Origin of the sequence: Pseudomonas sp. P1.31 (genome assembly GCF_001269815.1) — a bacterium.
GTDB classification, from domain to species: domain Bacteria; phylum Pseudomonadota; class Gammaproteobacteria; order Pseudomonadales; family Pseudomonadaceae; genus Aquipseudomonas; species Aquipseudomonas rustica.
Window position 1 is genome coordinate 169675 of the sequence record NZ_LHVN01000019.1, and the last position, 230686, is coordinate 400360.

Consider the following 230686-nt stretch of genomic DNA (forward strand, 5'->3'; position numbering starts at 1 on the left):
GCTCACGACTGCAGCACCCAACCCGCCCTAGAGGCGGGTTTTTACTTTCTGTCTCCAGGGTTCGAAACACCGCTCATGTAGGAGCTGCCGAAGGCTGCGATCTTCAGGATCAAAAAATCGCAGCCTTTGGCAGCTCCTACGCAGGGTGTGTGAAATCGCTATCAAGGAGATCAGCATGAGTTACACCAACGACCAGCAAGCCCTGCTTGAGCACTACGTGAAAAGGATTCTCGCCGCCCCCGTGTACGACCTCGCCGTGCGTACGCCATTGCAGGCAGCCCCGGCGCTGTCTGAAGCGCTGGGCAACCGCATCCTGCTCAAGCGCGAAGACCTGCAACCGACGTTTTCTTTCAAGATCCGTGGCGCCTACAACAAACTGGTGCAACTGAGCGATGCGCAGAAGGCACAGGGCGTCATCACCGCATCGGCCGGCAACCACGCGCAAGGCGTGGCACTGGCGGCGCGCGAACTGGGCATCGCCGCGACCATCGTCATGCCGTGCACCACCCCTGAACTGAAAGTGCTGGGCGTACGCAGTCGAGGCGCGGAAGCCCGGCTGCACGGTGAAAGCTTTCCCTTTGCGTTGGCCTATGCCCTGCAATTGGCCGAAGAAACCGACCGCACCTTCGTGTCCCCCTTCGATGACCCGGACGTGATCGCCGGACAAGGCACCGTGGCCATGGAAATCCTTCAGCAACACCAAGGCGTGCTGGATGCCATTTTCATCCCGGTAGGCGGTGGCGGCTTGATCGCCGGCATCGCCGCGTACATCAAATACCTGCACCCGGAAGTGCGGATCATCGGTGTCGAATCCGAACATTCCGCGTGTCTGAAAGCCGCTCTGCACGCAGGCGAACGTGTCGTGTTGCCCAACGTCGGTACCTTCGCCGACGGTGTGGCCGTGGCGCAGATCGGTGAATACGGTTTTGAAGTGTGTCGTTTCTGCGTGGACGAGGTGATCACCGTCAGCAACGACGACCTCTGTTCCGCGATCAAAAACATCTACGACGACACGCGCTCAATCACCGAACCCTCCGGCGCCCTGGCCGTCGCGGGGATCAAACAATACGTGGCGCGAAGCGGCGTGCGCGGTCAAACCTTCGTGGCGATCGACTCAGGCGCCAACATCAACTTCGACAGCCTGCGTCACGTCGCCGAGCGCGCCGCTGCGTGCGGCGTCCCGGCGTAACGGTGTTCAGGGCAGCAGCGGGCGCAGGAACGTGCGCTCGTAGCTGACGATGAACTTTTTCTCGACCAAAGAGGCGACCAACGCCGTACTCTCGGAATCGGTCATTGCGATATGCCGATAGCTTTCGTAATCCGCCAACGATGGAAAACTGAATAGGCAGTAAGCAATGTTGCTCGCACCCTCCGATGGCAGAAAGTAGCCGTGATGGGTGCCGCCCAAGCGTTCAACGATACCGAGCCAGGCCTTGGCGTAAGCCTCGAACTCGGTCAGTTGGTACGGGTCGATCACGTATCTGACGTGGCAAGTAATCACTGCACGTGCTCCTTGCCCGGTTATTCCTGAATGGCTGTGTTGACCTTGTCCGAGGCCGACCAGATGCGGTAGCGCACTTCGACGTCCGTTGGGGCGTAGACCACGATCGGCAATTTGCTGTTGTAACGCACGGTGAAACCATCACCGACGACCGGCACGAACGCGCGCTTCTTCTTGCTGCCGGGCGGGCAGGCCATCAGCGTGCTCATCGGGCCAATGACTTTCTCGAGGCGATAATACGGATAGCCCCAGCCTTGCAGATTTTTCTCGTCGAGCACGCCGCCGAGCTTCGGACGATTGCAGTCCACCTCAAGGGTCTTGCCGGCAAGAATCTCGACCTGGAAGTTTTCTTCATTCTCTTGCTTCGGCAAATGAATGACCTGACGGGTAAAGCCCGCCTCAGCCTTCGGGTAAGGTGCTACGTCTTCAAGTTTCGCCGCGTGGGCGAGGGTGGACAGGCTGGCGATAATCAGCCCGGTGGTCGCGTAAGCGCGTAAAGAACCCATGGATGCCTCCTTGCGGGTGTAGGGTGGTTTGACAAGCATTCTTACCGTCATGGGTGATGAATGCAAACCCGCAACAGATTGCAAAATGCAACGCGCAAAAGGGCTCAACCGGCATTTTGCACGTAGCAAAATACTGGCCTTTGCGCCAAGTGATTGATTTTTATGTGGGTCAGAATGACCCGATGAAAGGCACGCTTTATGCGTCTTTTCAGTGCGGCGCACCGGGTTTGGGCGCCTACACTCCAATGGGCATTTCGCCGTACCACCGTTTGCCGCACCATGGAAACAGCGGGGACACACCCGTGCAGGCGCAGCAAAGGTCAGCGTGAATACTTGATTGGCAATCTCACAGTAAGGAGAGGGTTCGCCATGTTTCTGTCTGCCTTGGAACTTCGTAACATCGTTGAAAGCAGTTTCCTGCCAAAGCGCTGCCAGTGCACGCTGTCGCCGGACTTGCTGATGACCGTCAAAGTGTTTGGCGATCACCAGACTGATCAGGTCGATCTAATGGTTCGTGACATCGACGCCAGCCACCTCAACGGCTGTCGCGAGATCAATGAACTGATCGCAGGGCTGCGTTCGGATCTGAACAAGCAAAGTACACCGCACCACTACAGTCCGCGATCCAGAGCCGTTTAACCCACTGTTTCAGCCAGTTTGACCGTCACGCGCCGGGCCTGCACAAAACCAAGGCCCAGCGCGAGCTCGACCAGCACCGCCAGCAAAATGCCGGGGCCGGCGTGGCCATTGAGCCATTCGCCAAAACCCAGCACAGCCAAACCAAAACAACCGACGATAAAGCCGTTGCTCAGCGCACTGCGAGCCACTGACGGCGGTGCATGGCGCACCAGAAAAAACATCACCCCCAACGCCGCAAACAATACCGCGCTGCGCCGCGCGACAAACCCGACTGCGGTCGAATACTCAATGCTCCAGATCGCCAGCAACACCTCGGGGAAAAAGCCCCAGGCCAACGCCAGCAAAAAACACAACGAAGAGGTAATGCCCGACAACGCGCGAAACGACAACTGCATGGCTAATCCTTGCGGCAGTGAGGAGGGCCCCGAGCATAACCCCCGAAACACCCCACGCCTACCGCAACGCCAAAAATCAGAACGTTCTGTCAGTTTTGGAAACTGCACGCGTCAGACATTTTTCGATAACTGATCTCCTCAGGCTTGCCGGCGTTATCGATGTACTTCATATCAGCTGTAATCACCTTGCATTGCTGAGTGGCCGGCTCAGTCAACGAAATCACCTTCGCCACATGCAGCGGCATGCCGTACTCATAAGGCACCGCTTTCGATGTGGCCGACGTGTCATTGGCCTGGGCCAACCCGGCAAAAGCCGCGCAGGCGAGGGCAGTGGTGAGCAGAAACGGACGAATGTTCATGAAAAGACTCCCGTGCGACGCGAAGAGAGTTCGGTGCAATACAAACCGAACCTGCCGCACTGGGCGTCAGCCAACGGCTGAGGGCGTGCGGTTCAGTACAGTTTTCGACCACGGCGTTAAGCGATGGTTAACCCGGCTGAACGCCGGCTGTCAGGGAGTGAGGCGGTTTTCTTCGCGCGGTTTGGCGAATTCCTACAGAAGCTGCTGCTTTGTCTGCTTTCGGGGTCTGGAGCGGGGCGGGTATTGTCGGGTGTCGCTGCAAAATCAGCGGCTCGGGTTTGGTCACCTGAATACTCGTACATGTGCCATCATTCGCGCCGCGGACACTTATGTCTTCGGAGTGCATTGCTGTGGCGGCTGTGTGCAGGATTGCCTTCGGGCGAGCTGATTGGGTATTCAGTTGACCAAGCTTGCATACAGTCCGCCTCCCTCGTTTGGTCACGGTGTCGGCGGGTTACTTACCCAATTGGAGTTATCTCTATGCCGATACTGAATCCGCTGCCAAACCGTTATCACCCTCTAAACAGCAACATCACCGAAAGCCCGACACTGCTCATCGATACCGAAGCCAACCCCAAAGACATCCTTGAAGCAGCTGTCCAGCGCATCCGCGCGTGCAGCGACCTGCTCGAAACATTGCACTGTCTGTGCTTCAAGCAAGCCGACGTGGAAGACATTCCGCACATTACCCATGCGCTGTATCTGCTGGCGCAGGATGGCAATGATTTGCTGCAGGTCGCGCAGCAACAGATGGTGAGCTGGAAGGCACCGGTTTGATGGGGTAGGGAATTTGGCAGGAGTGAATGGCTGATAAATGTAGGCTGATTCACTGCTGCCGGCTAAAGAGCCTCTTTCACCAAGCGGCTTAATTTTTCAGGGAAGAAAGAGGAGGGTGCGTTAAATCCCATGACTTGGTTAATTCTTCTGCTGCTGAAATCTGCGACGGTGTCATTTTTGCCGAGATGAGCGGGAGCTTATACTCAACATTTTCTTGCATACCGCCCCCGCCATCTAAAACAACGAGTGAAGACACAAGGGAGTAGCCTTTAACTGGGTTGTACGCAAAGCCATAGGTATCAGGCTCGTGAGCAAGATAAGACCCGTAGCCGTATACCGACTCTGCGTAGCCAGCCATAGCTGCCTGCTCATTCCAATGTCGAAAACCGGCAATATCACCCTTCTCAAAAAGCATCGCTGCGTATTCCATCATCGAGCGAGGGTTTCCGTTCTCGGCTGAAAGCTTGAACCACTTTTCCACTTCTTTAGCTCGATTCCAAGGTAAGAAAAAACCATCGCCTTGTTTGTATCCCACAGCCATCCAATACTGAGCGTGTACATCACCCGCGTTCGCCGCTCGCTCGAGCCACGAGTGTTCCAGTGTGATCTCATACATCAGGTACATGGACTCCGCATCACCATTATCGGCTTTTTGCTGAGCCAGTTTCTTTGCTTGGTTAAGCCACTCAACAGGTTGTTTTACTGACTTTTCGCATTCGTGTGAGGCTTCGCAAAAGTCATTACCGTTTCGCCCAAGCTGGATCATCGCGTACAGATTATCTTGGAGGGCAGCCGCCTCGTACCAATATTTTGCTTCGGGAGTCATGAATCTGCTCTTCGCTCTGAGTGACTCCGCTAAATAGTATTGTGCCTCGTGATCTCCGGCTTTAGCGGCGATTACAAGTAAGGGGATTGCAGAAATAGCTTTGTGTTGGTTATAAAGAATTATGCCGCGAGACTTCATCGCAAGTTCTGAGGAGGCCAGCGCCAGTACATTAGGCGCAAAAAGCGCTACCAAAAAACTCACGATCAGATGGTTCATGTTCTTCTGAAGTCGCGGTTGCAAAACTAAAGGCCTAGTTTTTCTGGGAAGAAAGAAAGGGGCGGGTGGGATGCCTTCCAATCAATGGCGTATTTTTTGGCTTCTTTAATTTGCGCAGGCGTCATTTTTTCAGCAATTTTTGGAAGCTTTCCCTCAACATAAACTTGAACGTTGCCGCCACCGTCAAGTTCCTCTAGTAGGGATACGAGTGCGTAGCCTTTGACTAGGTCAATAGGGTAGCCAACTTTATCTGGTGTATGAGATAGATACGCGCCATAGCTAGCGACGGCATTTTGATAGCCGGTTTTTGCCGCCACTTCCCACCAATGCCTAGCACCTTCAAGATCGTTTCTTTGAAAAAGGATTGATATATATTCAACCATCGCCGGAGGGTACCCACCCTCGGAGGCGGATTTTAATAACTCCTCCTCGATCTTAGCCTTCTTCCAAGGCAGAAGGAATGTGCCTTTACCCTCCGCGTAACGGTTAGCAAGCAGCCATTGCGATGGCGCATATCCAGACGATGCAGACTTCTCCAGCCATTCGATATCTGAAGTCGCATTGTATAAGACTGCCATTGCTTCTCCGTCCCCCGTCATGGCGCGAGGCGTAGCCGTTTTTATCAATAAATCTAACCACTCACTCGGCTTCTTGCTTCCTTGAGGGCACTGGCTAGTTACTGTGCATAGATCTTCTGAGGTGGTAGCAAGTTTGAACATTGAGTAGTAGTCGCCTTGGGAGGCTGAGGCTTCGTACCATTTTTGCGCTTCCGCAGTCATGCGCTGATTTTTTTGACGAAGTTCGTCTGCCAAGTAAAACTGTGCTTCCGGATCGCCAGCTTCAGCTGCGACTCTTAACTCGGTCTCCGCAGGCTTGTATTGATTGAAAAGCATGATGCCGCGATCTTTCGCTGCTTGTTGCGTTGAAGTGAGTTGGGCAATCGCAGAGCTTGAAAATATTAGCGCAATTATGAATAAAATCTTGATTTGAGTACGCAACTTTTTAGTCCTGAAGTTTTATTGGGTTTCGCCGACGTAAGTCGCTTTTCCACCTGGGACAAAGGTGGTGCCGTAATATTGGACGCGGCGACATGAACCATCTAAACGGGAGCCTAAAAGGCTTACGTGTGTTTTGTATCTAGAACGCATTTCGTCGTTCTGATCGTCGTGCAGGCGTAGTACTGCCTCAGACATAAAGTTATCTAAATGTAACCTGTTTTCGCAGTAAGTTTGTTCGGATTGACTTACTTCTTTCGTTCCAAAGCGATTCATGCTCATACATGCTTCTTCGAACTGCGCTTGTGCAAGCGGAATCGTACCCTGCAATTGGGCTTGCCGTACGATTAAATTCAATATTCGCTCGATTGCTTGCTGTTGGAATAAGTGGCATTGATCTTTCGAGTATGTTTTTTCGACAGGTTTTGAACCTGAGCCTACTGTTCCGTATTCTGCAATTTTGAATTCTTCTGGTGGTTTAATTAAAGTCATAAGCATTGGGCCTAGAGCGCCTGGGGTAGCGGTAAGGATCCATTGGTCAAGCTCTGCTTGATTCCGATAGGTCATAATTGTATGTGCAATAATCGCCCCTCTACCCCCTCCAGTCAGCGCTTCATACAAAGACATCACCACATCGATGCCCTGCATATACGCCATCGCCACTTCCATACCTGCAGCCCCGAGGAAGTTCAGCTTGTCGATATAGTCAGCGGCATCGTCAGTCACAAACATCAGCGACTTGTCCTGATTTTTATGCATTTCGCGACGCAACAGGTTAATCAGGTCAGTCACCCCGTCATACCCCACTTCAAACTGGAATTCGCCACCAGCGCCTGCTCCGACAATTACGGATGCTTTGAACCGCATGATGAAGCGACCTTCATGCAGTGAAATGCCGATGTCGGCGCTGGTACCGAGGCCGTACGCGGCGGTAAAGCCTGCGGTAAGTCTGGCCAAGCTCGACCATTCGCTGGCTTTTGTACTGTTGACGCTGTTGCCCATCCCCGGTGTTGGCGCAGTGCGTAACGCGGCGATCTCCTGTGGTGGCGCCCAATTCAAGGCGCCTGTCAGCAGAATACCTGCCTGCACTCCCGCAAAGAGGTTGAATTGGGCTTTGGCACCATCTTCTACCCGAACCTTGGCGGCGTTGCCTTCCAGTACCGGTTCGCTTCTTACGGTTGCAGCGGTTGCATTAGTCGTGTCCGGACGTTTTGCATCGGTGATTTCCGGAAGGTTTAGTCCGCCCTGCACGTTTGCGCGACCCAATTGAACGCTGGATGAAAGGAGGAGGGTGGCGCCGGTATAACCCCAGGCGCGTGCGCCCAAATGGATCGAGAATCGACCGAGGTTGAGGTTTTTGCGGTTTTTCTCGTAATCGAGGTAGGGAATAAGGATGTCTTTCGCCTGATCTCTACCCGGCAGATCCATTTTCATCAGTTCAACTTCGCCACGGGCGAGGTCGATACCCAAGCTGACCTCGGCTTTGGCGGAAGCTTTGAAGTTGTCGGTCACGCTGAATGCCGGTCCGGTCACTTTCGTGCCGGTGTGAATCGATGATTGCGGCGGTGTCAGTGCACGAACGAGTTGTGCTTGCGGGCTGTTGTCGAACAGGCGCAGCGAGCTTCTGACTTCTTCTTTGAACAGCAACTGACGCAAGCGAAGGCCCCAATCTTTGCGGGCACCGGCATCCTCAAAAGTGTCGACTTTGTAATTTTTCGATTTCAGATAAGCGTGAAAGAGTTCTACGTCAAACCAGCCTTTCTCATCAAACCAGTCACTTTGCTGGTCTTTGATGGCGATGGCGCCTTCGCGCCGTAACCATTCATGGAAAGGGTTGTCGTCTGTGTCCGTCGCGGCCTGACCACTGCTGTTGCCGGGGAGCTTCTGCGCATCTTTGGCCATTGAGGCGCCGATTTCACTGGCGTCTTTTTTCAATACTTTGGTGATGCCCTCGAGATTGAGCATGCTCAGGTGTTTGACGGGGCTGTTGGGGCTGTTGAAAAGCGCGACTTCACGCAGCGGAAATCCTGCTTTGACCAGGCGCTCTTCGGGTTTTGGCTGGAACTGTTCAGGTTCCCAGAGCAGGTGCCGCAGTGGCAGAGCGGCGGCTACGGCGGCCTCCGCATCATCGCGCAGCTTGATGCGGTCTTGTTGAATGCGATGCCATTCGGCTCGCTCGACCTCGACGATACCGGCCGGCGGCGCGACGTTTTGTCCGCTGGCATCAATCCATGCTTTGTATTTTGTGCGGATCTGCTCACTGAGCGTGATCTGCCGTTGCTCCATTTCAAGGTAGGCCTTGAACTTCTCAACCCCGGCGCTGATGTTGCCAGTGTCTGGAATGAGTGCGAATTCCGGGACAGCGAGACCGTAATCGGCAACCTTCAAGATCGACTCGATATAGGCGGCGAAGTCTTTTTCGACTTTTTTACGCTCACTGGCGACATCCGCCAAATAACCACACATCCGGGCTTTGCCGTCGATGACGCAGTTTGTGGCGTCGAGATAGGCCTTCTTGTTTTTCTGGAAGTCTTCCTCTTTCAGCGTGGTGAGCTTGCCGCTGGCTGTAAGTGCTGCACGCGCCTTCAAGTAAGTCTGTACGCGACTTCTTGCTTCAAGTGCACCGGGGGAAAACAGATTACCGCTTTCGTAGGTGTAACCGGCGATCTTGGCCTGAGCGATGGCGACGGTCTTCAGCTTCTTCCACTCGCTGTAGAGCCGCTGCAGCTTTTGCCCTTCGGAGTTGGCTTCAAGCAAGCTAGCTTGTTGTTGGTTGGCCAATTCCCGATTGCGGGCGTACTCGCTTTGATCCGGCAATTTGTCCAGCGCAGCACTGTTTCGGGCTTCTCTACCAACAGCTTTAAGGCGCATGGCCATTGTCGGTTGAGCGATATCAGGTTCTTGAGCCTCGATTTCGAGCATTCGGCTTTTTTGTTCGCCTTGCAGGAAGTTAGAGAGCTTGGGCTCCAGGAAATACTCCAGCAGTCCTGCGCTGTTCATGCCCTTGAGGCGTTCTTCTGGTGACTTGCTTGCGCTGATGTGTTGCTCAAGCTCGCTCATTGCTTCTTTGATCGAGCTGGCCGCGCGCTCAGGCAACAGATAGAACATCTTTTCTTTGGTGGCGTAGATCACTTCGCCGTAGGACGTCGAGCAAGCTGTTTTGACTTTGTCGAACGCGTTGGAGCAACTGGCAGGCGCTTCAGGTTGGGGATCAAGTTCCAGAGTCGGTTTGGTCTCGACCGGTGCGGCAGGGGTCGATGCGGTGGCAGCTGGGCCGTTGAGTTCTACCTTGGGTGCTTCTGAGAGATCAGTTTCCATTTCGATTCCATTCATTCTTTACGCGGACGGGGGTCATCAAGCGGCGCTGGTAGCCAGTTGCTGCAGCTGCTGAACCTTGATGAACGACTCTTCCCTGGATTGCAGGATGGCCATTGCCTGAGGCTGCGTTTCGAGCAGCGGGCCGTTAGTGATCGGCCCCAGTTTCAGTAAATGACGACCTTCGTAAATGTTGTGGGCCACCAGCACGTTGAGGTTTGCCACGAGGTTGGGCAGTTCTTCATCGGTCGGTTCGCCATAGGCGGCGTATTGCGCGTCCGTCCAGTAGATCCAACCCAAATGTTCCTGAACCTTCGGCGCGTCCGATGGCAGGTTGAACGCTGAGACGTCGCCGAGCCATTCGAGTTCCGAGACGGAGCGCCAGCTCAGCCAGTGACCACGGTTACGGCCGAAGTGGACTGGCGCTGGGGTGTAGACGTGTTGCCACGGGCCGAACAGTTGCTGTGAGTTTTCCACGGCGGTGTAAGCCAGCGCGGCCCACAGGCTCGGTTTGTGGTAGCTCAGCAGGCTTTGGCCGCCGGAACCGTCATTGGCGCGCAGCAGCCAGCGGGCGTGGGCCAGTGCTTTGTCCGGGGCGGCGGTGGTGAGCGCGATGCCGGCGTAGTTTTCTTCGCAAAGTTTTGCCGCTTCATGGGCGAGGCGGCTGCCCCATGGTGCGGTCAGCCACAGCGGGCCGTCAGCGGCCATTTCCGCGAAGTCGGTGCCGATGAACAGGCCTTGCGAGTTCATCGGTTCGCCGATGCGGTAGAGGCGGCTCATGGCCTCAGGTTGACGGGCGCGGTCGATGATGAAGCACAGACTCTGGCCGGAGCTTTCACGTGGCAATTGCTCGAACGAATGGCGCGGGGCTTCGAGGAGGGCGCTCAGCGCTTTTACATGCATGTGCAATCCTTACGGCTGCAAGCGCCGTTGTTTTGTTTGCCGCACAACGGTGTGATACCGGACTCGCTCAAGCGTTTCGGTAGCGGCACGAGGACTTTCCCCGCCTTATCCGCATCCGCCACTTTCATCGGCCCCGGCAACAACGGCGCCGCCGGCGTACCCGCACCCGGCCCACCGCCAGAGTTCACCTTCACCTCGGCTCCGCTGATGGTCACACCCCCGGCATCCACCTTCACAAAACTCCCGCCAGCCTTGGCCGTGAGTTCCATGCCGCCTTCCATCACAACTTTCTCGCCAGCGTTGTAGTGAATCTCCGTCCCGGCCTCAACAAACTGCGCTGTGCCAACCTTGACGTGCTGAGTCACCGCAACCGTCAGGTGGTCGTTCGCGCGCATTTCGCTTTTGCGGTCGAGGTGGGTGATGCGGTGTTCTTCGACTTTGAATTCGCTGTAGGTGTTGGCTTCGACGGTGTCGTGGCGTTCGTTGCCGACGCGGATTTTCTGGTCGTGTTCGATGTTTTCGTCCCAGTCGCGCTGGGCGTGCAGGTAGATCTGTTCGGCACCTTTTTTGTCTTCGATGCGGAATTCGTTGTAGCCCTTGCCGCCCGGGGAGCTGAGGGTTTTGAAGGTGCTGCGGGTTTTGTTCGCCGGCAGGTCGTAGGGGACGACGTTTTCCTTGTGGTACAGGCAACCGGTGACCAGTGGCTGGTCGGGGTCGCCTTCGAGGAAGGTGACGAGGACTTCCATGCCGATGCGCGGGATGGCGATGCCGCCGTAGGCTGCGCCGGCCCAGCCGCTGGCGACGCGCATCCAGCAGGAGGTGTTGTCGTCGGACTGGCCTTCGCGATCCCAGTGAAATTGCACTTTGATGCGGCCGTATTGGTCGCAGTGGATTTCTTCACCTTTGGGGCCGGTGACGACGGCGGTCTGGCTGCCGAGGACTTTCGGTTTCGGGTGTTCGAGGGCAGGGCGGTAGTGCGCGTCCCACGGGGTCGCGAGGAAGCTGTTGCGGTAGCCCTGATGGAAATCGCTTTTGTGGTCGGTGACGTCGCTGGTGACGTTTTCGCCGAGCACTTGCGGTTGTTTGCCTTCGTGGAAGACTTCCAGCAGCAGCCACAGGTCGTTCCATTCGGCGCGCGGGTGTTCGGCGAGGGTCAGGAAATGGCCGCTGGTGAGGGTTGGCTCGTCACCTTTGCCGTCGGCGAGTTTGTAGTCGCTGCGATGGCGCTCGAGGGCACGGGTGGTGAGGAATTTGCCGCGCTCGCGGGTGGTGAAGCGACCGGGGTAATCGTAGTCTTCGAGATCCGGGCTGAACTCGGTTTTGTTCGCGGCCTCGGGGAGGATCTTCGGCTTCTCGAAGTCGTAATCGCGGCGGCTGACGCGGGTGGTGCGGGTTTCCAGGCGCAGGTTGAAGCGCTTGATCACTGGTTTTTCCGCCGCCATGCCGGAGTCTTGCTGGTAGCTGACGGCTTTCAGTTTGCGGAATACGGTCTGATCGTCGCCAAACACCAGTTTGTGGCCACTGCTGCTGTGCTGGAAGTGGAAGTGGATGCCTTCTTCCTCGCACAGACGCTGGATGAAGTGCAGGTCGGACTCGTCGTACTGCACGCAGTATTCGCGTTGCGGGTACTCGGCGCCGAGCTGGAAACTATAAGCGTCGGCAAGAATGCCGCGTGCTTCGAGCACCTGGCCGATGATTTTCGGCACGGTCAGGTTCTGAAAGATTTGCTGATCGTGGTTGTGGCGCAGGTAGGCGAGTTGCGGCACCAGGCTGATGCTGTAGCGGGTCAGCGTCTTGCCGGAATCGCCTTGCTCGATGCGATAAACCAGGCCGTGGATGATGCCTTCGCCGGTGGTGCCGAAGGTCAGAACGCCGGGTTTGTGCAGCAGCTCTTCGAGTTTCAGGTCAGGGCGGGCGCTGACCAGTTCGAGGTCAAAACGGAAGGGCTGATTGAGGGCTTCGCGACCGGTGAAGCTGAGTACTTGCAGGTCAGCGGAGGCGCCTTCGAGCGTGAGGGTAATGTGGGTTGCGTTGGCGTCCAACATGCCTTGAATTCCGTCCTTGAATAAGCAGAGCCCGGATGGTGCAGCATTCAACCGCCTCGTTCAAGGCGCAAATGCCGTAGACGTTGGCCCTTGTCGGTATGGGGGAAACCCTTAGTTGGGGGCTTTCGCTCAATAAAACCGGGCGCTTCGCTGCACTGAAAAGCGCGTGCGGCGAGGGCATCTATCCGACCGGGCGCACAGGAAATCGTCGCTCAGATTCAGACTAAAGTCGTCTTTGGCGCGTCAAAGCCATCTGCCATCATTGTCGTTCACCCCCGTGTTTCCACTTCTGTCCGGCTCAATTTTCTGACTCGGATCGGGAGCTATTTCTGGCTTATTGCGCGCTTGCGCAAACGCTGCAGTGTTGGAGTTTTTCATGCGTCCCCCATTTCCCCTCATCACCCCGCGCCAGTCGTTTGGCTTCGGAGCCTTTGTGCTGTGCGCCGGTTTTACCGCGCCGGTTCAGGCCAGCGGTTTTCTCGAAGACACCACGGCGAAAATCGAATCGCGCACGGTGTACTTCAACCGCGACTTCCGTGATGGGCACACTTCCACCGAGCAGGGCGCGTCGAAGCGTGAAGAGTCGGCTCAGGGTTTTATTCTCGATCTGCAATCGGGTTACACCGAGGGTACGGTGGGCTTTGGTATTGATGCGCTGGGCATGCTCGGTTTCAAACTCGATTCCAGTGCTGACAGCAGCAACAGTGGTTTGCTGCCATCGAGCGGTGAGGATCCGCGCGGTTCGAAAGATCAGTACGCGAAGATGGGCCTGACCGCCAAAGTGCGCGTTTCTGATTCGGTGTTGAAGTACGGCGCGTTGCGGCCGGATCTGCCGCTGCTCAAGTACAACGACGGGCGATTGCTGCCGACGATGTTCAACGGCGCGATGTTGACCTCGAAAGAGGTGAAGGATCTGACCTTTATGGCGGCGCGTCTCGACAAGTACACCGCGCGCGATTCCACCGATTCGCAAGACATCCGCGTGCACTGCAAGAACAAGCGTTACGCGTGTAACACCACGGCCGATCATTTCGACATGTACGGCTTCGATTACAAGATCAATGATCGTCTGACCGGTCAATATCACTACGCGGAACTGGAAGACATCTACCGTCAGCACTTTGTCGGGTTGTTGGCCAATCAACCGTTGGCGGGCGGTGTATTAAAGGCTGATCTGCGCTTGCTCAAGAGTGCTGACAGCGGCGATGCGAAGGCCGGTTCCATCGATAACCGTGCATTGAGCGGTTTGCTGTCTTTCGCGCACAGCGGTCATACGTTCAGCGCGGGTTGGCAGCGTATGAACGGCGATAACTCGATGCCGTACCTCGATGGCAGTAATCCGTATCTGGTCAACTATGTGCAGGTGAACGATTTTGCCGCAGCGCAGGAGCGTTCGTGGCAGTTGCGTTATGACTATGACTTCAGGGCAATTGGCATTAATGGTTTGAGCTTCCTGACCCGTTACGTCAACGGTGATCACATCAAAGTGCTGGGCAGTGATCAAGAAGGCAAAGAGTGGGAACGTGACAGCGAGTTGAAGTATGTGATTCAGGAGGGGACGTTCAAGGATGTCAGCGTGCGGTTGAGGAATGCGACGTATCGCACGAACTACGAGCAGTTTGCGCGGGATGTGGATGAGACGCGGTTGATTGTGAGTTATAGCTTTTCGGTGTTGTAGGGCTTGGATTTGTAGTGCCTGATCGGGCGCTTTCGCGAGCAGGCTCACTCCTACAGGGGATCTTCAGTGGACGCAGGTTTTGTGTCCGAAGAAGATCCCCTGTAGGAGTGAGCCTGCTCGCGATGAGGCCCTTAAAGTCACCACTACAACCAATGCCAGAACCGGCTCCAGAACCCGCGATTCAGCTCTTCCTTACACCCGGCATATTGCTGGGCATACATATTCGAGCGGGCCTGCACCTTGCGCGCCGTCGGCAGTAGCCAGGCTTTGCTCGCATAAGTCTTGTTGCGGAAACCACCCCAGCCCTCGTGGTAGTTGAGGTACTGGTTGTAAGCGTCGTACTTGTAGACGCCATTGATCGTGGTGGTCTTGTCCATGTACCAGCCGATGAAGTCGATGGCGTCGTCGAAGTCTTCACGATCGGCCCAGTTGCGGCCGGTGCTTTTCTGGTAGTCCGACCAGACTTCATCTTTCGCCTGCGCATAACCCGACGCGGTGGTCACGCGGCCCCACGGAATCACCCAAAGCAGATATTTGCGCGGGGTTTTGGCGTCGTAACGGTAGCCGGACTCTTGGTACATGATCGCGAAGGGCACCTGAATCGGCACCCCCCAGCGTTTTTGCGTGACTTGCGCCGCGTCGTACCAGTCGCTTTTTTCACGAAAGATATCGCAGAGATTTTCCGGCGAACGCGGCGGTGAAGTGCCGCAACCGGTCAATAACCCTGCGAGTGTCAGTAGTCCAAGCGTCTTTCCGTAATTCAAAAGCCGTTATCCCGTCATGCGCAAAAAAGGCGACAGTCTACGCGTTCAGGACAGTTGATGACGATAAGGCAAGTCTGGGCCGGTTTTGCTGCACGTCAGCGCGGCGGCTTGCACGGCGAATTTCAGCATCGCGTCGATCTGCTCGCGCGTCAGTTGCTGCACGCCTTCTACAGAGTCCAGACCGTGCTCAGTCAGCCAGGTAATCAGCGCGGCCTGGAAAGTGTCGCCAGCGCCAACGGTGTCGGCGATTTTCACCGAACAGGCCGGTACTGACCACGAACCATGCGCGCGACTGAACACCGTTGCGCCTTCACCGCCACGGGTGAGAAAGACGATTTGGCAGCGGTGCTCCAGCCAGCTTTCGATCACCCGCTGCGGATCCTGCTCGGGATACAGCAGGCTCAAATCTTCGTCGCTGACTTTGATCAAATCGGCCAGTTGCACCAGCGTGGCAATGCGTTCGCGCCACAACTCGATGTTCGGTTCTGGATTGAGGCGCACGTTCGGGTCGAGGCTGATCAGGCGTTTACCGCTTTCACGCTGGACGAGTGCCAGCAGGGTGTCGCCAATCGGCTGCACCACCAAGGAGAACGAGCCGATGTGCAGACCGCGCACTTCCGGGCCCAGCGTCGGCAGATGCGCGAGGCTCAGTTGTCGATCCGCGCAACCTTCGCCACGGAAGCTGTAATGCGGCGAACCGTTGGCACCGACGGCGACCATCGCCAGGGTGGTCGGCGCGGCGAACTCCACCAGGTAATCCGGACGCACGCCTTCGTCCTGCAACACTTGCTGCAAGCGGCGGCCGAGGTAGTCGGTGGACAGACCGCCGAACAGCGCCGAGTCCACGCCCAAACGACGCAAACCCACGGCGACGTTGAACGGCGAGCCGCCGGCAATCGCCTTGAAATTCACTTTCGAAGCCAGACCGCTGGCATCGTCTTCGCTGAAGAAATCAAACAGGGCTTCGCCACACACCAAATACATAATTGTTTGCTCTTTATAGGGTTGCGACATGCTGTTGATAGCGTTCATAGACCTGCTGAAACGCCGCGACATTGGCGGCGATCGGCAGGGTTTCACTGCTCGGATCGAGTTTGACGCAACGCTGGCACAGATCGGCCAACGTTTCTTCGTGGCCATTCGACCAGGATTTGCACCACGCTGCTTGAATCGCCGCGCCGAGGGCAGCGGCTTCGCTGTGTTCGGTGCAGATCACCGGGGTGTTCATGATGTCGGCGACGATCTGTCGCCACACCGCGCTTTTCGAGCCGCCGCCAATCAGGCAAATGCTGCGGCTTTGTAAACTATTCTGCCGTAGCAAATCCAGCCCGTAACGCAAACCTAAGGTCGTGCCTTCGACGGCGGCGCGGCACAGATTGGCCTGGGTCAGGTTGTCCATGGTCAATCCGTGCAGGCTGCCGGTGGCGTGGGGCAGGGCGGGGACGCGTTCGCCGTTGAGGAACGGCAGCATGCTCACCCCGTCGGCGCCGATCGGGGCTTGGGCGACGAGGTCGTTGAAGCGTTCGAGATCAACGTCGAACAGCTCGCGTATCGCGCCGGTGGCGTTGGTCAGGTTCATGGTGCAGATCAGCGGCAACCAGCCGCCGCTGGACGAGCAGAACGTGGCGACGGAGGCGTCGGGGCTGACTTTCGGTACGTCGGAATAGGCGTAGACCGTGCCGGATGAACCGAGGCTCATGGTGATCGCGCCGGGCTGAATATTGCCGGTGCCGATCGCGCCCATCATGTTGTCGCCGCCGCCGCTTGCGACCAATGCAGCGGGGTTGATGCCCAAGTGCTCAGCAATCGACGGCAGGATGGTGCCGACGGCTTGGTGGGCGTCAATCAGTTCGGGCAACGCGGCTTGCAAGCGGCCGCTGGAGTCTATGTCGCGCAGCAACTGCAAATCCCACTGACGGGTGCGCACGTTGAAATAGCCGGTACCGGAGGCGTCGCCGTATTCGCTGCACGCGCGGCCGGTGAGCCAGAAGTTGAGGTAATCGTGGGGCAGCAGGATGCGTGCGATACGGGCGAACACGTCGGGATGCTGTTCTTTGGTCCACAGCAATTTAGACACGGTGTAGCCCGGCGCGATGACTACGCCGAGGCGTTCCAGCGAACCTTTTTCTCCGCCCAGATGTTTGAGCAGGCGATCGTTTTCGGCGCTGGTTTCGGTGTCGCACCAGAGCTTGGCCGGGCGCAGAACCTGGCCTTGGTCGTCGAGCAGTACCAGACCGTGTTGTTGGCCGGAGACGCCGATGCCGTCGATTGATTGGCCATCGACGTTTGCCGCGAGGAGTGCGCGGCGGGTGGCGAGGGCGAAGGCTTCCAGCCATTGATCTGTGTGCTGCTCGCGGCGGCCGTTGGCGCCACTGATCATCGTGTGATTGGCGGCGCCCTGGCCGAGGACTTGACCGCTGGCGGCGTCGAGGATGATGGCTTTGCTGCCTTGGGTGCCGCAGTCGATGCCGAGGAAGAGGTTTTGGGTTGTCATGTGTGGACCACTCGGGGTGTGGTGAAGATCAAGAGCTTACCCCCTCACCCCAGCCCTCTCCCCCAAGGGGGCGAGGGGAAAGGGAGCCGATCGGGGGCTTTTCGGAAGCAAGGTCGACTCCGGATCCATCTTTTAATGGAAAGGGAGCCGATCGGGGGCTTTTCAGAAGCAAGGTCGACTCCGGATATCTCACTCAGAGGCTGTTCAAAGCTTGAGTTCGACGCCGGACTTTCAGGTCGACGGAGCTTTTACAAACCACTCGGTCAGTCCCCTCTCCCTCCGGGAGAGGGCTAGGGTGAGGGGCTTTTCAGTCCAGAATCCGCTGCAAAGTCCGCGTCACGCCCACCTCTCGCAAACTCTCACAACACCACTCAAACGCCGCCACAAACGCCGTCGAACGCGGTATCGCCGTGCCGAAAATCTCCTCCACCGCCAACAACCGTTCAGTCATCAACCCATCATCCGCCACCAACGCCTGACAAAACGTCGCCCGTGGATCAGGAATCGAATAGGTATCCCCATTCTCATCGACCCCCTTCAAGTACAACGCCCAGGCCGCCACCACCAGCGCCGCACGTTTGGTCTCGCGACCATCGGCAATCAACCGGTTAATCGTCGGTATGGTGAACTTGGGAAACTTCGACGAGCCATCCGAACACACTCGCTCAAGCTGATCGGCAATCGCCTGATTGGAAAACCGCGCGACCAGCGTGTCCTTGTATTCACTCAGATCAATGCCCGGCACCGGCGCCAGTTGCGGGGTGACGTCCAGATCCATATAAGCGCGCATGTAACGCACAAACAGCGGGTCGTTCATGGTCTCGTGGACAAACCGATAACCCTTCAAAAACCCCAGATACGTCAGCGCCAGATGACTGCCGTTGAGCAGTTTGATCTTCATCTCTTCGTACGGCGAAACGTCGTCGGTGAACTGCACGCCCACCTTTTCCCACGCCGGCCGACCGTTGACGAATTTGTCCTCCAGCACCCACTGCACAAACGGTTCGCAAACCACCGGCCAGGCATCGTCCACGCCGTGTTTGTCGGCCAGTTGCAGGCGATGCGCGGTGCTGGTCATCGGCGTGATGCGGTCGACCATGGCGTTGGGGAAACTGACGTTTTGATCAATCCAGTCACACAGATTAGCGTCGAGTAAGGACGCGAAGGCCAGCAGTGCTTTACGAGTTACCGCGCCGTTATGCGGCAAGTTATCGCAGGACATTACGGTAAACGCGTCAGTACCCGCCCCACGGCGTTTGGCCAGCGCCGCGCAGAGGAAACCGAACACGGTTTTCGGCGATTGCGGATTCGCCAGATCGTGCTGAATCTGCGGCAGATGTGCCATGAATTCGCCGTTGCTGTCGTCGATGCAATAACCGCCCTCGGTGATGGTCAACGAGACGATACGAATCGCTGGATCGGCGAGTTTGTTGATCAGCGCCTGAGCATTGTCCTGCGCCAGCATCATGTCGCGGATCGAGCCGATCACCCGCACTTCGGTGTCGTCGCTGTCACCCAGTTCGAACAGGGTGAACAGGTAATCCTGCTCTTTGAGATCGTCGCGGGCACGCTGGTCTTCACCGCGCAAGCCGACGCCGCAGATCGCCCAGTCGAGCGCTTCGCCAGTGTTCATCAACGCATCGGTGTAGTACGCCTGATGCGCGCGATGAAAACCGCCGACGCCAATGTGGGCGATGCCCTGGCGGGTGTCGCCGAGGTTGTAGGCCGGCAGTTTTACTTCGCGCGCCAGGCCGTGGAGATTCTGTTGGTTGAGTTTCATTGGGCAAGTCTCTTGAAAATCAGGCTGCGGCACGCAGGGGACGGGTCAGCGCCACGCCTTCGGCATCGAATAAATGGCAGTGGTCGGCGTCGAGGTGCAGGCTCAGTTGCTCGCCGTAACGGCTGGCCAGATCACCGCGCACGCGCATGGTCAGGGCTTCGCCGGCGCTGGTGGTGACGTGGCAGAAGGTGTCGCTGCCCAAGCGTTCGCTGACGTCGGCGGTGACTTGCAGGGTGCAGTCGCCCGGTTGTGCGAGCTCCAGATGTTCCGGGCGAATGCCTAGGGTTACCGCGCTGCCGACGCTGAGGTTGGCGGCGTTGAACGGCAAGGTGACGCGGGTGCCGGCGTCCAGCGAGACTTCGCAGCTCTGCGCATCGACGCGGGCAATCTTGCCTTTGAGGAAACCCATTTTCGGCGTGCCGAGGAAGCCCGCGACGAACAGGTTGGCCGGTTGGTGATAGAGATCCAACGGCGAGCCGACCTGCTCGATCTTGCCGCCATTGAGTACCACGACTTTGTCGGCCATGGTCATCGCTTCGACCTGATCGTGGGTCACGTAAATCATCGTCGCTTGCAGGTCTTTGTGCAGGCGCAACAGTTCCAGACGCATTTGCACGCGCAGGGCGGCGTCGAGGTTGGACAGCGGTTCGTCGAAGAGGAAGATTTTCGGGTTGCGCACGATAGCGCGGCCAATCGCGACACGTTGACGCTGGCCACCGGAGAGCTGTTTCGGTTTGCGCTCAAGCATCGGCCCGAGTTCGAGGATGCGCGCGGCTTCGCCGACTTTCTTCTCGACTTCGGCTTTCGGCACGCCTGCCAGATCGAGGGCGAACGACATGTTCTTTTTCACGGTCATGTGCGGGTACAGCGCGTAGGTCTGGAACACCATCGCCAGATCGCGCTTGGCCGGGCTGACTTCGGTGATGTCACGGCCATCGAGTTCGATGGTGCCGCCGCTGACTTCTTCCAGCCCGGCGATCAGGCGCAGCAGGGTGGACTTGCCGCAACCGGACGGGCCGACGAAGACCACGAATTCCTTGTCGTTCACCTCAAGGTCGATGCCTTTGATGATGGAAAAACCTTCGAAGCCTTTTTGCAGATTCTTGATTTTCAGGTTGGCCATGATGATGGGCCTCCGCCATTTATTATTGGTTTTTTGTAGGAGCACGGCTTGCCGGCGAAGGCGATTTCATGGACGCCTTCGCTGGCAAGCCATGCTCCTACAGAGATATTCATTTCACGGCGCCGAAGGAGAGGCCGCGCACCAGTTGTTTTTGGCTGATCCAGCCGAAGATCAGAATCGGCGCACAGGCCAGCGTCGACACTGCCGACAACTTGGCCCAGAACAAGCCTTCAGGGCTCGAGTACGAGGCGATCAACGCGGTCAGTGGCGCGGCTTTCGACGAGGTCAGGTTCAGCGACCAGAACGCCTCGTTCCAGCACAGAATCAGCGACAGCAACATAGTCGAGGCGAGGCCACCCTTGGCGATCGGCAGCAGCACACGCACCATTTCCTGCCATAACGTGGCGCCGTCGAGACGGGCGGCTTCGAGGATGTCTTTGGGGATGTCCTTGAAGTAGGTGTAAACCATCCAGACCACGATCGGCAGGTTGATCAGCGTGTAGATCACGATCAGTGCGATGCGCGTGTCGAGCAGGCCGAACGTCTTGGCCAACAGGTAAATCGGCATCAGCACGCCCACCGGCGGCAGCATTTTTGTCGAGAGCATCCACAGCAACGTACCTTTGGTGCGCTGGGTTTCGTAGAACGCCATCGAGTACGCCGCCGGCACCGCAATCAACAGGCACAGCGCGGTGGCGCTGAAGGAAATCACCACTGAGTTCCAGGCGAAACTGAAGTAGTCGCTGCGTTCGTTGATGTGCAGGTAGTTCTCCAGCGTCGGCGTGAAGATGAACTGCGGCGGCGTGGCGAACGCGTCGATTTCGGTTTTGAAACTGGTCATCACCATCCAGAAGATCGGGAAGAAAATCACGATCGCGATGGCCCAGGCCAGGGTGCCGAGCAGCAGGCTTTGCAGCCGGCGGGATTGTTGAAGAGTCATGGCGGGCCTCAGGCTTTGTCAGTCAGGTTTTTGCCGATCATCCGCACCAGAATGATCGCGGCGATGTTGGCGATGACCACGGCAATCAAGCCGCCCGCCGAGGCCATACCGACGTCGAACTGCACCAGCGCCTGGTTGTAAATGAGGTAAGCGAGGTTGGTCGAGGCATAGCCGGGGCCGCCGTTGGTGGTGGTGAAAATCTCGGCGAACACCGACAGCAGGAAGATCGTTTCGATCATCACCACCACGGCAATCGGTCGTGCCAGATGCGGCAGCGTGAGGTGCCAGAAGATTGCGATCGGCCCGGCACCGTCGAGGCGCGCGGCTTCCTTTTGTTCCTGGTCAAGGGACTGCATGGCGGTCATCAGAATCAGGATCGCGAAGGGCAGCCACTGCCACGAGACAATGATGATGATCGACAGCAGCGGGTAGTGGGCGAGCCAGTCCACCGGTTGCGCGCCGAACAGTTTCCAGATGTAGGCGAGGATCCCCGAGACCGGATGGAAAATCAGGTTCTTCCAGATCAGCGCACCGACCGTGGGCATGATGAAGAACGGCGAAATCAGCATGACGCGCACGATGCCGCGACCGAGAAATTCGCTCGCTTCCAATAGCGCACTGATAAGCACGCCGAGCACCACGCTGATCAGCAACACACTGCCGACCAGCAACAAGGTGTTGGTCGCACCGGGCATGAACCCCGAATCCGTCAGGAAGTAAGTGAAATTCTCCAGCCCGACGAATTCGTTTTCACCGGGGTAAAGCAGGTTGTAGCGGATCAGCGAGAAGTAAATGGTCATGCCCAGCGGCACGATCATCCACAGCAGCAACAGGGCCACCGAAGGGCTGACCAGAAACCAGCCGGGATTGCGCACGCGCACTTTGCGCTGCGGCTGGGACAAGTCGATGTGGGCTTTGGCAGTTGAAGTATTCATGGCGATCACAACCGATTGGGTGCACTTGTAGGAGCAAAGCTTGCTCGCGAACGGCTACAACTCGGCTTGTCTGCTACACCGCAGCGCGGCATTCGCGGGCAAGCCTTGCTCCTACGGGAAGGCGGGAACTATTTTGGATAACCGGCGCGCTTCATCTCGCGTTCAGTGGATTGCTGCGCGGCAGCGAGGGCTTGATCCACCGTGGTCTGGCCGATCAGCGCTGCCGAGAACAGCTTGCCGACCTGGGTGCCCACCGCCTGGAACTCAGGAATGGTCACCAGTTGAATGCCGATGTACGGCACCGGTTTCAGCGTCGGTTTGCTCGGATCGACAGCCTTCAGCGATTCCAGCGTGATCTTGGCGAACGGCGCGGCGTTCATGTACGCATCGCTGTAGGTCGAGGCGCGAGTACCCGGTGGAACGTTGGCGATGCCATCGGTCTTGGCGACCAGTTCGCCGTACTCTTTGGACGTCGCCCAGGCGCTGAATTCTTTCGCGGCGTCTTTCGCCTTGGAACTGGTCGGAATTGCCAGTGCCCACGAATACAGCCACGCCGAGCCTTTATCAGTCACCTGATGCGGGGCGAAAGTGAAGCCGACATGATCAGCCACTTTGCTTTGAGTCTTGTCGGTCACGAACGAGCCGGCGACGCTGGCATCAACCCAGATCGCGCACTTGCCGCTGTTGAACAGGGCGAGGTTTTCGTTGAAACCATTACTTGTAGCGCCCGGCGGGCCGGACTTCTTCATGGTGTCGACGTAGAAGTTCAGCGCGTTTTTCCATTCGGGGCCGTTGAATTCCGGCTGCCACTTCTCATCAAACCAGCGCGCGCCGTAAGCGTTGGCGACGGTGCTGATCAGCGCCATGTTCTCGCCCCAACCGGCCTTGCCGCGCAGGCAGATGCCGTACTGCTCTTTATCCTTGTTGGTGAGTTTTTCCGCGAAGCCGGCGATCTCTTCCCAGGTCGGCCGCTCCGGCATGGTCAGCCCGGCGTCCTTGAACAGATCGGTGCGGTAATAGGTGATCGAGCTTTCGGCGTAGAACGGCAGGGCGTACAGCGAACCCTTGACCGACAAACCTTCACGCACTGACGGGAACACATCGTCGAGGGCGTAACTGGCCGGCAGATCTTTCATCGGCTCCAGCCAGCCTTTTGCGCCCCACAGTGCAGCTTCGTACATGCCGATGGTGAGCACGTCGAACTGGCCGCCCTGGGTGGCGATGTCGGTGGTCAGGCGTTGACGCAAGACGTTTTCTTCGAGCACCACCCAATTGAGCTTGATGTCCGGATGCTCGGTCTCGAAGGTCTTCGAGAGTTTTTGCATGCGGATCATGTCGCTGTTGTTGACGGTGGCGATGGTCAGGGTCTGGGCGCCAAGGCTGACGCTGCTGAGGGTCATGCAGGTGAGGGCAAGCAGAGCTTTTGCAGTGGGTTGCATCGTGCACTCCTTTTCTGCGCCCGGCGGGGGCAGAAGGACAGTTATTGTTTTTGTGTCTTCCGACTGCAGGAAGAATGTGCACTGATTACAGCCTTCAATGGCCGGGCTGACAAATCATCCCTAGCACTGGAATCGATACTTTTTTGCACTGGGGTTTGAAGGGGTAAACGCAGGGAAGGGGTTTTCAGCGGTGCGGCTCGATCGGATGTGTACAGGTTTAACCAGGAACTGTAGGAGTGAGCCTGCTCGCGATAGCGGTGTGTCAGTCACTTATATCTTTGCTGATAATCCGCAATCGCGAACAGGCTCACTCCTACAAGGGAATGTTGGTGTCAGCCGTGGTTTTGTTCGGTCAGGCGCTGTACCGCCAGGCGGCGATAGTGCGACGGCGTCATGCCTTTGAGTTGCTGAAAACGCCGATTGAAGTTGGAGATATTGTTGAACCCCGACTCGAAACACACCTCCGTCACCGGTTTATCGCCATCGGCCAGCAACTCGCACGATTTACTGATGCGCAGTCGATTGACGAACTCAATGAAATTGCGCCCCGTGGCTTGCTTGAACACCCGGCTGAAGTAGGTCGGTTTCATGCCCAGATGCTCGGCGACTTCTTCCAGCGTTATCTCACGGGCGTAGTGCGTGAAGATGTAATCGACTGCGCGGTTGGTGCGATCAATGTTGTGCTCGTCAGCCAGTTGCGGGGTCGTCGCGCCGGACAGCAACTGAAAGTCATCACTGGCGGCCAGCAGCTCCATCAGAATGAAAAAATGCCCGAGCCGCGTGATGCCTTTGGTGTCAGCGATTCGTTGCATCAATGTCATGGCTTGACGAATGGTGCGTTTGCAGCGGAATTCGATGCCGTACTGCGCACGCTCCAGCAACGGCGCCAGAGTTTTCAGCTCGGCGAAAATCTGATTGCCGCTTTCGAACAGGTCGTCTGTGAAATTGACCAGCATGTCGCGCTTCTCCACGACTTCATCCTCCGCGACCTGGCTGATCCAGTTGTGCGGCAGATTCGGGCCGGTGAGAAAAAGCGTCTCCGGGTAGAAGTTACCAATGTAATCGCCAATGAATACCTTGCCCGAGCTGGCGACGATCAGGTGCAGTTCGTATTCCTTGTGAAAATGCCAACGCACCAATGGGCAAGGGAAACCGTGCTGGCGGTAAATGATGGACAACCCGTTGTGGTCATCCATCAACTCGTAAGAGGGGTCGGTCACTCGGGCTGTTCGGGACATGGCTGGGCGCTTTTTTTGTTATCGCACGCCAATCATGCCCCTTTCTGCCCGGGTTCTACTACCCGTGTCATGGATTTGCCTGGATTCTGGAATGCAGTGCCTCGCCGTAAACCGCTTTCATGCTGGTGGCGCTCCAGCACAGGCGGACGATGTCTGACTCCTCGAAAAAATCAGTGCTGATGATGCTGCAACGGGTGACCCAGTCGCGCGTGGTGTCAAACCAGTCGTTGATGTGGTTCTTGATGCGCTGCGGGCCGCCGAGCACCGAATAGCTGGTCGCCGATAGCGACCAGAGTGACAAGGGATAGGGTGCGCCTTCCAGCGACGTGCGGATGTGGGTTTGCAGATCCGTGGTATCGGTGAAGCGTTTGCCGCTCCATTTGTGTTTGATCCGGAACCAGAAGTAGTCCTCGTCCAGCTCACGTTTGGCGGGTGCCGCCATGATGATGCGGCGTTGCGTGCTGTTGCGTTTCAACTGGTCAATGGTTAGCAGGCTGTCCGAGGGCGATATGGCGCGCGAGCCGAGGCGCGCCATGATCAGGTCATTGAAGCGCTGGAAATCGAACGGCTTTTCAGCGTCGCCCAACTCATGAAAATCGAGCACGATGAATTCATCGCGATTCCGATCAAGGAACGTGGTGAGCGCCGTCATCAGTTCATCGAGGGTGCGACCGGATGAATAGCCGTTGTGGTGGCAGTAGAACTGCGGCTGTTGCCAGTGAGCGGTGTAGCCGAGGCGAAGGTCAAACGCTCTCGCGCCATTGGCCAATTGCCAGGCAAAGGAATCGTTCTGGCAGGTTGTCCAGTTGCCGAATACGCTGTCGTAATCGGGGGCTTTGCGATCCATGCCGCTGTTATGTGTGCCGGGCCAGACGATATCGGTCAACCTCAGCCGCCCGATATCCAGTACGTTGCCCATCCAGGTGTTTTTGTCGAGTACGCCTGTTGCAATGCTGTTCATGAGCCATCCTTGTCGTTGTTATCACACCATTCCATGGCGCAATACATTCATGATGCGGATGTGACGGTGTTGCACATCCGCCGTTTCCCGGTGGTTACCGGATTTCATGAACCAGCTTAGAGCCTGTCAGTACTTTTGCCAGTGTTTGACATATCTGCACAAATATAGCGATCTAATATTACTCGGCTAGCGCTCAACGTCCCTTGAGCAGATTGACGACTCGGCAGAAGTTAACGATCTGTGATTCTTCAATGAAGTCGACATTAATGATGTTGCACTTTCGCGCCCAGTCACTTTTTTGCGGGTCAAACATTAAATCCAGGTCTTTGTGTATATCAACAGGGCCGCCCGTACCGCTGTAACAGGTGGCGGAAAGTGTCCAGTTATTGTAATCGCCAAGCGGATTGCTCATCACGTCAGTGATGAAATTGCGTAGGTCACTGACATTCGGGGTGGACAGCCCAGACCATTTACTTTGCACTTCGTCATGAAACAGGCTGGCGTCGAGCTCGCTGTATCGAGGCGCACAGACCAGCACACGTTGCAGCGGGCTGATTCTCTTCAGATCGCCAAGCGTGAGGTGCTTGTTACGGGCAGGAATCATGCGCGGCCCCAGCGCTTGCACGATCAGTCTGTTGAACAAGGCGAAATCAAACGCGCCTTTGCCATTTTTGAAGTTTTTGAAGTCGAGAATAATAAACTCGTCAGGATTGACGGACAGAAAGTCCCAGACATCTACGACGAGGTTTTCCAGGGTGCGCGACGACAGATATTCGTTATGGTGAAAGCGGAAACGATCAAATCCCTCCTTGGCCCCGGCGTCGTAACACAAGCGCACATCCAGCGCCCGGGAACCGTGATTCAGCTGGCTGGCGAAAGACTGGTGCTGACAGGCAAGCCAGTGTTTTCCCGGTATCAGTGCATAGGATGCTTGCCAGTCACAACCGGCGTTGTGAGTACCGGGTAGCGTCAACTCGCTAAGCGTGAGTCGATCAACTTCTCGTGTTGCAGTCATCCAGTTTTTGTTTGGGTAATTGTCCATGTGTTTGCGTCCCTGCATCGGTGGGTTGTTTAAGTCGCACATTAATGCTGGTTGCATTAGTGCGAAAAGTGCAGGGTTTTTATAAGGCTTGGCGCAGGCTGCGCCAAGCGTCGGAGTAATGCGAAGTGTGTGAGTTGCGGTTATTTCGAGTTCTTTGCTTCAATCCACTGCGACATGTATTGAGTGCTCTTGTGCAAGTGATGGCGCAACATGCTGCCAGTGAAATTGTTGGTTCTAAGTTGCGATAAGTTGTTTGTGCAATGCAGTAATTTGTTGATCAGTGCCGGGCCGTGAACAGCGTGTTGATAACGATCCGCTAATAATAAGTATCCCGCCGATTGCGCCTTTTGCCAGTGCGCCTCATCGCGGTATAGCCGAACCGCTTCCTCCGCCAGTGCTTGCGCCGAAACACTGACCGCCCCTGGCCACGAATGATCGCCGTGCATGGCTTCCGCTCCAATCGGCGTGGTTACGCTTGGCGTACCACAGAGCATTGCATCTCCCAGTTTGCCCTTGATCCCGGCGCCGAAACGCAGCGGCGCCAGGCATACGCGGGCCTCGGACATTACTTGCAACGCATCCTCTGCCCAGTTCATCACATGAAAGCCTTGCGCAGGATTGTGCAGCGCCGTGGCTTTCGGCGGCGTGTAGGCACCATAAAGGTGTAGTTGCGCCTTGGGCAATTGCGCGCGGATCAAGGGCCAGACGGTCGACTTCATCCAGAGCACCGCGTCCCAGTTGGGCGCGTGACGGAAGTTGCCAATGCTCAGGAAGTGTTCGCGATCATCGAAAGTCCGAGGTGTGGCAGTCGGCGGATCGATCATCAGCGGACACCAGTGCAGCAAATCTGCCGGCAAGCCGAACTGGTCTTGCAGCAGCTGGATCTCCACTTCGGAGATCATCAGGTTCAGGTCGCAGCGATACAGCGAGGCGATTTCCCGTTTGGCCAGATCGGTGTTGGCCATCAGATCAAACTCTTCGCGCAGCGCCGGCGCGAACAGTTCGCTGAAGTCGTTTTCGTCGGCGCTGGCCTTCAGGCGATCTTTAAGACGCTGATGACGGGCATGCCGCAGGCTTTGTAGGTCGGAGGTCTCGAGTACGCGCAAGGCATCAGGGCAGTGCTTTTCAACACGCCAGCCGAACTGCTCTTCCATCATGAACTGGTCAAACAGGACGATATCCGGCGCGAGCTCAGTAATAAAGGTATCGAATGTGCTGCTGTTCAGCTCGATAGGCACTTCGCGAATGCCCAGTTCGGCCAGATCAGCCTTGTGCTCGCCAGGGCCGGCAGGGCTGCTGAAGGTGATCTCCCAACCTTGCTGCAAAAACGTTTCAAGGATTTGCATGACGTGCCCACTGGCAGCCGAAGAGCGTGGTTCCGGCCAGACGTAGCCAATAACCAGGACTTTGGTGGGGTGGGGCTGGTGCATGCGGGTATTTCCTTGAGGCGGGCTGTGGCCAAAAACGGGGCGCAATTAAACCACAGCCAGCCCGGGTCTTAGTTGCCCGGGTTGAGGACAGCCTTGACCTTGTCGCGCAGTTGATCGATCGAGAAGGGTTTGCCGATCACGTGCATGTCCGCCGGAACCTCGATGGTTTCGGCGTAGCCGCTGGCGAACAGGATCGGCAGAGAAGGGCGCAGTTTGCGCGCTTCAGTGGCCAGTTGCTTGCCGTCCATGCCGGGCAAACCAACGTCGGTCATCATCAGATCAATGTGCTGACCGCTATCCCCGAGTTTCTCCAGCGCCTGCTCGCTGCCGTCCGCCTCGAGCACACTGAATTCCAGTTCCTCCAACACATCGACGATGAGCATACGCACGATGTCGTCGTCTTCTACGACAAGGATGGTGGCGGAGGTGGCGGGCATAATAAAGGCTCTCAAGGGGTGAGTTCGGGGGCGCCGGTCGATCAAAAATGCCGGGCTCTTGCATGAGTAAGTGGCGCGTAGCCACAAGTTCCCGAACGGATACAAAAAAGAATAGCGGCAAGGATACCGGTTGGTCGCTGTGAAGCGCTGACAAATGTAGAAAAATGCGCCAGAAACGATGAGAAAAATGGATCCATGCCGGGGTTTTGGGGCAAACTCTCGGGTTTTCAACAGTTCGACAAGGCTGCCCCATGTCCACTCCGTCTTCGGTTGATGAGCAACGGTTTCGCAAACTTCTGAGCCGCAACATCGGTCTGCCGCTGGGCGTCGGTGTGCTCAGTGCCGTGTTTTTCGTGTCGCTGATCACTTATTTGCTGTCGGTCATCCAGTGGGTGGAACACACCGACCGGGTGATCAATAACGCCAACGAAGCGGTGAAACTCACCGTTGACCTGGAAACCGGCATGCGCGGCTTCCTGCTCAGCGGTGACGAGCATTTCCTTGATCCGTACGAGACGGCCAAGCCGCGCATCGCCGTGGCGCTTAAAACCCTGACCGAACTGACCATCGACAACCCGGTGCAAACCGATCGTTTGCGTCGCCTTGAGGCCTTGCAGACTGAATGGGCCAATTACGCGCAATCCATGATCGATCTGCAGCGATCCAGCGGCGATTATCGGGGCGCGGTGAAGGCTGGGCGGGGCAAGCGCCTGACCGACGAAATCCGTAAGCAATTCGAAGACGTGATTGAAACCGAGCAAGTCCTGCGCACTACGCGTAATGAGGACGTGCGCCGTACGACGATCTGGAGCATCAGCCTGTACCTGCTGTTTATCGCCGGTATCAGTGGTTTGCTGGCCTACATTGGCCGTCGTGACCTGATGACGTTGTCGGGAAACTACAGCGCCAATCTCGCCGCACAACAGGCCAGCGCCGAACGTCTGGAGCAGCAGGCATGGCTGCGCAACGGTCAGACCGAACTGGCCGAGCAAGTGCTGGGGCAACTGACGCTCAATCTGCTGGGCCGCAACATTCTGCAGTTCTGCGCGCAATACCTCGGTACCGCCGTAGCCGCTCTTTATGTCCGTGAAGAACACGGCGGGCTCAAACGCGTGGCCACTTACGGCTTCTCCCGCGAGCAGGAAGAACAGGATCAATCGATTTACAGCGGCGAAGGCATCGTCGGCCAAGTGGCACAAACGGCGCGCCTGATTCGTCTGGATTCAGTGCCGGTCGACTATTTCAAAGTCAGCTCCGGGCTGGGTGAGGGTTTGCCGCACAGTGTGCTGGTGGTTCCGACTAGCGATGATGATCGGGTCAATGGGGTGATCGAACTCGGTTTCCTGCGCCCGCTCAATGACCGCGACATCGAATTGCTGGAGTTGATCGCCGGCAACATTGGTACCTCCATCGAGGCCGCGCGTTACCGTCAGCGTTTGCAGGAAGTGCTGGCCGAGACCCAGCAGCTCAACGAAGAGTTGCAGGTGCAGCAGGAAGAGCTGAAAACCGCCAACGAAGAGTTGGAAGAACAATCGCGGATTCTCAAGGAATCCCAGGCGCATCTGGAAACCCAGCAAGTCGAGCTGGAGCAAACCAACGAGCAGCTCGCCGAACAGGCGCAGACCCTGGCCGAGCAGCGTGACGCCATGGATGAGAAGAACACCGCCCTCAATCAGGCGCAGGTACAGCTCGAAGAGCGCGCCGAAGAGTTGCAGCGTTCAAGCAAATACAAATCCGAATTCCTCGCCAACATGTCCCACGAACTGCGCACGCCGCTGAACAGTTCGTTGATCCTGGCCAAACTGCTGGCGGAAAACCCGCAGGACAATCTCAGCGCCGAACAGGTAAAGTTTGCCGAGTCGATCTATTCGGCCGGCAACGATCTGCTCAACCTGATCAACGACATTCTGGACATTTCCAAGGTCGAGGCCGGCAAGCTTGAAGTGATCCCGGAGAACACCAGTGTTGCGCGTCTGGCCGATGGCCTGCGTGGGGTGTTCGAGCCGATGGCCAAAGACAAACAGCTGACCTTCACCGTCGATTTGCAGCCGGGCACGCCAGGCATGATGTTCACCGACCGGCAGCGTCTGGAGCAGGTGATCAAAAACCTGCTGTCCAACGCCGTCAAGTTCACCGAGAAAGGCGCGGTCAGCCTGACCATTGCCGGCCAGCCGAATGACCAGATCGCGTTTGTTGTACGTGATTCGGGGATCGGCATCGCGGCGGATCAGCAGGAAAGCATTTTCGAAGCGTTCCGTCAGGCCGACGGCACCACCAACCGCAAGTACGGCGGCACCGGGTTGGGCCTGTCGATTTCCCGCGATCTGGCAACGTTGCTGGGCGGTTCGATCAGCGTCAGCAGCACGCCGGGGCAGGGCAGTGTGTTCACCCTGTTGCTGCCGCTGCAGTACAGCGAATCGGGCGAAATCTCGACTGCACCTTTAACGTTTACGCCGCCAGCGCCGACCGCGCCTGTACCTTTGGCGCCGATCGTCTCGCCATTGGCCCCGGTTCACATTCCGCGCTTCGCCGATGACCGCGATAAAGCTCCGTTCGCCACACGCTGCATTCTGGTGGTGGAAGACGAGCCGAATTTCGCCCATATCCTTTATGACCTGGCCCACGAGTTGGGCTATCAGTGCCTGGTTGCTCACGGCGCGGATGAAGGCTATGACCTGGCGAAAGAGTTTATTCCGGACGCCATCCTGCTCGACATGCGCCTGCCCGATCACTCGGGTCTCACTGTCCTGCAGCGTCTGAAAGAGCGCGCCGAAACCCGCCACATCCCGGTGCACGTGATTTCGGTCGAAGATCGCGTTGAAGCCGCGATGCACATGGGCGCCATCGGTTACGCGGTCAAACCGACCACCCGCGAAGAGCTGAAAGACGTGTTCGCGCGTCTCGAAGCGAAGCTGACGCAAAAGGTCAAACGCGTGCTGTTGGTTGAAGACGACGATTTGCAGCGCGAAAGCATCGCGCGATTGATTGGCGACGAGGACATCGAAATCACCGCCGTCGGTCTGGCGCAAGACGCCCTGGAGCGGCTGCGCGAGACGGTTTACGACTGCATGATCATCGACCTGAAGCTGCCAGACATGCTTGGCAACGATCTGCTCAAACGCATGGCCACTGAGGATATCTGCTCGTTCCCGCCGGTGATCGTTTACACCGGGCGCAACCTGACCCGCGATGAAGAGGCCGATCTGCGCAAGTATTCGCGCTCGATCATCATCAAGGGTGCGCGTTCGCCTGAGCGTTTGCTCGACGAGGTCACACTCTTTTTGCACAAAGTCGAATCGCAGTTGTCCCATGAACGGCAGAAGATGCTCAAGACCGCGCGCAGCCGCGACAAGGTCTTCGAGGGTCGCAAGATCCTGCTGGTGGACGACGATGTACGCAACATTTTCGCCCTGACCAGTGCTCTGGAAACAAAAGGCGCAGTCGTGGTGATCGGCCGTAATGGCCGTGAAGCGATTGAAAAACTGAATGAAGTCGAGGACATCGATCTGGTGTTGATGGACGTGATGATGCCGGAAATGGATGGTTTCGAAGCCACCATTGAAATCCGCAAGGATCCGCGCTGGCGCAAGCTGCCAATCATTGCAGTGACGGCCAAGGCCATGAAGGACGATCAGGAGCGCTGCCTGCAAGCGGGTTCCAACGATTATCTGGCCAAGCCCATTGACCTGGATCGCCTGTTCTCGCTGATTCGTGTGTGGTTACCGAAGATGGAACGTATTTAGTGGAAGGCAGCAGTCCAGCCGAACGAAACAGCGAAATCGAATTACGTTTGCTGATTGAGGCGATCTACCTCAAGTACAGCTACGATTTTCGCGATTACTCGGGCGCTTCGATCAAGCGCCGGGTGCAGCACGCGTTGAGCCAGTTCGAGTGCGCGACCATTTCGGCGTTGCAGGAAAAGGTGCTGCACGACCCAACCGCGTTCATGCAGTTGCTGCAACTGCTGACGATCCCGGTCAGCGAGATGTTTCGTGATCCTTCGCACTTCCTCGCGATTCGCAAGGAAGTAGTGCCGTTGCTGCGCACCTATCCGTCGATCAAAATCTGGATCGCCGGCTGCAGCACGGGTGAGGAGGTCTATTCGATGGCGATACTGCTGCGCGAAGAAGGCCTGCTCGATCGCACGATCATTTACGCCACGGACATCAATCCGCGCTCGCTGGACAAGGCCAAGCAGGGCATCTTCTCGATGGAGAACGTCCGTGCCTATACCGCCAACTACCAGCAGGCCGGCGGTCAGCGTTCATTTGCCGAGTACTACACTGCCGCGTATGGCTACGCGATATTCGACAAAACGCTGTGCGAGAACGTGACGTTTGCCGACCACAGCCTGGCGACCGACAGCGTGTTCTCCGAAACCCAACTGATTTCTTGCCGCAACGTGCTGATCTATTTCAACAAGAAGTTGCAGGATCGCGCCTTCGGGCTGTTCCATGAATCGCTGTGCCATCGTGGTTTTCTGGTGCTCGGCAGTAAAGAGACGCTGGATTTTTCCAGCTATGCCAATCAGTTCGAGCCGTTGGTCAAACAAGAACGGATTTACCGCAAAACATGAACGAGGCCGTGGCTTTACCTCGCGTCGAGGCGATTGTGGTCGGTGCTTCCGCCGGTGGCGTTGAGGCGTTGCTGAGCGTGCTCGGCCCACTGCGCAGCGGGTTTGTGCTGCCGATTATCGTTGTGCTGCACTTGCCCGAAGAGCGTCGCAGCCAATTGGCCGAAGTCTTCGCGCGGCGTCTGGACATGCCGGTGCACGAGGCGATCGACAAGCAGGACATTGCCGCCGGTACCGTGTATTTCGCCACGCCGGGCTATCACCTGTCGGTGGAGCAGGATCGCAGCCTGTCGCTGAGCCTTGAGGATCGTGTGCATTACTCGCGGCCTTCGATTGATTACCTGTTCGAGTCCGCCGCTGATGCCTACGGCTCAAAGCTGGCCGCTGTATTGCTGACCGGCGCCAATCACGACGGTGCGCGCGGGCTGGCGCAAGTCAAACGTCGCGGAGGCCTGACCATTGTCCAGGATCCGCAAGAGGCGCAAGTCGCCACCATGCCTCAGGCTGCGCTGAACATTCAGCAGCCCGATCATGTCCTAACCCTTAACGGCATCGGCCGTCTGCTTGTCGAGCTGGAACGAATCGCATGCTGAGTAATATTCAAGCCAAATTGCTGATCGTCGACGATCTGCCGGAAAACCTGCTGGCGCTCGAAGCCTTGATCAAACGCGAAGACCGCACCGTCTACAAGGCGTTGTCGGCGGACGAAGCGTTGTCGTTGCTGCTGCAGCACGAATTCGCCATGGCCATCCTCGACGTGCAGATGCCGGGGATGAACGGCTTCGAACTCGCCGAGTTGATGCGCGGCACCGAGAAAACCAAGAACATCCCGATTATCTTCGTCAGCGCCGCCGGTCGTGAATTGAACTACGCGTTCAAGGGTTACGAGAGCGGCGCGGTCGACTTCCTGCACAAGCCGCTGGATATCCATGCGGTGAAAAGCAAGGTCAACGTTTTCGTCGATCTGTACCGCCAGAGCAAGGCGATGAAACAGCAGGTCGAAGCGCTGGAGCAGGCCCGTCGGGAGCAGGAAGCGCTGTTGCAACAGTTGCAGAGCACTCAGTCGGAGCTGGAGCAGGCGGTGCGGATGCGCGATGACTTCATGTCAATCGTCGCCCACGAAGTGCGTACGCCGCTCAATGGCCTGATACTCGAAACGCAGCTGCGCAAGATGCACCTGGCACGGGACAACGCGTCGGCGTTCACCCTCGACAAGATGCACGCCATGGTCGATCGCGACGAGCGGCAGATCAAAAGCCTGATCCGCTTGATCGAAGACATGCTCGATGTTTCGCGCATTCGCACCGGCAAGTTGTCGATCCGGCCTAACCGTTTCGACTTGGTGCAGTTAGTCAGCAATCTGTTGCAGAACTTTGCGCAACAGATTGACGCGGCGGAAACCGAAGTATCGTTCACGGCGCCAGAGCCGGTCGAAGGTCACTGGGACGAGTTCCGTATCGAGCAAGTGGTGTCGAACCTGATCACCAATGCCTTGCGTTACGGTGGTCGCAGCCCGGTCAAGGTGCGTGTTTACCGCGAAGGCAATGAGGCGCGCATCGAAGTCGAGGACAATGGCATCGGCATCAGCGCCGAGAATCAGAAGCGAATTTTCCAACAGTTCGAACGGGTGTCCGCCAAGACGGTAGTCGCCGGGCTCGGACTGGGTCTGTTCATTTCCGAGCAGATCGTCGCCGCCCATGGCGGCTCCATCGTCGTCGAGAGTGAAATCAACGAGGGCGCCCTGTTTCGCGTTTGTCTGCCGATCGAGGAAAACGGCAAATCTGACGCAACCTCTGATTGACCGCACGGTCGTATCAGCAGCTATTGACCGAACAAAGGCTTCCCATGAGCGTAGATGCACAAGATGTAGTACTCGTCGTCGAGGACGAACCGGTTATCTTGATGGTCCTGACCGATTACCTGTCGGGCCAGGGTTACCGGGTGTTGCAAGCGGAAAGCGGCGAGCAGGCGTTCGAGATTCTGGCGAGCAAGCCGCATCTGGATGTCCTGATCACTGACTTCCGTCTGCCTGGCGGTATTTCCGGCGTGCAGATCGCCGAGCCAGCCGTCAAATTGCGACCGGATCTAAAAGTGATCTTCATCAGCGGTTACCCGCAGGAGATCCGCGAAACCGGCAGCCCGATCACGCGCAAGGCGCCGATTCTGGAAAAACCGTTTGATCTGGATGTCCTGCAGGAGAAAATTCAGGAGCTATTGGCCTGAAAACAGGGCAGTCGGCGGCGTACCTGTAATTTCTGACAGTTGACTTGACTGACGCCATTGCTCAATAACGACCTCGATATCCACGTCGGGGTCGTGCTCCATGCATCGAGAGACACCAGTGCTCAGCGCCATTGACCCTTGCGGTCGGTTGCTGCGCAAGGTCGCTTATCATCGGCGCGCTCCGACGGATCCGGCCGAGCCGCGCATTACCCATCAAATGTTTGACCCTGCCGGGCGTGTGTCGCGAATACGTGATCCGCGCCTTTTCTTGATGGCGGGGCGTCATTCTGAAGTCGCCAGTCAGCGCATGCTGTACAGCCTCTCGGGCACCCCGTTGTTATCTGACAATAACGATGCCGGCTTCCGACTGAATTTGCTTGCCGAAGCCGGGCACGCCGTCCATCACTGCGATCAGGAAGGTCACCAAAGGCGTCTGGTTTACGACGATTTTTTGCGACCCGAGCAAATTTTTGATCAGGCTCATTCCGAGGCAGAGTGCCGTACCGCTTGGTTCACTTACGCGGATGCCAGTCCGGCGTCTGCTGCCAGAAATTGTTGCGGCAAGGTGATTCGTCACGATGACGAGGCTGGAACGTTGCATTTCCGTGAATTTGGCGTGTCCGGAACAGTGCTTGAGCAGTCGCGGCGGTTTCTCAATTCACCGGAACGGCCTGACTGGCCAAGTGAAGAAAACGCACGGGATCTTTTGCTCGAACCGCAAAGCGCCACTTCGAAATCAGCGCTGAATGCTGTCGGCGAGCCAATTTGCCTTACGGATGCCAAGGGCAATGAGCAAATCCTGCGTCAGACGAAGGCCGGCGAGTTGTATGAAACCTGCTTGAAAATGGCGGGCTCGGGCAATCCGCTTACGCTGCTTCGCGATATCCAATACAGCGCCGCCGGTCAAATCGAACAGCAGACCAACGCCAATGCTTTGGTGACCATCTGTTGTTACGAACCGGCGGACGGCGGCTTGATCAGGCTGAGGACGCACGCTGCGAATACCACGCCCTTGCAGGATCTTCATTACCTCTACGATCCCGTTGGTAACCCCGTCAGAATCACTGATGCAGCCTTTGGCGTTCAGTACTTTCGCAACCAGTGCGTCGCCGCTACCAGCACCTATGGGTATGACACCTTGGGTCAATTGATCAGCGCAACCGGGCGACAAAAAATCAGTGCTCTCGGTGGCCCTCAGCTCCCTCAGTTTGTTTCACTGCCTGATGCGAACCAAATGGAAAACTACACACAGGATTTCCACTACGACGCGGGCGGCAACTTGCACACTTTGTTGCACCACGCCAACAGCGGTAGCCGTACCGAGCGTACCGCTGTGGCCGCACTTAATAACCGCAGCCTGCCTTTTGTAAATGATTTGCCACCGACTGAAGAGGTTATCGGTCAGAGCTACGACCGCAATGGCAACCTCAAGGCATTGCAACGTGGGCAAACGTTGTTTTGGGGGAAGCAAAACCAATTGCGTCGAGTGGATCAGGTCATCCGGGAGGAGGCCGCGAATGATGCCGAAATCTATGTCTATGACGGTACCGGGCAGCGCGTACGAAAGATCCGTAGCACAGTGACGTCCAAGCGCACCCTGACTCATGAAACGCGTTATCTGCCTGGACTGGAAATCCGCACAAGCCCCAAAGAAACGCTGCACGTAATCAGTGTCCAGGCTGGACGTTGCCGAGTTCAGGTTTTGCATTGGGAGCAGGTACGAAGCACAGACAATCCGCCGGATCAACATCGCTACAACCTGTTGGATCATTTGAGTTCCAGCACTCTGGAACTGGACGGTGACGGAGGGCTGATCAGTCAGGAGAGCTATTACCCTTACGGCGCAACGGCGTGGTGGGCGGGAGCGAACAGAATACAGGCCAGCTATAGAACCCTTCGTTACTCAGGCCAGGAGCGTGACGCAACGGGGCTTTATTACTTTGGTCGGCGTTACTACATTCCCTGGCGACAACGTTGGGCCAGTGCGGATCCGGTGGGTATCGAGGATGGTTTGAATCTGTACGGCATGGTCGCGGGTAATCCTGTGAGGTATGTCGATGTAAAGGGCTTGTCACGTTGGGATACGGTCAAAGCCGCGGCAGGCGCCGGGGCGCTTAATTTCACTTCCCAGTTTATTGGGGCAACTGTGGAGTATGGGCTTACTGTCGCGTTTGGCACCCTACCTCCGTACCAATGGCTGATAACCGGGGTCGGCGCAGCCTCCGCATTGGTTAATGGTGCGATAGTCGGGATGGCGGCGGCCAAGGATCAGGAAACAGAAGAAACCAGTTCGCTAAAGAAGTATATGGGGCGAACGGCTGGCGTGATTGTGGGTGCTGGAGCCTCGGTTCTGCCTGTTTTAGCGGGACACTTCTTGAATCCCGTTGTAAATGTGGATGCGCTCCTGGAGATTCCCAAACTGGCGGGTAACTTCAGTCTTGAATTCTCTTCTCAAATGTTTGACGGGCTACTTCCAGGCAACGCCTGGAAAGGGACACCTCCAATAAGGGCGAGATACTCCGAAAGAGCGGCAACTGTCTTGACGTTGGGAAGCTTCAGGCTCCTGGATGCCCAACTGTTCAATAATCCAACGTTGCTAAACGTGAATGGTGCTATTCAAAACGTACCTTTTTCAGCGGCCACAAGGGGAGCAATTGGCGTCGCGAATAGTCTGACGCGCAGCTATTTTTCTCAGGACTCCACCTATAAACCTGCCAAGGGAGGAGCACTTCAATTAACCCCTGTTAAATTGATCGGGGATACGGCTACACGTACTTTTGTTGATTTCCTGTCTCGAGTTGCGGATCGGCTACTGCCAAGTAGTGGGCTAGGCACGCTAGCACAGGGCGTTATCAGTTTTGTCGCAAAGGCCGTGCCTCTAGTCGCGCGCATGGCCTACAAAGGCAACATTAACTCGGGTCTGCAAAAATTACTGAAACGATCTGCACGGAGCGAAAGGGCGCCGGTAAGCTATGGAACCTTTGCCTGATGATCCAGGTTTAGCTGCTGCCAATAATCCAGGCACAGGTGTTTTGCGTCGGTACCTGACAGTTCTGACAGTTGACGTGGACGATGTAACGGCGAATAAAGGATGCACAAATCTTCGTGCCTGCCACGTGTCACGCGGGCGAACCAAACCTGAGGGATGGCGAACATGGATCGTTGCACACCCGCACTCGCTGTGATCGACTCCAGCGGTATGGCCGTTCGCTCGGTTGCCTATTGCCGGCAATCGGAGACGGATGCGCCTCAGGCCCGTATCACCCAAAACATTTATGAACGGCAAACCCGCACCTGCCATAGCCGCGATCCCCGACTGTTTACGCTGTTTCAAAATGACTCCACGCAGCCTGCTAACCAGACGACCTTGTCCAGCTTGTCCGGCACCTCGTTGCTGTCGGTCAACGCTGACGCCGGTTGGCGTCTGAGCCTGGCCGGCGCCAGCGGCCAGGCGCTGGAAAGCTGGGGTCAGAAGCTTAATCACCGCCGCGTGGCTTACGATGAGTTGCTGCGGCCAGCGTTCCTTTTTGAGCAGGAGGCGGGTGAGGAGATCCGGCGCAGCGAATGTTATGGCTGGGCCGACGCAAGCGCCGAATCCGCCCTGCACAACGTTAGCGGGCAACTGATTCGTCATGATGACGGGGCGGGTACACGTTCTCTCGATGAGTGCAGTGTCTTCGGTTCGCCACTTGCGCAGACGCGGCGGTTTCTCGACGCGCTGGAGTTGCCCGACTGGCCGGAAGATCCCGCCGGGCGCGACGTCCTGTTGGAAGTTGAACGCGCGACCACGCGTAACAGTTATAACGCGGCGGGTGAGCAGATCCGCCATATTGATGCGTTGGGCAATGAACAATTACTGCGTCAGACCCGGGCAGGGGAGCTATTCGAAACCTGTTTGAAGTTGTCTGGCGCTGGCGGTTATACCTCATTGGTGAGCGACATTCGCTACAGCGCCACTGGTCAGATCGAGCAGCAATCGGCGGGAAACGGGGTCGTAACGCGCAGTGTTTTTGATACGCAAAGTGGACAGATCATCAGCTTGATCGCGCAAGTTGCCAACGAACCGCCGCTACAGCAACTGAACTACGCCTATGATGCAGTGGGTAACCTTCTCAGCATCAGCGATGCTGCCCAGCCGATCCGTTATTTCCGCAATCAGCGTGTCGCTCCTCTCAATACCTACCGCTATAACACGCTTTATGAATTGATCGCGGCCACTGGCCGGCAATGCGTCAACGCGTTGGGTGGGCCACAGTTGCCGGAGTTCATATCGCCACCGGATTCCACTCAACTGGAAAACTATCAGCAGACGTTCGATTACGACGCCGGCGGCAATCTACTGACGCTGCAGCACATTGCTGACAGCGGTCAACGCACAGAGCGCACCGCTGTCGCCGCCTATAGCAACCGCAGTTTGCCGTATACCGCGGCCGATGTGCGTCCGGGAGAGGGTGATATCGCCGCAGGGTACGACGGCAATGGCAATCTCAATGTCCTGCAAAAAGGTCAGAACCTGTTGTGGAACGGACGTGACCAGTTACGCCAGGTCGATCAAGTGATTCGCAATGCAGAACCCAACGACGCGGAGCGCTATATCTATGATGGCGAGGGGCAGCGCGTGCGAAAAATTCGCACGGCTTACAGCTCCCGCCGAACCCGTACCCATGAAACCCGCTACTTGTCCGGGGTGGAAATTCGTACAACGCCGGAAGAAATTTTGCACGTCATCAGCGTCGCGGCCGGGCGCTGCACCGTGCAGATTCTGCATTGGGAAAAAGGTCGACCGGTGGGCATTCCCGACGATCAAGCTCGCTACACTCTGACGAATCATCTCAACTCCAACAGTCTGGAGCTTGATGCCGATGCTCGGCTTATCAGCCAGGAAAGTTACTATCCTTACGGCGGTACCGCCTGGTACGCCGGGCGCGACAAAGTCGAGGCGAGTTACCGGACGGTGCGTTATTCCGGGCAGGAGCGGGATGCAACCGGACTGTATTACTACGGGTTTCGCTATTACATGCCGTGGCGCCAGCGTTGGCTAAGTGTGGATCCGGGAGGTACGCACGACGGGTTGAATCTGTATCGGATGGTGGGGGGGAATCCGATCGGCTTCGTCGACGCTCAAGGGCTGGAGGAAACGCCTGTCACCCACCCGGTTACCCGGTTTGAATATGGTAAGGCCGCGTTGACTGCGGGCGCGCGCGGGGCGGTAAAAGGGCTAATAAGGTACGGTGCCGGCAAGGCAGCAGGCGCTGTATTAAGTGGCGCTTCGAAAAGCGTCTTGATGTCTCTCTCAGCGAATCTAAACGGCGTGTCTTGGGCTTACTCGGGAGGTTCACTCGCGAAGCTGGCGTATGATTCTTATTATCCCGATTCTGGTTCGAGTCTCGGTCGAGCCGTAGCGTTCGCGTCAGGTGCCCTACCTGGCTTCGCAATTGGTTATACAACCGCTATATTTTCCGACCCGTTAGCCGTATTGGTTGGTGTTTCCAAAGATTTTTCCGGCGAGCTCGGCACAAGGTTGTTCAGCCCCATTGGTCCCAAGATTCAATATAACGGAGACGCCACGGTTGTATCGCAACTCGTCGATAGCGGCGGCAGTGTGATCAACAATGTAGTCGAGGGCGTGTTAGAGAATGTTTTGGCCGACAGTTTGCCGGAAGGGGTGTTTCCCATGGTCAATGGCGCGATCAAAGGCGTCATCACTACGAGCGTGCTCGCTTCGTCGATAGTTCCAGCCAGTTATTACGGAAGCAAACATGGAGACCTCGTCGCACACTGGAAGGATCTTCCTAACGGTTTGAGAGCAATTGGGCACGACCTCGCCGTGGGTGTCATAACCAATGAGGGTAACGCCCTTATCAACGAAGGACTTATTAAGCTCGGAAGTGAAAATTTACCGAGTGCTATAAAGGCCGGTCTTTACAATCTTCAAGTCGTCAGTGAGGCCAATGCATTGGGCGGTGAGTATGTCTTGAAGGGTATTGGCTGGACTGGCGTGAGTGCCGTTTCGACTGTCACGACACCCAGCGCGGATTCAGAAAAGAACATACAGGCTGCTGCTGACAGGCAAACTCGTCAACGAACTTCCGTGCGCCGCAACTCTGCTGAAAGGTTGCCTTTGAGGAGTTCCAGGGTCTGATAGGTAGATAAAACGTCACTGCCGGATCATCTCCCTGACCTTCGCCGTCAGAAGGTCAAAGGTGAACGGCTTGGTGATCATCTGCATTCCCGGATCGAGGAACCCGCCGCGCACGGCCGCGTGTTCGGCATATCCAGTGATAAACAGCACCTTCAACCCCGGCCGATATTGACGACCAATCTCGGCCAACTGCCGGCCATTCATGCCCGGCAGGCCAACATCGCTGATGAGCAGATCAATACGCTGCGCCGAATTCAGAATCGGCACAGCACCATCGGCATCCCCGGCCTCGACGAAGGCATAACCCAACTCGCTTAAAACCGCGCTGACCAGCACGCGAACGGCTGGGTCATCTTCGACGATCAACACTGTCTCACCGTTGATTGCATCCGGCGCTTGCTGGATATCGGTGTCGGGTTGCTCAAGTTCTTCGCCACGGAAGCGCGGCAGATACAGTCTGACGGTGGTGCCTTGATCGATTTCACTGTCGATCGAAACATGCCCGCGTGACTGTTTGCTGAAGCCGTAAATCATCGACAGACCGAGCCCGGTGCCCTGGCCGATTGGTTTGGTGGTGAAGAACGGATCGAACGCGCGGTTGATCACGCTTTGCGGCATGCCGCTGCCATTGTCGGTGACGCTGAGCATCACGTAATCGCCGGGCTCAAGGTTGCTGTAGGCCTCGGTGAATTCGCGATGCAGCACCTGATTGCTGGTTTCGACGATCAATTTGCCACCCTCGGGCATGGCGTCGCGGGCGTTGATCACCAAGTTGAGCAGGGCGCTTTCCAGTTGATTCGGATCGGCCTCGGCGACCCACAATTTGTCGTTCAGGCGCATGTCCAGCTGGATGCTCTCGTTGAGACTGCGTTGCAGCAGCTCGCCCATCGACAGCACAAGGGTATTCATCTGTACGGCTTTGGAATCAAGCGACTGCCGACGAGAGAACGCCAGCAGCCGATGGGTCAGGCCGGCAGCGCGGTTGGCAGAGGTCACGCCCAGATCGATCAGGCTGTCGAGATCATCCAGGCGCCCACGCGCAAGTCGCCGGCGCAGCAACTCAAGGCTACCGATGATCCCGGTGAGCATATTGTTGAAGTCGTGGGCGATGCCGCCCGTGAGCTGGCCGACCGCTTCCATCTTCTGCGATTGGCGCAACGCTTCTTCGTTGTGGCGAAGTTGCGCGGTGCGTTCCTCGACCTGTTGTTCGAGGGTTTCCAGTGTCGATTGCAGGCGCCGTTCGCTTTCACTCAGATCGATCAAGCGGTCGCGGGCTTCATATTGTCGTCGTCGACCGCGCAGGGCGGCGGAGACCATACTGACCAACGTGGCCGGGTGGAAAGGGCGCTCAAGGAAGCTCACATTGCCCAGTAAAGTGCTCAGGCGTGAGGAGGGACCTTGTTCCTGTCCGCCGTGATGAGTGAGCAGCACGATCGGTAGATCCGACCAGGCCGGTTGTTGCTCCAGATGCTGGAACAACACCTCCAGCTCCGGGCCACGCAACGCTTCCGCGGCAATCAACAACAACCCGGCGCCAGGTTCCAGTTGCGAACACAGTGTCGCCAGATCCGGCGTGATCAAACCACCAAATCCAGCTTCATTAAGGATCATCAGCGCAATTTGGCTGTCGCGACCCACGGGCGCCAGAATGAGCGCCCGTTCGGCCAGCGGCGTAGCCACCGTCACAAGTTATCTTCCTGCAGCAGCGGTTTGCTCGCGCCGAGGTAAGTCGGTACGCCACGAAGCACGCCCTGGAAGGCTTCCAGCGGTTCACCAATGGTCATGCCCTGCGTGGAAATGCGGTATTCGCGAATGGTCGATTCGTGGCTGCCGGTGCGTTTCTTGATGATGGAAATCGCCCGCCGGACTTTGCCGAGGGCTTCGAAGTAACGCAACAGAATCACCGTGTCGGCCAGGTAAGTGATGTCGACCGGCGCTTGCATATCGCCGACCAGACCATGTTGGGCGACGGTCATAAACGTCGCCGCGCCTTTGCGGTTAAGGTACAGCAGCAACTCGTGCATGTGCAGCACCAAGGCATTTTCTTCCGGCATCGCGGCTTGATAGCCGTTGATGCTGTCAATCACCACGGTTTTGATTTCGCCTTCATCGACGCAGCGTCGCACGCGGTGGGAAAACTCGCCCGGCGACAGTTCGGCGGCGTCTACCTGTTCGATCAACAGATTGCCGGTCGCTTGCAGGGCCTTGAGGTCGATGCCGATATTTCTCATGCGCTCGAACAGCAAACCCAGTTCTTCATCGAAAATGAACAACGCAGCTTTCTCGCCACGCGTCACTGCCGCAGCGGCAAAGATCATCGAGATAAGCGATTTACCGGTACCGGCCGGGCCGAGAATCAGTGTGCTGGAACCGGTTTCGATGCCACCGCCGAGCAGGGCGTCCAGCTCTTTGATGCCGCTGGTGAGCTGCAGGCGTGCATATTCTCCACGGTGTTCGGCGGCGACCAGCCTTGGGAATACGTGAACGCCGTCACCCATGATGGTGAAGTCGTGGAAGCCTCCGCGATACTTCTGACCGCGGTATTTGACTACCCGCACGCGGCGGCGCTCGGCGCCATAGTTTGGGGTCAGCTCTTCCAGACGAATCACGCCGTGGGCCACGCTGTGCACGGTTTTGTCGAGGGACTCGGTGGTCAAATCGTCGAGCAACAGTACGGTAGCGTTGTAGCGCACGAAGTAATGTTTGATTGCCAGAATCTGCCGGCGATAGCGCAAAGAGCTTTGCGCCAGCAAACGGATCTCCGACAGGCTATCGAGCACGACGCGGGTCGGTTTGAAGCGTTCGACCGCTTCGAAAATCTGCTTGGTTGCTTCGCCCAACTCCAAATCGGAGGAGTACAGCAAGCTCTGCTGATGCTCGGCATTGAGCAGGCTTTCCGGTGGCGTCAGCTCAAAAATCTTGATGTTCTCATCCAGCTCCCAGCCGTGGGAGAGCGCACCCTGGCGCAATTCATTCTCGGTTTCCGACAGCGTGATGTACAACGAGCGTTCGCCGGCTTTCGCGCCGGCCATTAGAAAATGCAAAGCGACCGTGGTTTTACCGGTTCCGGGTTCTCCTTCCAGCAGGAAAACATGCCCGCGCGATAAGCCACCGGCCAGGATGTCATCCAGGCCCACAATGCCGGTGGCGGCTTTTGCACTGATCAACTCGTTAGATGTAGACAAAAAATGCCCTCTCATGACTAGGGGAAGCGAGGCAGCTGACTCGATTGAGCTGCCTGATTACTTGACCTTGGGCCGTGATGGCAGTTCCGCTCTTTCTTCTTGAAAGTTTACGGCGAACACAAAAAGCTGAGGCAGGATTTTGTGGCGAGGGGATAAATCCCCGTTGGCGTGCGCAGCAGGCCCTGCTTTTGGTGAAGAGGGGCCGCTGCGCGACCCAACGGGGATAAATCCCCTCGCCACAGGCAGTGGTGAATTCGGTCAGTGTGCTTGAGGTTTAGAGGCCCTGTTGCAAAGCAGGATCATCCGGATTGAGTTGTTCCAGCTGAGCCAGCAAAACCTGCACGTTCTGTAATTGACCGCTTTCTTTCCAGTAATTGATCAGCAACACCCGCGCCTTGCGGTCGGCAGGATGGCGCTGAACGATTTCCTGCAACTGATTCTGCGCGGCTTCCAGCTCTTCGGCGCTGTGCAGGGTGGTCGCGAGGTCGTAGCGATAATCCTTGTTGTCGGGTTCAAGTTCGACGGCTTTGGATAAGCCGAGCAAAGCAAATTCGAGCTGATCATGGTGCAGCAGCCATAGGCCGAGAGCATGTTGCAGATACGCCGAATCGGGCTGGGCTTTGAGCTGCTGCGCAAGCAATTGTCGGGCAGCGTCGCTCTGGCCCTGACGGTCGAGCACATCAATCTGCATGACCAGCGCCGGCAAGTTGCCCGGCTCCAGGCGCAAAGTGTTTTCCAGCGCGTCCTGCGCTTGCTTGAGTTCGGCATTGTGCAAGTGCAGGCGCGCCAGTTGCGCGTAGGTCGCAGCGCTCGGTGGTTGCTCCTTGAGGACTTGCTCCCAGCCGTCGATCGCTTGCTCCAGCGGCGCGAAGTACAACCCCAGCTCATCCGGGGTCAAACCGAGCAGGGCATTGATCGCGGCAAAGCGAACGGTTTGATCCTCGTCCTCCAGCAGCGGCCCGAGCAATAGGCTGCGCTGGCCGCCGGGTACCAGGCCCACGACACTTTTGATTGCCGCCAGGCGAACATCGGCCGCTTCGCTCTGCAAATCAGCATCGGCCAGTTTCAATGCCTGCGGGCTTGGATAATTGGGCAATTCCGCATGCAGCCACACGCGGCGTTTCACCGACAGATCAGGACGCCCCAATTGCTGATACAACTGCCGCGCCGCCCCCGGCTGACCGGCACGCGCCGCCGACAAAGCTTCGCTGTAGCCATGCTTGATCGCTTCGGGGACAACCGGAGTGGTGCTGCGCAGTGACAACCAGGCGACGATCACAATCAATGCGAGGCCAAGGCTGATGAGCAGGTAGCGGCGGGACTGGAGCATGCAGGTATCCGGAAACGTGCTGACTTGAGCAGAGCGGCAAGCTTCGGTCAGCTCGGCGCGGGAGTCAAACCTTGTCCTTGTGAAACGTCCTACAACACGCGTCGAATGCATTACTCGTCCGGCTTGCGATGCAGTGTCTACGCTTGCAGGAGTTGCTTTTAATGAGTGTGCCCATGCAAGCCCTGTTCAATTATTTCAAAGCGGTGATCCATCCGGGTCAGGCTGTGCTGTTGTTTGCCCTGCGCACCATTGCCGCCGGGTTGCTCACTTTATATTTGGCATTTGTATTCGATCTTGATCAGCCAAAGTGGTCAATCATGGCGGTGGTGATTGTCAGCCAGCCGCTGGCCGGGATGGCACTGGCACGCAGTTTTGGCCAGGTGATTGGCACCACGCTGGGTGCGGCGGTGGCAGTGCTGATCATGGCGATCTTCCCTCAGGCACCGCTGCCATTTATTACAACGCTCGCGTTGTGGTTGGCACTGTGTACGGCGGGCGGCACGTTGTTGCGTTACACCAGTTCGCAGGCATTCGTGCTCAGCGGGTATACAGCGGTGGTGGTGGCGTTGTTGGCGATTCCCGAACCGGACGGGACGTTCCTGCTGGCCGTCACCCGAGTCACTGAAACGTTATTGGCGGTAGCCTGCGTCTGTGTGGTCAGCCTGCTGACGGCGAGGCCCGAAGCGGTGGCCAAGGGTTATTTCGCCAAGGTTGATCAAGTGATCAAACTGGTCGCCGGCCATGCCGCTGCCGTGATTCGCACGGAAGAAAGCGAAGCCGATTTTCAGCGTCGGCAAATGCAGGTGCTCGCTGAAATCAGTGCGCTGGAAGGCCTGCGTCGGCATTTGTACTTCGATGCACCGCGCCTGCGCAGCGCTAACAATCTGGTGCTGTTATTGGGCAATCAACTGATGTTGCTAACGTCGCGGCTGACCGCACTGCGTCACCAGCGGCAATTGCTCACCGAGCGTTGGGAAGGTGATCTACCGCTGGATATCCAGCGATTACGCGCCGATGAACTGGCGTTTCTCGATCAGTTGGCGCGGCAGGGCCGTGCCATGCCTGAGGAGGCCCGGCACCACTTCGTCACGCTGCAGCAACAGTTCGATGAAATGGCCTACAAGGCCGAGCAATTGACCGAGGACATGAGCGCCACACTGCGTTCACTGGCGTGGGCGCTGCGCTGGGAGCAAGCGCGGTTGATGCAACAACTGGAGCAAATTCTTGAACTCAGCGATGCGATCCAGGAAGGGCGCGAGGCCAGTTGCATGTTTCGCGGTCAGCAGAGCCCGCTGCATCTGGATTTCACCCTGGCCTCGATGAACGCAATTCGAGCGTTTACCGCTTTGCTGGTGGCCGGGCTGATCTGGATCGAAACGGCGTGGGATGGTGCGCGCGGCGGGATGATTCTGGTCGGCATCCTGTGTTCACTGATGGCGACGTTCCCGCGGCCGCTGATGGCTGCGCAGAGTTATGCGCGTGGCTTGGGCGTGGCGTTGCTGGTGTCGGCGCTCTATCAATTCATGATCGTGCCAGCGATCAGCAACTTCGAAATGCTGGCGTTGGTGCTCGCGCCATTGCTCTATGTGATCGCGGTGGGGTTATCCAGTCCGGCCACGGCGGGCATCGCGATGGGGTTGGGTTTGTCGAGTTTTCTGATGCTTGGCCCGCAGAACGCTGGTACCGGTCAGAACAGCGCAATTCAATGGTTTGAGTTCGCCGGCGCTTACGTCAGCGCGGCGATGCTGGCGCTGATTGTCTACGCGTGGATTTTCCCGTTTCGTCCGGCGTGGCGTCTGCGTCGCCTCTATAACGAAGCACGCGAGCAGGTCTATCAACTGACCAAGCTGCCGGCCACCGATGAACAGCAATTCGCTTTCGAAAGCCGCATGGTCGATCGCCTGACCAGCATGCAGGGTCTGTTGCCGGCGGTGAATGACCGAGCGATGCCGCAACTCTACGAAGTGACGCTGGCGTGTCTGGCGCTGGGGGTGGCGATGCAGCAACTACGGCTGCAAGCACAGAACAACACGCTGGTGACGCCTGCGTTCAGCCAGCATTTGTCTTCAGCGTTGCGCCACACCGGGCGGTTTGTCGCCGCGCGTGATGATGTGCAACTGGCGCCATTGCTGGAACGACTTCACGCATTAGGCGATGAGCTGGACGAATTGCACGTCGCCAGTCACGAACATCTAGGCTCGGTGTTCCGTATGCGTGTGGCGTTGCTGATCGTCGTGTCATTCCTGCAACGTCATGGCGAATATCTGCAAGCAGGAACCGTTGAAGGAGAACCGATCCTTGCCCATTGATTTCGAAGTTGGCGGCGTCTACCTGCCGCCCATTGCCCAGGCGCTGTTACTGGCGATTCCGATATTCCTGCTGCTGGATTGGGTGCTGCGTCGTCTGGGTGTGTTGCGCCTGGTCTGGCATGAAGCCCTGTTCGAAGGCGCCTTGTATGCCTGTGTCTGTGCCACGCTGATTCTGTTGATGGGAGCCTGAACCCTTGAAAATGTTGTTGGCAAGAATGATGACCGTGGCGGTGGTGATATTGGCGATCGTTCTCGGCTGGTTCGCCTGGGAGTATTACACCCGCGCGCCGTGGACACGGGATGCCCGGGTGAGGGCGGATGTGGTGACATTGTCGGCCGATGTGTCCGGGCGCATCGTCAGTCTGGCAGTGCAGGACAACCAGCACGTTGATAAAGGCCAATTGCTGATGGAGATTGATCCGGCACGCTACAAACTGGCGGTGGAACATGCGCGACGTGAGGTCGAGGTGTCCAAAGCCACGCTGGGCCAATCGAAAGCCTCGATTGTTGCCAGTGAGGCGCTGCTCAAACAGCGCCAAAGCGAAGAACGTCGGCGGCGCACGTTGAAACAGGGTTTTGCCATTTCCGGTGAGGAGTGGGAGAAGTCCAGCACCGACGTCGCCGTGGCCCAGGCCGATCTGTTGCGCAATCAGGCCAATCTCGGGCTGGCCGAGGCCAATGTGCAACTGGCTATTGCTGCACTGAGCCAAGCGGAACTGGATTTGCAGCGCACCCGTGTCGAATCCCCGGTCAGCGGTTTCGTCACCAATCTACTGACCCGGCAGGGCGATTACGCCGTGGCCGGTGGCGCGCTGTTGGCGCTGGTCGACAGTGATTCTTTCTACATCAGCGGTTATTTCGAAGAAACCAAACTGCCGAGGATCGAAGAGGGTGACCGGGTCAAAGTGCAGCTGATGAGTGGCGAAACCTTCGGCGGCACGGTGCAGAGCATCGCCTACGCCATTGCCGACCGCGAAAACGCCCCGGGCAGTCGACTGCTGGCCAACATCAACCCGAGTTACACCTGGGTAAAACTCGCGCAACGGGTGCCGGTGCGGATCGAGATTGACGCGGATTACGCTGGCAAGAACCGCTTGCGAGCGGGCACCACAGCCACCGTAACCATCCTGGAATCACACTAACCCCTGTAGGAGCTGCCGAAGGCTGCGATCTTTTGATCTTGCCCATCCAAAAGCAACATCAAAAGATCGCAGCCTTCGGCAGCTCCTACATGTTGATTCGGCAGGCACAAAAAAGCCCCGCGACCGAATGATACGCGGGGCAAAAAATTTGGTTGGTTGCGGCCAACCAAAGGAGCTCTTTAACAATCGATTACTTGCTGGCAACAGTCTCCGGTTGCCAGCCGCCGCCGAGGGCTTTGTAGATCGCGACAATGCCGCGATACAGATCGACTTCGGCCTGCGCCTGGGTGTCCTCGGCGTTCAGACGTTCACGCTGAGCATCAAGCAGCACGAGGAAGTCGGTAGTGCCTTCGCGATAGCGGATCTCGGCGAGGTCAGCAGCCTTGCGGCTCGACTCACTCTGACGAATCAGCGAGATCAGCCGTTGCTGACGTTTGCCGTAATCGCTGAAGGCGTTTTCCGATTCTTCCAGGGCCAGCAGCACTTGCTGCTCGTAAGTCGCCAGTGCGCCTTCAGCTTCGGCATCGGCGCCGCGCAAACGCGCTCGCACGCTGCCAAGGTCGAACGCAGCCCAGGTGATGCTCGGGCCGAGTGCCCAGGCGTTGGCCGCCGAGGAACCGATTTGCGAACCACGCCCGGCCGTCCAGCCAAGGAAACCGCTGAGGCTGACCCGTGGGAACAGATCGGCTTTCGCCACGCCGATGCGCGCTGTGGCCGAAGCCAGGTTGCGTTCTGCGCTGAGGATGTCCGGGCGACGTTGCAGCAGTTCACCCGGATCGCCGATTGGCAGGGCCTTGGCAATCGCCGGCAAGTCTTTTGGGCTAAGGTCGACGGTCAGCTTGTCCGGACGCTCACCCAGCAGGGTGGCGATGCGGTTTTTCTGCCGAACCTGTTCGGCCTGCAATTGCGGCACGCTGGCTTCTACCGAAGCCAGACGCGCATCGGCACGTTCGACGTCGAGCTGATCGCCAACGCCGGCGTCACGCAGGCTGATGGTGATCTTGCGCGACTCCTGCTGGTTGTTCAGGTTGGCCACGGCGATCTTTTCCCGCAACTGAGCGCCGCGCAGTTGACCGTAAGCGTCGACCAGTTCGGCAATCATGGTGACTTGCAGTTGGTACAGATCGGCTTTGGCGGCCTCTTGATCGGCGTCGCTGGCTTCCAGATTGCGCTGGATGCGCCCGAACAGATCGAGCTCCCAGGCCATGTCCAGACCGAGATCATAGCGTTCGCTGTTGACCCGATCGGTGGTCTGGCCGGGGATTTGCCCCTTGGCCAGATCACTGCTGACGCGGCTGGTGATGGTCGGCATTGCATCGTTGCTGGCATCGTCGCGGATTGCCCGAGCGGCTTTCCAGCGGGCGAACGCCACGCGCAGTTCACGGTTGCCTTGCAGCGATTGGGTCACCAACTGGTTGAGGGTCGGATCGTCGAATTGCTGCCACCAGATGCCTTCGAATTTCGATCGGTCGAAGTTCTTTTGCCCGGCGGCGCCGTCGGTGACGGCCGTGATGTTGGCCGCCTCCGTGGCTGGGGTCTTGTAGTCGGGGCCGACGGCGCAGGCGCTGAGGGCCAGCACCAGCAGGCTCGGCAGGAAGACTTTCAGACTCATTGTTGCGCCTCCAGTTTGAGGGCCTTAGCCGCTTTGCGGGCTTCGCCGCGCTCAACAAAGTTACGGATCAGCACGTAGAACACGGGCGTCAGCAACAGACCGAAGAAGGTCACCCCGAGCATCCCGGAGAACACCGCCACGCCCATGGCATGACGCATCTCGGCACCGGCACCGCTGGAGAACACCAGTGGCACTACACCCATGATGAACGCGAAGGAGGTCATCAGGATCGGCCGCAGACGCAGACGGCAAGCTTCCAGTACTGCGGCGAGCGGGTTGAGGCCTTCTTCCTGTTTATCCTTGGCGAACTCGACGATCAGAATCGCGTTCTTACACGCCAATCCGACCAGTACGATCAAACCGATCTGGGTGAAGATGTTGTTGTCACCGCCCGAGATGATCACGCCGGTGATGGCCGACAGCAGGGTCATCGGAACGATCAGGATCACCGCCAGTGGCAGGCTCCAGCTTTCGTACTGAGCGGCGAGTACGAGGAACGCCAGCAATACGCAGAGCGGGAACACGAACAGCGCGGTGTTGCCGGACAGAATCTGCTGGTAGGTCAGGTCGGTCCACTCGTAGGTCATGCCGTTCGGAAGTTCTTCCTTGAGCAGTTTCTCGATGGCTTTTTCGGCCTGGCCGGAGCTGTAGCCTGGGGCTGCGGCACCGTTGATTTCTGCGGTAATGAAGCCGTTGTAGTGCATCACGCGATCCGGGCCCGAGGTGTCGCTGACCTTGATGAAGGTCGCCAGCGGGATCATTTCGCCTTTGTTGTTACGCACTTTCAACTGACCGATCTGATCGGATTCGAGGCGGAACTGCTGCTCGGCCTGAACGTTGACCTGATAGGTGCGCCCGAAGCGGTTGAAGTCGTTGGCATACAGCGAACCCAGGTAAATCTGCAGGGTGTCGAAGATGTCGCTGACGGCCACGCCGTGGGTCTTGGCTTTTTCACGGTCGATGGCGGCATCGACCTGCGGCACGTTCACGGTGTAGCTGGTGAACAGGCCTGCCAGTTCCGGCACGTTGTGGCTCTTGTTGATGATGTTCATGGTTTCTTTGTACAGCTCGTCGTAGCCCAGGTTGCCCCGGTCTTCGATTTGCAGACGGAAACCACCAATGGTGCCCAGACCTTGTACCGGCGGTGGCGGGAAGATCGCCATGTAGGCTTCTTGAATGTTGGCGAACTGGCCGTTCAAGGCCCCGGCGATCGCACCGGCGGACATGCTCGCGTCTTTACGTTCGTCGAACGGCTTCAGGGTCACGAAGACGATGCCGGCGTTCGGACTGTTGGTGAAACCGTTGATCGACAGGCCCGGGAACGCTACAGCGCTTTCCACGCCTGGCTGTTTCAGCGCGAGGTCGGACATGCGTTTGATCACGTCTTCGGTGCGATCCAGGCTCGAAGCGTCCGGCAGTTGCGCGAAAGCCACCAGGTATTGCTTGTCCTGGCCGGGTACGAAACCGGTCGGGGTGCTGGAGAAACCGAAGAAGGTCAACACCATCAGGCCTGCGTACAGCAGAAGGGCGATGCCGCTGCTGCGGATAACCCGGCCCACCGTGCCGACGTAGCCATGGCTGGCGCGGTCAAAGAAGCGGTTGAACGGACGGAACAGCCAGCCACCGAAGATCTTGTCGAGCACTTTCGAGAAGCGGTCTTTCGGTGCGTCGTGGCTTTTCAGCAACACAGCGGCCAGCGCTGGCGACAGGGTCAGCGAGTTGAACGCCGAGATCACGGTCGAGATGGCAATGGTCAGTGCGAACTGCTTGTAGAACTGCCCGGTGAGGCCGGAAATAAACGCCGCCGGAATGAACACCGCACACAGCACCAGCGCCGTGGCAATGATCGGGCCGGTCACTTCACGCATCGCCCGTTTGGTCGCTTCGACCGGCGTCAGGCCGAGTCCGATGTTCCGCTCGACGTTCTCCACCACCACGATGGCGTCGTCCACCACGATACCGATGGCCAGTACCAGACCGAACAGCGACAGCGCATTCAGCGAGAAGCCAAACAGGTGCATCACCGCAAACGTACCGATCAACGATACCGGCACCGCCACCAACGGAATGATCGAGGCGCGCCAGGTTTGCAGGAACAGAATCACCACCAGAACCACGAGGATCAGTGCTTCGAAGAGGGTGTGAACCACCGCCTCGATCGAGCCGCGCACGAAGATCGTCGGGTCATAGACGATGCTGTAGTCCATGCCTTGCGGGAAGCTTTTCTTCAGCTCGTCCATCTTGCCGCGAACTTCGTTCGAGATATCGATGGCGTTGGAACCTGGGCGCTGGAAGATAGGGATCGCCACGGCAGGCTGGTTGTTCAGCAACGAGCGCAGGGCGTATTGGCTGGAACCCAGCTCGACGCGAGCGATGTCTTTCAGGCGAGTGATTTCACCATTGTCGCCAGCGCGAATGATGATGTTCTCGAACTCTTCCTCAGTGACCAGACGGCCCTGAGTGTTCACCGACAGCTGGAAGCTCTGAGCATTCGGGGCAGGGGGCGCGCCCAATTGACCGGCAGCCACTTGACGGTTCTGTTCACGAATCGCGGTAACCACATCGGTCGCGGTCAGATTGCGCGAAGCGGTTTTGTTCGGATCGAGCCAGACTCGCAGCGAGTAGTCGCCCATACCGAACAGTTGCACGTCACCGACGCCGTTCAGACGCGCCAGCTCATCCTTGATGTTGAGGATTGCGTAGTTCGACAGATAAAGCATGTCGTAGCGTTTGTCCGGCGAGGTCAAGTGCACAACCATGGTCAGGTCGGGCGAGGCCTTGTCGACGGTGATACCGATGCGTGTCACTTCCTCGGGAAGTTTCGGCTCGGTACGGGTCACCCGGTTTTGCACCTGCACCTGCGCGTTGTCGAGGTCAGTGCCCAGGGCGAAGGTGATGGTCAGGGTGATCTTGCCGTCGGCGGTTGACTGCGAGGACATGTACAGCATGTTCTCGACGCCGGTGATGGCTTGCTCCAATGGAGCCGCCACGGTTTCACCGATGACTTTGGGGTTGGCGCCCGGGAAGTTCGCACGCACCACCACGGTCGGTGGCACGACTTCCGGGTATTCGCTGATGGGCAATTGGAACAGCGAGATCGCACCGGCGATCAGGATCAGCAGCGACAGCACCGCTGCGAAGATCGGCCGTGAAATGAAGAATTGGGAAAAATTCATCGGAGTTGTCGTCCCTTAACCGCGTGGGGTCGTGGCGGCCAGCTTCACAACCGCACCGGACGCACCCTTGGCAGGGGCGACTTTGGGCAGGTTGCTGGCTTCCAGCGCTTGACGTTGTTGAGCGAGTGCCGCGATGGTCTGTTCGCTGGCCATCGGCACCACTTCCGGGGTAACCGGCGAGCCAGGGCGAACCCGTTGCAGACCCTTGACGATGATCGTGTCGTCCTTGTTCAGGCCGGTGCGGACGATGCGCAGGCCTTCGATTTTCGGACCGAGTTCGACGGCGCGGTACACGGTGTTGTTGTCCGCATCCATCACCAGCACGAACTTCTTGCCGAGGTCGGTGCCGACCGCTTCGTCGTTGATCAACATGGCGTTGTAGGTGCCGCTGCCGACCAGTTTCAGTCGTGCGTAAAGGCCCGGGGTGTAGGTGCCGTCGCTGTTGTCGAACACTGCGCGACCACGGATGGTGCCGGTTTTCGGGTTGACCTGGTTGTCGACGAAGTTCATCTGACCGAGGTGCGGGTTGCCGTCTTCATTGGACAGGCCCATGTACACCGGGGTGGTCGCGCCGCGCTGACCGTTGCGGGCGAGTTGGGTGTATTTGAGGAATACACGCTCGTCGGCGTCGAAGTAAGCGTAAACGCGATCAGTGGAAACCACGCTGGTCAGCGGCGTGGTGTCGGCGGTCACCAGGTTACCGGCGGTGATCTCGGCACGGCTGACGCGGCCAGTGATCGGCGCGGTCACGCGGGTGAAGCTGAGGTTGAGTTTGGCCAGATCCAGTTGCGCTTGCAGGGCACCGACGGCGGCGCGGGCTTCTTGAGCAGCGCTGGTGCGCGAGTCAGCCAGTTCGGCAGAGATCGCGTTGCTGGCACGCAGACGTTCGCCACGGCCAGCTTCGTTTTCACTGCGGGTGGCGTTGGCGCGGGATTGGGCGACAAGGGCTTCGAGGCGGCGAACCTCGGCCTGGAACGGACGCGGATCGATCTGGAACAGCAGGTCGCCTTTCTTGACCAGGGCGCCTTCAGTGAAAGCGACTTCGTCGATCTGGCCGGAGACCCGTGGACGGATTTCAACGGTTTCCGGTGCTTCGAGGCGGCCGGTAAATTCGTCCCATTCGTTGACCGGTTGTTCGATCACCTTGGCCACGCTGACTTTGGCAGCAGGCTGGGTGGCGGCAGTCTCCGGAGTCTTGCCGCAGGCGCTCATCACCAGGATGGCCAGCATGGCCAACGGGAAGCGCAAATGTTTGAGTGACTGTTCCATGGATGCATCCGCCAATGTATTGAAGATGGGCGGATGATGCTCGGCAGGCTGTGATGGCACGAATCGAATGAAGCAAAGGTAACTATCATTCGGAATGATATAAGACCGTAGCGAGCCCTCTAGCATGCACCTTTCGTTAGGGTGCTATCAATATCCTTAATGAAAGTTTCATGCGAGGCGCTGCCGGCGCATGGCGCACCCATAAAGAGGGCGCGCCACTTCAGAGCGGATCAGAAGTTGTACTTGAAGCTCGTCATGATATTGCGCGGTGCGCCGTAAACCCCGTACAGACCGGACTGGCTGTAGTACTCGCGATCAAACACGTTGTTCAGATTCACCGAAGCGCTGAGGTTGTGGCTGAAGTCGTACTTGGCCATCAGGTTGGTCACCGCGTAGCTGCCCTGGCTGAACGTATGCAGGTCGGCGCCGACTTTGCTCTGCCAGTTCACGCCGCCGCCAATCGTGACTTTATCCAGCGGGCCGTGCAGGCGATAGCTGGTGAAGGTCTTGAAGCTGTTGCGCGGCAGGTTGGTGTTGATGCGCTCGTCGTCGGCGTTGGTGGTCACTGAATACGCGTAGCCGGCGGAGGCCTGCCAGCCTTCGGCCAGTTCACCGTTCAGCTCCATCTCGATGCCTTTGGAGGTGGTGTCCTGCTCGGAGCTGTAGACGTTGTCGTGTTGCCAGATCGCCAGGTTGTCCTGCTCCAGTTTGAACACGGCCAGGCTGGAGTTGAGCTTGCCATCGAGGTGCGTGCCCTTGATGCCGATCTCGTAGCCTTTGCCTTCCATCGGGTCGAGCGGTTTGTTGTCTTCGTCGGTGACCCACGAGGCTTGCGGGTTGAAGATCTTGGTGTAGCTGGCGTACAGCGACCAGGTGTCATTGAGGTCGTAAACGATACCGGCGTACGGAATGAACACGCCGTTTTCTTCGCGATTGACTTCGCTTTCTTCGCCGCCATACGGGCGATCCGAGGTGTCGCGTTTCCAGTTGATCACGCGGCTGCCGAGAATCAGGCTCAAGTCATCGCTGACGCTGAAACGCGAGGTCAGGTACGCCGCGTATTGGTCTTCGTCGATCGACGATTTGCCACTGACGGCGAAGTCCGGTTTAACCGAGTTGCCGTCCCAGGTGAACAGGTTGTCGATAGCGCCCGCCGGCGAGCCGTTGTAGTCGTAACGCCAACCGCCCCAGCTCGGCGTGCTTTCTTTGTACTGTGAGAGGGTCATGCCGGTGATCAGTTGGTGTTCGCGCCCGAACAGACTGAATGGGCCGGTGAGGTACACATCGAGGTTGTCCTGACGCGGCGTGCCCGAGAAGCGCACCGGCAGTTGCGACAGACCGCTGCCGTCGGTATTCAGGTCACCCATAGCGAAGTTGAACAGTTCGTCGAACTTGTTTTCGGCGTGGGTCAGTTCGATCTTGCCGCTCCAGCCGTTGCCCAGTTGCTGCTCGATGGAAGTGAAGAAACTGGTCTGTTCATGATCGTTGTACGACCAGTCTGGCGCAGCATTCAGTGAGCGTTGCAGGTCGGTGCGCTGGCCAGTGCTGAAACGCGTCGGCAGGCCGGAGCGCAGCGGCGAGTCTATGTCGCTGCGCAGATAACTGAAGCCCATGGTCAGCAGGGTGTCTTCCGTCAGATCGAACTCGGTGATGCCGTAGATCAGCTGCGACTGCTGGTTGTAACGGTCGATCCAGGCTTTCTCGGTTTTGTAATCGGCGACAAAGCGTCCGCGCACATTGCCGGTTTCCGTCAGCGGCCCCGAGACGTCAAAACCGGTGCCGTAGCGATCCCAGTTGCCGGCCTCACCGGTGATGCTGGCCTGCGCTTCGGCAGTCGGGCGTTTACGGATCAGGTTGATCGTCGCGGACGGGTTGCCCATGCCGCTGATCAAACCGGTGGCACCGCGCACGACTTCGATGCGGTCGTACATCGCCATGCTTTGCGAATAGTTGTCGAGGCGCGTGTTGGTGGGAACGCCGTCGACCTCGTAGTTCTGAATCGCAAAACCGCGCGACCAATAGGAATCGCTTTCCGAACCGAGACCGTCGCGCACCACGGTGATGCCCGGCGTGGCTTCGAGGGCATCGGTCAGGTTGGTCAGGCGCTGATCATCGAGACGCTGACGGGTCATCACCGTCATCGATTGCGGAGTCTCGCGCGGGGTCAGGTTCAGCCGCGTCGAGCTGCTGGAGGAATACGTGGTGTAGAGCCCGGTGCCTTCAGTGGTCGAACCCGGCGCCTTGCCGGAAATCGACACCGCGCCCAGCTCCAGCGCATCACCGGTGCTGGCCTGCAGCGAATAATTGCCGTTGGCGCCGCGACTGGCTTCAAGCCCGGAGCCGGCCAGCAGAATCGCCAGACCTTGGTCGACGTCGTAACGACCTTTAAGGCCGGATGTGCTGCGCCCCTCGGTCAGTAATGTGGAATAGGACAACAGGATGTGCGCAGTCTGGCCAAAACGCGTCAACGCCGGTGCGAGTGCGCCAGCGGGGATATCGAAATCTTCTTGCGCTTGCTCGGCAGCGGCCCAGTTTGGCGCGATCAGCAGTGGTGCGGTCACTGCCATGCAAGCGATGCCTTGAACCACGGCGCCGGCCAGTTTCTGTTTGATCGAAAATTGCCAGCCCTGGCGTTTGCGTGCGGTGCGATTCACGAGTTGCTTCCCCATTGAATTGAATGTCTGGGGTTTAAGTCTCGCGAGAATCGAAATCAGACCACCCAAATGCGAATATTTTTCAGTATCAGGTGGTGCGCGGTTTCAACGTCACCCAGTAGCGAGTGAATTGCTGCACGTCGAGCTGCAGAGTGTCGGCGACGGCGTAGATGATTTTCTCGGTGTTGCCGAGGGGGAAGGTGCCGGAAACCCGCAGGTCGGCCAAACGCGGATCACAGGCCAGATGGCCCTGGCGATAACGGCTCAGGTCTTCGAGGAAGTCGGCCAGACGTTGGCCTTGCGCGACCAGCATGCCCTGACTCCAGGCCGGCGTGGTAAGTGCAATGACTTGCCTGCTGAAAATCTCCCCGGCGCTGAAACTGATTTGTTCGCCGGCCTTGAGTGTGATGGGCTGATGCGGCATACGGGAAGGGTTGATCGCCAACGTGCCCTGATAAACGCTGACCTGAGTGAAACCGGCGCGCTGTCTGACGCTGAAGCGCGCGAGTGCGGATTCCAGTCGACCCTGAGCGGTGTCCACCGACAACAATCGGCCATCGGCGCGGGTGACCAGCAGCTCGCCGCGCAGCAACTTGATGCGCCGCGATTCCCGTTCAAAAACCACGTTGATTGCGCTGTCGGTGTTGAGCTGGATTTGCGTGTTATCGGCCAGCGTAAAGCTCTTTTGCTCGCCAACCTGGCTGTAGTAATCCGCGCGCCAGTCTTGCACCAACGCCGTGTCTTTCATGGCCCAGGCACCGGCACCGGCCGCAAACAAGACGCTCAACTGCTTGAGCGCCGAACGCCGTGACAGCGTGGGTCGCAGGGCGGCGTGGGCGAGGGGGCGCTGGTCGGGGCTGCGCAGGTCGCGCATGCGTCGTGCAAACACTTCCGCCCGTTGCCAGGCGTGCTCGTGCACCGGGTGCGCCTGACGCCAGCGCATCCACTCCGCGAGCGTCGCTTCGCTGACCTCGGGCTCCTGCAATTCAAGGTGCCAGTGCATGGCTTGCTCGGCGACGTCGCCGGAAATCGCCAAAGTGTCTTCGCGGTTCATGGCAGGTCGAGGCTGTCGTCGAGCATGATGCACATCGCCCCGGCCTTGATGATGTAGCGCTTGACCGTGGTGATCGAAACGTCGAGCCGCGCGGCGATTTCACCGTGACTCAAACCGTCCATCTGCGACAACAGAAACGCCTCGCGCACCGGGCGCTCAAGACCTTCGAGCGCAGCGTCGAGGGCGATCATGGTTTCCAGCAGAATGGCCTGAGTTTCCAGGCTCGGCGCGACCTGCTCGGGCATCGCCGCCAGTGCTTCAAGGTAGGCGCGTTCGAGTTTTTGTCGGCGGTAGTGATTGCACAGAACACTCTGCGCCACCTTCGCCAGAAACGTGCGCGGGGCGTGTAGCTCCGGCACTTGTTCCTTGGCCAACAGGCGCATGAACGTATCTTGCGCCAGATCCGCCGCACTCTGCGTGCAATTGAGCCGACGCCGTAGCCAGTTCTGTAACCAACCGTGCTGCTGGCGATAGAGCACAGCGACATCGCAGAAACTGGTTTGTGGAGATGGAAGCATCTTAGGAGGGCGCCGGATAAGGATGGTACAAATGATAATCCTTATCATATATATCGGCTGGGTGTGGCAGCAAGAAGTGTGCGTAGGAATTTTCGCAGCAGTGGTTGGCGCAAAGAGGCTAACGTCGCTGAGGTGTCAGCGACGACGTCACTATCGACGGTAGGTTCTAGAGGCTGTCCGGATCGCCAAAGAACATCTGAATCCGCGACCTCAACCAGCGCTCCCCCGGATCATTATCCTGCGACCCACGCCAAGCCATGTGCAGCTCAAACGTGCGCGTCGGCAACGGCGGATCTTCCGCCCGCACCCCGCCAGCCGCCGTCAGCGCTTCCGCCGTGTAATCCGGCACGGTCGCGACGATGTCAGTGCCCGCGAGCAACGTGCTGAGCCCGTTGAACTGCGGCACGGCCAGCACCACATGCCGTTTGCGGCCAAGCTTTTCCAGTTCTTCATCAATAAAGCCACTGAGGTCGCCGGCAAATGACACCAGCGCATGCGGCCGCGCACAGTAATCATCCAGACTCAACGGCCCCGGCACGGTATCGGCGCGCAGCAATTTAGGCGCGCTGCGACGCAAAACCTTGCGTTTGGCGTTGGCCGGCAGGTCGGTGGTGTAGCTGACGCCAATGGATATCTCGCCGGAAGCCAACAGGCCCGGCATCAATATGTAGTTGACGCGACGAATCACCAAGACGATGCCGGGTGCTTCAGCGCGCAGGCGTTTAAGCAACATCGGCAGGAGGGCGAACTCGACGTCATCGGATAAACCGATGCGGAACACCGAGGTGCTGGTCGCCGGATCGAATTCCGCCGCGCGGCTGACGGCGGTGGAAATCGAATCCAGGGCCGGCGAGAGCAGGGCGAAGATTTCCACCGCGCGGGCAGACGGCTCCATGCTGCGCCCGGTGCGTACAAATAACGGGTCATCGAACAGGCTACGCAGGCGCGAGAGCGCCGCACTGATCGCCGGCTGACCGAGAAAGAGCTTTTCCGCCGCCCGGGTCACGCTGCGTTCGTGCATCAATGTTTCGAATACGATCAACAGGTTCAGGTCGACACGACGCAGGTCATTACGATTCATCTGGAGTCCTGGCAGAGTCATCAAGCTTGACGAGAGCGGCCATATGAGAACAATGGCCGGCATGAATCTTACGGGGAAAGGCTGGTACTCTGCACCGGAAAATTCAGCTTTACCGAGCCGGTGGCAGTGATTTTTTGCTGGATTGTGCCAATGCCGCCCATACTGCGGAATCAATGACAGGCATGTCGACTATTAATAGCCACTGATAGTCTTGGGTTAAAAGCCCAGATAGAGTTCATGGCATTAGAGGTTACTTTGACGAGGTTTGCGATGTCCCGCACGATCCGTTTTCACAAGTTTGGTCCCGCCGAGGTGCTCAAATGCGAAGAGCATGCGGCCGCTCAGCCAGGTCCTGGCGAAGTGCAGGTACGTGTCGAAGCGATCGGCATCAGCTGGTATGACACGCTCTGGCGTCAGAACCTGGCCTCGTCTCAGGCACGTTTGCCTGCAGGCCTCGGTCACGAGATGGCCGGTGTGGTCACCGCCGTCGGTGACGGTGTCGATGATCTGTCGGTAGGCGACAAGGTGGCCAGTTTCCCGGCCGAGAGCGCCAACGATTATCCGGTTTACGGCGAGCAGATCTTGCTGCCGCGTACCGCGCTGACCCGTTATCCAGACGTCCTCAGCCCGATCGAAGCCAGCGTGCATTACACGCCGCTGCTGATTGCCTATTTTGCCTACGCCGATCTGGCGCGGGTCAAGCCGGGGCAATTCGCCTTGGTCACTGACGCCAGCCACTGTGCCGGGCCGTCCTTTGTACAACTGGGCAAAGCCTTGGGTGTACGCGTGATTGCCGCGACCAAAACCGCGGAAGAACGTGAATACCTGCTGTCGCTGGGTGCCGAGAAAGTCATCGTCACCGAGGAAGAAGATCTGCTGATGCGGATCAACAAGATCACCGACAACCGTGGCGTTGACGTAGTGTTCGATGGCCTGGGTGGCCCGCAGATGTCGTTGCTCGGCGACGTTCTCGCCCCGCGTGGCAGCCTGGTGTTGTACGGTCTGCAAGGTGGCAACCAGACGCCATTCCCGGCGTGTGCAGCGTTCCAGAAGAACATTCAGTTCTTTGTGCACTGCATCGGCAACTTCACTGGCAAACCGGAGCTGGGCATCACGCAGGATTCCGTGGCGCTGCAACGTGCCTTGCGTGACATCAACCAGCTGACCGCTGATCGTGTGCTGCTACCGCTCAAGACTCGGGTGTTCCCGTTCGATGAGTTTGTCGAAGCACACCGCTACATGGATGAATGCCCGTGTCGCGAACGGGTCGCCCTGCAGGTCGAACCGGCGTAACACTGCTGAACAGAGTCCGTGGCCCCACGGACTCTTTGCGTTTATCCCCCAAAAAGAGACTGCCTGCGCGTGATGCGTGTAGGGCCATTCAGCAACTGAACTGGTTTTTGCTCTCGATCTGTATCTTCTAATCGCTATATAAGCCCTGATAATTGAATGATTACTTTCATCTCAAGGAATGAGCCATGGCTGTGCATTCTATTTGCCCTGTGCAATATCAAACGGCTACTTCTGCTGGTCGTGTCAATTTCTGTTTAATTGTTGTAGGGCTATTCCGAAGTTGCGTCCTTTTTTCTTGTACTCAATTGTCGTGGGCTGTTGTGGGAAGTTTCCTAGGAATATTTTCCACAAAAAAATACCGTTATTTAACAATCGGTTGAAGCCCGTGGCGTGGGCGTTGGTGGGGTCTTAACTGTTCAAGTGTTTCAAATAACTACGATTGCGTAAGTGTTAGCATTTGAGCGTCTATTACTTATTGATGAATTGTTGTGCGACTGAGCATTCAGTCTGCGCAGCATGAAACTATTGATACCGGGTAAATACCGATGAGCACGATCCATGATCAGGCAATGAATTATGTCTACCAGCAAGTCCTGCAGCGTTTGCTGAGCTTCTTCTCACGCGCAGAACGTACGGCGTTGCAGCTATTGATGCAGCGACTGCTGGTGGCCGCTGGCGGCATGGAAAACATCGGTCATTTCAAGGTGCTGGTCGTCCAGTCGGGCTCCCGGGACAGCTGTTACACGCTGGCTCTGCTGCGGGCCGCGCAGTTGAGCCTGGCCAGTCGTTCACCGGCGACATTCCAGTTGCGCGTGGCCAACCTGCGCTGGAACGGCACAAGTCCTTTCGCCTTGCAGAACATGCACCGCAGCTACAGCGCACTGTTTCTGTATGACGATCCTCGGGTTGAACTGTTGATGGTGGATCATCGCGAGGTGCTGCCGTTCGATTATCAGACGCCCGCCAGCGAGGACAGTCGTGAAGCCAATCGCGTCAATCTGTTGATGGTCGGCCATCGCCGCACATGGGATGAGCCCCTTGAACTGTGGGACGACGCTTACCTGGCTACGGCGGAGTTCTACAGCCAGATCGCACGCTGGAACAATGGCGTCGATGCGATGATTGGTGCTGAAACACCGCGCCGACAACAGCAGTTTCTCGAGGGGCTGAATCGCGCTGCGCTCAAGGCCGAAATCGGTGGTTTGTCTGCTGAACACGGTGGATTTGACGCTTTATTCCCGTTGCTCGACGGTCTTGGCCCAGATTTCTACCGCCATTTTCATGCGGACGGTGAGCACCTGCCATGGCGCCCGGAGGGCAAGTTTGAGGCCTGTCGCCGCACCAGTTTTATCGCTATCAACGACATGATTGTCGGAAAACTTGAAGAGCGCTGGCCTTTGCTCAGTGATTTTCTCGGGTTCCAGGCCGACGATCTTGCGCTGTATCACAGCGACAACGACTACGTTGAGCCGCTGCTTGCCGCGCATCTTCAGGGTTTGCAGGCGTGCGTGATCGAGGGGCGGACGTACGAGGCCGGCATCAGCGAATATTTGCAGGAAAGCCTGTTGACGATGCGCCTCAAACAGGTGCCCGAACCGGTGTGTGAGCAGTTGCTGGCCAATTTCGGCAACTTGCTCGACCTTGAGCAGCGGCGCATTCAAGCGGCCAATCAGCTGCAAGCGACATTCGCAATCAGTGAAACCCAACTCACGTGCCTGTTATTTGCGCCGTTCATCGATCATGGCGCCGGGCTCGAGCGGTTTCTGCGCAAGTGCCACCCCGGCATGCTGGTGGCATTGCCTGACCTGCACCGCGCCATGCAGGGCTCGAGTGCGCCGGAACAGGTCATGAAGTGGATGACCGACGTCAGCGGATTGCCGGTCAAACTGATCAGCCGTTTGTACGCTATGGGGCCGATTCACATGCCGCAATCGACTGAAGCATCAGGCTCTCGCGCCGATGACAGCGAGGCGGATGTCGTTGCGGGTGACCGGTCGGCGGAAGGTTGAACTTGAGCCTTTTGGCACATATTGCGCCAATGCCTATGGATGAGGGCTCATGAAGGTCTTGCGTGAAAACGATTTTGCTTACCAAGCGGTGTACCGCTACCTGACGTCGGTGATTAACGAGTCCGACGCCGCTGGCGCCATGCGATTGCCGTCGTTGCGCCAATTGGCGGATCGCTTGAAGGTGTCGATCTCGACCATTCAATACGCGTATTCGCTGTTGGAGAAGGAAGGGCGGGTTTACTCGATAGCCAAGTCCGGTTATTACGCAAAAGCCCGCTCGCTCCTGGTGCCGCCGGCCAATGGCAGCGATCTGCTAGAGGCTGTCTATGTCAACGCCCGGCGCCCGGGCATGTGCGTGTTGAGCACCGACGATCCGGCGTCGCTGCAGCCGCTGGACAGTCCTTTGCTGATGCTGGAAAGGGAGTTGCTGCGGCAATACCCGCGCCAGCCACAATTGCTGCTGCAACCCTGTGGTGAACTGGAATTGCGCACGGTTCTGGCGGCGCGCTACACCACTTCATCGACCCATTGCTGGCATGCCGATGACGTCTACATCGGCGCTGATCTACGCGCCGTGCTGGAAATACTCATCGCCGTGCTGGAATTGCGCCAGGCCACGGTTCTGGTCGAGTCACCCTGTGATTGGGTGATACTGCGTCTGTTCGAGGCGGCCGAGGTACGCGTCATCGAGTTGCCGTTGCAGATCGATGGCGCACTGGATCCTCAATGGCTGGCGTCGTTGCTCAAGACTGAACCTGTGCGACTGATTTTATTGTCTTCGGCATTGAATCTGCCGCATGGCAGCGCCGCGCCGACGGCCAATCGGCAATTGATTGCAAAATTACTCGCGGAGCAGGGCACCTGGGTGCTGGAAAATGACTGTTGCAGTGAGCTGGCAGACGAGCACGATGGCCAGCGGTTACGCGACTGGCTGGATCCCGAGCGTTTGCTGGTGTTTTCTGCTTTCGACAGGATCATCGGCACCGAAGCCCCTTACGGTTTCGTCCTGTCGCGTCAGTGGCGAAGCGAATTGCAGCGGCATTTTCTGCTGCGCTCGTTCCGCTTGTCGGTCACTCGGCAAAAAGCGATCGCGCGTTTGTATGCGAGTGGGCGCATCGATCAGCATTTGCTGGTGTTGCGGCGGTTACTCAAGGAACGCCGAACCCACCTGATTCAGCTGTTGCGCGAGCGTTTGGGCGATGCCTTGCAGATAGTCGAGCCACAGGGCGGGGCGACGGTTTGGGTTCGGTCGCTGCGGACGGTGAACATGAGCGAGGTGTTTCATGACTTGCTCAGGCAACAGGTTGTGATTGCCCCCGGCGAGTTGTTCAGCCTGCATCGACAGCACGCGCAGCACCTGCGCTTGAGCGCGATCAGTCACAGCGATCATGATCTGGCCAGCGTGGTCGGGCTTGTCGGTGACGCCTTGCGCCTTGCGCCCGCCGAGTGACGTTAGAAAACTTCTGCGATGTGCCGGATAGATCCCATCGCGCTGTGGTCATACTGCCAGTAAACTGCGCTGTATTTCCTGAACCACTCGATCTCAGAGGTTTTGCATGACACTCAGTCCTTTTGCGGGCAAACCGGCACCGGCAGAATTGTTGGTCGATATCCCGCGACTGGTAACGGCCTATTACACCGGCCAGCCTGATGCATCGATTTCGACCCAGCGCGTGGCGTTCGGCACGTCCGGACACCGGGGCAGTTCCTTTGATTTGAGTTTCAATGAATGGCACGTTCTGGCCATCAGCCAGGCAATCTGCCTGTACCGCGAAGCCCAGGGCATCACCGGCCCGCTGTTTGTCGGCATCGACACTCACGCATTGTCGACCCCGGCCGGGGCGAGCGCGCTGGAAGTACTGGCCGCCAACGGCGTGACCGTCATGATCGCCGAAGGTGATGAATACACACCAACGCCGGCGATCTCCCACGCGATTCTTTGCTACAACCGTGGCCGTACCACTGGCCTGGCGGACGGCGTGGTTATTACGCCGTCGCACAACCCACCACAAAGCGGCGGCTACAAATACAACCCAACCAACGGCGGCCCGGCCGATACCCACATCACCAAGTGGATCGAAGCCAAGGCCAACGAGTTGCTGGCGAACAAACTGGCGGGCGTAAAGCGCATCAGCTACGAGCAAGCGCTCAAGGCCAGCACCACGCACCGCCATGATTACCTCAACACCTACGTCGCCGATCTGATCAACGTGATCGACTTCGACGCCATTCGTGACGCCAAACTGCGTCTGGGCGTGGATCCGTTGGGTGGAGCAGGGGTGCGCTATTGGTCGGCGATTGCCGAGCACTATCGTCTGGATCTGGAAGTGGTCAACAAAGAAGTTGATGCGACCTTCCGTTTTATGACCGTCGACTGGGATGGTCAGATTCGCATGGACCCATCGTCCAGCCATGCGATGCAAGGTCTGATCGGTCTGAAGGAGCGTTTCGATGTCGCTTTCGCCTGCGATCCGGATCATGACCGCCACGGCATCGTCACGCCGTCCGGTGGTTTGCTGGCGCCGAACAATTACCTCGCCGTGTCCATCGATTATCTGTTCCAGAACCGTCCGCAATGGCGCGCCGATGCTGGCGTGGGTAAAACCGTGGTCAGCAGTGGCTTGATCGATCGCGTGGCCAAGCGTCTGGGTCGTCGTCTGTACGAAGTGCCGGTCGGCTTCAAATGGTTCGCCGACGGTCTGTTCGACGGCTCGCTGGGTTTTGGCGGTGAAGAGAGCGCCGGTGCATCGTTCCTGCGTAAGGATGGCGGCGTTTGGAGCACTGACAAGGACGGTCTGATCCCGGCCCTGTTGGCAGCGGAAATGACTGCTCGTACCGGTCGCGACCCGAGTCAGGCTTACCGCGCATTGACCGATGAACTGGGCGAACCGTTCTCGGTGCGCGTAGACGCCAAGGCGAATCCGGAACAAAAGGCTTTGCTGAGCAAGTTGTCGCCGACGCAAGTGACCTCGACTGAACTGGCCGGCGAGAAGATTCAGAGCATTCTGAGTCATGCGCCGGGCAATGATCAGGCGATCGGTGGTTTGAAAGTGATGACCGAGAACGGCTGGTTCGCGGCGCGTCCGTCGGGCACTGAGGACATCTACAAGATCTACGCTGAAAGCTTTATTGGCGACGACCACCTCAAGCAACTGGTGGCAGAGGCGCAGACGTTGGTGGATGGGGCGATTTCCACTAAGTAACCTGGGCCTGCACACTTTGTAGGTGATGCATCTGTGGTGAAGGGATTTACCTGTGGCGAGGGGATTTATCCCCGATGGACTGCGCAGCAGTCCCCCTGCAATTTAAAGCGGGGCCGCTGCGCGACCCATCGGGGATAAATCCCCTCGCCACAGATATATCCCCTCATCACAAAGTATTTCAACCAGACATGGCGTAAAAAAGGGGTGACCCCATTGGTCACCCCTTTTTCATGCCTGCCACTTAAGCCAGATCAACCAGCACAATCTCGCTGTCTTCAATCGCCGTGACCGTCAACACTCGCTCTTGCGCAACCGCCACGCCGTCCCGCGCTTCTGCCCGCAAACCATTGACCTCAATCACGCCAGTCGCGGGTACCAGATACGCCCGGCGCCCTTCATCCAGACGATACTCCGCCGTTTCCCCAGCCATGATATTCGCTGCTACCAAACGCGCATCGGCGCGAATCCGCAGGCTCTGATCATCGCCGTCCTTACCGCTCGCCAGCGTCACAAAACCTTCGCGCTGACCTTTCGGGAACGGCTTGGCACCCCACGACGGCGGTGCGCCAGTTTCGGTCGGCAAAATCCAGATCTGAAAGATCTTCGTATCGCGCGCCTCCAGGTTGTACTCGCTGTGCGCAATACCGGTGCCGGCGCTCATCACCTGCACGTCGCCAGCCTCGGTGCGGCCCTTGTTGCCCAGATTGTCCTGGTGGGTAATTGCACCTTCACGCACATAGGTGATGATTTCCATGTCGCGATGCGGGTGCTGCGGGAAGCCTGTGCCAGCGGCGATCACGTCGTCGTTCCACACCCGCAGGTTGCCCCAGTTCATGCGTTGCGGATCGTAGTATTCGGCGAACGAAAAATGATGATGGGCATCCAACCAGCCGTGATGGGCGCCGCCCAGCGAGCTGAAGGGTCTGAGTTCGAGCATGATCGTCTCCTGAAAACGAGGTTTATGACGGCCATCATCCATCAGCCAAACATCGATAAAAAGCGTAAAAACTGCGGCATTACCATCGAATCAGTCGATAGAAAATAGCGTTGAAATGATTAAGCAAAACCTTCAATTCATCGCCTAAACCAATGACCTGCAAGCATTTCGCTAGAACTCGACGGCAAATGCAGACACCATAGAGTCAACAGCCTCACACCCTGGAGTCGTCAGCGTGGCGCAACACACCCCCGATCTACCTCCCGAACTTCGTCCTCTGGCCGAGATGCCTTGGTTCAAGCGTTTGGCCGCGCGTTTCTTCGGCCACGGCCTGACCCGTTTACGCGCTCAACACCGCGCGTCGTGGCTGCATGGCCAAGCCGATGGCTTTCGCAGCGGGCACACCGCTGGCGTCGAATACGGTTTTAACGAAGGCAAGCTTGAAGGGTTGGAGGAAGGCCGTCAGGTTCTACTGATTCGCGACAGCCGCAACACCGAGCATCGACCGCCGAGCATCGACAACCACTTGTTCGATGATTGGCGTTTGCCACTGACCGCCGATCTGAAGAAACGCATCAAAGCCGATGTCGCCCGTTTGCTGCCGGAAAAGGCGCAACCGAGTGCCGCGCAATGGAAAATGATTTTTAGCGAGACGCCGTCCACTTCGGTGGTTGCCGGCGCCGGGGCAGGCAAGTCGACCACGCTGGTGCTGCGCATTCTGCTGCTCACTTACTATCTGGGTTTTGAGCTGGATTCGATGACCGTGGTGACCTTCACCCGTGAGTCGCGCAAAGATTTCATCAATAAGCTGATGGAAATGTTCGCGCTCTGGGGTCAGGCCTTGAGCCCGAAACAGGCGCGCGAACTGGTGCGCACCTTTCACTCGCGCATTTTGCCGATGGTGCGCAGCCTGCCGGGGTTCGAACGCCTGCAAGCCTTCGAAAACCTCAGCAATCGCCCGCAGGGCAGCGATGAAGAGGTCGACAGCAACCCTTTCGACCTGCGCATCAACGACGCCCAGCGTCAGCAGCTCAATGCCTGTTATCACCGCCTGTTTACTCACGATGAACGTTTCCGCGAATTGATACAGCCGCTGTCTCGCGCGGCGTTGCAGCTTAAAGAGCTGGAACGCGATCACCCGGACGTGCAGAAACGCGTGGCGGTAACCGAGCTGGCAGCCAAGCGCGACGAAGAACTCTGCGACGCCATCGAGGATCTATGGTTTCGCGCGGGCGCCTGGCCGATCAAAGGCATCGAACCGAACCGCCAGACCTTCGACATCAATGGCGCGAAATTCCATGCCCATGGCTACATCCCAAGCCTCGACGCGTGGGTGGTACTGGGCTTTGATCCGCGCGAAAACGCCCAGATCTGTCGGCCAAACGCCAAGCTCTCTATCCGCGCTGAATGGGCGGTTAAGCGCACCCTGTTTCAAGCTTTCTGTCGTAAGCCATTGATATGGATAGATTCCTACGAGTCATCGAGGCGCGTATTGGCCACGTTGGCCGGTGATGCCAGCGCGGGTCCGGGCTTTGATTACAAGGTCAAAGGCGAACTCGCTTCCGCGCCGCTACTCGATTGTTTCGTCGCCGCCGCAGGCTTCATTGAGAACTTGGGACTGGACGTGCCGGACGCCGTAGGCCGCATGAGTTTCGCCAAGGAAGACCCGGATCGGTTCTTTTTCGAGGCATTGAGCCTGTTCTGGCGTGCGCTGGAAGATCATCTGCTGGATCAGAAACCGCCGGTGATGACCTACAACCGCATGTTTGCGCTGTTCAGCGAACACTCGCCGGAGAACCTCAAGTTGCTCAGCGATGAGCTGCTGCGACCGATGTCGCACCTGATGATCGACGAGTTTCAGGACGTCTCGCCGCAGATCGTCTCGTGGATTCGCGCGAGCCTCACGGAGATTCGCAGCCGAGGCCCGGCCATGCATGTCGGGCGGGGTGCGCAACGCTCGTCGTTGCTGTGTGTGGGTGATGACTGGCAGTCGATTTACGGCTGGCGGGGCAGTTCGCCGAGTTATTTCATGGAATTCAACAAGGAATTCCCGTCGCCGAGCACCACGCGGGTCATGCTCAGCGACAACTATCGCAGCCACCAGCACATCATCGACGCCGCCGAGCACATCGTTCGCGCAGCGCCGGCGATCCCCGGCAAGAAAGCCAAGTCCAGCGGCGAGCCCAAACCACTACAACCGGTTAATGTGCTGGAGCGAGATGACCAAGGTCTTGGTCGGCGCCTCGCCGAACACTACCGTCAGGGCGATTCGATCTTGATGCTCTATCGAAAAAGCAGTGATAAGTTATTGATAGAAGAGCATATTCAGTCTGTAGTTAATGTGGATTCGAGTTTGCCATACGAAGCTCGGCGCCTGAAACAACTGACCTATCACAGCGCCAAAGGCTTGCAGGCCGATGCGGTATTTTTGCTCGGCGATTGTCAGCACCTGACCAGCTCGCCGTACAAGAATCAGGTTTACCGCATGGCCGGTCTAGGCAAAAGCGGCGACAACGAGCCTTACGACAGCGCGCAAAAAGACGAAATCCTGCGCCTGGCTTATGTCGGCATCACCCGCGCCGTCAGCCATTGCTATTGGTACGTCGAACCACAGGAAAGCCAAGCGGTGAACATGCCAAGAGCCTCCGAGCGGGTGGCCAAGGGCAAAGCGTTCTTTGTCGATCACCGCGCAGAAAGCCAAACCGCCTGAAACCTTCGCCCACAAAAAAGCCCGCTTAACGGCGGGCTTTTCTTTGTTAATCAAAAGCTTATGCATAACTCCTGAGAGATTCAGGCGGTATGAAAGCTTCCAGCTCATCCTCCACCGCTTCAATCATCCGCTCGACATCCGCCGCATTCATCACCGTTGCACACGGGATGCCGGCGATGGCGATCAGGGTTTCGCCGCTGGCGCGATCAAACAGACGCGCGACCATGCTGCCCGGCGCGTCCATCGTGGCCTCGAAACCCATGGGATGAAAATGCCAGCGCATCAGCTGGCAAGCGTTGGGGAACGTGACTTTGCTTGACCCTTTATTCATGTTGTTGCCCGCCTTCATCATCGAGCGTTTCCTTTTGCTCATGGTAGGTGGGAAGAGCCTTCATTGGCTCAACCAGTGTCAGGACTTAAAAGTAGCATCCGGATGTGAATTTTCTGTGAGATTTTTCAGTTCATTTGGCGATTGCGACCGGTTTTTTGATGTGCGTCACGCCAAATGCACTTATCGCCAAATGGCCACTATCGATTGGCCATTGCTGCCCGAGGCGAAGTTGGGCAAGCTCGGTTTCTTTTCGCCGAGCCTTTTATGCACGCCGACGACGACGGCCCACAACAGACCGAGGCCACGGCCGCCACGGTCATGCGCTATCACCTGAGCTGGAAACACCGCGATCTGGACGCCGTCATGGCGCTGTATCACCCGGACATCGAATACAACGACTTTTTCCAGAACCGCGTGCTCGGCCTCGACGACCTGCGCGAGTACGTGCGTGTCAGCATGCCGCGAGAATCCGACGAAGCGCTCGAGCATTGCGACCGCATTCGCGTCGACGGCAACACCGCGTTCATTCAATACGAAGTGACATTGCGCGGCGGCGACGGTTTGGTGTCGTTCCGCTCCAGTGAAGCGATCACGGTCAAGGACGGACTGATCTGGCGCGTCAACGAATACGCCTCACTGGTGCGTGCGCAGGCAGGCGGTACTTCGGCGTCGAATCAGCGCCCGGCGGTCAGTCGTCTGGGCTTGTCGCCACGGCAACTGAGCTTCATGGCCGAAGATCTGCAGCAATACTTCGAAAAACAGCAACCGTATCTCGATCCCGCACTCGACCTGCAGCGAGTGGCGAAGGAGTGCGGGTACAGCCGCAATCAGATTTCTTACCTGCTCAATCAGGTGTTGGGGCAAAGCTTCTATCGCTACGTAAACCAAGCGCGGTTGCAGCATTTGTTGCGCTCGCTGGATGGCGCCACGCCCCCCGTGCGCATTGATGAATTAGCATTCGCTGCCGGATTCAACTCGGTCTCGGCGTTTTACAGCTGTTTCCGTCAGCACACCGGCCAGTCACCGAAGGCCTACGTCAAACAAATTTCTTTGCGGACACGCGCGCAAGACAACGCTTAAGCCCACGCACTAGGATCGACGCCATCGAAGGTTTTCAGTGGCGGAGTCTTGCATGCCGGCGTGGCGCACTATCAGTTTGTGGATGGATCAACTCGACGAGCCGCTGACCGCGCGGCCCGAGCTGACGCAGGATCTCGACGTCGACGTGGCGATTATCGGCGCGGGGTACACCGGGCTGTGGACGGCGTACTACCTGAAGAAACTCGCCCCCGGCCTGGACATTGCCATCATCGAGGCGCAAACCGCCGGGTTTGGCGCGTCGGGTCGCAACGGCGGTTGGCTGATGGGCAATCTGCTCGGTGAAGATCGCTTGCTCGCCGGACTGTCACCTGAACAGCGCCGCGCCTCGTTTGATCTGCTGCACAGCATTCCCGATGAAGTTGAAGTCGTCCTCGAACGTGAAGGCATCGACTGCGATTATCGCAAGGGCGGCGTGTTGTATTGCGCTGCACGTTACCCGGAGCAGGAAGCCACGCTGCGTGAATACCTGGCGAAACTGCACGCCCAAGGCCTGAACGACAACGATTACCGCTGGCTCAGCCCCGAGCAATTGGCGCAGCAGATTCGCGTGGCCAAACCTTACGGCGGTATTTACGCGCCGCACGTGGCGACCATTCACCCGGCTAAATTGGTGCGTGGTCTCGCGCGGACCGTGCAAAGCATGGGCGTGAAGATCTACGAAAACAGTCCGGTCACGCATTGGCAGTCCGGCAGCTTGCGCACCGCCAAGGCCAGCGTGCGCAGTCGCTGGATCGTCCCGGCCGTTGAAGGTTATTCGGTGACCTTGCCGCCGCTCGGCCGTTATCAATTGCCGGTGCAAAGCCTGATTGTCGCCACCGAACCGTTGTCCGCCGCCACGTGGGATGAGATTGGCCTCAATCGCGGCCAGGCTTTCAGCGAATTCAGCCGTCAGGTCACTTACGGTCAGCGCAGTGCCGACAACCGCCTTATCTTCGGTGCCCGTGGCGGTTATCAGTTCGCCGGCAAGCTGCGCCACAACTTCGATCTGACCCGCGATGAGGTCGAACTGCGCCGTTATCTGTTCGGCGAACTGTTCCCACAACTGAAAAACGTGCAAATCACTCACGCCTGGGGCGGCAACCTCGGCATGTCGCGACACTTCAAGCCGCACATGCTCTGCGATCGCGCCAACGGCATCGCGCTGTCCGGCGGTTATGGCGGGGAGGGCGTCGGTGCGAGCAACCTCGGCGGCCGCACCTTGGCGGACCTGATTCTTGAACGCGACAGCGAACTGGTGCATCAGCCGTGGGTACTGCCGGACGGCGGCATTCATGCGCTGCGTGCCTGGGAACCGGAGCCGTGCCGCTGGCTCGGTTACAACGCGATCATCAAAAGCTTCGTCCATGAAGACCAGACCCTGGCCAATCCTGCGACCGCGCCATGGCGGCGCAAACTCGCCAGCCAGGTGGCCGGTTTCATGGAAGGTTTCATGCACTAAACGTCGATTGATTTTAAGAACGCCCAAAAGACAGGTCAGACCATGAGCATTACCCAGTTCAAAAACACCGCGACATTGCAGCTCGACGAATCCAACCCGGTGGCCGTTCCTCTTGGCGAACCAATTGCTATCGCTTCGACCACCAGCGTCGAGCGCGACGACGGCGTCGAAACCGGCGTCTGGGAATGCACCCCGGGCCGCTGGCGTCGGCAGATCACCGCGCAGGAGTTCTGCCATTTCATCTCCGGGCGTTGCACGTTCACCCCGGACGGTGGCGGCGAAACCCTGCACATACAAGGTGGCGACGCACTGATGTTGCCGGCCAACACGCTCGGTATCTGGGACATCGAAGAGACCGTGCGCAAGACCTATGTACTGATTTTCTGATCGTTTGATCCCTTTGATTGCCTGCCAACAAAAAAACCTACACAGGAATCGACCCATGATCCGCAAGACCCTCGCTCTGGCACCGCTGATGCTGGCCGTTTCCCTCGCTCAGGCGGCGGACACGGTCAAGGTGTACAACTGGTCCGACTACATCGCGCCAGACACCACCAAGAATTTCCAAAAAGAAACCGGCGTTGGCGTTACCTATGACGTCTACGACAGCAATGAAACCCTCGACGGCAAGTTGATGACCGGCAAATCCGGTTACGACGTGGTGTTTCCGTCCAACCACTTCATGGCGCGGCAGATTCAGGGCGGGGCGCTGAAGAAACTCGACAAGAGCCAGTTGCCGAACTGGAAAAACCTCAACCCGGTGCTGCTCAAGGCGTTGCAGGTCAACGACCCGAACAACGAACACGGCTTCCCGTATTTGTGGGGCAGCACCGGCATCGGCTACAACATCGCCAAGGTCAAAGCCGTGCTGGGCGACGATGCACCGGTGGATTCCTGGGATCTGATCTTCAAACCCGAGAACATGGAAAAACTGCAGAAGTGCGGCGTGGCCATCCTCGACAACGGCCCGGAATTGCTCCCGGCAGCGCTCAATTATTTGGGCTTGCCGCACCACAGCAAAAATCCCGAAGACTACAAAAAGGCTGAAGCACTGCTGATGAAAGTGCGGCCGTACGTGAGCTACTTCCATTCCTCGAAATACACCAGCGACCTGGCCAACGGCGATATCTGCGTGGCAGTCGGTTTCTCCGGCGACATCCTGCAAGCGGAAAACCGCGCCAAGGAAGCCAAGAACGGTGTCGACATCGGTTACAACATTCCCAAGGAAGGCGCGGCGATCTGGTTCGACATGGTCGCCATGCCGGTCGATGCACCGGACGAGAAGGCCGGGTATGCATTCATGAACTACCTGCTGCGCCCGGACGTCATGGCCGGCATCAGCAACTACGTGCACTACGCCAACGGCAACGAACAGGCCGACAGCCTGATCGACCCGGCGATCAAAAACGACACCAAGGTGTATCCGAGTCCAGAAATGATGGGCAAGTTGTTCGCACTGGAGGCGATGCCGCTGAATATCGACCGGATTCGTACGCGGGTCTGGAACAAGATTCGCACGGGTAGCTAAGACATCTCGATTTTCTATCGCTAGATAATCCAGGCACCTGTCAGATATGACAGGTGCCTGATTGCTGCTGCTTGTCGTTTACTGACGCTAGCGCGACCGCAACGGTTGGGCGCAGAAGGAGCAGCAGATATGACTACAGCGACTATCGGCACTATGAAAGGGACGGTCGAGATTTATACAGCGACCGACGTATTGATCCGCACCTACAACTTCGAAACCAGCGAGGTGAACCGGTATCAAACCAGTGGTCTAGAGGCGTCTGGATTCATGGTGTCAGAGGGCGCCTCCATTTCTTTCGGCTTCGTGGACAGGGATCAACCCAGTGGCCATTTCCCTTTGCCGAGCCTTGAACTCACGAGCCTCATGTTTCATCCCGAATTTGGCCATGCCAACGCGGCGGTGAGCGGGGAAGTGGTTCTGCAAAATCATGCCCCTCAGCAGATCATCAATGGCCGATTGTGTTTCACGACTGAGTACCGAAATTCCAGGTTCTACAAAGTTGACGTCATATTCGATATCCACGGCATCGACAGCGAGGAAGCTCCACAGGCGTGAAAACACATGTTGGCAAAAAGCATAACTTGTAGGAGCTGAGCTTGCTCGCGAAGGCGTCTGTTCAGTCAACATAGAGCTTGACTGACACTCCGCTTTCGCGAGCAAGCCCGCTCCCACATAGGTTATTCAGTGAGTTTGAGAAGTTGATATCAATACACTGGCACTGCACTGTTAAAGTGCGGAAAAGTGAGACGCAGCTAACAAAACACAACTTACCGATATTTAATAATTAAATATAAAATCGTCAGACAATTAGGCGAAAGCCCGAAACTTTAAACATTCTTTAGACCTCGCGCGCTTTGTTTACGGCAGTTTTCAGAAACACTCAGATTTCATTCCAAAAAAATCCTTTACGGCAGATTTCAAATTGTGTCAGTTTTCTTTCGCCCTCAATGGGGCGAGTGATAGGACGATCTCGCCAGGGATCGCCGCTATCGGACAAAAACTGTTCCATTGCTAAACAAGGAAGTGTGTTTATGTCGAAAGTTAAAACCAATGCTATTGATGCTGCCGAACAGGCTTTCCAGCCGGTTGGTGCCGTTCAGCCACTGGCAGCTGCCAGTTCGGCCTGGAATCAGATCAATAGTTTCAGCCATCAATACGATCGTGGCGGCAACCTCACGGTCAATGGCAAACCCTCCTTCTCCGTCGACCAGGCCGCCACCCAGTTGCTGCGCGACGGTGCTGCCTACCAGGACAAGGACGGCAGCGGCAAGATCGAACTCACCTACACGTTCCTGACCTCTGCTTCGTCGAGCACGATGAACAAGCACGGGATCAGCGGGTTCAGCCAGTTCAGCACCCAGCAAAAAGCCCAAGCAGCGCTCGCCATGCAATCCTGGGCTGACGTGGCCAACGTGACCTTCACCGAGAAAGCCTCGGGCGGTGACGGCCACATGACCTTCGGTAACTACAGCGGTGGCCAGGACGGCGCGGCAGCGTTCGCATATCTGCCAGGCACCGGCGCCGGTTATGACGGCACATCGTGGTACCTGATCAACAGTGGCTACACGCAAAACAAGAACCCGGATCTGAACAACTACGGCCGTCAGACCCTGACCCACGAGATCGGCCACAGCCTCGGTCTGGCCCACCCGGGCGACTACAACGCCGGCAATGGCAACCCGACTTACAACGACGCTTCCTACGGGCAAGACACCCGCGGCTACAGCCTCATGAGTTACTGGAGCGAGAGCAACACCAGCCAGAACTTCAGCAAGGGCGGCGTGGAAGCCTATGCGTCTGGCCCGCTGATGGACGATATCGCGGCCATCCAGAAACTCTACGGTGCCAACACCAATATCCGTACCGGCGACACCACCTACGGCTTTAACTCCAACGCCGGTCGCGATTTCCTCAGCGCCTCGTCGTCGAGTGACAAGCTGGTGTTCTCGGTGTGGGATGCGGGCGGCAAGGACACCCTGGACTTCTCTGGTTTTACCCAGAACCAGAAGATCAACCTCAATGATGCCTCGTTCTCTGACGTTGGCGGCATGGTCGGTAACGTGTCCATTGCCAAAGGCGCGATCATCGAAAATGCCATTGGCGGTTCGGGCAACGATCTGCTGATCGGCAACAGCGTGGCCAACGAGTTGAAGGGCGGTGCCGGCAACGACATCATCTGGGGCGCCGGTGGTGCCGACAAACTGTGGGGCGGCGCCGGTTCGGACACCTTTGTGTTCGCAGCCAGTTCGGATTCCAAACCGGGTGCGGTGGATCAGATCCTCGATTTTGTCAGCGGTCTCGACAAAATCGACCTGACCGGGATCACCAACGGTGCAGGCCTGCACTTCGTCAGCAGCTTCACCGGTGCGGTGGGCGACGCCGTGCTGACCTCGTCGGGCGGCAACAGCTTGCTGTCGGTGGATTTCTCCGGGCACGGCGTGGCTGACTTCATCGTCAGCACGGTTGGCCAGGCAGCGACCAGCGACATCGTGGCGTGATGTAGCCGGGGGAAAGCGGCGTGCGAGCGTCGCTTTCTTTACTTGCATCGAATGATTCAGTGGGCAAGGCTACGTGCCGGAGCGAATATTCCCATGGTCAGTAAGGCTTTTACCTACAAGGCAGTGTCGTGGTTTACGGCAGCGCTCCTTATGATTTCTGGAGAAACAAGCATGGCAAGCAGCCTCAGACTCGAAGAACCCTCGGCATTTGCCGGCCATTGGCAGGCAACATTATCGGCTCGCGAAGATGCAGAGGATGCGCAAAAGCTCCAGGACAAACCGTCAAACACGTGTGGTGTTGAACTGGCGGCGAACAAAACCCTGAGTTCCACGTGTCTGGGCGCATGGCTGGAAGAAACTCCGGTGGGCTGGTTTCCCGATCCCGATGGCTTGTCGATCACCGGCAAAAAAGGTTCAAGGATTCAGTTTTTCAGCAGACAACGTAATGGGCAATATCAGACGACTTTGAAGTCGGGCCTGATCATTACGCTCGAACGTGCGGCGCAACAGCCGTAACTATCAAATTTACGACAGCGTTTTTATATAAAGCGCCACGGGCGGGCTATCAGCAGCGCCTCGATGAACAACTGCGCCGTAATATTCGCCGGTAGTTGTTATGAAAGTGTAAGCGGTCACTTAAACAGTACACCTCGGTGAAGTGCCAATAATTAATAAAAGTCCTGCCAACGAGTGGCGGGAATATTTTCCAGGAAGAATCAATGAAGATGGCGAAGGCCCCAGCCACCGCTCCCTTATTCAAGGCATTGGCTGACTATAAAAGCATTCTGATCAGTGTCGGCTGCTTTACCGCGCTGATTAACGTGCTGATGCTGGTGCCCTCCATCTACATGCTCCAGGTCTATGACCGGGTGCTTTCGTCGCAGAACGAAACCACACTCGCGATGTTGTCGCTGATGGTCCTCGGCTTCTTTGCCTTTATCGGTCTGCTAGAGGTGGTGCGCAGTTTTATCGTGATCCGCATCGGCAGCCAGTTGGAGCGCCGTTTCAACCTGCGTGTCTACCAGGCCGCGTTCGAGCGCAACCTGTTCAAGGGCGAGGGCAACGCCGGGCAGTCGCTGGGCGACTTGACGCACATTCGCCAATTTGTCACCGGGCCCGCGCTGTTCGCGTTCTTCGATGCGCCGTGGTTCCCGGTGTATCTGTTGGTGATTTACCTGTTCAACGTCTGGCTCGGCGTACTCGCCACCGCCGGCGCGCTGCTGTTGATCGCATTGGCCTGCCTCAACGAATACATGACTAAAACGCCGTTGGGCGAAGCGGCCGGCTTCTCGCAGAAATCCAGCCAACTGGCGACCAGCCATCTGCACAACGCTGAAACCATTCAAGCCATGGGCATGCTCGGGGCGTTGCGCAAGCGCTGGTTTGGCGTGCACTCGCGGTTCCTTGGCTTGCAGAATCAGGCCAGCGACACCGGTGCGGTGATCAGTTCGCTGAGCAAAACCCTGCGCCTGTGCCTGCAATCGCTGGTGCTTGGCCTCGGTGCATTGCTGGTGATCAAGGGCGACATGACCGCCGGGATGATGATCGCCGGATCGATCTTAATGGGCCGCGTGCTGAGCCCGATCGACCAGTTGATCGCCGTGTGGAAGCAGTGGAGCGGGGCGAAGCTGGCGTACCGTCGTCTCGATGCCTTGTTGCAAGCCTTCCCGCCGAGTGACGACGCCATGGCGTTGCCGGCACCGAAAGGCCAGATCACCTTCGAGCAGGTCAGCGCTGGCCCTCCGGGTCAACGCGCGGCGACGCTGCACATGGTCAATTTCAATCTGGCGGCCGGTGAAGTGTTGGGCGTGCTCGGTGCTTCCGGCTCGGGCAAGTCGACATTGGCCCGCGTATTGGTCGGCGTCTGGCCGACCCTTGGCGGCACCGTGCGCCTGGACGGCGCGGATATTCATCGCTGGAACCGCGACCAACTCGGCCCGTACATCGGTTACCTGCCGCAGGACATCGAGCTGTTCAGCGGCAGCATCGCCGAAAACATTGCGCGCTTTAGCGAGGCCGATCCGCAGAAAGTGGTGGCCGCCGCGCAACAGGCGGGCGTGCACGAAATGATCCTGCGCCTGCCACAAGGCTACGACACGCAGTTGGGCGAGGACGGCAGCGGTCTGTCCGGCGGGCAGAAACAACGTGTGGCACTGGCGCGGGCGATGTATGGCAACCCGAGCCTGGTGGTGCTGGATGAACCCAATTCCAACCTCGACACCGTCGGCGAAGCCGCGTTGGCCAGCGCCATCGCGCAACTCAAATCCCAAGGCACCACCGTGGTGTTGGTGACGCATCGTTCTTCGGTGTTGGCTCAGGCCGACAAATTGTTGGTGCTCAATGATGGTCGTTTGCAGGCCTTCGGCCCAAGTCAGGATGTGCTCAAGGCACTGTCCGGCCAGCAAGAACAACAACGGGAAAAAGCTGCACAGGCACCGGGCGGGCTCAGCATGAGCCGGCAGTATCAGCCCACGACAAGGAATTCGGGTGTATGAGCAGCGCCAGCATGAACACTGAAAACGAAGCGAACATGGAACACGCCTACCTCAACGAGCGTCCGGAACGCGATGCGAAGTTTTTTGCGCGGATGGGCTGGATTCTGGCGATTGTCGGCGCAGGCAGCTTCTTTACCTGGGCGGCGTTGGCGCCGCTGGATCAAGGCATTCCGGTGCAGGGCACGGTGGTCGTCTCGGGCAAACGCAAAGCCGTGCAATCGATGAGCAGCGGCGTGGTCAGCCGGATTCTGGTGCGCGAAGGCGAGATCGTGAAGCAGGGGCAGCCGCTGTTTCGTCTCGATCAGACGCAAGTGGCGGCTGACGTGCAATCGCTGCAAGCGCAGTACCGCATGGCGTGGGCGAGCCTGGCGCGCTGGCAGGCCGAGCGCGACAACCTCAAGCAAGTGACCTTTCCGGCTGAACTGAGCAACGATCCGGATCCGCGTCTGGCGCTGGTGCTTGAGGGCCAACGCCAACTGTTCAGCAGCCGCCGCGAAGCGTTCTATCGCGAGCAGGCCGGACTGCGCGCAAGCATCGAAGGCGCCACCGCGCAACTGGCCGGCATGCGCCGCGCACGCACCGACCTCAATGCGCAAGCCGCATCGCTGCAACAGCAATTGAGCAACCTGCAGCCACTGGCCGACAACGGCTACATCCCGCGCAACCGCTTGATGGAATATCAGCGCCAACTCTCGCAAGTGCAGCAGCAACTGGCCGAGAACACCGGCGAAAGCGGCCGCGTCGAGCAGGGCATCCTTGAATCGCGCCTGAAATTGCAGCAGCACGGCGAGGAATATCAAAAAGAAGTTCGCACGCAACTGGCCGACGCGCAGCTGAAAAGCGTCACCCTGTCCGAGCAACTGACCTCCGCCGGTTTCGACCTGCAACACAGCGAAATCATCGCCACCGCCGATGGTGTGGCGGTCAATCTCGGGGTGCACACCGAAGGCGCCGTTGTACGCCAAGGCGAAACCTTGCTGGAAATCGTCCCGCAAGGCACCACGCTGGAAGTGGAAGGGCACTTGCCGATCAACCTGATCGACAAGGTCGGCACACACTTGCCGGTGGACATTCTGTTTACCGCGTTCAACCAGAGCAAAACCCCGCGTGTACCGGGCGAAGTCAGCCTGATTTCAGCGGATCAGATGGTCGATGAGAAAACCGGCGCACCGTATTACGTGCTGCGCACCCGTGTCAGCGATCAGGCCATGGAGAAACTCAACGGTCTGGTGATCAAGCCCGGCATGCCCGCAGAAATGTTCGTGCGCACCGGCGAACGTTCGCTGCTCAACTACCTGTTCAAACCGTTGCTCGACCGGGCCAACTCCGCGTTGACCGAAGAATAAGGATGTTCGGCTGTATGAATAAGCTTTCGATGCTGACGGCAGCGTTCGCGCTGTTGGCCGGCAACAATGCAGTGGCGGCGATGGGGCCGTTCGAGATCTACGAGCAGGCGTTGCGCAATGATCCGGTGTTCCTCGGCGCGATCAAGGAGCGCGACGCCGGCCTGGAAAACCGTGCGATTGGCCGCGCCGGCCTGTTGCCTCACGTTGGGTACAACTACAACAAGGGCCGCAACTCGTCGAAAGCCACCTCGCTCGACGAACGCGCGCGCAACCGCACCGATGACCGCAATTACAGCAGTTACGGCTCGACCCTGACCGTGCAACAACCGTTGCTCGATTACGAGGCCTACGCCGCGTATCGCAAGGGCGTCGCGCAATCGTTGTTCGCCGATGAAAACTTCCGCGGCAAGAGTCAGGAACTGTTGGTGCGGGTGCTGGATAACTACACCAAAGCCTTGTTCGCTCAGGATCAGATCGACATCGCGCAGGCGAAGAAAAAAGCTTACGAGCAGCAGTTCCAGCAGAACGAACACATGTTCCGCCAAGGCGAAGGCACGCGCACCGACATTCTTGAAGCCGAGTCACGCTACGAGCTGGCGACCGCCGAAGAGATCGAAGCGCGTAACGAACAGGATGCTGCACTGCGTGAACTCGGTGCGTTGGTGGGTGTTGCGGCGGTGAACATCGATGAGCTGGCGCCGCTGGATCAGAACTTCCAGACCTTCGCGCTGATGCCGGCCAACTACGATACCTGGCACGAAATGGCGATCAGTAATAACCCGAATCTGGCGTCGCAGCGTCAGGCCGTGGAAGTCGCGCGTTATGAAGTGGAACGTAACCGCGCCGGCCATTTGCCGAAGGTCAACGCGTACGCCTCGATGCGCCAGAACGAATCGGAAAGCGGCAACACCTACAACCAGCGCTACGAGACTAACACCATTGGTTTCGAAGTCAGCGTGCCGTTGTATGCCGGTGGCGGCGTGTCGGCCTCGACGCGGCAGGCCAGTCGCAGCATGGAACAGGCCGAGTATGAGTTGGATGGCAAAACCCGCGAGACGTTGATCGAGCTGCGCCGGCAGTTCAGTGCGTGCTTGTCGGGGGTGAGCAAATTGCGTGCGTATTCGAAGGCATTGTCCTCGGCGGAAGCGCTGGTGGTGTCGACCAAGCAGAGCATTCTCGGCGGTGAACGCACCAACCTCGACGCGCTGAATGCCGAGCAACAACTGTTCACCACCCGCCGCGACCTGGCGCAGGCGCGCTACGACTATCTGATGGCGTGGACGAAATTGCATTACTACGCGGGGACGCTGAACGAACAGGATCTGGCACGGGTGGATGAGGCATTTTTGGTCGCGCAACAGCCCTCACCCTAACCCTCTCCCAGAGGGAGAGGGGACTGATTGGGGGATGTTCAAGATATACGGCGACCTGAGATTGCTTTACCGAATCCATAGTCGACGGGTTGTTTCAGGTCGGCGAATGAAGCAAGGCCATCTCGGTCGGCTCCCTCTCCCTCGGGAGAGGGTTGGGGTGAGGGGCAGCAACACCGCAATTCTCTGTAGGAGCTGCCGAAGGCTGCGATCTTTTAAGCCACAAGATCAAAAGATCGCAGCCTGCGGCAGCTCCTACATAACAACAAAAAAAGTGAGGAGTGAACATGGACGTACGCATCAAACCGGCATCAGTCGGCACCCTGTTGCTGGTGATTTCTACCACGCAAGCCCAGGCCCAATACCTGGAAACCGGCCAACCCGGCGACGCCGCCAGTTGGCGCAGCGCCGAATTCCAGCGCGACTGGGGCCTTGCGCGCATGCAGGCCGATCAAGCCTACGCCGCCGGCATCACCGGCCAAGGCGTAAAAATCGGCGCTCTCGATTCCGGTTTCGATGCGAGCCATCCCGAGTTCGCCACTGACCGCTATCACCCGGTGCAAGCCAACGGCAGTTACCTAAACGGCACCCCATTCAACGTCGACGGCACACTCAACCCGAACAACGATTCCCACGGCACCCATGTCGTCGGCACCATGGGCGCCTCGCGCGACGGCACTGGCATGCACGGCGTCGCATACAACGCGCAAATCTACGTCGGCAACACCAACGCCAACGACAGTTTCCTCTTCGGCCCGAAACCGGATCCGCGTTATTTCAAAGCTGTTTACGACTCTTTGGCCGATGCCGGCGTGCGCGCGATCAACAACAGCTGGGGCAGTCAGCCGCCAGACGTAAGCTATCGCACGCTGGCCGATCTGCACGCCGCATACGCCCAGCACTGGAATCAGGGCACCTGGCTCGATGCCGCTGCCGACGTTTCGCGTCGCGGGGTGATCAATGTGTTCAGCGCCGGCAACAGTGGCTACCCGAATGCCAGCGTGCGTTCGGCGCTGCCGTACTTTCAGCCGGATCTTGAAGGCCACTGGCTGGCGGTTTCCGGGCTCGATCAAAGCAATCAACAGAAGTACAACCAGTGCGGCCTCGCCAAATACTGGTGCATCACCACGCCGGGGGCGAAGATCGACAGCACCATTCCCGGCGGCGGTTATGCGATCAAGTCCGGCACCTCGATGTCGGCGCCGCACGCGACCGGTGCATTGGCGCTGGTGATGGAACGTTACCCGTACATGAACAACCAGCAAGCGCTGGAAACGCTGCTGACCACCGCCACGCAACTGGATGGCTCCGTCACCGACGCGCCGACCGAGCGAGTCGGCTGGGGCGTGGCCAACCTTGAGCGGGCGATGCGCGGGCCGGGGCAATTGCTCGGTGCGTTCGATGCGAATCTGGGGGCAGGGCAGCGCGATGTCTGGAGCAATGACATCTCCGATAAAGCGCTGATCCAGCGTCAGAGTGAAGACCTCGCCGAGCACAACGCCTGGCAGCAAACCCTGCAGGACAAAGGCTGGCAGAACGGCGTGGCGGCGGGCGCCAGTCAGCAGGATCAGACCGATTACGCCGTGGGCATGGCGCGTGATGCTGCAGCTGCGAACCGCATTTATCAGGGCAGCCTGATCAAATCCGGCGGCGGCCAATTAATCCTCAGCGGCGACAACACCTATCGCGGCGCGACCACGGTTAATGGCGGCTTGCTGACGGTCAACGGTTCGCTGACCTCGGCGGTAACCGTCAACGACAGCGGCACCCTCGGCGGTTCCGGGCGGATCAATGCCTTGACCGCCAACAGCGGCGCTCGCGTCGCACCGGGCAATTCCATTGGCACGTTGAACGTAGCGGGGAACGTCACGCTCGCGCCAGGCTCGACCTACGCGGTAGAGCTATCGCCCACCAGCAGCGACCGCATCGTCGCCGGCGGCACGGCCACAGTCAGCGGCGCAACCGTCAGCCTCGCGCTGGAAAACAGTCCAACGCTGCTCAGCGCCACAGAAACCCGCAGCCTGCTCGGTCGCCAATACGACATCCTGCAAGCGGCCGGCGGCGTTCAAGGCCAATTCGAGGCAGTTGTGCCGAACTACCTGTTTATCGGTGGCAGTCTCGACTACGCCGCCAACGCGATTCAACTGAATATCGAACGCAACGCGACGACGTTCGCCAGCGTCGGCCAAACGCCGAATCAGCGTTCCGTCGCGGCGGCGATTGAAAGTCTCGGTGCCGGCAGTTCGGTGTATGAAAGCCTGCTGCTGTCGCCATCGGCCGCATCGGCGCAACAAGCGTTCCAACAATTGAGCGGTGAAATCTACCCGGCTCTCGGTTCGGTGTTGATCAACGACAGCCGCCAATTGCGCGATGCGGTGGGCGAACGTCTGCACGATGCGTCGGCCACGCAAAACAACGGCTGGATCAAAGCCCTCGGCGCGTGGGGCACAACCGATTCCAGCCACGACACGGCGGGTTACAGCACCTCGATTGGCGGCTTGCTCGCCGGTGTCGACGGCGCACTGGACGAGCAGACGCGCATCGGTCTGGTCACCGGTTACAGCGACAGTTCGCTGAGCATGGGCTCGGGCACGCACTCGTCGGCCAAGGTCGACAGCTACCACCTCGGCGCCTACGCCGGCCACGAAATCGGCGCCTGGCGCTTGAGCACCGGCGCGGCCTACAGCTGGCATCGCGCCGATGTGAAACGCGATCTGCAATACGGCGATGTCAGCGCCAAACAGAAAGCCAAAGTCGACGCGGCCACCACCCAGGTGTTCGGCGAGGCGGCGTATCGACTGCACCTGCAACCGTTGGCGTTGGAACCGTTCGCCAATCTGGCTTACGTGCATCTAGACACCGAAGGCTTCAAAGAGAAGGGCGATGCGGCGGCGCTGAAAAGCTCTGGCGATCAGCGTGATGCGGTGTTGAGCACGCTCGGTGTGCGCGCGATCAAGACGTTCAACCTGTCGGCGCAGCAGACCCTCGACGTCAGCGGGCACCTCGGCTGGCAGCACAGCTTGAGTGACATCGATTCTGAGCAGCACCTGCGTTTTGCCAGCGGCGGCGCGCCGTATTCGGTGGAGAGTTCGGCGCTGGTGCGTGATGCCGCACTGGTCGGCGTGCAAGCGAGTCTGGCGCTGAGCCGCGATGTGCGGGTGAACCTCGACTACAACGGACAACTGGCCAGTCGCGAGAAAAGCCATGGCGTCGGGCTGAGCCTGAACTGGCAGTTCTAAAAGATCGACGCACCCCTGATCGTTCCCACGCTCTGCGTGGGAATGCCTCTAGGGACGCTCCGCGTCCAGTGACGCGGAGCGTCACGGGCTGCATCCCCACGCGGAGCGTGGGAACGATCACAACGATACGGATTTTTTCGCAACATCACTAAGGAAGGTCGCTGGATGAATAACAACAATACACCCGCGCAATCGGGTGGCCGTTTTGCCTTGAAAACCCTGAATCTCGCGGTGCTCTGCGCACTCACCACCTGGGGCAGCGCACACGCCGCGCCTTACGTCGAGAGTGGTCGCACGGGCGATCCTTCCAGTTGGCGCAGCGCCGAATTCAAAGCCGATTGGGGCCTGGGCGCGATCGGTGCCGATCACGCTTACGCCGCTGGCTACACCGGCAAAGGCGTGAAACTGGGGATCTTCGATCAACCGGTGTACGCCGCGCACCCGGAGTTTTCCGGCAGCAACAAAGTCGTGACGCTGGTCACCAGCGGCATCCGCGAATACACCGACCCATACATCCCGGTGAAGGCCGGCGATGCGTTTCGTTATGACGGTTCGCCCTCGGTCGGTTCCGATGGCAAGCTCGGCGCCCACGGTACCCACGTCGGCGGTATCGCGGCGGGCAGTCGTGACGGCGGGCCAATGCACGGTGTGGCGTTCGCCGCGCAAATCATCAGCGCCGACAACGGTGATCCGGGCCCGGAAGATGGCATCGTCCGTGGCAATGACGGCGCGGTGTACAAGGCCGGTTGGGATGCACTGATCGCCAGCGGCGCGCGGATCATCAACAACAGCTGGGGCATCGGCATCACCGACCGTTTCGACCTCGGCGGCCGCGACCCGGCGTACCCGCATTTCACCGTCAACGACGCGCAAGTGCAGTTCAACGAAATCCGCACATTGCTCGGCACCAAACCCGGCGGCGCGTATGACGGCGCCATCGCCGCCGCGCGCAGTGGCATCGTCACCATTTTCGCTGCCGGCAACGACTACAACCTCAACAACCCCGACGCCATCGCCGGCCTCGGCTATTTCGTGCCTGAGATCGCGCCGAACTGGATCACCGTCGCCGCGCTGCAACAGAACCCGGATCTGGCCAGCGCCAATCCGTACATCATCAGTACGTTCTCGTCGCGTTGCGGCTACACCGCGAGTTTCTGCGTGTCAGCGCCGGGCACGAAAATCTTCAGCTCGATCATCGAAGGCACCAACGCCGATAACTTGACCACCAGCTATAAAAATTACAACGGCACCTCGATGGCCGCGCCGCACGTCGCCGGTTCCATGGCGGTGCTGATGGAGCGTTTTCCGTACATGACCGGCGATCAGGTCGCGACGGTACTGCGCACCACCGCCACCGACCTCGGCGCACCGGGCATCGACGCCTTGTACGGCTGGGGCATGATCAACCTGCGCAAGGGTATCGACGGCCCGTCGATGTTCGTCACCGAGCAGGACATCCCCGAGGAATTCCGCGTCAATGGCGCCTACGGTTCCGGTCAGTTTGTCGCGGATTTGCCGGGCATCGGCGCGATCATCGACCAGGGCAAACCGACCGAGCGCGTGTGCAACGACATCACCTGCGGTCTCGACACCTGGCGCAACGATATCTCCGGTCACGGTGGCCTGACCAAGCAAGGCATCGGCACCCTGGTGCTGACCGGCAACAACAGCTACAGCGGCCCAACGCTGGTCAATCAGGGCCGACTGGCAATCAACGGTTCGCTGGCCTCTGAAGTCACCGTGAACGACAGCGGCATCCTCGGCGGCAACGGTCGCATCGGCGCGCTGACCGCGAAAAGCGGCGGCACCGTGGCGCCGGGCAATTCCATCGGCACGCTGAACGTGGCGGGTGACGTGACCTTCGAACGCGGTTCGACCTACGCGGTGGAAGTCTCGCCGACCAGCAGCGACCGCATCGTTGCCGGCGGCGCCGCACAAATCGACGGCGCGACCGTCGCACTGTCGCTGGAAAACAGCCCGACATTGCTGACTACCAGCGAAGTGAAAAGCCTGCTCGGCACGCAATACAACATCCTCCAGGCAGCGGGCGGTGTGTCCGGCCAGTTCGGCCAGGTGTTGCCGAACTATGCGTTCCTCGGCGGTACGCTGGACTATTCGGCAAACGGCGTACAGCTGGAGGTTGGCCGCAATGGCGCGTCGTTCGCCAGCGTCGGTCTGACGCCGAATCAGCGTTCAGTCGCGGCGGCGGCGGATCGTCTCGGTGCCGGCAATGCGCTGTTCGAAACCCTGCTGCTGTCGCCTGACGCGGCGTCGGCGCAACAGGCTTTCCAACAGTTGTCCGGCGAGATTCACCCGGCCATTGGCACCTTGCTGATCAACGACAGCCGTTACCTGCGCGAAGCGGTTGGCGAGCGTCTGCGTGAACGCGATCTGTTCAACGCCGATGCACCGAAAAGCGAGGGCAGCAACGCCTGGGTCAAGGTGTTGGGCTCGTGGGGCACCAGTGATGGCGGCAATAAATACGCGGATTCCACCAGCTCGATCGGTGGCTTGCTCGCCGGTGTCGATGGCTTGATTGCTGAAGATACCCGTCTCGGTTTCGTTACCGGTTATAGCGACAGTTCTTTGAGCATGGGCAGCGGCACGCATTCGTCGGCCTCGGTCGACAGCTACCACTTGGGTGCGTATCTGGGGCATGAAATCGATGCCCTGCGCCTGACCGTTGGCGGCGCTTACAGCTGGCACCGCATCGATGCGAAGCGTGATCTGCAAATCGGCGATGTCAGCGGCAAGCAGAAAACCAAACGCGATGCGACCACCGCGCAATTGTTCACAGAAGCCGCTTACGACCTGGGCTTGCAGCCGATGAACCTGGAACCGTTCGCCAATCTGTCCTACGTGCATCTCAACACCGACAGCTTCACCGAGAAGGGTGACGCGGCGGCGTTGAAGGGCGGTGAAGACAATCGCGACGTGGTGCTGTCGACCCTCGGCGTGCGCGCCAAGCGCAGCTTCGCCCTGTCGGATCAGCATCAACTGGAACTGGGTGCGAGCCTCGGCTGGCAGCACAACCTGAGCAGCGTTGACGCTGACAGCCACTTGGCTTTTGCCAACGGCAACAGCGCGTTCAACGTGCAGAGCGTGTCGATGGATCGTGATGCAGCGGTGGTCGGCGTGCGTGCAGGTCTGGCGCTCAATCGCGATGTGCGGGTGAATCTGGATTACAACGGGCTGATCGGTTCGAACGAGAAAGACCACGGTGTCGGCCTCACACTCGACTGGCAGTTCTAAAGCGTACCGGCAGCCTTGCGAAAGGCTGCCGGTTTAAAGGAAGAGAGAGCACAACATGGGATTGTTCGATTACAAAAAGGCCGATGGCAAAGCGTTGTACAGCGACGCCATCGCCCTGACGTTGTACGCCTACACCCCGACCGGCAAGCCTTTGCCGGCAACCGCGTGGGCGCCGGTCACTGAGACGGCGCTGGGTTATCAGGGCAAGGTCGGGCCGCAAGGCACATTCTTCGGTGAGCAGGATGGCTTCACCAGCGCCGAGGCGGAGGTGCTCGGCAAGTACGACGCGGCCGGCAAATTGATCGGCCTCGGCATTGCCTTTCGTGGTACCGGCGGGCTGGGTTACAGCGACACCTTCGGCGACATGAAAAACAATCTGCTGGCCGCTGTCGGGCCGTCGGATTATGCGAACAACTACGCGAAAAACGCTTTCGACAATCTGCTCAAGGCTGTCGCGACGTTCGCCATTGCCAACGGCATCGCTGCCAAGGACGTGCTGTTCAGCGGTCACAGCCTCGGCGGCCTCGGGGTCAACAGCGTCGCCGAGTTAAGCGCGAACAACTGGGGTGGGTTCTTCAAGGACGCCAACTACATCGCGTTTGCCTCGCCGACCCAGAGCAGCACCGGCAACAACGTGCTGAACATCGGTTACGAGAACGACCCGGTGTTCCGCGTGCTCGACGGCACCACGTTCAGCACGGCCTCGATGGGCAAACACGACAAACCGCACGATTCGACCACCGACAACATCGTCAACTTCAACGACAACTACGCCTCAACCGCGCAGAACCTGGTGCCGTTCAGCATCATCAATCCGCTGAGCTGGTCGGCGCATGGTTCGTTGGGTTATGCCGATGGCTTGAATCGGCTGATCGACTCGACGTTCTACAACCTGACGCATAAAGACTCGACGATCATCATATCCAATCTGGAGGAATCTTCGCGGGGCAAAACCTGGGTTGAGGACTTGGGCCGCAGCGGTGAACCGCACACTGGCAGCACTTTCATCATCGGCACGCAGAGCAACGACTGGTTAAAGGGCGGGGCGGGCAACGACTTCCTTGAAGGCTTGGGCGGTGACGACCATTTCCGCGATGACGGCGGCTTCAATATTTTGCTCGGCGGCCAAGGCCACAACACGTTCGAACTGCAGAAACCATTGCAAAACTTCAGCTTCGCCAATGATGGCGACGGCACGCTGTACGTGCGCGACGCCTACGGCGGTATCAGCATGACCCGCGACATCGGCGCGCTGGTGAGCAAGGAATCGGGTTCGTGGTGGGGCAGCAAGGAAATCACCTGGGGCGTCACGGCCAAGGGTTTGAGTAATGGCAACGAACTGACCCAGTACAACCATTCACTGAACGGCGATGGTTACGGCAATGCGCTACACGCCACGGCGGACGATGATTGGCTGTTTGGCTTGGGCGGCGATGACACGCTGATCAGCGACAAGGGCCACGTGACCTTCGTCGGTGGCGCTGGCAACGATGTGATGAATGCGATAGGTGGCAACAACACCTTCCTGTTCAGCGGTGCGTTTGGTTTTGATGCGATCAATGGCTATCAGGGCAGCGACAAACTGGTTTTCATGGGCGTCGAGGGCGCGGGGCAGGGTTATGACTACAAACAGCACGCGTCGCAGAGCGGCGGCGATACCGTGCTGAAGGTTGGCGACTTTGCCGTGACGTTGGTTGGGGTGGGAGTGGCTAACCTGTCGGACTCAGCGTTCGTCTTCGCCTAGACCCTGATCAATCCCTGTAGGAGCTGCCGAAGGCTGCGATCTTTTGATCTTAAAAACAAAATCAAAAGATCGCAGCCTTCGGCAGCTCCTACAGGGGGAGTGTGCGCGCATGTATTAAGAAGTGCTGTATCGAAATGCTCCGGGGCGGCCTGCGAGGGGCGCTCTGGCTGTGAGCTATCTCTGAACAATTCCAACAAAAAGAGAGGCAATGGCAATGGGTGTGTATGACTACAAAAACTTCGGCACAGCCGATTCCAAGGCGCTGTTCAGCGACGCCATGGCGATCACGCTGTATTCCTATCACAACCTCGATAACGGGTTTGCTGCCGGTTATCAGCACAATGGCTTCGGCCTCGGCTTGCCAGCCACACTGGTCACAGCGCTGATTGGCGGCACCGATTCACAAGGCGTCATCCCCGGCATTCCGTGGAACCCCGACTCGGAAAAAGCCGCCCTCGACGCGGTCAAACAAGCCGGTTGGACACCGATCCCCGCCTCGCAACTCGGCTACGAAGGCAAGACCGATGCGCGTGGCACCTTCTTCGGCGAGAAGGCCGGCTACACCAGCGCTCAGGTAGAAATTCTCGGCAAATATGACGCCCAAGGCCATCTCACCGAACTGGGCATTGCCTTTCGCGGCACCAGCGGGCCACGGGAAATCCTCATTGGCGATTCGATCGGCGACGCGATCAACGATCTGCTCGCGGCATTCGGCCCCAAGGATTACGCGAAAAACTACGTCGGCGAAGCCTTCGGCAATCTGCTCAATAACGTGGTGGCGTTCGCCAAGGCCAACGGCCTCAGCGGCAACGACGTACTGGTCAGCGGCCACAGCCTCGGCGGCCTCGCGGTCAACAGCATGGCCGATTTGAGCGGTGGCAAATGGGGCGGTTTCTTCGCCGATTCCAACTACATCGCTTACGCCTCGCCGACCCAGAGCAGCACCGACAAAGTGCTCAATGTCGGCTACGAAAACGACCCGGTATTCCGCGCCCTCGACGGCTCGACCTTCACCGGCGCCTCGGTCGGCGTGCATGACGCGCCGCACGCATCGACCACCGACAACATCGTCAGCTTCAACGATCACTACGCCTCGACCGCGTGGAATCTGCTGCCATTCTCGATCCTGAATATTCCGACGTGGATCTCACACCTGCCGACCGCGTATGGCGATGGCATGAACCGGGTGATTGAGTCGAAGTTCTACGACCTGACCAGCCGCGACTCGACGATCATCGTCGCCAACCTGTCCGACCCGGCTCGCGCCAACACCTGGGTGCAGGATCTTAATCGCAACGCCGAAACCCACAAGGGCATCACCTTCATCATCGGCAGTGACGGTAATGACCTGATCCAGGGCGGCAGCGGCAACGACTACCTGGAGGGACGCGCAGGCAACGACACGTTCCGTGACAGCGGTGGTTACAACGTCATCCTCGGCGGGCAGGGCAACAATTCACTGGATTTGCAGAACTCAGTGAAGAACTTCGACTTCGCCAACGACGGCGTGGGCAATCTGTACATCCGCGATGCACAGGGCGGGATCAGCATCACTCGCGACATCGGCACGATTCTGACTAAGGAACCGGGGTTTCTCTGGGGCGTGTTCAAGGATGATGTGAGCCACAGCGTCACGGCCAATGGCTTGAAAGCGGGCAGCAATGTCACGGCATACGAGTCGAGCGTGAAAGGCAGCAGTGGCGTCGACACGCTCAAGGCGCACGCCAGTGGTGACTGGTTATTTGGGCTGGATGGCAACGATCACCTGATTGGCGGGACCGGCAACGACGTGTTTGTCGGCGGCGCAGGTAATGACCTGATGGAATCGGGAGGCGGGGCGGATACATTCCTGTTCAACGGCGCGTTCGGGCAGGATCGGGTGGTGGGTTATTCGTCGAATGACAAACTGGTGTTTCTCGGTGTGCAGGGTGTTTTGCCGGCGGATGGCTTCCGTGCGCATGCCTCCAGTGTCGGGCAGGACACGGTGCTGACGTTTGGCAACGACTCGGTAACGTTGGTGGGCGTGGCGCTGAATAGCCTGAATGCCGACGGTATCGTGATCGCCTGATTCGTTAGGGCTATCCCAAAACCTGTGGAGAGGGGATAAATCCCCTCTCCACAATGAATGGTGTATGTGACTGATCAGCCTGTTTCTGACTCAAACCCCTGCAAAAACAGGAAATGCGGCCTAAAGCCAGCACGTGCACACACGTTCTACAGCTAGCTGCCATTGAGTACAGGAGATTCAAACGTGAAAGGTTTCAAGGGGTATATCGGTTTCGTCGGGCTGGCGCTGTGTTCGGCCAACGTCTGCGCCGATCTGCCTCAAAGCTCGATTTTGAGCCGCTACGGCATTACCACCGACCAACTGCCGAACCCGGTGAAGACTGCCGAGGACAAACCGGTCGAAGAGAAAAGCCGCTTTCAGATCCAGCCCGAACAACCGTTCGTGACGATCCGTCTGGGTGACGGCAAGCAGCCGCCAACCACCGGCAATCTGAGCATCGACCGCATGGCGCAACAGGATCTGCAGCGTTGCCAGCGTTTGCAGGGCGAAGTGGTCAAGCGCGGCGGGACGTACATGAGTTGCGACAACAGCATCCCCGGCATGGCAACTCCCGAGTAATGACCGTTCCCACGCTCTGCGTGGGAATGCATCCCGGGACGCTCCGCGTCCCTTCCAGAGCCGAACGCGGAGCGTCCGTTGCGGCATTCCCACGCCGAGCGTGGGAACGATAGAGCTAGTCCTCCTTGCGCACGGTCGCCACTTCATCGGCGCGCACTTTCACCTTCGCCCCGGAAATATCCTCGAACTCGTAGAAGCCATCCTTGGTTTCGGTCTTCGGCATGTCCTTGGTCAAATACTGGGTGCCGTTCTGCAACGTGACCACGGTCTGGGTCGAGCAACCGCCCAATGCCAACAGGGCGGCAACCGCCAATGGAAGGCCCAGCGTCTTGATGTTCATAGCCACCTCAAACTCCTCATGCGATGTAGTACCGATCATTGTCGGTGTTCTAACGCGGTTGGTGTCATCGCACCGTGAAAAGTTCGATGTTCACGGATAAAAAATGCCATTGATCTTTTTCCGTTTGCACGGGGTAGGGCTGAGCTGGTATCTGTACGCATAACCAGTGCTCGCTCGCCATGGCCCTGAATTCCCGTGACTGCCAATCCCCTCGACGATCCGTTTTATTACCTCAACAACTTCCGGCAAGTGCTTGATTGGCTTGAGCTTCGCTATGCCGATGTGATGAGCGAAGCGGAGCACGCCTTTATCCGCGACTTCAATGCGCTGCCGCGAGCGTCGCAGGGTCTGCTGGTGCGGATGGTGATGCGCAAGGGCATTCATTTTCGTGCGGGAAAACTGACTTACGCCGAAATCGGCGACATCGCTACAGCCGCACAGCCGTTATTGGCGCGCGGCTGGCTCGACGAGCAGGCACCGTTGGCGATCGCAGAGCTCTTTGATGTGTTGCTCAAGGCTGAAATCCTGCAGGCTTTCGGTGACTGTATTGATCGACCCAAGGGCCGCAAGGATGAATGGCTGCCTTTGCTGGCAGAACAGTTCGATACGCCGCGAACCCTCTGCGACTGGGCGCCGTCTCTGAATGATCGCCTGTTCAGCCTGACCATCATGGATCTGTGCGATCGCCTGCGCCTGATGTTCTTCGGCAACCTTTATCAGGATTGGTCGGAATTCGTCCTGGCTGATCTCGGCATCTTTACTTACGAAAAAGTCGAATTCTGCGCCGATTCCCGAGGCCTGCGCAGCCGCGCGGACGTCGACGCCTGCCTGTTCCTGCACAATTGCCAGTTGCGTTTCGAAGCCGGTGAACCGCTGGAAACTATCTTTGAGCAGGTCAGCGCGCTGCACTTCGACAACCCTTGGCTGCAACGACGGCGCGGCAAAGTGCTGTTCCAGATCGGCCAGTATTGCGAGCGCATCACCGAGTTTGCCCTGGCCCTGAGCATCTACCGTGACTGCGACTATCCCGGTGCACGGCTGCGGATGATCCGCGTGCTGGAGCGCAGCGCCGAATACGCGCTGGCGCTGGAGTTGGCGTTATTGGCCGAACAAGCCCCGGAAAGCGCCGCTGAGCAGCAAGGTCTGCAACGCATCATGCCGAGGATGCGACGCAAACTCGGCGGCCCGCCGCTCAAGCGCGCAACGGCAAAACCCGTGGAGCGTCTGGATTTGCACCTGCCACGCAACGATCCGGCGCTGTCGGTGGAGTTTTACGTGCAGGCGCATCTGCACGACGACGAGGGCCCGGTGCATTACGTCGAGAACAGTCTGATCAACTCGCTGTTCGGCTTGCTCTGCTGGCCGGCGATTTTCGCGCCGTTGCCCGGGGCGTTTTTTCACCCGTTCCAGCGCGGCCCGGTCGATCTGCTCAATGAAGATTTCCAGCAACGTCGCACCGAACTGTTCCAGGCCTGCTTCGCCGAACTTGATGATGGCCGTTATGCCGACACCATTCGTCAACGGTTCGTGGATAAATGGGGCGTGCAGTCGCCGTTTGTGTTCTGGGGTGCGCTGAACGAGGACTTGCTGGAACAGGCGCTGGCCTGCTTGCCCGCGGAGCACCTCAAACACTGGTTCAATCGTTTGCTGCTCGACATCAAGGCCAATCGCGCCGGCATGCCCGACCTGATCCAGTTCTGGCCGCAGCACAAAACCTACCGAATGATCGAAGTCAAAGGCCCCGGCGACCGCTTGCAGGACAACCAGTTGCGCTGGCTGGAGTTCTGCCACCAGCACCAGATGCCGGTTGCCGTGTGTTACGTGCAATGGGCGGAGCAGAGCGCTTGAGCTACAGCATTGCCGTGCGGGCACTGTGCGAGTTCACCGCCAAGACCGGCGACCTCGACTTGCGCTTCACGCCGTCACCCACCGCGCTGGAAGGCATCGCCGGCCACCGCACCGTAGCCTCGCGGCGCAGCGACAATTACCAAAGTGAAGTGGCGCTGGAAGGCGAATTCCTGCAGTTGAAGGTGAAGGGCAGGGCGGACGGCTACGACCCGGCGCAGAACTGCCTCGAAGAAGTCAAAACTTACCGTGGCGACCTGAGCAAACAACCGGCCAATCACCGCCAGTTGCACTGGGCGCAGGCGAAAATCTACGGCTGGTTGATGTGCCGCAAACTGGATTTGCAGAAGATCAATCTGGCGCTGGTGTATTTCGACATCGTCAGCGAAAAGGAAACCTGTCTGGTTGAGGCGTTCAGCGTCGACACCTTGCGCGAGTTCTTTGAGCAGCAATGCCGCTTGTTTCTGTACTGGGCTGAGCAGGAAATGGCGCACCGCGAGGCGCGCAATCTGGCGGCGCAGCAGTTGCGCTTTCCCCATGCGGATTTTCGTCCCGGTCAACGGCATCTGGCCGAATCGGTGTTCAAGGCTATCAGCACCGGTCGTTGCCTGATGGCCCAAGCACCCACTGGCATTGGCAAAACCCTCGGTACACTGTTCCCGATGCTCAAGGCGCTGGCGCCGCAGCAACTGGACAAGGTGTTCTTCCTGACCGCTAAAACCCCCGGGCGCAAACTGGCGCTGGACGCCAGTCAGGTGTTGTTCGATCAATCGCCGACATTGCCGTTGCGTGTGCTGGAAATGGTTGCCCGGGACAAGGCTTGCGTACACCCGGACAAAGCCTGTCACGGCGAATCCTGCCCGTTGGCGCAAGGGTTTTATGATCGTCTGCCCGCCGCCCGTCAAGCCGCCAGCCGCATCAATCTGCTCGATCAAGCCGCCATGCGTGAAGTCGCCGCGCAACATTCGGTGTGCCCGTATTACTTGAGTCAGGAAATGGCCCGCTGGGTGGACGTGGTCGTCGCCGACTACAACTATTACTTCGACTTCAGCGCGCTGCTGTTCGGTCTCGCCCAGCTCAATCAATGGAAAGTCGCGGTATTGGCCGATGAGGCGCACAACCTGGTCGAACGTGGCCGGCAGATGTACAGCGCCAGCCTCGATCAATTCGTCTTGGGCAGCGTGCGCAAAACCGCCCCCGAAGCGCTGAAAAAATCGCTGCAAAGGGTCAACCGTGAATGGAACGCGCTGCATGCGCCGCAACTGGCGGCGTATCAGGCCTACGACAAAGCTCCGGAAAAATTGCTGCAAGCGATCTCTCTGTGTTGCGCGGCGATCGGTGATTACCTCAACGATCACCCGCAAGGGCTCGACAGCGCGTTGCAGAACTTCTATTTCGATTTACTGCAGTTTGGCCGGGTGGCCGAACTGTACGACGAGCATTACCTGTTCGACATCAGCAAGCGCGACCTCGACCGCAAACGACCGCTGTCACAGCTGTGTTTGCGTAACGTGGTGCCTGCTGCGTTCATTGGCCCGCGCCTGAAGTCTGCGCGCAGCAGCGTGTTGTTCTCCGCGACCCTCAGCCCACGGCGTTATTACGCCGACCTGCTCGGCACGCCGGCTGATACGGTGTGGATCGACGTTGAATCACCGTTCAGCGCCGAGCAATTGCAGGTGCAGATCATCAGTCGCATCTCGACCCGCTTCAATCACCGGCAGGCATCACTGGAGCCGATTGTCGAACTGATTGCGCGCCAGTTCAGCGAGCGTCCGGGTAACTATCTGGCGTTTTTCAGCAGCTTCGATTATCTGCAACAGGTGGCAACGTTGCTCGCCGAACGGCACCCGCAGATCACCCTGTGGCAGCAATCGCGGGGCATGGCCGAAGGGCAGCGGCAGGCGTTTCTTGATCAGTTCACAGCAGACAGCCAAGGCGTCGGATTCGCGGTGTTGGGTGGAGCATTTGGCGAGGGTATCGACCTGCCGGGCGCGCGGTTGATCGGTGCGTTCATCGCGACGCTGGGGCTGGCGCAGCTCAACCCGGTCAACGAACAGTTGAAACTGCGCATGGCAGCGATTTTCGGCGCCGGTTATGACTACACCTATCTGTTCCCGGGTGTGCAGAAGGTGGTGCAGGCGGCGGGCCGGGTGATCCGCACTCGCCAGGATCGCGGTGTGGTGATGTTGATCGATGACCGCTTTGCCGAGAGCCGGATCAAGCAGCTACTGCCGAAATGGTGGGCACTACAGCATTCGCCTGGCTGATTGTTTTGGAGGCCGTTTCTGATAGCGCTGTAGGAAATTTTTCCTTTTAAAAGCAATGACATATCCCGTATTGAAGCCGTGTTTGATGGTTTCGCAAAAGCAGACTTTATTGATAAGACCGCTCAAGCGGTTCAGCCCATTATCGATAAGGACATCGACCCATGACCATTAACGCCATCTACCGCTATACCCCGGAACAACTCAGTGCCGCTCTCAGCGATATCACTGGAACGTTGTTCGCCGGAATCACGCCTGACACCCGACCCAAACTATTGATCACCGCCGGCGTACAAAGCTCGGGCAAGACCTGGCTGCTGGAAAAAACCTTGTTGCCATCCGGCAACTACAAAAACCACGTGCGCCTGTATTTGCCGGAATACCGCAGCAAACACCCGCAGTATCAAGAGATGCTCAAGCACGGCGTACTACACGCCTATGAGCACAGCGAAACGTTCATTCGCGAGCTGTGCGGCAAGATCTTCGAAAAAGCCTTCACTGAGAAACTCAACATCATCATGGAATGCGCCTTCGACTCGATCGACTTTGCAGCGCTGCCTGCCATCGCCGTCAACGCGGGATATCAATTGGAGGTGCACATCGTCGCGTGCAATCAGCCTTTTGCATTTTTGTCCGGCTTCAAACGGGCCTTCAAAAGCCTGGAAACGCAGGAAGTCGAACGATTTGTCCGGCCCTCGGAACTCAAAGCCAGTCTGGCAACGGCGCATGCAGTAGTGTTTGCACTTGAGGCAGCGGCAAAGTTGTCGGATGGCTCGCAAATCCTTTTATACGAACGTGGAATGGGGGCTCTGCAAGATCGCGTGTTGCGTGCACGCAGCCTTTACAGCAGGAACGAGCAGGGCGTACTGAACGTGACCACGCCGAATGAGCCTTATAGCTATGCGGAGTACCAGCGCATCAGCAGTGCTTCAATCAGTGGCAATATGGAACGCGACGAATTTATAAAGGCGTGCCACCGGATGCTGCTGCAGACCCGGCAATACGCCGAGCAGATCCCTGACTATGTGTACGACGCGCTCTATTCACGCATTCTCAAGTACGTGCAGCGTTGAATGACCAAATCCTTGCGAGGTTTAACCGACATGCGCTTCCCAAACCGCCGGTTTGACGCATACTCCTCCAATACCAAATGTGCTTGAGTCGTACCTGATGATCAAAAACACCAAGACCGCTGCGATCGAAGAAATGCGTTTCAGGCTTTTGATCGATGCAGTGGTCGACTACGCGATCTACATGATCGACCCGGACGGCATCATCACCAGCTGGAACTCCGGCGCCAAACGTTTCAAGGGCTACGAAGAAGCCGAGATTCTCGGTGAGCACTTTTCCCGCTTCTATACCGCCGACGACCGCGCCGCCGGGTTGCCGCAGCGGGCGCTCGACACGGCGATTCGTGAAGGGCGCTTCGAGGGCGAAGGTTGGCGGGTACGCAAGGATGGCACCAATTTCTGGTCGCACGTGGTGATCGATCCGATCATCGACCCCAATGGCCAGCTGCTGGGGTTCGCCAAAATCACCCGCGACCTGACCGACCGTAAGATGGCCGAGGAAACCCTCAGACGCAGCGAACAGCAGTTCCGCATGCTGGTGCAGGGCGTGACCGATTACGCAATCTACATGCTCAGCCCCGAAGGTCGGGTCAGCAACTGGAACCAGGGTGCACAGCGGATCAAAGGCTATCTGCCTGAAGAAATCATCGGTCAGCATTTTTCGGTTTTTTATACGCCAGAAGACCGTGCGGCCGGCGAACCACAACGGGCGTTGGCGATTGCCACCCATGAAGGTCGCTTCGAAAACCGTAGCTGGCGGGTACGCAAGGACGGCACGCGGTTTCTCGCGCACGTGGTGGTCGATGCCATTCGCGGTGAAACCGGCACGCTGCTCGGCTTTGCCAAGATCACCCGTGATGTCACCGAAGCCCATAAAGCCCAACAAGATCTGGAAAAAACCCGCGAAGCCTTGTTCCAGGCGCAGAAGATGCAGGCTATCGGCCAACTCAGTGGCGGCATCGCTCATGACTTCAACAACCTGCTGACGGTGATTCTCGGCAACCTCGAGCTTGTCCAGAAGCGCATTGGCGATGATCCGAAACTCACCCGGTTGCTGGAAAACGCCACCCAAGGCGCACTTCGCGGCGTGTCGCTGACCCAGCGCATGCTGGCGTTCGCTCGTCGTCAGGAACTCAAGACCGAGGCGGTCGATATTCCGCAACTGGTGCAAGGCATCACCGGGCTGCTGCGCAGTTCCTTGGGGCCGAACATCAAAATCGAGACACGCTTCCCCCTCGAACTTGATCGCGTATTGGCTGACACCAATCAGCTGGAACTGGCGATCCTCAATCTGGCGACCAATGCCCGTGATGCCATGCCCGACGGCGGTAGCGTCATTATCAAAGCTGAACACGAAGTGGTGCTGGAACAAGCTCAGCATGCGTTGGCGGCCGGTCACTACGTGTGCCTGAGCCTCACCGACACGGGCGCCGGCATGGATGCCAACACCCTGGCATCGGCCAAGGATCCGTTCTTCACCACCAAAGGCCTGGGCAAAGGCACCGGGCTGGGCTTGTCGATGGTGCATGGCTTTATTGAGCAACTGGGCGGGCGTTTCGTTCTTAAAAGCGAACCGGGGCAGGGCACCACGGCTGAACTCTGGTTGCCAGTGGCGACCCATGCGGACATTGCCAGTCCGTTGCCGGTCATTGAACCCGTCAGTTCAGTGCCACGCTTGAGCGTATTGGTGGTGGACGACGACAGTCTGGTACTGACCAGCACGGTGTTGCTGCTCGAAGACCTTGGCCACCGGGTGCTGAGCGTCACCTCCGGTGCTCAGGCGTTGAACCTGTTCGATCAGGGTGAAGTGATCGATCTGATGATCACCGACATGGCCATGCCGCACATGAGCGGCGCGCAACTGGCCCACGCCGTACGGTTGTTGAAACCGGATCTGCCGATCATCCTCGCCACCGGTTACGCCGAGCGTCTGGAGGGTTTTGCGGCACAACTGCCGCGTTTGCCGAAACCGTTCACGCAACTCAATCTGCTGGAGGTCATTGCCCAATCAATGAAATGACCCGTCGGGAGATCCGCCTGAACTTGTCCGCTGTGGAGTTCTTCTAACTGTTTTCCACTCCGGAGCGTGCGTCCTTGTCTCGCATACTGACTCATCCAACTGCTGAAGAAACCCTGACCGAACACGACGCAAAAATGTTTGGCTCGCCCAAGGAGCGGCTGGATTTTTACCGTCGGGAAATACAGTACGAAACCAGCATTCTGGCCAACCGTACTGACGCTTATCTGGCGGCGCAATCGTTTCTGGTGATCGCTTTTGCTTCGTGCATGGCCAATCTCAACCCGGAGTGGGGCAAGTTGTTCACCTTGGTGGTGCCACCGTTTCTGGCATTGCTCGGGCTGCTTAGCTCGCTCAACGCCTGGCCAGGGATTCGGGCGGCGTACGACATTATTGATCACTGGCACTTCAAGCAGAGTCACTTGCTGCACAGTGAACCGGTGATGGGGTTGGCGTATGACGAGTCGCCGCTGTTCAGTGAGATGGAGTCGACTCACAAGGGGTACCGAAAGTCGCTGCTGTTTTCGGTGCGTACGCCGTGGATTTTTGCGGTTTTCTGGATAGTGTTGGGGAGTTATGCGGTGTTTATTCAGGTGACTAATCCTGGGGGATGATGCATAGCAAAAAGCCCGACTGAAATGGCCGGGCATTCCTTCCTTGCTCGTTTGGGGTAGGAGGTGTGCTTCAGATCGATCCCCTCACCCCAGCCCTCTCCCAGAGGGAGAGGGGGCCGACCTTGGAGTCTTACGAGATGCATCGACCTGAAAGATCCAGTCGATTATGGATTCAGTAAAGCAGTGTCAGGTCGACAAAAAATCAAGAGCATCCCCGGGTCAGTCCCCTCTCCCTCCGGGAGAGGGCTAGGGTGAGGGGCTTTTGACCTACAGCCTCAAGCCACCGTCTCAAGCTCCCGACGCAACCCCGCCGAATTCTGCGAAGACATCGGAATCGGCGGGAAGTCCTCGTTCAGCACGCACAGATGATCAATCGCGTCTTCAAACATAAAATCGGCTTTCTTGCGCAAGGCTCGATAGTGCTCAAACTGTTCGAAATCCATATTTTCCACTTCCAGCAACGCATTCGCCGCCCGATTCAGCGCGTGGGCGTTTTCGAAGAGTTGACGATTGCGTTCCAGAGCCAGTGCTCTGCAAGCCTTGATTTGCGCAGGAGTCGAGCATTCTTTCATGACCGTAACCTTATTCTTCGGGGTTCCTTTTCTCAGGCCCTCAAGCCGCAGGGGAACCGAACCTGCCGGGCCCCGTCGGACTCATCCGGCGGGGGGTTATGCTTGTGACTGTCGAAAATCGGGCAGGGATCCATTTTTTTTCAAAAGAATATTCGATGGATCTTCATGGAAAACCTGTAAGGAAAAATCAGCTTTTTTGTTTTTTTCGCTGTTCGTAGCGCGCCAGGATCGGTTGCGTGCTGATGCCGTGTAGCAGAATGCTCAGCGCAACCACCGACAGCGTGAGATCCGTGCACAGCGTCGCCACCGAATCCGTCAGCCCATGGTTCAGCGCATAAAACAGATAAAACAGACTGCCGATCCCGCGGATGCCAAACCAGCCGATCAACAATCGTTGCCTGCCTTCAAGCAACGATCCCCAGGGCATCAAAGCCACACAGGCCGGACGGATCACACAAAACAACACGGCACCGACCAGTAATGCCCGCCAGTCCCAATGGGCGATCAACACGACGCCGAGCAGAGTCACCAAAAACACTTCCATGGCCCGTTCGACCAGACCGCCAAACGAAAGCATGTCGCCCATCATGATGCCGGCAGCCACCTGGCTGCTTTCCAGCCGCTCGGTATCGCCATGCACCGCGTACTGCGGCTCGATGTTCTGGTGGCCCACCACCGGTTGCACCAGATGCTCGGCGGGCGGCTGACCGGCACCGGTGGATTTCACTTCGATCTGGCGCAGGCCCAAGCCCGCTGCGAACACCGACAGAAAGCCGTAGCCGCCGATGGCTTCCGCCACCACGTAGGCGAGGGCGATCAGCGCTAGCGCGAGGTAATCATTGGGGCTCAAGGTGCTGTCGTCATTACGGATGCGCAGTGACAACGTGACGCGTCCGATACCGCGCCCCATCCAATAACCGGTCAAGAGTCCCGCGGGCACGGCCCACAGCACATTGCGCAAGACCCAACCCTGCCACTCGGCGAAGGTGCCTTCGCCATGGATCAACAGCAGTCCGAGAATCACAAACGGGAACGCGATCCCGTCATTCAAACCCGCCTCACCGGACAGGCCGTAGCGCACGCTGTCGACGTCCCGCGCATCGTTGACTTGCACCAGCGCCGCCAGCACCGGGTCGGTCGGCGCCAGGATCGCACCAATCAGCAGCGACGGCCCCCACGGCAATTGCAGCGCCCAATGCAACAGCAGACAAACCCCGATGATGGTCACCACCATCACCGGCCCAGCCAGTCCAAAAGCGATTCGCCAACGCTTGTCACGCAGCGGCAATCGCAATTTCAACCCGCAGACAAACAGCGAAAAGAGTACCGCGACTTCCGTCAGGTGCTCCATCCACAGCGAGGTTTCTTCCAGAGGCAGTTTCAGCAGGCCCAAGCCACTGGGGCCGATACCGATCCCCAGCAGCAAACACACCGCTGACGTCGTGACCGGCATCCATCGCAGGTACGACGAGGTCAGTGCCAGGGTCAACAACACGGCGCCGAGCACCGCGACCCACACGATAAAACTCATGTTGTGCCGCCTCCGAATGTTCCATATGACGGCAATCGCACCGCATTCTTTTGGTAGCTGCCATATCACTGTAGGAGCTGCCGCAGGCTGCGATCTTTTGATCTTGAAAAACACAAGCAAAAGATCGCAGCCTGCGGCAGCTCCTACAGTGACGCAAGGCCACAGGGTTTCAGAGCATCGGTTTGCCGCCGGTGACGCCGTAGCGCTGACCGGTGATGTAACTGGCTTCATCCGAGGCCAGCAGCACATAAATAGGCGCTACTTCGACCGGTTGGCCTGGGCGGCCAAGCGGGGTTTGCGCACCAAAGTTCTGCACTTCTTCGTCGGGCATGGTCGAGACAATCAGCGGCGTCCAGATCGGCCCCGGCGCCACGCAGTTCACGCGAATTTCCTGCGGCCCGAGCATCTGCGCCAGACCGCCGGTGAAATTGGCAATCGCGCCTTTGGTGGTGGCATAGGCGAGCAGGCTGGGTTTGGGCATGTCCGAGTTGATCGAGCTGGTATTGATGATCGACGAGCCGGCGCGCATGTGTTTGAGCGCCGCCTGGCACAGGCGGAAAATCGCCGTGATATTCACGTCAAAGGTCATCACCCATTCTTCGTCGGGGATTTCCTCGAAGGTTTCGTGGGTCATCTGAAACGCGGCGTTGTTGACCAGCACGTCGATGCGGCCGAAGCGTTCGACGGTTTTATCGACCAAGGCCTGGCAGTGGGATTTCTGCGCGAGATCGCCCGGCAGCAAGAGGCACTGGCGCCCGGCCTGTTCGACCCAGCGTGCGGTTTCCTTGGCGTCTTCGTGTTCGTTCAGATAAGCGACCGCAACGTCTGCGCCTTCACGGGCAAAGGCAATCGCCACGGCGCGACCGATGCCGCTGTCGGCGCCAGTGATCAGGGCAATTTTGCCGGCCAGGCGTCCAGAGCCGACGTAGCTTTGTTCGCCACAATCGGGATAAGGCTGCATTTTGCTTTGCGAACCGGGGACGGCTTGGGCTTGTTTGGCAAAGGGAGGTTTTGGATAGTCGGTCATCGCGGGTCTCCGAGGTCTCATGGCAGGTATGGGTGGTTGACCCGGGGTGTTTGCCGTGAGTTCGATCGGATTTCCATACCCCCCCCCTGTAGGAGCTGCCGCAGGCTGCGATCTTTTGATCTTGATCTTAAAAAACCAGATCAAAAGATCGCAGCCTGCGGCAGCTCCTCCAGGGGAATGGTGTCAGCGGTTAGCCAAAGCACGCTCCATCCGCGCAATGCCTTCTTCCAGCAATGAGCGTGGGCAGCCGAAGTTCAGGCGCACGAACTGTTGGTGCTGATCGCCAAAGTCCAGACCGGCGCTGAGGCCAACCTTGGCTTGCTCAAGGAAGAACTGCTGCGGGTTGGCCAGATCCAGCGCCGAGCAATCCAGCCACGCCAGATAAGTCCCTTGCGGCACATTAATCGTCACGCCCGGCAAACGGCTGCGCACCGCATCTACCAGATAATCACGGTTGGCCTGCAGATAGGTTTTCAGCTCGGCCAGCCACGGCGCGCCTTCGCTGTACGCCACGCGGGTCGCTTCCATGCCCAACGGGTTGACGCTGTCGACCATGCCGCAGCGGGCGTGGTTGACGCGTTCGCGCAGGGCGGCGTCTTGAATGATCATGAACGAAGTCTTCAGGCCGGCGATGTTGTAAGCCTTGCTCGCCGACATCAGGGTGATGGTGCGCTGGGCAATTTCCGGGCTCAGCGAGGCGGTCGGAATGTGTACGCGGCCGTCGAAGCACAGTTCGGCGTGAATCTCATCGGAGATGATCCACGCGTCCTGCGCCACGCAAATATCGGCCACGGCTTGCAGCTCTTCGCGGCCGAACACTTTGCCCAACGGGTTGTGCGGGTTGCTCAGCAGCAGCGCGCCGCCACCGGTCAGTGCGTCACGCAGCACGTCCAGCGGGGTTAAATAGGAGCCGTCCGCCTGAGCATTGAATTCCAGCTCGACCTTGTTCAACCCCCAATGCCCCGGCGCATGGCGCAGCGGCGGGTAGTTCGGCACTTGCACCACAACGTTCTGCTGCGGCTGCACCAGCGCTTTCAACGCCATGTTGAAACCGGATTCAACGCCCGGCAGGAAGATCAGCTCTTGCGGTTTGACCTTCCAGGCGAACTTGGCCCAGAGGTCGGCGACGATGGCTTCGCGCAGGCTGTCCTGAGCAACGCTGTAACCCACCAGCGGGTGCAGCAAGCGCTGTTGCAGCGCCTCGATGACTACCGGCGGCGCGGCGAAATCCATGTCAGCAACCCACATCGGCAACACGTCGGCCGGGTAGCGGCTCCACTTGGTGCTGCCGGTGTTGTGGCGGTCGAATAGCTGATCAAAATCGAATGTCATGCGCGGTCTCGTGAAGGCGGGTTGTTCATGGGCGCCATGATAAACCCTCAACCCCTGTAGGAGCTGCCGAAGGCTGCGATCTTTTGATCTTGTTTTTTACAAGCAAAGTCAAAAGATCGCAGCCTTCGGCAGTTCCTACAAAGGCTCTGCAGCCTCCGACGGTCGGTTTTCACACAGAACGTATGGTCTTTGTCTACAGTGAAAAGGTCGGCAGACGTTTGCCGCAACCGTGTTTGTCCAGATAAAACCCGGCACAAGTACCGGGTTCCACCTGATCAGGAGTGCACGATGGATCTCAGCCGTCGTCAGTTCTTCAAGGTCGCCGGTATCGGCCTTGCAGGCTCGAGCCTGGGCGCGTTGGGCATGGCCCCGACGCTGGCCTTCGCCGAGCAGGTGCGCCACTTCAAGCTTGCCCACACCCATGAAACCCGCAACACCTGCCCGTATTGCTCGGTCGGCTGCGGTTTGATCATGTACAGCCAGGGCGATGCTGCGAAGAACGTTGCGCAAAACATCATTCACATCGAGGGCGACGCTGACCACCCGGTCAACCGCGGCACTCTCTGCCCGAAAGGCGCAGGCCTGCTCGACTTCATTCACAGCCCCGGCCGTTTGCTTTACCCGCAAACGCGCAAACCGGGCAGCAGTGAATGGACGCGGATCAGTTGGGACGAAGCGCTCGATCGCATCGTCGACCTGATGAAGACCGACCGCGACGCCAACTTCATCGAACAAAATGCCACTGGGCAAACGGTGAATCGCTGGCTGAGCACCGGTTTTCTTGCGGCGTCGGCGGCGTCCAACGAAGCCGGTTACATCACCCAGAAGGTGATTCGCAGTCTCGGCATGCTGGGGTTCGATAACCAGGCGCGTGTCTGACACGGCCCGACGGTGGCAAGTCTTGCCCCGACGTACGGCCGTGGTGCCATGACCAATACCTGGACTGATATCGCCAACGCGAATCTGATCCTGGTGATGGGTGGCAACGCAGCAGAAGCGCATCCGTGCGGCTTCAAATGGGTGACCGAGGCCAAAGCGCACAACGCTGCGCGGCTGATTGTGGTTGATCCGCGTTTTACCCGAACCGCTTCGGTGGCCGACTATTACGCGCCGATCCGCACCGGCACCGACATCGCCTTCATGGGCGGGCTGATCAATTACCTGCTGACCGAGGACAAAATCCAGCACGAGTACGTGCGCAATTACACCGACGTCTCGTTCATCGTCAAAGAAGGCTACGGCTTCGAAGACGGCATCTTCAGCGGCTACGACGTCGCCAAGCGCAGCTACACCGACAAGTCCGGTTGGGGTTACGAGATGGGTGATGACGGCTTTGCCAAAGTCGATCCGACCCTGCAACACCCGCGCTGCGTCTATCAATTGATGAAGGTGCATTACAGCCGCTACAACATCGACCTCGCCAGCCAGATCTGTGGCATGCCGGTCGACGCCATGCAGAAAATCTGGGACGAAATCGCCACCTGCTCGATTCCGGGCAAGACCATGACGATTCTCTACGCCCTTGGCTGGACGCAGCACTCGATCGGCGCGCAGATCATCCGCAGCGCGGCGATGGTGCAACTGCTGCTGGGCAACGTCGGCATGCCCGGCGGCGGCGTCAACGCCTTGCGCGGGCACTCCAACATTCAGGGCCTGACCGACCTTGGCTTGCTCTCCAATGCACTGCCGGGCTATCTGACATTGGCCAGCGACAGCGAGCAGGACTACGGTCAGTTCATCCATAAACGCACGCAAGTTCCGCTGCGCCCGGGGCAACTGTCTTACTGGCAGAACTACAGCAAATTCCACGTCAGCCTGATGAAGTCGTGGTACGGCGCCAACGCCACTGCCGAAAACAATTGGTGCTACGACCATTTGCCGAAACTCGACATCCCCAACTACGACGTCTTGAAAATGTTCGACCTGATGAGCCAGGGCAAGGTCAACGGCTACTTCTGCCAGGGCTTCAATCCGATCGCCGCGCTGCCGGACAAAAACCGCGTGATGGGCGCATTGGCGAAACTGAAATGGCTGGTGGTGATGGATCCGCTGGCCACCGAGACCTCGGAGTTCTGGCACAACGTCGGGCCGTACAACGATGTGAAAAGCGCGGAGATCCAGACCGAAGTCATTCGCCTGCCGACCACGTGTTTTGCCGAAGAGGACGGCTCGCTGGTCAACAGCAGCCGCTGGTTGCAATGGCACTGGAAAGGCGCTGATGGCCCGGGCGAAGCGCAGACCGACATTCGCATCATGGCCGAACTGTTCCTGCGCCTGCGTAAGCGCTATCAGGCCGAGGGTGGCAAATTCCCTGATCCGCTGTTGAAACTGACGTGGCCGTACAAGATCCCCGACGAGCCTTCGCCGGAAGAACTGGCCAAGGAAATCAACGGCAGCGCCGTGGCTGACTTCACCGATGCCACGGGCGCGGCGGTCAAGGCCGGCTCGCAGTTGTCGGGGTTCGGCTTGCTCAAGGATGACGGCAGCACCGCATCCGGCTGCTGGATTTTCGCCGGTAGCTGGACCGAGGCCGGCAATCAGATGGCGCGGCGCGACAACGCCGATCCGTATGGCATGCACCAGCATTTGGGCTGGGCGTGGGCGTGGCCGGCGAATCGGCGGATTCTCTACAACCGCGCTTCGGCAGATGTCTCGGGTAAACCGTGGGATTCAAAAAAACGTCTGGTCTGGTGGAACGGCAAAGCCTGGGGCGGCACCGACGTGCCGGACTACAAGGCCGACGTGCCACCAGAAGCCGGGATGAACCCGTTCATCATGAACCCCGAAGGCGTGGCGCGATTCTTCGCCGTCGACAAGATGAATGAAGGGCCATTCCCCGAGCACTATGAGCCATTCGAAACGCCGATCGGCATCAACCCGCTGCACCCGCAAAACAAGAAAGCCACCAGCAACCCGGCGGCGCGGATCTTCGATTCGGTCTGGGAAACCCTCGGCGAGGCCAAGGACTTCCCGTACGCCGGCACCAGTTACCGGTTGACCGAGCATTTCCACTTTTGGAGCAAGCACTGCAAGTTGAACGCGATTGCCCAACCCGAGCAGTTCGTGGAAATCGGCGAAGTGTTGGCGAAAGAGAAGGGCATTGCTGCCGGCGATCGCGTGCGGGTCAGTTGCAAACGCGGCTTTATCGAAGCGGTGGCGGTGGTGACGAAGAGGATCCGGCCGCTGCAGGTCAACGGCCAGGTCGTGCATCAGATCGGCATCCCGCTGCACTGGGGTTTCACCGGCCTGACGCGTCACGGTTACCTGACCAACACCCTGGTGCCGTTCCTCGGCGATGGCAACACACAGACCCCGGAATCCAAGTCATTCCTGGTCAACGTGGAGAAGCTCTGATGGAGAATCTTTAAATGGCCAGCCAAGACATCATTGCCCGCTCGGCCACCACAACGGTGCCGCCGTCGGTGCGGAATCAGGAGGCGGTGGCGAAGCTGATTGACACCACCAAATGCATCGGCTGCAAGGCCTGCCAGGTCGCCTGCTCGGAGTGGAACGAGCTGCGCGACGAGGTCGGCCACAACCACGGCACCTACGACAACCCGCAGGATCTGAGCGCGGAAACCTGGACGTTGATGCGCTTCACCGAACACGAAACCGACGCCGGCAACCTCGAATGGCTGATCCGCAAGGACGGCTGCATGCACTGCGCCGAGCCCGGTTGTCTGGCGGCGTGCCCGAGCCCCGGCGCGATCATCAAGCACGCTAACGGCATCGTCGATTTCGATCAGGATCACTGCATCGGCTGCGGTTATTGCATCACTGGTTGCCCGTTCAACATTCCGCGCATTTCGCAGAAAGATCACAAGGCTTACAAGTGCACCTTGTGTTCGGATCGGGTCGCAGTCGGGCTGGAGCCGGCCTGCGTAAAAACCTGCCCGACCGGCGCCATTGTTTTCGGTACCAAGGAGGACATGAAGGAACACGCTGCCGAACGCATCGTTGACCTGAAAAGCCGTGGCTTCGAAAACGCCGGTTTGTATGACCCGGCAGGCGTTGGCGGCACGCACGTCATGTACGTGTTGCATCACGCCGACACGCCAACGATCTACGCCAACCTGCCGCAGGATCCGGCGATCAGTCCGTTGGTGGGCCTATGGAAAGGCATCAGCAAACCCTTGGGCCTGTTGGCTATGGGCGCGGCGGTGTTGGCCGGATTCTTCCACTACGTGCGCATCGGGCCGAATCGCGTCGAAGAAGATGAACATCCAACGCCACCCGATACCTCGGTGCACGTCGTCGATCCGGCGGTGCACACCTTCGATCCACGCGGGGAGGAGCGGCCATGAGCAACAAGACGATCCTGCGTTACACCGCCAACCAGCGCACCAATCACTGGCTGGTGGCGATCCTGTTTTTCATGGCCGGACTGTCCGGACTGGCGTTGTTTCATCCGTCGCTGTTCTGGCTGAGCAACCTGTTTGGCGGCGGGCCATGGACGCGGATTTTGCATCCGTTTATGGGTGTGGCGATGTTCGTGCTGTTCCTCGGTCTGGTGTTCCGTTTCTGGCGCGCGAACTTCTTTATCGACAACGACTGGAAGTGGATGCGCCGCATTGATCGGGTACTGGTCAACGATGAAGAAAGCGTACCGCCGGTGGGCAAATACAACGCCGGGCAAAAGCTGCTGTTCTGGACTTTACTGCTGTGCATGCTCGGGTTGCTGTTCACCGGGCTGGTGATCTGGCGCGCGTATTTCAGTGCGTTTTTCGGCATCACCGTGATCCGCTGGGCGATGCTTCTGCACGCGCTCGCCGGATTCGTGCTGGTGCTGAGCATCATCATTCACATCTACGCCGGGCTGTGGATCAAGGGTTCGGTGGACGCGATGATGCACGGCTGGGTCAGCCGCGCCTGGGCGAAGAAACACCATGAACTGTGGTATCGCGACATCACCCGCGACGAGCGTCAACCGGACGTGCCGGAGCGACCGATCACCAAAAAGGGCTGACTTTTGCCAACCATTCTTGAACCTGGGGAAATCGAAGCGGCGGCCAGTTCGCCGCCGTTTCTGCACCTGCCGCCTTCGAACCTGTTTGCGCTGCGGGCTGATCGCCTGGAGCAACTGGCCGAAGGGCATGCACTGGCGGAATACCTGCGACTGATTGCCGGGTTGTGTCGGGTGCAGCAGCAGGTATTCGATGATCCGCCGCTGACCGCGCCGTTTGATCAGCAACGGATCGAGGCGTGTCAGCAGCATGGTTTGCCGCCGTTCGCGGCGGATACGTTGGTGCGCGAGGAGGGTTGGCAGGCTTATCTCGAGGCTTTGTTGCAACGTTATCAGCCGGGTGAACAGCCTGCTGTTGTCGAGGCGGTCGACACCTTGCGCGGCGCCAGTTCCGGCCAGTTGCGCGCGTGGGCGGTGGCGCTGGTCAGCGGCCAGTTTTCGATGGTGCCGGCGCAATTGGTGCCGTTTCTCGGCGCGGCGCTGCAAACGGCGTGGAGCCATTGGCTGCTCACTGCGCCGGATCTCAAATTGAAACCTGGCGATAGCCTCAGCCAGTGCCCGGCTTGTGGTTCGCCGGCGATGGCGGGGGTCATCCGTCATCGCGGCAAGCACAACGGTTTGCGTTATCTGGTCTGTTCACTGTGTGCCTGCGAATGGCATGTGGTGCGGGTCAAGTGCGTGTATTGCGAATCGAGCAAGGGCCTGGATTATTTCAGCCTTGAGGATGATCGCCACGCGGCGAATCAGGCGCCGTTGCGGGCTGAGGTTTGTCCGGGCTGTAACAGTTATCTGAAACTGGTTTATTTGGAAAACGATGCTGACGCCGAGGCGCTGTCGGCGGATCTCTCCAGTTTGTTGCTGGACATGCGACTGGCACAGGACGGTTATCAGCGTCTGGCGCCGAATCTGTTGCTGGCTCCGGGAGACGAATGATCTGAGCGTCTACACTCTGGCGCAGTGATCTGTCTCCAGGAGTGGCTGATGTCCCTGCGGTTACCTTCCATTGATGGTTTGTTGCGTCACGCTGCGTGTGTGCCTTTGCTTGCGCGTCATGGGCGTGAATCGTTGTTGGCAAGCTTGCGTCAATTGCTCGATGAACTGCGTCCCGCCGTGTTGAGCGGGCAATTGTCGGCGGTTGAAATCAGCCCCGAAGTGCTCGCCGGTCGCGTCGGCGAACGCTTGGCGCAGCAACAACGCAGTAACGTGCGCCGGGTGTTCAACCTCACTGGTACGGTGTTGCACACCAATCTGGGCCGCGCGCTGTTACCGGACGAAGCCATTGAAGCCGTGCAAATGGCCGCGCGTTATCCGCTCAATCTCGAGTTCGATCTGGCCAGCGGCAAGCGCGGTGATCGCGATGATTTGATCGAAGGCCTGATCCGCGAACTGACCGGTGCCGAAGCCGTCACCGTGGTTAATAACAATGCTGCGGCGGTGCTGCTGACGCTCAACAGCCTGGGCGCGCGCAAGGAAGGCATCATCTCGCGCGGTGAGCTGATTGAGATCGGCGGCGCCTTCCGCATCCCCGACATCATGGCCCGCGCCGGCGTGCGTCTGCACGAAGTCGGCACGACCAATCGCACCCATGCGCGCGACTACGAAGCAGCGATCAGCCCACGCAGCGGGTTGATCATGCGTGTGCATGCGAGCAATTACGCCATCGAAGGCTTTACCGCGCGAGTGCCCACCGCTGAGCTGGCCGAGTTGGCGCATCGGCATGCTTTGCCGTTGCTGGAGGATCTGGGCAGCGGCAGTTTGCTTGATCTGACGCGCTGGGGTTTGCCGGCCGAGCCGACGGTGCGTCAGGCGCTGCTCGATGGCGCGGACATCGTCACCTTCAGCGGCGACAAATTGCTCGGTGGGCCGCAGGCCGGATTGATCGTCGGGCGAAAAGAGCTGATCGCGAAAATCAAAAAGAACCCGCTGAAACGCGCGTTGCGTGTCGACAAGTTGACTTTGGTGGCGTTGGAAGCGGTGCTGGGTTTGTATCGCGATCCGGATCGACTGGCCGAGCGTCTGCCAAGTTTGCGACTGCTGACTCGACCGCAGGCGGACATCTTTGCGCAGGCCTCGCGCTTGCAACCGGCGCTGGCTGACTTGATGGGCGAGGGTTGGCAGGTACGTGCGGTTGAGGCCTTGGGCATGATCGGCAGCGGCAGCCAACCGGTGGCGCGTTTGCCGAGTGCGGCGCTGTGTCTTCGCCCGCAAGTTTCCAAGCGACTGCGCGGGCGTTGTCTGTTGAATCTTGAAGCGGCACTGCGCGCGTTGCCGATCCCGGTGCTCGGCCGTATCGACGACGATGCGCTGTGGCTAGATCTGCGCCAACTCGACGATGAGCCGGCGTGGCTGGCGCAGCTGCCGCAGTTGCAGGTCGACCCGTGATTGTCGGCACAGCGGGGCATATCGACCACGGCAAGACATCGCTGCTGCAAGCGCTGACCGGACAAAGCGGTGATCGGCGTCCACAAGAGCGCGAACGCGGGATGACCATTGACCTTGGTTATCTGTATGCCGAACTCGAACCGGGCGCGGGCCTGACTGGATTTATCGATGTGCCGGGGCACGAAAAATTCACCCATAACATGCTCGCCGGGGCGCAAGGCATTGATCGGGTGTTGCTGGTGGTTGCGGCGGATGACGGCGTGATGCCGCAAACCCGTGAACATCTGGCGATCGTCGAACTGCTCGGAATACCGCGTGCGCTGGTGGCGATCACCAAGTGCGACCGGGTCGAGGCGGGCAGGGTGGAAGAAGTGCAGCGTCAGGTGCTCGATCTGCTGGAGGCCGGGCCGTTTGCCGAGGCGCCGGTTGTGATTGTCTCGAGCGTGACCGGGCAGGGCGTTGATGAACTGCGCGAACTGTTGCTGCAAACGCAACGTGAAGTGCTGGAACGCAGTCGTGAGGGTGGTTTTCGATTGGCCATTGATCGGGCGTTCAGCGTCGCCGGTGCGGGGATTGTGGTAACGGGTACGGCGCTGTCGGGCGAGGTCTCTGTCGGCGACAAACTCACGCTTGGGCCGTCCGGGAAACCGGTGAAGGTGCGCGGGTTGCACGCGCAGAATCAGGCTGCTGAGCAAGCCTTCGCCGGGCAACGGGTGGCGCTGAATCTGAGCGGCGAACGCCTGGAATTGGCGCAGATCCATCGCGGGCAATGGCTGCTGCCGGAGTGGTTGCATGCTCCGACTCAGCGCGTGGATATCGAATTTCAATTGCTGCCGGGCGAACGGACTTTCGAGCATTTTCATCCGGTGCATGTGCATCTCGGCACGCAGGACGTGATCGCGCGGGTGGCGCTGCTTGAAGGGTCGCGCCTGAGTGCTGGCGAGCGGATGTTCGCGCAACTGCTGATCAACGCGCCGGTGCATGCGGTGAAGGGCGATCGGCTGATCCTGCGCGACTCCAGCGCTCAGCGCACCCTCGGTGGTGGGCGTGTGCTGGATCCGTTTGCCCCGGCCCGACAGCGCCGCAGTCCCGAGCGTTTGGCGCAGTTGCAGGCGTTGGCTGACAGCGAAAGTTTTGAGCAGGTGTTGTCAGCGTTGCTTGATCACAGCGCCGGCGGCCTCGGCCCGCAACGGCTGGAACGCCAATTCAATCGTCCGCGCGCAAGCTGGTCTTTGCCTGGGAATGTTCGCCTGATCGAGACGCGCCAAGGCCCGGTGCTATTCAACGTGCAGCGCTGGGGGCAACTGAAATTCACCCTGCTGGAGCAATTGGCGAAGTTTCATGAACTGGAACCCGATCAGATGGGCCCGGATCGTGATCGCCTGAGACGCTTCAGCGCGCTGCCGCTGGAACGTTCGACGTTTGCCAGTTTGCTCGACGAATTGCGCGACGCTGGCGCGATCACCGCCAGTGGCCCGTGGCTGCATCTGCCGGATCACCAGGTGCGTCTGAATGCCGAGGACGAAATCCTCTGGCAGCGACTGCAACCGCTGTTTGAAAACGGCGGCTTCGATCCGCCGTGGCTGCGCGACGTGGCGAAAATGCTTGGCGAGGATGACGCCGTGGTGCGTTTGCTGCTGCGCAAACTGGCGCGGCTGGGGTTGATGCATCAAGTGGTGCGCGACCTGTTCCTCAGCGACAGCCAACTGCGCAGGATGGCGGCGATCCTCCTGCAACTGGCCAAGGAAAATCCGCAGATCCAGGTGACAACCTTCCGCGATGCGCTAGGCTTGGGACGCAAACGCTGTATTCAGTTCCTCGAATACTTCGACCGCCTCGGCCTGACCCGGCGCAGCGGCGAAGCACGGCAAATCCGCTACGACAACGCACTGGCCAACACCAGCGCGCACTGAGTTCAAGGAAGGCAATCGCGCCCGGTGGCGCGGCCGGGCTTCAAACCCGGTTGGGGACGGCATCCGTTCCCGGGCAGGTTCGACTCCGGCTGCCTTCCGCCAATTAGCAGAATCAAAAGATCGCAGCCTTCGGCAGCTCCTATAAAAGCCTGCGATCTCTTGATGTTCAAAGTTTGCGTTGCGCATCCATCCGATCATGCAGGATTCGAATGATCGCAATGCCATAGGCCGTAATGCGAAAGTAGATCATGTGCCGTTCTACGCTGCAGCGCCGATAACCAACACGGATGGCATCGCAGGCGGGTGCTGTTTTGGGACGCTCAGTCAATTGAGCAAATGCAGTGGTGAGAATATCGATGTAACGATTTGCCTGATCCAGGCCCCATTGTTGCGCGGTATAACTCCAGATCGCCTCGAGGTCGCCCTCGGCAGCAGGTGTCAGGCGATATTCAGCCATGCGTAGTCAGCATTCTCTGTTTGAACGCCTCTGGATCGAAGGGGCGTGGTTTGCCGCTGGACTCACCTTCGCGAAGCGCTGCACGAATCGTTTCAAGTTCAGCAGTGCGTTCTTGTTCACGTCGGATCAGATCGCGAATGTATTCGCTGTCGTTGGTGTAATGGCCGGCGTCGATTTGAGCTTTGATCCAGTTATCTTGTTGGTCAGTCACGGTGATGGTTTTTCGAACGGTTCCCATGATCGGGCCTCCAGTGAAAGGGTCGATAGCGCGGAATTTATCATACTATTGGTGCGCTAAGGTGCTCTCTTGTAGGAGCGGGCTTGCTCGCGAAAGCGGTGGGTCAGTCAACATTGCGGGCGACTGATGCGCCGCCTTCGCGAGCAAGCCCGCTCCCACAGTTTTGATTGTGTTTCGGGCAGGGTGATTTGTTCTGTCAGAAGGCGAGCGGGTATTGGATGACGAGGTAGAGGCGGTCGATGTCGTCGCCGGCCTGGGCTTCGTTGGCGCGGTGGGAGACATGGGAAAGTTGTACTGAGAGGTCTTTTGCCGCGCCGGACTGGACGATGTATTTCATGTCGATGTCGCGCTCCCAGTGTTTGCCGCCATCACCTTGTTGCAGTTGATACGCGCCGCCAACCGGGGCGTGGGTGCCGTCGATGTGGTCGCCGGTGACGTAGCGGGTCATGAAGGTCAGGCCGGGGATGCCGAAGGCGCCGAGGTCGAGGTCGTAGCGTGCTTGCCAGGAGCGTTCGTGGGCGCCGTTGAAGTCGGCGTATTTGATCGAGTTGGCGAGGTAGATCGAGTCACCGCCGACAAAATCGAACGGCGTGTCGCCATTGACTCGCTGCCAGCCGAGCATCACCGCGTGCGGGCCGAAGGCGTATTTGCCGGACAGGCTGAACGCAGTGTTGTCGATCGCGCCGGCCAGCGCCTGGCCTGTATCGCGGGTGTGGTAGAGGTTGGCGTCGAGCAGCAGGCCGGATTGCTTGAAGTGCAGATTGCCGTAGTACTGGTGCCAGGTGTCGCTCAGGTCGGAGGCGTAGAGCGCGCCGCCGAGAGGGCTGTCTGCGAACAGATCGGCGCCGATAAAACTGATGCCGCCGGCTTCGGTATTGGCGCCGTAGCCGTAAAAATCGCCTTTGCCCGATGAGCTGTCCTGATTCTTGAACGCGGTGAAATGACCGGCGACCAGATTCAAGTTGTCGATCTCTCGGCTGTTGAGCAGCAAACCCGTGGCGTACTCCGGTTGCAGGCGTTTGTCGGAGGTGTCGAAGACCGGCGTTTCTACGGTCATTTCGCCGAACGCCAGGGTGGTGCGCGAGGTTTTCAGCTTGAGTGCACCGCCGGCACTGGAGTAGTTGTTTTCGCTGCGGCCGTCACTGTCTACCGGGAGCAAACCTGTGCCGGAATGGCCCTTGCCGCCATCGAGTTTGATCCCGGAAAAGGCGTGGGCGTCGATGCCGAAGCCAAGTGTTCCTTCAGTGAAACCTGATGAGAAGGTTCCGATAAAACCCTGCGCCCATTCCTGTTTATAGTTTTTACCGCTGGGCGAGGGGGATCGGTAGTCGTTGCTCAAATAGAAGTTGCGCAGAAGGATTTCGGTTTTCGCGTCGTCAAAGAAATCGCTGGCGGCGCCGGTTCCGGACAGACCACAGAGCAGGACTAGCAAGGTGAGACGCGAGGGTGCGCGATGGATCATGGTCGGAGGCCAGCAGCAATTGAAGTGGCACCGATGATCGCGGGATTTCAGGTAGGGGTGATTGAGCCAATGTGCTGACTTGATGACACAACACAAACCCTGTGGGAGCTAGCCTGCTGGCGATAGCGTCAGTTCATTCAACAATGATGTTGAATGTTCCTCCCTCATCGCCAGCAGGCTAGCTCCCACAGGTTAAATTGCATTTCAGATATTAATAGTTACGACAATGGCGGGGTGCGTGGCGGGATCTGGCGTTTGCTGCCGGTCGATTCGAATGCGGCGGCCAGGCGCAGCAGGCTCGAATCGTCGTAAGCGCGACCGGCGAAGGTTAGGCCGACCGGCATGCCGATGTCAGCCATCACGCCCATCGGCACGGTGACGGTCGGTACACCGAGGTGACGGATCGCGAGGTTGCCGTTGGCCACCCAGATGCCGTTGCTCCAGGCGATATCGGCTGACTCCGGGTTAACGTCGGCATCCGCCGGCCCCACATCGGCCACTGTCGGGAACAGCACAGCGTCGAGGCCGAGTTTATCCATCCACTCTTCCAGATCGATGCGACGCGTCTCCTCTAGCCCACGCAAGCCATCGGGCACGGTGCTGATTTCATTCCACGGCGTGATCCCGCGTTCAGCCATGCGCACGTATTCGTCCATGCCAGCAACCAGATCGCCCTCACGGTTGGGCAGGGTGCCCGGCTCGTGCGGGAAAATCTTCAGCCCATCGACGTCAACCAGACGATTGAGCTTCGGGTCGCCGTTGGCTTGCAGGAAATCATCGAACGCCCAAGCGGTCAGATCCCACAGTTCATGGTGAAGAAACTCTTTCGAGACCAGACCACGGGTGAACACGGTCGGCGCGCCAGGACGATCGCCTTCGCAGTTGGAGACCAGCGGGAAGTCAGTTTCGATCACTTCAGCGCCCGCCGCTTCGAGTGCCTGACGTGCCTGTTTCCATAGATCGATCACCGATTCGCGGGTGTTGATGCGCTGGCCGGTCGGGCCACCGATGCCCGGTGCTTCGCTGGTGCCAGCCTCAGGATCGGCGTTGATGAACATGCGTGGTACGGCGAAACGCTTGCCGGCCAGCGCTTTCGCGTCGGCGGCCAGATCAGCATAAGCCGCAGGGCGCACGGAGCTGACGCTCGGGATCGGCACCCACGGTTGCAGACGCCACAGGTCACCACGGGTGTCCGGGTCTTCGGCGACGACGATGTCGAGCACTTCGAGCAAGTCAGCCATGGTGCGCGCGTACGGCACGACGACGTCCATGGTCGGGGTCAACGGCCAGTTGCCGCGCACCGAAATTACGCCGCGCGACGGCGTATAGGCGCACAGGCCATTATTCGAGGCCGGGCCGCGACCGCTGGACCAGGTTTCTTCGGCCAGACCGAACGCGGCGAAACTGGCAGCGGTGGCAGTCCCGGCGCCGTTGGACGAGCCGGAAGCAAAGGGTGCGGTCAGGTAATCAGCGTTGTACGGGCTCTCGGCGCGGCCATAAACGCCGCGCTGCATGCCGCCATTGGCCATCGGCGGCATGTTGGTTTTGCCCAGGCAAATCGCCCCGGCCGCGCGCAGACGCTCGATGGTGAAGGCGTCGCGATAGGCGACCAGATCGGCAAACGCCGGGCTGCCGGACGCGGCGGTCAGGCCTTTGACCAGATAACTGTCTTTGGCGGTGTAGGGGATGCCATCGAGCGGGCCAAGGGTTTCACCTTTGGCGCGACGGGCATCGGCGGCTTGCGCTTCGTTCAGCGCTTCAGGATTGCGCACCACCACCGCATTCAGCGCGGTCGGCGTATCGGCGCCGTCGTAGGCGTCGTAGGCGTCGATGCGCGCGAGGTAGGCTTGCACCAGCTCGACCGAGGTGGTCTGGCCGGATTCCAGCGCAGCGCGCAGTTGCGCAATGGAAACTTCGGTGACTTCGATCATGCGGTCACCGCCGTTGGAATGTGGGTGTTTTTCTTGGAATGGGTGTTCATATCGGTTCTCGTTGCACAGCTTTAAGCGACAAGGTGAAGACTGGCGCCTATTTAACACCAAGCGGCGCGCGGAGTAATCGGCGGGATCTAACTTTGTCCGCCAATGGCTACTGGGTAGGCAACTGTAGGAGCTGCGGCACGCTGCGATCTTTTGATTTTGTTTTTCAAGATCAAGATCAAAAGATCGCAGCGTGCCGCAGCTCCTACAGGGGGATTGTGCAGTGACGAAGATCAGAGGACGCCGTACTCCCGCGCCGTGCGATCCACGGCAATTCGGGTCTTGTCGATCAACTCATCCAGCTCCGCCCGGGTCGCTACCAGCGCCGGCGCCATGATCATCCGGCCCAGTGTCGAGCGGATGATCAAGCCTTCTTCAAAACCGATCGTGCGGCAACGCCAGGCCATGTCGTTTTCGTTGGCAAAGCGCTTGCGGCTGGCCTTGTCCTCAGCAAACTGCAACGCGGCCACCAGGCCGACGCCCTGAATCTCGCCGATCAACGGGTGATTACCAAACACCTCGCGCAAGCAATTTTGCAGATACGGCCCGGTATCAGCCTTTACCTGAGCGACCACGCCTTCATCGCGCAACGCCTTGAGGTTGGCAATCGCCACGGCAGCCGCCACCGGGTGCCCGGAATAAGTCAGGCCGTGGGCGAACACGCCACCTTTCTCAACCAGTGCATCGGCCATACGCCGCGACAGAATCAGACCGCCCATAGGGATGTAACCGGAGGTCAGGCCCTTGGCGATCGACAGAGTGTCGGGCTCGAAACCGAAGGTCTGATGCGCGAACCATTCGCCAGTGCGGCCGAACCCGCCGATCACTTCGTCGGCGCACAGCAACACGTCGTACTTGCGGCAGATTCGCTGGATTTCTGGCCAGTAAGTAGCCGGCGGAATGATCATGCCGCCCGCGCCCTGGAACGGTTCGGCGACGAAAGCGGCGACCTTGTCAGCGCCAAGCTCGAGAATCTTGTCTTCCAGTTGTCGCGCGGCTTGCAGGCCGAACTCTTCCGGGCTGAGGTTGCCTTCGTGGGCAAACCAGTACGGTTCGTCGATGTGCGCGACGTCAGGAATGGTGCCGCCCATTTCGTGCATGAACTTCATGCCGCCCAGCGCCGTCGCCGCCAGGGTCGAGCCGTGGTAGCCGTTCCAGCGGCCGATCATAATTTTCTTCTCGGGCTTGCCCATCACTTGCCAGAACTTGCGCACGGTGCGGATCAGCACTTCGTTGGCTTCGGAGCCAGAGTTGGTGTAGATCGCGTGGCTGTAGTGCTTGGGCAGCAGGCTGAAGAGCAGCTCGGACAGTTCGATCACCGCCGGGTGGGTCGTGTGGAAGAACATGTTGTAGTAGGGCAGCTGTTCCAGCTGCGCGGTCGCGGCGGCGGCCAGATCCTTGCGACCGTAGCCGAGGTTGGTGCACCACAGGCCGGACATGCCGTCGAGGTAGCGATTGCCATCGTTGTCCCACAGCGACAGGCGATCACCGCTGACCATCACCCGTGGGCCTTCTTCGTTGAGGGCCTTTTGGTCGACGAACGCGTGAATGTGGTGCGCGGCATCGGCGGCTTGGTAATCGCTGGTACTGCGGGTCGAATCGAATTCGGCGGACATGGCTGATCTCCAGAGAAAAGGGCGGGTGAGTGCGTTCGTTGCCGCGCTGCACGAGTAAAGTTTTGTCACCTAAAAATATTTTTGTAAAGAAAATATTTGTCGGTGAAAAAATATCGCCGTAGGCTGAGGGTCATTGGCAAGCATCATCAGAGGCAACATGAGCGGACTTCGAGAGCGGCAAAAGGAACAGCGCCGGCAGGTGATTGCCGAGGCGGCGCTGGAGCTGTTCAAGGCCAACGGGTTTGCGGCGACGACGCTGGATCAGATCGCGGTGCAGGCCGGGGTGTCGGCGCCGACGGTGGTGAATTATTTCGGCGGCAAGCAGGAGATTTTGTTGGCGTTGCTGAAGCAGCCTGACGAAAAAGCCATGCGCGATTCGCGGGCTCGTCTTGATGACGACAGTGATCCGCTGGAGGCGTTGTGTGCGTTTGAGGGGTTGATGACGCATTACCAGTTGGAGGCTATGCCGGCTTCACTGTGGCGGGAGTTGGCGCCGTTTTTGTTTACCGGGGAATTGGCTCGGGCGCTTGATCCTTGGAATGCGGCGGTGATTGAGGAGACCAAGGCGCTGCTCGTGCATTTTCAGGGGGTTGGCAGGATTCGAGACTCGGTTGATATTGATGTGGCGGCGACGGTGTTTAATCAGTATGCGAATGTGGCGTTTATTCGGTTGGCGACTGAATTGACGCCGGATCGGGAGGCGCATTCACGGCATATGCGGAGTGTGTTGGGGTTGATGTGTCATGGGATGTTGGTTGGGTGATTGGGGTTTTGGGTTTTGGGTGTATATCCGTTGCTGCGGGGGTGGCTGCTGGCGGTTTCGCCCTTACGGCGAGTCACCTTTTCCAAACGCCGAAAAGGTAACCGAAAAGGCTTTGCCCTGACGTTCGGCCCTCGCTGTGGCTCGGGTTCCTTCGCTCCGGGATTTATCCGGGGGGCAGCGCCTACGGTTTGCTTCGCTGCACCTCCTCTCGCTGTGTTTGGCTGCGCCAAACGGTCGCTGCGCTCCCACCCCGGATCAATCCCTACACTCAGCCTGCCGACGGGCCGGTGAGTCAAGATCAAGAGCAGGCGAGCTGGCACTCGGCCTATTGAGTGGTGAAGGGCGGGCGTGCTTGGCTTTGGTTTTTGTGGTGTTTTCGCCCCTCACCCCAGCCCTCTCCCGAGGGAGAGGGAGCCGACTGGTGGGCTTTTCAAAATTTGGGTTCGACTCGGTCTTTCACGTCGGCGTACCTCTCCCAATCCACGCAATCAGTCCCCTCTCCCTCCGGGAGGGAGAGGGGGCCGATTGGTGGGATTTTCAAGATATGCGTTCGACTCGGTCTTTCACGTCGGCGTACCTCTTCCATTCCACGCAATCAGTCCCCTCTCCCTCCGGGAGAGGGCTAGGGTGAGGGGCCTTTGATCTTGATCTGGTTTTTGATCTCAAGCCCCTTCGGCAGGCCGAGCGTAGGTGTCCATCCGGTGATCAGGCGCGTAGCGCCGTGCGGCGTAGCCGCACACATCGAGAGGAGGTGCAGCGAAGCAAACCGTAGGCGATGTCCCCGGATGGACACCGTAGCGAGGGAACACTGAGCCTCAGCGAAGTGCCGTACGCCGGGGCCAAGCCTTTTCGGTTACCTTTTCGGCGTCTGGAAAAGGTGACTCGCTGTAAGAGCGAAACCGCCAGCAGCCATCACCGCAGCAACAGATATGCCCCCAAAACAAAAACCCCAAACCCCAATAACCAAACTAAGACTGATGTGGTAAATGACACACCGCATTCGCGAGCAAGCCCGCTCCCACAAGGGGATCGCATTTCAAATTCTAAGGACGAGGAAGTTATTGAATCATGGATGAATACGCATGGTTGGCGTGGACGCCTGAACACTTGTCGCAACGCCTGCAACACCTCGCGCGCCCATGGTGCGTGGTCGGCGGATGGGCGCTGGATCTGTGGCACGGGCAGCAAACCCGTGAACACAATGACCTGGAGTTCACAGTTCGGCGTGAGGATTTCCCATTGTTCCGGCAGACGTTATCGGAGCTAAAGTTCTACACCGTCAAAAACGGCGCGTTCGAATGCCTGCCGGAGCATGATCTTCCCGGCGACGACATTTTTCAGGTGTGGGGTTTTGATACCGAGGCCAATGCCTGGCGAGTGGATGTGATGCTTGAAGCGGGGAGTGCGCAGTCGTGGGTCTATAAACGCGACACGTCGATTGTCTATCCGCGCGCGGAAATGGTCGCCCTCAGCGCAAGCGGCATCCCATACCTGAGACCCGCCGCCACGCTGCTGTTCAAAGCCAAGAATACCCGCCCCAAAGACCAGGGCGATTTCACCCGCGCATTGCCGAAACTCTCTGGCGAGGATCGGCAATGGCTGGTGGATCATCTACAACGATTGCATCCGCAGCACGAATGGATTGCCGATCTCACTCATTAATCCGCGGATGCTGCTGCACCAGGTTCTTGCGCTTCGCCTCCAGCTCAGCAATCTCGGCATCAATGTCTTCAATCTTCTGCTCAATGTTGTCGTGATGCTCTTTCAACAGCTCCTTCGCCTCCGCCAGATCCGAAGCCGCCGGGGCCGCGCCGCGTAGCGGTTGGTTGGCGGTTTCTTTCATGGTGACGCCGGTGAACAGGCCAACCACGGCAATGACCATCAAGTAGTAGGCCGGCATGTACAAGTCGTTGGTACTTTCGACCAGCCAGGCGACGATGGTCGGAGTCAAACCGGCGATCAGCACGGAGATGTTGAAAGCAGCGGCCAAAGCGCTGTAGCGAATGTGCGTAGGGAACATCGCCGGCAGGGTCGAGGCCATGACGCCGATGAAGAAGTTGAGCAGCACCGCGAGCATCAGCAGGCCGGAGAAGATCAGGCCGATCTTGCCGCTGTTGATCAGCATGAACGCCGGAATGGCCAGAATGAACAGGCCGATACTGCCGACGACGATGAAGGGTTTGCGGCCAATCTTGTCGCTGATAAAACCAATCGCCGGTTGCACAAACAGCATGCCGACCATGATCGCGATGATGATCAGCACGCCACGGTTTTCGCTGTAGTGCAGGTTGTGCGACAGGTAACTCGGCATGTACGTCAGCAGCATGTAGTAGGTGACGTTGGTCACGACCACCACGCCGACGCAGGTCATCAGGCTGCGCCAGTACTTGGTGGCGACCTCCTTGAACGAGACTTTCGGGCCATCGGCGAGGCCTTCGCGGTCGCCTTGTTCGAGTTTTTCGACGTGCTGCTGGAATGCCGGTGTTTCCTCCAGTGCGTGGCGCAGGTAGAGGCCGATCATGCCCAGGGGCAGGGCGAGGAAGAACGGCAGGCGCCAGCCCCACGATTCAAATTGCTCTTCGCCGAGTGTCGAGGAAATCAGCACGACGACACCGGCACCGAGAACAAAACCGGCGATGGAGCCAAAGTCCAGCCAACTGCCGAGGAAGCCGCGTTTGCGATCCGGCGCGTATTCGGCGACGAAGATCGAGGCGCCGGTGTATTCACCGCCGACCGAGAAGCCTTGAGCCATTTTCGCCAGTAACAGCAGGATCGGCGCCCAAATGCCGATCGACGCATAAGAGGGAATCAAGCCGATGGCGAAGGTGCTCAGCGACATGATCACGATGGTCGCGGCGAGGACTTTCTGTCGCCCGTACTTATCGCCTAACCTGCCGAAAAACAGGCCGCCCAGCGGACGGATGAGGAAGGGCACGGAGAACGTCGCCAACGCGGCGATCATCTGTGTGCCGGGGTCGGCGCCGGGGAAGAACACTTTGCCGAGGACGTAGGCGACGAAGCCGTACACGCCAAAGTCGAACCATTCCATGGCGTTGCCAAGCGCAGCGGCGGTAATCGCTTTGCGCATTTTTGCGTCGTCGACAATGGTGATGTCTTTCAGTCTGATTGGACTGACGCTTTGTTCATTGGATTTCATGGGCGGTTTCCCTGTACCTGATCTGAATCGGTGCTATCTGTTTGATGGCATTGCGCTTTGGGTTCAGATACATGGCGATACGAAATAATTCAGCGTTCACTGAATTATTTCGTCTCTAGCCTCAAGAGCCCCGCAACATTATTCGACGGCTTCCACGCAGTTCGGCGCTTCTCGGCGCATGCACAGGCGATAACGTACTTTTTCTGCCCAGTATTTTTCAGCCGCAGTCACGTCGCTCCAGGAGTCATACGTGCTGCTTTCGAACAAACCGATGATCGGACGGCGCGAGCCCGTGCGGCGATCGATCTCTGCGACGATGACTTCACCCGTCTGCGAGTCAGCCATTTTTCCTTCAACAGTGACTTGGCCGGTAAACGGCGGTTGCCCTGTGGTGTGCGAAACGGCTTGCATGGCGGCGGCTTTGGCACCGGGCACGCCCAGTGGAATCGGAATGTAGGACGCTGCTTTCAGCGAAGTATTGGCGGCTTCTGCATCGACGATGGCGACAGCGATGTGCAGAGTGTCGGGGCCTGGGGTGTCGACCATTTGATAGTCTTCGCCCAGTTGCTCATGCAACTGATTGTAGAGTCCTTGAGCAATTACATTGGCATCGGCTTGTGGTGCCTCGTGCAGTGTGGATTTCGGGCCGGCATACAGTTTGACCGGATCCAGCAACACTTTCTTGTAGCGGGTGAAACTGGCGGTGGAGGCGTATTTCGGGTTGCGGTAAAGGCGCAATGCTTCGCCATCCTTGCCTTCTTTCATCTGCGGGTAAACGTCAGCCAAAAAGCCCGAACCGTTCAGGTTGTCCTCACCCAGACTGGTACTTCTGCCGGGTTGTGAGGTCGTAGAGCAGCCGGCGACGGTGATGAGGGCGGCGGCGAGCGTCAACGTACTCAAAAGTGGTTTCATGCAGGGTTTTTCCTTACTGGAATCAGGTTTTTTCGTGGGGGGCAGTCGTACAAGAGATGCCACGCTCAAGGCTAGTTGATGGATGAACAAACGCTAGAAGCATCGCGAGCAAGCTTTGCACCAACAGTATGAAATGCGATCCACAGGAGCAAAGCTTGCTCGCGAAGGCGTCTGACCAGACGCCAATTAACTCAAGCCTTCTGCTGCTTGAGCCATTGCCGCGGGCTGGCGCCAAACCAGCGTTGGAACGCCCGGCTGAATGCACTCTGATTGGCGTAGCCAAGCACTTCAGTCAATTGCATCAGGCTCATGTCCGATTCTTCGAGGTAGCGCACGGCCATGGATTGTCGGGTTTCGTCGAGCAGCGCCTGAAACGAGGTGCCATGTCCGGCGAGGTGGCGCTGCAAAGAGCGTGGGCTGACGCGCATAAAGTCGGCGATGTAGTCGATGGTCACCCGTCCGCTGGGCAGAAAACTGCGCAGCAAACGCTGGATCTGGGCCGGCAGTTCGTCGCTGTCGATGCGGTCGATGGTGTCCAGTTGCTGCAAAATCAAACGGTGCAGTTTCGGATCGGCGTCACTCAGCGTTATATCCAGCAAATTGGCGTCGAACATCCAGGCGTCGAAAGTGCTGTTAAATCTCGGGATTACGCCGAGGAGACGCCGATAGCGTGCATTGCTCGCCACCGGTGCGTTTTGCAGCAACGCGGCGACGGGTTGCCAGCGGTTACCCAGCAAGCTGCGCATCAATTGATACCCCACGCCGACGGCCAGTTCGCTGACATGACGTCGGCCTGGTAGATTTTCCGATTCGCTGGCGTAGTACAACAAAGCGTGTCCGTCTGTTTGTTGAATGACCACATCGCCGAAATTGTCATGGACGTGGAAGTAGCGACCAAAATCGCGTAGCGCGTCGCCGACGGTGTTGGAATTGCGCATCAAATAGAGCAACGAACCAAAAATGCCAACGCCTTGATGCAGACCGAACTCCAGACCGAAGAGGGGATTGCCGCTGGTTTCGCTGCCCAGTTCCAGCACCATGGCAAAACGTTGCAAGGAGATCAGCGCATCCGGGTTCTCCAGTACATCGCCGGGTAGCCCGGCCTTGCGCAGAATATCGGTCGGGTTGAGTTTCTGGCTGATGGCAAATTCGTGGAACCCATGGAGAGCCGAAGCACGGGTGAGGTAAGCCATATGAACTGTGCTGCCTTGATAGGGGCCGTGCACGCACGGCCCGGGTACATGTGAATCAGAAACGCCAGGTCGCACCGCCGCCAATGATATGAAGGGCGCTGTTGGGATAACTGCCCGACAGCGTCTGACCGTCGCGCTTGCTCTGCTGCACGTCCATGTCGCCCAGCCACACCAGGGTGTAATTGAGGTTGACGTCCATGTCGTCGGTCAGCTTGTAGCTGACGCCCGTGGCCAGCCGCCAGGTTTCGTTCATCGGGTTGTCGACGGTGCGATCCTTATCCTTTACCGCCGAACTGTCATACGCCACACCCATGTTCCAGCGCAGTTTCGGGCTGAGCTGATTTTGCGCACCGAACGACAGGTGCCAAGTGTCCTGATATTTGCGGTCGACGGAACGCGAAACGTTGTTGCCACCGGTATCCACTTCCACGCCGATATCGGCAAAATCGCTCCAGTCCTGCCAGTTGGCCGAACCGAGCAATGTCCATTGATCGTTCAACTGATGAGCGACGCTCAGGGTCACGGTCTGCGGGATGTTCATGTCGATGCCCAAGTCATCGACATCGGCCCTCGACAACGCCAGGTTGAGCAGCGGGTTGCGTACGCCATGCACCGATGGCGAATCCTTGAACTCCAGTTTGACCTTGCTGGTGTACGCCAGACCGATCGTGGTGCGCGGGTCGAGTTGATAGCGCAGGCCCAGATTGATGCCGGTGCCGGTGTCGGTGTCCTTGTACTGCAACTTGCCATCCTGCTGAAACGGATCACCCGGCAGGAAGGCGTTATTGTCGATGGCCATTTTTGTGTAGTAGTAGCCGTAGACCAGGCGCGGGCCGATGCCCATCGACAGGTCGTCAGTGATTTTGTAGGCGAACGTTGGCTGGAACGAGATACCGATCAGTGTCGACTCCTGCGTTTGATAACGGCCGGCCCAATCATCGTCGTACTTCACGCTGAGGCCGAAGTTGCCGTACATGCCGAAACCGACACTGGCACGGTCATTGACTTCATGGCTGATGAAGAAACTGGCCCCGGGCAGCACCGGCAGCGGGTTGCCGCCCTCGTTGCCGGAGATGTCATTGTTGCCATCGCGATCAAACTTGATACCGCCGAACAGCGCCTGACCGGTCATGGTGACTTGCGTCCCTTTAAGCGCCGCAATCCCCGCCGGGTTGCTCATCAATACACTCGGGTCGGTGGCCAGCGCCGCCGAGCCGGCATTGGCCAGCCCCGCGCCTTCCTGACCCGCTTCATACAACTGAATACCACCTGCCATCGCCTGCCCGGCAGTGCCGGCCAACGCCAGAATCATCAGTGAGTGAGTGGATCTCATCCGGTACTTCCTTATTAATTGGGACGTGCATCAGTTTTAGTCGTGAATCGGCCCCGGCACCAGCGGCGGAGGTGTCCAATCGCCTTTAATCAACGCTTCGGAAGGACCGTAGGCGCGAATCGTCAGGGCGAACTCCTGCTCGGGTGCCGGCAGCCAGTTGCCGACTTTGTCTTCAGTCGGGCGCTGATGCTGGATGTAGATCGTCAGCGAGCCGTCGGCGTTGTACTTCAGGTCTTTGTTTTTGGTACCCGTGGAGTAACGCTTGATCGGATTGTCGGCAAAGAAATGCAGCTTGTCGTACAGGGTCAGTGACCAGAAACCCGACACCGGCGGTGTCTGCCCGGCAGGGAAGGTCAGGGTGTAGCTGCGCTGGCCACTGAGGCGCTGCCCGTCGCCATCCTCTTCGCGGAAGATGTACGCGGTTTCCTTGACGTTGTTCTCGAAGATGTTCGATTTGGCGATCGCCAGACGTGTCAGGTAGTCGGTGCCGAATGCCGCGTTGTTGAATGGCCGGTTCCAGCCATTGGCGATGCGCACGCCATTACTGCTCAGATAGAACAGCGGATCAACCACGTCCTTTTCGCTTTGCTGTGCAGTTTCCTGTAACACACGTGCGATCGCCGGATCATGCTCGCCAGCCGCTATGAGTGCGCGAAACTGTGCGTAGAGCGACTCTTCACCCGGCAACGGCGGCACCTGCGCCAATACGCCTTTAAGCTGAGCGAAGAAGCGCTGTGGTGTGACCCATTTGGTCTCGCCGGGTGGTTGATCCACCATGGCTTTGGGCAGCGGCAGTTTCGGCAGGTTTTTCCAGTCGATGGTTTTGACCTTGCCGTCGAACGCTGACAACGGGTACATGGCGATTTGATTGAGCACCGGTTGAATCGCCGCGCGATCCTCTGCGGTGTCGGCCATGAACACGCGCGGGATGACCACGCCGGTGTTGGTTGGCGAACGCAGCACCGCTTCGACACCTTCAGGTTTTTCGCCTTTCCAGTCCGGGCCGACAATCAGGTAGAAGCCCGGTTTGGTCGCGTAGATTTTCGCCACTTGCGCGAAGCTATCGGTGCGCTGATCGGCCAGTTCATACATCCAGAAGCGGTCGCCGAAGTCTGGCACTTGCAGGATCACCGGGCCTTTGTCCAGCGCCAGTGCGCCGAAACCGTAAACCACGTCCTGATTCGGGTGCGCAACGATGCGAATGCCCGGGTCGATGTAATCCGACAGCATGGCCAACTGATTGACCGGGGCCACTGGCGTTGGGCCGAGCAGGCCGATAGTTGGCACCTGCTCGTACATCATGCGTCGGGTCTGCAAATTCACCAGCGGCCAGCCCCAGACATACGCCATTTGCGCAACGGCGCGGGCGTAGCCTGGTGTCATCACGGTGTTGGCGACGGGGCCTTGGGGTTGCGCAATTTCAACGGCATTGGCGGCACCGGGCAGGGCGATCAGCAAACTGCTGATCGCCATTGCCGTGAGGGTCAGCCGTTGCGGGGCGCTGAACTTATTCAACGGCTTCCACCTGTGGCAGTTCGTACTTGCCGGCCAGCACTTCGCTTTTAGGCTGGTACAGACGCAGGATCATGTAGAACGGCCCTTTAGGCGCCGGCAACCAGTTGGCCGCGAACTCGCCATCGGGTTTCTCCGCTTGTAGCGGTACTTCGAAAGAGCCATCGGCGAGTACTTTCAGCCCCTGTGTGTCGGAGCCGAGTTTGTAGCGGGCAATCGGGTTGTCGACGAGCATTTTGTCGACGGCGTTGTAGACCGTCAGCGACCAGAAACCATCGACCGGCGGGGCGCTTTTGAAGCGCAATACATAGTGCTTGTCACCGCTGAGTTGTTGGCCTTTGGCGTCGGTCGAGCGAAGTGGGTACATCGCTTCTTTCTCGCCCTGACCACCCAGATACGGCCCGCTGACCAGCGCGCGCAAAGGATAGTTGGCGCCGAATTGATCAAGACCGGTTGCCCAGGCCCAACCATTGCGCTGTGTCGCGGCCGAGGCCAGTGCCGATACGGCGACTTTCGGCCCGTCGGCCAGTGCTTTCAGCAAACCGGCCTTCTGTGGCGGGGACAGCCGCGAAGGATCGAAACCTTTTTCCGTCAGGCCGAATCGGCCGAACTGTGCAAACAGCGCCTCGTCACGCGCTGGCACCGGGTTATCCTTGAGTCCAGCAGCGAGTTCGCGGATGAAGTCCAAACCATCGTCATTGCCTGTCGGCAGTGCGGCCAACGTCTGCTCTTTGGGCTTGTAATCGCGGTTGTTGCGTTGCGACAACGGACGCAAGGTGAATTGCGCTTGCAAGGCGTGCAGCGGCTTCAGGTCTTCGCCGTCATTGACGCGTAGACGACCCCACAGCCAGACGGTTTTGGTGCTGACATCCAGACGTTTCAAATCCTTGGGCAGCGTACCTTTCCAGCCCGGCGGCACCAGCACGTAGTCACCGGCAGCGGTGCCGGTGGTACGACGGCCGATGTAGTGCTGCAACTCCTGCCACATGTTGAACACATCGACCACGTAGTAGCGATCGGCGGTGTCCGGAACGTGCAGCACGTAAGGTTCAGTCAGTTGCACAACGGAGCTGAGGTACAGCGTGTCGTTGTTGGCGGTCGGCATGTCTTTCGCTGCCGGGGTGGCCAGCGTCTTGGCCCAGCCGAGTTGATTCAACGGTGCGCGATAGCTGGTGTCGGGACGGGGGTTGGGCACGTCGGTGTATTCGCGAATCACCCGTTCCATGCGTACCAACGGATAACCCCAGGTGAACGCGTTGATGCCGTTGGCGTAAGCGTCGGCCTCAAGACCGGCGGCGATGTTTTCCTGGCTGGTGGGCATGCTCAGCAGTGCATCGGGCTGCGCCTGAGCGAACGTTGGCATTGCGACAAAGCCACTGCTCAAGACTGCTGTCGCGAGGGCACAGCGCAGCCAAGGTGTTTTTTTCGACATAAGTTTTCTCCCATTCGCTCGACATACGCCCGCTCAGGGGCGCATGTCGTCGAATGTGGTCATTCAATTGAGGAAGGGGGTTGGGCTCAGTTGGCCATCGAGGCCATGCCGATACCGCCGGCACCTTTCTGCGAAGGCGGGTAGTCCTTCATGCTCTTGGCGAACGCTTGCATGTACGGCGCGATGATCGGGATGATCCAGCTGCGCTGTTGCTGCCAGCGGAAGTGATCGCCGGCTTCAGGCGAGCGCTCGTACGGATCGACTTTGATGTCGATGACCAGACCGCCCGGAATTTCTTTGGCCGCCTCCATCCACTTGTCTTTGATCGCGGTGTGGACTTTCCACTGATCGACGCGCACGGCGTTCAAGTGGGTTTCGCCAAAGAAGAAGAACTCATGGCGATTGGATTTGCCGCCCGGTTTGGTCAGCATGTCGATCTGGTTGTAGCCGTCCAGATGGTTTTTGAAGGTTTTGCCGTCGACATCCAGACCGGTCAGCAGTTTCTCTTTGACGTCGGTCTGGCCTACCGCAGCCATCAGCGTCGGTACCCAGTCTTCAGAGGTCATGAACTCGCCGGTCCAGGTGTTGGGCTTGATGTTGCCCGGCCAGCGCACCAGCATCGGCACACGGAACCCGCCGTCCCAGGTCAGGCCTTTTTCACCCCGGAAAGACGCAGCACCCGAGTCTGGCCAGTGCGACAGGTTCACGCCGTTATCGGAAGTGAACAGCACAATAGTGTTCTTCGCCAGGCCTTGGTCATCGAGGGTTTTGAGCAGTTTGCCGACCAGCGAATCGAGCTGCAGGATGGCGTCGGTGTACTCGGTGTGACCGCTTTTGCCCAGCCACTCATCACTGACGTGGATCTTCTGGTGCATGCGCGACGGGTTGTACCAAAGGAAGAATGGCTTGTCGGCGGCTTTCTGTTTTTTCACCCAGTCGATCGACAAGTCAGTGATCTGGTCATCGACGCTCTTCATGCGTTCGATGGTCAGCGGACCTTCGTCGGTGATCTTCTGTTTACCGACACGGCCCCAGCGTGGATCAACTGTTGCATCGTCGGTGGTGGTCGCCACTGAGTGGATCATGTTGCGCGGGATGCCGGGGAAATTCGGGTCTTTGGGGAAATTGGTCATTTCTGCGATCTCCATCACGTTCAGGTGATAGAGAAAACCGAAGAACTCATCAAAGCCATGAGCGGTCGGCAGGTATTCGTTGCGGTCGCCGATGTGCGATTTGCCGAACATGCCGGTGGCATAGCCCTGCGCCTTGAGCAACTGGGCGAGGGTGACGTCGCTGTCCTGAATGCCGACTTTCGCACCGGGCTGGCCAACAGCGGTCAGGCCCGTGCGGATCGGATACTGGCCGGTGATGAACGCCGCGCGGCCCGCGGTACAACTCGGTTGCGCGTAGTAATCAGAGACCATCATGCCCTCCTGGGCAATGCGGTCGATGTTTGGCGTGGTCACGGCGCCGAGGCCGCGGTTGTAGGCCGAAACGTCCATGGGGGCCATGTCGTCGATCATGATCACGACAATGTTCGGCTTCTCGGCAGCCTGGGTGACGCCCATGGCCGCAAGGCTCAGGCCAAATCCCAGGAGGGCAGTTCTTAGTATGTGCATCGTGGATTCCTGTTCATGCGTGATCGGAAAACCTGAGCCAGTCTGGTTCAGGTTTTACCGTTGCGCAAAGAATGGGTGGCGGGTTAAGGCCGTTTCAGATTGCCGTGTCTGGCATGCCCGACATAGAACGCCGGACGCGTCCCCGGGAACATCCAGAACGGCGTCATTTCCGAGGACGGGAAGACGTTCGGGAAGCGAGGGTCGCGCGTCGAGGGGCCGGCGACGGTGGCTTCCTGAACCATGGAGATGTATTGATCGACGGCGTTTTCCAGCGTGTTGCCGTTGATGATTACTTCGGTGCCGATCATCTGTGCGTATTCGGCGACACCGCTGGCCGTGGACAGCAGCGGCGCGTAGGCATCGACGCTGACACCGTTCTCGCTGGTGACCCACAAGCCTTAATCGGTGTGAACGACAATCGAATGGTTGCCTTCGGTATGACCCGGGGTGTGCATCAGAGCAACACCTTCGCCGAGCATGATCGAGCCGTCGAAGCAGACGACCTTGCTGTCGGGTATCCCGGCGATACCGCTCGGGCAGTACCAGTCGGCCTGATAGGGGTTGAGGTCTTTAGCCGATTCCCATTCACGCCAGTGCACCAGCAATTGTGCATTGGGGAACAGGCCGGGTGCCTTGTCGGTGCCGAGCCAGCGCCGCACGTCTTGCGTGTGCAGGTGGTCGTAAGTGATGTAGTCGATGTCTTCAGGACGCAGGCCGATGCGCGTGAGAATCTCGGGCACGCTGTTCTGGCGTTTGATGATCAATTTGGTCAGCCACGCGGCGGTGCGCTCCTGCAAGCGGCGGAAGAACGGCGTTTCGATGTTGCGTTCGTGATCCGATGGCGACACCAGCAGGGTCTTGAGGCCTTCGGCAGTGTCGAACTGCACAACGAACAGACGGTTCTGGATGTGCATGTATTCGACAAAGCGTTCGCGCGAGAACGCATTGCGCAAGCCGTAACGCACGGGGTAGGGCACGGTAATCAGGTCGAACGATTCGAAGTAGCGAACCTTGGGGCCGTTAAGCATGTCTTCACGAAACTGTCGCGCGGCGATCCGCGTATCTTCTACGCGCGCCTGTTGACCGGCAGCGGCGCGGGAGTCCTGGAAGTGATGAATTTGTTCAAATGCACGCATGGCAGAGCATCCTTTAGGTAGAAGTGGCGAGATCAATCGTTCAGCGCAACGACGCTCGCGCGGGTTTGCTGCGAAAGCTTTTGGCCAGGTTGCGGTCGACGATCCAGCGCTGCAGCGAGCTGCATTTGCGCGCAACGGCACGGATGACTTTGGCCTTGAACCCTGGCGTGATCATGAACTGCCGACGCTGGATGCCGCGCAGGATGCCGGCCACCGCTTGATCGACGGTGAGTACACCGGCCACCGAATTGAGCTCGCGGGTGACGTCACTGCCGTGCTGGCGTTCGTAGTCGAGCAGCGGCGTCTGGATCTCACCGGGGCAGACCACCGAGACATCAATGCCGCTGAGTCTCTGTTCGGCGCGCAACACTTCTGCCAGACCGACTACGCCGAATTTGGACGCGGCGTAGGCCGATTGGGTGTAACTGCCGACGATGCCGGCCAGCGACGCCATGAACACCAGATGCCCTTGCGTGGCCAAATGCTTCAGAGCGCTGGCGGCGAAGTTGCGGCTGCCGAGCAGGTTGACCCGAATGACTCGCTCAAAGGTCTCGTAGGGCAGGTCGGTGAACACTGCATTACGCATCATCCCGGCGCAGTTGAATGCCAGATCGGCCGCACCTTGCTGCGCGTGGGCATTGGCCATGGCCAGATCCATCGCCTGCGGATCGGTGACGTCAGCCGGATAGAAACGTACTGACTGGCCTTTGACTTTGCAGGCCTGCTGCAAGCGCGCGAGGGTGTCGCCAGGCATTTGCAAATCGAACACGGCCACGCTGCAACCTTCTGCAATCAATGCATGGGCAAAGCCCAGACCGATACCGCTGCCGCCTCCGGAAAGGTAAACGGCGCGAGGGGTACGATGCTTCCACTTCGACATGAAATGACCTGCTGGATGAGGGTGTTATTGGCCCGCAAAAAGACATCGGCACGGGCGGGTTCTTGTTTGTCATAAAGTTATCTTTTCGCGCCTTGGGTCACTTGGCGTTTGACGAACGTAATTTGATCGATTGCGAATATGGCGGGCGCAGGTCTGACGCCTTCGCGAGCAAGCCCGCGCCCACATTTATCGGTGGCTGGCCACAGCTTTTGTGGGCACTGAAGAACCCTGTGGGAGCCGGGCTTGCTCGCGAAAGCGGTCGGTCAGTCGAGTAGGGTGTCTGACCCACCGCTTTCGCGAGCAGGCTCACTCCTACATTTATCGGCGTTTGATCGCAGCTTTGGTGGGCACTGAAGAACCTTGTGGGAGCCGGGCTTGCCCGCGAAAGCGGTGGGACAGGCGATGGGGAATTGGCAGATTGACCGCCATCGCGAGCAGGCTCACTCCTACAGTTTTTGTCAGGCGTGATGGCGGGTGGCGGCCAGTTGCATGGCGGTGTTGGGTAATGCGCCGCGCCAGTCGTTGCCGCTCGGTTGCTGGTAGAGGCTGAGGCCGAATTCGGGGAGGACGGCCAGCAGGTAGTCGAAGATGTCCGCCTGAATGCGTTCGTATTCGCCCCATTCGGTGGTTTTCGTGAAGCAGTAGATTTGCAGCGGCACGCCCTGAGCGGTGGATTGCATCTGGCGCACCATGCAGGTCATGTGCGGAGCAATCGAAGGGTGGCTGTCGAGGTAGGCCTGGGCATACGCGCGGAAGGTGCCGAGGTTGGTCATGCGGCGGCGATTGGCCGACAGCGCAGCGACATTGCCTTGGGCTTCGTTCCAGCGTTGCAGCTCGGGTTGTTTGCGCGCCAGGTACTCATTGAGCAAGCGCACCTGACCCAGATGACGCTCTTCCTCGTCACTCAAAAAGCGTACGCCGCCGGCATCGATGTGCACGTCGCGCATGATCCGGCGCCCGCCCGCCTGCTGCATGCCGCGCCAGTTCTTGAACGAGTCGGACATCAGGCGCCAGGTCGGGATCGACACGATGGTTTTATCAAAATTCTGCACTTTGACCGTGTGCAGCGTTATATCCACCACATCGCCATCCGCGCCCAATTGCGGCATTTCGATCCAGTCGCCAACCCGCAGCATGTCATTGCTGGTCAGCTGCACACTGGCAACAAACGACAGTAGCGTGTCCTTGTAAACCAACAGAATCACTGCCGACATCGCACCCAGCCCGGACAGCAGTAACAGCGGTGAGCGATTGATCAGCGTGGCGACAATGATGATGGCGCCGAGCACATACAAGAGCATCTTCGCCAGTTGCACGTAGCCTTTGATCGAACGAGTACGGGCATGCTCGGTGCGCGCGTAGATCACCAGCATCGTATCGAGTGATGCGCTGATCGCCATCACCAGCGACAACAGGGTGAAGGACAGCGCGAGGTTGCCGAGAATGGTTTGCAATCTGTCACTCAGGCCCGGAATGATCGCCAGGCCGAATTGCACCACCAGCGACGGAATGATCTGCGCCAGACGATGAAAAACCTTGTTGTCACTCAGATCGCCGATCCAGCGCATAGACGCCTGACGGCGCAGCAGTCCGACTCCTTGCGCGATCACAAAGCGGCCGATACGGCCGAGCAACAGGGCGACAAATAACAGCGCCAACAGCGTCAGGCTGGCGTTGACGTAGGGATGGTTGTCCAGCGAGCTCCAGAACTGCTGAACGTTGAGCCAAATCTCTGAAAAGTTCATCGGTTTTAATGATTCCTGTACAGCGCGGCCCCTCTTCCTTTACGGGAGAGAGGGCCGGGTGAGGGGAGGCGGTAGTCAATGCCGCGATTAGAAGTTGTATTTCAAACCGACCTGGCCACTGACGTTGCCGTAGTCGTCTTCACCGCTTTGCACACCGACCTGACCCCAGGTGCTCCAGTGCTTGCCCAATACCAGTTGCGCACCGGTCTTGAACTCGTAGCGGTCTTTCGGATCGCCGCCCTGCATGACGCTGTCGTTAAAGGCGACGGCGTTGTCGCGGCTGTTGTGGTACCAATTGACGTCGGCATAGGGCTGAACCTTCATGCCGCTGTCGAGGTTGATCTGGCTGTACACCCGCATGCCTGTGCGGGTAGTCACACCGCCGGCCTCGTCGGATTTGATCTCGGTGCCGTTGGTTTCCTGATGATCATCGCTGTCGTAATGCGTCGCGGTGATCTGCAGTTGTGGCTGCACGTAGACCCGCGAGGTTTCATTGCTGAACACATTCCACGAGTACCCGGCTTCGATGGAGCCGGCCAGCGTGCGCGAGTCATAGTTTTCTTCGTCCAGACCTTCGCCTTGCACGCTGTTGTCGTAGCGGCCGTATTGCAGCCAGCTATCGACGTACAAGCCGGTTTCGCCGGTCGGATTGGCGAACCAGGTTCCGTAGACACCCACGGCGGTACCGTCGACTTCACCTTTGGAGCTATAGCCGGTCAGGCCGGAGCGGGTGGTATTTTGATTACTGCCAGTACCGGCCATGACGCCGAAAATGCCCCGGCCGTACTCGCCCCAATGCGCCAGATCGGCACCGATCTGCAGCACCGAGGTATCGCTGTCGACGTCCAGTTGGCCTTTGCCACCGGTGTAATCGGTGTCGGTGCGATTGACCCGAACCCAGAGGCTGCCGAGGCGATCATCGCTGAGTTTTTGTGGATCCAGTTCCGGCGTGCCCAGACGGTCGTGCATCGACAGCTGGAACATGTTCACTGCTGCGGCCTGGTTACTCAGGTAGCTGCCGACTTCCGGGCGGTATACCGGCACGGCCGGGGCGGTTGGAGGTGGCGGCACGATCGGGTCAGTCGGGTCTCCGGGATCGACGGGTGGAGGCACGATTGGATCGGTCGGATCTCCCGGCTCTCCGGGATCGACTGGAGGCGGCACGATCGGATCGGTCGGATCAGTCGGCAATTCCGAACGCAGGTACCAGTCACCGTCATTAGGATCGGTGTAGCTGCCCTGATAGAGGAAATACTCTTCGCTGCCACCCACTGCGCGACCGGCCAGGTCGAACTGCGCGTCGGACTGACCATCGACCTGAATCAATTCGATGCCATCGGTGGTGGTGTCGCCGACGCCGCCGACATTATTGACGTGCACGTACGCCTGGCCGGAGGTGCTGCCCTCGACGTGCAGCATGTCGGAGGGAGAGTCGTCGCCATTCAGTTCGCTGTTCATCAACAGCACGCCGCCGTTGCTGTTGAAGTCGCCCGTGACGGTGAGGGTTTTGAAGTCGCCATTGGTAGGCTGGGCGAAGGCGATGGTGCTGTTGTTCAGATCGACCTGGCCGACCGTTGAATCGCCGGTCATCGTCCATTCACTGCCGCCGCTGAGGGCCAGCTGATCCACTGCGCCGTTGGTTGCGCCTTGCCAGCTCGACATGTCGTTTAGCGTCATGTCAGTGGTGGCGGTGATTTGCCCGTCGCCGTTGGAGTCGACGCCAATAATGTCGCCCTGCACGCGGGAGCGCTGATCAAGGTTGATGCCGACAGACTGGCTCTCGTCATTGTTTTGCACGAACACGCCGTTGCCGCCGCTGGCCTGGGCGCCGTGGTTCAGATCGATCAGGGACATGCCGCTGCCGCCGGCATTGATTTCGATCGCGCTGCCCTGGGCGCTGGTCAACGAACCGCCATTGAGGCTCAGTGTGCCGCCACTCATTTGTGCGGCGGACGAGCCCTGGCCCTGTGCATCGACGTTACTCGCGGTCAGGTTGACTCGGCTGCCTTCGCCCGTCACCACAACACCGGCAGCGTTATCGCCGGTCGTCGTAACGCCGCTGTCGCTGGCGGAAATGCTCCCGCCATCCTGCGCGACCAGACCGGCAGATTGCTCGCCGCCGGTGGTGATTTGACTGCCGCTGACAACCACAGTGCTGCGCACCCCGGTGCTGTTGGTACCCAAAGCAACTATTGCTGCGGAGTCGGTTCCCGAAGTACTGACTGTCGCATTGGTCACGCTGGCGTAATGGCCATTGTCGTTGTACAGACCGATGCTCTGATCGCCCGCCGTACTGATACCGCCACCGGTCATTTCGAAGCGTGTGTGCATACCATCATTGACGACATTCACGCCATTGGCGTTATCGCCGGTGGTGGTGACGGTGGTGTTTTCGATGGTAATGATGCTGTCATCACTGGTCACGATGCCGGTGCTGCCATCACCTTGAGTGGTCACGCTGCTGTCGCCCAGATACACCCCGCTAAGGCCTTGGCCGACCAGTCCCGCCGAATTGGCGCCAGAGGTCGTGATCGAGCTGTTGGTCAGGCTGATGATCGGTACATCGCTGCCAGCCGCCGCCGGATCTCCTGCGATTACGCCGATCGAATCAGAGCCTGAGGTCGAGACGTTGACGTTGTTGCCAGTGATCTCGCCCGAGTGGATGGCCGCCATGCCAGTGGCATTGTTGCCATCGGTGGTGACGTTGCTATCGTTGACGGTGACTTGGCTGGCATCGCCGCTTAAACCGGCGGACAGCACACCCGTGGCGCCGTTGCCATGGGTGGTCACATCGCTGTTGTCGAGGGTGATGTTGCCGCCGGAAATCGCGCTGACGCCGGTGGCAGCGTTGCCCGAAGACGTCAGATCAACGCCGCTGGCGCTCAAGTCACCGCCGTTGCGCGCCTCGATGACGCTCTCGCCATCGGCGGTGGTGTTGTAGTCGCCGGGCGCCAGGGTCACGCGGGTACCGTCGGCAACCTCGGTTGCTTGAGCGCTCAATGGGCCGAGCAGCGACACCAACAGGGTCGCGGCAAGACTCGCTGACCCGCTGCGGGTGCGCGAAGAAGCCAGTTCAGACGTAACGACAAAACGGCGTACAGCGCGATTCCATACCACGCGGTAGAGGTGATTCATGCAAAGGGTCCTTTTGCCAAATTCAACGCAGGCGAACACGAGCGGCAGCGGCTACGTGCAGCGGCGGATTCAGTGTGGGTTGGCGTAAATGGCGGAAGGATCGGCCGCAGCCGAGCGGGACAAACGTATTGAAGGTACAAGTGAAACCATTCAGCCAGTTATGCAAGGCTACGCAGCCGAGGGTTTTCTGACTTTGCGTTTAGCGAATTAGTGTTGATGTTTTGCGAATGCATACCGGCGTGGATGCCCGAACTGTGGGATTGTTACGCGTAAGCACGACGACTGCGCAGATGTGTTCTAGTCTCAGCGCACTGAAGGAATGAGCCTCGGAGAGTAGCAATGGAAGAGAAACCGTTTTTGACCTTTAACAGTTCCAGAGCATTACTGGATGTACTCATCCGCGCCGGACTGATCACAGTGCTGGTGCTGTTCTGCTACGACATCTTTCATCCGTTTCTCAACGTGATGTTGTGGTCGCTGATCCTTGCCGTCACCCTCTATCCGCTCAACCAGATGCTTGGTGAAAAGCTCGGTGGTCGGTATGGCTGGGCGTCGGTGATTCTGGTCATTCTGGGCCTGGTGATCCTGATGCTACCGTTGAGTCTGCTGGGTGCCTCGGTGGCGGACTCGGTGCAAACCGGCATCCACGCGGTAGAGAATGGTCAGTTCGAAATTCCGCCACCACCGGCCAATGTCGAGAGCTGGCCGCTGATCGGCGCGCCGCTGTATGGCGTCTGGCTGCACGCCTCGCAGGATCTGAGCTGGGCGTTTCATCAGGTGGCGCCACACCTCAAAGACTGGAGCAAAGTGGCGTTGCATCAAGTGGCCGGAGTCGGTACAGGGATTGTCGTGTTCATCCTCGCGCTGATCTTCGCCGGGCTGATCATGAAGAACGGCGAGGCGGGCCACCGCACAGCGGTAGCGATTACCTCACGGGTTTCCGGTCCGGTACGCGGGCCGCAGATTGCCGAACTGTGTACCGCGACGATTCGTGCGGTGGCGCAGGGCGTGGTCGGCATCGCGTTCATTCAAATGCTGCTGATTGGTGTGGCGTTGGTGATCATGGGCATTCCGGCGGCGGGCGTACTCGCCTTGATGGTGCTGCTGCTGGGCATCATGCAACTGCCAGTGTTGCTGATTACGCTGCCGGTGGTGATCTATGCATTTGCCCAAGGTGGCGTCAGCGCGAGCACGGTTATTTTTGCGGTCTGGATGATCATCGCCGGGCTCTCAGACAACGTGCTCAAGCCGATGCTGTTGGGGCGCGGTGTGGCCGTGCCGATGCCGGTGGTGTTGATCGGTGCGCTCGGTGGGATGATTACCAGTGGCATCATCGGTTTGTTTACCGGCCCGGTCATTTTGGCGATTGGTTACGAGCTGTTCATCGGTTGGGTGTATCACTCGGCCGATCCTGATGGGCCTGTTATGCCAGTAGTTGAAGAGCCTTCCTCTTGACAGTGGGCGGTTGAAACCTGATTCATGACCCACTTTTCGACTAAGGATGCAGGCAATGTTTCTGTTACGCAGCGGTGCCATCGAGGGCTACAGCGCGCTTGTGACCGAGCTTGGGCAGAACCCGATGACTCTGCTGCGTAATGGCGGCATGGTAGTTGCGCAATTGCGCGAACCCAACAGCTATCTGTCTTACGAAAAGACTGCGGATTTGCTGGACGCGTCCGCGCGGCAATGCCATGAACCGTTGTTCGGTTTACGCTTGGCATCGCGACAAAACCTGCTGGCCATCGGCGACGTGGCGTTGTCCGGCAGTCGCCAGGCGACTATCGGCGAAGCGTTGAATTTCGCCCGGCAGTATTTGTACCTGCATGCCAGCGGCTTGCACCTTGAACTGAGTCGTCGGGGAGAGCGCGCCGAGGTCAAGCTTCGGTTCGATTTCACCAACGAGTTGGGCTTGCAACAACTGAGTCAGCTCAGTGCCGCGCAATTGTTCAACGCAATGAAAATCCTCAGCGGTGCCGACAGCCCGCAAATTCGTATGCACCTGCAGCAAGGCACCTTGAAAAGTCCCGGTTGGCAGTCCATCAACGTCTACGGCAAAGTCCGCTTCGACAGCACATTTGACGGCGTCAGTTTTCCTTTCGAATACCTCAAGCGCTCGCCGTTGGCCGATGAGAATTTGATGCGTGAACACTGGATCAGCCGCATGCAGTCGCTCAAGACTCAATACCCCGACAATCTCCGCGCGCAGGTGTGTCACCTCATCGGCAGCCTGCTCAATACCGGTGAATGCAACATCGACGCCGTGAGTAATTCATTGGGATTACAGCCTCGGGTTTTGCAGAAACGCCTGAAGGCAGAAAACAGCAGTTTTAGTCGTTTGTTGCAGGACACACGCCTGGAAATCGCCAAACAGAATCTGCTGCACGACAAGACCAGCATCACCGACCTGGCGCTGAATCTGGGCTACGCCGACGTCTCGGTGTTCAGCCGTCATTTCAAACAATGGACGGGCGTTTCTCCGCGCAACTGGCGGGTACAACAACTGTTGGCAGAGGAAATCTGACAACCGTTCATCGCTCAACTACGCTGCCTTACGTATCCCTCACAAATAACTGTGGCGTAAGGAAAAAGGCGCATGCGAAGCAGGCTGCTGGCAGTATTGATGGTGGTTTTCGCAACGCTTTGGTGCGGGGCTGGATGGGCGCTTGATGCCGCCGCAAAACCGGATAACGACGCGGTCGAGTTGAAGGTCGCCAACCGCAGCATCATTACGTTTCGCGCAACCATTCTGGGCGAGGCGCCGGCCTCGCGGGTCAAACGGGCGAAAATGGTCATCAGTGAAGCGCTCGATGAGGACGCCGAACTGAACATCAGCATCGACTCGATCCAGAACAGTTACATGGTGCTGCTCGGCAACAAGCGGGCATTCATCGTTTCACCCAACGATGTCGACAGCCTGCAATATTCCTCGGTGCAGCAGGCCGCCGAAGGTGCGGCTGAAAAACTGCGTCAGGTCGTCTCCGAGACCCGTGAAGCGCGCAGCATGGATCTGATCATCAGGTCGCTGGCCTTGGCGGCGGTGGCCACCGTCATCTATGTCGCGTTGTTGTGGGCGCTGGCCTGGATGCGCCGGCGCTTGCTGAGAAAACTCCCCGAACTGATGGATCGCCACACCAAGGCGTTGAAGGTCGGGCGGGTGCAGGTCATCGACGCCAATTTCCTTTATCCCTTGGTCAGCCGTTTACTGTTGGTGCTGCGCTGGCTGGTGATTTTGCTGCTGACCTATGAGTGGCTGGGCTTTGTCCTGTCGCGGTTTCCCTACACCCGGCCTTGGGGTGAAAGCCTCAACAACTACCTGTTCGAACTCGCCGACTATCTGCTGCAAGGCATCGTCGGCGCCGTCCCGGGATTGGGCGTGGCGTTGGCGATTTTCTTTATTGCGCGCGGCGCTACTGCGTTTACCCGGCGCATGCTGCGGCGCATGTCGACGCCGGGCACGTTCAGTTGGCTCAATCACGAAACCCTGCAACCGACCCAACGGCTGACGTCGCTGGCGATCTGGTTGTTTGCGCTGGCGATGGCTTATCCGTATCTGCCCGGCGCCGGAACCGATGCGTTCAAGGGCTTGTCGGTGTTGATCGGTCTGATGATTTCCCTCGGTGCGACCAGCGTGGTGGGGCAGGCAGCGGCCGGGTTGATCCTCACCTATACCCGCACATTGCGCCCGGGCGAGTTCGTCAAAATCGGCGAATACGAAGGCACGGTCACCGAGTTGGGCATGTTCACCACGCGTATTCGCACGGGGCTTGGTGAAGTGCTGACACTGCCCAATTCACTGATCACCGGTACCGTGACCAAGAACTACTCGCGCACCGTGCAAGGCCCGGGTTACGTGGTCGACACGGTGGTGACCATCGGCTACGACACACCGTGGCGGCAGGTCGAAGCGATGCTGCTGGAAGCGGCCAAACGCACGCCGGGGATTCTCGAAGACCCGGCGGCGCAGGTGTTTCAGACCGCGCTGTCGGATTTCTACCCGGAATATCGACTGGTGGCGCAGGCGATTCCGAGTCAGCCACGGCCACGCGCGGTGCTGTTGAGCATGCTCCACGCCAATATTCAGGACGTGTTCAACGAGTACGGCGTGCAGATCATGTCGCCGCATTATCTGGGCGATCCGCAGGCCGAGAAGTGGGTGCCGCGAGAGAAGTGGTTTACCTCGCCGGCGCAAGAACCGAAGGATCAGTGACCGTCGCTGCAAGGGAGTCCGCACCATGCTCGATTTTGTCCTTCACGCGTTACGCGCTGATCCGGAAATCGCCGTGTTCCTGGCGATCGCGCTGGGCGTATTTGTCGGGCGCATTCACATCGGCAGCTTTCATTTGGGCTCGGTGGCCGGCGCGCTGTTGATGGGGTTGCTGATCGGCCAGATCGGTCTGGAAGTGCCGACGGGGTTGAAGTCGGTGTTCTTCGTGATGTTCATCTACGCCGTCGGCTTTAAGAGCGGGCCGGAGTTTTTCGGCAGCCTCAATCGCGGCACGCTGAAACTGGTGTTGTTGTCGGTGGTGTTGTGCGCGACGGCATTGGTGGCGATTCTGGCGATGTATTGGCTGTTTGATTTCGACGCCGGTTTCACCGCCGGACTCGGTGCCGGTGCGCTCACCGATACGGCGATCATGGGCACCGCGACCAGCGCGATCAATCAGTTGAGTCTCGACGCGGCAGCCGTGGCGAAACTCAACAGCCACATGGCGATTGCCTACGCGATCACCTACCTGTTCGGCACCATTGGTTTGATCGTGTTTGTCGGCAGCATTGCGCCGAAGTTGCTCGGTGTGAATCTGCGCGAATCGGCGCGTGAACTGGAGCTGGAACTGGGGATCGCCAAGGAAGAAGAGGCGATCACCGTGCCGTACACGAGGATCGTTGTGCGTGCGCATCAGGTGGCGAGCAATGGTCAGGCCGATGGGCAGCGGATCATCGACATCGAAAAGCTGCACGAATCGCTGACGGTCGAGCGCGTGGTGCGGGCCGGGCAGGTGATCGAGCGCGATGAAAATTTTGTGTTGATGGCGGGGGATGTGGTCGGTGTGTATGCCTTGCGCGACGCGGTGGGCACGCTGAGCCATTGGGTCGGGCCGGAGATCGATCATCCTGAGTCGCTGTCGTTTCCGACCCGTGAGGTGGACATTGTGCTGACCTCGGCGGAGTTCGCCGGCAAGACGATTCATCAGGCGAAAAGCCGTTTAGCCAATGACAAGCGCCTGGGCTGCTTCGTCAACAACATCACACGTCAGGGCTATGACTTGCCTCTGTTGCCGAACACGGTGTTGCGCCGGGGGGATGTGATTACGTTGACCGGGCGCACCGCCAGCGTCGAAATGATCGCCAAACGGCTGGGGCGCATTCGCAAGAACAATTACAAAAGTGACATCGCCATGCACACGCTGGGCATGGTCGTGGGCTCGTTGATCGGCTTGCTGTCGACGCATATCGGCATGATTCCGGTGGAACTGGGTATTGGCGGCGGGGTGTTGGTCGCGGCATTGGTGATTGGCTGGTACAACTCGCGCCACCCGGAAATCGGCGCGTTGCCACCGGCGGCGCAATGGGCGTTTTCCGAGTTCGGCCTGACCGCGTTTGGTGCGGTGGTCGGCCTGCTGGCCGGGCCAGCGGCGTTTGCAGCGATGAAAGAGCAAGGGCTGGCGTTGTTGCTGTCCGGCGCCGTGGTAACGATTGTGCCGCCGCTGGTGGCACTGTACTTCGGTCGCTACGTGCTGCGCTTGCACCCGATGATTCTTTTTGGCGCATTGGCTGGGGCACAGACAGAGGCGGCTTCGATGAACAAGATCATTGAGCAGTCCGGCAGCAATACACCGGTGATTGGCTTCACCGTGTGTTATGCAATTTCCAATGTGCTGCTGGCGGTGTGCGGGCCGATCATCATCTTTGTGGTGGCGGGCTGAATTTCCCCAGAGCTACCTACACACCACCTTGAAGCTCCCCATTCCCTGTGGTGTGTCAGTGGAATTGGATTTGATGGCTGGCTGGGGTCAGCAGAAGTGCAGATTTTTCTGGGTAACCGCTTTCCTTGTGGTGAGGGGATTTATCCCCGTTCGGCTGCGCAGCAGTCGCAAATCCATTGCATGCGGTGTGTCTGGTGTGCCGGGATTGTAGGTTTTGGGGCCGCTTCGCAGCCCATCGGGGATAAATCCCCTCGCCACAGGGTTTGTGGTGTGTCAGTGGAATTGGGTTTGATGGCTAGCTGGGTTTCGCAGAAGTGCAGTTTTCTGAGGTGACCCCCATTCCCCTGTGGTGAGGGGATTTATCCCCGACCGGCTGCGCAGCAGTCGTGAAGCCATTGCATGCGGTGTGTCTGATGTATCGGGTTTGCGGGTTTGGGGCCGCTTCGCAGCCCATCGGGGATAAATCCCCTCGCCACAGGGTTGGATGTGTTCTCAAGGGTTGGGGTGTGTCTGGAGGACAGCCTTTGCTTGTGGTGAGGGGGATGGACTGAGAGCTTGGGGGTTAGAAGCCACTTTCGCGCATTAGCACCGCCAATACATGCGTTGCACCATCGGCCAGCAAACTGCGCCGTTCGCCTTCGATTTTCAGATGCCCACGGGTTTCGCGAAGGGTGGGCATGGGTTCGTCGAGCTGGATCAGTACCTGAAACAAAGCGCTGCTCGGGATCAACGAGTGCTCGGCAGTCGTGGTGGGTACCGGGCCGCCGAAGCGTGACGAGAGCATGCGGTGGGACAACTGGCTCGCGCGGGTGCTGCCGATTTGCAGGACGCGGCCGCTACGTGGCGTGGTCTGGCCGTCGGGGTAGAAGCGTACGTGGTCGCCGATGGCCATGCGGTGCACTTGATCCTGCGCGACATACGCATCCACCTGCCAGCTGCGCGGGTCAACCAGCATGCCCAGCGATTCTTGACGACCGACCCATTGCCCCGGTTTCCAGTCCGGGTTGACGTCCAGCCACACCCCGGAAAACGGTGTTTGCAGATTCAGCCGGGCGATTTCCGAGCGGGCCGCGCGGGCTTCTTCGAATTGCACGTTGAGACGTTGACGGGTCACGGCATCCTCAGCCAAACCACCGGGATCGGCGATCAGCCCGGACAGCCGCGCTTCATAGCTACGTGCATTGGCTTCACTGCTGCGTACGCGCGAGGCGATGTCCGGCTCATCCAGCACGACCAGATTGGTGCCAGCCTCGACCGGACCATCGGCGTGAATCGATTGCAGCCGCGCCGGGTAGGGCGCATAGACGCGCATCTGATGCTCGGCCCGCGCCACGCCCACTGCATCGATCTGCGTGCGCCAAGGGATCGCCAGCCCCGCCAGAATCGCCAGCAACACCAGATACAGTTGCACCTTGCGCCGGCTCGGCACCGCCGCGCGGTGTTTCCACCAGTGACCGAGTTCGCGCATGACGGGCAGGGCGATAAACCACGACAGTTCGACCATGAACAGGAAAATCCCCAAGACCTTGAAGAAGAACAGATAGACCGCCAGCGCGATCCCCAGAAACAGCACCAGACGATAAACCCAGGTGAAGATCGCAAACGTCACCAACAGTCGCCGCTGACCGGTCGGAAACGTCTCCGGCCAGTCCTCGCGCAAACCGAGCAGATTGCGCCGCAACGTCACCCGCGCCAGTGCCGATGCACGCTCGTGCAGATTGGGAAAATCAAGCAAATCGGAAAGAATGAAATAGCCGTCAAAACGCATGAACGGACTGGCATTCAACGCCAGCGACAGCAACCAACTGGTGGTCGCCAGATACAGCAGGGCATTGCGTAGCGCCCCCGGATCGCACACCGCCCAGCCCAGCGTCGACAGACCGGCCAGCGACAGTTCGGTGATGATCCCCGCCGAGGCAATCGCCAGACGCTGCCGCGAACGGCTGAGTTTCCAGCTCTCGCCGGTGTCGGTATAGAGCATCGGCCACATCACCACAAACGCGATGCCCATGTGCCCGACGCGCAAGCCCAGCCGTGTCGCGACCAAGGCATGGCCGAGTTCATGCAGAGTCTTGGCGACGATCAACGCCAAGGCAAAACTGAACAGGCCTTCGGTGGAAAACGACTCGACCACCGCGCTGGTAAACGTGTCCCACTGCTGCAACACCAGAACGATGCCGAGCAGGCTCAAACCGAGCACAAGCATGCCGGTGAGCGGATGAAACAGCCAACCCAAGGCCTTCGCCAGATGCTGCAAATGCTGTTGCGGGCGCAGCAGCGGAATACGGAAAAACAGGTAATGGTGCAGCCACCAGCGCCAGGTCAGCCAGCCACCTTCTTCGCCTTTGGCTTTAAGCTTTTCCAGCGCCGCCGGGCCGGCACGCAGCAGCTGATGCTGTTCAAGAAACTGGCGGAAATCGAGAATCTGTTCGACGTCGGGTTTGAGCGCCGTGCCTTCAGCTATCTGCTCGCTGATCTGCCGGGGTGATTGGCCCCAACGCAGCAGGCACTCGAATTCCAGCCAGCCGATGCGGTAGAAACGATTGATCACCGTGTCTTGAATCACCCACGCCGGTTCACCGTTGCTGCCATCGGCAGCCTCGCTCAGGCGCAGGTCTTCACGCAGCGGGGGCAGGGGCAGATCGGCCGGATCGAGCATTACCAGCCACTCCACGCCCGCATTGTCGCCAGTGGTCGACGCAGCAAGTAATAACCGAGCATCACTCGACCGCCATACAGTTTCGCGGTGCCGTGCAAGCCCAGTCGCGCGTGTTCCGGTGCGCCGTCGATGCTCGCCAACAAGCGATAGGCGACCACGCCTTCGTCACTCGGCCGTGCCTGATAGCTGGTTTCAAGGATCTTGCCCTTGAGCGGCGTCAGCGGATAAGCGGTCAAAAACAGCGTCACTTCGGCGCCCGGTTCCAGCGCGATCGCGTCGGCTACGGCCAGTTGAATCAGCATCGCCGGTTGCGTCGGATCAGCGACTTGCATGATTCGTTCGCCGGTCACCACCGGTTTGCCCAGCCAATCGTTGGGATCGCTGAACACCGCAACACCGCCTCTCGGCGACAGCACTTTGGTGCGCTTCAACTGCGCTGCGACCGCCGCCAGTTCTGCGCGCCGTTGCTGCGAGCGGCCTTCAAGCAGGGTCAATTCGCTTTTGCTTTGCGGGTTGTCGAACGCGCGTTGACTGGCCGCCTGCAACTCGGCATCGGCCACCGCGACTTCCTTGCCGAGCACTTCGGCGCGACTGCGCAACGTGGTTTCGTCGAGGGAAAACAGCAGCGTGCCAGCATCGACCGGTTGATTGGGGCGAACCTCGATCTTCTCGATCACGCCATCGATGGGCGAACTGATGATCTGTGCCTGCCGCGAGACGATTTCGGTCGGCGCCAGCGCGGTTTGCCGCACCGGCAACAGCAGCAGGGCACCGAGCACAATCGCGGTCAGCAGCAATTGCTTGCGACTGGGCCGCCAGCGATTGAAACGCTTGCGCTTGGTCAGCGCCGCCCAGCAATACGCCCACGTACCGACCAGACCTTTGAGGTGCTGCCACAACACCGCCGGCGGTTCTTGCTCCAGGAGTAACAGCAGCAAACCGAGGCGCTGCTCATCGCGATCCTGGATCGGCACGCACCAGACGCCCGACGGCCACCATTCGCCCCAACCTTCGGCGATGTCGGCCGGTGCGTCGACCGTTTCCTGTGTCAGCCACACCGGTTCGCCAGCAGGGACTTGCGTGGCGATCCAGCGACTGGCGCGGCGCAGCCACACCAGGTACGGCGAGTCTTCACTGGGCCGGGACAATCCCGAGACGTTCAACAACTCCAGTGATGATTCACGCTGGGCAAACACCAGCGCCTGATGAAATTGCAACAACGGATATAAGTCGTTGGCCATGCTGAATGCCAACGCGTTGAGCGAGTCGGCCGCCATGGCCTTGTCGCGCAGCGCGTCGAGTTCGAGCAGCAGGTGAGGGTGCGGCAGTTGCTCGTTCATGCTCATGGTTGCGCAGCTTGATCAAATTGCGCCGTGCCGCTCATGCCCGCCATCAGGTCGGGATATTTGTTGTCGAGGCGCGCTTCGAGTTCGACGGTTTGTGCTACCGCATCGACGCGCGAGTTGATCCCGCTGACATGCGCGGGATAGGTCTTGCCGGTCTCATGAATGCTGACTTGCAGCGGTAGGCCGGGTTTCAGATTTTTCAGCAGATTGGACGGCACGTTCAAACGCACCTTCAGCGCGCCATCGCTGACCAGATCAAACAATGGCGTACCGGCGGTGACGGTCTGGTACGGCTTGACGTACACCTTGGCCACGCGCCCGGCAAACGGTGCGAGCACTTGGCAATAACTGCTTTGCGCGGCACCCATGGCCCGCGCGCCGTCGGCCTTTTGCACTTCGGTGTTGGCCATCGACACTTCGATATCGCCAACGGCATTGAGTTGGCGCAGTTGTTTTTTTGCCTCCAGATTCTGTTTGGCCATGGCCAGTTCTGCCGCCGCGACTTTGGCCCGCGCTTCGGCCTCGTTGCAGTTGAAGCGGGCGAGCAGTTCGGACTTGCCGACCTGTTCGCCGAACCCGGCTTTCAGTTCACCGAGGGTGCCGCTCATTTGGCTCGACAGCGTGGTTTCCAGCTCGGAAGCGAGCAACACACGAATGGCGCTCGCGCTTTCCAGGGACGGGGCCGAAGGTGCGTCTTCGGCGTGGGCATTGAGGATCAGACAGGCCAACAACAGAACCCCGAAACGGGGCTCAAGGGCGATTTTGCGCATTCGGCGTTCCTTGCGAAGTGACGAGCAGGCGTTGCTGTTCTTGTTGGTTCAGGGTGCGCTGGATTTCCCGCGACAGGGTCTTGATGTCGTGTTGGTCGATTTCCTTCGGCAGCACATCGAGACCGACCGAGTTGTACATGCGCCCCCACGCCGCTTGGGCACTGGAGAACGCCGCTTCACGCTGATAACGCGAGAGCAGATAACGGCCTTCGGAGCGGATCACTTCCAGCTCCGAGCCAAGTGCGCCGGTCTTTGCGGCTTGCGCATAGTCGAGCAGGCTGCGGTCGACGCGCAGGCTGTCTTCAGCAAACTCCACTTCCTGACGCGCCAGTTGATAGCGCAGGGTGCCAACGCGCACTTGCGTGAGAATCGCCATCGACAGCGCCACGCGGCGGGTGTCATCGGTTTCGCTCTGGGATTTCTCCGCAGCATTGAGCGACGGCAGTTGCAGCAGGCGCAGCAGGTTGGTCGACACTTGCAGGCCGGTGCTCATCCAGTCGTTGTTGTAGAGGTATTTGTTCGAGTCGTACTTGTAGCCGAAATCGACGCTGACGTTCGGCCACAACTGCGCTTTGGCAATCTCCAGATCCTTCTGGTTGACGCGTTTGCGGTACCACTCTTCCATGATTTCCGGGCGGTTCTCCAGCGACAACTGCTCAAGCTGCGCCATGCTCTGGCGCACTTCCGGCAGCGGTGGATCGGGCACGTCAGCCAGCACCATTTTCGAGCCCGGTGGCAGCGACATCAGCGCCGACAATTCGGCTTGGGCGAACTCCAGATCCTGACGGCGCACGGTCAGCAGGTAGATCGAGTCGAGGAGGGCGCGTTGATAGGCGAGGATCTCCTGACGCGGCAACAGGCCCCGGGTTTCCGCTTCACGCGCGGAGGTCAGCGCGGTGTGGGTGCGCATCAACAGCTTGTCGACTTCCGGCATCAAACGTTGCGCGCCGAGTGCTCGCCAGTACGCGTTGCGCACATCCTGCAGGACGTTTTGCGCGACTTTGCGCCGGCGTTCTTCGGCCATCAGAATCTGGTCGGATTTCTGTTGCGTGCGGTAATAGGCGACGCCGAAATCCAGCAGGCTCCAGCTCAGACCGAGGCCGTAGACTTCGCGGTAGCGTTCCTCTGACGTCGATGGCCGCAAGCTGACCTGACGATCCTCGATGCCGATCGAGGTGCCGCCGGAGTCATTGTTTCGTCCGGCATAACCGGCGGAGGCCACCAGCTTCGGCAGCATTTCATGGCTGGACACATCACGCAGGTCTGAGGCCAGCGCGCTCTCCATCAGTTTCAGTCGATAGTCGAGGTTGTATTTCAGCGCTCGGGCTGCTGCGTCGTAAAAGGTGATCGGCGCTGTGACCGGTTCCTGCCCGGAGTACATGCGCGACTGATCGGCAATGATGCGTTGGCGGTTTTCCTCGTCGGTGGAAGGTTTCGGTTCCGTCGACGAACAGGCACTGAGCAGCAGTGCGGAGGCGATGGCGGTACTGAGAAGCCGGGTCGCGTTTTTACGCATGTTCATTCCTTTGCATTCTTGGAATTTATTCGGATCTGCTGCTGTTACCGCTGGGATTGCTGGTATGCAAGCGCTGGGCCGCGTGTCGCAGCTGCGCCGAGAAGCCTTTGCCGTGACGCGTTTCTGCGGGTTTTTCCGCGTGGATCGGATGTTTCGTCATGTTTGCCGGATCGAGCGCAAACAACGATGGATCACTGAGCAAACCGTCGGCACTCAAATTGGTGCGACCCTCACGGCCCTGCACCCAGAGCTGGTCGAACTCGCTGGCGCGGCGACTTTCGCGCACCGCTTGCGCCACGAATTGTCCCGGCACCAGACCCAAGCCGTTACCCAACGAATCAACCTCGAATTCCCCCACCGAGGCCAGACGCAAATTGCTGCCATCGACACCGTAGCTGGTCAGCTCGTTGACCTCGGCGTAGCGCTCGACCACCGGGGTGATGAAGATCGCTGGTTGCGGATCGGGGATCAGGAAATCGCTGGAATCCAGATCACTGTCACGACTGAAACGGTTGCCGCCATCCGGTGCCGGAATGAACGGCGTGGCGATGTCCAGGGTGATCACCAGTTCGGCCTGATCGCTGGCGCCGGCGCGGTCATTGATGGTGTAGGTGAACACGTCACGCAGTACGCGGCCGAGTCCGGCTGCGGCGAGCACGTCCGGGTTGCTCTGATCGATGGTGTAGGTGTAGCTGCCGTCGGCGTTGAGTACGAGCGTGCCGTAGAGGCCTTTGATCGGTTGACCGATCACACCGTCCGCGCCTGAACCCGCTTCGGCGCCGGTGCGTACGCCAACCACGACCAGGCTGTCATTGGCATCGATGTCACCATCGTTGGGCAGCACGTTGCCAGTGGTTTGTGGCCCGGCGATCTGATCGCTGGCGAAGCCGCTGTCGTTGCGTGCAATCGGCGCATCGTTGGCGCCCTGAATAACCACGGTCAAACGCGCGTCGGCAGTTGCACCGGCGGTGTCGACCATGCGGTAGGTGAAGGTTTCGCTGAGGGTTTCACCGGCCGTGCGCAAGGCTTGAACCAGCGGATTGTTGTTGTCGATGACGTAGGTGTAGCTGCCATCAACATTGATCGTCAGTTGCCCATAAAGGCCCATCAATACCTGCCCGGCGCCTGCCGACTGACCGGCCTGATTGCTGACGCTCAAGACGTGTTTGCTTTCGCCATTGGCGACGCTGTCGACATCGCTGTCGTTGTCGAGCACGTTGCCGGTGGCGTTGCTGCCTGGAGTACCGTTGTTGACGCCGCCGGCTTCGACGGCCACGGATCCATCATCGACGGCAGTCGGCGTGTCGTTGCGACCATCCACCGTCACGCGCAGTTCGGCGGTGCTGGTGTCACCCCACTTGTCGACGATGGTGTAAGTGAACACTTCCGACAGGGTCTGGCCACTTTGACGCAAGGCTTGCACGGCGGCGAGGCTGTTATTGACGGTATAGGTGTAGCCGCCATCGGCGTTGAGCAACAGAGTGCCGTACTGTCCTTGCAAGGTTGTGCCCACGGTGCCGACCGTGCCGATATCGCTGGCGGTGCCGGTATGGATGCCGATCACCGTCAGCGGATCGCTTTCAGCATCGGTGTCGTTGTTGAGGACGTTGCCGCTCGGGTTGACCCCGGGTTGGCCGTTATTGACGCCGCCGGCCTCGACCGCCGTCGCTGTGTCGCCATTGGCCACAGGTGCCGAGTTGCGCCCGCGAATGATGATGTGGATTTCCGCCAGATCATTCTGCCCGCCACTGTCGGTGACCTGATAAGTGAAACGCTCGTTGAGAAATTGCAGTGGCCCCAGCGCCAGAACGGTCGGGTTACTGGAGTCGAGGTTGTAGGTGTAGCTGCCGTCAGCGCCGATGATCAACTGACCGTAGAGGCCGTTGATCAACGTGCCGTTGCTGTTGTCGGTCTCGGCATTGACGTCGGTCAGGGTGCCGTTGGCCCCTTCAGCACCGAAGCGGATACCGGTGACGGTTTTGCTGTCACCCTGATCGACATCGGTGTCGTTGGGCAGCACGTTGCCGCTCGGATTGACCCCGTTGTCATTGCCGTTATCGGCCACGGCGACAGCCAGATCGTCTGCCGCGACCGGGGCATCCCATGCGCCGTCGATGCGAATGCTCAGTTGCGCGGTATCAGTGGCACCGGCGATGTCGCGCATGCGGTAAGTGAAGGTTTCCACCAGCGAATCGCCAGCCTTCAATGCTTGAACCGCCGCCAGATTGTTGTCGAGCACGTAGCTGTAAGTGCCGTTGGCGTTGATGGTCAGGGTGCCGTACAGACCGGCGAACGATTGCGTGACGCCAATGGTGGTGAACGTCCCGCCCGCCGCTTCGGTACCACTGCGAATGCCAGTGACCAGCATCGCGTCGTTGGCATCGACATCGTTGTCATTGGTCAGCACATTGCCGGTTGGATTCACCCCCGGCGTGCCATTGAAAGTACCGCCGGCCTCGACCGAAACCGTGCTGTCATCCGTCGCCAGCGGGTTGTCGTTGGCACCGCGAATGGTGATGGTCAGCGACGCGGTGCTGGTAGCGCCGGCGAGGTCCCGGATCTGGTAGGTGAACGTTTCGCTGAGGGTGTCGGCGTTACTGCGCAGTGCCTGAACCTGCGGATTGAAGTTGTCGACCAGATAGCTGTAACTGCCATCGGCATTCAAGGTCAGTCTGCCGTAGGTGCCATTCAAGGCACTGCCGACCAGGCCCACCGAGCTGCCCTGATTGAAGCCGACCACGCTGATGACTTCACCGTTGCCATCGACGTCGGTGTCGTTGGTCAATACGTTGCCGGTCGGGTTGACGCCCGGCGTGGCGTTGTTCAAGCCTCCGGCTTCGACGGCCGTGGCGGTATCGTTCTGCGCCACCGGCGCGTCGTTGCGCCCCTGAATATTGATATTCAGCGTAGCGCGATCCGTCGTCCCGGCAGCGTCGATGACTTCGTAGCTGAACGAGTCGAGGAGGCTGTTGCCAGCGCGCAAGGCCTGGACTTCAGCCATGTTGTTGTCGAGGCGATAGCTGTAGCTGCCGTCGGCATTCAGGGTCAGCCAGCCATAAGTGCCGCGCAGTTCGGTGCCCAAGGCGCCGGCGGTGCCGGTGTCGAGTTCGCTGCCGGTGCGCACTGAGGCGACCGCTTTGGTTTCGCCATAGTCATGGTTGGGCAGATCGCCAGGCACTTCGCCGCCGTCAACGTCGGTGTCGTTGTCCAGCACGTTGCCGACCGGATCCTGGCCTGGAAGCGAGTTGTTGACGCCACCGGCCTCGATAGCCAGACCGCTTTCATCGTTCGCTACCGGGTTGTCGTTTTGCCCACGGATCAACACGATGATTTCCGCCGAGTCGGTTTCCGGGGTCGCGCCAACGCCATCGCTGATGGTGTAGGTGAAGCGCTCCAGCAGTAGATCGCTGCCACGGCGCAGGGCCTGCACGTCGGCGTTGTTGTTGTCGACCTCGTAGACATAACTGCCGTCGGGGAAAATGGTCAGTGTGCCGTAGATCCCGGCAACGACAGTGCCGCCGAGATTGACTGCGACCGGCGTGCCAGCACTGCCTTCCGGACCTGCCTTGATCAGCGTGACGGTCAGCGGATCGCCGTCCGGATCGAAGTCATTGACCGTAGCGTCGCCCGCCGGATTGACGCCCGGCGTGAGGTTGTTGATGCCACCGGCTTCGGTGGCGATGCTCACCACGTTCTGCGCTACCGGTGGATCGTTGACGCCGCGCACGGTGATCACCAGTTGTGCGGTGTCAGTCAGGCCGGTGGTGTCGGTGATGCGGTAAGTGAATACTTCGGTCAGGGTCTGGCCGGTGGCCAATGCCTGTACGTCGGCGTTGGTGCTGTCAACATCGTAGAAGTACGAGCCGTCGGCGCCTATGCGCAACGTACCGTAAAGTCCTGCCACGACTGTGCCGTTGCCCGAGGTGGTGCCGGTAGCGACGCCGCTCAGTACATCGACGGCCGGGTTGTAGCTGGCTTCTGGTTTATTGATGACACCATTGACCACCAACTGACTGCTGGGCCGATCGTTGTCATCGACGTCCTGATCGACGCCGTTGCCGCCGGGTTGATCAATGCTGCCGGGGCGGCTTGGAAAGAGAATGACGTTGCCGCTCGGGTCGCTTTCTACTGCGTTGCCGTTGGTTGAGGCGGCTTGTGCTTCGGCAGCGTCATCGCTGGCCACCGGATTGTCATTAGCACCCTGAATCGTGATGCGCAGTTGCGCGACATCGTCCAGACCGCCGGTGTCGGTGAGGCGGTAGCTGAAGAATTCGATCAGTTGTTCGCCGGCACTCAGGCGCTGCACCGTGGTGTTGGCGTTGTTGATCACGTAGGTGTAAGTGCCATCGGGGTTGATGGTCAACGTGCCGTACGCGCCGATGATATTGGTCGGCCCGCTGACCGCCGTGAAATCACCCGAGCCCGCTTCGGCCGCCGCACGGATACCCGTCACGGTGCGGGTTTCGCCATTGGCCACGCTGTCGACGTCCTGATCGTTGGTCAACACGTTGCCGGCGGCAGGGCTGCCGGGGGTGCCGTTGTTGATGCCGCCAGCCTCAACCGCCACGCCGTCGTCATTGATGCCCAGCGGCGTATCGTTGGCGCCCTGAATGGTTACGGTCAACACGGCGGTTGACGTCGCCCCGGCAAGGTCGGCAAGCACGTAATTGAAGGTGTCTTGCAGGGTCTGGCCGGACAGCCGCAACGCCTGCACGGTGGCATTGTTGTTATCGACGACATACTCGTAGGAACCGTTGCTGCCGATGAGTAATTGGCCGTACAGACCGTTGACGACCACCACGCCGTTGCTCGGTATCGGGATCCCGGCGCCGGGGCCAACCGACACTACCTGCAGCGAATCGGCATTGGTGGCGATGTCGACATCGGTGTCGTTGTCCAGCACATTGCCGCGCGGGTCGACGCCGGCCGAGGCGTTATTGGTGCCGCCGGCTTCGATGGCTGTGGCGCTGTCGTTGACGCCGACCGGGTTGTCGTTGACCGCAGCGAGGACGATTTGCAGAGTGTCGGTGTCGGTCAGTGCATCCGCTGCCGTACCGGGAATACCGTCGCCATCCGCATCGCCGTAATTACCACGGTCATTGCTGATCACGGTCAGGGTGTCGATGCCGTTGAAGTTGGCGTTGCCCAGATAACGCAAACCGGCCAGCGCGGTGTTGATGTCGGCGAGGTTGCCGGTCAAGGTCAGGGTAGCGGTGTTGGCGCCAGTGACGGTCACGCCCGGCACGGTTGCACCGAGGAACAGCGTGCCCTGCGTCACTTGCAGGATCACACTGATCGCACGGTCGTTGACGTTCGGATCGCGGTTGGCGTCGACGTCGGCAACGCTGATGCCGCCGATCGCCAGCACGATATCTTCCTGACCGTTTTGCGTGCCAGGCAGGGTGTTGACCGGCGCGTCGTTCTGTTCGACATAACCGGCGTTGGCGCTTTGCGCGGCAGCATCGCCGAGGCTGATGGTGATCTGACCAAGAGTGCCGGCATCACTGTCGACGCGTACGCGCAGATCACCGATCGGTTGCGGATAGCTGACCAGGCCGGCCGGCACATCAATGCGGAATACGCCCAGCGGCAGCACGCCGAAACGGTACTGACCGTTGGCATCGGTGAGGGTGGAGAAAATCAGGTTGTCGGCAGTGGTCGCCAGATTGCCGTCGGCACCGGCCCACGTCAGGGTCACGGTTTGTCCGGCGAGGCCTGCGCCGTCCGGTGTGGCGCTGGCGGTCGGGCTGGCGGTGTCGTTCCACAACGTGCCGCTGATCACGCCGAGCCCGGCGTTGTCGCGCAGGATGTATTGGTTCGGACCAACGGCGCTGCCGTCACGTTCGCCAGTGGTGGTGCCGTCGACGCCGACGCTGTTGCCGCCCCAACTGGTGAAATCTTCCGGCAGGCTGCTCCAGGTCAGTGTTGCGTTGCTGCTGGCGACGATGGTCGAGTTGGGCAGGGTGACCTGATAGCGCACTTGAATCTGTGCGCCGACGTCGAGCTGGTCGAAATTCACGCTCAAACCGCCGCTGGTGCTGAAGCTCACACCGGCCGGCAGGTTGCCCGGGCCGTAGGTCACGCCGTTGATGCTAATACTGACCAGCGTGTAGTTGCTGCCGCCGGCAAAGCTGTCGCTGACTTGCGCGTCGAATGCGGGCAGGCCACCGTTCTGGGTGAAACTCAGTTGCACCGTGGCATTGCCGGTGGTGCCGGTTGGATTGGGATCGAACGCAACGATCTGTTTGTCGAGGCCGCTGAAGCTTGGCTCGACGATCCGCTCCAGCACCGTATCGCTGACGGCCCGTCCGCCGCCGTTGACTATTTCCCGGGCTGTTGCACCCAACTGAACGCCGGCAACGTTGCTGGCAATGTTGGTGACCCTGACGTTGAACTCTATGGAAACACCTTCCAGATCGTCATCGTCGCCGGCGTTGACCACGTTGCCCAGATTGAACGTCACCACCTGGCTGCCGTCGGGATTGGTGATCACGGTCACGCGGCTCGGGTCGAACACGCCTTGCGGGGCGGCACCTGAAAGGTTGGCGGTAATCGGCAGGGCTTCCGGGCTGTTTTCGTTGCCATCGATATTCAGCGTGCCCCCGACGATCAGGTTGGCATCACTGCTGAGCCCACCGTTGGAAATAAAGGCGATGCGCAGCGCATTCACCAAGGCGTCCGGGGAGATGAATTGCAAGCCGTTGGCCAGGGTGATCTGTATCTGGTAATTGGGGTTGTCACCCTCGGGCACGACCACCACGACACGGTAGCGGATGACTTCGCCGACCGTCACTTGCTCGACAATCGCGGTGGTCGGCGAGGGCGCGGCGGTGTCCGGCAGACCGCCGACCCGGGAAATCTCGATGGCCTGGGCCACAGGGATAATCAATGTCGAGAGGTTGCGGTAATCGTTGAGTGTGCCGCCATTGAGTGTGCCGTCGACACCGGTGCGCTCACCGGTATTGGCGCCATCAAGGCTGGTCCACTGCACGCTGGCGACGTTGGCGATATTCGATTGCGCGGCAGCGCTGGCGTTGACGACGCCCGACAGGCGCAAGACGATGCTGCCGCCCTTGGCAATGTCGATATTGGCGCCGTTGGCGGTCACCAACTGCCCATTGATGATCTGGAAATCGACGCCGCCGTTGTTGGTGGCGCCGTTCTGATACAACACGCCCACCAGCGTCACGTTACTCAATTGGGTCGGCAGGTTGTCGAGGAAACTGATATCGAACGCGGTGAAATCGTTGCTGCCATTCCCATTGCTGATGGTAATGGTGAACGTCACCGTATCGCCCTGATCGTAACCACCGAGGCCAGAGGTCGAGGTGATCACCTGGTTGATCTGCAGCGTTGGTTCGCGCACGGTCACAGTGGGCTGGCCACCAGTGAGCGCGACGTTACGGTCCTGCGCGACCGTGCCATTCGGCGTGCTGCCATCAGGGTCGCTGTAGGTCAGTTGCGCATTGTTTTGCAGGGAGACGTTGGCCTGGTTGGCGATGACGTTATTGGCCACCAGTTGCAGGCGAATCACAAAGGTGTTGTTGCCAGTCACGTTGTCGGCCGAAACGCTGGACACGCTGAAGGTCCAGCGCGCATCGACGCCGTCAGCGCCCAATGCGCCGCCGACACCGGCGAAACCGCTGATCAACACGCTGCCGGCGAAATCGGCACCGAGTGCGCCGCTGCCGGCGCGGGTGGTGATGATCTGATAACCGAGGCCGCCGTTGAAACTGGTGTCCAGACGCATGCCCGGTGGAATCAGATCCTGAATGCGCAGGTTCTGCGTGGAGCCTTCGGGCAGGCTGATGACGATGTCGTAACGCATGCTTTCGCCGACCACCAGATCGCTGCCGGTGGTGTGTGTGGCGCTGGAATCGCCGTTGTCGAGCGAACCGTCGGCGAAGCCTTTTCTGATCACCGGCGCGGCGACTTGCTGGTTGGCCAGATCGGTCAGATCGGTCGGGGTGAAATCGGTGCCATTGTTGACGCTCGCGTAGTTGTTCAGGGTCGCACTCGATTGCAGAGTGCGATTGGCTTCGATGGTGCTGCTGACCACCACGTCATAACTGATCACCACGACGTTGGCGCCGCTGGTGTCAGCGGCGGTGCTGGCGCGTCCGGCGAGCAAAGTCGCCTGTCCGCCGGCATCGAGGAAGGTAATCTGGTTGCCACTGACGCTGTAATCAGTGCCGAGTACCAACAGGGTGCCGTCACCGCGATAGATCTGCAGATTGGCCGCGGCCAGACTGCCTCCAACAAAACTCAGCCCCGTGGGCAGGGTGATGCTGGTGCCGACATCGAACGCGCCGCCGCCACCGGTGTTTTCAATCGCGGTGACCAGGCGCAGGCGATCAGCGCCGTCAATGTTGCTGATGTTGCCATCCACGGCGGCGAGATCGGTGACGCTGCCATTGAACGGTACGCCGGTGCTGCCCGGTGGATTCCAGCTGCCGGTGGTGCCAGTGACGGTGCCGTTGGTGCCTGAAACCACGCCGTGTTTGATGTTCAACACTGGCTCTGCGACGGAGACGATCGCCACCACGTCCGAGGAAATCAACGTGCGGTCGGTGAGGGTGGTTTGCTGGGTCGATTGCGCAAGCACATCCAGCGAGCGCTGGTCGGCAAAGGGTTGATCGCCAACGCGCACGGTAAAGCGAATGACGATGCGGCTACCGGTGGTGGTGTTGGTGGCAAAACTGCCGAAGTCGAACACCACGGAATTGCCATTGGCGCTGGTCACGCTGACGACGCCGCCGGCATTGGTATTGCCCGGGCCCAGTTGCCACTGACCGACATCGCTGCCGCTGCCCCAGGTCACGCCGTTTACATTGAACAGCGGCAATGGCAGATACGCGGTGAGTTTGAATTGCTCGTAGTCACCGGTGACCAGGTCATAGCTCAGCTCGAACGTGACTTCATCGCCCGGACGCAGTTCGCCGTTGCCGGGTGGTGTGCCGTTATTGACCTCGACCAGACTGATGTCGACGGTACTGGTCGGAATCACGCTAGTCGTCGAGGAACCGTCAGTTTCGCTCTGACCGGTCAGGTTGAACTGATCCACCAGCAACGTGCCATCGACGGTGGCCGTGTTGCCCAGCTCATCGCCTTCATTGATGTCCGGTTGCGGGTTGCCCGACGGTGGCTTGTAGGTCTGACCGACCACGGCCGAATAGCTCAACACCGCGAGCACGGCGCCTTGCAGCGTGTCGTCGAAGGCCAGATCGCCGTTGAGCCAGCCGCGGATATTATTCGATGAATTACGCAGCGACTGGCCGATGTCGAACACGATCGAGGTGCTGCCGTCAGCGTTGGCCACTGACGTGGTCACCAGGTTAATGGTTTGCGCAACGCCATTGATGGTCACGGTGACGGTCGGCGTGCCGCTCAGGGTCTGGCCGTCGCTGAGTTGATCGCGCACCACCAATTGCCCTTCGTTGAAGAAGTCCTTGCCGAAGGCGAAGTAGTCGGAAATCGCCACATTGAGGCTGTATTGCAGCGTGTCGCCGGGGCTGATGCCGACGTGGCCGATATCGGTTTGCATCGACACGGTTTTCAGCAGCGTGATCGACTTGGCCACAAACTGTGTGCCCAGGCCGGTGCCGCTGAAATCAATGGTGGTGTTCGGTGCGGTCACGTCACGCGGATCAAGCGGCGTCCATTGCCCGGACGCGGTCGGAGGGCCCATGGTGATCGTGACAGCATCACCGGTGACCGGGTTGATCACTGGCTGACCGTTGGCATCGACTTCTGGTACGTAAAACGCAACCACGGTGTCGGTCTTGCCGGTGAGGGTGGCGTACTCGACCGTGAACGAATTGATGTACACGTCGTTCGCGGCCAGCAACACGGCAATTTGCGCAGGATTGCTGACCACGGTGCCGTCGTGCAGGGTGATCGACGCGAGACGGCCACCGGCCCCCGGGGTAATCGAATTAACCTGAATGTTGTCCGGCAGCGGTTGGGTGATGACCACATTGGTCAGGGTCTGCCCCGGCGCGGGTGTGGCCGACAGCGTCAGCGTGCGCGCGTAGTTGGGGCCGCTGACCGTTTCGCCTTCGGGAGCATTGATGATTTCGCTGACGGTGATGACCGTCGGATGCACGACAAACGCTGCGGTACCGGCCTGAATCAGGCTTGGGTCGTTGGTCGGATTGTCCAGCGCATCGTTACCGAACTCGAAGCCACCGCTCGCGCGTAAGGTCAGATCCGGCGTGCCGTTGGAAAACGAGGTGTCAGCCAGATTGCTCAGGCTGGCGGTGACCTGCACGCTGATCAGCGGTTGCTGGTTGGTAACACTGGCAAACGGCAGTTCGATCACCACCAGTTTGTCGCCGGCGCGCATGCCGTAGCTGGCGGCATTGATGATCAGAAAGTTGCCGCTGGCGTCTTTTGCCAGCGGGTGGGTCGCGTTGCCATTAGCGTCAAACGTCAACACTTGGGCGGTCAGGTTCTGACCAAGGAACGTGGCAGAAATGAAGTTGACGCCGTCATCGCCATCCTTGCCGGTGGCCGGCATGGCCAGGTTGATGAAGGGCGCGAAACCGGTCTGGCCCGAGGTGTTGCTGAAATTCACGGTAAAGGTAAACCGCTCGCCGATCAGTACATCGGTGCCGGCGGTGGTGACGGTCGCAGTGGGCGCAGCGTCGGCCAGCAAACCATCGAAGTGGCTCATGGCCAGGCCGCTGATGGCGATGCTCTTGTCGATGTCACCGACTTTGGTTTCCAGCGTCCAGTCGCCGCCAGCCTTGGCACTGCCGGTGTCATTGCTGGAGGCGCCGACATCGGCACCTGTCCAGCGCGCCAGTTCGGTGACCAGCGTTTGCCCGGCAGCCCCAGCGCCGACGTCGCAGCCGTACAGTTGAATGTCCGCACCCTGCGTGAGGTTGCCGCGCCATTGTTCGAGGGTTTTGCTGAGGGAGTCGACGTTGTCCGAGGTAATGGTGCGATTGCCGAGGGTGAACTGGCCGGATGCGCCGTGGGACATCACTTGTATTGAGTCGACCTTGCCCAGTTGCGCCAAAGCGGCAGAAATGGCGGTGAGACCGTCCTCGCCGACGTTGACCACAATCGCCGTGACATTGCCGGGCAATTGCGCCAGCAGTTGGTCGCGGTTTTCGATACGACTGTCGATCACCAACAGGCTGCGCGCCGCTGATGGCGCCTGTTCTGGCGTGGCGCGGGCTTCGGTGGGCGTGGCATGCGGGACTTGTGCATCGACCGCTGCCGGCGGCGCAGCAGGGTCGCTGTGATGCTGGTCGACAGCGGCAGACGCGGCGGCGCCGTCAAAGAGAATCCTTGGCTCCAGCGCAAGGGCCTGACGTTGTGGGCGCAAATGGGAGCCAAACTGCGAACGAGGAGACTCTTGCATCGTTTCCATACCTCTAACTGCGTGGTCAGAAATTTCGTCCGTATCAAGTCCTTTACGAACAGATTCAGCGTAGGACTTTTCTTGTGGTTTTCCAGTCTGTTGCAGAAAAAACTTATAGCCAAAAAATCGCCGCGTCTACACGTGCGAAAGCCCAAAAAAAAACAGTGAATTTAAGGAAATTTCCTATAGCTCAGCCTCGGGCATAGCGATGAGACTACGCGCCCGCGAATAGACAGATATTTCATCCACAGGAGCGACACAATGACCAAGACAATGTGGGCCATGGCCCTGGTATTACTGAGTGTGAATGCTCAGGCTGGCGTAATGAATCCGGACTGCACCGCAGAAAAAGCAGCCAAAAGCACCGCCATGAAAGCCACGGTCGGTGTCGGCGGGCGTTGTTCGCCGAAGGAGGCCGCAGCTGACACCGTGGGTCTCCAAGGAAAAAAAGACTCGGTCTCTGACATCAAAGGCAATGTTGATGAAAAAGTGAGCGCTGCTACAGACAATTTGGGCCGCAAAGCCGTCAAGAAGGCAGTCACGAACTAATTGGCGTGAATTGATTCAAGTCGAGATCGAAAATACCGAGATTTAGGAAATTTCCTACAGAAGTGGGCGCCTGCTGACGCTAGTTTCTGAGTGCTAGTGAAGTGCAGCCCTTAGAGCCTCTTTCATTTCACTCCCCTGAAAGCGGCTCTAAGTGCAGCACTCTCAGCCGACAGTGTCGGATGAACGTTGATACTTATAAAACAACCAGCGCCTATCGCTATGGGAATAAAAATGAATCACTTCAAAACTGTATTTCTTGCAGGGGCAATGCTTGTCTCTTCCGCTGTTTTCGCTGAAGGCGGCGGAGACCGGACGTTTGCACACATCGAAGACCTGCTGCGCATGCAGCAAGCCTCGGCAATGATGTTGGCCGATATCGAAAAAATGCCGAAAAAAGATCAGGGGCCGATGATGGGCGAGCACATGAAAATGCTCGGCGATGTCATGGATCAACTGGGTAAAGCCACGCCCGATAGCGCCATGTCCGACAAGGACAAAATGGTCTGGATGCAGAAGCATCAGGCGATCGTTGCTGATGTACTGAGCCAGATGCGTCGTGAGCACGCGATGATGTTTTCGCAAAGCCACAACCTCAACTAACGGCTTCTCTCGGCTCGGCCTGGCATTTGCCTGTGGTCGGGCCCAGTGCGTCCGGCGGTCAGCGCAAACCTTACAGAATCACATCCGCGTGCCCGCGACCGCTGCCCCGGGTGCTGTACCAAAACTCGACTTTGCGAATGCTGCGTTTGCCGGAGCCACGTAAATCGATCGGGCGCGTTTCACCGCCTTGCGGGATGAAACGGCGCACATTGAGGTTTTCAGTGGCGCCATTGTCGTACACCACGACCATGCGGCGCAGGTCGAGCGGGGCATCCTTGACCTTGATTTTCAGGCGTCGATAACTGTCGCGAAAACCGCTCACGCGGATGGTGTCGTGATCCCTGGAAAGTTGTGCTTCTGCGCGTCCCAATCGATCCCAGTTCAAGCCGCTTGCGTTAGCCGCTGCCGTCCATGCGCTCAGTAACAGAAATGCGTACGTCGCCGCTTTGAAGGTTTTGTTCATCCGGGTTTTGCCCATTGAGTTGAGGAGGGCAAGTTAATCGGGCAAGGGCATGGGGACTTGATGTCGCGCGAATCGCAGTTGATGTATGACGAATTGTGGTTCAAAGGATGGTGTTGGTTAACTGAGTTCAAATTCAGGGAATAGGCAAATGCGATTAATAAAAAATGATCACCCAAGTTGGGTTTTTATGATCCTGTTATTCGCAGGACTTGTATTTGATGCAGTGCTTTTTTATCTGACAGCTTGAGCATCGTTGTCGCGCTGATCGCGGGTGTATCTGTAGATCTGAAAACTTGACTGCCCATTTGAGGTGCCATCGGAAGTTTCCTACAGACTCTTACATACCTGTCCGCGTAAAAAACACACTTCCTGGCCCGGGACTGTAGCCTTGGTGCTACCGCATAAGCCTTCTTGGTCGTGCGCGCACGTCTATCAGTCGCACCTCGTCAACCCGGCCGCTCTCCATTCCTGGAGTCGTACCCCATGCGCTTCCCCCAAGGAACGCTGTTGTTCAATGAAAAATGCTCCTGCTACTCGGACTACCCTCAATCCTCCGGTCTTCTATACCTCTGCGGCATTGACGCTAGCACTGGTCGCGTTCGCTGTGCTGGCTCCTCAACTGGCACAGGGGGTGTTCGACCAAGTGCAACGCTGGATCGTCGCCAACCTCAGCTGGTTCTATGTACTGGCCGTCGCTGTGGTGCTGATCAGCGTGCTGTTTCTGGCGTTCGGACGCTTTGGTGATATCCGCCTGGGCCCTGATCACAGCCGCCCGGAATACAAAAGCGTGACTTGGTTCGCCATGCTGTTTTCCGCCGGGATGGGCATTGGCCTGATGTTTTTCGGCGTTGCCGAGCCGGTCATGCACTTCAGCAACCCGCCGATTGGTGATCCGAGCACCGTGCAGGCTGCGCGCGAGGCGATGAAAATCACCTTCTTTCATTGGGGGCTGCATGCCTGGGGCATTTATGCCGCTGTCGGTCTGGTGTTGGCCTACTTCAGCTTTCGTCATGGATTGCCGTTGACGCTGTGTTCGGCGCTTTACCCCTTGATCGGCGAGCGCATTCATGGGCCGATCGGCCATGCCGTCGATGTCTTTGCGATTCTGGGCACGGTATTCGGGGTTGCCACTTCGTTGGGTTATGGCGTTCTGCAGATCAACAGCGGTTTTCATCAGCTGTTCAATTTGCCCGTCAGCACCACCGTGCAGATCGGGTTGATTGTGTTGACGTGCGGCTTGGCGACTATTTCTGTCGCCAGCGGCCTCAATCGCGGGGTCAAGCTGTTGTCCGAGATCAATCTGGGGCTCGCGGCGATTCTGCTGGTATTTGTGCTGGTGCTGGGGCCAACGGTTTTTCTGCTGCAAGCCTACGTACAAAACACCGGAGCCTACCTCTCTGAAATCGTCGGCAAGACCTTCAATCTATATGCCTACAAGCCAACAGGCTGGATGGGCGGCTGGACGCTGCTGTATTGGGGTTGGTGGTTGTCGTGGTCGCCTTTTGTCGGCCTGTTCATCGCACGGATTTCCCGTGGCCGCACTATCCGCGAATTTGTCTGCGGCGTACTGCTGGTGCCGACAGGCTTCACGCTGTTGTGGATGACGGTATTTGGCGACAGTGCGATTCACCTGATTCTCAACAATGGCCTGACGCAACTGGCGGATACGGTCAATCAGGACAGCTCGTTGGCGCTGTTTGCGTTTCTCCAGCATTTCCCTTGGTCGCACGTGCTGTCGCTGATTGCAGTGGTGATGGTCATGGTGTTTTTTGTCACGTCGGCGGATTCCGGCGCATTGGTGGTGGATATGCTGGCATCGAAAACCCAACACAATTCGCCGATATGGCAGCGGATTTTCTGGTCCGTATTGATCGGGACTGTAGCGATCGCGTTGCTGCTGGCCGATGGCTTGAAAGCCTTGCAGACAGCGACGATCGCCAGTGCGTTACCTTTCGCGATTGTTCTGTTGCTGGCGCTGTGGGGGCTGTTCAAAGCATTGCGCGTGGACGCCGACAAACGTCAGCTGTCGCGTCAGCCTCTGCCGGGCATTCTCGGCAGTGCGAAAGAAGGGGTGTGGCAGCAACGCTTGCAGCGCTTGGTGCACTTTCCAGAACGCGAAGCGGTTGCCTTCTACCTACGCGATGTCGTCGCCCCGGCCTGCGAGGCGGTGGGTCGCGAAATGGAGCTGCGAGATGTCCGTGCGTCGGTGAGCAGCGCTGACAATGGTCGTGTTCGGCTGAACGTCAGTCTGGGTGATCAGACACCCTTTACCTACGAGGTGCGACTGCGCTCGGTGGCACTGCCGGTTTTTGCGCCCTCCAGCAATAACGATCAGATTCACACATCGCGTTATTTCCGTGCCGAAGTTTTTCTTCTCGAGGGCGGTCAAGGCTACTGCATGATGGGGTGGGCTCGCGAAGACGTTATCACTGACATCCTCAACCAGTATGAGCGGCACCTGCAGTTTCTGGGGACGCAGCAATGCGACTGAAACTTGCAGGCGAAGCGTTGATTGCGTTGCCGAGGCCACGTTGATGAAGGGTCATTTTTCCTTGCGCTGTGTGCTGATGCTGACGATCACAGTGCTGGTCGTCGCGACGGGGGCGAGCATCGCCGAGCTGACGTTTGAGCGCACGAAACGTCTGCTCAATGAACACGCACTGGAACATGCCTCGACTGTTGCCGAAGCGGCCACCCGAACGTTTGACAGTAGCCTAGGCCCGGCCCGCTCGGCGATTCGCCTGCTCGCACTCAGCTATCGCGGTGAAACGCTCAACGTTCAGACGTTTGAGCACTATCTGGAGTCCATGGCGGCGGTACTCAAAAGCTCGCCGGCCATCGACTCGGTATATATCGCTGACGATCAGGGCAGTGAGTTGTACCTGCGCAAACGCCAGGGAGGCAGTGCATTGGTCACCGGCAGTGCGGGTTATGTGGCGTGGATCATTCAGCGTACCTCCACGGGAACCCGTGCCATGACCGTGTTTTACGATGATCGGCTGCAAATGATCAGCGGCAAAACGGATCAGGATCTGGCGAATTTCGACCCGAGATCGCGACCCTGGTATCAAGATGCGTTGACTCAACGAAAGTTGATCCGTACGCGGCCGTATGCGTTTTTCCCCAGTGGTGACATTGGCTCTACTCTGGCTATTGCCACTGAAAACGGGCGCGCGGTCGTCGGCATTGATTTACTGCATCACCAGATGGATGAGGTGCTCAAACGTTACCGGTTGACGCAAAGCACGGCTTTCGCGCTTTACAATGCGGACGGCCAGGTGCTTGCCAGTGATCGCCCCGAGGTATTCGCTGGCGGTATCAAGCGCTCGCCGCTGGTGAGTGCGTTGGGCCATCCCGCGCTGGCGGCATTGGCGACGTTGCCCGCCGATTCTGCTTTCTCACCGCTGGGGGTGACGCGAGGCCAGCTGCAAATTGACGGCCAGCTCTGGCACCTGGAGCGCCGCCGTTTGCAGGTGGATTCGACCCAGCCTTTGTATCTGGGAATGGTCGCTCCCGACAATGAGCTGCTCGCCAAAGCCAACCAGTTGCGCGACGACGTTCTGCTGCAAACCTTGTTGATCCTTGCGTTGACATTGCCGTTTGCTTTCTGGCTTTCCGGTTATCTGGTCGCACCGATCACACAACTAACGCGCAACGCCAGGAATATGGGCGACTTCAACTACAGTGCCTGGCCGGTTACACGCAGCCGAATCAGTGAAGTCAATGAGTTGAGTGCAGCGCTTGAGCAGAATCGTTCGACGCAGGAGCGTTTTCTCGAACTCATCACGCAACTGAGCCAGGAAGCCGATTTTGTGCGGATGCTACCCACGTTGCTGCGCACCATCTGCAAGGCGAGCCAGGTGAACGGTGCGTTGCTGTGCATTCGTCCTGAGCCAGAGCAGGCATTGAGTGTCATGGCTGGACGTTGGGAGGAGTCCGAGTTGGACATAGCGGTGCTGGGCGATGCTATCGGCCAATTCAATCTTGAAGAAGCGCTGTTGGTCGGGGTGTGCCAGTCCCGCAAGGCTGATCCGAAGGCTTGTGCTGCGCTGGGGTTGCCGCCTGCGGCGACGCTGAGCGTGCCGTTGTTCACGCGTAACGATCATGAGGTGGGTGTCTTGCTGTTGTTCAGTCGCCAGGCATTGAGCGCTGACCAGATCCGCTTTGTCGAGGTGATATCGGGAATAGTCGCTGTCGCGCTTGAGGCGAGGGGGCTCATCGAGCGCCAGGCCGCATTGTTCGAGGCGTTCATTCAATTAATCGCTGGGGCGATCGACGCCAAGAGCCCATATACCGGCGAGCACTGCTCGCGGGTGCCGAAAATCGCGAAAATCATTGCTGAAGCTACTTGCGCTGAGACGCAAGGGCCCTATGCCCGTTTCCGCATGAGCGAAAGCGACCACCGCGCGCTGCATCTGGCTGCCTGGTTGCATGATTGCGGCAAGGTGACCACGCCTGAATACGTCGTGGACAAAGCGACAAAACTGGAAAGCCTGTATGACCGGATTCATGAAATCCGTACCCGTTTTGAAGTGCTCAAGCGTGATGCCAATATTGAGTATCTGCAGGATTGCCTGGCAGGCGGAGATGAAAAGGCCGCACGTGAGATCAGAAATAACCTGTGGCAGACGCTCGACGATGAATTTGCCTATATTGCGCGTTGCAATACCGGGCGGGAGTTCATGGACGAGGAGGGGCTGCACAAGCTGCGAGCCATTGGTTCGCGTCAGTGGTTGAGGACGCTGGATGACCGCCTGGGGATTTCCGGTGAGGAGCGTGTGCGCAAAGAGGCGCAGCCGATGCAGCCGTTGCCGTGTATGGAAAACTTGTTAGCCGATCGACCCGAGCAGCGTATTGCCCGCAATCCAAAGGAAAACCTCGATCCGCAGGGTGTCTGGGGGTTCAATATGAAAGTGCCCGAGTTGTTGTATGACCGCGGCGAGTTGAAAAATCTGTCGATTCAGCGGGGCACCCTCACAGCCGAGGAGAGGTACAAAATCAATGAGCACATTGTGCAGACCATCGTCATGCTCAATGCCTTGCCGTTTCCTCCAGAGTTGAGTCAGGTGCCTCAAATTGCCGGCGGGCATCACGAACGCATTGATGGCAAAGGTTATCCGCGAGGGTTGAGCGGGGATCAGTTGCTTCCGCAGACGCGGATGATGGCTCTGGCCGATGTATTCGAGGCGCTTACTGCACAGGATCGACCGTACAAGCCGAGCAAAACATTGTCGCAGGCCCTGCAAATCATGCGCGAAATGTGTGAGAACGGGCACTTGGACGCGGAGCTGTTTAACGTATTTCTGCGATCCGGCGCCTGTTTGAGTTATGCCAGTGATCACTTGCATCCCGATCAGGTGGATATCAGCTGCACTGACGTGTATCTGTGCGCCTCTGCGTGACATGTTGGCGCGTTAAGGTAAAAAATGGCGCTTAAAGACGTTTTTTCAAAGACCCTTGTGTGTTCTCATTTAAATCGTCTGGCGCGTATTGCAAAGTCGTAAGGCAATCGCAGCTTAGATGAACTCATCGATTTAGGAAATTTCCTACACTGTTTGGTTTTTTTTATCGCTAATTTGAACGTGCTCTTCAAATTAAATAAGAAATAATCAAACCTTGCGGAATAATCTATGAGTGCAGAATGCAAGTTGTTGTCACGCCTGATTGAAGGGGATCAGTACGCATTCAACCAGTTTGTCAAACAGCACCAAAGCCGGATGGATGCGGCGGCCCGTGCGATAGTGGGGCCGGCACTTGCCGATGATGTCGTGCAAGACGCCTGGTTAAGTGTTTTTCGTAACATCAAGCACTTCGAAGGGAGAGCTAGTTTGCGTACATGGCTGTTGGTAATTACCGCCAATATGGCCAAGGCGCACCTGCGAAAGTCTCGCAAAGAAGTGTCTCGTCTTCCGCGCAACGGTTTGAAAGTAGTGTCTGCGGAAGAGCATGAAGAAAGCGGTGGCTGTTTGTTTTGGCACGACGAAACACCCGACGCAATTCTGGTGCGTGATCGAAAAGTCCAGGCGCTTGAGGCCTGCCTCCAAACCTTGCCCCGCCGTCAGCGTGAGGTCGTGAATCTCTATGACTATCAGGGCATGGGGATGAATGATATTGCCCATCGGCATGGCATTACACAGGGTAATGTCCGAGTGCTGCTCCATCGAGCGAGGACCACTCTTTTATCCAGTCTGGAACAGCGCGAGTGAACGAGCCAGCACATCCGCAAGCCTCTCGATGGGGCCACGTGGATGCCTCCCTAGAGCCAATCGCTGGAGAGCCTTACATGTATAACGTTATTGTTGTAGACGACCATCCTTTTGTCCGCGCCAGTGTCAAGGCACTGCTCTCACAGGACGGCTTCGAAATCATCGGTGAAACCGGTAACGGCCAAGAAGCAATCAGGCTGGTGCGTGACCTGCAACCTGATCTGATTGTGCTGGATATCGGAATTCCTGACCTGGACGGTTTTGAGGTGATCAACCGGTTGTCGGTGCTCAGTCGCTCCGTGAAAGTGCTGGTGCTCAGTACTCAGTCTCCCGAACAGTTTTCAATTCGCTGCAAACATGCAGGCGCCGCGGGTTACGTGTGCAAAAACGACGAGTTGGCCGAATTGTCGAAAGCCGCGCGCGCGGTCATGAATGGTTATACCTATTTTCCCAATATCGCATTCAGTTCCGTGCGCAAACATGATGACATTGATGAAAAGCAGCGGCTTGAATCGGTGTCCGATCGCGAAATGCTTGTGTTGCAGCAGTTGGCCAAAGGCTTCAGTAACAAACAGATCGCCGACACAATGTTTCTCAGCAACAAAACCATCAGCACTTACAAAACCCGGCTTCTTGAAAAACTCGAGTTAAAATCAGTTGTGGAACTCGCCGATCTGGCAAAACGCAACGGCTTGATTTAACTCAAGAGCGCCTGGGCTGATGAGAGCAATTCTTTTACCCATCTTCGTGACGCTCCAGCTGTTCATTGGTTGCATGGGGCTGTGCCAGGCAGCAAGTAACGACAATATGCGTTTGTTCGGTCGTTCACTCGTGACGGGTTATCAGGTCGACCTCAGTGAGGCTGATCAGCGCTGGCTGACCGACAAGCGTGTCCTGCGCATTGGCGTTTCCCTGCCTGATTACCCTCCGCTGGACATCATTGCCAATAATCGTGATTACGAGGGCATTACCGCAGACTACGCCAGTCTGCTGGAGCAGTTGCTCGGTGTGAGGGTCGAAGTCAAAGGATACCTTTCTCGCCGTGAGGCAATTGAAGCGCTCAAACTCGGTGAAATCGATCTGTTGGGTTCTTCCAATGACTACGACATTGCGGACCCCGCACTGGTGTTGTCCGAACCGTATGCCACTGACCAACCGACACTGGTGACGCGAATCGGTGAAGACGTCACGTACCCGGTCGATCTGGCAGGTGTTCGGGTAGCTACTGTTTATCACTATCTCCCCGAGGCGGCCATCAACAAGGTTTACCCGGGCGCCAGGCTTCAGCTGTACCCTTCGACACTGAGCGCCATGGGCGCCGTGGCGTTCGGTCAGGCGGACGTGTTTCTGGGGAATGCCATCGGTGCCAACTACCTGGTCAACCGCAACTATCGGGGCATCGTCCGGCTGGTCAATTTTGCCCATCTCGATACCGCCAGTTTCTCTTTTGCACTGGTTAAACAGAACCCCACCTTGCTGCGTCTGGTCAATCGGGCGCTGGACGCCATACCCAAAGGCGAACGGATGACCATCCTGCAGCGCTGGGGGGCCGATGAGATCAGCATTCCCGGCGAGCACCGCTTGCAGCTCAGCACAACTGAGCAGCAATGGCTATCGCGGCATCCCACCGTCCGTGTGTTGATTGATGACAGCCTGCTGCCGTTCACCTATCTCGATGAGCAAAACCGCTTTCGGGGACTCAGCGCCGATGTCCTGGATAACGTCAGTCAGCGCACCGGGCTGAAGTTTGAAATAAAGACTGTCCATTCACGGGAAGATCAGGTGGCGGCATTGAATCGTGGTGACGCAGATATGCTCGCCGCGTTCTCCTCCGGGCAGGATCAGGGCCTCGGTTTGAGCTTTACTCGGCCGTATTTCACGACGTCCTTCGTATTGCTCACAAAAAATTCTGTCAGCAGCCCCGGCACGCTTGATCAACTGGCGGGACAAACCGTGGCCTTCACCGATGATCGTTACCTGCGAAGCTTTTTGACCGAGCACTATCCGGCGATTCACATTGTCGAGACCGACAACGCCACCCAGGCGTTGGCGATGGTTGCCAATGGGCAGGCGCAGGCGGCCATCAGTTCATTGATCAGCGCCCGTTATCTATTGTCCCGGGACTTCAAGGAACGGCTCAAGATCACGTCGACGGTGGGGACTTCTCGCTCGCAGATCGCGTTTGCGACTATACCCGACGAGCTTGAACTCAACTCGATTCTCAATAAAGCCTTGCTGAGTATTCCACCCGGTGAAATGGATACGTTGGCAGAGCGTTGGCGCTCCGAACTGGTGTTTCAGGATGGCTACTGGTTACGTTATCGCGGGCTGATCATTCAGGGTTTTATCGTCGCCGGCATTTTGTTGATTGTGGCCATCACCTGGATTACCTATCTTAAACGTCTGGTGTATCGGCGCGAGCAAGCGGAGCGAGCGCTCAGCGATCAGATGGAATTCATGCGGGTATTGATCGACGAAACACCCCATCCGATTTATGTGCGGGATCGAGCGGGCAAGCTGATTTCCTGCAACGCCAGTTATCTGGAAGTGTTTGGTCGGGACATGGAAAGTCTTCTCGGCAAACGCCTGGTTGAGGGTTCTGAGCTAAGCCCTGCTGAGGCTCTGGAGTTCGATAAGTCCTATCAGCAGGTAATGAGGCACGGTCGAGCGGTTATCGGTGACCGTCTACTGACCTTGGCCAATGGCAAGACGCGGACGATTTATCACTGGGCGCTGCCTTATCGCGGCAGCAACGGCATGGTCAGTGGTTTAATCGCTGGCTGGATTGACGTCAGTGACCGTCAGCGCCTGCTAGATGAACTCAAGGAATCCAAAGAAGAGGCAGAAAACGCCAACCGCGCCAAGACGACGTTTCTCGCCACCATGAGCCATGAGATCCGCACGCCGATGAACGCGGTGATCGGCATGCTCGAACTGGCCATGAAGAAGGGTGACCAGGGCATCATGGACAGACTGGCATTGGACGTCGCGTCCGGCGCCGCACGGGATCTGCTGGACTTGATCGGTGGCATTCTCGATATCGCCCGTATTGAAGCCGGCAAGCTGACCCTGACTCCGGAGCGCGCGCGGGTGCGCAGTCTGATCGAGTCCACCGTCCGTATCTTCGAGGGGCTGGCACAACAAAAAGGCATTGCGCTGGTGCTGGAAGTGCAGGAAGTCAGTCGAGACGACGCACTGGTTGACCCGCTTCGTCTGAAGCAGGTGCTGTCCAACTTGGTCGGCAATGCCATCAAATTTACGGAAAGGGGTGAAGTACGCGTCAGCTATCGCAGTCGCCAGTCAGAGGATGGCCAGCGTTTGCGGGTCGAATTCGACGTGACTGACAGCGGCATTGGTATCTCGGATGAAGATCAGATGCGTTTGTTCACGCCGTTTTCCCAGGCGCGAGGCAATCGCAATGCGGCGCGTACAGGTTCCGGACTCGGCCTTGTGATCTCACGATCATTGTGCGAAATGATGGGGGGCACACTGACGCTCACCAGCCAAGTCGGCAAAGGCACCCGAGTCAGCGCTCTGTTGGAATTTCCGCTGCTCGAGCCTGCAGATGATCCTGGTGTCGAACAAGTGACTTCAGTCCCGGCGGGCGCGCGATTACGGGTACTGGTGGTCGATGATTACCCGGTCAATCGCATGTTGCTGTCCCAACAACTGGAATATCTCGGGCACCGGGTCGAGGAAGCCGTTGATGGCGTTCACGGTTTGCAAGTATGGGGGCGCAAGCAGTTCGATGTGGTGATTACCGACTGCCATATGCCCAGAATGACCGGTTATGAGTTGGCCAGCGCCATTCGGGAAGACGAAAAGGACCGGAACGTCAAAGCCTGTCTGTTACTGGGCTTTACCGCCAATGCGCTGCCTGAGGAGCGTCAGCGTTGCCTTGCCGCCGGCATGGATGGGTGCCTGTTCAAGCCGATTACCCTGCATGACTTGCAGCAACGTTTGAGCGGAGTCGAACCGCCTCGGCAAGTCCCGCCATTGGATGATGGCGAAGATGGACACGAAGAAGGTGACTGGGGCGCACTGCTGAAACTCACCGGCGGCAACAAACAAGTGGCGCGCGGGTTGTTGATTGATCTGGCGCGGAGCAACAAAGAGGATCTGGCACTGCTGGAAACTTTGCAGGAGCCAATGGACGCCAGCGCTTTGAAAGATTTGGCTCACCGAGTGAAGGGTGGCGCACGGATCATCAAGGCATCGCGGCTGATGGAGGCATGCGAGTCACTGGAGTTTGCCAGTATCAACGGTGAGCGCGATCAGGTGACCCAGGCTGCTGCCGAACTGGCTCAGGCCATGACGCAATTGCGCGAAAACCTCGATCGACAGATTGGCTAAGTCAATGGCTGGCGTGTAGGGTCGCCCGTTGTGATGAATGGGATGCGCACCCTTTCGAGCATCAGAAACAGCAATTACAGGAGAGAACATCAATATGGAATATCGCAGGCATTGGTTTTGAAAACAGCTCGAATACTCGCCTCGTTGATTTTTTTGCTATTGACTGGCTGTGGTGGCGACCCGGATTTCGATTACAACGAAAAGGTCATGACGCAATATCTTTCGCACCGGGACAAGGTGCAGGAAGTGCAGCAGAGAGTCCAAAGCGGGGAATTTACTTTCGATTATTATTCGATGAAATACCGGACGATGCAGCGCCTGAGCGACGCAGCGCGAGCAGCCATGACGGATATCGATAACATTCCCCACAGTGCGCATGCCAACGCGTTTTCCCTGGCGCTGGTGCGCTACTACGAGACGGAAGCTGCCTACTATTTGTGGGTGAAGCGCTACATCCAGAAGAAGGGCAATTTCGATGGTGTGGCATTGCTGACAAGGATCAACGCGTCCCACGCAAAACTCCTTCAGCTCTCGCGTCAGGTTTATGTGACGCAACTTGAGTTTTTCAAATCGGCGGGAATAGCGTTTGCCGAGCGAGGCGCCTGAACCGGCTCTCACGCTTTCACTTTTTGCGCCAGTGCATGGTTGAGTGCTTTGAGTACGGGTTTGGCGCCTTCCACTTTCAGGCGCGCTTGAAACACTTTGCGCACCGCTTCGCCGTTATGGGCGAGCACTTTGACCGCGCGCGTGCGCTCGCTTTCTGTACCGTGGTTCATGAGCTGGCGCAGATGCGGAAGCTTGTTCGGCAGGGGCAGGGCGATGACTTGGGGCGCGGCGACAACGCGTACGCGACGATCGCCCACCACGGCAAGCTGTACCATGACGTCGGCGTAGGTCTGGGCCAGAGCCGGGTGCATTTCAAACACCTTGAGCAATGACAAACGTCCGCTGATCGAGAGCTCATTGATCAGGCAACGGGTCATGGCCGGGTTTTCCAGCAGAAATTCGGCAAGGTCAGGCCATTCGAGCAGGGCATCGAAGTCACGCCAGTACAGATTGTCCCGGCGTTCGAGCATCAGCAGCAGGGCGTACAAAGGTGACATGTCGTCTGCAGCCAGAATCTGGCAAAGCAGATTAAAGTTCCAGTTCGCTGGCATGCGTGTGCGGCAATGTCCTTTCAGATCCGTGCAAGTGTTGCTCAGGGCATCAATCGCCAGATAAAGGAACCATTCAGGTATCTGCGCGATACGGCGCAAATGCGTGCCTTGGCACGCAGCCTCCATGACTTTTCCCAGACGTACCAGTTTCGCGGCGTGTTCTTCGTTGCCAAGTGCGTACATCTGCGCGCGCGCGTTGGCGGCAGCTTGCAGGCGTTGCTGATGCCGCTGAGCGTAAACATGCGGTGAGCGCCACCAGTTGGAAATATTGGGCTGGCAGAGGATCGCGTTGGCGGCTTCGGCATCTGCCTGGCGAAGAGCGGTCAGCACATCGTCGGCTTCCCCGGTGATGACATAGAGGGTGGCGTGCAATGCCAGTCCAGGGCACAACAGGTCGAATACCTCAAGGCTGCGCACGGTTTGCTCGGCGAATGGGCAGGTCAGATTGGCGGTGTTCAGGTTTTGCAAAGAGGTGTGCGGCATGAAGAACTCGCGGACAAATCGAGTCAGTGTCCAAGGGTTGCTCGATTTTCAATGTAGGAAATGTCTGTTTTTTGCCTTTTTGAGTGCGGTGATGATCTATGAACAAAATCGGCAAAATAGGAAATTTCCTACAGATTGAGGCCGTCGTTTTGTTTAGCTTTCAGGGTCTACGCCTGTCGAGCCAGGCGTAGACCTCTCTTTTCAACCTCCCTTCGGGAGGTTTTTTTTGAACAGCACTTTTATCACCGCCAGTCGTACCCGGCGGAGCAAAAGGAAAATCACCATGCGTGTTGAACCAGGCTACCTACGTCATCGCAGTCGCCCTGATCAGTCCCCCGTATTCTCCATCGACGTTGCATACGAGGTTGTCCGTGAGCATGAGAACGATCCATTCCTGCACCTGACCGTGCGCAGTGAAGTGGCGGGAAAAATTACCCATGACGAGTGCAAACTCAGTCGGGAGTCCTCACCGTGTGTGGCCAAAATCATCAACTTCATCAGCCGCAACCGTGGGCTCGCCGACGCGGACCTGTTGACGGCAGAGCACCCGGACGTGATCCGCGCCAACGCCGATATTGATGAGCGCTTTGCGGACTATCGCCGTGCATTCGAGTCGAGTTGCTCGGCTTACGACAGCTTCGTGCCGGGGCGCCTGCACCGTGCTAACAAGAACCCTCTGGATGGTCAGCCGCCGTATTGCGTCGACCTGCATTACAGCATCGTGCACGACCCTAAAGAAGGTTCGGTGGTGCAGATGCGTCTGGTGGGAGAAGTGGCGGGCAAACGTTTTGAAGAGTCCTTTAGCCTGCCTCGCAGCAGCGCCTACAATTTCGGCAGCGTGGCGACACGCCTGGCGCACAAACACGGCATGTCCCGCGATAACGGCCTGATCAAGTACAACCACAAACTGTACGACCTGATGTACGCCGACATCCGCGACCGCCTGACCTCGTGCAGTGAAGATTCCGGGCAATGTGATCTCAAGTCCCGCTGAAAACCACCCTTGACAGGCGCCACAAAAATGTAGGAGTGAGCCTGCTCGCGAAAGCGGTAAGCCAGCCACATCTGTGTCAACTGACACAATGCTTTCGCGAGCAAGCTCGCACCCACATATGACTGTGGTTGTCTGCAGGATTTGTGAGCGGCGCTGAACCCTGTGGGAGCGAGCCTGCTCGCGAAAGCGGTAAACCAGCCACATCTGCGTCAACTGACACAATGCTTTCGCGAGCAAGCCCGCTCCCTCAATGGATTTCTGCAAAACCCGCTACAACGTGGCCAGCAACCAGGCGCCAGCCGCCGCGCAGGCAAAGCCCATGATCTGAAGCATCCGTGCGCCGGCGTTCAGTTTGAGCATCAGCCAGGCACCCACGGCGCCGATGACGTGCAGGCTGGCGGTGGTGAGAAGGAAACCGCTGGCGTACGCCACCTTGTCATCCATCACCGGCACTTCATAACCATGGGCATAGCCATGGAAAATGCCGAAGACACCAACGCCGAGCGCTGCGACCGGCACGGCGAAGGTCTTTCGCAGGCCGATGGCCAAACCGAGTAACACCACTGACAACGAAACGCCGATCTCGCTGCCCGGCAGATCAAACTGATCGAACCCCAACAGCCCGCCGAGCAACATGCAGCAGACGAACGCACTCGGCACGATCCAGATCGCTCTGCCGCCCATCTGGCAGCTCCATGCGCCAACGGCAATCATCGCCAGCAAGTGGTCGAGTCCGGACAATGGATGCAACCACCCGGCAGATCCGCCGCTGTGCGCTTGCGCCAGCTCACTGGCCATTACCCCTGCCAGTAACAGCGGCAGGCTGACAAATCGTTTGATTGGCGAGTTCATTGCGATGGGCTCCGGTCTTTAGAGGAAATGTTCACGGTCAACGAGGCCCAGAGACTTTCCCAATCAACACCATCCTCACCACTGGGCTCCATGTGTACGGTGCTGAACAGCCACAAGCCCGGATCAGTAAGTGGCAGCGCGACGCGACCGTGCTCATCGCTGATGGCCATGACTTCTTTCACCGGGTCGGCCTTGAGCTGTGCCTTGACCAGGTTGCCCGCCAACGGTTCGCCGTTGAAAAAAAGCTGAAGGTGGAACTCATCGCCGGCCTGGAATTTCAGTGGATCGGTGTGCGCAACGAATTCGAGCGGCATGTCCATGACGCGATCAAAGCCATCGCTGCGACCGCCGACTAACACGATGCTTTTGGCGCAGCGCGAATACTGTTCGCGGCCAGGCGTTTGCATCAGGTCATAACGCTTGCGCAGTGCCAGCACATTGCTCAAGCCTTCTTCTTCCAGATACTCATTGAACTCAATGGCCGACAAATTGATGCGCGTGCTGTTGGTGCGCATGGCCACGACCGTCGCGCCAACTGCGCGGGTCTGCAAATGCCCGACCGCAAGTGCGCCGTCGCGACCCTCGACTTTGCGCACGCCCTTGGCATCCTTGGCGATAAACCAGTCCACCAGGTTATTCAAGCGCGGGCTCTGCACACCGGGCCAGGTGGGGCCGATCCGCAGCTCGAACACGACCTTTTTATCAACTGCGGTCACGCCATCGTGGGGCACAAGCCAGAACTCATGGGCCGAGGCGAGTGGCGCGAGCAACATCAGGGCGCAAATGCGCGCGGTGCGGGTGAGCGTTGCTATCGTGCGAGCGGTTTTTTTTGCGGGAGGTGTTAAGTCGGTTTTCATCTTTAAGGACAATGGTCTGATCCCGTCCGGGTTGAAAAAAGAGGAGGGCATAAGCCCCCCTCCGTTTGTCATTGCACGACGTCAGCGATTACCTGAGTTCTGCCGGCATGAGGTACGGGAAGGTCGTGGTGTGCAGCTTCGGATTGGCGATCTTCTGATCGGTCGGGGTGCCCAGCACCATGGACAGGATGGTGCTCATGGCATCGTCGTCCAGCGCGCGACCGTTACGCTCGTCAACGGTGTACTTGGCGGCGCTGCCGACGTTGTAGGTCAACACGTCAGGGATCAGTTTTTCAGCGACAGCGTCACCGTATTGCTGTGGATACTGCTGGGTCTTGGCCAGGGCCGAAGCGCGGGCAACGCGAGCGGAGACCAGCGCCTTGATAGGGTTATCCGTGTCAGGACGGCTTTGGTCGTGCTCTGCCTTCAGCGCCGCGTTTTCGAACAGCGTGATGTGCGAGAGCAACGGGTTGGCCGAGTACTGCACCTGCGTCCAGGTGCCTTTGTTGTCCACTGCAGTGGTCATGAAAGTACGGATGGTCTTACCGAGCATCGAGTTCGGGACTTCCAGCACGATGGCGGCGGCTTTGCGACCGAGGAAAATGCTTTTGCCCTGGGCTTGTGCCCAGATGGACGCGTCGTACGGCTTACCGGCGTTCAACTGTGCACGCATCAACCCCAGGCTGGTGGAGTTACCGAAAAATGGATCTTTGACCACGCCGGCCCAGGCTTTCACGCCCTTGGCCAGTTCGCTGGTTTTACCCAATTCGCCGGTACCGATTTTCGCGCCTTTGGCACCGACGGCAGCGTTAGGCAATTGCGACTCGTACACGGTGAACTTGTTATCGCTGCTGAACGACAGGCTGAAGGTATGCCCGGTTTTATAAGTTGCGTCATCCGCGACGTGAATGTTGTACAGCGCATCGGTCGCGAACACCCCGTTCGGGCCGGTTTTTGGCGCGGAGTTCAGGGTCATGATGAAGACGGTGTGATCCGCCTTCGGCGACGCGAAGACATAGTTGTCGAGTTGGTTAAGGGCCGGAGTCTTTTGCACGATCACCGATTCAAAGTGATGACTGGCCATGGCCGGAGCACTGACCAGGCAGGCAGCCGAAAACGCGAAAGCAAATTTCGAGATTGAGTAGTTCATTGGAAATTCCTGAAAAGTTTTAAATCCATGAGGTAACTTCTGCGGTTACTGCTGCAAGCCCAGGTGCAAGTCGCTGAAGACGTAGTCTTTGTCAGCGCGATTGGCTACGTGGCAACCTGAACACTGTTCCATCGGGCGCAGTTCTGCGGTTTTCGGATAAGGCGTGCCTTTGACGGGGCCAAAGCCGAAGTAGCCCCAATTGCCGGGCGCCTTGGGAAAGCGTTTGGCGTCCTTGACCATGTAACCGGCGCCGAAGTAGTACGCCTCAAACACGCCGGTGCCGTGAGTGGTCTTGCATTCACCGGTGACTTTGTCGCAGCTCTCGATGTCCTGCGGCCATTTCTGGCCTTTGTTCTTGGTGCAGACGCCGGATTTGTCGTCGCATTCGTCGCCCAGGCTCGATGCGGTGAAGTCCTTGACGAACTGGGTGCCGTCAGGCCACTTGCCGGTTTTTTTGTACGCTGCCAGCGCCGAAGGCTCGACGTAGGTGTTGCCGAACTGCGCACCTTCGATGACGCTGCCATCAAGAATCGTGGTTTTACCCGGCTCTTTGAAGTACGTGCCGATGTGCGTCCAGCTGCGATAGCCTTCCGGCAATTTGACGACGGTATTACTTTCAAATTTAGCTCTGGCGCTGGCCTCTACACCTTCGGCCGCCGTGGCGATCGAACTGCCCGTGGTAACGGCAATGGCAAGCAAACAAGCACTTAAGTTAAACAGGCGAATTCCGGTTTTTTTAAACACGCTGACACTCCTTTTTTTTTGAATGAGTCAGCGTGATTGATGCCCGAACGTTTGAGCTGTTACAGAAAACGCCAGTTAATTTGACTGTTTGATCACGCATGGCCGCACCGTTCACGTACTTGATCTGCCGTTACTCGGTTTGCGCGAACTTTTCGATCAGATCCTTGCGTGGTGGCGTCCAGGTGGAAATCATCTCGCCCACCGGCGTCAGGCAGCGCATGTCGTGTTCGACATTTGGAGCGACACACACCGCTTGCCCGGCATACACCGGGAACCGTTCGGCACCATTGGTAGCGATGAATTCGCCGTTGATCACCACGTTCACTTCTTCATTGGAGTGATGGTGGGTGCTGCCAAAACCCTTGCCAGTGAACCAGAACCGCGCGGACATCATTTGCTCGGTGATGTTGATGATTTGCATGGTCACGTCGTCGTTCAGTTTTACTTTCTTGTAAGTTTTCATCGGTTACGCCTTGGTGTGATTGGAACTTGCCTAGAGTTTTTTCGAGCGCTTGATGTTACAGGCGAGGCATTTTTGGCCGCGCGGAACCGGCCATTGGCGCACTTGGGGATGGCGGTCTAGGCTGATCTTTCAGGCACGCGGGCCTTGGCCGGAAAAGCCTGAAATCGCCGTCTGAAAATCTTCCAGGAGCGAAGGCCCTTGCGGGCCAGGAGTGGGATCCATGAAATCCGCAACACCTGTTTTGTGCGTGTGTTTCAGCCTGTTCCTGACCTCGGTCGCGTATGCCGACGATCCACCGGCTGCCGCCGACAATCCACCGGCCGCTGCCGACAACACGCCGGTCAACCCGCAAGTGGTCGACAAGCTCATCGACATGGGCAATTACCTGCGCGCTTTGCCGAAGTTTCAGGTCGATGCGCAAATCTCCCGTGACACCGTTCTGGAGTCCGGTCAGAAGATCAAGACCGAGTCGGCCAACACCCTTAAAGTCCTCGATCACAACCGGCTGTATGCCAAATCAGAAGGCGATGTGCGCACGCGGGAGCTGTTTTACAACGGCAAAAAACTCACGCAGTACGCGCCTTACCTCAAGTACTACACGACGGTCGATGCACCGCCGACAGTAGGTGAAGCCCTGCACCGATTCGAAAACTTCTACGGCATTCAGGTGCCGATGGAAGATCTGTTTCTGTTCGGCAGCGATCAGGCGCAGATCGATGCGCTCAAAGAGGCGGCGTATGTCGGGCCCTCGACCATCAACGGTCAGCTCTGTGACCATTTGGCGTTCCGCCAAGAAGGCGTCGACTGGCAGTTGTGGATTACCCGCTCGGACAAACCACTGCCGTGCAAACTGGTGATCACCACCACCGATGAGGCGAGCTTTCCGGAGTACAGCGCGGTGTATCGCTGGAACCTCAAGCCGGAGCTCAAGGACGCGATGTTCAACTTCAAGCCGGGCAAGGGCGACGTGGCGATCCCTTTGAAAGAAGTCGCTGCACAGGGAGGCAAATGACATGAACGGCACACTGACCTGGAGTTTGTTGTTTTCATTTGCCACCGCTTCGGTGCTGACCTTAAGTCTGATCAGCGCAGCCGATGCCCGGCCGCAACGCGCGCAAGGACATGCCCGCGCCTCCGTCAACCGACCGCCACCGCCGCATGCGCCACGCGCACAGCGGATCAACGCCCCGCAGCGTGCAAACCATATGAATGCGAATAACCGGGTGAACGCCGGCAATCGGGTCAATTCCAACAATCGCAACTACGTCAACAACAGCCGGCACAACGTCAACATCGACAACCATCGTGACGTTGATATCGATGTCGACGGACGCGGTCGCTATGGCTACGACGATCACTACCACCCGATTGGCACCGCCGTCGCGGTGGGTGCGACCGTCGCGGTGACGTCGGCGGTCATCGGCGCTATCCTCACCCCGGCACAGATGCCCAGCAGTTGTGTGCAGGTGATGCGTTACAACACGATGTATATGCAATGCGGTTCGACCTGGTACCAGCCGCAATATCAGGGCAGTGACGTCACGTACATCGTGGTCAACGCGCCGTGATCGCGGTTTAGCGCAGCACTCGTAAGCGCCGCAGCAGGCGCGGTTGATGCTCGGGACAATGACGCTTCTGCCACTCGCGGGGCGTCATCGAGAACCAGCGCTGGAACGCTCGACAGAATGCACTGAGGTCTGAGTAGCCGAGTAAATCGGCCATTTGTGCGGTGCTGATCAGCGGGTCTTCGAGGTGTTCGCAGGCCATGATCTGGCGGGTTTCGTCGAGCAGATCCTGAAAGGATTTTCCCTCCTGAGCCAGACGCCGTTGCAAGGTGCGGGAATTGATCGCCATGCAGTCGGCGACTTTATCTATGGTCACACGACCGCTGGGCAGCATGTTGCGCAGCAATTGGCGGACGAAGCTGGGCATTTCGTCAGCCGACAGGCGCTCCATGTTGTGGACATGCGCAGTCAACAACTGGTGCAAGGTCTCGTTAGCCGAACCCAGCGGCTGAGCGAGCACCGCCGCCGGAAACACCAACCCGTGGCAAGCGGTGTTAAACGTCGGATTGCATGCCAGCGTGCGGCGATAGACAGTCGGATCCGTCAGCGGTGCGTGGCGCAACAATATCGCTGAAGGTAACCAGTTACCGCCGACCAGCGTGCGCATCAGTTGCATGCCAACGCCGATGGCCAGTTCCTCAGCCTGGCCAATACCGGGCATGTCACGCTCATAGACGTGGTAGCTGAGTACCGCGACCCCGTCTTCGACCGCCAGTGAGACGTGAGCCGCGGCGTTGTGCAGGGCAAAGTTTTCCTTCAGTTCGATCAGCGCGTCACCCACCGTTCGGGCATTGCGGATGAGGTAGAGCAGGGGGCCGAAGATGCTCACGCCCTGATGCAAACCGTATTGCAGACCGAACAGCGGATTGGCGGACTGCCACGTACACAGCTCCAGCAGCGCGCAAAATCGTCGATAGGCAAGAATGCCCTCCTGGCGCCGCAGCAGTTCTACCGGCAGCGACGCACGGCGCAGCATCTCGGCCGGGTTAAGTCCCTGCGACAGCGTAAATTCTTCAAAGCACGACAGCGTCAGCGCCCGAACGAAAGGGCTTACCGCGCAGGGTTTCGGGCTGTCGAGCTGTACTGCCGGCAACTCACTGCTCATCGGTTTTCCCCGCTCGGGTTGACGGCTTGCGCTTCGATATAGCGACGCTTCCACACGCGTGGGCTGACACCGTTCCAGCGTGCGAACGCACGGGAAAAAGCACTCAAGTCGCCATAGCCGAGCAGGGTGGCGAGTTGAGTCAGGCTGATCGATGTGTCGCAAATGTAGCGGGTGGACATCGACTGTCGGGTCTTGTCCAGCAACTGCTGAAACCCGGTGTTTTCATCCATAAGATAACGCTGCAACGTACGCGGACTGATCATCATGTGTTGCGCGACATCTTCGAGGGTGGCTTTGCCCGAGGGCAACATCGTACGCAGAACCTTTTGCACGTAGCCGGGCAATTCTTGCAGGGTCAATTGGGAGATGTCCTCGACATGCCGGCGCACCAGTTGCTGCAAGCCTTCATCGGCATCGCTCAATGGCGCGCCAAGCAATGCCGCGTCGAAAATCCAGGCGTTGCTGTCGCTGTTGAAGCGTGGATTGATGCCCAACAGTCGTCGGTAATCGCTCGACGGCACCGATGAGACGTGACGCATCAGCAAGGCACTGGGCCGCCAGCGTCGTCCCAACAAGTTCTGCATCAAATGACTACCGACGGCGAGGGCCAGTTCGACATCATGACGGACCGACGCGGCCTGGCCGTCGGTGACTTCGTAGGAAAGCCGGGCGTTGTCGCCCTGAATATCGAGGTGAATGACGGCGCCACTGCTGTGGACATGAAAGTACTCACGCAGGGCTTTCAACGCCGCACCGACTGTTTTGCCGCTCTGGATGACGTACAGCAAGCTGCCGAGGACCTCGGCGCCCTGATGCAAACCCAATTGCAGGCCAAACAGCGGGTTATCCGAGTGTCGCGCCGATTGTTCGAGCAGGGCGGTATAACGTGAATATGTGATCAATTCATCGTGCTGGTCGGGCGTGTCTGCGCGCAGGCCGGCCTGTTCAAGCAGGCCGCGTGCGTCCAGGCCCTGGCTTGCAGCGAATTCGTTGTAGCCCAACAGGGCAATGCCGCGGACGATCGAAGTCATGAACGCAACCTATAGAAGGCAAGGCGATATTGTCGTTATGTGTGCCTTTTTCGATGGTACACCCGGGCAATAGCGGCGGATGTGAGGGTGTCGTCAGTTGTGGAAAAAATGGCGCGATCTGCAAAGTCATTGGCGTTTGAGAGCGCGACAGTAGGCACACAGGAATCCTGCCATCCCACCAACAATGAGAATAATCATGGCCCTCCCCAACGTACTGATCGACCACAAATCGCTGCTGACCCTCAATACCAACGAGCTGCCGGTTTACCGCGACGCGCTGATCCCCGGCGTTGACGCCCAGCCCTTGTATCTGGACCCGATTGCCGGTGTCTGGGTGCTGCGCGTCATGTTCCATCCTGGCGTGATTCTGCCCAAGCACTACCACACCGGCGTGGTGCACATGTACACCCTCAGTGGTCGCTGGAATTACGTCGAATACCCGGATCAGCCACAGACCGCCGGCAGCTACCTGTTCGAGCCAGGTGGCTCGGTTCACACCTTCATGACCCCGGCAGACAACACCGAAATCACCGACACGTTCATGGTGGTACACGGAGCCAACGTCAACTTCGATCAGGACGGCAATTACCTCGGCATCATGGACGCCAGCGACATCATGATGATGTTCGATCGTCTGATTCGTGAACGCGGCCTGCAACCGGCTCGCTACATTCGTGCGCAACAGACCGATTACACCACCGGCGCCTGATGCGCAGTGCTGAGCCGATCCCAACGTCAGAGGTATGACCATGTCAGATACACCCATGCCCGTCGGCGCTAACGGGCAGACCGCGGCGCCGCCGCGCAGTGTCTTCATCACAGGCGCCAACGGGTTTATTGGCCGCGCGCTGATGGCGCGTTATCAGGCGCTGGGCGCCGAAGTTCGCGGCATGGATCTGCATGCCGATCCGGCTCGCAACGTGGTCGCCGGCGATTTGACCCAGCCTTCGCGTTGGGCTGATCACGCCAAGGGCTGTGAGTTGTTCATCAACACCGCAGCCGTGGTTTCCCTTGCCGCGCCGTGGAAGCTTTATCGCGAAGTGTCGGTACGCGGTGTGCGCAATTGCATCGATGCGGCAGTGGCCGGCGGTGCGCAGCGTTTTGTGCAGCTGTCGTCGATCGCAGCGCTGGGCTGGGATTACGCGACTCAGGCCGATGAAACCTCCGACGTCGTGATCGGCACACAATACCGCTATGGCGTCGCCAAAGGCGCCAGCGAACATGTGGTGTTAGCCGCCCATGCGGCCGGTGAGATCGACTGCACCATCATTCGCCCCGGCGACGTTTATGGCCCGGGTTCACGGGCCTGGCTCAGCGAGCCGCTGAAAATGGCCAAGAGCGGTGCATTGGTGCTGCCTGACGGTGGCAAAGGGATTTTTACCCCGGTGTTCATTGACGACTTGCTCGACGGCATCATGCTCGCCAGTGGATTGGAGCAAGGGCGTGGACAGATCTTCATCCTCAGCGGTGGCGAGCCACTGAGCTGTATGGAGTTCTTCAGCAATCACTGGCGCTGGGCCGGGCGCCAAGGCCAGCCACACACATTGCCGCTGGGTATCGCGACACTGGTGACACGGTTGCTGTGGGGCTTCAATCGCCTGCTGCAACGTCCCAACGAAATCACCCCGGACGCCATGTACATGTTTGCGCGCAAGGCTGATGTGTCGATTGCCAAAGCACAGCGATTGCTCGGTTATCAGCCGAAGGTAAGCATTGCCGAAGGTCTGCAGCGTTCCGAAGACTGGTTGCGCGGCACCGGGCAGATTGACTGAGCCATTCACCCAATGGGTGACACCGGAGGCGTTCACGCTACGCGCCTCTTTTTTCCGGCATTTGCCGAAGCCATCGACTGCGCTTGCAGCGATGGCTTTTTCTTTTTTGCGCGCAACCCTCACGCCAACTCGTGTCGCGACAGGTATGAATACTGGCGCGATATGCCAAGCGCTCCACAGCCCGGGCCTCAACAATCGACGCTACCAATAACAAAAGACACTGCATCCGGTTACCTGGATGACGGAGGTTTGCAATGCGTTCACTTCTGTTGATCTGCCTGTTCGTCCTGTTTGTCGCCGGTTACCACGAATTCTCCCGCTCGCCGCCCCTCGACGGTTTAGCGACGGCGGCGCCTCTCGTCAGCATGGGGGAGGTTTTCAGGGGGTATTGAGCGCAGTCCCGTTTAACGTGTCAGAAAAACCTGCAAATTCCCGGCAGGTTTTTTTATGCACGGAGCAGGGTGGCAGACAATCAATCGTCTTGGCGTTAAATGTAGAAAAACTGGCGCAATGTGCAAAGTTTGCTTCCCTGCTTTCCCTCCATGATCGGTTCACTCTGACGTCAAGGCGTTTCAAGTCGCAGATCCGATCACCCGAACCTGCCCGCCCGCCCAGAGCCACTCCAAATAAAAACAATCCGGAGAGTGCTCCATGAACCCTTCCCTGGGCCTGACGGCTTGCGCATGCAGCCGTTTGGCAAAAGCCATTCTTACCCTGACGCCCCTTGCCCTTGCTGTGTCCCAACATGCGCTCGCTGGCGAATTCGAATATGGCGAAGTGTCTGGTCGTTACAACGGCAGCGTCAGCGTTGGCGCCATCTGGAGCGCCGAGAATCCCAACAGCAATTACATCTTTCAGGGCAACGCCAACAGCGTCGGTTACGGCCATGCGGGGCAATTCAACCCCAGCGGCGCGCGTAACGTTGACGACAGTCGGCTGAACTTCAAAAAGAACGACCTGGTGTCGACGCCCGTCACGCTGCTGGGCGAGGTGGAGTTGAACTGGAAAAACTACGGCGCCTTCATCCGTGGCAAAACCTGGTACGACTACACGCTGAATAACCACAACGTCGACTTCGGCCATTCCTCCAACGGCTATCAAGCCAATAGCACACTGGATGACAGCCACTTCGACAGCCTGGCGAAATTCCAGGGCGTGGCGTTGCTGGATGCCTATGTGTTCGGCGATTTCACCGTGGCTGATCGCCCGCTCAATGCCCGCGTCGGTAATCAGGTGGTGAACTGGGGCGAAGGGTTGTTCTTTCAAAACGGTATCAACTCAGTCAACCCGGTCGATGTCGCCGCATTGCGCCGTCCCGGTTCGCAGCTCAAGGAAGCGTTGTTGCCGGTGCCGATGTTGTACGGCAACTACGGCCTGACCGATAACCTGAGCATGGAAGCGTTCTACCAATTGCAATGGCGCAAAAGCGTGCTCGAGGGCTGCGGTACTTATTTCGCCGCCAACGACTACGTGACGGACGGCTGCTACGGTGTTCCACGCCTGGGGCCGGCCGCGAATCCCAACGATGCGTATGCCTACGCCAACGGTCTGTACATCAATCGCGCCGGTGACGATGAGCCGTCTGACGCTGGTCAGTTCGGCGTCGCGTTCCGGTACTTTGTCGATGAGCTCAGCACGGAGTTCGGTGCGTATGCGATGAACATTCATTCGCGCACACCGTACGCCAGCGTTATCACTGACACCCGGCCAGGCCCGGGTGCGGGCTGGTTGCCGGGGCAACAGTCGAGCAACAGTGAATACTTTGCCGAATTCCCGGAAGACATCCGTATCTTTGGCTTGAGTTTCTCCAGCAATATCTGGGGCACTTCGGTATTCGGCGAGTACAGCTTCCGGCCTAACCAGCCGGTGCAACTGGCCACCGCCGATCTGATCACCGCCTTCGGTTCGCCGCAAAACCCCTCGACTTTCCCGGGCGCCATCGGCCAGAACATCACTCTCGGCCAGGACGCGATCAACGCTGCACCGGGCTCGGAGTACAACGGCTACGATCGCCTGAAAATCTCGCAATTCTCGCTGGGCTTCGTCAAATCGATCCCACAGGTTCTGGGCGCTGAAAGCCTCAATCTGGTGGGCGAAGCGGGCGCCAAGTATGTCCACGACATGCCGAGTCTGGATGACCGTCGCTACGGCAGAACGGATATTTACGGCACTGATCTCGCGCAAGGCAGCGCAGCCGGCTGCGCCGTCGGCACACCCGTGGCCAAGTACAAGAAACTCTCCTGCACCAGCGATGGTTACATGAGCCAGTTTTCCTGGGGCTACCGGCTGCGCGCGCAGTTGAGCTATCCCGGCGTGTTCGCTGGCGTAAACCTCTCGCCGTTTGTTGCGTTCGGTCAGGACGTCAAGGGCTGGTCGTACGACGGCAACTTCTCCGAAGACCGTTTGCTGGGCTCGGTCGGTGTGCGCGCTGACTACCTGCAGAAATACTCCGCCGAACTGTCCTGGTCGGGCAGCGGCAATACCCCTTATGCACCGACTGACCGCGACTTTATTGCACTGAGTCTGCGTGCAGGTTTCTGAACCGAGGAAATAACCATGAACAAAAATCTACTCTCGGCTGCCATTATCGGCGGGCTGCTATCCCTGACCAGCCATGCCGCACTGGCGAAAATGGATGCTGCCGATGTCGCCCGACTGGGCAAAGACCTGACGCCAACCGGCGCTGAAAAAGCCGCCAGCGCCGACGGCAAAGTCCCAGCGTGGACAGGTGGTTTGACCACGCCGCCGGCTGGCTATGACGCGAGCAAAGGCTACACCGATCCGTTTGCCGCAGAAAAACCGCTGTACACCGTAACTTCGGCAAACATGGCGCAGTACGCCGACCTGCTGTCGCCGGGCTACAAAGCACTGCTGCAGAAATACCCGGACTACAAACTCAACGTTTATCCGAGCCACCGCACGGCGGCACTGCCGCAAGCGGAATACGCCGAGATCGCCAAGGAAGCCAGCAAGGTTGAACTGGCAAACAATGGCAACGGCTTGCTCAACTACGAAAAAACCAGCGTACCGTTCCCGATGCCCAAGACCGGCATCGAAGCGATGTACAACCACTTGGTGCGCTTCCGCGTCGGCGGTTACCAGTACTTCCCGACCGAAATGGTCGTGCAGGCCAACGGCAACTTCACCCCGGTACGCCGTGAAGTTGAAGTGATGATGGCCTCGGCGATGGGTAATCCGGAGCCCAACCGTTTGTATTACTACCTGGGCAAAGTCACCTCGCCGGAAAGCGTTGCGGGCAACCTGACCCTGGTACACGAACCGATGGATCAGACCAAGGAAGGGCGTCTGGCCTGGGTGTATAACCCTGGTCAACGTCGCGTGCTGCGTGCACCGGAAATCTCCTATGACTCGCCGGTAAATACTGCCGATGGTCTGCGCACCAACGACATGGTCGACATGTTCAACGGCGCCCCGGACAAATACGACTGGAAACTGGTCGGCAAGAAAGAAATGCTGGTGCCGTACAACACCTACAAACTGGCCGATCGCACGCTCAAGTATGAGCAGATCATCCAGCCTAACCACCTCAATCAGGACTTGGTGCGTTACGAGCCGCATCGCGTCTGGGTGGTCGAAGCCACGCTGAAACCGGGCGAGCGTCACATCTACGCCAAGCGTACGTTCTACCTCGATGAAGACAGCTGGGGCATTCTCGGCGCCGATCTGTATGACGGTCGCGGCGATCTCTGGCGCGTTCAGGAAGCGCACAGCCTGCAACGTTACGACGTGCTGTCGGCGATCCACATCAGCGACGTTTCTTACGATCTGCAAGCGCGCCGCTACATCACCTACGGACTGGAAAACGAAGAGAAGCACACCAAGTTCGGCATCACTGCCGAGTTGAAGGATTTCAGCCCTGCTGCGCTGCGTCGCAGTGGTCGCTGATTTTCAAAGCGACTGAGATCCCGGGGGAACGGTGCAAACGGTTCCCCCTTTTTTTCAGCTTTTCACGGTACCGAACCATGAACAAATTCCTTTCGCCGGCCTTGCTGATGCTGTCCGGTCTGGCGTTGGCCGTGCAAGCACTGAACGTCAGTGCTGCGCCGCTTGCCGACCGCCTCGAACGCGCTTCCCGTCACACCGCGCTGGCCATCGAGCAGCCGCTGACCGACGTGCAAAAAGTCGGTGATCAACTGGTGATGGTCGGTGCGGCCGGGCACATTCTTCTGCGCAGTCCCTCGGCAACTTTACAGGCCAACACCCCGGTGGATCTGCTGCTGACGGCGGTGTATTTCGTCGACGACCGTAACGGCTGGGCCGTGGGGCATGACGGCGTGATCTTGCACAGCAGCGACGGTGGTAACACCTGGGTACGGCAACTGGAAGGCCGGGCGATCAGTCAACTGATGCTCAAGTGGGCTGAATCCGAAGTGGCACGCCTGGAACTGGCCAGCGCCGCTGCGCCGGAAGACGAGAGCCTGATCAGCGCCCTCGATAATGCCAATTTTGCCCTCGACGATGCCAAGGCGGGTGTCGAAGCAGGGCCTTCGCGACCGCTGCTGGACGTATGGTTTCGTGATGCGCAGGAAGGCTGGGCGGTCGGTGCTTACGGGATGATCGTGCACACCCGGGATGGCGGCAGTAGCTGGGAATTTCTCTCCTGCCTCGAAAATCCCGAGCGGCTGCACCTCAATGCAGTGCTGGGCACGGCTGACGGCAGTGTGTTGGTAGCGGGTGAGGGCGGACGCATGTATCGCCAGTCCGCTGGCCAGTGGCAAACCCTCGAACCCCTGACCAAGGCCTCGCTGTACAAACTGATGACGCTGCGCGACGGGCAGACATTGGCCATGGGGTTTGGCGGTGCGCTGTACCTCAGCGCCGATCAAGGCCTGAGCTGGCAAAACATCCCGTTGAACAGTAAGGCCAGCCTCTACGGCGGCACGCAGTTGAATGACGGCACGCTGTTGCTGACTGGCAGCGCAGGTTCGCTGATGTACAGCAACGATCTCAAGCATTTCCGTCTCTGGCAGGGCAGCGCGAAATCGCCGTTGCTCGGTGCTGCACAACTGGCTGAGGGCCAACTGGCGCTGATCGGGAGCAACGGCCTGCGCGTGCTGCCGCTGGCTGACATCAAGGAGCAACTGCAATGACCGCGCGCATGAACCTCGATCAGAACCCCGCGCCGCAGGAGCGCAGCCTGATGCAACGCATGGTGAGCGTCACCGAGCGTGGCTTGTTCAATCACCGGCGACTGGTGCTGACGTTCTTTGTGATCGTCTCGCTGCTGCTGGGTTACAAAGCGCTGGAATTGCGCCCGGATGCCAGCTTCACGCGGATGATTCCCACCGGTCACCCGTTCATCCAGAACTACTTCAAGTTTGAGGATGTGTTGCGCCCGCAAAGCAACGTGTTGCGCGTGCTGGTGGAAAACCCTGACGGCGAGATTCTCACGCCGCAGTTCATGGAAACCCTGCGCGAGGTCAACGACAAGATCTTCTACCTGCCGGGCGTTGATCGCGGCAACCTGAAATCGTTGTGGACGCCCAACGCACTGTGGACCGAAGTGACCACCGAAGGTATGCGCGCCGGACGGGTGATTCCCGATGGTTACGACGGTAGCGCCGCGTCGCTGGCACAGGTGAAGCAGAACATCCAGCGCGCCAACATGCTGGGCAGCTTTGTCGCCAACGACTTCCACTCGACGATCATTCGCGTGCCGTTGCTGGAGAACGATCCGGAAACCGGCAAGCCACTGGATTACGGCGTGTTCACCCAAGCCCTGGAAAAGCAAGTGCGCGAACACTTCGCCACTCAGGGCGTGAACATTCGGGTGATCGGTTTCGCCCAGATCGTCGGCGACCTGCTGGCTGCTGCGACCGACATCGCCAAGTTTTTCGCGCTCACCGTGGTGCTGATCAGTGTCCTGTTGTACTGGTATTGCCGTTGCTGGCGCAGTACGGCGGTGACGGTATTGACCTGTCTGCTCACCGTTGCTTGTCAACTGGGGCTGTTGAGTTTGTTGGGCTTCGGCCTTGATCCGTACTCGATCCTGGTGCCGTTTCTAATCTTCGCCATCGGCATCAGCCATGCGGTGCAGAACATCAATTTGATGATGAGTGAGATGGATCAGGGGCATTCACCGATCGATGCATCGCGGCGAACGTTCAGGGCGTTGTTCATTCCGGGGACGACGGCGTTGCTGGCGGACGCGGTGGGTTTCATCACGTTGCTGGTGATCGACATCGGCGTGATTCAGCAACTGGCGATTACTGCAAGCATTGGCGTGTTCGTGGCGATCTTCACCAAGATGTTTTTGCTGCCGGTGTTGATGTCGTATGTCGGCGTCAGCCCGCGTGGTTTGCAGCAGCAGCGCAAACGCGCGACCTCGTCGTGGCCGATTTTTCGCCGGGTGTCTGCCGTGGTGGAACCGCGCGTGGCGATTCCGTTGATTCTGTTCAGTCTGGTGTTGCTCGGTGCCGGTTATTACCTGCGCCAGGATCTGAAGATTGGTGACCTCGATGTCGGTGCGCCGGAGTTCCGTCCGGAGGCGCGTTACAACCAGGACAACGCCTATCTGCTCGCCCATTACACCACCAGCACTGATGTGTTCGTGGTGATGTTCAAAACACCGAAAGAGCAGTGCGCGCGGTTCGCTGCCGCCGATCTGGCGAATCAGCTGGAGCAGAGTCTGCGAGAAGTCAAAGGCGTGGAGTCGGTGCAGTCGCTGTATGGCGCCATGCGTTTCGGTATTCTGGCGCGCAACGAGGGCAACCCGAAATGGGCCGAATTTTCCCGCGACCAGTTCGTGATGAACAATGCGCGCTCCAACGTCAGTTCCGATCTGGTGGACGCCAACTGCAGCGTGGCGCCGATCAGTTTGTATCTGGCTGACCACAAGGCTGAAACGCTGACGCGAGTGGTCAACGCGGTCGATCAGTTCGCGCGGCAGTACGACACCGGTGATTTCGAAATTCTGCAGGCGGCCGGCAGTGCCGGGATCGAGGCGGCGACCAATATCGTCATCAAACACTCCGAGAAACAGATGCTGATTCTGGTATTCATCATCATCTCGGCGGTGGTGCTGTGGGAGTTCCGCTCGATCAAAGTGACCATAGCGCTGATGGCGCCGTTGTACCTGTCGACCGTGTTGTGTGAAGCGGTGATGGCGCAGATGGGGCTGGGGGTGAAAATCGCGACCTTGCCGGTGATAGCGCTGGGCGTGGGGATTGGCGTTGATTACGGGATTTACCTGTACAGCCGCATGGAAGGCTTTCTGCATCAAGGCCTGAAATTCCGCGCAGCGTTTTTTGAAGCACTGAAAACGACTGGCACCTCCGTGGCCTTCACCGGCATCACTCTGGCGCTCGGCGTGGCGACCTGGTCGTTCTCGGCACTCAAGTTCCAGGCCGACATGGGTTTGCTGCTGGTGATGCTATTCATCTGGAACATGATCGGCGCCTTGATCCTGCTGCCGGCGATAGCCTCGATGCTGATCTGCAACAAAAACACTCGCTGAACTCAACCAGCCCACATGGATTGTGGTGCTGCAGAGCTTCATCGTGGGAGCGGGCTTGCTCGCGAAAGCGGTGGGTCAGGCAATGAAGAGTTGAAGGGCAGACCGCCATCGCGAGCAGGCTCACTCCCACATTTAATCTCGGTTGCTCGCTGGATTTGTGGACACCACAAAACCCCGTAGGAGCCAGGCTTGCCCGCGAAGGCGTCACTTCAGGCAATGAAGTTTTGCCCGATCCAACCCCATCGCTGGCAATCTACAGGGATTGCGATTTCGCAAAGCTCCCTTGTAGGAGTGAGCCTGCTCGCGATAGCGGTGGGTCAGGCAATGAAGAGTTGAAGGGCAGACCGCCTTCGCGAGCAGGCTCACTCCCACATTTAATCTCGGTTGCTCGCTGGATTTGTGGACACCACACAACCCTTGTGGGAGCTAGCCTGCCAGCGAAGGCATCAGATCAGACAATGAAGTTTTGCCTGATCCAACCCCATCGCGAGCAAGCCTGCTCCCACCGGTATTTGTGTGGTTTTTATTGGACTGGTTTGCCCAGTCCCAGGTCTTTCATCGGGTAAGTCCGGTAGCTGGCCATGTGGCCGCCGACCAGCGCAAGAACGCGCGGCAGGCCCCATTCGAATGTGCGATGACCGACGCTTTTCTGCTCCTTGGGATCCAGATAAAGGTTGTAGACCCAAGGTGACAATCCGGTTGATACCAATGTCGATTCATCGATATTGGAACCCGGCACCGAGGTCTGGAACACTTTGAAGTGCACCTTGAACTCTTCCCAGCGCACAGCCGTGAGGTTGCGTTCGCTGTACATGAACACCGCTTCGCGATTGCTTTCGCCGTTATCGGCGAGCAGGAACGAGGTTTGGTCAACACCATCGATGTAGCGATCCGTTGGTACATTCGCGCCAGCCAGTTTGAGGCTGGTGTTGAACAGATCCATTAAGTCGAACAGACCATCGCTCTCACGACCGGGCTTGATCATGCCCGGCCAGTACGCAATGCCCGGCACCCGTACACCACCTTCCCACGTCGTACCCTTGCCGCCACGCCAAGGCTGGAATCCGGAATCCGGCCAGGCGTCTTCGTTGGCGCCGTTGTCGGAGGTGAAGAACACCAGCGTATTGTCAGCGACGCCTTCATCCTTAAGCGTTTTCATCAGGCGTGCGACGATGTCATCGACTTCCATCACCGCGTCTTTATAGGGCGTACGCGCGGGGCTCTTGCCGGCGAAAGCCTTGGCCGGGAAGTTGTCGTTGTGTACCCGTGAGAAAGCATGCACCAGATAAAACGGCTTCTTGGCCTGCGCAGCCCGATGGATGAAGTCCTGCGAGTAAGCGGCAAACTGCTGGTCGATTTCAGCGAGTTTTTCCAACGAGTCGAGTTGGGTCACCACCTTCAAAGGCTCGCCTTTACGGCCGCTGGTAACGGCGGATTCGGTGGTTTGGTCCAGTGCAGCCTTGCGCGCAGGATTGAGGATCAGCTCCGGATAGCGTTGCTTGTCCAGCCCTTGGGTGTATTCGCTGGCGACCCCGAGAATGCCCATGTATTCGTCGTAACCGACTTGCTGCGGCTGATAGCCATCGGCTTCACCCAAATGCCACTTGCCGGACAGCGCGGTCATGTAACCCTTTTCGGAGAGTAGAGAGGCCGCGGTCTTTTCATCCAGCCAAGGGTTAACGGGCACCTTTTCACCACTGAGAATCGGCCGGGTCAGGCCGGTGCGCGCCGGGAAGCGACCGGTCATCAACGCCGAACGGGTCGGTGTGCAGGTCGGTTGCGCGTAGGTAGAGGTGAACATCACGCCCTCTCGGGCAATGCGGTCGATTTCTTTGGTCGGTGCGCCGATGGCTGTGCCGCCGCCGAAAGCGCCCGGATCGCCCCAGCCCATGTCGTCGACCAGCAAAATCAGAATGTTTGGTTTGCGCCCGGTTTTCGCCTCTAGCGCTTTGAGGCGCTGATCCACTTCAACTTGTTGATCGGGATGCAGCCGCACCGGTTCCAGTGTCGGCGAAATGCGCTGTGCTTTGATAAACGGGTCCTGCGCCTGGGCCGTGATACAGGCCAGACTCAGTGCGATCCCCGCCAGTGACGTCAATTTAATCTGTCGCATGGTCGTGCTCCTTGCTACGAGACAGGATCAGTCGAAGGTGATCATCACTTTGGCCTGATCTTCCGGGCTGGCCAGCGCCCGGAACGCCTCGGCGACCCCGTCCAGTTTGACCCGTCCGGTGATCATCGGCGCGCCGTCGAGCTTGCCGTCGGCGAGGGCATACAAGGTCTGGGTGAATTCTTCGCCGGTGTAGCCAAAGGAAAAGTGCAGGTTGGCCTCTTTGCCAATGCCGATCAGCGGTTCGATCTGATCGGTTTCCATGCACACGCCGACAACGATGATTCGCGAGCGCGGCGGCGCGTTCTGGATCGCTTGCTGAATCAGACCGGGCAGGCCCACGCACTCGAACACCACGCAGGGCTGTGGTTGCGTGCCAAGACCGAACAGGGCAAACGGGCTGTTGATCTCGTAGCCCGGCGGCGCCGCGACATCGAGCCACGACTGATAGGGCGACTGCTCCGCCGGATTGACCACCACATCGGCCCCGAGTTTTTCCGCCAGGGCGCGCCGGGCAGGGGAGAAGTCCGCCGCGACGATCGGGCCGATACCACGGGATTTCAGCGCAGCAATAACAGCCAGGCCGATCGGCCCGCAGCCGATGACCACCGGCACTTCGTCACCCTGCAACTGCGCGCGATTGACCGCGTGCGCAGCGACCGTCAACGGCTCGGCGAGGGCGGCGATTTCGGCCGGCAAGTCGCCCGGTACCGGGATAAGCATCTGCTCGCTGAGCACCATTTGTTCGCCGTAGCCGCCGGGGTATTGGTTGGAGTAGCCGATATGGTCGAAGCGGGAAGGGGTGATTACGAACGGTAGCGAGCAGACTCGGGTGCCGACTTTGATTTTCTTGTCGCTGCCGGGGCCGTGATCAAGGACTTCTGCGCAGTATTCGTGACCGAACACAACGTCCTTGCGTGCGTCGAAATCCACCGGAATATGGCCGCGCTTGAAGTTGCCCAGCACGTGTTCACAGTGGTGAAACATGTGCAGATCCGAGCCGCAGATGCCACAGGCGAGGGTTTTGACCAGTACTTCGCCCAGGCCCGGAACAGGCGCAGGGATGTCATCAACGAGCAGTTGTTGCTCGCGCATCACGACAGCTTTCATGAGGTTTGCCTTTTTTGTTGTTGTGATAGGAATTGCTCAGCAACCCAGAACCGGTCGCGCACGTCGCTGCGCGCAACCGTATGGCGGCGTGGGTTCAATCGATTATTCGACAGCGACCGGGCGGTCACTTGGCAGGACGCGCCAATTGGCGTGCATTCGGCGACAATTAAAATCGTAGGAGCCGAGCTTGCTCGCGAAGAGGCCGGCACATTCACCATAAAAATTGAATGTGCCGACGCCTTCGCGAGCAAGCTCGGCTCCTACAGGATCGGGTGTTTGAAGGGGTTTTGCGCTGGGTTGGCTACTTACGGATTGCCACGTAAGACTTGCCAAGGTCACTGGCCCAACCATCAAGCACCACTTTGACGTCATCAGCCGTCAGCACTTGCTTGTCATTCTCCAACGGCACGCCCGTGCCCTTGCGTACCACTTCAGCCACGACTTCACCGGTAGAACCATCCTCGAACGACACTTCGGTAGACACCTCACTGTCCTGATCGCGAATGCCCGTGGCCGTGCTTACCCCGGCAGCGACGAGGGTCACCGGCAGCCACTCATAAAAGCGAAGGCCCTGAGTGCTGGTGGCGATCTGGGTGATCGCCGGGCGAACCGTCAAGGTGTCGGGGCCGGGTCTGTCGACCAGCTTCATGACCTTGCCCAGTTCGGCTCGAAGCGCCGCGTCGTAATAGTCGGTGACGCCCGCCAGCGTACTCATGGGAATCCGCTGAGTCGGCTTAGCGCTGGGGTAAAACTGGCTCGGCGCCAGGTAGGCTTTGGTGTAATGCGCTCGGGCCAAGGCCGGGCTGACCCACGACAGGGTTTTCTGACCTGACGGCGACTGATGCTCTTTCAGCACGCTGTAGTCATGCAGAAAACCGGTGTACATCTCGGGTTCGAGGTTTTTGTTGCTGCAGGCCGCCAGGCTCAGGCTGGCTGCAATCAACAGCGGCAGTGAGCGTTTACTGATCATCAACGTGATTCCTTGTTTTGCGTAAGCCCGCATGGATCAGGCATGAATCTGTTTTTGCGGGGTGTTGTCCGAGCATTCGACGTGCAATTGGCCGTGGCTCATGACCCAACTGATGAGATCAGCGGTGGAGATGCTGTGCACGTATTCCACCCAATGGGCATTGGTCGGGCTGAAGTGTTCGAAGTAGCGGCGCAGGACAATCCGGCTCTGATCGTCGGAAACCCCCAGGCATGACTCCTGAAAAACAATCGGCGTGTCAGGCCCGAGCGCGCCGGTGCGCTGGCTCAGGATCAATGGGTGATTAGCGTTGTGCTGCTTGGTGCTGTGGCTGCTGTTGAAGTCCGTCATGGCAAACCCCTTTGGTGGATACGTGCAGATTGCCCGACGGTTTTTGCCGGACGATGTCCGCTTGATGTCGCTCCGGACGAAATGTTGCTCGATTGAAATAAATGACCCGCGGCGGCAAATGGCTTTAGATTGGCGGCTTTCGATCCATGGATTTTGCAACCGTGAGCAAATTGCTGTTCGTCGACGATGACGTGGAAATCCTCTCCTTGTTGAAGAAGTTCTTCACCCAACACGGCTATGACGTCGATGTTGCCGAGAACGGCGAAGCGATGTGGGCGGCGATTGCGCTGGGTCGTCCGGACACGCTCATTCTTGACGTGATGATGCCCGGCGAAGGCGGCCTGAGCCTGTGCCAGAAAGTGCGGGCGCAGATGGGCATTCCGATCATCATGCTCACGGCGATGGCCGAACTGAGCGATCGCATCGTCGGCCTCGAACTCGGCGCCGATGACTACCTGACCAAACCGTTCGCCCCGCAGGAATTGCTTGCTCGTGTCCGCGCATTGCAACGCCGCGCCGGTGAACAGGCCAGTCCGGTTGAGCCGTCGCGACCGGTAATTGCCTTTGCCGGTTGGCATCTGGACATCACTTGCCGCGAATTGCGCTCACCCGAAAACGTGATGATTCCGCTGTCCGGCGGCGAGTTCGATCTGTTGGTGGTGTTCCTCGATCATCCGCAACGCATCCTCACTCGCGAACAGTTGATCGATCTCACTCACGGCCAGGGTCACGATGCCTTTGATCGCAGCATCGATGTCCAGGTCAGCCGTTTGCGCCGCAAGATCGAGCCCGACTGCAAGCGTCCGGATCTGATCCGTACGGTGCGCAATGGCGGCTATATGTTCACTGCCAAGGTCAGCCGCACGTGATCGGGCGGCTACTGCGCGGCGACACGCTGCGGCGACGCATTGCCCTGACCATCGTCGCGGCGATGCTCGCATCGGTGGCGTTGAATGCTTTGTTTATTCAAGTCGCCGGCATCTGGGCGCGTCCGCCCATCGAACGCACCGGCCTGCTCGAGCAGATCGCGGTCACTTCGCGGCTGATCGAGGTCGCGCCCGCTGACTTGCGCCCGCAACTGGCGCAAGCCGCCAGCAGCGACATGCTGCAAGTGGTGTGGAAGGCGCAGCGCGCCGATTTTGGTTTGCCCAACGACGGCGCCCGCGTGGAAGCGAGTCGGGTGCCGGTGCTGGAGCAGTTGTTGGGGGGTGATCGAAACATCGAGGCGTTCAACCCCGGCGACTGGACGCGGGACAATCCTCAGGCGCATTACGCCGCGCTGGTGCAATTGGTCGATGGCAGCTGGTTGTCCTTCACTCCGCCTGAAAGGAGTTGGGGCCTGGAAGTTGGCACGCGGATCGCGATCATCATTGCTTTGGGGTTGATCGCCACGTTCCTTGTCGCCTGGGTCGCTACCCGCCAATTGGCTAACCCACTGCAACGCTTTGCCACTGCCGCGAGACGCTTCGGCACAGATTTGCGCGCACCGCCGATCAAGGTCGAAGGGCCGCACGAGATTCGCCAGGCCATCGTCGCTTTCAACACCATGCAGGCGCAGATTCAGCATTTCATTGCCGTGCGCACGCACATGCTCGCTTCGATTTCCCACGACTTGCGCGCGCCACTGACGCGCATGCGTCTGCGCAGCGAATTCATGGAAGACCTCGACCATCAGCGCAAACTGATCCGCGATGTCGAAGAGATGCAATCGATGATCAACGCGGCGCTGGAGTTCTTTCGCGAAGACACGCATCGCGAGGCGACAACGGCGTTCGATCTGTCGGAGTTGCTGCAAACCATCGTCGACGACTATCGCGACCAACACATTGATGTCGACTTCGACGGCCCGGCGCATCTGGTTTACAACGGCCGGCCGCTGGGCATCAAACGAGTGATCGTCAATCTGCTGGAAAACGCCGTGAAGTACGCGCGCAACCCGCGCATCACTTTGAGCCGTGATGATTACGCGATTCGCATCGAGGTCAGCGACGAAGGGGCGGGCATTCCGGAAGAGGCGCTGGAAAAGGTCTTCGACCCGTTCTTCCGTCTGGAAACTTCGCGCAACCGCAGCACCGGTGGCGTAGGCCTCGGACTGTCGGCGGCGCGAGCGATCATACGGGAGCAGGGCGGTGATCTGACGTTGCGCAATCAGCGCCGCAAAGGTTTGGTGGCGCGCGTCGAGCTGGCCGTCGCGCCGACGCTATTGGGCTAACCACTCCAGCGCGATGCCGACGCGGGAGGATTGCCGGCGATCTAACGGTTCAGGTGCGTCGGTCTGGTTGCGATAGCCATTCGGGCTCGTAGCCAGATGCTTCTGGAAGGTGCGGCGCATGCGTTCCTCGCGACCAAAACCGACGGTTTCGGCGATTCGCTTGATCGGTTCATGGCTGGTTTTCAGCAATCGGCAGGCCGCCTCAAGACGCAATTGTTCGACCGCTTGCGCCGGTGTCTGCCCGGTCGCGGCGACATAGGCGCGGGCGAAGTGCCGAGGACTCATGCCGAATTGCTCGGCCAGTCGTTCCACGCGTAAATCTTCGTTGAGGTGGCCGGCAATCCACGCGTGCAGCCGCGCCACACGCACGTCCGGATCGGTGCGCAAGGCACTCGATTGCGCATTGAGTGACGCGCTTAGCTGCGGTTGTTCCGCGCCGCGCCAGAGGAACACCGTGAAATAACGCGCCAGTGACAACGCCGCTTGCGCGCCCAAATCCTGTTCAACCAGCCCCAATGCCAAATCAATGCCCGCCGTCGCGCCGCCACACGTCCACAGATTGTCGTCGTGCAGGTACAGCGCGTCGGTCTGGCAGCGCACCGCCGGATAACGCGCCTGCAATTCAGCGGCGAATTTCCAGTGCGTCACCACTTGGCGCCCGTCGAGCAATCCGGCAGCCGCGAGGGCAAAGGTGCCGGTGCCAATCGAGCAGAGCCGGCGGATGTTTGCAGAGCGAACCCGCAACCAGTCGCAAGCACGTTCGTCAGCTTCAAGTGCCGCCATGCCCGGGCCGCCGGCGACAATCAAAGTGTCGATCTGCGGCGCCATTTGATCGATTTGCTCAAGCGAGCACGTACTCACGCTGATCCCCGAAATCGACATCACCTGACCACCCTGCGCCGAGGCGATCAACAGTCGGTAGGGCGGGCTGTCGATGAACGCTCCGCCGAGCACGCGCGGGATCGCCGCAAACACCTCCAGTGGTCCGGCGGCGTTGAGCAACAGCAAATCATCGAACGCCAGCACCACCACGGTGCGCACGGGCTGCGGCGCGATGTCCGGGATGGCAGGAAAGGAGGGGTGTTTGGCATGGAGCGGCACGGCGGGCCTCGACATACTGAATTCAACGCAAAAATGAGAGCACGACAATGCCGGTAAAACCTTCTGCTGCCAAGCCATCGCTCACTCTGAAAGCGCTGTTGTGCTGCGCTGCGTTGTTGATCGCACATCCGCTTTGGGCGGCGAACGAGGGGCTGAAAGTCGGTGACCAGAGCGGTCTGACTCAGGCGCTGCTGCACGCCGCCGGCGAGGACGAGGGCATCACGTATTCGCTGTCGTGGCATCCGTTTCTCGCCGGCACGACGATGCTTGAAGCACTGAGCGCCGGGGCAATCGACGTCGGCGTGGTCGGCAATGCGCCGCCGGTATTCGCTCAGGCCGGCGGCTACGATGTGCGCATCGTTGGTGTGGCCAGTGGCGCGCAAAACAACAACGCGTTGCTGGTGCCGGAAGGCTCAACCGTCACGCAAGTCGCCGACCTTAAAGGTCAACGCGTGGCCGTGGCCAAAGGCAGTAGCGGCCATTACCTGCTACTCGCGGCCCTGCAGCGTGCCGGGCTGACGCCGCGTGATGTGAACATTGCTTACGTCAGCCCGGTGGATGCGCAAAACGCTTTTGCCAGCGGCAAACTCGATGGCTGGGCGGTGTGGTATCCGTTTGTGGGGCAGGCCACTTCGCGCGGAGCCCGCGTGTTGGTCGACGGCAGCGGCTGGCCGGAAACCGGTCTGAACTTCACCGTCGCCGGCCTGCAAACGTTGAACGACCCGCAGCGGGCAGCGCAACTCGGCGACCTGCTGGGCAGATTTGCCCGTGCTCAAGCCTGGGCCACCGCGCATCCGCAAGCGTGGGCCGAGGTGTTCGCGCAAACCACACGCCTGCCGGTCGCGCTGGTGCAAGAGATGCTTGCGCATCAGGATCTGCGTTATGTGCCGATTGAAAAGGCCGTCATCGATTCGCAGCAGCATCTGGCCGACATGTTCGCCGCCGAGCGCTTGATTCCGCGACCGCTGCAGGTCGAGCAAATCTTCGACGACCGCTTTAACCGCTTGCTGCCCAACCCTCAATAACCCTTTGAACTGACCGTGCCGCGTTGCTCGCGGCCGGGATTTACTCGCCTGGAGAAAAGTCATGCCTCAACTGCATCCCACCACACTCAAGCGTCGCAAAACCGGCCTCATCGCCGTCGATCACGCCCGTAGCGCCGGCGGCTATACGCTGTTCGCACCGCAAACGGCGGACGGCAATGTATTCCTCATCGACCTCGATGGCGAAGTCGTGCACCGCTGGAAACTCCCGCAACGCCCCGGTCGCGACGCGGTGATCTTGCGCAACGGCAACCTCGGCTACAACGGCAATCACCCGGATTCGCCGGATCTGTTCCCGGGCTGGTCGGTGTGGCACGGCGGCGCGTTCAGCGAAGTCACCCCGGACGGCGAAGTGGTCTGGCAGCACACCGATCTGCTTCATCACCACGATGCGCAATGGCTGGATAACGGCCATCTGCTCTACACCACCGCCGAGCCGTTGCCGCCGGAACTGGCGAAGCGCGTGGTCGGCGGCATTCCCGGCAGCGAGGCGCCGGGCGGGGTGATTTATGCCGACGTGGTCAAGGAAGTCGATCGCCAGGGCACCACGGTATGGGAATGGCGCAGCTGGGAACACCTGCAACCGGAGGACTATCCGCTGCACGAAGCCTTCGAGCGGCATCACTGGCCAATGACCAACGCGGTGACGCCGGGCCGTGACGGCAAGGTGATTCTCAGCCTGCGCAGTGTGTCTTCGGTGATCGCCGTGCAACGTGGCAGCGGCGAGGTGTTGTGGCGTCTGGGCCACGATCTGGTCGCCCAGCAACATTGCCCGAGCGAACTGGAAAACGGCAACGTGCTGGTGTTCGACAACGGCATCTTCCGCCCGCACGTGAGCATGCCGCACTCGCGCATCCTCGAAATCAATCCGTCGACTCAGCGCATCGAATGGCAATACGCCGACACCCCGGGCTATGCGTTTTTCACCCCGTTCATGGGCGGCGCGCAGCGGTTGCATAACGGCAACACGCTGGTCACCGAGGCCAATTTCGGCCGGTTGTTTGAAGTGACGCCAGCCGGCGATGTGGTCTGGGAATACGTCAATCCACACTTCGCCACGTACCCCGATGCCGCCTCGCGCCGCTACCTGCCGGGGGAAAACAACGCAATCTTCCGTGCTCACCGTTATCAACGCGAAGACCTGCCATGGCTGCGTGACTGAAAACCCATAAACCTCAACCGCAACGATCACGCTCACGCAGGCCACGCGCAGCGAAGTATCGATTCCTCTCAAAGAGCTGCGTGATGCAGCTCCAGGAACCACCGATGAATCTTCTTTATTCGCGCAATTTTTCTGCGAGCGCTCTGGGCTTGTGTTCGTTAATGCCGCTGCTGCCGGCGATCGCCAATGATTTACCCGGCAACAGCGAAGTTCTGCAAACGGTAACGGTCGAGTCCCGGCGCCGTAGCGAAGACGCGCAACAAGTGCCCACGGCAATGAGCGTGCTCGGCGCGCAAACCCTTGAGGAACAGCGCTTGTATCGCCTGCAGGATTTGCAGCAGGCGATGCCGAGCGTCAACGTCGCGTTTATGCACGCTCGGCAGTCGAGCCTGTCGATTCGTGGCTTGGGCAACAATCCGGCGAGCGATGGTCTGGAAGGCAGCGCCGGGATCTATCTGGACAACGTCTATCTCGGCCGCCCCGGCATGGCCGTGTTCGACTTGCTCGATGTCGAGCAGATCGAACTGCTGCGCGGCCCGCAAGGCACCTTGTTTGGCAAGAACACCACGGCGGGCGTGCTCAACATCACCACGCGCCGCCCCTCAGCGACACCGCAAGGCACCCTCGCGACGTCGGTCGGCGAGGACGGTTACTCGCAGACTCAAGCGAGTTTTTCCGGGCCGTTGAATGACACGCTCACCGGGCGCATCGCCGCTTACAAGACTCATGAAAACGGCTACGTGAAAAACGAGTACGACGGCCATGAACTCGGCGGCGGCATGCGCCAAGGCGTTCGTGGGCAACTGCTGTTTCAGCCCAACGAGGATTTCAATCTGCGTTGGCTCGCCGATTATCATGAGGAAGATTCCAGCGCCGGCACGCGTTCGCTGCTCAGCACCGGGCCGGTGATCAACGGCGTCAACCGTTACCAACAGCGTGCAGCGGCGGTCGGGGCGACGCTGGTGGACGGCCGTCGGGTCAATCTGGATGCCGATCAGAACGTCACGGTGTTTCAGGGCGGCACCTCGCTGGAAGCCAACTGGAATCTGGCCGGCGACTACACACTGACGTCGATCAGCGCCTATCGCTGGTGGGATTTCACCCCGCGCAATGATGATGAGCTGAACGTCGACGTGATGCACAACGTCGGGCAATCCGCGCGCGACAAACAATATTCGCAAGAGATTCGTCTGGCCTCACCGGTGGGTGAACATTTCGACTACGTGCTCGGCGCCTATTACTTCCGCCAGGAAATGAGCAACACCGTGTTCACCGATTACGGCCCGTTGGCAGACACGTGGAACGGTACCCCGCAGGGCGCGCTGAACAACGTCACCAGCATCGGCCATGGCGATGTCGACACCGACAGTTACGCCACGTTTGCCCAAGGCACCTGGCACCTGACGCCAACCCTGGATTTCAACCTGGGCGTGCGCGGCACCTATGAACGCAAACTCGCAGAGGTCACCCGCAACGCGCCGCTCGGTGGCGATGCGGCCAGCGCCGCTGCATTGCGCGTCAGAGATGCGAGGGTCGGTGCTTACGATTCCGGCGATTTGAGCCTCTACAGTTTCAGCCCCTCGGCGCTGGCCAGTCTGGCCTGGCATATCAGTGATCAAGTGCTGGCGTACGGTTCGTTGTCGCACGGCGAGAAATCCGGCGGCGTCAATCTCGGCGTGGCCAGCGCCCCCGTCGCGGGTGCCGATTCACTGTTGATCGGCAGCGAACGCGCCAACGACGCCGAACTGGGCATCAAAACCACGCTGCTCGACCAGCGCTTGCTGCTCAATGCCAATCTGTTCTGGACGGTGGTGCATGGCTACCAGACCAACGCTTACGACGATGTCTCGCTCACCAGCTATTTGACCAACGCCGGCACGGTGCGCAGTCGAGGCCTGGAACTCGACAGCAGTTGGCGGCCGGTATCGGGTCTGACGATCAACGCCAACGGCTCGTTCAACGATGTGCGTTACCTGTCTTACGACGATGCACCGTGTCCCGCCGAAGTGGCTTTGCGCCCCGGCGCCCCGGCATCCTGCGACCTCAGTGGCCACGCGGTGGTGGGCGCGTCGAAATGGATCTTCAACACCAGCGCCAGTTATCAATGGAATCTCGCCGACGGCCTGCAACCTTACGTTAACGGTAATTACGCATGGCGCTCGCATGCGGTCGGCACCGTTGATGATTCGAGTGAAGCGCAGTTGCCGGGCTATGGACTGGTCAACCTGTCCACTGGTGTACGCGGCGATTGGGGCAAAGGTCAGTGGGATGTTTCTTTGTGGTTGAAAAATGCCTTCGACAAGACTTACTACACCACGCTGTGGAATTCACCGAATGGCGCGTATACGGGAGTGTTGGGCACACCGAGGACGCTGGGGATGACGGCGCGTTACGATTTTTGAACCGGCCAGCGTCACGTCGCCGACTACACTGCGAGAAATCACCGCAGGGACGCGCATCCGATGGCAACGCTTATGAAGCAAACGCTCAACTCAAACACACCGATTTTGGCGGTCGTTGATGCTCGACGTCTTCTGGTCAGAACGGTCAATTATTGCCGAACGCAGATCGACGATGCGGCAGAAGTGCGAGTAGATCGTCAGCTGCATGACGCTGGCGGCCGTGCGGTGAAACAGTGGGATCCGCGATTGTGGGCGTTGGCTGAGTCTGATGTTGAGACGCCGGCAAACCAGTCGACGGTTTGCTCTTTATCCGGTCAGGACTTGGCCAGCAGCAACGTCGACGCCGGCTGGCGGGTCAATCTGGTAAAAGATTCCGGGCAGACGATCTGTCGTTGGGACGGCCGCAAAAATCAATCGCGCTTTGAGTACGACTTGCTCTTGCGGCCGGTCGCGGTGTTTGAACAGGTCCACGGCGAAAGCGAGCGTTGTGTCGAGCGTTTGCGTTATGCAGGCACTGAAGCATCCGCGAGCAATTTGTGCGGACAGTTGATGCGTCACGACGATCCTGCGGGTTCATTGCACATTCATGAGGCCAGCCTGCAAGGTGCAGTTTTGCGGCAATCACAGCACTTTTTGGCGCTGGCAACTGCTCCGGATTGGCCGAAGTCTGTGGCGCAATGCGATGCGTTACTGGAGCCAGGAGGCGGCGCAGTCACCCTTCAGCATTACAACGCACTGAATGATCTTCTTAGCCTGACCGATGCGCGGGGACATTGCCGCCGTTCTGCCTATGACGTGGCGGGTCAATTGCACCGAAGCAGTCTGCAACTGGCGGGTCAGGCTGAGGCGGTGTTGCTGTCAACGATCAGTTACAACACCTCTGGCCAGATCGAGCGGGAAGTCGCTGGCGATGCGGCCATCACCACGGCACGTTATTCGCCAATCGATGGTCGTCTGGAACAATTGCTCGCATTGAAGCCCGACGGTACTCGCCTTCAAGATCTGACGTACACCTCTGACCCGGTGGGCAATATCCTGAGCATTGAGGACGGTGTACAAACGGTGCGTTTTTTCAATAACCAACGGATCGATTCCGTCAGTGCCTACCGCTATGACAGTCTGTCCCGACTCATCGAAGCCACCGGGCGAGAGGCTGCGGCATCCAGCCCCGATCAGTTCGCCAATTACACCCAACGCTACAACTACGATGCCGGCGGCAACCTGGTTCGGCTGCAGCATGTCGGCGCGCACTCCCATACCCGCGAGATGCAGATTGCGGCGTTCAGCAATCGCGGTGTTGTCAAAAATCAGGGTGATCCAGACGCAGCGTTCGATGCCAACGGCAATGTGCAGCAATTACAACCGGGTCAGGCATTGGCTTGGGATCTGCGTAATCAACTGCGGCAAGTCACACCGGTCGAGCGAACCGAGGCAGCCAACGACACCGAACGGTATGCCTATGACAGTGCAGGTCAGCGCGTTCGTAAAACTCGCTTTACCCAGGCTCGTAACAGAACTCACCAGGCCGAAGTGCGCTATTTGCCGGGCCTGGAACTGCGCACTAATACCGCGACTGGCGAAGTCCTGCATGTCATCAGCATCTCTGCCGGGCGCAGCGGGGTGAGGGTATTGCACTGGGAGAGTGAGCCGCCCGCCGAGATGACCAATGATCGATTGAGCTACAGCCTGAGCGACCATTTGGGCAGCAGCAGTCTGGAGCTGGACGCGGCAGGGCGATTGATCAGTCAGGAAGGTTATTACCCTGACGGCGCAACCGCTTGGTGGGCGAGTCGCAGCGAGGTCGAGACGTCGTATAAGACCGTTCGTTATTCGGGCAAGGAACGTGATGCGACAGGGCTGTATTACTTCGGATTCCGGTATTACGCGCCGTGGTTGAATCGCTGGATCAATCCGGATCCGGCGGGTGTTGTTGATGGTTTGAATCTGTTTCGGATGGTCAGGAACAATCCGCTGCGGTACCGGGATGGGGATGGGCGGCTGCCGGAGGAGTATTCAGAATATGCGCCCAGTGCGATGGTTTCGGGGTATCACCTGAATCCAGAAACATTCAGGCGTCGCGACGTAAATGAGCAGACAGCAGCAGTGCGTGAGAAAGCAGTCGAGGACGGCTTTAACAATTACAGTCCGGACAACGCGCACATATTCGTCACTGAAGACGGCAATCGCCCCAAACCTCATGATTATTTTGATAATGAGTATTCGCCGGGACGTTGGAGGATGCTTGCAAATTTTCGCAGTGCCGGCAACGAGCTCAGTGCAACCGATGTGACTTGGTATCAATACAAGCAAGTTTCAAAACTGAATAATTTTTACGGGGTGATGCCGAAAGTCATTCTGCGTTGGGACGTCATCAACAAGGACGCTTTACTCGCTACCGAAAAACCAGAAGGCATACGCGAGCGTTTTTTGGCCAGTAAAGGAAATGGTCGATCAACACAGAGAATCCTGGACGCGTTCGGCCTGCAGGCAACCAGAGTCGAGAGAGTAAATATTGAGCTTTCCGAGCCCAAGAAAGACATAGTCATTATTGCTGTGCATGTCGAGCCAAAACCTGAGTATCGGGATTGGGCCTATGAAGCCTTGCAGGCAAATGCCGAGAAAGAACAGCGACGAGCAAGCCGCAACCCGACTTCACGAGCCGCGCACGCAGTATGGCGAACGGCTAAACGTGCTGTGTTTGACGTCGGCGGGTTGTTCTTATGAAATTAATTCTGTAGATTTTCATGAAATTATAAAAAGATAATTTCACGAGGTCGCGAATGTTTCAGCAATCCACGCAGCACGTCGACAGCTATTACGCCCACAGTTGCGCCGATATTTTGCGTGAGCGACCTGCGCTGGAAGGTGAGCAGCACACCGACGTGGTCATCATTGGCGCCGGTTTCAGTGGGCTGCACACTGCGTTGCGTCTGGCCTTGGCCGGTAAACGCGTGACGTTGCTGGAAGCCAGTCGGGTGGCGTGGGCGGCTTCGGGGCGTAATGGCGGGCAGGCGATTCTTGGCTGGTCGTGCGACATGCCGCCGCTGGAAGCCGCGCTCGGCCATGAACGCGCCAAACGTCTGTGGGACGGTATGCGCTGGGCGGCGCAGGAGTTGCGTGAATTGCCGGGGCGTCATGGTTTCGATTGTGACTATCGGCCCGGTCATTTGTGGACGTCGGTGATGCCGCGCCGGGTTGGATTGCTGACCGAATGGCAACACGAGGCCAGCCACAAATGGGGCCACGATGCTTTGCAGTTCATTGCGCGTGAACAGTTGCCCGAGTGGGTGGCCAGCGATCGCTATCAGGCCGGGCTCTACGATCCGGAAGGCGCACACCTCAATCCTTTGAAACTGGCCCTCGGCCTTGCCGCCGCGATAGAACGTGCCGGTGGCCACATCTACGAACAAAGCAAAGCGCTGAGTTATCAGGAGGAGGGCGCAGGTTTTCGGGTCAACACTGCGCGCGGATCAGTTCGCGCTGATGTGTTGATCCTTGCCTGCAACGCTTATCTCGATGAACTCGATCCGCAACTGGCCGCCTGCATTTTGCCGGTCGGCACTTATCAGGTCGCCACCGCGCCGCTGACGCCCGAGCAAGCCACGGCATTGCTGCCGAGCAACGTCTGCGTGACCGACAACCAATTCGTCCTCGATTACTTCCGCCGCACACCGGACAACCGTTTGTTGTTCGGCGGCGGCTGCACGTATCTGGGCGGCATGCCCAAGGATATTGCGGCGGCCACTCGGCCGTTTCTGCAGCGAGTGTTCCCGCAACTCAAAGGCGTCGAGGTGGAATTTGCCTGGGGCGGCCATATCGATCTGACGTTGAAACGCACGCCGGATGTCGGCGGCGAGGGCAATCGCTATTGGCTTCAAGGCTACTCAGGGCATGGCGTGTTGCCGACACTGGCCGCCGCCCGCGCGGTGTCCGATGCCATTTTCGGTCAGAGTGATGAATTGGCGTTGTACCAAGGCCTGAGCAATGGCCGCTTCCCCGGCGGTAAACATTTCGCCGCGCCGCTGGAAGCCATCGGCAAGGCCTGGTATCGACTGCGCGACAGCGTCTGATGCGTCATTTTCCGGAAGTTGAATCATGAACAAGCAAGAAGAAATCGCCGCGCTGGCGATCCTCATCCATGACCTGCGCAAGCACAAGAAGTGGACCTTGAAGGAGTTGGCCGACAAGATCGGCCGCTCGGTGGGTTTTCTCTCGCAGGTCGAGCGCGGCCTGTCGCGGCCAACCGTGGCAGACCTCACCGCGATCAGCGAAACCTTTGGCGTGCCGACCACCTATTTCTACAGTTTGCCCAAACCCAAAGAGCTGCCGTGGGTCACGCGCCCGGACGAGCGCCGCACGCTGTATTACGCCAACGGCATCACCGACATTCTGGTGTCGCCTCAGATGCGCGCCTCGTTTTCGATGCTTGAAAGTCATCTGGAGGCGGGAGCCAGCAGCGGTGATCGGCATATGACGGACAGCTCGGAGCAGGGCGGTTACGTGCTCGAAGGCGAGTTGACGCTGTGGCTGGGCGACGACGAAGAGCCGGCAACGCTCAAGGCTGGCGACAGTTTCCAGTTCGACAGCCACACCGTTTGCCGCTACGGCAATCTCACCGATCAGCTCACACGCGTGCTGTGGGTCTACACCTGATAACAACAAATAAAGGATGAACACGATGGACGCTGTCTGCGCCGACCTGTTGGCTGAAGTGCGCGCGTTTCGCCAACAACACCCCGAAGTGCGTTATGTCGACCTGATTTCTCTGGATATTCCGGGGCACTTTTACGGCAAGCGCTACCCGATCGACATGCTCGAAAAAGTCGCGGCGGGCAGCGCGCTCAAGTTGCCGCAAAACTGCGTGCTGCTGGGCGTGCAGGGCGGGTTGTTCAAGATTGGCGATTACTGCTTTAACGATGGCGATCCGGACGCCGTACGGCGTTTGGTGCCGGGCACTTTGAAGCCGGTGACCTGGGAAGCGCAGCCGCTGGGGCAGATGCTGATTACCTCGGACGGCACTGAAAAACCCATCGAATTCGAACCCCGTGAAGTGCTGGCGCAGGTGCTCGATCGACTGGCGCGTAAAGGCATTCACCCGGTGGTGGCGTTCGAGCTGGAGTTTTATCTGTTCGATAAAAAGCTGCGCGACGGCCTCCCGCAATTCCCTCGTGATGACCTGACCGACGATGCCGATGATCAGCCGAACATGCACATCGAGCGCTTGTCGCGGTTTGCGCCGGTGCTGGATGAGATGGTCGAGGCGACACGAGCGCAGGGTATCGACGCCACGGTAATCACGGCGGAACTCGGCCCCGGTCAGTTTGAAATCAATTTCGGGCATCTCGACGATGGATTGCGTGCTGCCGATTGGGCGGCGCTGTTCTGCCGCAGCACCCGTGGCGTGGCGCTCAAACACGGTTATCGCGCCAGTTTCATGGCCAAACCGTATTTGCAGCACCCGGGCAGTGGCATGCATGTGCACGTCAGTCTTTACGATGCTGACGGCAATAATCTGCTGGCGGCGAATCAACAACAGCCGTTGCGTCATGCGGTGGCGGGGTGTCTGGAATTGCTGCCGCACAGCATGCCGATCTTCGCCCCGAACCAGAATGCGATGCGCCGCTTGGGCGGTACGGTCAACACGGCGACCAAGGCAAGCTGGGGTTTTGAGGATCGTGATGCGTGTTTGCGCATTCCTGAATCGGACGCGAAAAACCTGCGCATTGAATATCGACTGGCCGGCGCGGATGCCAATCCGTATCTGGTGTTGGCAGCGATTCTGGTGGGACTGGAACACGGCTTGGCAGCGGGCAAGGAACCCATCGCACCGCTGAATGAAGACCGTGACAGCGGTATCGGTTTCCCCACTGAAATGTTTGAAGCGGTAAAAACCATGCAGCAGCAGCCGCAACTGCGTGAAGGGCTGGGCGCCGAGTTTGTGGATGTGTATTGCGAGAACAAACGTCAGGATCATTTGGCGTTTATGCAGGAGATCAGCGCGCGGGAGTATCGTTGGTATTTGTGAAGATTTATAAGAAACCAGAAACATTCTGAAACATTTGCCGGATGGCAGGGGTCAACAGAGCACATCCCCTGCCAGAAGTCCCCATGAAAACACCTCGTCCATCCGCACGCCTGGAAACCCTTTCGCAACTGCGAAATTTCAAGATGGCGAGGTCAGCGCATGCTTATGTTCGCGGCAGCACGGTTCAATTTTATGAATGGCTGCACAGCCAACCCGGCCGGCGCCTTCCCCACGGGCCTGCCGTATGGATCTGTGGTGATTGCCACGCCGGCAACCTCGGGCCCACCGGGGATTTGAAAGGCCAGATCGACATCCATATCCGCGACCTTGATCAGACCGTTATCGGCAATCCTGCGCACGATCTGGTCAGGCTTGCCCTGTCATTGGCCACGGCGGCACGCGGTTCCGATCTGCCCGGTGTCGCGACCGCGCGCATGCTCGAAGAAATGATGCGCGGCTACGAGCAAGCCTTTGTCGACGACGTCGATAAAGAACCGCCACGCCCGGCGCAGGTCAAGGCGGGCATGCGCAGTGCGGTGCAGCGCACGTGGAAGCATCTGGCGCAGGAGCGTATCGAGAACACCAAACCGACGATTCACTTGGGCAAACACTTCTGGTCGCTTTCGCGGGCAGAGCGTGCGGCGCTGAAAACCCTGTGCGCTACCGACGATATTCATACGTTAGTGACTTCGTTGAAGGGCCGGTCGAAGGATGACCGGGTCAAACTGCTCGACTCGGCGTATTGGGTCAAAGGCTGCAGCTCGCTCGGATTGAAGCGTTACGCGGTGTTGTTGGGCGTGGGCGAGGGCGATGATCAGGATTTCTGCCTGCTCGATGTCAAAGAAGCGGTAACGGCTGCAGCACCGCGTGCGGCCAGGTCTTCGATGCCGCGCGATAACGGTAAACGTGTCGTAGAAGGCGCGCGGTTTCTATCGCCGGGGTTGGGTAACCGTATGATTGCGACGCGCGTGCTTGATCATGGCTTTTTTGTCCGCGAATTGTTGCCGCAAGACATGAAGCTGGAACTCGATCAGTTGAGTCAGCGTGATGCGATGTTGGCGGCGGGGTATCTGGCACGAGTGGTGGGGATTGCCCACGCACGGCAGATGGACCTGGCAACGCGGTCATCATGGATCAGCGAACTGCAAAACTGCCGCTCGAAGACGCTGGATGCGCCGTCGTGGCTTTGGTCGAGTGTTGTGCAGTTGGTTGGCAGTCATGAGAAAGGCTATCTCGAACACTGTCGCCGCTACGCCCTGCAACACTAAACCCCTTACACACTGCAACGCTGAACCCTTGTAGGAGCTGCCGCAGGCTGCGATCTTTTGATCTTAAAAAACAACGTCAAAAGATCGCAGCCTGCGGCAGCTCCTACAGGGCGTGGTGTTAGAGCGAGGCTTTTACTTGCAGGCCCACAACCAGTGCATTGTCGATGTCCTGCCCTGAGAACGCGCCTGGTTCGATGATGTATTGCACATTCGGGCGCAGCGTCAGCCATGGCGTGGCTTGATAGCCGTAACCCAGTTCGATCAATTGCTCGGCGCTGTCCAGATTCGGGAACGCGGTGCCATTCGCCAGTGCAGCGTCTTGCTGCACATCACGGCTGCGCGGGTTAGGCACGGCGCGACCGTAACCCAGAGCGACGGTGTCATGCGGGCGGCTGTCGAACGGTTTGTACAACACCACGCCGGTGCCATACCACTTGCTGAACGGCGAGGCCGCGTCGCTGGCCGCTGAATACTGACCGAATGCGTGCAGGCTGCGGCCGGTGGAAGTCTGCGAAGCCCACACCGCTTGATCAACCAGCAAATAATGACCGCCGCGACCGGACACTTCATCGTCGCTGCCGATGCGTTTCACGTCGGAGCTGTCGTAGTAGTAACCCACCTTGTATTCGCCAGGCAATTCGCCGCCGTGCTTGTACACCAACTCGATCGGCACCACGGTACCGGTGGTGTGTTTCGGCCCAAGGTGCCAGGCGCGACTGGAGTTGCCGTTGCTTTCCGGGTCGACATTGAACGCCGCCAGGCGCAATTGCCAGGAGGACGACAGGTCGTATTTCACCCGCACGCCCAAATGCGCGTTGGGGTAGTTGGTCCAGCCGCTGCCGCCGGACATGTTCAGCGGATGACCGCAGAAACCGGCGTTCATGAAGTTGCAGAGAATGCCGCTGTCGAGGCCACCGAGGTCGTTACCCATCGCCATGTAGCCGAGTTTCACATTGAGCGCCGGGGTAAACAGGCTGCGCTCGTAACTCAGTTCGGTCAGGCGCGTGTACAGGCCGCCGTAGTTTTCCTGAATCGGCAAACGGTTGCCGACAAGGTCTTCCGAAGCGCTGTTGCCGCGCCTGTCGTTGATGGTCAATTGCACTTTGCCGGCGTTATCGACGCCATACAATTTGCTCAGATCGAACTGCACGCCGAGCTTGATGTTCTGCGAGTAACGCGCCGAACGGTGCAAGCCGCCGTCAGCGTTGTAAGCGGTTTCGCCGCTGTAGTCCCCGGTGAATTTAACGCCTTGTTCATCCATCTGATGACGCAATCCGCCCCAGTCGCCAGTGAGCGTGCTGCGGGTCAACAGATCGGATTCGCCGGCGGCCAGCGCGGGCAGGGCAGTGGTGCAGGAAAGGCCGATCAACAGGCCTTTGAACAGGTCGGAACGAGAAAAACGAACAGCCGATTGCATGTGAATCTTCCTGCTGGAATCTTGGGCAATGGAGCAAAGCAGCGCGGCACCCTAAGGTGCCGCGCTTGACTGGATGAAGTGACGACGGCTTACGGCAACGCGTAAGCCATGACGAGGTCGCCACGATCGGTCGACTGACGAGCGCCGCCCGCGGTGATGACGATGTACTGCTTGCCGGTTTTCGGCGAGACGTAAGTCATCGGGCCGCCCTGGCTGCCCACCGGCAGACGCGCTTTCCAGACTTCTTCACCGTTGCCGCTGTTGAACGCGCGCAGGTAGAAGTCTTGCGTGCCGGCGATGAAGATCAGGCCACCTTGGGTCGACAGCGTGCCGCCGAGGGTTGGCAGACCGATCTTGATCGGCAGGTGCATGCGGATACCCAACGGACCGGTGTCTTCAACCGTACCGACTGGAACCTGCCAGGCGATTTTCTGCGTCTTCATGTCGATTGCGGTCAGGGTGCCGAACGGCGGTGCCTGGCACGGAATGCCGGCCACCGACAGGAAGCGGTTTTTGTTCACGGCGTAAGGCGTGCCCTTTAGCGGAACGGCGCCCATGCCGGTGTTCAGTGCTTCGCCGCCGGATGTGGCTTGGCCTTTGTTCTGCGACGGGATCATCTGAATCCACAGACCCAGGCGCATGTCGTTGACGAAGATGAAACCGTGTACCGGGTCAGTCGAGATGCTGCCCCAGTTCATGCCGCCCAGCGAACCCGGGAAGCTCAACGATTTATCCATGCCCGGCGCGGTGTACAAACCGTCGTAACGCATGCCTTTGAAGTCGATGCGGCAGAGCAACTGATCGTACGGGGTGGCGCCCCACATGTCGGATTCGGTCAGGTGCTGCGCACCGATCTGCGGCATGCCCACCGATTTCGGCTGGGTAGGGGAGTACGGTTCGTTCGGGATGTTCGCCGCTTTGACCGGCACTTCTTTCACGTCGGTCAGCGGTTTGCCGGTGGCACGGTCGAGCACGTAGATCTGCCCGGCCTTGGTGCCGATGACCAGCGCCGGAACGGTTTTGCCGTCCTTGGTGAAGTCGATCAGGCTCGGCTGCATTGGCAGGTCGAAGTCCCAGAGATCGTTGTGCACGGTCTGGAACACCCAGCGCTCTTCGCCGCTGGTGGCGTCCAGCGCGAGAATCGAAGCACCGTAGGTGTGATCGAGTTTGCTGCGCTCGACACCATAGATGTCGGTGGACGAACTGCCCATCGGCAGGAAGACCGTGTTGGTCGCCGGGTCATACGACATCGGTGCCCAGCTGTTCGGCGTGCTGCGCACGTAGGTGCTGCCGTCTGCCGGCGCGTTGCGATCCTGCGGGTTGCCCGGGTCGAACGCCCAGCGCATGGCGCCGGTCATCACGTCGAAACCACGGATCACGCCGCCCGGCATGTCGGTTTGCACGTTGTCAGCCACGCGACCGCCGACCACGACAGTGGTGCCGGCCATCAACGGCGCGGAGGACAACTGATAGTAGCTGTCCGGGACGTTACCCAGACCGGCCTTCAGATCGACCTGACCGTTGTTGCCGAAACCCTGGCAGAACTCACCAGTGTCGGCATCGACCGCGATCAGGCGAGCATCAATGGTATTGGTCAGCAGACGACGCTGGCAATTGGCGGCCGGCGCCGGTTTGGCTTCGATGATGCTCGAATTGCTCGGCTGGGCAATGGCGGCAGTCGCATCGAAATAGGCCATGCCACGGCAGCGCTGCCAGACTTTCGACTGGGCGTTGATCGAGTTCTTCCACAGCTCTTTGCCGGTGTCGGCATCGAGGGCGATCAGGTTGTTGTGCGGGGTGCAGATGAACACTTTGTTGCCGATTTGCAGCGGGGTGAGCTGGTCTTCGGCGCCGTTGCCATCGCTCTCGGCGATGTCGCCGGTGTGATAGGTCCACGCTACTTTGAGCTTGTCGACGTTGTTGCGATTGATCTGATCCAGCGCAGCGAAGCGGCTGCCACCTTCGGTATTACCGTAGTGCGCCCAATCCTTCTGCGCCTTGTCCGGCTCAACCGGAGTGAGGCCCGGGCCAGTGCCGGTGGCGGCAACGGTCGGATGCGCGACGAACATGTTGCCGGCAGCAACGGCCAGGCCAACCGCCAATACAGCGGCAACGCCGTAAGCGCCGCGACCCGCAACGCCACCGTTGGCGCGCTTGAGCATCGGGTAGACCAAGGCCACCACCAAGCCGATCGCGCTGAACATGAACAGGCGCGAGAACACCGGCCAGAACACCAGACCGGCATCACTGACAGCCCAGATTGCCGTCCCGACCAGGAACGCCGCGAACAACCAGGCACCGCTCAGCTTGAAGCGCGCGATCAGCAAACCGGAAACGGCCATGACCAAGCCACCTACCAGGAAGTACCACGAACCTCCCAGGCTGACCAACTTCACGCCGCCCGCAGCCAGCGCCAAGCCGAGCAGGGCGATGACGACGCCCAGCCCGACCAGAATGAATTTTGATATGCCCGAGAGGCGTTGACTCTGCTTCACGTTGAGTGTCCCGTTGAAATGAGGCGCGCATTATATAGTTAGGTAACTACCTAGTTAAATCACAAATTTCACCGTGAAGCGTAGTTCGCGGTTTTGGCTCATGCCTGAGGTGAAGCTTAGACGCTGAAATGTCTGTCGAAATATGCAAAAAAACGCTGTTATGTCAGCTTGATTGTGATTTGTGACAGACACTGAATGTCGCGCCGCAAGGCGTAAATCATTTGCGCCAGGTTGTAAATGCGACGAATAACCACCCGGTAGCCCGACCCAGAGCCTCCGGTGGACGCGTCGAGCTATATGGATATGCTTTTATAATCTTGGAATTCCGATTCTTTTACCGCTCAACTGGCGCCTTTTTGATCGGTGACTATTTATGTCCGAGCGATGTGAGGTGCTGGTTTTAGGCTTGGGCGCGATGGGCGCCGCCACGGTTTACCAGTTGGCGAAAGCGGGGGTGAACGTCGTCGGAATTGATCGTCATCACCCGCCGCATAACCTCGGCTCCAGTCATGGCGATACTCGAATCACAAGGCTTTCGGTTGGCGAGGGCGCGCAATATGTACCGATCGTGCGTAATTCGCATCGCATCTGGCGTGAGCTTGAGGCGTTGTCGGGTGAGTCACTGTTCGAGCAGTCCGGGTTGCTGGTGCTGACGTCGAGCGCCGAGTTCGATCCTGCAGATCAGAACGACTTCACCTTGCGCACCATCGGTCTGGCGCAGACCTACGGCATCGAGCACGAAGTCTTGTCCGCCGAGCAGATACGCCAGCGCTTTCCTCAATTCGCCCACGTGCACGACTCGGCCATCGGTTATTTCGAACCCGGTGGCGGCTTCGTGCGTCCGGAGCGCTGCATCAATGTGCAGCTCAAACTGGCCGAGCAGCACGGGGCGACGCTTTATAAAGGCGAGACCGTCACCGCAATCACCTCGGACGCGGACGGTGTCACCGTTACCACCGACCGCCGCACGCTGTTTGCCAACAAACTGGTGATCAGCGCGGGCAACTGGAGCGGCGAGTTGCTCGGCAAACCGTTTGAAAATCTGCTCAGCGTGTACCGGCAGAAACTGTTCTGGTTCGAACTGGAAGAGAACGCCGGACTGGTGGGCCATTCACCGACGTTTATCCTGACCCACGGCCGTGACGACGACAAAATCAACTACGGCTTCCCCGCATTACCCGGCGAAGGCAGCCTGAAAATCGCTACCGCGCAGTACCACACCGCATCGGCGCCGCAGGCCATCGACCGCACGGTTTCAGCAGCCGAAGCGCAGGACATGTACGAGCAGCAAGTACACAAGCGCATCGCCGGCGTGACCGCAAAGGTCAGCAAGTCCGCCGTCTGCGCCTACACCGTCACGCCGGATCGCCACTTCATCATCGACGAGCATCCGTCGCTGCAACACACGCTGTTCGTGTCGGCGTGTTCGGGCCATGGCTTCAAGCATTCCGCGGCACTGGGCGAGGCGTTTGCACAGTGGTGCATGCGTGGCTCGACCGACCTGGATCTGTCCTCTTTCTCCCTGAAACGCTTCGAAGGAAAACTATCGTGAAACGTGTCGCGCTCTCCGTCGCACTGCTGGTCGCCGCCATGGGTTCTGCCTATGCGGAAACTTTGAAAATTGCTGTGGTGCCCGTGCCCCATGCCGAGATTCTCGAGTTCCTGAAACCTCAGTTGGCAAAAGAAGGCGTGACGCTCGACGTCAAAGTCTTCTCTGACTACATTCAGCCCGACCGGCAGACGGATGAAGGTTTGCTCGACGCCAATTACTTCCAGAGCAAACCGTATTACGAAGCCTACAAAAAGGATCGCCCAAGCAGCGATCAGGTGCCCGTCGTCGCGGTACACATCGAACCGTTCGGCGCCTATTCGAAGAAGATCAACAACATCAGCGAACTCAAGGATGGCGCCACCATTGCCATTCCCAACGACCCGACCAACTCCGGTCGTGCACTGTTGCTGATCGCCAAACAAGGCCTGATCACCCTCAAAGACCCTGACAACATCATGGCGACGCGCCTGGACATCGTCAGCAATCCCAAGCACCTGAAGTTTCAAGAGCTTGAAGCGGCGATGCTGCCGCGCGTGTTGAATCAGGTTGATCTGGCCTTGATCAACGCTAACTACGCGCTGGAAGCCAAACTGGTGCCGCACAAAGATGCGCTGTTTATCGAAAGCTCAGAATCGCCGTACGCCAATTACCTGTACGTGCGCCGCGACAAGGCCAACGCGCCGGCGGTGCAGAAGCTCGGCGCATTGCTTAACTCGCCGCAAGTGAAGCAGTTCATTCTTGAGCGTTATCACGGCGATGTAGTGCCGGCGTTCTGATCACGTCAGGCCGTCACGTTCGATTCGGCAAAATGCACTTCAGTGGCTGCGCGCCCCGCCAGCCACGCGAGTACGGACGCGACGACCAGCACGGCAGCGCTCAACTCGAATGTGGCTTTGTAGCCGCTCAGATCAAAGGCCAAACCGCCGACGATGGCGCCGCCGGCGATCGCCAGTTGAACAATCGCCACCAGCATGCCGCCACCGGCTTCCGCATCATCCGGCAGCGTCTGCGCCAGCCATGTCCACCAGCCGACCGGCGCGGCCGTGGCGACCAATCCCCACAGTCCGAGCAGCACGGCCGTCAGCATTGCCGACTCGCCGAAGTTCACCAGTGCCAAAGCGATGCCGGCCATGATCAACGGGATAACCGTGAGCGTGCGGTAGAGGCCGCGGCCCATGAATCTTTCGATCAGAAAGGTGCCGATAAACCCTGCGAGTCCCAGCCCCAACAGCATCAAAGACAGTGTTGAAACACTGACGCCGGTGACGCCCTCAAGGAACGGGCGCAGGTAAGTGAACAACATGAACTGGCCCATGAAAAACACGCTGACGGCGATCATGCCCAAGGCCACGGGCGGCTGACGCATCAGTTGCAGGGCGTTGGCGCCGCCGGCCTTGCGTTCGGCCTTGAAGGACGGAAGGCTGATCATCAACCACACCGCGGCCAGCGCTGCCACCGGCACCACACAGAAAAACGCACCGCGCCAGCCGATCAACGAACCGAGGAAGGCGCCCGCCGGGGCGGCGATCACCGTTGCGAGCGCGTTGCCACCGTTGACCATGGCCAGTGCGCGCGATACTTGATCAGGCGCCACCAGACGCATGGCCGTCGCCGCCGACAATGACCAGAAACCACCGATGGCGATACCGATCAAGGCACGTCCGATCATGAATGACGGATACCCCGGCGCGAGCGAGACGATCGTGCCTGACACGATCATCAGCAAGGTCAGACTCAACAGCAATTTCTTGCGTTCAACGCGGGCAGCGATGCTTGCAATCAGCAGGCTGGTGATCAACGCGAACGCACCGGACACGGAAATGCCCTGACCCGCCTGGCCTTCGGTGATATGCAAGTCTGCGGCAATCGGCGTCAGCAGGCTGACCGGCATGAATTCTGAAGCGACCAGAGCGAACGCGGCCAGGGACATGGCCAGCACGGCGCTCCAGCCGCTTTTCTTTGTAGAAGGATCGGTAAGAGGGGTTGTCATGGAAACTACCTGTGTTGCGCGAAAAGCGTAGGAGGTGATGCGCAGGGGGTGAAGCGATGGATGCCTGCAAGGGCATGCCCCTGTAACAGTTCGACACATTCTCCCGGTCGATCCGCCGCTGCTCTAGTGCATTCCTCTTGAATGCTTGCCTGATCCTCTGAGGATGCAGGGTTGTTGATAGGAAAGCTCGGTTGCGCGGACTACAGTTCGGTCAACAGGAGTGACCGACCATGATCCACATCCCCCATCGCCATGAATCGCCGTTAGCGTTGCAGATTGACCCGCGCATCAGCGCAGCGGGTGACTTCGCGACCTGCATACCCGGGCTGTCGCTGTTTCGCCGCGACCAGCCAGCGCCACCTGCCGTGTGCATGATCGAACCGAGCCTGATTCTGGTCGGCCGTGGCGAGAAACGCTTGTGGGTCGGAGGGGAGGGTTATCGTTACGACCCTTCGCGGTTTCTGGTCACGTCGCTGGATTTACCCGCCAACTCCGAAGTGCTGCTCGCCAGCCCTGAGCAGCCCTGTGTCGGTCTGGTGTTGAAACTGGACATCGGCATGCTCGCCGAGGTCATCACCAAAAGTGGCTTGCCCGCCAAGCGGCAGCCATCGACAGGCACCGGCGCCGGCATTGGCAATGTGTCCTCGGCGCTGGAAGGCGCGCTTGATCGGCTGTTGGCCCTGCTTGATGAACCCGAGGCGATCCCGGTGCTGGCGCCGCTGATCCTGCGCGAAATCCATTACCGGCTCCTCAATACCGATCAAGGTTCACGCCTGCGGCAGATCACTGCGGTGGATGGTCAGGGCTATCGCATCGCCAAAGCCATCGACTGGCTGAAACTCAACTACACCGTTGCACTGCGCATCGACGATCTGGCCGCACGCGTGCAGATGAGTGCGCCGACTTTTCACCTGCATTTCCGCCAACTGACTGGCATGAGCCCGCTGCAGTACCAGAAGTGGCTGCGGCTCAACGAGGCGCGTCGGCTGATGCTGGTCGAGCGCCTGGACGTTTCGCGCGCGGCGTTTGCGGTCGGTTACGAAAGTCCTTCGCAGTTCAGCCGTGAATATGGCCGCCTGTTCGGTACCGCGCCCAGTCGCGACATGGCGCTGCTGCGTGGCCAGCCAATCGAAGCAGAAGCGGCAAGCTAAACCACAGACACGCTTTACCGGGGATGCGCCTCGCCGCGCGTCACCGTTCATAACAATGCACGTCAACCGATGATAGAGCGGGTGAGCCATGGAATTACGAATCAACCAGAAGACCTATCAGGTCGATGCCGACGCCGATACACCCTTGCTGTGGGTGATCCGCGATGACCTCGGCATGACCGGCACCAAGTACGGCTGCGGACTGGCGCAGTGCGGCGCCTGTTCCGTGCTGGTCGACGGCAATGTTGTGCGTTCGTGCGTGACGCCGGTGGCCGGCGTGGTCGGCCGCGAAATCACCACCATTGAAGCCATCGAGGCTGACGAAGTCGGCAAACGGGTGGTCTCGACCTGGGTCGATCTTCAGGTGGCCCAGTGTGGTTACTGTCAGTCGGGGCAGGTCATGGCCGCCACGGCGTTGCTCAAGCAAAACCCGCAGCCAAGTGACGCGCAAATCGACGCGGCGATGGTCAATCTGTGCCGCTGCGGCACCTACAACGCCATTCATGCCGCCGTGCATGAACTGGCCGGCAAGAGGGACGCCTGATGAGCATCCGTATCGATCCGTCCAGTGAGGCATCCGCGTTCGCGCTGCACGAGCCGATCAATGTCTCGCGCCGACGTTTTCTGACCGGTACCGCCGTCGGTGCGTTGGTGCTTGGCTTCGGTCTGCCGCTCGGTTCGACCCGCGTGCAGGCCGCAACGGCTGCGGCGACTGCCGAGCGCGGTACGCAAGTCCCGGCGTTTCTGGAGATTCGCCCGGACAACCGCGTGCGCCTGCTGTGCCCGTTTATGGAAGGCGGGCAGGGCACGTTCACCGCGATGGCGCAAATTGTCGGTGAAGAACTCGATGCCGACCCGGCGACCTTCCTCGTCGAAGCCGCACCGCCCGGTGAAGCCTACGTGGTTTTGGAGAACGGCATGCGCATCACCGGCGGCAGCATGTCGGTGCGCATGAGTTACCCGGTGATGCGCCGCCTCGGCGCACTGGCCCGCGCCATGTTGTTGCAGTCCGGCGCGGAAAAACTCGGCGTGCCGGTCGGCGAGCTGACGACCGAACCCGGTAAAGTCCTGCATGCCGCGTCGGGCCGGTCGTTGACCTACGGCGAATTGGCCGGGCGTGCGATGGATCTGCCGGTTCCCGATCCCGCCTCAATAACACTACGAGATCCGCGCCAGTTCCGCTGGATCGGCAAACCGGTGAAGCGCCTTGATGCCTATGACAAGTCCACGGGCAAGGCGGTGTACTGCATCGATCTGAAGGTCGACGACATGCTGCACGCCGCCGTTCAGCATGCGCCGCGTTTGGGCATGACGGTGGGCAACCTGCGCAACGAAGACCAGGTCAAGGCGATGCAAGGCGTGCATTCCGTGCACCGTCTGCCGGGCGCCGTGGCAGTGGTTGCCGAGCGCTGGTGGCACGCGAAACGCGCGGTCGAGGCGATTCAGGTCGACTGGCAAGAACCATCAGCCGACAGCAAAGTCCGGCCGATGCCCGCCGACTTTTCCAGCGATGCCTGGCTCAAGCGCCTCGCTGAAGATAAAAGCCCCGCCAAAGATGATGAACATGAAGGCGACGTCGCGACCATTCTTGCTGATACCAAGACGCGGATCGACGCCACTTACCACAATCAATACCTCAACCACGGTCAGTTGGAGCCGCCCTCGGCGCTGGCCAGATTCAATCCGGACGGTTCGCTGGAGGTCTGGCTGCCCAATCAGGCGCCGGACATGTTCCGCGCGGACATCGCCAAGCGCACCGGCCTGGATCCGTCGCGCATCACCTTGCATTCGCCGCTGCTGGGGGGCTTCTTCGGTCGGCATTTTCTCTACGATTCTGCCAGTCCTTATCCGCAGGCGATCGAGTTGGCCAAAGCGGTGGGTCGCCCGGTCAAACTGATCTGGAGTCGCGAGGAAGAGTTTCTGCGTGACGTGCTCCGCCCCGTTGCGGCGGTGAATTTCCGCGCCGCGCTGGACAAGGATGGCTGGCCGCTGGCAATCGAGGCGATCAGTGCCACCGAAGGCCCGACCGAGGCCCTCGCTGGCAAGCAGGGCGAAAAACTCGACCCCGCCGCGCTTGAAGGGTTGTCGGGCAAATCCTATGCAATCGCCAACAAGCGCATCGCGCAAATCTACGTCAAAGGCCCGGCGATGCTCGGTTATTGGCGTTCCGTGGGCAATTCCCTCAACGACTTCTTCTACGAATCGTTCCTTGATGAACTGGCCGATAAGGGCGGCAAAGACCCGTTCGAACTGCGCCTGCATTTGCTGCGCGACAACAAACGTTTGACCACCTTGCTGCAAGCGGCGGGTGAGTTATCGGGTGGCTGGAAGCGCGGCCCGTTTACCGCCGAGGATGGCAGCCGCCGTGCGCGTGGCGTGGCCATGGCTTCGCCGTTCGGAACGCACACGGCGGTGATCGCCGAGGTGTCGATCGAAAACGGCCAGGTCAAAGTGCATGACATCTGGCAGGCGATTGACCCGGGCAGCATCGTCAATCCGGCGATTGTCGAGGCGCAGGTCAATGGTGCCGTGGCGTTGGGGTTATCGCAGACACTGGTGGAAGAGGCCGTTTGGCTGGATGGCAAACCACGCGCGCGCAACTACGATTTGTACCCGATCCTGCCGCCTGCGCGGATGGCGCGGGTGCATGTGCGGGTCGTCGAGAGCGGGGAAAAAATGGGCGGCATCGGCGAACCACCATTGCCCGCCGTCGCGCCAGCCGTGGCGAACGCAGTGGCAACCCTGACCGGGCAACGGGTTCGCAGCCTGCCCATGAGCCGACACACCTTCACTTGATCAGCGCCGGAGCGTCCATGAATAACAGCCGATTCGCAAGAACCGCTGGCTGGCTGGCAGTGCCGTGCCTGGTCGCGGCAGGCCTGCTGGCCTGGTATGTCACCCGCGAGCCCGTCTCGCCTTTTGAAGATCACACGATCACTGCCGCCGACGTCGAACCGGCGCTGCTGGCTCGGGGCGAATACGTCGCCAGGCTCAGCGATTGCGTGGCTTGCCACAGCGTGCCGGGCGCAGCACCGTTCGCCGGTGGTCTGGAGATGGCCACGCCGCTGGGCGCGATTCACGCGACCAACATCACCCCGGATCCTCAAACCGGGATTGGTCGTTACAGCCTGGCCGACTTCGACCGTGCCGTGCGTCACGGCGTGGCACCTGACAGTCGCCGTTTGTACCCGGCGATGCCTTATCCGTCGTACGTCAAGCTCAGTGACGACGATGTGCGTGCGCTGTATGCGTTCTTCATGAAAGGCGTGGCGCCGGTCAAACAAGCGAACATCCCGAGCACGATTCCCTGGCCGCTGAACCTGCGCTGGCCGATTGCCGTGTGGAACGGTGTGTTTGTCGACAGCGGATCCTACGAACCCAACTCGTCGCAGGATGAAGTATGGAATCGCGGCGCTTACCTGGTGCAGGGTGCCGGCCACTGCGGCAGTTGCCATACGCCTCGCGGTCTGGCGTTCAACGAAAAGGCGCTGGATGATTCCGCTGCGCCGTTCCTCGCGGGCGCCTTGCTGGATGGCTGGTACGCGCCGAGTCTGCGTGATGACCACAACACCGGGCTGGGCCGATGGAGCGAGGCGGAAATCGTCCAGTTCCTCAAAACCGGTCGCAATCGCCACGCGGTGGTCTACGGCTCAATGACCGAGGCGTTCAACAACTCCACGCAGTTCATGAGCGACGAAGATCTGACGGCCATCGCCCGCTATCTCAAGTCGTTGCCTGGCGACCCCGAGCGCGACGGCCAGCCATGGCAATACCAGGCAGTTTCGGCAGCGACGCGTCTGGATTCGCCGGGTGGTCACACCTACGTGACGCGCTGTGCCTCGTGCCACGGCCTCGACGGCAAGGGGCAAGCGCAATGGATGCCGCCGCTGGCAGGCGCCACTTCTGCGCTGGCCAAAGAGAGCGCCTCGGCAATCAACATCACCTTGAACGGCTCGCAGCGTATCGTCGCTGCCGGTGTGCCGGACGCCTATCGCATGCCGGCATTCCGTGAGCAGTTGTCGGATCAGCAGATCGCCGAGGTGCTGACATTCATGCGCAGCACATGGGGCAATCAGGCCAGCGCTGTTGATGCACAAGCCGTTGGCAAGCTGCGTGAACACACTGATCCAGCCAGCAGCAGCCCGATCATTTTGCACATGCGCTAGAGGAGTCAAACCTAGAACTCGCCGTCAGGCCAGCGGCACCTTTACCAAAAAAGAGGTGCCGTGCGCGGTGTTGGAGACAACCTCGATTGTTCCTTGATGTGATGCGACGATCTCGGAAACTATGAACAGCCCCAGACCCAGCCCCTCGGAAGGCGGGTGATCAACGACCGAGCGTTGCGAAAAACGCCCCATGGGATTGAAAATAAACGGCAGTACATCCTCGGCAATAGGCTCTCCGCGGTTGTGCACGGTAAAGATTGCCGAGCGATCAGAGACCGCCAGATGCACTTCAATGGGCGTCTGAACATCGCCATGCTGGACAGCGTTGCCGATGATGTTGGAGAACACCTGCTCCATACGCGGCCCATCAAATTTGCCTGCAACCGGTGCTTTCGTCGTGAATACAACGTTGGCGTCAGGGTGAAACGCTCGTATTTCATCGACGATGCGTTCACACAGCGGCGCTAGATCCAACGCCGTTTTTTTAACAGGAATGCCTGGCCCCATCTGGCAACGGGTCAAGTCCAGCAAGTCGTCCACAATCTGATTCGCGCGTCTCACGCTGGTGAAAATCTGGTTCGCCAGTCGGGTACCGCGTTCTCCGACATCGGCAGAACGGCGCAGGCTGTCCGCACCCAGCAGAATGGCGCCTAACGGTGTGCGCAAATCATGGCCGAGGATGCCCAGAAAGATATTGCGCGACGCGTCCACGGCTCTTGAATAACTGGCAATGGATTCGGCGAGCGCCTGATCGATGGCTTCGTGGAAGCGGTTCATGTCGTCAGCATCGAAGGGCGTGCCGGACTTCACTTTGACCATCCACTGATTGAGCACGCTGGTTCTCAACGCCGGTATTCCGAGACCATCTGATCGATGGTAAATCCCGCCATCAACCGGGTGACGGCGTGGGTTTCGGCGGGCGTCTCTTCAGCGCTGCTGGGCCCATGCCCCAGAGATTTTGCGATTTGTTCCGAGCGTGTCTGTTGGGTGCGTAGATCTATAACGATGGCTTCGAGCATCTGGCCGGCATGATCGCGCAAGGCTTCACGATCCAGCGCCGCGCCGGGCGTTTCGATGGTTCTGGCGAAATCCTCCCACGCCTGAAGAATAGGCTCGATATGTTCAATGATGAAATCGGGGAGGCGCATGTCGGTAATCCTGGTGAGGGCTTATGAAAAGTCGCCGAGCGTTCGTTTCACAGCATGAACGATCCAGTATGCTCACTTTCGTCCGACTCTGGGCACTCCGATCGCAGCATCCATCAGTCGGGTTTGATACTGCTACTTTTCCAGGAACTGTTCCATGCGCTATCGACGACTCGATCTGAATCTTTTAGTGGCGCTGGACGCTTTGTTAAGTGAGTGCAGCGTCAGCCGCGCGGCTGAGCGATTACATCTGGGGCAGTCGGCGACCAGCTCGGCACTCGGGCGCTTGCGCGAGCATTTCAATGACCCATTGTTGGTGCAGGTGGGGCGGATCACCAGTCAGCTGGATCCCAAGGACGCGCGGCGTTACACCGTGCGATTGACGGCCAGCGGCAAGGAGCTGCATGACCGAGTGCTTAAAGTGGCGCTGGAGCGCGAGTCGCGTCTGCTCAGCGGATTGACCCCGGGCGAGGTCGACACGCTGGTTGACTTGCTTGGGCGCCTGCATCTGCAAGTGCCCAATGTGAACAGTTATGACCCGAGTGACGATCAAGTCTGACCACCGCTGGCACGCGCAGCGATCGGCGGGTCGCACTTATATCGCAGGTTTCATATCGCGCTCGTTCCGCCCGGTGAACGTCAGCCAGAACAAAATAAACACCGCGATGGCGAAGGCTGCCGGAAACAGCCAGATGCTTCGCCAGTCGTGAACGCCCGCTGTCGAAAAGTGGTCGGTCACCTGACCCGCTACCCAGAATCCGATCAGCATGCCAAAGCCGTAGGTGGCCAGTGTAATGAGTCCCTGCGCGGAACTGCGAAAGCGTTCGGAGGCTTTGGCGTCGGTGTAGATTTGCCCTGAGACGAAAAAGAAGTCATAGCAGACGCCGTGCAAGGCGATGCCGGCCAGCAGCATCATGGCTTGATCACCGTTACTGCCATAGGCGAACAGCAAATATCGCAACGCCCACGCCGACATCCCGATCAACAGTGCGATTTTGATGCCGAAACGATGGATGAACAGCGGCAGCAGCAACATGAAAAGCACTT

General features: G+C 58.8%; 164 protein-coding genes, 1 tRNA gene and 3 pseudogenes (1 of these 168 cut by a window edge). 88 read left to right on the forward strand and 80 right to left on the reverse strand.

Annotation, left to right across the window (positions count from 1 at the left end):
- Window positions 1–175: 175 nt before the first annotated feature.
- Window positions 176–1165: pseudogene (gene ilvA / locus AD669_RS11750) on the forward strand (threonine ammonia-lyase, biosynthetic); the annotation flags it as partial.
- A gap of 30 nt (window positions 1166–1195) precedes the next feature.
- Here the strand turns inward: ilvA and AD669_RS11755 are convergent.
- Together AD669_RS11755 and eco are read right to left on the reverse strand one after the other, a co-directional pair.
- Entirely contained in the window at window positions 1196–1501 is a 306-nt protein-coding gene (locus AD669_RS11755; protein WP_053119856.1) for an NIPSNAP family protein, read from the reverse strand.
- 20 nt (window positions 1502–1521) lie between these two features.
- On the reverse strand, window positions 1522–2007 hold the full coding sequence (gene eco, locus AD669_RS11760; protein WP_053119858.1) for a serine protease inhibitor ecotin: 486 nt from the start codon (window positions 2005–2007) through the stop codon (window positions 1522–1524).
- 369 nt (window positions 2008–2376) lie between these two features.
- On the opposite strand from eco, the gene AD669_RS11765 reads away from it, so the two are divergent.
- On the forward strand, window positions 2377–2646 hold the full coding sequence (locus AD669_RS11765; protein ID WP_053119860.1) for a DUF1652 domain-containing protein: 270 nt from the start codon (window positions 2377–2379) through the stop codon (window positions 2644–2646).
- Here AD669_RS11765 and AD669_RS11770 read toward each other — a convergent pair.
- Both AD669_RS11770 and AD669_RS11775 read right to left on the reverse strand, forming a co-directional pair.
- A complete protein-coding gene (locus tag AD669_RS11770; RefSeq protein WP_053119862.1) occupies window positions 2643–3041 on the reverse strand; it encodes a hypothetical protein in 399 nt (132 codons plus the stop codon). The two genes, AD669_RS11765 and AD669_RS11770, sit on opposite strands and share 4 nt — an antisense overlap.
- An 89-nt stretch (window positions 3042–3130) precedes the next feature.
- Window positions 3131–3400 carry a DUF2790 domain-containing protein gene (locus tag AD669_RS11775; protein ID WP_053119864.1) on the reverse strand — a complete coding sequence of 90 codons (270 nt, stop codon included), beginning with the start codon at window positions 3398–3400 and terminating at the stop codon, window positions 3131–3133.
- 480 nt (window positions 3401–3880) lie between these two features.
- Between AD669_RS11775 and AD669_RS11780 the strand changes: the two genes are divergently transcribed.
- Window positions 3881–4177 (forward strand): hypothetical protein, encoded by a 297-nt coding sequence (locus AD669_RS11780; protein ID WP_053119866.1) that lies wholly within the window; start codon window positions 3881–3883, stop codon window positions 4175–4177.
- A gap of 88 nt (window positions 4178–4265) precedes the next feature.
- On the opposite strand, the gene AD669_RS11785 is transcribed toward AD669_RS11780, so the two are convergent.
- Genes AD669_RS11785 through AD669_RS11805 form a run of 5 tightly spaced genes read right to left on the reverse strand, consistent with a single transcriptional unit; the run spans window position 4266 to window position 12477 of the window.
- Window positions 4266–5219: a tetratricopeptide repeat protein gene (locus tag AD669_RS11785; RefSeq protein WP_156316138.1), complete on the reverse strand. Its 954-nt coding sequence runs from the start codon at window positions 5217–5219 to the stop codon at window positions 4266–4268.
- 26 nt (window positions 5220–5245) lie between these two features.
- Window positions 5246–6217: a tetratricopeptide repeat protein gene (locus AD669_RS11790; RefSeq protein ID WP_156316139.1), complete on the reverse strand. Its 972-nt coding sequence runs from the start codon at window positions 6215–6217 to the stop codon at window positions 5246–5248.
- Between the two features lie 18 nt (window positions 6218–6235).
- Window positions 6236–9532, reverse strand: coding sequence for a hypothetical protein (locus AD669_RS11795; protein WP_256218848.1), 3297 nt, complete (start codon window positions 9530–9532; stop codon window positions 6236–6238).
- Between the two features lie 36 nt (window positions 9533–9568).
- Window positions 9569–10432 carry a DUF4123 domain-containing protein gene (locus tag AD669_RS11800; protein WP_053119870.1) on the reverse strand — a complete coding sequence of 288 codons (864 nt, stop codon included), beginning with the start codon at window positions 10430–10432 and terminating at the stop codon, window positions 9569–9571.
- Complete coding sequence (locus AD669_RS11805) at window positions 10423–12477, reverse strand: type VI secretion system tip protein VgrG (RefSeq protein ID WP_053119871.1); 2055 nt, start codon at window positions 12475–12477, stop codon at window positions 10423–10425. Before AD669_RS11805 ends, AD669_RS11800 begins: the two co-directional genes overlap by 10 nt.
- 376 nt (window positions 12478–12853) lie before the next feature.
- Between AD669_RS11805 and AD669_RS11810 the strand changes: the two genes are divergently transcribed.
- Window positions 12854–14155 (forward strand): OprD family porin, encoded by a 1302-nt coding sequence (locus tag AD669_RS11810; RefSeq protein WP_053119873.1) that lies wholly within the window; start codon window positions 12854–12856, stop codon window positions 14153–14155.
- A gap of 143 nt (window positions 14156–14298) precedes the next feature.
- On the opposite strand, the gene AD669_RS11815 is transcribed toward AD669_RS11810, so the two are convergent.
- From AD669_RS11815 to AD669_RS11875, 13 genes are all read right to left on the reverse strand, one after another.
- A complete protein-coding gene (locus AD669_RS11815; protein WP_053119875.1) occupies window positions 14299–14919 on the reverse strand; it encodes a hypothetical protein in 621 nt (206 codons plus the stop codon).
- A gap of 45 nt (window positions 14920–14964) precedes the next feature.
- Window positions 14965–15903, reverse strand: a complete 939-nt coding sequence (locus AD669_RS11820; protein WP_053119877.1) for a carbohydrate kinase — start codon at window positions 15901–15903, stop codon at window positions 14965–14967.
- A gap of 13 nt (window positions 15904–15916) precedes the next feature.
- A complete protein-coding gene (gene xylB, locus AD669_RS11825) occupies window positions 15917–17413 on the reverse strand; it encodes a xylulokinase (protein ID WP_053119878.1) in 1497 nt (498 codons plus the stop codon).
- A 307-nt stretch (window positions 17414–17720) separates the two neighbouring features.
- The gene (locus AD669_RS11830; RefSeq protein WP_053119880.1) at window positions 17721–19193 is read right to left on the reverse strand and encodes a mannitol dehydrogenase family protein; all 1473 of its coding nucleotides are present in this window, start codon (window positions 19191–19193) and stop codon (window positions 17721–17723) included.
- A gap of 19 nt (window positions 19194–19212) precedes the next feature.
- Entirely contained in the window at window positions 19213–20316 is a 1104-nt protein-coding gene (locus AD669_RS11835; RefSeq protein WP_053119882.1) for an ABC transporter ATP-binding protein, read from the reverse strand.
- Between the two features lie 109 nt (window positions 20317–20425).
- The gene (locus AD669_RS11840; protein ID WP_053119884.1) at window positions 20426–21256 is read right to left on the reverse strand and encodes a carbohydrate ABC transporter permease; all 831 of its coding nucleotides are present in this window, start codon (window positions 21254–21256) and stop codon (window positions 20426–20428) included.
- An 8-nt stretch (window positions 21257–21264) separates the two neighbouring features.
- Window positions 21265–22191 (reverse strand): carbohydrate ABC transporter permease, encoded by a 927-nt coding sequence (locus AD669_RS11845; RefSeq protein WP_053119886.1) that lies wholly within the window; start codon window positions 22189–22191, stop codon window positions 21265–21267.
- Window positions 22192–22319: 128 nt separating this feature from the next.
- Window positions 22320–23630 carry a sugar ABC transporter substrate-binding protein gene (locus tag AD669_RS11850; RefSeq protein ID WP_053119888.1) on the reverse strand — a complete coding sequence of 437 codons (1311 nt, stop codon included), beginning with the start codon at window positions 23628–23630 and terminating at the stop codon, window positions 22320–22322.
- 332 nt (window positions 23631–23962) lie between these two features.
- Window positions 23963–24868, reverse strand: a complete 906-nt coding sequence (locus AD669_RS11855) for an AraC family transcriptional regulator (RefSeq protein ID WP_053119890.1) — start codon at window positions 24866–24868, stop codon at window positions 23963–23965.
- A gap of 67 nt (window positions 24869–24935) precedes the next feature.
- The gene (locus tag AD669_RS11860; RefSeq protein WP_053119892.1) at window positions 24936–25829 is read right to left on the reverse strand and encodes a phospholipase; all 894 of its coding nucleotides are present in this window, start codon (window positions 25827–25829) and stop codon (window positions 24936–24938) included.
- Between the two features lie 193 nt (window positions 25830–26022).
- Window positions 26023–26871, reverse strand: coding sequence for a phospholipase (locus tag AD669_RS11865; protein ID WP_053119894.1), 849 nt, complete (start codon window positions 26869–26871; stop codon window positions 26023–26025).
- Window positions 26872–27011: 140 nt separating this feature from the next.
- On the reverse strand, window positions 27012–28301 hold the full coding sequence (locus AD669_RS11870; protein ID WP_053119896.1) for a glycosyltransferase: 1290 nt from the start codon (window positions 28299–28301) through the stop codon (window positions 27012–27014).
- A gap of 68 nt (window positions 28302–28369) precedes the next feature.
- Window positions 28370–28738 carry a response regulator gene (locus AD669_RS11875; RefSeq protein WP_053119898.1) on the reverse strand — a complete coding sequence of 123 codons (369 nt, stop codon included), beginning with the start codon at window positions 28736–28738 and terminating at the stop codon, window positions 28370–28372.
- Window positions 28739–28989: 251 nt separating this feature from the next.
- Here AD669_RS11875 and AD669_RS11880 point away from each other — a divergent pair, with 251 nt between their 5' ends.
- The 7 genes from AD669_RS11880 to AD669_RS11910 all read left to right on the forward strand — a co-directional run bounded on the left by AD669_RS11880 (window position 28990) and on the right by AD669_RS11910 (window position 41676).
- Window positions 28990–32481 (forward strand): response regulator, encoded by a 3492-nt coding sequence (locus AD669_RS11880; RefSeq protein ID WP_053119900.1) that lies wholly within the window; start codon window positions 28990–28992, stop codon window positions 32479–32481.
- Window positions 32481–33314: a protein-glutamate O-methyltransferase CheR gene (locus AD669_RS11885; protein WP_053119903.1), complete on the forward strand. Its 834-nt coding sequence runs from the start codon at window positions 32481–32483 to the stop codon at window positions 33312–33314. The genes AD669_RS11880 and AD669_RS11885 overlap by 1 nt, the downstream gene beginning before the upstream one ends.
- Window positions 33311–33904, forward strand: coding sequence for a chemotaxis protein CheB (locus tag AD669_RS11890; protein ID WP_053119905.1), 594 nt, complete (start codon window positions 33311–33313; stop codon window positions 33902–33904). The genes AD669_RS11885 and AD669_RS11890 overlap by 4 nt, the downstream gene beginning before the upstream one ends.
- Window positions 33898–35112, forward strand: coding sequence for a hybrid sensor histidine kinase/response regulator (locus tag AD669_RS11895; protein ID WP_053119907.1), 1215 nt, complete (start codon window positions 33898–33900; stop codon window positions 35110–35112). Before AD669_RS11890 ends, AD669_RS11895 begins: the two co-directional genes overlap by 7 nt.
- Before the next feature lie 44 nt (window positions 35113–35156).
- The gene (locus AD669_RS11900; protein WP_053119909.1) at window positions 35157–35534 is read left to right on the forward strand and encodes a response regulator; all 378 of its coding nucleotides are present in this window, start codon (window positions 35157–35159) and stop codon (window positions 35532–35534) included.
- Window positions 35535–35652: 118 nt separating this feature from the next.
- Complete coding sequence (locus AD669_RS11905; RefSeq protein WP_256218849.1) at window positions 35653–38523, forward strand: RHS repeat domain-containing protein; 2871 nt, start codon at window positions 35653–35655, stop codon at window positions 38521–38523.
- A 165-nt stretch (window positions 38524–38688) separates the two neighbouring features.
- Window positions 38689–41676 (forward strand): RHS repeat-associated core domain-containing protein, encoded by a 2988-nt coding sequence (locus AD669_RS11910; RefSeq protein WP_053119912.1) that lies wholly within the window; start codon window positions 38689–38691, stop codon window positions 41674–41676.
- 15 nt (window positions 41677–41691) lie between these two features.
- Here the strand turns inward: AD669_RS11910 and AD669_RS11915 are convergent, their stop codons facing one another.
- The 3 genes from AD669_RS11915 to AD669_RS11925 all read right to left on the reverse strand — a co-directional run bounded on the left by AD669_RS11915 (window position 41692) and on the right by AD669_RS11925 (window position 46191).
- The gene (locus tag AD669_RS11915; RefSeq protein ID WP_053119914.1) at window positions 41692–43362 is read right to left on the reverse strand and encodes an ATP-binding protein; all 1671 of its coding nucleotides are present in this window, start codon (window positions 43360–43362) and stop codon (window positions 41692–41694) included.
- Entirely contained in the window at window positions 43359–44861 is a 1503-nt protein-coding gene (locus tag AD669_RS11920; protein WP_053119916.1) for an ATPase domain-containing protein, read from the reverse strand. Before AD669_RS11920 ends, AD669_RS11915 begins: the two co-directional genes overlap by 4 nt.
- A 274-nt stretch (window positions 44862–45135) precedes the next feature.
- Window positions 45136–46191 carry a tetratricopeptide repeat protein gene (locus tag AD669_RS11925; RefSeq protein WP_053119918.1) on the reverse strand — a complete coding sequence of 352 codons (1056 nt, stop codon included), beginning with the start codon at window positions 46189–46191 and terminating at the stop codon, window positions 45136–45138.
- 161 nt (window positions 46192–46352) lie between these two features.
- On the opposite strand from AD669_RS11925, the gene AD669_RS11930 reads away from it, so the two are divergent.
- Genes AD669_RS11930 through AD669_RS11940 form a run of 3 tightly spaced genes read left to right on the forward strand, consistent with a single transcriptional unit; the run spans window position 46353 to window position 49642 of the window.
- Window positions 46353–48500, forward strand: a complete 2148-nt coding sequence (locus AD669_RS11930) for an FUSC family protein (protein WP_256218850.1) — start codon at window positions 46353–46355, stop codon at window positions 48498–48500.
- A complete protein-coding gene (locus AD669_RS11935) occupies window positions 48490–48690 on the forward strand; it encodes a DUF1656 domain-containing protein (protein ID WP_053119922.1) in 201 nt (66 codons plus the stop codon). The genes AD669_RS11930 and AD669_RS11935 overlap by 11 nt, the downstream gene beginning before the upstream one ends.
- A 4-nt stretch (window positions 48691–48694) precedes the next feature.
- On the forward strand, window positions 48695–49642 hold the full coding sequence (locus AD669_RS11940; protein ID WP_053119924.1) for an HlyD family secretion protein: 948 nt from the start codon (window positions 48695–48697) through the stop codon (window positions 49640–49642).
- A 190-nt stretch (window positions 49643–49832) separates the two neighbouring features.
- On the opposite strand, the gene AD669_RS11945 is transcribed toward AD669_RS11940, so the two are convergent.
- From AD669_RS11945 to AD669_RS11975, 7 genes are all read right to left on the reverse strand, one after another.
- Window positions 49833–51254, reverse strand: a complete 1422-nt coding sequence (locus AD669_RS11945; RefSeq protein WP_053119925.1) for an efflux transporter outer membrane subunit — start codon at window positions 51252–51254, stop codon at window positions 49833–49835.
- Window positions 51251–54430: an efflux RND transporter permease subunit gene (locus AD669_RS11950; protein ID WP_053119927.1), complete on the reverse strand. Its 3180-nt coding sequence runs from the start codon at window positions 54428–54430 to the stop codon at window positions 51251–51253. The genes AD669_RS11945 and AD669_RS11950 overlap by 4 nt, the downstream gene beginning before the upstream one ends.
- A 15-nt stretch (window positions 54431–54445) precedes the next feature.
- Window positions 54446–55699, reverse strand: a complete 1254-nt coding sequence (gene mexE, locus AD669_RS11955) for a multidrug efflux RND transporter periplasmic adaptor subunit MexE (RefSeq protein WP_053119928.1) — start codon at window positions 55697–55699, stop codon at window positions 54446–54448.
- Between the two features lie 230 nt (window positions 55700–55929).
- Complete coding sequence (locus AD669_RS11960) at window positions 55930–58266, reverse strand: TonB-dependent receptor (protein ID WP_053120468.1); 2337 nt, start codon at window positions 58264–58266, stop codon at window positions 55930–55932.
- A 175-nt stretch (window positions 58267–58441) separates the two neighbouring features.
- Window positions 58442–59407 carry a FecR domain-containing protein gene (locus tag AD669_RS11965; RefSeq protein WP_053119929.1) on the reverse strand — a complete coding sequence of 322 codons (966 nt, stop codon included), beginning with the start codon at window positions 59405–59407 and terminating at the stop codon, window positions 58442–58444.
- Window positions 59404–59925 carry a sigma-70 family RNA polymerase sigma factor gene (locus AD669_RS11970; RefSeq protein WP_053119931.1) on the reverse strand — a complete coding sequence of 174 codons (522 nt, stop codon included), beginning with the start codon at window positions 59923–59925 and terminating at the stop codon, window positions 59404–59406. The genes AD669_RS11965 and AD669_RS11970 overlap by 4 nt, the downstream gene beginning before the upstream one ends.
- Before the next feature lie 166 nt (window positions 59926–60091).
- Window positions 60092–61006 (reverse strand): LysR family transcriptional regulator, encoded by a 915-nt coding sequence (locus AD669_RS11975; RefSeq protein WP_053119932.1) that lies wholly within the window; start codon window positions 61004–61006, stop codon window positions 60092–60094.
- A 270-nt stretch (window positions 61007–61276) separates the two neighbouring features.
- Between AD669_RS11975 and AD669_RS11980 the strand changes: the two genes are divergently transcribed.
- The 4 genes from AD669_RS11980 (at window position 61277) to pgm (ending at window position 67511) form a co-directional block, all read left to right on the forward strand.
- Window positions 61277–62299, forward strand: a complete 1023-nt coding sequence (locus tag AD669_RS11980; RefSeq protein WP_053119934.1) for a zinc-dependent alcohol dehydrogenase family protein — start codon at window positions 61277–61279, stop codon at window positions 62297–62299.
- Between the two features lie 545 nt (window positions 62300–62844).
- Window positions 62845–64308, forward strand: coding sequence for a hypothetical protein (locus AD669_RS11985; RefSeq protein ID WP_053119936.1), 1464 nt, complete (start codon window positions 62845–62847; stop codon window positions 64306–64308).
- Between the two features lie 49 nt (window positions 64309–64357).
- The gene (locus tag AD669_RS11990; protein ID WP_053119938.1) at window positions 64358–65758 is read left to right on the forward strand and encodes a PLP-dependent aminotransferase family protein; all 1401 of its coding nucleotides are present in this window, start codon (window positions 64358–64360) and stop codon (window positions 65756–65758) included.
- A 106-nt stretch (window positions 65759–65864) separates the two neighbouring features.
- Complete coding sequence (pgm, locus tag AD669_RS11995) at window positions 65865–67511, forward strand: phosphoglucomutase (alpha-D-glucose-1,6-bisphosphate-dependent) (RefSeq protein ID WP_053119941.1); 1647 nt, start codon at window positions 65865–65867, stop codon at window positions 67509–67511.
- 241 nt (window positions 67512–67752) lie between these two features.
- On the opposite strand, the gene AD669_RS12000 is transcribed toward pgm, so the two are convergent.
- Window positions 67753–68448, reverse strand: a complete 696-nt coding sequence (locus AD669_RS12000; RefSeq protein ID WP_053119943.1) for a pirin family protein — start codon at window positions 68446–68448, stop codon at window positions 67753–67755.
- A 235-nt stretch (window positions 68449–68683) separates the two neighbouring features.
- Between AD669_RS12000 and AD669_RS12005 the strand changes: the two genes are divergently transcribed.
- Window positions 68684–71158 carry a UvrD-helicase domain-containing protein gene (locus AD669_RS12005; protein ID WP_053119944.1) on the forward strand — a complete coding sequence of 825 codons (2475 nt, stop codon included), beginning with the start codon at window positions 68684–68686 and terminating at the stop codon, window positions 71156–71158.
- 58 nt (window positions 71159–71216) lie between these two features.
- On the opposite strand, the gene AD669_RS12010 is transcribed toward AD669_RS12005, so the two are convergent.
- On the reverse strand, window positions 71217–71489 hold the full coding sequence (locus AD669_RS12010) for a DUF1652 domain-containing protein (protein WP_053120469.1): 273 nt from the start codon (window positions 71487–71489) through the stop codon (window positions 71217–71219).
- 264 nt (window positions 71490–71753) lie between these two features.
- Here AD669_RS12010 and AD669_RS12015 point away from each other — a divergent pair, with 264 nt between their 5' ends.
- From AD669_RS12015 to AD669_RS12085, 15 genes are all read left to right on the forward strand, one after another.
- Complete coding sequence (locus AD669_RS12015; RefSeq protein WP_053119946.1) at window positions 71754–72569, forward strand: AraC family transcriptional regulator; 816 nt, start codon at window positions 71754–71756, stop codon at window positions 72567–72569.
- A gap of 52 nt (window positions 72570–72621) precedes the next feature.
- Window positions 72622–74028 (forward strand): FAD-binding oxidoreductase, encoded by a 1407-nt coding sequence (locus tag AD669_RS12020; protein WP_053119948.1) that lies wholly within the window; start codon window positions 72622–72624, stop codon window positions 74026–74028.
- 42 nt (window positions 74029–74070) lie between these two features.
- Window positions 74071–74415 carry a cupin domain-containing protein gene (locus AD669_RS12025; protein WP_053119950.1) on the forward strand — a complete coding sequence of 115 codons (345 nt, stop codon included), beginning with the start codon at window positions 74071–74073 and terminating at the stop codon, window positions 74413–74415.
- 55 nt (window positions 74416–74470) lie between these two features.
- Window positions 74471–75556 (forward strand): polyamine ABC transporter substrate-binding protein, encoded by a 1086-nt coding sequence (locus tag AD669_RS12030; RefSeq protein ID WP_053119952.1) that lies wholly within the window; start codon window positions 74471–74473, stop codon window positions 75554–75556.
- Window positions 75557–75685: 129 nt separating this feature from the next.
- Window positions 75686–76111: a hypothetical protein gene (locus AD669_RS12035; RefSeq protein ID WP_053119954.1), complete on the forward strand. Its 426-nt coding sequence runs from the start codon at window positions 75686–75688 to the stop codon at window positions 76109–76111.
- A gap of 476 nt (window positions 76112–76587) precedes the next feature.
- Window positions 76588–78054: a serralysin family metalloprotease gene (locus AD669_RS12040; protein WP_053119957.1), complete on the forward strand. Its 1467-nt coding sequence runs from the start codon at window positions 76588–76590 to the stop codon at window positions 78052–78054.
- 93 nt (window positions 78055–78147) lie between these two features.
- Entirely contained in the window at window positions 78148–78570 is a 423-nt protein-coding gene (locus AD669_RS12045; RefSeq protein ID WP_156316140.1) for an AprI/Inh family metalloprotease inhibitor, read from the forward strand.
- Between the two features lie 203 nt (window positions 78571–78773).
- Window positions 78774–80549 (forward strand): type I secretion system permease/ATPase, encoded by a 1776-nt coding sequence (locus tag AD669_RS12050; protein ID WP_053119961.1) that lies wholly within the window; start codon window positions 78774–78776, stop codon window positions 80547–80549.
- The gene (locus tag AD669_RS12055) at window positions 80546–81895 is read left to right on the forward strand and encodes an HlyD family type I secretion periplasmic adaptor subunit (RefSeq protein WP_053119963.1); all 1350 of its coding nucleotides are present in this window, start codon (window positions 80546–80548) and stop codon (window positions 81893–81895) included. Before AD669_RS12050 ends, AD669_RS12055 begins: the two co-directional genes overlap by 4 nt.
- Window positions 81896–81897: 2 nt before the next feature.
- A complete protein-coding gene (locus AD669_RS12060; protein WP_053119965.1) occupies window positions 81898–83268 on the forward strand; it encodes a TolC family outer membrane protein in 1371 nt (456 codons plus the stop codon).
- Between the two features lie 284 nt (window positions 83269–83552).
- Window positions 83553–86504 carry an autotransporter serine protease gene (locus AD669_RS12065; RefSeq protein WP_053119967.1) on the forward strand — a complete coding sequence of 984 codons (2952 nt, stop codon included), beginning with the start codon at window positions 83553–83555 and terminating at the stop codon, window positions 86502–86504.
- Window positions 86505–86669: 165 nt separating this feature from the next.
- Window positions 86670–89756, forward strand: a complete 3087-nt coding sequence (locus AD669_RS12070) for an autotransporter serine protease (RefSeq protein WP_053119969.1) — start codon at window positions 86670–86672, stop codon at window positions 89754–89756.
- A 55-nt stretch (window positions 89757–89811) separates the two neighbouring features.
- Window positions 89812–91500, forward strand: coding sequence for a polyurethanase (locus AD669_RS12075; protein ID WP_053119971.1), 1689 nt, complete (start codon window positions 89812–89814; stop codon window positions 91498–91500).
- A 214-nt stretch (window positions 91501–91714) separates the two neighbouring features.
- The gene (locus AD669_RS12080; RefSeq protein WP_053119973.1) at window positions 91715–93568 is read left to right on the forward strand and encodes a polyurethanase; all 1854 of its coding nucleotides are present in this window, start codon (window positions 91715–91717) and stop codon (window positions 93566–93568) included.
- A 183-nt stretch (window positions 93569–93751) separates the two neighbouring features.
- Window positions 93752–94126 carry a hypothetical protein gene (locus AD669_RS12085; protein WP_053119975.1) on the forward strand — a complete coding sequence of 125 codons (375 nt, stop codon included), beginning with the start codon at window positions 93752–93754 and terminating at the stop codon, window positions 94124–94126.
- A 115-nt stretch (window positions 94127–94241) separates the two neighbouring features.
- On the opposite strand, the gene AD669_RS12090 is transcribed toward AD669_RS12085, so the two are convergent.
- Window positions 94242–94466, reverse strand: a complete 225-nt coding sequence (locus AD669_RS12090) for a YgdI/YgdR family lipoprotein (RefSeq protein ID WP_053119977.1) — start codon at window positions 94464–94466, stop codon at window positions 94242–94244.
- A 195-nt stretch (window positions 94467–94661) separates the two neighbouring features.
- Here AD669_RS12090 and AD669_RS12095 point away from each other — a divergent pair, with 195 nt between their 5' ends.
- From AD669_RS12095 to AD669_RS12115, 5 genes are all read left to right on the forward strand, one after another.
- The gene (locus AD669_RS12095) at window positions 94662–96314 is read left to right on the forward strand and encodes a VRR-NUC domain-containing protein (RefSeq protein WP_053119979.1); all 1653 of its coding nucleotides are present in this window, start codon (window positions 94662–94664) and stop codon (window positions 96312–96314) included.
- Window positions 96311–98578 (forward strand): ATP-dependent DNA helicase, encoded by a 2268-nt coding sequence (locus tag AD669_RS12100; protein WP_053119981.1) that lies wholly within the window; start codon window positions 96311–96313, stop codon window positions 98576–98578. The genes AD669_RS12095 and AD669_RS12100 overlap by 4 nt, the downstream gene beginning before the upstream one ends.
- 161 nt (window positions 98579–98739) lie before the next feature.
- Window positions 98740–99648: a zeta toxin family protein gene (locus AD669_RS12105; RefSeq protein ID WP_053119983.1), complete on the forward strand. Its 909-nt coding sequence runs from the start codon at window positions 98740–98742 to the stop codon at window positions 99646–99648.
- A 97-nt stretch (window positions 99649–99745) separates the two neighbouring features.
- Window positions 99746–101665, forward strand: coding sequence for a PAS domain-containing sensor histidine kinase (locus tag AD669_RS12110; RefSeq protein WP_053119985.1), 1920 nt, complete (start codon window positions 99746–99748; stop codon window positions 101663–101665).
- Between the two features lie 74 nt (window positions 101666–101739).
- Window positions 101740–102276 carry a hypothetical protein gene (locus AD669_RS12115; protein ID WP_053119988.1) on the forward strand — a complete coding sequence of 179 codons (537 nt, stop codon included), beginning with the start codon at window positions 101740–101742 and terminating at the stop codon, window positions 102274–102276.
- A 275-nt stretch (window positions 102277–102551) separates the two neighbouring features.
- On the opposite strand, the gene AD669_RS12120 is transcribed toward AD669_RS12115, so the two are convergent.
- From AD669_RS12120 to AD669_RS12135, 4 genes are all read right to left on the reverse strand, one after another.
- The gene (locus tag AD669_RS12120; RefSeq protein WP_053119990.1) at window positions 102552–102848 is read right to left on the reverse strand and encodes a hypothetical protein; all 297 of its coding nucleotides are present in this window, start codon (window positions 102846–102848) and stop codon (window positions 102552–102554) included.
- A gap of 187 nt (window positions 102849–103035) precedes the next feature.
- Entirely contained in the window at window positions 103036–104379 is a 1344-nt protein-coding gene (locus tag AD669_RS12125; RefSeq protein ID WP_053119992.1) for a sodium:proton antiporter, read from the reverse strand.
- 169 nt (window positions 104380–104548) lie between these two features.
- The gene (locus AD669_RS12130) at window positions 104549–105406 is read right to left on the reverse strand and encodes a glucose 1-dehydrogenase (RefSeq protein WP_053119994.1); all 858 of its coding nucleotides are present in this window, start codon (window positions 105404–105406) and stop codon (window positions 104549–104551) included.
- 183 nt (window positions 105407–105589) lie between these two features.
- Window positions 105590–106738, reverse strand: coding sequence for a MalY/PatB family protein (locus AD669_RS12135; protein WP_053119996.1), 1149 nt, complete (start codon window positions 106736–106738; stop codon window positions 105590–105592).
- A gap of 288 nt (window positions 106739–107026) precedes the next feature.
- Between AD669_RS12135 and fdnG the strand changes: the two genes are divergently transcribed.
- From fdnG to AD669_RS12175, 7 genes are all read left to right on the forward strand, one after another.
- On the forward strand, window positions 107027–110092 hold the full coding sequence (gene fdnG, locus AD669_RS12145) for a formate dehydrogenase-N subunit alpha (RefSeq protein ID WP_156316141.1): 3066 nt from the start codon (window positions 107027–107029) through the stop codon (window positions 110090–110092).
- A gap of 14 nt (window positions 110093–110106) precedes the next feature.
- Window positions 110107–111042 (forward strand): formate dehydrogenase subunit beta, encoded by a 936-nt coding sequence (gene fdxH / locus AD669_RS12150; protein ID WP_034154153.1) that lies wholly within the window; start codon window positions 110107–110109, stop codon window positions 111040–111042.
- Window positions 111039–111704: a formate dehydrogenase subunit gamma gene (locus AD669_RS12155; RefSeq protein WP_053120000.1), complete on the forward strand. Its 666-nt coding sequence runs from the start codon at window positions 111039–111041 to the stop codon at window positions 111702–111704. The genes fdxH and AD669_RS12155 overlap by 4 nt, the downstream gene beginning before the upstream one ends.
- Window positions 111705–111707: 3 nt before the next feature.
- A complete protein-coding gene (fdhE, locus tag AD669_RS12160) occupies window positions 111708–112634 on the forward strand; it encodes a formate dehydrogenase accessory protein FdhE (protein WP_053120001.1) in 927 nt (308 codons plus the stop codon).
- Between the two features lie 45 nt (window positions 112635–112679).
- Window positions 112680–114083, forward strand: a complete 1404-nt coding sequence (gene selA / locus AD669_RS12165; protein WP_172680110.1) for an L-seryl-tRNA(Sec) selenium transferase — start codon at window positions 112680–112682, stop codon at window positions 114081–114083.
- Complete coding sequence (gene selB, locus AD669_RS12170; RefSeq protein WP_053120005.1) at window positions 114080–115996, forward strand: selenocysteine-specific translation elongation factor; 1917 nt, start codon at window positions 114080–114082, stop codon at window positions 115994–115996. Before selA ends, selB begins: the two co-directional genes overlap by 4 nt.
- 6 nt (window positions 115997–116002) lie before the next feature.
- Window positions 116003–116098: transfer RNA gene (locus AD669_RS12175), tRNA-Sec, on the forward strand.
- A 64-nt stretch (window positions 116099–116162) separates the two neighbouring features.
- Here AD669_RS12175 and AD669_RS12180 read toward each other — a convergent pair.
- From AD669_RS12180 to AD669_RS12190, 3 genes are all read right to left on the reverse strand, one after another.
- Window positions 116163–116453, reverse strand: coding sequence for a type II toxin-antitoxin system RelE/ParE family toxin (locus tag AD669_RS12180; protein WP_053120007.1), 291 nt, complete (start codon window positions 116451–116453; stop codon window positions 116163–116165).
- Window positions 116446–116691 carry a type II toxin-antitoxin system ParD family antitoxin gene (locus AD669_RS12185; protein WP_053120009.1) on the reverse strand — a complete coding sequence of 82 codons (246 nt, stop codon included), beginning with the start codon at window positions 116689–116691 and terminating at the stop codon, window positions 116446–116448. The genes AD669_RS12180 and AD669_RS12185 overlap by 8 nt, the downstream gene beginning before the upstream one ends.
- A 196-nt stretch (window positions 116692–116887) precedes the next feature.
- On the reverse strand, window positions 116888–118153 hold the full coding sequence (locus tag AD669_RS12190) for an OprD family porin (protein ID WP_053120011.1): 1266 nt from the start codon (window positions 118151–118153) through the stop codon (window positions 116888–116890).
- Between AD669_RS12190 and AD669_RS29005 the strand changes: the two genes are divergently transcribed.
- Window positions 118125–118190 carry a hypothetical protein gene (locus AD669_RS29005; RefSeq protein ID WP_371262374.1) on the forward strand — a complete coding sequence of 22 codons (66 nt, stop codon included), beginning with the start codon at window positions 118125–118127 and terminating at the stop codon, window positions 118188–118190. The two genes, AD669_RS12190 and AD669_RS29005, sit on opposite strands and share 29 nt — an antisense overlap.
- 181 nt (window positions 118191–118371) lie before the next feature.
- Here the strand turns inward: AD669_RS29005 and AD669_RS12195 are convergent, their stop codons facing one another.
- Window positions 118372–120084, reverse strand: a complete 1713-nt coding sequence (locus tag AD669_RS12195; protein WP_053120013.1) for an amidase — start codon at window positions 120082–120084, stop codon at window positions 118372–118374.
- 281 nt (window positions 120085–120365) lie between these two features.
- Window positions 120366–121748 carry an aspartate aminotransferase family protein gene (locus AD669_RS12200; RefSeq protein WP_053120015.1) on the reverse strand — a complete coding sequence of 461 codons (1383 nt, stop codon included), beginning with the start codon at window positions 121746–121748 and terminating at the stop codon, window positions 120366–120368.
- A 157-nt stretch (window positions 121749–121905) separates the two neighbouring features.
- Between AD669_RS12200 and AD669_RS12205 the strand changes: the two genes are divergently transcribed.
- Both AD669_RS12205 and AD669_RS12210 read left to right on the forward strand, forming a co-directional pair.
- Window positions 121906–122511, forward strand: coding sequence for a TetR/AcrR family transcriptional regulator (locus AD669_RS12205; RefSeq protein WP_053120017.1), 606 nt, complete (start codon window positions 121906–121908; stop codon window positions 122509–122511).
- A gap of 1068 nt (window positions 122512–123579) precedes the next feature.
- Window positions 123580–124173, forward strand: coding sequence for a nucleotidyltransferase domain-containing protein (locus AD669_RS12210; RefSeq protein WP_053120019.1), 594 nt, complete (start codon window positions 123580–123582; stop codon window positions 124171–124173).
- On the opposite strand, the gene proP is transcribed toward AD669_RS12210, so the two are convergent.
- The 12 genes from proP to AD669_RS12265 form a co-directional block, all read right to left on the reverse strand.
- A complete protein-coding gene (gene proP, locus AD669_RS12215) occupies window positions 124163–125668 on the reverse strand; it encodes a glycine betaine/L-proline transporter ProP (RefSeq protein ID WP_053120021.1) in 1506 nt (501 codons plus the stop codon). The genes AD669_RS12210 and proP overlap by 11 nt on opposite strands.
- A gap of 138 nt (window positions 125669–125806) precedes the next feature.
- Window positions 125807–126580, reverse strand: coding sequence for a DUF3313 domain-containing protein (locus AD669_RS12220; RefSeq protein WP_053120023.1), 774 nt, complete (start codon window positions 126578–126580; stop codon window positions 125807–125809).
- Between the two features lie 191 nt (window positions 126581–126771).
- Window positions 126772–127773, reverse strand: coding sequence for an AraC family transcriptional regulator (locus AD669_RS12225; RefSeq protein WP_053120025.1), 1002 nt, complete (start codon window positions 127771–127773; stop codon window positions 126772–126774).
- Between the two features lie 55 nt (window positions 127774–127828).
- Window positions 127829–129106 carry an OmpP1/FadL family transporter gene (locus AD669_RS12230; RefSeq protein ID WP_053120027.1) on the reverse strand — a complete coding sequence of 426 codons (1278 nt, stop codon included), beginning with the start codon at window positions 129104–129106 and terminating at the stop codon, window positions 127829–127831.
- A gap of 36 nt (window positions 129107–129142) precedes the next feature.
- The gene (locus AD669_RS12235; protein WP_218187428.1) at window positions 129143–130621 is read right to left on the reverse strand and encodes a DUF1254 domain-containing protein; all 1479 of its coding nucleotides are present in this window, start codon (window positions 130619–130621) and stop codon (window positions 129143–129145) included.
- A complete protein-coding gene (locus AD669_RS12240; RefSeq protein ID WP_218187429.1) occupies window positions 130614–131981 on the reverse strand; it encodes a DUF1254 domain-containing protein in 1368 nt (455 codons plus the stop codon). Before AD669_RS12240 ends, AD669_RS12235 begins: the two co-directional genes overlap by 8 nt.
- 155 nt (window positions 131982–132136) lie before the next feature.
- Complete coding sequence (locus tag AD669_RS12245; RefSeq protein ID WP_053120031.1) at window positions 132137–133669, reverse strand: arylsulfatase; 1533 nt, start codon at window positions 133667–133669, stop codon at window positions 132137–132139.
- A gap of 83 nt (window positions 133670–133752) precedes the next feature.
- On the reverse strand, window positions 133753–134064 hold the full coding sequence (locus AD669_RS28655; RefSeq protein WP_218187430.1) for a hypothetical protein: 312 nt from the start codon (window positions 134062–134064) through the stop codon (window positions 133753–133755).
- A gap of 3 nt (window positions 134065–134067) precedes the next feature.
- A complete protein-coding gene (locus AD669_RS12250) occupies window positions 134068–134805 on the reverse strand; it encodes a hypothetical protein (RefSeq protein ID WP_218187431.1) in 738 nt (245 codons plus the stop codon).
- Between the two features lie 40 nt (window positions 134806–134845).
- Window positions 134846–135685: an SDR family NAD(P)-dependent oxidoreductase gene (locus AD669_RS12255; protein ID WP_053120033.1), complete on the reverse strand. Its 840-nt coding sequence runs from the start codon at window positions 135683–135685 to the stop codon at window positions 134846–134848.
- 458 nt (window positions 135686–136143) lie between these two features.
- Window positions 136144–137430: a mechanosensitive ion channel family protein gene (locus AD669_RS12260; protein WP_053120035.1), complete on the reverse strand. Its 1287-nt coding sequence runs from the start codon at window positions 137428–137430 to the stop codon at window positions 136144–136146.
- An 87-nt stretch (window positions 137431–137517) separates the two neighbouring features.
- Complete coding sequence (locus tag AD669_RS12265; RefSeq protein WP_053120037.1) at window positions 137518–140565, reverse strand: autotransporter outer membrane beta-barrel domain-containing protein; 3048 nt, start codon at window positions 140563–140565, stop codon at window positions 137518–137520.
- A 339-nt stretch (window positions 140566–140904) separates the two neighbouring features.
- Between AD669_RS12265 and AD669_RS12270 the strand changes: the two genes are divergently transcribed.
- The 4 genes from AD669_RS12270 to aspT all read left to right on the forward strand — a co-directional run bounded on the left by AD669_RS12270 (window position 140905) and on the right by aspT (window position 146489).
- Window positions 140905–142020 carry an AI-2E family transporter gene (locus tag AD669_RS12270; protein WP_053120039.1) on the forward strand — a complete coding sequence of 372 codons (1116 nt, stop codon included), beginning with the start codon at window positions 140905–140907 and terminating at the stop codon, window positions 142018–142020.
- 55 nt (window positions 142021–142075) lie between these two features.
- Window positions 142076–143086: an AraC family transcriptional regulator gene (locus AD669_RS12275; RefSeq protein WP_053120040.1), complete on the forward strand. Its 1011-nt coding sequence runs from the start codon at window positions 142076–142078 to the stop codon at window positions 143084–143086.
- A 72-nt stretch (window positions 143087–143158) separates the two neighbouring features.
- Window positions 143159–144772 (forward strand): mechanosensitive ion channel family protein, encoded by a 1614-nt coding sequence (locus AD669_RS12280; protein WP_053120042.1) that lies wholly within the window; start codon window positions 143159–143161, stop codon window positions 144770–144772.
- 25 nt (window positions 144773–144797) lie between these two features.
- Window positions 144798–146489 (forward strand): aspartate-alanine antiporter, encoded by a 1692-nt coding sequence (gene aspT / locus AD669_RS12285; protein ID WP_053120044.1) that lies wholly within the window; start codon window positions 144798–144800, stop codon window positions 146487–146489.
- 562 nt (window positions 146490–147051) lie between these two features.
- On the opposite strand, the gene AD669_RS12290 is transcribed toward aspT, so the two are convergent.
- Genes AD669_RS12290 through AD669_RS12310 form a run of 5 tightly spaced genes read right to left on the reverse strand, consistent with a single transcriptional unit; the run spans window position 147052 to window position 164151 of the window.
- The gene (locus AD669_RS12290) at window positions 147052–149148 is read right to left on the reverse strand and encodes an HlyD family efflux transporter periplasmic adaptor subunit (RefSeq protein ID WP_053120045.1); all 2097 of its coding nucleotides are present in this window, start codon (window positions 149146–149148) and stop codon (window positions 147052–147054) included.
- Window positions 149148–150494 (reverse strand): efflux RND transporter periplasmic adaptor subunit, encoded by a 1347-nt coding sequence (locus AD669_RS12295; RefSeq protein WP_172680106.1) that lies wholly within the window; start codon window positions 150492–150494, stop codon window positions 149148–149150. The genes AD669_RS12290 and AD669_RS12295 overlap by 1 nt, the downstream gene beginning before the upstream one ends.
- Window positions 150491–151264, reverse strand: a complete 774-nt coding sequence (locus AD669_RS12300) for an efflux RND transporter periplasmic adaptor subunit (RefSeq protein WP_053120047.1) — start codon at window positions 151262–151264, stop codon at window positions 150491–150493. Before AD669_RS12300 ends, AD669_RS12295 begins: the two co-directional genes overlap by 4 nt.
- Complete coding sequence (locus tag AD669_RS12305) at window positions 151245–152780, reverse strand: TolC family protein (protein WP_053120049.1); 1536 nt, start codon at window positions 152778–152780, stop codon at window positions 151245–151247. The genes AD669_RS12300 and AD669_RS12305 overlap by 20 nt, the downstream gene beginning before the upstream one ends.
- A 25-nt stretch (window positions 152781–152805) precedes the next feature.
- Window positions 152806–164151 (reverse strand): VCBS domain-containing protein, encoded by an 11346-nt coding sequence (locus tag AD669_RS12310; protein WP_053120051.1) that lies wholly within the window; start codon window positions 164149–164151, stop codon window positions 152806–152808.
- A 261-nt stretch (window positions 164152–164412) separates the two neighbouring features.
- On the opposite strand from AD669_RS12310, the gene AD669_RS12315 reads away from it, so the two are divergent.
- Window positions 164413–164700 (forward strand): hypothetical protein, encoded by a 288-nt coding sequence (locus AD669_RS12315; RefSeq protein ID WP_053120053.1) that lies wholly within the window; start codon window positions 164413–164415, stop codon window positions 164698–164700.
- Between the two features lie 231 nt (window positions 164701–164931).
- Window positions 164932–165300 carry a co-regulatory protein PtrA N-terminal domain-containing protein gene (locus AD669_RS12320; RefSeq protein ID WP_305728906.1) on the forward strand — a complete coding sequence of 123 codons (369 nt, stop codon included), beginning with the start codon at window positions 164932–164934 and terminating at the stop codon, window positions 165298–165300.
- 70 nt (window positions 165301–165370) lie between these two features.
- Here the strand turns inward: AD669_RS12320 and AD669_RS12325 are convergent, their stop codons facing one another.
- Window positions 165371–165763 (reverse strand): DUF2541 family protein, encoded by a 393-nt coding sequence (locus AD669_RS12325; protein WP_172680107.1) that lies wholly within the window; start codon window positions 165761–165763, stop codon window positions 165371–165373.
- A gap of 514 nt (window positions 165764–166277) precedes the next feature.
- Between AD669_RS12325 and AD669_RS12330 the strand changes: the two genes are divergently transcribed.
- The 6 genes from AD669_RS12330 to AD669_RS12355 all read left to right on the forward strand — a co-directional run bounded on the left by AD669_RS12330 (window position 166278) and on the right by AD669_RS12355 (window position 176928).
- Window positions 166278–168254, forward strand: a complete 1977-nt coding sequence (locus AD669_RS12330; RefSeq protein ID WP_053120059.1) for a choline BCCT transporter BetT — start codon at window positions 166278–166280, stop codon at window positions 168252–168254.
- A 43-nt stretch (window positions 168255–168297) separates the two neighbouring features.
- Complete coding sequence (locus AD669_RS12335; RefSeq protein ID WP_053120060.1) at window positions 168298–171165, forward strand: HD domain-containing phosphohydrolase; 2868 nt, start codon at window positions 168298–168300, stop codon at window positions 171163–171165.
- A 228-nt stretch (window positions 171166–171393) separates the two neighbouring features.
- A complete protein-coding gene (locus AD669_RS12340; protein WP_053120062.1) occupies window positions 171394–171969 on the forward strand; it encodes an RNA polymerase sigma factor in 576 nt (191 codons plus the stop codon).
- 77 nt (window positions 171970–172046) lie between these two features.
- Entirely contained in the window at window positions 172047–172670 is a 624-nt protein-coding gene (locus AD669_RS12345) for a response regulator transcription factor (RefSeq protein ID WP_053120064.1), read from the forward strand.
- A gap of 19 nt (window positions 172671–172689) precedes the next feature.
- Complete coding sequence (locus AD669_RS12350; RefSeq protein WP_082341432.1) at window positions 172690–176322, forward strand: transporter substrate-binding domain-containing protein; 3633 nt, start codon at window positions 172690–172692, stop codon at window positions 176320–176322.
- Window positions 176323–176364: 42 nt separating this feature from the next.
- Window positions 176365–176928: a hypothetical protein gene (locus tag AD669_RS12355; RefSeq protein WP_156316142.1), complete on the forward strand. Its 564-nt coding sequence runs from the start codon at window positions 176365–176367 to the stop codon at window positions 176926–176928.
- A gap of 8 nt (window positions 176929–176936) precedes the next feature.
- On the opposite strand, the gene AD669_RS12360 is transcribed toward AD669_RS12355, so the two are convergent.
- A complete protein-coding gene (locus AD669_RS12360; RefSeq protein WP_053120068.1) occupies window positions 176937–177962 on the reverse strand; it encodes a hypothetical protein in 1026 nt (341 codons plus the stop codon).
- Between the two features lie 283 nt (window positions 177963–178245).
- Here AD669_RS12360 and AD669_RS12365 point away from each other — a divergent pair, with 283 nt between their 5' ends.
- Window positions 178246–178956: a DUF5064 family protein gene (locus AD669_RS12365; RefSeq protein WP_053120070.1), complete on the forward strand. Its 711-nt coding sequence runs from the start codon at window positions 178246–178248 to the stop codon at window positions 178954–178956.
- Window positions 178957–179226: 270 nt separating this feature from the next.
- On the opposite strand, the gene AD669_RS12370 is transcribed toward AD669_RS12365, so the two are convergent.
- From AD669_RS12370 to AD669_RS12390, 5 genes are all read right to left on the reverse strand, one after another.
- Window positions 179227–179808, reverse strand: coding sequence for a HupE/UreJ family protein (locus AD669_RS12370; RefSeq protein WP_053120074.1), 582 nt, complete (start codon window positions 179806–179808; stop codon window positions 179227–179229).
- Complete coding sequence (locus AD669_RS12375) at window positions 179805–180581, reverse strand: DUF4198 domain-containing protein (RefSeq protein ID WP_053120076.1); 777 nt, start codon at window positions 180579–180581, stop codon at window positions 179805–179807. Before AD669_RS12375 ends, AD669_RS12370 begins: the two co-directional genes overlap by 4 nt.
- Window positions 180582–180753: 172 nt before the next feature.
- Window positions 180754–181815, reverse strand: coding sequence for a DUF4331 family protein (locus tag AD669_RS12380; RefSeq protein WP_053120077.1), 1062 nt, complete (start codon window positions 181813–181815; stop codon window positions 180754–180756).
- A 45-nt stretch (window positions 181816–181860) separates the two neighbouring features.
- On the reverse strand, window positions 181861–182559 hold the full coding sequence (locus AD669_RS12385) for a cytochrome P460 family protein (RefSeq protein ID WP_053120079.1): 699 nt from the start codon (window positions 182557–182559) through the stop codon (window positions 181861–181863).
- A 130-nt stretch (window positions 182560–182689) separates the two neighbouring features.
- Window positions 182690–183022: a cupin domain-containing protein gene (locus AD669_RS12390; protein ID WP_053120081.1), complete on the reverse strand. Its 333-nt coding sequence runs from the start codon at window positions 183020–183022 to the stop codon at window positions 182690–182692.
- A gap of 220 nt (window positions 183023–183242) precedes the next feature.
- Here AD669_RS12390 and AD669_RS12395 point away from each other — a divergent pair, with 220 nt between their 5' ends.
- Both AD669_RS12395 and AD669_RS12400 read left to right on the forward strand, forming a co-directional pair.
- Window positions 183243–184034: a DUF2092 domain-containing protein gene (locus tag AD669_RS12395; RefSeq protein WP_053120083.1), complete on the forward strand. Its 792-nt coding sequence runs from the start codon at window positions 183243–183245 to the stop codon at window positions 184032–184034.
- A gap of 1 nt (window position 184035) precedes the next feature.
- A complete protein-coding gene (locus AD669_RS12400; protein ID WP_053120085.1) occupies window positions 184036–184590 on the forward strand; it encodes a hypothetical protein in 555 nt (184 codons plus the stop codon).
- 7 nt (window positions 184591–184597) lie between these two features.
- Here the strand turns inward: AD669_RS12400 and AD669_RS12405 are convergent, their stop codons facing one another.
- Both AD669_RS12405 and AD669_RS12410 read right to left on the reverse strand, forming a co-directional pair.
- A complete protein-coding gene (locus tag AD669_RS12405; RefSeq protein WP_053120087.1) occupies window positions 184598–185692 on the reverse strand; it encodes an AraC family transcriptional regulator in 1095 nt (364 codons plus the stop codon).
- On the reverse strand, window positions 185689–186723 hold the full coding sequence (locus tag AD669_RS12410; RefSeq protein ID WP_053120089.1) for an AraC family transcriptional regulator: 1035 nt from the start codon (window positions 186721–186723) through the stop codon (window positions 185689–185691). The genes AD669_RS12405 and AD669_RS12410 overlap by 4 nt, the downstream gene beginning before the upstream one ends.
- 196 nt (window positions 186724–186919) lie before the next feature.
- On the opposite strand from AD669_RS12410, the gene AD669_RS12415 reads away from it, so the two are divergent.
- From AD669_RS12415 to AD669_RS12440, 7 genes are all read left to right on the forward strand, one after another.
- Window positions 186920–187432, forward strand: coding sequence for a 2,4'-dihydroxyacetophenone dioxygenase family protein (locus AD669_RS12415; RefSeq protein WP_053120091.1), 513 nt, complete (start codon window positions 186920–186922; stop codon window positions 187430–187432).
- 40 nt (window positions 187433–187472) lie between these two features.
- Entirely contained in the window at window positions 187473–188495 is a 1023-nt protein-coding gene (locus AD669_RS12420) for an NAD(P)-dependent oxidoreductase (RefSeq protein WP_172680108.1), read from the forward strand.
- A 254-nt stretch (window positions 188496–188749) separates the two neighbouring features.
- Window positions 188750–188887: a hypothetical protein gene (locus tag AD669_RS28455; protein WP_156316144.1), complete on the forward strand. Its 138-nt coding sequence runs from the start codon at window positions 188750–188752 to the stop codon at window positions 188885–188887.
- 259 nt (window positions 188888–189146) lie between these two features.
- Window positions 189147–191036 carry a DUF1302 domain-containing protein gene (locus AD669_RS12425; RefSeq protein WP_053120095.1) on the forward strand — a complete coding sequence of 630 codons (1890 nt, stop codon included), beginning with the start codon at window positions 189147–189149 and terminating at the stop codon, window positions 191034–191036.
- A gap of 15 nt (window positions 191037–191051) precedes the next feature.
- Window positions 191052–192401, forward strand: a complete 1350-nt coding sequence (locus AD669_RS12430; RefSeq protein WP_053120097.1) for a DUF1329 domain-containing protein — start codon at window positions 191052–191054, stop codon at window positions 192399–192401.
- Between the two features lie 77 nt (window positions 192402–192478).
- Window positions 192479–193606, forward strand: coding sequence for a YCF48-related protein (locus AD669_RS12435; RefSeq protein WP_053120099.1), 1128 nt, complete (start codon window positions 192479–192481; stop codon window positions 193604–193606).
- Between the two features lie 50 nt (window positions 193607–193656).
- Window positions 193657–195972 (forward strand): RND family transporter, encoded by a 2316-nt coding sequence (locus AD669_RS12440; RefSeq protein WP_256218856.1) that lies wholly within the window; start codon window positions 193657–193659, stop codon window positions 195970–195972.
- Between the two features lie 523 nt (window positions 195973–196495).
- On the opposite strand, the gene AD669_RS12445 is transcribed toward AD669_RS12440, so the two are convergent.
- The 4 genes from AD669_RS12445 to AD669_RS12460 all read right to left on the reverse strand — a co-directional run bounded on the left by AD669_RS12445 (window position 196496) and on the right by AD669_RS12460 (window position 200510).
- Window positions 196496–198085, reverse strand: coding sequence for an arylsulfatase (locus AD669_RS12445; RefSeq protein ID WP_053120101.1), 1590 nt, complete (start codon window positions 198083–198085; stop codon window positions 196496–196498).
- Between the two features lie 27 nt (window positions 198086–198112).
- Entirely contained in the window at window positions 198113–199192 is a 1080-nt protein-coding gene (locus AD669_RS12450; protein WP_053120103.1) for a zinc-binding dehydrogenase, read from the reverse strand.
- 301 nt (window positions 199193–199493) lie between these two features.
- Window positions 199494–200162: a DUF3313 domain-containing protein gene (locus tag AD669_RS12455; protein WP_053120105.1), complete on the reverse strand. Its 669-nt coding sequence runs from the start codon at window positions 200160–200162 to the stop codon at window positions 199494–199496.
- Window positions 200163–200198: 36 nt separating this feature from the next.
- The gene (locus AD669_RS12460; RefSeq protein ID WP_053120107.1) at window positions 200199–200510 is read right to left on the reverse strand and encodes a hypothetical protein; all 312 of its coding nucleotides are present in this window, start codon (window positions 200508–200510) and stop codon (window positions 200199–200201) included.
- A 146-nt stretch (window positions 200511–200656) separates the two neighbouring features.
- Here AD669_RS12460 and AD669_RS12465 point away from each other — a divergent pair, with 146 nt between their 5' ends.
- Together AD669_RS12465 and AD669_RS12470 are read left to right on the forward strand one after the other, a co-directional pair.
- Complete coding sequence (locus tag AD669_RS12465; protein ID WP_053120109.1) at window positions 200657–201379, forward strand: response regulator; 723 nt, start codon at window positions 200657–200659, stop codon at window positions 201377–201379.
- Window positions 201376–202722 carry an ATP-binding protein gene (locus AD669_RS12470; protein WP_053120111.1) on the forward strand — a complete coding sequence of 449 codons (1347 nt, stop codon included), beginning with the start codon at window positions 201376–201378 and terminating at the stop codon, window positions 202720–202722. The genes AD669_RS12465 and AD669_RS12470 overlap by 4 nt, the downstream gene beginning before the upstream one ends.
- On the opposite strand, the gene AD669_RS12475 is transcribed toward AD669_RS12470, so the two are convergent.
- Window positions 202711–203838 carry a GlxA family transcriptional regulator gene (locus AD669_RS12475; RefSeq protein ID WP_156316145.1) on the reverse strand — a complete coding sequence of 376 codons (1128 nt, stop codon included), beginning with the start codon at window positions 203836–203838 and terminating at the stop codon, window positions 202711–202713. The two genes, AD669_RS12470 and AD669_RS12475, sit on opposite strands and share 12 nt — an antisense overlap.
- Window positions 203839–203870: 32 nt before the next feature.
- Here AD669_RS12475 and AD669_RS12480 point away from each other — a divergent pair, with 32 nt between their 5' ends.
- The 8 genes from AD669_RS12480 (at window position 203871) to AD669_RS12515 (ending at window position 215723) form a co-directional block, all read left to right on the forward strand.
- Window positions 203871–204848: an ABC transporter substrate-binding protein gene (locus AD669_RS12480; RefSeq protein WP_053120115.1), complete on the forward strand. Its 978-nt coding sequence runs from the start codon at window positions 203871–203873 to the stop codon at window positions 204846–204848.
- A gap of 61 nt (window positions 204849–204909) precedes the next feature.
- Complete coding sequence (locus AD669_RS12485; protein ID WP_053120117.1) at window positions 204910–206028, forward strand: aryl-sulfate sulfotransferase; 1119 nt, start codon at window positions 204910–204912, stop codon at window positions 206026–206028.
- Between the two features lie 161 nt (window positions 206029–206189).
- On the forward strand, window positions 206190–208430 hold the full coding sequence (locus AD669_RS12490) for a TonB-dependent receptor (RefSeq protein WP_256218857.1): 2241 nt from the start codon (window positions 206190–206192) through the stop codon (window positions 208428–208430).
- A 72-nt stretch (window positions 208431–208502) separates the two neighbouring features.
- Window positions 208503–211154, forward strand: a complete 2652-nt coding sequence (locus AD669_RS12495) for an RHS repeat-associated core domain-containing protein (RefSeq protein WP_082341435.1) — start codon at window positions 208503–208505, stop codon at window positions 211152–211154.
- Window positions 211155–211210: 56 nt separating this feature from the next.
- Window positions 211211–212500, forward strand: a complete 1290-nt coding sequence (locus AD669_RS12500; protein ID WP_053120119.1) for an FAD-binding oxidoreductase — start codon at window positions 211211–211213, stop codon at window positions 212498–212500.
- Window positions 212501–212525: 25 nt separating this feature from the next.
- Window positions 212526–213083 carry a helix-turn-helix domain-containing protein gene (locus AD669_RS12505; RefSeq protein WP_053120121.1) on the forward strand — a complete coding sequence of 186 codons (558 nt, stop codon included), beginning with the start codon at window positions 212526–212528 and terminating at the stop codon, window positions 213081–213083.
- A gap of 25 nt (window positions 213084–213108) precedes the next feature.
- Complete coding sequence (locus AD669_RS12510; RefSeq protein WP_053120123.1) at window positions 213109–214455, forward strand: glutamine synthetase family protein; 1347 nt, start codon at window positions 213109–213111, stop codon at window positions 214453–214455.
- A gap of 83 nt (window positions 214456–214538) precedes the next feature.
- On the forward strand, window positions 214539–215723 hold the full coding sequence (locus AD669_RS12515; RefSeq protein ID WP_053120125.1) for a DUF2252 family protein: 1185 nt from the start codon (window positions 214539–214541) through the stop codon (window positions 215721–215723).
- Between the two features lie 118 nt (window positions 215724–215841).
- Here the strand turns inward: AD669_RS12515 and AD669_RS12520 are convergent, their stop codons facing one another.
- Both AD669_RS12520 and AD669_RS12525 read right to left on the reverse strand, forming a co-directional pair.
- The gene (locus AD669_RS12520; protein WP_053120127.1) at window positions 215842–217140 is read right to left on the reverse strand and encodes a carbohydrate porin; all 1299 of its coding nucleotides are present in this window, start codon (window positions 217138–217140) and stop codon (window positions 215842–215844) included.
- A gap of 89 nt (window positions 217141–217229) precedes the next feature.
- A complete protein-coding gene (locus AD669_RS12525; RefSeq protein WP_053120128.1) occupies window positions 217230–219635 on the reverse strand; it encodes a glucose/quinate/shikimate family membrane-bound PQQ-dependent dehydrogenase in 2406 nt (801 codons plus the stop codon).
- Window positions 219636–220008: 373 nt separating this feature from the next.
- On the opposite strand from AD669_RS12525, the gene solA reads away from it, so the two are divergent.
- Window positions 220009–221187 (forward strand): N-methyl-L-tryptophan oxidase, encoded by a 1179-nt coding sequence (gene solA, locus AD669_RS12530; protein WP_053120130.1) that lies wholly within the window; start codon window positions 220009–220011, stop codon window positions 221185–221187.
- Window positions 221184–221963 carry a MetQ/NlpA family ABC transporter substrate-binding protein gene (locus AD669_RS12535; protein ID WP_156316147.1) on the forward strand — a complete coding sequence of 260 codons (780 nt, stop codon included), beginning with the start codon at window positions 221184–221186 and terminating at the stop codon, window positions 221961–221963. Before solA ends, AD669_RS12535 begins: the two co-directional genes overlap by 4 nt.
- Window positions 221964–221968: 5 nt before the next feature.
- Here the strand turns inward: AD669_RS12535 and AD669_RS12540 are convergent, their stop codons facing one another.
- Window positions 221969–223177 (reverse strand): MFS transporter, encoded by a 1209-nt coding sequence (locus AD669_RS12540; RefSeq protein ID WP_053120132.1) that lies wholly within the window; start codon window positions 223175–223177, stop codon window positions 221969–221971.
- Between the two features lie 230 nt (window positions 223178–223407).
- On the opposite strand from AD669_RS12540, the gene AD669_RS12545 reads away from it, so the two are divergent.
- The 4 genes from AD669_RS12545 (at window position 223408) to AD669_RS12560 (ending at window position 228494) form a co-directional block, all read left to right on the forward strand.
- Entirely contained in the window at window positions 223408–224328 is a 921-nt protein-coding gene (locus AD669_RS12545) for an AraC family transcriptional regulator (protein ID WP_053120135.1), read from the forward strand.
- Window positions 224329–224416: 88 nt separating this feature from the next.
- Window positions 224417–224872, forward strand: coding sequence for a (2Fe-2S)-binding protein (locus tag AD669_RS12550; RefSeq protein WP_053120137.1), 456 nt, complete (start codon window positions 224417–224419; stop codon window positions 224870–224872).
- On the forward strand, window positions 224872–227124 hold the full coding sequence (locus AD669_RS12555) for a xanthine dehydrogenase family protein molybdopterin-binding subunit (protein WP_053120139.1): 2253 nt from the start codon (window positions 224872–224874) through the stop codon (window positions 227122–227124). Before AD669_RS12550 ends, AD669_RS12555 begins: the two co-directional genes overlap by 1 nt.
- A 17-nt stretch (window positions 227125–227141) precedes the next feature.
- Window positions 227142–228494 carry a cytochrome c gene (locus tag AD669_RS12560; RefSeq protein ID WP_053120141.1) on the forward strand — a complete coding sequence of 451 codons (1353 nt, stop codon included), beginning with the start codon at window positions 227142–227144 and terminating at the stop codon, window positions 228492–228494.
- A 24-nt stretch (window positions 228495–228518) separates the two neighbouring features.
- Here AD669_RS12560 and AD669_RS12565 read toward each other — a convergent pair.
- A pseudogene (locus tag AD669_RS12565) lies at window positions 228519–229642 on the reverse strand (ATP-binding protein).
- Between the two features lie 154 nt (window positions 229643–229796).
- Between AD669_RS12565 and AD669_RS12570 the strand changes: the two are divergent.
- Window positions 229797–230078: pseudogene (locus AD669_RS12570) on the forward strand (LysR family transcriptional regulator); the annotation flags it as partial.
- Between the two features lie 156 nt (window positions 230079–230234).
- On the opposite strand, the gene AD669_RS12575 reads toward AD669_RS12570, so the two are convergent.
- Window positions 230235–230686, reverse strand: the end of a protein-coding gene (locus tag AD669_RS12575; RefSeq protein WP_053120145.1) for a nucleoside permease. The gene runs 781 nt beyond the window's last position; the window shows 452 of its 1233 coding nt (coding positions 782–1233); the start codon falls outside the window, past its right edge; its stop codon occupies window positions 230235–230237.

Bases quoted from the DNA above. Each gene is read 5' to 3' on its own strand.
- AD669_RS12305 (WP_053120049.1), bottom strand. From the start codon at position 152,780: ATGCGTAAAAACGCGACCCGGCTTCTCAGTACCGCCATCGCCTCCGCA.
- AD669_RS11810 (WP_053119873.1), top strand. From the start codon at position 12,854: ATGCGTCCCCCATTTCCCCTCATCACCCCGCGCCAGTCGTTTGGCTTC.
- AD669_RS12190 (WP_053120011.1), bottom strand. From the start codon at position 118,153: ATGATCCATCGCGCACCCTCGCGTCTCACCTTGCTAGTCCTGCTCTGT.
- AD669_RS12270 (WP_053120039.1), top strand. From the start codon at position 140,905: ATGGAAGAGAAACCGTTTTTGACCTTTAACAGTTCCAGAGCATTACTG.
- AD669_RS12495 (WP_082341435.1), top strand. From the start codon at position 208,503: ATGAAGCAAACGCTCAACTCAAACACACCGATTTTGGCGGTCGTTGAT.
- AD669_RS11800 (WP_053119870.1), bottom strand. From the start codon at position 10,432: ATGCATGTAAAAGCGCTGAGCGCCCTCCTCGAAGCCCCGCGCCATTCG.
- AD669_RS11835 (WP_053119882.1), bottom strand. From the start codon at position 20,316: ATGGCCAACCTGAAAATCAAGAATCTGCAAAAAGGCTTCGAAGGTTTT.
- AD669_RS12125 (WP_053119992.1), bottom strand. From the start codon at position 104,379: ATGAGTTTTATCGTGTGGGTCGCGGTGCTCGGCGCCGTGTTGTTGACC.
- AD669_RS12295 (WP_172680106.1), bottom strand. From the start codon at position 150,494: ATGAGCATGAACGAGCAACTGCCGCACCCTCACCTGCTGCTCGAACTC.
- AD669_RS12290 (WP_053120045.1), bottom strand. From the start codon at position 149,148: ATGCTCGATCCGGCCGATCTGCCCCTGCCCCCGCTGCGTGAAGACCTG.
- AD669_RS12275 (WP_053120040.1), top strand. From the start codon at position 142,076: ATGTTTCTGTTACGCAGCGGTGCCATCGAGGGCTACAGCGCGCTTGTG.
- AD669_RS12260 (WP_053120035.1), bottom strand. From the start codon at position 137,430: ATGAACTTTTCAGAGATTTGGCTCAACGTTCAGCAGTTCTGGAGCTCG.
- AD669_RS11895 (WP_053119907.1), top strand. From the start codon at position 33,898: ATGCTGAGTAATATTCAAGCCAAATTGCTGATCGTCGACGATCTGCCG.
- AD669_RS11945 (WP_053119925.1), bottom strand. From the start codon at position 51,254: ATGAGTCTGAAAGTCTTCCTGCCGAGCCTGCTGGTGCTGGCCCTCAGC.
- AD669_RS12395 (WP_053120083.1), top strand. From the start codon at position 183,243: ATGAAATCCGCAACACCTGTTTTGTGCGTGTGTTTCAGCCTGTTCCTG.
- AD669_RS12445 (WP_053120101.1), bottom strand. From the start codon at position 198,085: ATGCGACAGATTAAATTGACGTCACTGGCGGGGATCGCACTGAGTCTG.
- AD669_RS11890 (WP_053119905.1), top strand. From the start codon at position 33,311: ATGAACGAGGCCGTGGCTTTACCTCGCGTCGAGGCGATTGTGGTCGGT.
- AD669_RS12320 (WP_305728906.1), top strand. From the start codon at position 164,932: ATGAATCACTTCAAAACTGTATTTCTTGCAGGGGCAATGCTTGTCTCT.
- AD669_RS11950 (WP_053119927.1), bottom strand. From the start codon at position 54,430: ATGAATTTTTCCCAATTCTTCATTTCACGGCCGATCTTCGCAGCGGTG.
- AD669_RS11855 (WP_053119890.1), bottom strand. From the start codon at position 24,868: ATGTCCCGAACAGCCCGAGTGACCGACCCCTCTTACGAGTTGATGGAT.
- AD669_RS12220 (WP_053120023.1), bottom strand. From the start codon at position 126,580: ATGAAACCACTTTTGAGTACGTTGACGCTCGCCGCCGCCCTCATCACC.
- AD669_RS12015 (WP_053119946.1), top strand. From the start codon at position 71,754: ATGCACGCCGACGACGACGGCCCACAACAGACCGAGGCCACGGCCGCC.
- AD669_RS12000 (WP_053119943.1), bottom strand. From the start codon at position 68,448: ATGCTCGAACTCAGACCCTTCAGCTCGCTGGGCGGCGCCCATCACGGC.
- AD669_RS12030 (WP_053119952.1), top strand. From the start codon at position 74,471: ATGATCCGCAAGACCCTCGCTCTGGCACCGCTGATGCTGGCCGTTTCC.
- AD669_RS12560 (WP_053120141.1), top strand. From the start codon at position 227,142: ATGAATAACAGCCGATTCGCAAGAACCGCTGGCTGGCTGGCAGTGCCG.
- AD669_RS12315 (WP_053120053.1), top strand. From the start codon at position 164,413: ATGACCAAGACAATGTGGGCCATGGCCCTGGTATTACTGAGTGTGAAT.
- AD669_RS12425 (WP_053120095.1), top strand. From the start codon at position 189,147: ATGAACCCTTCCCTGGGCCTGACGGCTTGCGCATGCAGCCGTTTGGCA.
- AD669_RS12555 (WP_053120139.1), top strand. From the start codon at position 224,872: ATGAGCATCCGTATCGATCCGTCCAGTGAGGCATCCGCGTTCGCGCTG.
- AD669_RS28455 (WP_156316144.1), top strand. From the start codon at position 188,750: ATGCGTTCACTTCTGTTGATCTGCCTGTTCGTCCTGTTTGTCGCCGGT.
- AD669_RS12370 (WP_053120074.1), bottom strand. From the start codon at position 179,808: ATGAACTCGCCAATCAAACGATTTGTCAGCCTGCCGCTGTTACTGGCA.
- AD669_RS12120 (WP_053119990.1), bottom strand. From the start codon at position 102,848: ATGAAAGAATGCTCGACTCCTGCGCAAATCAAGGCTTGCAGAGCACTG.
- AD669_RS12060 (WP_053119965.1), top strand. From the start codon at position 81,898: ATGTTCGGCTGTATGAATAAGCTTTCGATGCTGACGGCAGCGTTCGCG.
- AD669_RS11870 (WP_053119896.1), bottom strand. From the start codon at position 28,301: ATGCACCAGCCCCACCCCACCAAAGTCCTGGTTATTGGCTACGTCTGG.
- AD669_RS12350 (WP_082341432.1), top strand. From the start codon at position 172,690: ATGAGAGCAATTCTTTTACCCATCTTCGTGACGCTCCAGCTGTTCATT.
- AD669_RS11900 (WP_053119909.1), top strand. From the start codon at position 35,157: ATGAGCGTAGATGCACAAGATGTAGTACTCGTCGTCGAGGACGAACCG.
- AD669_RS11805 (WP_053119871.1), bottom strand. From the start codon at position 12,477: ATGTTGGACGCCAACGCAACCCACATTACCCTCACGCTCGAAGGCGCC.
- AD669_RS12405 (WP_053120087.1), bottom strand. From the start codon at position 185,692: ATGAGCAGTGAGTTGCCGGCAGTACAGCTCGACAGCCCGAAACCCTGC.
- AD669_RS12465 (WP_053120109.1), top strand. From the start codon at position 200,657: ATGGATTTTGCAACCGTGAGCAAATTGCTGTTCGTCGACGATGACGTG.
- fdxH (WP_034154153.1), top strand. From the start codon at position 110,107: ATGGCCAGCCAAGACATCATTGCCCGCTCGGCCACCACAACGGTGCCG.
- AD669_RS11980 (WP_053119934.1), top strand. From the start codon at position 61,277: ATGTCCCGCACGATCCGTTTTCACAAGTTTGGTCCCGCCGAGGTGCTC.
- AD669_RS12455 (WP_053120105.1), bottom strand. From the start codon at position 200,162: ATGATCAGTAAACGCTCACTGCCGCTGTTGATTGCAGCCAGCCTGAGC.
- AD669_RS12410 (WP_053120089.1), bottom strand. From the start codon at position 186,723: ATGACTTCGATCGTCCGCGGCATTGCCCTGTTGGGCTACAACGAATTC.
- AD669_RS12105 (WP_053119983.1), top strand. From the start codon at position 98,740: ATGACCATTAACGCCATCTACCGCTATACCCCGGAACAACTCAGTGCC.
- AD669_RS12255 (WP_053120033.1), bottom strand. From the start codon at position 135,685: ATGTCGAAGTGGAAGCATCGTACCCCTCGCGCCGTTTACCTTTCCGGA.
- AD669_RS12335 (WP_053120060.1), top strand. From the start codon at position 168,298: ATGAAGGGTCATTTTTCCTTGCGCTGTGTGCTGATGCTGACGATCACA.
- AD669_RS12380 (WP_053120077.1), bottom strand. From the start codon at position 181,815: ATGAACTACTCAATCTCGAAATTTGCTTTCGCGTTTTCGGCTGCCTGC.
- AD669_RS12360 (WP_053120068.1), bottom strand. From the start codon at position 177,962: ATGCCGCACACCTCTTTGCAAAACCTGAACACCGCCAATCTGACCTGC.
- AD669_RS12045 (WP_156316140.1), top strand. From the start codon at position 78,148: ATGGTCAGTAAGGCTTTTACCTACAAGGCAGTGTCGTGGTTTACGGCA.
- AD669_RS12340 (WP_053120062.1), top strand. From the start codon at position 171,394: ATGAGTGCAGAATGCAAGTTGTTGTCACGCCTGATTGAAGGGGATCAG.
- AD669_RS12450 (WP_053120103.1), bottom strand. From the start codon at position 199,192: ATGAAAGCTGTCGTGATGCGCGAGCAACAACTGCTCGTTGATGACATC.
- AD669_RS12400 (WP_053120085.1), top strand. From the start codon at position 184,036: ATGAACGGCACACTGACCTGGAGTTTGTTGTTTTCATTTGCCACCGCT.
- AD669_RS12250 (WP_218187431.1), bottom strand. From the start codon at position 134,805: ATGCGTGCATTTGAACAAATTCATCACTTCCAGGACTCCCGCGCCGCT.
- AD669_RS11770 (WP_053119862.1), bottom strand. From the start codon at position 3,041: ATGCAGTTGTCGTTTCGCGCGTTGTCGGGCATTACCTCTTCGTTGTGT.
- proP (WP_053120021.1), bottom strand. From the start codon at position 125,668: ATGAAATCCAATGAACAAAGCGTCAGTCCAATCAGACTGAAAGACATC.
- AD669_RS11850 (WP_053119888.1), bottom strand. From the start codon at position 23,630: ATGCAACCCACTGCAAAAGCTCTGCTTGCCCTCACCTGCATGACCCTC.
- AD669_RS12300 (WP_053120047.1), bottom strand. From the start codon at position 151,264: ATGCGCAAAATCGCCCTTGAGCCCCGTTTCGGGGTTCTGTTGTTGGCC.
- mexE (WP_053119928.1), bottom strand. From the start codon at position 55,699: ATGGAACAGTCACTCAAACATTTGCGCTTCCCGTTGGCCATGCTGGCC.
- AD669_RS12415 (WP_053120091.1), top strand. From the start codon at position 186,920: ATGGCCCTCCCCAACGTACTGATCGACCACAAATCGCTGCTGACCCTC.
- AD669_RS12435 (WP_053120099.1), top strand. From the start codon at position 192,479: ATGAACAAATTCCTTTCGCCGGCCTTGCTGATGCTGTCCGGTCTGGCG.
- AD669_RS12475 (WP_156316145.1), bottom strand. From the start codon at position 203,838: ATGTCGAGGCCCGCCGTGCCGCTCCATGCCAAACACCCCTCCTTTCCT.
- AD669_RS12515 (WP_053120125.1), top strand. From the start codon at position 214,539: ATGAAAACACCTCGTCCATCCGCACGCCTGGAAACCCTTTCGCAACTG.
- pgm (WP_053119941.1), top strand. From the start codon at position 65,865: ATGACACTCAGTCCTTTTGCGGGCAAACCGGCACCGGCAGAATTGTTG.
- AD669_RS11965 (WP_053119929.1), bottom strand. From the start codon at position 59,407: ATGAACCGCGAAGACACTTTGGCGATTTCCGGCGACGTCGCCGAGCAA.
- AD669_RS12035 (WP_053119954.1), top strand. From the start codon at position 75,686: ATGACTACAGCGACTATCGGCACTATGAAAGGGACGGTCGAGATTTAT.
- AD669_RS12225 (WP_053120025.1), bottom strand. From the start codon at position 127,773: ATGGCTTACCTCACCCGTGCTTCGGCTCTCCATGGGTTCCACGAATTT.
- AD669_RS12345 (WP_053120064.1), top strand. From the start codon at position 172,047: ATGTATAACGTTATTGTTGTAGACGACCATCCTTTTGTCCGCGCCAGT.
- AD669_RS11830 (WP_053119880.1), bottom strand. From the start codon at position 19,193: ATGAAACTCAACCAACAGAATCTCCACGGCCTGGCGCGCGAAGTAAAA.
- AD669_RS12420 (WP_172680108.1), top strand. From the start codon at position 187,473: ATGTCAGATACACCCATGCCCGTCGGCGCTAACGGGCAGACCGCGGCG.
- AD669_RS12430 (WP_053120097.1), top strand. From the start codon at position 191,052: ATGAACAAAAATCTACTCTCGGCTGCCATTATCGGCGGGCTGCTATCC.
- AD669_RS12500 (WP_053120119.1), top strand. From the start codon at position 211,211: ATGTTTCAGCAATCCACGCAGCACGTCGACAGCTATTACGCCCACAGT.
- AD669_RS12065 (WP_053119967.1), top strand. From the start codon at position 83,553: ATGGACGTACGCATCAAACCGGCATCAGTCGGCACCCTGTTGCTGGTG.
- AD669_RS12130 (WP_053119994.1), bottom strand. From the start codon at position 105,406: ATGACCGACTATCCAAAACCTCCCTTTGCCAAACAAGCCCAAGCCGTC.
- aspT (WP_053120044.1), top strand. From the start codon at position 144,798: ATGCTCGATTTTGTCCTTCACGCGTTACGCGCTGATCCGGAAATCGCC.
- AD669_RS11970 (WP_053119931.1), bottom strand. From the start codon at position 59,925: ATGCTTCCATCTCCACAAACCAGTTTCTGCGATGTCGCTGTGCTCTAT.
- AD669_RS12265 (WP_053120037.1), bottom strand. From the start codon at position 140,565: ATGAATCACCTCTACCGCGTGGTATGGAATCGCGCTGTACGCCGTTTT.
- AD669_RS12195 (WP_053120013.1), bottom strand. From the start codon at position 120,084: ATGATCGAAGTCACCGAAGTTTCCATTGCGCAACTGCGCGCTGCGCTG.
- solA (WP_053120130.1), top strand. From the start codon at position 220,009: ATGTCCGAGCGATGTGAGGTGCTGGTTTTAGGCTTGGGCGCGATGGGC.
- AD669_RS12330 (WP_053120059.1), top strand. From the start codon at position 166,278: ATGAAAAATGCTCCTGCTACTCGGACTACCCTCAATCCTCCGGTCTTC.
- AD669_RS12310 (WP_053120051.1), bottom strand. From the start codon at position 164,151: ATGCAAGAGTCTCCTCGTTCGCAGTTTGGCTCCCATTTGCGCCCACAA.
- AD669_RS11960 (WP_053120468.1), bottom strand. From the start codon at position 58,266: ATGGCAGTGACCGCACCACTGCTGATCGCGCCAAACTGGGCCGCTGCC.
- AD669_RS12510 (WP_053120123.1), top strand. From the start codon at position 213,109: ATGGACGCTGTCTGCGCCGACCTGTTGGCTGAAGTGCGCGCGTTTCGC.
- AD669_RS11875 (WP_053119898.1), bottom strand. From the start codon at position 28,738: ATGCCCGCCACCTCCGCCACCATCCTTGTCGTAGAAGACGACGACATC.
- AD669_RS11845 (WP_053119886.1), bottom strand. From the start codon at position 22,191: ATGAATACTTCAACTGCCAAAGCCCACATCGACTTGTCCCAGCCGCAG.
- AD669_RS11775 (WP_053119864.1), bottom strand. From the start codon at position 3,400: ATGAACATTCGTCCGTTTCTGCTCACCACTGCCCTCGCCTGCGCGGCT.
- AD669_RS12070 (WP_053119969.1), top strand. From the start codon at position 86,670: ATGAATAACAACAATACACCCGCGCAATCGGGTGGCCGTTTTGCCTTG.
- AD669_RS12520 (WP_053120127.1), bottom strand. From the start codon at position 217,140: ATGCAATCGGCTGTTCGTTTTTCTCGTTCCGACCTGTTCAAAGGCCTG.
- AD669_RS12485 (WP_053120117.1), top strand. From the start codon at position 204,910: ATGCCTCAACTGCATCCCACCACACTCAAGCGTCGCAAAACCGGCCTC.
- AD669_RS12545 (WP_053120135.1), top strand. From the start codon at position 223,408: ATGATCCACATCCCCCATCGCCATGAATCGCCGTTAGCGTTGCAGATT.
- AD669_RS11925 (WP_053119918.1), bottom strand. From the start codon at position 46,191: ATGCTCCAGTCCCGCCGCTACCTGCTCATCAGCCTTGGCCTCGCATTG.
- AD669_RS12325 (WP_172680107.1), bottom strand. From the start codon at position 165,763: ATGAACAAAACCTTCAAAGCGGCGACGTACGCATTTCTGTTACTGAGC.
- AD669_RS12180 (WP_053120007.1), bottom strand. From the start codon at position 116,453: ATGGCTGAATATCGCCTGACACCTGCTGCCGAGGGCGACCTCGAGGCG.
- eco (WP_053119858.1), bottom strand. From the start codon at position 2,007: ATGGGTTCTTTACGCGCTTACGCGACCACCGGGCTGATTATCGCCAGC.
- AD669_RS12540 (WP_053120132.1), bottom strand. From the start codon at position 223,177: ATGACAACCCCTCTTACCGATCCTTCTACAAAGAAAAGCGGCTGGAGC.
- AD669_RS12025 (WP_053119950.1), top strand. From the start codon at position 74,071: ATGAGCATTACCCAGTTCAAAAACACCGCGACATTGCAGCTCGACGAA.
- xylB (WP_053119878.1), bottom strand. From the start codon at position 17,413: ATGACAACCCAAAACCTCTTCCTCGGCATCGACTGCGGCACCCAAGGC.
- AD669_RS12240 (WP_218187429.1), bottom strand. From the start codon at position 131,981: ATGCCAACGTTCGCTCAGGCGCAGCCCGATGCACTGCTGAGCATGCCC.
- AD669_RS12490 (WP_256218857.1), top strand. From the start codon at position 206,190: ATGCCGCTGCTGCCGGCGATCGCCAATGATTTACCCGGCAACAGCGAA.
- AD669_RS12375 (WP_053120076.1), bottom strand. From the start codon at position 180,581: ATGTTGCTCGCGCCACTCGCCTCGGCCCATGAGTTCTGGCTTGTGCCC.
- AD669_RS12355 (WP_156316142.1), top strand. From the start codon at position 176,365: ATGCGCACCCTTTCGAGCATCAGAAACAGCAATTACAGGAGAGAACAT.
- AD669_RS11910 (WP_053119912.1), top strand. From the start codon at position 38,689: ATGGATCGTTGCACACCCGCACTCGCTGTGATCGACTCCAGCGGTATG.
- AD669_RS11930 (WP_256218850.1), top strand. From the start codon at position 46,353: ATGAGTGTGCCCATGCAAGCCCTGTTCAATTATTTCAAAGCGGTGATC.
- AD669_RS12200 (WP_053120015.1), bottom strand. From the start codon at position 121,748: ATGTCCGCCGAATTCGATTCGACCCGCAGTACCAGCGATTACCAAGCC.
- AD669_RS12020 (WP_053119948.1), top strand. From the start codon at position 72,622: ATGCCGGCGTGGCGCACTATCAGTTTGTGGATGGATCAACTCGACGAG.
- AD669_RS12090 (WP_053119977.1), bottom strand. From the start codon at position 94,466: ATGAACATCAAGACGCTGGGCCTTCCATTGGCGGTTGCCGCCCTGTTG.
- AD669_RS12505 (WP_053120121.1), top strand. From the start codon at position 212,526: ATGAACAAGCAAGAAGAAATCGCCGCGCTGGCGATCCTCATCCATGAC.
- AD669_RS12075 (WP_053119971.1), top strand. From the start codon at position 89,812: ATGGGATTGTTCGATTACAAAAAGGCCGATGGCAAAGCGTTGTACAGC.
- AD669_RS11780 (WP_053119866.1), top strand. From the start codon at position 3,881: ATGCCGATACTGAATCCGCTGCCAAACCGTTATCACCCTCTAAACAGC.
- AD669_RS12390 (WP_053120081.1), bottom strand. From the start codon at position 183,022: ATGAAAACTTACAAGAAAGTAAAACTGAACGACGACGTGACCATGCAA.
- AD669_RS12550 (WP_053120137.1), top strand. From the start codon at position 224,417: ATGGAATTACGAATCAACCAGAAGACCTATCAGGTCGATGCCGACGCC.
- AD669_RS12040 (WP_053119957.1), top strand. From the start codon at position 76,588: ATGTCGAAAGTTAAAACCAATGCTATTGATGCTGCCGAACAGGCTTTC.
- AD669_RS12110 (WP_053119985.1), top strand. From the start codon at position 99,746: ATGATCAAAAACACCAAGACCGCTGCGATCGAAGAAATGCGTTTCAGG.
- AD669_RS12210 (WP_053120019.1), top strand. From the start codon at position 123,580: ATGGATGAATACGCATGGTTGGCGTGGACGCCTGAACACTTGTCGCAA.
- AD669_RS12055 (WP_053119963.1), top strand. From the start codon at position 80,546: ATGAGCAGCGCCAGCATGAACACTGAAAACGAAGCGAACATGGAACAC.
- AD669_RS11765 (WP_053119860.1), top strand. From the start codon at position 2,377: ATGTTTCTGTCTGCCTTGGAACTTCGTAACATCGTTGAAAGCAGTTTC.
- AD669_RS12280 (WP_053120042.1), top strand. From the start codon at position 143,159: ATGCGAAGCAGGCTGCTGGCAGTATTGATGGTGGTTTTCGCAACGCTT.
- AD669_RS12050 (WP_053119961.1), top strand. From the start codon at position 78,774: ATGAAGATGGCGAAGGCCCCAGCCACCGCTCCCTTATTCAAGGCATTG.
- AD669_RS12205 (WP_053120017.1), top strand. From the start codon at position 121,906: ATGAGCGGACTTCGAGAGCGGCAAAAGGAACAGCGCCGGCAGGTGATT.
- AD669_RS12135 (WP_053119996.1), bottom strand. From the start codon at position 106,738: ATGACATTCGATTTTGATCAGCTATTCGACCGCCACAACACCGGCAGC.
- AD669_RS12365 (WP_053120070.1), top strand. From the start codon at position 178,246: ATGCGTGTTGAACCAGGCTACCTACGTCATCGCAGTCGCCCTGATCAG.
- AD669_RS11990 (WP_053119938.1), top strand. From the start codon at position 64,358: ATGAAGGTCTTGCGTGAAAACGATTTTGCTTACCAAGCGGTGTACCGC.
- AD669_RS12155 (WP_053120000.1), top strand. From the start codon at position 111,039: ATGAGCAACAAGACGATCCTGCGTTACACCGCCAACCAGCGCACCAAT.
- AD669_RS11785 (WP_156316138.1), bottom strand. From the start codon at position 5,219: ATGAACCATCTGATCGTGAGTTTTTTGGTAGCGCTTTTTGCGCCTAAT.
- AD669_RS12460 (WP_053120107.1), bottom strand. From the start codon at position 200,510: ATGACGGACTTCAACAGCAGCCACAGCACCAAGCAGCACAACGCTAAT.
- AD669_RS12480 (WP_053120115.1), top strand. From the start codon at position 203,871: ATGCCGGTAAAACCTTCTGCTGCCAAGCCATCGCTCACTCTGAAAGCG.
- AD669_RS11860 (WP_053119892.1), bottom strand. From the start codon at position 25,829: ATGAACAGCATTGCAACAGGCGTACTCGACAAAAACACCTGGATGGGC.
- AD669_RS12185 (WP_053120009.1), bottom strand. From the start codon at position 116,691: ATGGGAACCGTTCGAAAAACCATCACCGTGACTGACCAACAAGATAAC.
- AD669_RS11880 (WP_053119900.1), top strand. From the start codon at position 28,990: ATGTCCACTCCGTCTTCGGTTGATGAGCAACGGTTTCGCAAACTTCTG.
- AD669_RS12230 (WP_053120027.1), bottom strand. From the start codon at position 129,106: ATGAGATCCACTCACTCACTGATGATTCTGGCGTTGGCCGGCACTGCC.
- AD669_RS12080 (WP_053119973.1), top strand. From the start codon at position 91,715: ATGGGTGTGTATGACTACAAAAACTTCGGCACAGCCGATTCCAAGGCG.
- AD669_RS11865 (WP_053119894.1), bottom strand. From the start codon at position 26,871: ATGGACAATTACCCAAACAAAAACTGGATGACTGCAACACGAGAAGTT.
- AD669_RS11840 (WP_053119884.1), bottom strand. From the start codon at position 21,256: ATGACTCTTCAACAATCCCGCCGGCTGCAAAGCCTGCTGCTCGGCACC.
- AD669_RS12245 (WP_053120031.1), bottom strand. From the start codon at position 133,669: ATGCACATACTAAGAACTGCCCTCCTGGGATTTGGCCTGAGCCTTGCG.
- AD669_RS11820 (WP_053119877.1), bottom strand. From the start codon at position 15,903: ATGTATTTGGTGTGTGGCGAAGCCCTGTTTGATTTCTTCAGCGAAGAC.
- AD669_RS11975 (WP_053119932.1), bottom strand. From the start codon at position 61,006: ATGAATCGTAATGACCTGCGTCGTGTCGACCTGAACCTGTTGATCGTA.
- AD669_RS12010 (WP_053120469.1), bottom strand. From the start codon at position 71,489: ATGAATAAAGGGTCAAGCAAAGTCACGTTCCCCAACGCTTGCCAGCTG.
- AD669_RS11795 (WP_256218848.1), bottom strand. From the start codon at position 9,532: ATGGAAACTGATCTCTCAGAAGCACCCAAGGTAGAACTCAACGGCCCA.
- AD669_RS11985 (WP_053119936.1), top strand. From the start codon at position 62,845: ATGAGCACGATCCATGATCAGGCAATGAATTATGTCTACCAGCAAGTC.
- AD669_RS12440 (WP_256218856.1), top strand. From the start codon at position 193,657: ATGCAACGCATGGTGAGCGTCACCGAGCGTGGCTTGTTCAATCACCGG.